The organism is Tsukamurella pseudospumae (genome assembly GCF_001575195.1).
Classification (GTDB): domain Bacteria; phylum Actinomycetota; class Actinomycetes; order Mycobacteriales; family Mycobacteriaceae; genus Tsukamurella; species Tsukamurella pseudospumae.
On sequence record NZ_LSRF01000056.1, the window covers coordinates 1 to 223,248 of the forward strand.

Sequence of the window (223,248 nt, forward strand, 5' to 3'; positions counted from 1 at the left end):
TGTCCTCGCCGGCGAGTTCCCACGCCCGGGCCCGGGCCTGCGCGGACGCTCCTGCGATCGCCGCCAACGCCACGTCGACGTCGTCGGCGAGCGCGGTGATCAGCCGAGAGACCGTCGGATCCGAGGCCACCTGCCCCATCACCTGCGGTTGGTTGCGGAGCTGATCCACATCAGCCAGGCAGTCCCCACCCGCCGCGATCGACACCGCCAGATCAAGCACCGTCTTCCCCGGATCATGAATCGCGTTCAATTTGCGCCACGGCGTCAACGCACTGGTCAGGGCCGCCATCAGACCGATCGTCTCGGCGGTACGAAGCAACAGCACTGTCCCGGCATGCGAGACGAGGTTCGTTCCGGCCGCGTCGACCGACACCTTCGGGTAGCAGGACGTAGACTGACTCACCAGAAAGGTGCTCCTTCGAGACTGGAAATAGGTTGGTGTGGTAACCCCTATTCTTCCAGCTCAGAGCACCTTTCTTCATGTCCGACACGACCTCACCCGCGAAAGGCCGAGGCTAGAGCTTCCCAAGGGGCTCACGCCTGTCGAAATCGAGCCGCAGCATGACTGAGTCCGACGATGGTGTTCCCGCCCTGCCCGCGTGGGTCGAAGCGGTGTTCGCTGACGAGCGCGCCTACTGGACCTCCCTCCGTGACGGCGGCGTGGTGACGGTCGAGGGGCTGGAGATGGTGCAGCGCGAGTGGGGTGCGGAGCAGTGGGCGCGCCCCTGTTGCTAGTCGATCCCCAGCCGTACTGCCTCCGCGCCGATGTTCGTGCGGATATCCACGGAGCCGTCATGCGGGGTGCGCTCCCACTCGGTCGGCAAGTCGATCACGTCGTCGCTCACCCGTACCTCGCGCCACTCGTCGGCGTAGATGCGCCGCTCGACCACACGCACCCTCCGCCACGCGAGGTCGCGGCTCAGCGCCTCGAAGACCCGCTTCTCTCCGTTGCGCTTCGCGACGTACTTGTCCCAGCGCAGCGCCTCCTTATCGGGCACCTCCACGGTGATCCGCACGGCGTACTTGTCCACCGCCGAGCCGCGCATCGCGAACGGGTCACCCTCGGGCTCAGCGACATCGGTCAGCCACACGACGCCCCTGCCCTTATTCGCGTTCACGTCCACGCCGCCCACGATCTTCGCGGCGCGCAAGTTGTTCTCGGTGGTCAGGAGCACGCCGCCGCCCATGATCTTCGGGAGGTGCTGAGTGGAGGTGTAATGGTACAGGATCATGCACGCCACGCTAGCGAGGTGCACCTTGTGTCCGCCCAAACGTGGACTTGGGCGGGTCACTCCCATGTGACGATCCACGCGTCGATCACGCCGTAGATGTAGCGCGGCATCCCTCGGTCGTCCACGGACACGTAGGTCAGCGGGGTGGGTCGAGGAAGAACCCCGTGAACGTGCCGCAGTCGTGGACCCACCGCTCATGGGACTGCGCATCGTTGGTGGGATCGCAGGGCGGACTATTCCGTGGATGCGGAACGGGTCGCTGTTCAGGAGCCCTTTCCTCGCGCGGAGGCGCGCCGTCGTGTCGGTGGCGACTTGCACATTGACGAGGAAGCCGATAACGCTTCTGGTTGCGGCGGTGCTATCGTCCTTGTATTTACTCTGCCGACCTAGGGGTGTGTTGTGGCGGATACTGAACGAGGCGTGGAGCTAGTGATCCCGTCGAAGTGTCGCCGAAGCCTTGCTCGACGGGGTGCAGCGGTTACTGTGGTGATCCTTGGAGTTGTCGGCAGCATGGCTGGGTGTGTTGGTCCTACTGTTGTGCCCGATTCGGAACGGCAATCTTCGACGCAACCAACGACGGTTATCGCTCCGTCGTCGGAGATAGGGCGTGTGACGACTGCGCTTATCGACGCCTACGATCGAGGGGATCGGGCTCGTGCATTGCAATTGAGTTGCGGTCACCTACATCAGTCGATTCTCTCACTCACCGACGATGCTTTTCTTGGGGCGTACCAAAGTGCGCGACACCGGGACGGTGACGGAGTGGTCACGAGCATGACGGCGCAAGAAACGTCAACCAACGGAATTAGTGTATTGGGACAAGTTACCGTGCGGCGCGGCGCAGTGACGGCGCATAATAGCGCGATCACATACGGAGTCCGCTGGGAAAAATCGGAACGCTCATGGAGAGTGTGCAACTTCGGTGACGATCTATCCGCTGGCTGATTCGGTTCGTTCCACCAACGGGACCATCTGGAAGCTCGCGGACCTGCCGCCCGAGGTGGTGCTCGCGCACGTGGGCGGGCGGAACGAAAGCGAGCGGGTGGTGGACGTCGCCGCGTACGAGGGTGAACCCGAGGTAGTGCGGTAGCTCTGTAACAGTCGCGGGACGCTCAGATGTGCCCCTGGTGATGGGAACGACTGCCATACTTTGCAAGATGAGTGAGGCGACGGTGCGGTGGGTGTGCGATAGCTGCAATGAGTGGATTGAAGATGCGGGCGCTGCGGAGGTGATCTTCACGTACGACTCGTCTCGGGCGAAGGATCATCGCATGGTGCATAAGAGCATCGGAGAACGGAACTGTTCGGACGCGGCGGCGTCGAGCTATGAGCTGGAAAGCGTGCTGGGGGAGGATGGTCTCGCGCGGCTGTTGTCGGACGCTGAACGGTCGGACATTGCCTCGCTGACCGGGGTGACCCACCGCGTGCATGTTCCCTACTACGAGGCAGCGCGTTAGCACTTCGGTGAGTCACTCTGGCAGGAGCGCTACGCGGCGGATGCCTACCCGTACGTCCCCACCACGCTGCGAGAGTTCTTTGAAGGAGAGCGAGGGCAATGACTAGCTGTCCCCGCATTCCCCGTGAGAGCCTCCGCATTTACCGTGATCTGTCCGTACTACTAGGTAATACACCGAAGTTCAGGCGGGGTGGCGAGCCTCCCACCAGCGGGAACGTACAGGTTCTTCAATTCCCGGCGGCTCCACAGAGAGCGCCCTCTGACCGGCAGGTCAGGGGGCGCTTTCGCGTTCGCGCTGCGGCTACTTCTCGCAGGCGATCCCGTCGCCGTCGCGGTCGAGCTTGCTGCTGTAGCCGGGCTGGCCCTTGAGGATCGGGGCCTTGCCGGCCTGGCGCACCTCGGTGCAGTTCTTGTAGACGGGATCGGCGTTGGACGCCGCGGCCGGGAGGGCGAGCGCGGCGACGGCGAGCGCCGCCGCGACGGCGCGGATGAGGGAAGTGGACATGCGAACTCCTGCAGACCGGGTGGGGGACGACGATCGCGGGACGGTCCCTCTCCCGCGATACCTGTCGGTGTACGCCTTTGCGGAGGCAACTCGATCGCCGGATATGAGTAATTAGTCGGGAAAGTGACCGTTGGTCACGATTCGCAAGGGCTCGACGATATGGAACAAGTTCTAGAAATCTTCCACGCACGGTTCGGGGCTCGGCTACCTTCTGTGATCATGAACCTGCGTTCCGTCTGGCGACGGGCGGCCGCCGCGGCCGCCGCCGCGGCGTTCCTGCTCGCGGCACCGTCGTACGCCGAGCCGTTGCCCGAGAACTTCAGCTTCTTCGGCGGCATACCGTCGGAGCTGACGAACCCGAACGGGTCCCTGCCCGGGACCGACGACTACTCCTGCAGGCCGACGGTGCGCCACCCCGACCCGGTCGTGCTGGTGCACGGCACCGGGGGCGGGGCGCAGACCAACTGGGGCGCCTACGCGCCGCTGCTCAAGAACAACGGCTACTGCGTGTTCTCCTTCACGTACGGCGCGCTGCCCGGCGCGCCGTGGCCGGCGAATCAGATCGGCGGCACCCGGCCGCTCGCCGTGAGCGCCCAGCAATTGAAGGCCGTGGTGGAACGAGTTCTGTCGGCGACGGGCGCGAAGAAGGTCGACCTCATCGGCCACTCGCAGGGAACGCTCATGCCGTCGTACTACCTCAAGCGGCTCGGCGGCGCCGACAAGGTGGGCAAGTACGTCTCGCTCGCGCCGCTGTGGCGGGGGACCGGCGGCGATCTCGGGCGGGCGGCGTCGGTGTTCGTCCACGGTCTCGGCGTCCGCGACCCGTACTTCCCGGTGTTCGAGTCCATCGGCGACATGCTGCCGGGCTCGCGCTTCCTCGACGACCTGTGGTCCGGCGGCTCGCCGTACGTGAAGGGCGTCGAGTACACGAACATCTCGACGCGCTACGACGAGCTCGTGCTGCCGTACACGAGTGGCCAGGTCCCGGGGCCGGCCGGGATCGGCGTGCGCAACATCGTCGTGCAGGACACGTGCGCGCAGGACTTCTCGGACCATCTCGCGATCGCGGGGTCGCGTCGGGCGGCGTACATGGTGCTCAACGCGCTCGACCCGCAGCACCCGCGGGCGGTGCCGTGCTACGTGGTCCCGCCGTTCTCCGGGGCCTGAACCGGGGAATGGCCCGGGCCGCACCCGGCGGCACCGTCGGCGGCCCGACCGCGTGACGGGGCCGGCCCGGCGGAGTAGGGCTCGCCGTGCGGGTCACCGCAGTGGTCCTCGGCACCCGCGTGATCGACCTGTAGTGTCGCGTGCTCGATGTCGTGCTCGTCGTGCAGCATGCTGCTGATGCTCGACCGGACGGCGTGGCAGTCCGCGCCGGGTGTCACGAGGACGTGCGCCGACATGGCCGGCTGTCCCGAGGTGATCTCCCAGATGTGCAGATCGTGGACCTCGACGACCGACGCGACCGCGGCCACGTCGCGGCCCACCTCCGCCGGGTCGACGCCCTCGGGTGCGGCCTCCAGGAAGATCCGGCCGGACGCCTTGACCAGGCCCCATCCCGCTTTGAGCATGAGTGCCGCGACCACGAGTGCGGCGATCGCGTCCGCTCGGCCCCAGTTCGTGGCCCAGATGACCGCACCCGCGATGGCGGTGGCGATGAACGCGTACAGGTCGTTGAGGATGTGCTGGTACGCGCCCTCGACGTTGAGGCTGCTGCGGTTCGCGCGCCGGATGCACCAGGTCGCGGCCAGGTTCACCGCGCACCCGGCAAGGGCGGTGAAGAACACCAGGGGCCCGTCGACATCGGGCGGGCTGATCAGTCGGGAGAGCCCCTCGTAGACGAAGAACGCCGCGAGCAGCAGCAGCGTGATCCCGTTGGCCTGCGCCGACAGGATCTCGACGCGTTTGAATCCCCACGTGTAGCCGCCGCGCGCGGGCTTCGCCGCGAGCCGGATCGCGACCAGCGCGAGCACGATCGCGGCGGCGTCCGTGAGCATGTGCGCCGCGTCGGTGATCAATGCGAGTGAACTCGCCAGGATGCCGATCGTCACCTCGAGGGCCATGAAGCCCACGAGCAGCGCGAGCGCGATGCTCAGCCAGCGCTTGTCGGCGTCGGCGCTCACGCCGTGGTCGTGCCCGCCGTGCCCGCCGTGTGCGTGCCCGCTCATCTCAGCCCCGATCGTCGTACGACTCGTCGCCGTCGACCATACATTGCGATATGCGCATGTATCAATCGGGGCGGTGGCGGTCAGTCGAGAACGGCCAGCGCATCGATCTCGACCAGCATCACCTCGTGCGGCAGGTCGACGAACACCGTGGTGCGGCAGGGCAGCGCGGCGCCGTCGGGGACGTTCTCGGCGATGAACGCGCCGTACACCTCGTTCATCGGTCCGAAGTCGTCGCGCGTGGTGAGGTACACGCGGAACATCAGCACGTCGGCGACCGACGCGCCGCCGGCCTCGAGGATGGCCTTCACGTTCTCGAGCGTGCGCCGCGTCTGCTCCTTGACATCGCCCTCGGCGATGTACTGGTTGGTGGCGGGGTCCATCGGGCCCTGGCCCGAGACCTGCAGCATGTTGCCGCGGCGCACGCCCTGGCTGAAGAAGTGCGCGGGCGCGGGGGCGTCGGTGGTCGAGACGGCGGTCGAGGTCATGGTGATTTCCTTTGTTCTCGTGGGTGTTCCGGTGTTCCGGTGTTCCCCGGGTTCGCCGGGGAGGCTTCAGCGCGGGCGGTACCCGCAGTCGGCCGAGATCGCCTCGCACGTCGTGCGCAGCGGCCCCAGCAGATCCAGGAGTCGGTCGAAGGGCAGCACGACGTCGGGCACGGACACCGACACGGCGGCCACGACGGCCCCGGACGCGTCGCGCACCGGCGCGGCGATGCAGTTGATCGACGGCTCGTTCTCCTCGCGATCGGCGGCCCAGTCCTGCTCGCGGACCGTCTCGATCTCGTGCAGGTAGACGCCGGGATCGACGATGGTGTTCGGGGTGCGCCACGCGAAGTCGATGCCCGCGACGAGCGGACGCAGCTCGGCATCCGGCAGCGCCGCGAGGATCACCTTGCCGACGGCGCTCGAGTTCAGATTCGCCTCCATCCCGATCCGCGAGTACATCCGGATCAGGTCGCGCGACTCGAGCTTGTCGATGTAGACCACCGCGTCACCCTCGCGGGCGGCGAGGTGGGTGGTGCGGCCGTACTCGCGGTTGAACGCCAGCAGGTGGGGCGCCGCGATCTCCCGGATGCCCCGCTGCTCGGACGCGCGCGCGGCGAGGTCGAACACGCGCGATCCGAGGTGGTAGCGGTGCGCCTCGTCGTGATACGCGAAGCGCGCGTCGGTGAGCGGGCGGAGCAGGCGGAGCACCGTGGTCTTGTGCACGCCCAGCTCGTCGGCCAGCTCGTCGAGTGTGGCGGGGCCCTCGCCCAGGAGGCGCAGGATCTCCAGTGCGCGGGTCAGGCTCTGGCTCATGAGCCCCCGCTCTCCCGGGGCGGCGGGAAGTCGGTGCCGCCCACGTGGATTCCGCCGGGGCCGATGTGCGCATCGGCCCAGTCCTGCTCGTCGCACGCGAGCAGCGCGGCCATCGCCTCCGGAGGGAGGACGGCGAAGTCGGCGCGCACCGTCAGCGTGGCGGCCGCGCCGGCGTGGCCCCGCCGCAGGCAGGTGCGCATGTCCTCGTCGTGCGCCAGGCCGTGCAGGAAGCCGGCGGCGAAGGAGTCGCCGGCACCCACCGGTTCGACGACCTCGACCGACAGCGCGGGAACCGCGACCTGCGAGCCGTCGCGCGCCACCGCGATCGCCCGCACGGCACCGTCTTTGACGATGACGGTGCGCGGCTCGGGGAGCAGTGCCCGGACCTCCGCCGGTTCGCCGGTGCCGAGCACCCGCTCGGCCTCGTCCGAGCCGACGAGCACCACGTCCGCGAATCGGGCCAGCCGGATCACGAGGGACGGGTCCCCGCTGGGCCAGAGCTGTTCGCGCCAGTTGACGTCGAAGGTGACGGTGCCCGGCACGCCGGCGCGATCGCGCAGGAGTGCGAGGGTCAGCTCGGCGCACGACGCGGACAAGGCCGGCGTGATGCCGCTGGTGTGGACGATGTGCGCCCGGCCCAGCGCTTCCGCGACCGCAGGGCGGGCGAGGAACGCCGTGCCCATGCCCGCGGCGGGGCTACCGGCGCGCCGGTACGTGCTCGCGGTCGTCGGTTCACCCGACGCGTCGACCCCCTCGGTCTTGGCGTACCGGCCGGTGACGCCCGCGGGGTCCACCTCCACGGCGGCGACGTCGACGCCGTGCGCGCGCAGGTGCTCGACGATCCGCGCTCCCTCCGCGTCGCCGCCCACTCTGCTGATGAACGCGGTGTGCGTGCCGAGTACGGCGACGCCCGCCGCGACGTTCGCCTCCGCGCCGCCGGCGTGCATGGCGGGCTCGGGTGCGTCGAGCTCGGCGGCCGACACCAGTGCCAGCGGTTCGCCGAGGCAGGCGATCCAGGGTTCCGTCACCGTCTCGCGCCTTTCGGAAATCAGGTGGTTGTGCAGGGCCTTGGAGCGATGCTACCGTCTGTGACACGCATCACGCAACGATGATTGCAACATGTGCAACGTAGCAGATGAGGGAGTGAAATGGCCAACGGGATCGACGCGCGACCGGATGTGCTCAGTGTGGTCGACAAGGCAGTCCCCGCGTGGGCGAACGGCATGAACACCGCCGATTTCCTCGGCCGCGCGCCGCACCTGGCAGACCTCTCCACGCCCGTCCTCGTCCTCGATCGCGCGGCCATGGCCGGCAACGTCGCCGAGTTCGCCCGCTGGACCGCGGCGCACGGCTTCGACCTCGAGCCGCACGGCAAGACCACGATGGCCCCGGCTCTGTGGCAGGACCAGCTCGACGCGGGTTCCACCGCCATCACCATCGCCAACCTGCCGCAGTTGCAGGTCGCCGTCGCAGCGGGGTTCCGGAACCTGCACGTGGCCAACGCCATCGCCGACCCGGCGGGCCTGCGCTGGCTGGGCCAGGCGCTGGATGCGGACCCGGCGCTCGAGGTCGTGCTCTGGGCCGACGGGGTCGGCACCGTCGACGCGCTCGAGCGAGGTCTGGCGGGCGCGACACGGCGGCCCACCGTCCTCGTCGAGCTCGGTGGTCCCGGCGGCCGGACGGGTGCGCGGAGCGTGGACGAGGGATTCGAGATCGGGCGGCGCATCGCCGCGTCGGAGCGTCTCCGCCTCGGCGGCGTCACGGGCTACGAGGGCGCGTTCGCGCACGACACGAGCGCCGAAGCGCTCACCACGGTCGACGACTACCTTCGCGGGCTGCTCGAGCTGCACGAGCGACTGCGTCCGCTCTACCCCGAGGGTCGGATCGTCGTATCCGCCGGCGGCAGCGCCTATTTCGACCGGGTCGCCGCGATCCTCGGCGGCCTCGAGGACGCCCGCGTCGTCGTCCGGTCGGGGGCGTACATCATCCACGACGACGGCTTCTACCGCGGCATCACGCCGTCCGGCCGTGAGGCGGACGCGCCGCGGCTGCGCTCGGCCATGCACGTGTGGGCACGGGTCATCTCGCGGCCCGAGCCCGGCCTCGCTCTGCTCGACGTGGGGCGCCGCGACGTCTCCTTCGACGAGGGCCTGCCCGAGCCGCAGGTGGCGGCCGCGGGGCTCGGCGCCGACTCCCGCCCGATCGACGCGGTGATCACGGCCGTCAACGACCAGCACGCCTTCCTCCGGCTCGCCGCCGAGGACCCGCTGGTGGTGGGCGACGTGGTGCGGCTCGGCCTCAGCCACCCCTGCACCGTCTTCGACAAGTGGCGCGTGATCCCCGTCGTCGCCGACGACGGTCAGGACCCTCAGGTCGTCGACGTCATCTCCACGTACTTCTAGGGAGGGGCGCGCATGCACGACATCATGATCCGCGGCGCGGCCGTGGTCGACGGCACGGAGACGCCGCGCTACACCGCGGACGTCGCGATCGCCGACGGTGTGATCGCCGCGATCGGTCGCGACCTCGGCGCGGCGCACCGCGTGATCGACGGCGACGGCCTGGTGCTCAGCCCGGGCTTCATCGACATGCACGCGCACTCCGACCTGCAGGTGCTCCTCAACCCGGCGCACCCGTCGCGGATCACCCAGGGCGTCACCTGCGAGGTCATCGGGCAGGACGGCCTGAGCTACGCGCCCGTCTCCGACGAGACCCTCGCGGTGGTGCGGCGGCAGATCGCCGGCTGGAACACGGACCCCGCGGACTTCGACTTCTCGTGGCGCACCGTCGGCGAGTACCTGGACCGGTTGGATGCGGCCGGCACCGCCACCAACCTCGCCTACCTGGTGCCGCACGGGTTGCTCCGCGCGTTGGCCCACGGCTTCGACGACGGCGTCGCCGCACCGGCCGAGGTGCAGCGGATGCAGGAGATCCTCGCGCAGGGGCTGCGCGAGGGTGCGGTCGGCCTCTCGACGGGCCTCACCTACACCCCGGCCATGTACGCCGACGACGCCGAGCTGGCCGCGCTCCTGCGCACCACGGGAGAACTCGGCGGCTACTTCTCGCCGCACCACCGCAGCTACGGCGCGGGCGCGATGGAGGCGTACGCCGAGATGATCGAGCTGTCGCGGCGCACCGGTTGCCCGCTGCACCTCGCGCACGCGACGCTCAACTTCGGCCCGAACAAGGGACGTGCTCCGGAACTGCTCGCGCTGCTCGACGAGGCGGTCGCCGCGGGCGCGGACATCTCGCTCGACACCTACCCCTATCTGCCCGGTGCCACCACGTTGGCCGCGATCCTGCCCAGTTGGGCGGCGTCCGGCGGGGCCGATGCCACCCTCGAACGCCTCCGCGACCTCGAACCGCTCGCGCGGATCCGGGAACACCTCGAGCACACCGGTTCCGACGGCTGCCACGGCGTGATCGCCGAGTGGGAGACGATCGAGATCAGCGGTGTCGGCAACGAAGCACTCTCGCACTACGTGGGCAGGACCATCGCGCAGATCGCCGCCGACGAGGCTCGCGACCCGTTCGAGGTCTGCGTCGGCATCCTCCTCGAGGACCGCCTGGCCACGGGGATCCTGCAGCACGTGGGCCACGAGGAGAACGTGCGCGCCATCATGGGGCATCCCACGCACACCGGCGGTAGTGACGGTCTGCTCGTCGGCGGCAAGCCGCACCCCCGCGCCTGGGGCACCTTCGCCCGGTACCTCGGGCACTACAGCCGTGACCTGGGGCTGATGAGCCTCGAGGAGTGCGTCGGCCACCTCACAGGCCGTCCCGCCCGTCGCCTGAGGCTGGTCCGACGGGGCCTCGTCCGCGAGGGCTACGCCGCCGACCTGGCGCTGTTCGACCCCGACGCGGTGATCGACCGCGCCACCTACGACGCCCCGCGCACGCCCGCCGCGGGTTTCACGCACGTCCTCGTCCGCGGTGTCCCCGCTCTCGACGACGGCGAGCCCACCGGCGCGCTCGCGGGCGGCGCGCTGCGACTGACCGATGAAGGGGTCCTGTGACCGTGTCCGAATCCACCGCCGGGGCACCCGGCCTGCTCGACGACCTCACCGCCGACCGGGCGCTCACCGTGGTGCGCGCGCCCGCGCTACCCGACGCCGCAGCGCTGTGTCGCGCCCTCGCCGAGGGCGGTATCCGAACCGTCGAGCTCACCTTCACCACACCCGGCGTGCTCGGCCACCTGGAGCGCGCGGCCACCGTCGAGGGGACGAACCTCGGAGTCGGCACCGTCCGCACCGCCGCACAGGCCCGCGACGCCGTGAACGCCGGCGCCCGGTTCCTCGTGACTCCCGACGTGAACGAGGAGGTCGCCGAGGCGGCCCGCGACCTCGGCACCCCGATCTTCCTCGGCGCCCTCACCCCGAGCGAGGTGGCCCGCGCCGCGGCACTGGGCTCGGTCGCGGTGAAGATCTTCCCCGCCAAGGCCTTCGGCCCCGGCTACCTCAAGGACCTCCACGGCCCGTTCCCCGGCCTGCCGCTGCTGCCCTCGGGCGGCGTCAGCGAGGGCAACGCCCGCGAGTTCCTGGGCGCCGGCGCCGTCGCCGTCTGCGCCGGCACCTCCGTCGTGCCCCCCGACACCGTCGCCGCCGGCGACTGGGCCGACATCACCACCCGCGCCGCGCGCTTCGTCGCCGCGCTCTGACCCTTCCAGAACGGGAGAACCCACCCATGTCCTCGGCCATGCACTGGCTGCAGCACGAGACCGGGGGTCTATTGACCCTCGCCGCGGTATCGATCGTGGTCCTGCTGCTCCTCATCATCAAGGTCAAGCTCGAGCCGTTCATCGCGCTGATCATCGTCTCGGTGGGGCTCGCGCTGATCGCGGGCGTCTCCGTGGAGAAGCTCGTCGGGTCACCGCAGAAGGGGGCCGCGCAATCGATCCTGGAGACGGGCTTCGGCGGCATCCTCGGGCACATCGCACCCATCATCGGTCTCGGCACCGTTCTCGGAGCGATCCTCGAACGCTCCGGCGGTGCCGACGTGCTCACGAGTTGGCTGCTGAAGCTGTTCGGCCCCAAGGGTGCGCCGCTCGCGATGGGTGTCACGGGCCTGATCCTCGGCATCCCGGTGTTCTTCGACATCGGCATCTTCATCCTCGCGCCGCTCGTCTACGTGGCCGCCAAGCGCGGCGGCAAGTCGCTGGTGATGTACGCGCTGCCCATGCTCGCGGGCCTGTCGATGACGCACGCCTTCCTGCCGCCCCACCCCGGTCCGGTGGCGGCCGCGGGCCTGCTGCACACCTCGCTCGGCTGGATCATCGTCATGGGTCTCGTCTGCGGCATCCCCGCCTGGTTCGCCTCCGGTGTCGTGTGGGGCACCTGGATCGGCAAGCGCGTGATCGTCGACGTCCCGGAGGAGCTGGTACCCGAGGAGAAGCACGCCTCCGCGAACCCGCCCGGCCTGGGCCTGATCGCCTTCGTGATCCTGGTCCCGATGCTGCTGATCCTCGGCGCCACCTTCGGCAGCGTCACCCTGCAGCAGGGCTCGATGCCCTACTCGATCTTCGTCTTCCTGGGAACGCCGGCGATCGCACTCACGATCGCCGTCGTGCTGGCCTTCTACCTGCTCGGGATCCGGCGCGGCATCACGGCGGTGCAGCTCGCCGAGATGACCGGCAACGCCCTGCGGCCCATCGGCATGATCCTCCTCGTCGTCGGTGCGGGCGCGCTGTTCGGTGCCGTGCTCAAGGCGACCGGTGTGGGCACGGCCCTCACCCAGTCGATGAGCAACCTCGGCCTGCCGCTCATCGTGTCGGCCTACCTCGTCAGCTGCGCGCTGCGCATCGCGCAGGGCTCGGCGACGGTGGCGATCACCGCTACGGCCGGCATCATCGGCGAGACGGTGGCCGCGGGCAACTACTCGCAGGCGCAGATCGCCCTCATCGTCATCGCCATCTCGGCCGGCTCGATCATCCTCAGCCACGTCAACGACGGCGGCTTCTGGATCGTCGCGAAGTACTTCAACATGACTGTCAAGCAGACCCTCATGACGTGGTCCGTCCTCGAGACGGTCCTGTCCGTGGTCGGCTTCGCGATGGTGCTGATCGTCTGGGCGATCGTCTAGCGCCGGGGCGCCGCGGTGACGGGTACCGGCCGTCGCCGCGGTTCCCGCGCGCGGAGGCGCTCGCGCGGATACGTTTGAGCTCCGGCCCCGCGCGATCCGCGGCGCCGTCCCGGACAGATGAGGTGGACTGAAGATGGCTCATTCGCGTGCCGGCCTGCCGGCGCTCCCCGAAGACCTGATCGACGTCGAAGCCGTTCGCGCGGCGTACGATTCGATCGTTCCGGATCCGGGGAACCCCGACCAGCGCGTCGCCTTCGGCACCTCCGGGCACCGGGGCACCTCGCTGAACGGCAGCTTCAACGAGAACCACATCGCGGCCACCACGCAGGCCATCGCCGAGTACCGCGCGGCGCAGGGCGTGCGGGGCCCGCTGTACCTGGCCAAGGACACCCATCTGCTCTCGGTGCCCGCCTGGGAGACCGCCGTCGAGGTGCTCGCCGCCAACGGCGTCACCACCCTCATCGACCACGACGACCGCTACACGCCCACGCCGGCGCTGAGCCACGCGATCCTCACCTTCAACCGGTCCCATTCCGGTGTGGAGGCCGACGGGATCGTGGTCACCCCGTCGCACAACCCGCCCGCGGACGGCGGCTTCAAGTACAACCCGCCCAACGGCGGCCCCGCCGACACCGACGCGACCGGCGCGATCGCGGCCCGCGCCAACGAGATCCTCGAGGGCGGCCTGCGCGAAGTCCGGCGGATCCCGCTGGCGCAGGCGCTGGCGTCGGACGTCGTGCAGCGCTTCGACTTCCTGGACTCCTACGTCGGCGACCTGCCGTCGGTGCTGCACCTGGACAGGATCCGCGACGCGGGCGTGCGGATCGGCGCCGACCCGCTCGGCGGCGCCGCCGTCGGCTACTGGGGCGCGATCGGCGATCGCTACAACCTCGACCTGACGGTGGTGAACCCCACGGTCGACCCGCAGTTCGCGTTCATGACCCTGGACACCGACGGCAAGATCCGGATGGACTGCAGCTCCCCGAACGCGATGGCCTCGCTGATCGCGAACAAGGACCAGTACGACATCGCGACCGGGAACGACGCGGACTCGGACCGGCACGGGATCGTCACGCCGGACGGCGGGTTGATGAATCCGAACCATTACCTCGCGGTGGCCATCGACTACCTCTTCGCCTCCCGCAACGGCTGGCGCGACGACGCGGCCGTCGGCAAGACGCTCGTCAGCTCCTCGATGATCGACCGGGTCGTCGCCGAGCAGCAGCGCACGCTCCTCGAGGTCCCCGTCGGCTTCAAATGGTTCGTGCCCGGCCTGCTCGACGGCAGCGTCGGGTTCGGCGGCGAGGAGTCCGCGGGCGCCTCCTTCCTGCGGCACGACGGCTCCGTCTGGACCACCGACAAGGACGGCATCATCATGGCGCTGCTGGCCTCGGAGATCCTCGCGGTCACGGGCAAGAGTCCGTCGCAGCACTTCGCGGTGCTGGGGGAGGAGTACGGCGTGCCCGCCTACGCACGCACCGACGCTCCGGCCGGCCGCGAGCAGAAGGCGGTCCTGTCGAAGCTGTCGCCGGAGCAGGTGACCGCCGACGAGCTCGCGGGGGAGCCGATCACGGCGAAGCTGACCCGCGCCCCGGGCAACGGTGCGCCCATCGGTGGGCTCAAGGTGACCACGGAGAACGCGTGGTTCGCGGCCCGGCCGTCCGGTACCGAGGACGTGTACAAGATCTACGCGGAGTCCTTCAAGGGGCCGGAGCATCTCGCGCAGGTCCAGGCGGAGGCGAAGGCCCTCGTCGACGGGGTGCTCGGCGGATAGCCGTCTGACCTGGGAACTCGCCGACTGCAGCTATTGTGGTCGGCGTGAGCAAGCCTAAGAACGCCAAGTACGTTCCTGTGAAGCAGTCCAACACCATGACCTACGTGCTGGGCGGCATCGCCGTCCTGGTCGTGATCGTGGTGGTCATCGGCGGCGTGCTGCTGGTCAGCAAGAACTCGGACAAGCCCTCGGACCAGGTCGCGAGCAAGCTGAACGCCGCAACGCCGACCTTCGTCCTCGGCAAGGACGACGCCCCGACCAAGGTGACCTTCTTCGAGGACCCGTACTGCCCCGCGTGCGCCAGCCTGGAGAACCAGTACGGTGCCAAGATCACGGCGGCGATCGAGGCGGGAAAGGTGCAGGCGCGGTACTTCATGGTGAACTTCCTCGACCGCAACAGCCCGTCGGGTGACTACTCCGACCGCGCTGTGGGTGCGATGCTGGCCATCTCCCGGTCGTCCCTCCCCGACGATCAGAAGCAGAAGGCACTGATGGGCGCGCACACCGTGATGTACGCGCAGCAGCCCGAGGAGGGCAAGGGCGACAAGACCAACGCCGAGATGGCCACGATGTTCGCCGGGGGCGCGAAGAGTCTCGGCGTCGACCTGCCGGCCGACGTGACCGCGGCGATCACCGAGGGCAAGTACACCGCCGACGGCAAGTCGAGCGCGAGCGAGAACTTCTCCCTCATGACGTCCATCGGCAGCCAGGGCACGCCCACCGTTGTGCACGACGGGAAGATCGTCGACCTGAAGGGCGACGACCTCGCCAACCTGCTCAAGTGAGAAACAACCGCTGACCAGCCGATTTGGTGCACGCGAGCTGGCTCCTGTAATGTTCTCCGGGCGGGAAACCGCAGGTGAACAACGTAATACGGGGCTATGGCGCAGCTGGTAGCGCACCACACTGGCAGTGTGGGGGTCAGGGGTTCGAGTCCCCTTAGCTCCACAGGTTCGCAGAAGAGAGCCCCCTCCGAGATTCTCGGAGGGGGCTCCTTCGTGTCCGCCCGCCTCCGACCCCGTCCGGGTCCGCCTCGAGAAGGCGGACCCGGCACCGTCGTCGTGTAGTCCGAACGGATGAATCTCTTCCGGCGCCCGAGGTGGAGCCGCCGCTACCCGGCGGTGCTGACCTGCTTGAAGACTCAAGCATCTTGCGACCCCACACAGCGTTTGCGATATCACTACATATGTTCAGTAACGCCCATGTGTTTCACTACGAAGAGCCAGGTGTCCGATGGTGCGAATAGTGAGGGGGCGTTGGTGGAGAACTCGCCGATGCTGACCGTGGTTGTCGATGCTCGAGTGTTGTCGTGAGATCGGCGTGCATCAGACTGTTCCTCCAGATCAGGCACATCGTGACGACCTGGTGGCGCGGCGGGCCCGACTATCAGCAGCGCATCGCCTACTTCGACAGTAGGGGACTGCTCCGCGGCTTCCAGCTCGTCGTCAGCGCCTGCGCGCTCGTCCTCGGTGGGCTCGCGGCGAACCTGCTCCTCGTCGATCAGGCCGACGCTCCGAGCTTCTACGTCGTCGTGCAGGTGATCGGCGCCGTGACCGGCCTCTTCTGGGCGATGCGGTGGCAGGTGCGGCCGGTTCCGTCCGAATCCGGTGCCATGGTCTTCGTGGTGACCTCCGACATCCTGATCGTCGCCGTCTCGGCGACCGACCTCGACGTGATGGCCGACGCCTTCGGGCTGTCGGCGCTCACCCTCGTCGCGATCTTCGTCGCGTTCGTGCTGTCGCCGGCGCAGTTCATGGCGAACGCCGGGATCTGCGCGGTCGCGATCGCGGTGTTCGCGGTGGGTTTGTATCAGTCGTACGGCTGGCCGGAGACCGCCCTGAAGGTGACACTGCTGGGGATCACCACGATCGCGGTGCCGGCCTCCGTGCAGATCGGCCTCGCCTTCCTCTCCCAGGACGCCACCGAGTCCGACACCGATCCGCTGACGCGGACCCTGAACCGTCGAGGGTTCCATCGCGCGACGGGAGTCAAGATCACCAATCGCGCGGCGGGCAGGCGGGAGGTGTCGGTCGCGTTGATGCTGGTGGACGTCAACGACTTCAAAGCCATCAACGACGTGCACGGACACGAGGCCGGCGACGCCGTCCTCACGCGCGTCGCCGACGTCCTCCGCGACGTGACTCAGGGCGGGCTCGTGGCACGGCTCGGTGGCGACGAGTTCGTGGTCCTCATGGCCGGTCGAGCTCGATCGCGCTATGTGCGGATCGCCAACCGGATCCACTGGTCCATCGAATCCGAAGCGGGTCTTGCCGGAGTGCCGGTCACCGCCAGTATCGGGGTGGCGATCGGCGACATCGCGGTCGCCGATGAGGAGGCCGCCGTCAGTCTGTTGCTGAACCGCGCGGATGAGGCGATGTACGAGGCGAAGCGGGGCGAGCAGCCCGTCGTGATCTCGACGGTGCTCGACTATCCGGCGCTGGGGGTGGTCCCGGTCGACGTCGAGCGCGTCGCTCCCGTCGTGGGGCGGACCGGCCGTCAGTGCCGGCGCCGGCGGACGCCGACCGAGGCGCGCGCGAGCTGACCCGTCCACGATCCGCGCGGTGTGGCGGAGGTGACGTCGCGTCCGGACGGCGGCGCGGCATCGTCGGCGGATGGCGAAGATCACCTGGTTGACCTGCTGTGATGACGGCGATGCCGCGTGCGTCAGACGTCAAGCGGATGCGGTCGTGATGAGAATCACCAGCGTGTGATTGGCGCGCCGCAAGCCCTCCAACTGGGTTGATAGGTATCGGTGATGACTGTCCCAGGACGAATCGACTTGTCCGATAAATTCATCCGACCTACTGTCGATCGCGAACCCACAGGTACCGAACGAAACGAGGACGCACGTGTCGCTGATCAACAAGCAGATCAAGCCCTTCACCGCCGAGGCATTCAAGAACGGCGACTTCGTCACCGTCTCCGACCAGGACATCGCGGGCAAGTGGGCCGTCTTCTACTTCTACCCGGCGGACTTCACCTTCGTGTGCCCGACCGAGCTCGGCGACCTCGCCGATCACTACGCGGAGCTGCAGGGCCTGGGCGTCGAGGTGTTCTCGGTCTCGACCGACACCCACTTCACCCACAAGGCGTGGCACGCCTCCTCGGACACCATCGCCAAGATCGAGTACGCGATGATCGGTGACCCGAGCCTGCAGATCAGCACCGACTTCGAGGTGCTCCGCGAGGGTCAGGGCCTGGCCGACCGCGGCACCTTCCTCGTCGATCCCGACGGTGTCGTCCAGTTCACCGAGGTCACCGCGGAGGGCATCGGTCGCAACGCCGCCGAGCTGGTCCGCAAGGTCAAGGCCGCGCAGTACGTGCGCTCGCACCCGGGCGAGGTCTGCCCCGCGAAGTGGGAAGAGGGCGCCGAGACCCTCGCTCCGTCGCTGGAGCTCGTCGGCAAGATCTAGTCGCCGAGGCCCGAACACCCACCGGGCTCTCGTCGTTCGGCACATCCGCGGGGCGGGGATCACCACCCGCTCCGCGGCCGTGCTGCCACCTCGCTCGCATCTCACAGGAACAAGAGGATCGGATCACCATGCTCGAAGCCGCACTCGCCACCCAACTCAAGGGCCTGCTCGCCAACGTCACGATGCCCGTCGAGCTCGTCTCGACGCCGGGCGACGGCCCCAAGTCGGCCGAGCTCGTGGAGCTCCTCGACGAGATCGCGGGCATGTCCGATCACATCCGGCACGACCGGACGGGCGACGACCCGCGGACCCCGTCGTTCCTGATCCGCCGCGCCGGCACCGACATCGCAGTGCAGTTCGCGGGAATCCCGCTGGGGCATGAGTTCTCGTCCCTCGTGCTGGCGCTGCTCCAGGTGGGCGGCCACCCGTCGAAGGAGGCGGCCGACCTGCTCGAGCAGGTGCGCGACCTCGAGGGGGAGTACCACTTCGAGACGTACTTCTCGCTGTCCTGCCAGAACTGCCCCGACGTCGTGCAGGCGTTGAACCTGATGTCCGTCCTCAATGCGCGGATCACCCACACCGCGATCGACGGTTCGCTGTTCCAGGACGAGGTCGACAGCCGCCGCGTGATGGCCGTCCCGACGGTGTTCGTCAACGGCGAGCTCTTCGACTCCGGCCGGATGAACCTCGAGCAGATCGTCGGCAAGCTCGACTCCGGCGCCGCCGAGCGCACCGCCGCGTCGTTGGGTGAGAAGGATCCGTTCGACGTGCTCGTCGTCGGCGGCGGTCCGTCCGGCGCGACCGCCGCGGTCTACGCCGCCCGCAAGGGGATTCGCACCGGCGTCGTCGCCGAGCGGTTCGGCGGCCAGGTCCTCGACACCATGGCGATCGAGAACTTCACCTCGGTCTCGTACACCGAGGGCCCGCGGTTCGCGGCTGAGTTGGAGAGCCAGGTCCGCCAGTACGACGTGGACATCATGAACACCCAGCGCGGCGCGACGCTGAGCCGCGACGAGGAGTCGGGGATGATCTCCGTCGGCCTGGCGAGCGGCGCCGAGCTGCGCTCGCGCACCGTCGTGATCTCGACGGGCGCCCGCTGGCGCTCGATGGACGTCCCCGGCGAGGCGGAGTACCGCAACAAGGGTGTCACCTACTGCCCGCATTGCGACGGTCCGCTGTTCAAGGGCAAGCGCGTCGCCGTCATCGGCGGCGGCAACTCGGGCGTCGAGGCCGCGATCGACCTCGCGGGCATCGTCTCCCACGTCACCCTCATCGAGTTCGACTCGGAGCTGCGGGCGGACCAGGTGCTGCAGCGCAAGCTGCGCAGCCTGCCCAACGTCGACGTTCTGGTCAGCTCGATGACCACCGAGGTCGTCGGCGACGGCGCCAAGGTGACCGGGCTGAACCACAAGAGCCGCACCACCGACGAGGCCCACTCGCTGGAGCTCGACGGCGTCTTCGTCCAGATCGGCCTGCTACCGAACACCGAGTGGCTCGAGGGAACGCTGGAGCTGAGCCCGCGCGGCGAGATCGTCGTCGACGGGGCCGGGCGCACCTCGCTCCCGGGCGTTTTCGCGGCCGGGGATTGCACGACGGTGCCGTTCAAGCAGATCGTCGTCGCCGCCGGGTCGGGCGCGACGGCGGCCCTCAGCGCGTTCGATCACATCATCCGTACGGACGTCCCGGCGGAGTCCGCCACCGTCGGCTGACTCCCTGATCATGACGAGGGGCCGGGCCGTGCGCTCGGCCCCTCGTTCGCTTCGGTGAAAGCCCGGACACGGGTGCCGTCGGCCAGCTAATTTCTGAGTTGGCAGACATTGGCTCCAACGATCCCTGGGACAGCCCGGCGGGTCGTCTAGCACGGACTTCACCGGCCGTGCCGTGGTCAGGCGGGAGTTGGCACGGATGCACACCGACATGATGGCGGTTTCGGGGATCATCGACTGGGAGAGCCTCACCGGGCAGTCGAAGTTCGTGATCGACATCGTGAGCATCCCGATCTTCAGCGCGATCGCCGGCCTGATCACCAACTGGACCGGCGTCATCATGCTGTTCTCGCCCAGCAACTTCACCGGGTTCTACGTGCCCGGCCTCGCGGCCCTGTTCCGGTTGCTGCCGCGGAAGGTCCAGATCCTGCCGATCTTCGCGCCGGGCGGGATCCTCGGCTTCCAGGGCTTCATCCCGTGTCGCGCGGAGAAGATGGCCAGCCTCCTCGTGGACATGTCGATCTCGCGGATCGGCAGCGTGGGCACGTTCTACCAGGAGCTCGAACCCGACAAGATGGCGGAGTTCATGGCCCGCGAGGCCAGGCCGCACGTCCGCCGCATCGCCGTCGACGCGATCGAGACGCAGTACAAGTGGCTGTGGGACACGATGCCGGCGCCCCTGCAGGACAACGTGATCGCGACCATCGACAAGCGCGTACCGCAGATCTCGCAGCGCGCGTTCCAGCGGGTGGGCGAGCACATCGACGAGCTGCTCGACGTCAAGCTGATGACCGTCAATCATCTGCGGCGCAACCCGGCGGTCCTCAGCGAGATCTTCCAGGGCATGGGCAAGCCGGAGCTGCGGTTCATGGTGAAGATCGGCGCCCTCGGGTTCTTCTTCGGCATCCCGCTGGCGCTGTACCTGTCCTGGGTGCACATGTCACATCCGCCCGTGCTCAGCGCGATCCCGTCGTGGCTGGTGGTGCTGTGCGGCGCCGCGATGATCGGCGTGATCGTGAACATCCTCGCGATCAAGATCGTCTTCGAGCCCGGCGATCCGCAGCCTCGGTACAAGTACCTGTGGAAGCAGGGGATCTTCCCGAAGCGTCAGCACGAGGCCGCGGCGCAGGTCGCGGACATGATGTCGGAGAAGGTTCTCACCGTCAGCAATTTCTCGCACGAGCTGTTGTTCGGCGCGAGCGGCGACAAGACGGCCGCGTATCTCGCCGAGGTCATCTCGGAGGAGCTCGACGCGATCTTCACGCCGGTCGCCACCACGGTGGGCCGCACCATGGGCATCGTCGACCTCGACCTGCTCGAGCGCAAGGTCAGCCAGGAGATCGTGGACCTGACGCCCGAGCTGTTCTACGACAAGGAGTTCAACGAGGAGAAGGCGAAGAAGATCGCCGCGTTCTCCACGAAGAAGTTCCGCGAGCTCAAGCCCTCCGAGTTCAGCGAGATGCTGTACGCGGCGATCGAGCAGGACGCCTGGCTGCTGTACGCGCACGGCGGGCTGCTCGGCGTCTTCGTCGGCGGCGCGCACATCTTCCTGTTCGGGGCCTGAGCGCGTCGGTTCCGCTCTCGGGCCCGACGGTGCCCCTCCGCCCGTCGGGTAGGGGCTCAGCCGGCGTCGGCGAGCTCCTGCGAGCGCGTCCCGTTCCCGGGGCCCGTCAGCTTCCTGCCGTGCGGTCCGCGCTTGCCGAGGTACTTGTCCCGGCGACCGTCGTCGGCCCATCCGCCGGCGTTGTACTCGTCGAGGTCGAACGCCATCCCGATGAACTGCGAACCGAACGCGGTGATCCGGATGCTCCGGAAGATCGTGTGCGCCTTCTTCACGCTCTCGATCGCGTGCACCGCGGCCGGCTGCACCTCGAGGAGCGCGTACCGGCGGTAGTCGTCCACGGGCTCGTCGGACATCTCCAGCAGTCCGAGCCGGTGCAGGTTCGCGAAGTAGCTCCGGTCCTGTTCCGGCCGTTCGCAACCGGACATCTCGGCGACCATCGACAGGTCGCCGAGGAGGAGTTCGGAGCCGATCATGAAGAGCGTCTTGGTGCGGACGTCGATGAGCGGCTGGGTGCCGGCCTTGCCCATGAATCGGAGGATGCGGGCCTCGTCGGGGAGCAACTGGTCGACGATGTGGCCGAAGGACGGGTGATGGTCCTCGAGTCCCTTGTTCGGACGTTGCGAGAGCCGGATGAGCGCGTTGCCCCGCTTGCGCAGGCCCGCTGGCGACGACCGCCGCGCCGATCCGAGGCCGCCGAGGAGGCCGCCGTCGACGAGCCCGGTGATGTCGCCCAGGCCGAGCGCTTCCGCGCCCTGCTGGAGTGGGGCGACCGCGGCGGTGGCCATCGTGGTGGCCGGCTCGAGGACGGGCTCGACGATCGGCAGCGCGGTGTCGCTCAGTTTGCCGACGGCGTCCGACAGCGTGGCCCCGGTGATCTGCTCGAGTGGTGCCGTGAGACCCTCGGCGAGTTGGCCGAAGAGGGGGATGCCCCCCAGACCGCCGCGTGGCCGGGGGGAGTCGCCGCGTGCGGCGTCGTCCTGCGACGGCGACCCGTCGGTCGGTGACTTCTTGTGCTTCTTACCCTTGTCCGACATCTGATTCCCGCCCGTCGATGGCCCGGCCCGTTCATGCTAGCCAGGCCGCCGCCCGCCCGGACGTTTTCCGCTGAGAACCTGCGGCGAAGGGATGGCTTCGCAGCGGTGCGAGGTTCATCGATCGACGGCCACGACAGGCGCAGTTGGGGCTGGTGCGAACTCCGCCGAACCGCCACGGGCACTGCCTTCGCACGCACACAATACGAGGCACTGCGCAACCCGGAGGTGTCCATGCAGTCCTGGTCAGAGATCGTCTCCGACTTCGGCCGGAACTGGCCGGTCTACGTCTCCATGCCGATCATCGCGGCTCTCATCGGCTACGGCACCAAGCTGGTCGCGATCAAGATGATGTTCCGGCCGCAGCGGTTCAAGGGCATCGGGAAGCTCGGCTGGCAGGGCATCATCCCGCGGCGTTCGCAGCAGATGGTCGACGTCCTCTGCGACACTCTCACGGGGCGCCTCATCTCCGCCCGAGAGATCGCCGAGAAGGTCGACGGTGCCGAGGTCGCGGCGCTGGTCGAGCGGCCGCTCCGCGCCGAAGTGGCGCGGATCGCGCGCGATGTACTGCCCGAGTACCAGCCCACGCTGTGGCATGTTCTGCCCCCGGTCGCGCAGGACCTCGTCATCGAACGGGTGCAGGACGCCGCACCCGACGTGGTCGTCCGCATCACCGAGGCGATCACCGACGACGTCGACGAGCTCTTCGACCTCAAGGCGATGGTCACGGAGGAGTTCCTCGCCGACCCGGACACGCTGGAATCGATGTTCCTCGACGTCGGGCGCCGCGAGTTCGCGTTCATCCGGCGCAGCGGCCTGGTGTTCGGCTTCTGCATCGGCCTCGTGCAGTTGCTGGTGTGGGCGCTGTTCCACAATCCGTACGTGATGCCCCTGTTCGGCCTCTTCACCGGCTGGTTCACAGACTGGGCGGCGCTGCGGCTGATCTTCAACCCGAAGGTGCCCACGAAGTACCTGGGCGTGATCACCTGGCAGGGACTGTTCCTCAAGCATCGCATCCCGGTCTCGCAGGAGTACGGCACTCTCATCGCCACGCGAGTCCTGACCTCCGACCGCCTGATGCGTGCGGTGTTCACCGGGAAGAACTCGCCGAAGGTGGTGCTGGTGGTCGCGGACGTGATCGAGGACGCGCTCCGCGACGGTCTCGGTGACCTGGAGCAGCTCGCCGGGATCGATGCGGCGGCGATGCCGGTCCTCAAGGACCTGGGCCTCGAGGCACTGCCGGGGCTCGGCGCGCTCGGTGGTGACGCGGACGAGCTCCCGGTCGGGGGACTGCTGGGACTGGTCTCGGGGGTGCTGAGCAGTCCGGTCCGCGGGGCCACGGGGTTCGGTCTCGACGTCGTGCACGTGCAGTCGATGTGCCAGGCCGCCGCGTCCGACATGGTCGCCGTGCTGCCGAAGGTGCTGACCGGTGCGGAGGACTACCTCACCCGCGCCATGGAGATCCAGCCGATCATGGCCGAGAAGATGGCGGCGATGACGCCGGAGGAGTTCGAGGGTGTGTTGCGGCCGGCGTTCCAGGCCGACGAGCGGACGCTGATCGTGGTCGGCGCGATCCTCGGCTTCCTGGTCGGCGAGCTGCAGGTCGTGCTGGTGGAGCATCTGACCCACTGATGAGATGTGAGCTGCATCACAACGCATTGCGTAATATTTACGCGCCGCGTAATTTCTTCATTACGCAAACGCGTAAGAAACGAACACAGCATGGAGGACATCATGGGCAACAGCACCACGTCGAAGAAGGCCGCCACCGAGCCGTCGATCAGCAAGTTCCTCTCCGGCGTCGTCGGCAACACCAAGGACCTCGTCGACAACCTCATCGAGAACGTCGAGAGCGCCGAGAAGAGCGCCCGTAAGGGTGTCAACAAGATCGCCAAGAAGGACATCAAGAACCTGCGCAAGCAGACGGAGAACCTGAACGACCAGGTCAAGAAGCTCTCCAAGGTCACCAAGGCCAAGTGACTCGGGAGCTCGATTCCCACGATCTTCGAGGATCACCCGGGGTACCCGCCGTGCGGGTCCCGGGTGATTCTGCGTTCGGGTCCCCGGCGGTAGGCTCGGGACCGGGCGACGCCCGACGAGGAGGGGTCATGAGCGACGACGAACCGTACCTGATCAAGCGGTACTCGAATCGCAAGCTGTACGACTCGGTCCGGCGCAGGTTCACCACGCTCGACGAGATCGCGTCACTGCTCGACTCCGGCGTCCGCATCGTCGTGCGCGACCACGACGTCGGCACTGATCGCACCGATGAGGTGCTCGCGCAACTCCTGCGGCGCCAGGCGCAGAGTCGTCCTCGCGTCGCCGGATCCGGTGCGTCCAGCCTGCTCGCCGAGTTGCTCCGCGCGCCCGCCGGGGTCGCCCAGTCCGTCGTCGACGGGCTGTCGGCGCAGTCCCAGGAGTCCGACGGTGCGCCCGCCCCCGGTCCGGAGCCCGACGGCGCGGAGGCGCCGGTGAAGAAGTCCGAACCGAAGAAGTCCAAGGTCGGCCGAAAGTCGAAGTCGAAGTCCGCCACGGCGAAAGCCGATGCGGGGGAGGGCGACGACGACCAGCGCGACGAGGAGATCCGCGAGCTCCGGGAGCAGGTGAGCGCGCTGACCGAGGCGGTCACGCTCCTGCTCAAGGAGAAGACCGACCGCGCGGAGTAGTCCCGTGGCGTCGATGGATGTCGGACCTCGTTCGGGCACCGCGCCGTTCGCGCTGTCCGTGCTGGACAACGCGCACACCGCCGTGGGGAGCGCGGTCGGCGACGTGTATCGCGAGGTGATCGCGTTGGCGCGCCTGGCGGATCGGCTCGGCTACCACCGGTTCTGGATGTCCGAGCACCACGCGATGCCGGCCGCTGCCACCCCGTCGCCGCAGTTGATGCTCGCGCGACTGACCGCGGAGACGGAGCGGATCCGGCTCGGGGCGGGCGGCGTGATGCTGCCCAATCATGCTCCTCTGGTGGTCGCCGAGCAGTTCGCGATGCTCGACGCGCTGGCCCCGGGCCGCATCGATCTGGGTCTCGGCCGCGCGCCCGGCACCGACGCGCCGACCGCCGCGGCGCTGCGCCGGCACCCTGCCGGCAACGACGAGTTCCCGCAACTGACAGTGCATTTGCTCGCGTTCCTCGCCGATCGCTTCCCGCCCGGGCATCCGTATCACGAGGTCCACGCCGTGCCCGGCCCGTGGCAGGCCGCGCAGAACCGTGTGCCCCCGCCCGCGACGGCGCCGCAGGTGTGGATCCTCGGCACGTCACCGTCCTCGGCGCAGCTCGCAGGCAGGCTCGGGCGCCCGTACGCCTTCGCACTGCAGTTCGGTGGCGCCGACCCTGCGGAGGCGTTCGAGGTCTACCGCAACGAGTTCCGGCCGTCCGCCGCCCTCGCCGCTCCTCACGCTCTCGCGAGCGTCCCCGTGGTGGTCGACGACGATCCGGCTGCGGCTCGGCGGCAGGTCGACAGTGCCGCCCTGGCGATGCTGCGGATGATCCAACGCGCCCCGTACACGCTCCTCCCGCCCGACGAGATCGCAGCGCACGACGCCACTCCCGAGGAGCGGCGGGTGCTCGACGGCTACGCCGACCGCTTCTGGGGCGGCACCGCCGCCGACATCGGCGCCCGACTGGAGCGGATGCACGCGCGGACCGGCGTCGACGAGATCATGCTGGTCCCGATGGGACCCTCCCGCGCCGGGCACCGGCGGACCGTCGAACTCGTGGCGCGGCACTACGCGCTGGAGCCGCCGGTGGCGTAGTCGCGGCCGCGGCGGGCGAGCGCGAACATCCCCGTGGCGACGGCGAGCCAGGCGGTCGGGGCGATCCAGGCGTCGGCGTGGGCGATGGGGGCCATCCACGACAGGTCCGCGGCACCGCTGAGGCGCAGCGTGGCCTGCCCGTACATGCCGATCGGGAACACGATCGACCACAGCGCGAGACGTACGAAGCCCGCCTCGGGGGTGCGGCGCCACTGCCAGACCGTCAGCGCGACCAGCAGTGGCACGAGCCAGGTCGCGAACGCCCAGAGGCACACGCATACGGCGTTCACGAACTCGGGAGCGAGGATTCGCTCCCCCTCGGGGAGCACGGCCAGTTCCGCCCCGGCGAGGACGGAGATCGCGGCCGAACCGAAGAACACCCAATAGGGCGCGACCTCGTCGCCCGGCCGCAACGGAGAGAGCATCATCCGCGCCGCCACCAGCGCTGCGACCAGGATCAGCTGCGCCATCCCGAGGCCCCACCACAACGTCGCGACGACGCCGAAGCCGTGACCGGGCAGCAGCAGCGCCAGTAGCCCCGCCACCACCGCCACGGATTGCGTGGACACGCCCCACAGGAACCACGTCCCGTCGGAGCCGCGCAGCCGGTCGCCGTCCTCCGCTGCCGCGGTGTTGTCCAGGACCCGTTGCGCCGGAACGAGATACCCCAGCGTCAGCCAGGTGGCCAGCGCGACCGCGCCGACCGCGAGTGCGGCCCCCGTCGCGCCGCGCAGTGCGAGGTATCCCGCGAGCACGGACGTCCCCGCGGGCACCGTCATCGCCGTGAAGCCCGCGGCCGCGATCTCGGCCTTGATCGCCGCGACGCCGCGAATGCGGGCGAACCCGATCGCGGCGAGAGTGACGTAGGCGAGTGCGGCGACGACGAACAGCGCGTCGCCGGGCACCGTCGCGCCCGCGGAGTGCACCAACGTCCCGACGATCCCGGTGGCCATCACGAACGCGAACCGTCCGAGTGCATGCCCGGGAGGCGGGGCGATCAGGCGGTGCAGCGCGAGGGAGAACACCCTCATGATTGTGGCCCACGCGATCCGGCGATCGGTGGCAGGATCGAAAGATGACCGACGACGCCATTCACACCCGGATCGATTCGCTCATCGCCGAGGAGCACGACCTGCGCACGCGGCTCGAGGCCGGCGAGATCACCGAGAGCGAGGAGCACGCGCGCCTACAGGTGCTCGAGACCCAGCTCGATCAGGCCTGGGACCTCCTGCGGCAGCGCCGGGCGCGGCGCGAGTTCGGCGAGAATCCGGACGGCGCGCAGGCCCGGTCGGTGAACACCGTGGAGAACTACCGCAACTGACGGATCCCGGGCGATGTCGGCGCGGCTTCCCGCTTGGGGGAGCTACCGCAGGCAGACCCGCCAGCCGTCCTCCTTGACGTACTCGAACGTGCCGGTCTTCTTCTGCTGCGGCTTGCCGGCGAAGGTCGCGGTCATGGTGACCTGCGCGGTGGCCTTGTCGCCGTCCACTTTCACATCGGCGATGCCGTCGAGGGTGACCGACTGCGGGTTGCCCTCGTCGTTCATCGTCGAGATCTCCTGATCGATCATCTCCTTGCACGAGGTGGCGCGCAGTTTGTCGGCGTCCTTGCCGCTCTGCCCCTGCACGTAGGTGGTGGTGACCTGCTTGATCTGTTCCTCCGGGCTGGTCTGCGGAGCGTCGCTCTTGGCGTCGCCGCAGGCGGCGAGGGTGATCGCGGTGAAGGCGGCGAGGCCGACGGCGGTGCAGGCGCGCAGGGGTGTCCGATTCATGCGAGAGACTGTAACCCGGGCCGTGTCCGCGTGCGGTGCCGCCGCCGGCGGCGTTCTCAGGGCAACGGTGTCAGCATCCGGTGCCGTTCGCGCAGTGCGACCGCCACCGGATCGTCGCGCTGTCGTGGGTTGAATCCGGGGCGCGGGCGGGCGTCCAGGTCGCGCACCGCCGGGACGACGCCGCAGTGCGAGCACAGACCCGACTCCTCGATGTCGGTGCCGCACGTCACGTGCGCGAACGCCCGGCCCGGGAAGTCCGCCTCCAGGTGGCGTTCGGCCCACCGGATCAGGCTGTAGACGGTGGGCCACAGGTCCTCTCCTGCGGCGGTCAGCTCGTATTCGACGGTGCGCCCCTCCCGCCTTCGAGCGAGGACGCCGGCGCTGACCAGTGTCTCCAGACGATCGGTGAGCACGGCGCGGGAGACGTCCAGGTGTGCCAGCAGGTCGGTGAAGTGCTGCACGCCGAAGAAGAGGTCGCGCAGAATCAGTAGCGTCCACCGCTCGCCCACGACCTCGAGGGCGCGTGCGAGGTAGCAGCCCTGCGCGTCGTACCCGGTTCCCAGAGCCATGGCCTCATCGTACGCGAGTCCAGTCTTGTGAACAGACTCGAATTACGCCATGATAAGTCTCATGAACAGACTGGAATCGTCGTTCGGTCGGGTGCTGGCGACCGTCGCCGCCAGCACCCTCGTGGCGATGCTCGCCTATTCGGGGCCGCTGGGGAACGCGGTCACGCTGAACACGGCGCTCCGCGCCGGTCCGGCGAGCGCCACCTGGATCCTCGCGTCGATGAGCGTCGGGCTCGCTGCGGCGCTGGTCACGGCGGGAGTGGTCGCCGACCGGATCGGTCACCGCCGGGTCTTCCTCGCCGGTGCGGCCGTCTTCGTCGCCGCGAACCTGGCGTGCGCGGTGATCGCGACCGCGCCGCTGTTCGTCGCCGCTCGCATCGTGGCGGGAATCGGCGCCGCGGGCATGATCGCGACGGGGCTCGGCCTGGTCGCCGCGGTCAGCGAACACGACGGCCACCGCGCCCGCACCGCCGTCTGGTGGAGCTCGTCGATGGGCGCGGGCATCGCCCTCGGTCCGATCCTCACCGGTGCACTCGATCTCGTGGAGGCCTGGCGTGTGTTCTACCTCGTCCTCGCGGCTGCCGGTGCGGCGCTGTGGGTCTCGGCGCGGCGGATCCCGGCGCAGCCGCCGCACAACCCCGATCGCGCGCAGAGCGTTCTCGGCTTCGTGCTGCTCACGGCAGCCCTGAGTGCTGCGGTCGCAGCGCTCGTCGAGGTCCGCGCGCGGGATGCCGGCCTGGCTATCGCCCTCGCCGTCGCCGCGGTCGTCCTCACTGCTGCGCTCGTCGCGAGCCAGCGGTACGGTTCCGCGCGCCTGGTCGACTCGGTGCTCTTCCGGCGCCGGCGCTTCCTCTCGGCGACCGTCGCCGGTCTGGGCACGGGCATCGGCATCATCTCCGCGATGTCGTACTCCGGCACCTTCGTGGTGCACGGTCTGGGGCTGAGCACCCTGCAGGCGGGCGGCCTGCTCGCGGTGTGGGCCGGCACGAGCGCCGTGGCCGCTCTCGGCTTCTCGCGCCTCGCCGGCGTGGTCTCGGGCCGTGTGCACCTGGTCGGTGGACTGGCCGGGGTCGCGCTGGGCCTGCTCCTCATGTCGGGTATGTCCGACGGCGCCCCGCCCGCGCGCTTGATCCCCGGGTTCGTGGTCGCGGGCATCGCATCCGGACTGCTGAACACGGGCCTCGCCCGCGAGGCGATCGCCAGCGTCCCGGCGGGCGACGCCGCGATGGGCAGCGGCGTCAACAACACCGCCCGCTACGTCGGCTCGGCGCTGGGCATCACGATCGCCGGCGTGCTCGCCGCAGGGGCACCCGACGCGATCGCCGGTTGGAACCGCATCGCGCTCGCCGCCGCGGTGGCCTCGCTCGTGTGCGCCGCCGGAGCCGGCCTGCTCACGCTTCGGGCAGGTGCTCCCGCAATCGGTCCAGGAACGCCGACTGCGCCTTCACCAGCTTCGTCGCAGCCTCGTCGAGGCTGAACCAGCCCGCACGGTCGATCTCCGGGAAGGTCCGCATCCGGCCGGAGCCGCGCGGCCATTCCAGCTCGAACGCGTTCGAGGTGATCGCGGCGGCGTCGAAGTCGCCCTCCCGCGCGAACACCGTCACCGTCTTGCCGCCGGACTGCCGGACCGAGCCCAGCGGCACCGTCGGCCCCGCCGGCGCCGGCGAGCCCAGCTCCTCGGCGAACTCGCGCTCCGCCGCCGCGAGGGGCTCCTCCGCGGTGTAGAGGCCCTTGGGGATCGACCATCCGTGCGCGTCCTTGCGTGCCCAGAACGGGCCGCCCATGTGCCCGATGAGCACCTCGACGGCGCCGCCGTCGCGGCGGTACAGCAGCAGTCCGGCGCTGGTCGTGGTCATAGCGGCAGCCTAGATCACACAACTGGTCCAACCAGTTGACCAGAGAGGGGTCGCGGTGCCATGCTGCTCCGCATGGACGTCACCCCCATCGCCAGGACCGCGGTCTCGGACGAGGTGCTCGCGCGACTCGTCGACGAGATCCTGTCCGGCCGGCTCGCCCCGGGCGACGCGCTCCCGGGGGAGCGCGACCTCGCCGAGCGGCTCGGCGTGAACCGGCACGCCGTGCGCGAGGCGCTCAAGGGCGTGCGCCAGGCGGGGCTGGTCCAGATCGCGCAGGGCGGCAAGACCCGCGTGCTGGATTGGCGGGAGAGTGCCGGGCTCGACGTGCTCAGTGCCGTCGCCGCCGCCGGCGTCGTGCCGCCTCTGCGCGTGCTGCGTGATGTCACCGAGATGCGTCGCGCGATCGCCGCCGACGCGGCGCGGCTGTGCGCGGACCGCGCGAGCGCGGCGCACCGGGCCGTGATCGTCGAACTCGCGCAGGGCTATCCGGACGGCGGGTACGCCGCGGACGCCGCCTTCTGGATCGCCGTCATCGATGGCTCCGGCAACCTCGCGTACCGGCTCGCGCTCAACACGCTGCTCGCGGGCATGCGGGGCGTGGGGGAGCGGACCTTCGGCGCCCTCGGGCTCGACGGTGAGCTGCTGGACCGCCAGGCGCACCTGGATCTCGCCGCGAGCATCGCCGACGGCGATGCCGACGCGGCTTATGTCAAGACCTCAGAACTGTTGGCGGGCATAGTCTCCGCCCTCGACGCCGCTGCGGCGAGCTCCTAGAAAGACACAGGTACCACCGTGTTCGACCTCATCCGCGCCGCCATCCCGGTGTTCGTGCTCTGCCTCGTGCTCGAGTACCTCTCGTTCCGGTTCCTGCCGGACGACGACGAACTCGGGTACGACCTGCGGGACTCGCGCACCAGCCTGACGATGGGCATCGGGAACGTGGTCATCAACCTGGGCTGGAAGCTGGTGGTGCTCGCTGCGCTGGCCGGCGCGTACCTCCTGGCGCCGGTGCACCTCCCGGCCATGAATCCGCTGACCTGGGTGCTGTTGTTCCTGGCCGACGACCTGGCCTACTACTGGTACCACCGCACCCATCACACGGTGCGGGTGCTCTGGGCCAGCCACGTCGTGCACCATTCGAGCCGCTTCTACAACCTGTCCACGGCGCTGCGCCAGACTTGGACGCCGTTCACCGCACTGCCCTACTGGATCCCGCTGGCGCTCATCGGCATTCCGCCGTGGATGATCCTGTTGCAGCAATCGGTGAGCCTGCTCTACCAGTTCTTCATCCACACCGAACGGGTCGGGAAGCTGTGGCGCCCGATCGAATTCGTGATGAACACCCCGTCGCACCACCGCGTGCACCACGGCTCGAACGCGGCGTACCTCGACCGCAACTACGGTGGAATCCTCATCGTGTGGGACCGGCTGCTGAAGACCTTCGAGCCGGAGGGGGAGCGGGTGCGCTTCGGTCTGACGAAGAACATCGACACCCACAACCCGCTGCGGGTCGCGACGCACGAGTACACGTCCATCTGGCGGGACCTGCGCGCGGCGAGCTCCTGGCGCGAGCGGTGGGGCTACGTGGCGAAGGGGCCCGGCTGGTCGCCCTCGCCCTCGCCCGCGCGCGTCGCCGCCTCCGACTGACGCCGCGTGAGGCCCGCGTTGACGAGGCCCGCGCTCAGCACGATGAGGGTCGCGACGAGCGGCATGCACTGCGCCACTCCGGTGCCGAACCGTTCCGCGAGTTCGCCGTTCACCGCGGAGGCCAGTGACTGACCGAGGATGATCGCGGACCCGAGGATCGTCATCACGGTGGCGGACCGGCCGCGGGGGCTCCGGGCGGCACCCAGGCTGAACTCGGTGACCAGTGTGGGGCCCACGCCGATCCCGGCGACGGCGAGCCCCGCGACGAGCCAGGGCAGAGACGGAGCGGCCGCGATGAGCGACGCGCCGGCGACCATGGCGAGGGAGAAGGTGATCCACCGCCGACCGAGGGTGAACGCGTCGGGCAGGAGTGCGGATCCGAGTGCGAGGGCGGCCGATCCGACGCCCATCACCCCGTAGAACAGGCCGGCCGCCTCGGCGTTGCCGGCGTCCCGCATGAACGCGGTGAGACCGGTCAGGGTGAAGCCGAAGAACAGCCCCACGCCGAACACTCCCGCTACGACGGTGACCAGGGCGGGGTCGCGCAGCTCGCGGGCCGGGGCCTGTTCGACGGTGCCGGCGGCGTGCTGGTCGGTCGCGCGGCCGGTGGGGTGGAGGGCGAACGCGCCCACGAACAGGATCGTCAGTGCCGCTGCGCCGATCATCGGCGCGGCCGGCGACATCGTGGTGGCGAGCATTCCCACGATGACGGGGCCGAAGACGAAGATCACCTCGTCGGCGGCGGATTCGTACGCCATCATCGAGAGGAGGGTGCGCCCGCGGCGACCTTCGGGCAGTTTCGTGGTGATCATGGTGACCACCCGGCTCCGCGACATCGGGCCGACCTGGGGCGCACTGGCGCCGACGAGCGCGGCGGAGGCGAGCACCGCCCAGCCCGGCAGCGGACTGAATACGACCCACGCCATGAGGAGCAGCGCGAGGCTGTTGACGATCCCCGCCGCGAGGACCGCGCGGCGTTGCCCGAACCGGTCCGCCGCCGCACCCACGAGCGGTCCGACTGCGGCGGAACCGATGCCGACCATCGCCGAGCTCAGTCCGCCGAATGCCAGCGAGTCCCGGCCCGTGACGACGAGGGTGAGCACGCCGACCACCATCATCGCGAAGGGCAGCCGGGCCACCAGCGCGATCGGGAAGTAGGTGGGGCCCGCGATCGACAGCATCGACGGATCCTTCGATCCGGCTGTCTGGGGGGAGGATTCGTGGGACATGGTGGCGGTCACCGAAGGGGCCCTTCCGCGGCGCCCGGCCGCATCGCTCGACGTGCCGCCTTGGGTGCCCGCAGGCCGTGCCAGGTAGATACACGGGTTCTCGCTGCGGCGTCGGCCGCAGCCGAAACATCCTATCAATTCTCGGGCCATCGCGCCGATCACGACGAACCGGACACGTTGTTGAAACTAATGAAACCGCTGGTCGGGAGGTGTTTTGCCCGATTGGTCACAGTGGATAAGTAAGGCTACTCTCACTCGACTATGACGAGCCTTACCTTGCATCTCGCGGCGGCCGCTCCGGCCGCCCCTCCGCTCTGGCGCATCCTGACGGAGGTCGGGTACTTCGCCGGCCTCGCCCTCGCCAGCGGATTCTTCCTCGCGCTCGCGTTCCTGGTGCCGGCGTACGCCCGCGGTGGGGGAGCCGAACGCAGCGTCCGCTCGCTGGCGGTGCCGATCGCCGTCGTCGTCGCCGTGGCGGGGTACCTGCAGTACGCGGCCCGGATCGCGCGGACCACGCTCGGTTACTCGTTCAGTGAGTCGCTCTCGCCCGCGCGTTTCGGCGCGTACCTGGCGCTGCCCAGGGAGAAGGGCGCCTGGATCTCGTCCGCGGTGATGTCCACGATCCAGTTGGCGGCGTTCCTCGTCGTGGCGCTCCTGATCGCCGCCACGATTCGGATGAGCGGCGGCGTGCTCGCGATCGCGTCGCGAATCGGCCTCGTGCTCACGGTGGTCACCGCGATGCTGCCGAGCGCCACCACGGCGATCTCCTCGCTCGACGCCGGCGCGAAGACGGTGCTCACGGCAACCCACATCCTCGCGTGCATCGTCTGGCTCGGCGGTGTGTTCGTCCTGGGCGCGGCGGGCCTGCTCGCCCGGAGCACCGGCCTCGACGGTGCCGGCGCCTTCGAGCGGATGTGGGCCCGGTTCAGCGTCTGGGCGATGGGTGCGGTGGTCGCGATCGCCACGAGCGGCCTGTGGCTCGCGTGGGTGCACGTGGGGTCCTTCGCTCAGTTCGTCACGACCCCGTACGGGCGCTACCTGCTGATCAAGCTGGTACTGGTGGCGACGATGATCGGCGCCGGCGTCTACAACGTGCGCGTCCTCATTCCCGCGATCGCGCGGGCCCGGCTCGCGGGGGAGGACGACACCGTCGTCCGGCTCGCCCTGTACCATTTCCCCAAGGTCGTCGCCGCCGAGGCGGTCGCGGGCGTCGGCGTGCTGCTCATCGTGCCCTTCCTGTCCGGGTCCGCGCGCAAGCAGGCCGACGGTGCCGCGGCCGGCCCGTTCGACTGGGAGACCTTCGGCATCGGGGCGCTCCTGGTGGCGCTGCTCGTCGGCGCCTGTGTCGCCGCGGTCCGGGTGGGCGCGCCCCGCGCCGCGGCCGTGTCCTAGCCGGCCGGGACCCGGATCACCTCGAGCGGCACCGTGCTCGTGTGCACGAATCCCATGGCGTCGTACAGCTTCTGCGCGGGGTTGTCGTCCGACGTGTGCAGGAAGGGCGTCTCGCCGCGGTCCCGCACGCCCTGCCCGACGGCGCGGATGAGGCGGGAGGCGAGTCCGCGGCCGCGAGCCTCCGGAGCGGTGCACACCGCGCTGATCTCGGTCCACCCCGCGGGGTGCATGCGCTCGCCCGCCATCGCGACGAGGGCACCGTCGGCGTCCCGGATCCCGAGGTACGTGCCCAGGTCGACGGTGTGCGGAAGGAAGGGGCCGGGCTTGGTCCGCTCGACGAGCGCCGTCATCTCCGGGACGTCTGCGGCGGTGAGGCGCACCGCCTCCGGTTCGGTGTCCGTCTCGACGGCGCTGCCGTCGTACTGGACCAGGCCGATCCGTTCGATCACCGTCCAGCCCGCGGGGAGCGGCGTCGCACGGTCGCGCAGCAGCACCGTCCCGTTGTGCTCGGCGAGAGCGGCGATGTCGGCGTAGTCCTCGGGGGTGAGCTCGCGCGGATGCCCGAAGAACACCGAGACGTCGGGGCGGTACCGTTGGATCCGGCCCGAGCTCACCCGGAACCGCGCGTGCGGGCCCGACAGTGCGGCGTTGACGGGGTCGGCGAGAACGTTGCGCTCGGTCACGACCCGATCATCGCAGACCCGCGGCGGTCAGAGCGCGGCGGCGGTCTCCGCGAGGCGCGGCAGCACCACATCGCGCCAGCCGGGACCCATCCGTTCGAACGCGGCCGCCATCCGCTTGTCGTCGAGGTCGAATCCGCTGTGCTCGAGGAGGACGCGGGTGCCGCGCCCCTCGGCGCGCAGCTCCCACGCGAGTGTCCACTCCGTAGTGAACGTGTAGACGAACCGCTCCGGCGGCACGGATTCGACGACGCGGCAGGGCTGCGCCCCGAATCCCGGCATGTCCAGGGTGAACTCGTGGCCCACCTCCGCGGCGATGTCGCCCTCGGCCCACCACCGGCGCACCAGCTCCGGTTCGGTGAGCGCGCGCCACACGGCGGCGGGCGGGGCGGCGACGAACTGATCCAGTGCGATGGTGGCCATTCACAACTCCTCTGCGACCTCGGCGAGCGCGGACAGCCGTGCGCGCCAGAACTTCTCGAACGGGTGCAACCAGTCGCCGAGGTCCGCCAGGGGGTCGGCCGTGAGCCGGTAGATGCGGCGCCGGCCCGACGGTGCATCCGCCACCAGCCCGGCGTCGCGCAGCACCTTGAGGTGCTCCGCGATCGCCGGCCGGCTCAGCGTGAACCGCTCGCTCAGTTCGCCCGCGGCGAGCGGTCCTGTGCGCAGGATCTGAAGCAGTTCGCGGCGAACGGGATTGGCGAGCGCCAGGAACACCCGGTCGGTGTTCTCGGTCTCGGTGGTCACGCGGGCCAGAATATGTCGGGAGTTCCCGACATGTCAACTTTCTCCGACGCTTCCGTCGGGAGATCCCACAGGTGTCCTCCAATGAGGGGATTCCTCGCCGTTCCTCTCACTCCGCCCCCTACGATGGGCGGCTATGGACCTCAAGGGCATCGTCACCACACCGCTGCGCGTCGTGTTCTCGACCGCGGACGCCGCGATGTCGGCGATCGAGGGCGGCGTCGCCGTCACCCGGTTCGCCGTGCAGAACGTCGACTCGGAGGTGAGCAACGCTCTGCACGTGGAGGCGGGGATGTCCTCGGCCACGCCGATGCAGCTCCTGCAGCGCCTCGCCTCGCTGCTCGAGCCCGACCGCCCCGTCGGGATCATCCTGTCCCGCGGCGGCCCGCTGGACCGCGTGCTCAAGCAGGGCGGCGTCGTCGATCGACTGACCGAGCCCGGCGGCATGCTGGAGAAGCTCACCGAGTCGGGCGGCCTCCTCGACCAGGTGACCAAGGACGACAGCCCGATCACTCGCCTCACCTCCGAGGGCGGCCCGCTGGATCGGCTCACGCGCCCGGGTGGCGTTGTCGACCAGATCACGGAGTCGGAGGGCGTCCTCGAGCGGCTCACCTCCGAGGGCGGCGTCATCGACAAGCTCACCGCGCCCGACGGCGTGCTCGAGAAGCTCATGACCAAGGACGGTGTGCTGGACAAGCTCACCGAGAAGGGCGGAGTGCTCGACAAGCTCGCCGCCAAGGACGGTGTCCTCGACAAGCTGACCGGCCAGGACGGCCTCATCGACAAGCTCACGGAGCCCGGCGGCATCATCGACCGCGCGATCGCCGACGGCGGCATCGTCGACCAGCTGCTCGGCCAGGAGGGCGCCCTCGAGCGCGCCATCGCCCCCGGCGGCACCCTCGACGCGGTCTCCCAGCTCCCCGACGTGGTGGCCGAGCTCAACGAGGCGGTCGCCCTGATGACCGCCGCCGTCAACCCCATGAGCGACCTGGTCAATCGCCTTCCCAAGCGCATCCTCAAGGGTCGCGAGGGCCGGGAGCCGCGCCGCGGCTCGTCCCCCTACGACGGTGCCGGTCCCGCCGGGGCGAACGGCGCACCGTCGGACGGTCCCGAACTGCTCTGACCCGGCCGGGGGTGACCGGGCGGCGAAGCCCGGGCGAACGGTCGGCGAACGCAACGGTGCGGTCGCTGCCCTGCGCGTGAATCCCCGTGTAACCCTTGCCGAACTCCGGCTCGGCGCCCTTCCGTGCCGAGCATGCTCGCGCATACCTTCGGCGCATGAAGATCACAGTGCTGGGTACGGGGTACCTGGGAGCCACGCACGCGGCGTGCATGGCGGAGCTGGGCCACGAGGTGCTCGGCGTCGACGTCAACCTCAGCAAGATCGCCGCCCTCTCCGAGGGCAAGGTGCCTTTCCACGAGCCGGGCCTGCCCGCCGTGCTCAAGCGGAACATCGAGGCCGGGCGGCTGCGCTTCACGGACTCCTACGAGGAGGCCGGCGCGTTCGGCGACGTGCACTTCATCGCCGTCGGAACCCCGCAGCGCAAGGGCGAGTTCGCTGCCGACATGACCTACGTGAACTCCGTCGTCGACTCGCTCGTGCCGCACCTGCGCCGCGACGCGGTGATCCTGGGCAAGTCGACGGTCCCCGTCGGCACCACGGACCTGCTCCGCGCCCGTGCGGCCGAGCTGGTGCCGGACGGCGTCAGCGTCGAGTTCGCCTGGAACCCCGAGTTCCTGCGCGAGGGCCACGCCGTCAAGGACACCCTTGAGCCCGACCGCCTCGTGCTGGGCGTCGAGCCCGGAGGCCGCGCCGAGGAGGTCGCCCGCGAGGTCTACGCCGGAATCCTCGCGCGCGACACCCCGTTCTTCGTGACCGACACGGCCACGGCGGAGCTGGTGAAGATCTCCGCGAACGCCTTCCTCGCCACCAAGATCTCGTTCATCAACGCCGTCGCCGAGGTCTGCGAGGCCGCGGGCGCCGACGTGGTGGCCCTCGCCGACGCGATCGGCGTCGACTCCCGCATCGGCCGCAAGTTCCTCGGTGCCGGCATCGGCTTCGGCGGCGGCTGCCTGCCCAAGGACATCCGTGCCTTCATGGCCCGCTCGGGCGAGCTGGGCGCGGGCCACATGCACGGGTTGCTGCGGGAGGTGGACGCCATCAACATGAGCCGGCGCACCCGCATGGTCGACCTGGCGCGCGAGGCCTGCGGCGGCTCGCTGCTCGGGGCGAAGGTGGCCGTGCTCGGCGCCGCCTTCAAGCCCGACTCCGACGACGTGCGCGACTCCCCGGCGCTCAACATCGCCGGCCAGATCCAGCTGCAGGGCGCCGCCGTCTCGGTGTACGACCCGGAGGCCATGGACAATTCGCGCCGGGTCTTCCCGACGCTCGATTACGCCACCACCGCCCTGGAGGCCTGCGAGGGCGCCGACGTCGTGCTGGTGCTCACCGAGTGGACGCAGTTCCGTGAGCTCGACCCACCAGTGGTCGGCGCGGTCGTGCGCAACCCCGTCCTCCTCGACGGCCGCAACTGCATGCCCTCGGCCGACTGGGTCGCGGCGGGCTGGGAGTACCGCGCCTGAGCGGCTCACACCACTGGACAGAATCGAGTGCACACTCGTACACTCGATCTTCATGAGTGTTGTGGAGGATCGTCGCCGCGCCGAGGTGCGCGCTCTCGCTGAGCTGGGCTGCAGCGAGGTCGCGGGCACGGCGGACGGGATCCACGGCGTGCACCGGGCCATCTCGGACCGGGTCTTCCGCTACGTGCGGCTCGGCGTCGGCCCCGCGGTCGCGCCGGTCCGCGCGCTGCACGACGGCATCACCGACGGCGTCTACGCGACCATCAGCACCGTCGCGCGCACCGTCGGCCGGGTCGCGGCGATCGGCGCGGACTGGCCGGGGGACCGGCCACCGTCGGAGACGGCCAAGGGCGCCGCGCTGATCGGCGCGGTCCTCGGGCTCATCGGCGACGACCTCGAGGACCAGGGCTCACCGCTCGCAGCGGACCCCGTCACGGTCCGCGTCGACGGCGCCGTCGTCCACCTGGGTGAGAGGCCCGTCCCGCCCGGCCGACTGGATCCGACGGAGGTCTTCGACGGCGCGACGGGTCGCGTGGTGGTGCTGCTGCACGGGCTCACCGAGACCGAGCACGCCTGGGGCGTCGGCGGTCTTGAGGCCGACGACTACGGCGTGCGGCTGGCGGTGGACCTCGGATACACGCCGGTCTACGTGCGCTACAACAGCGGTCGGCACATCAGCGACAACGGGCGGGACCTGGCGGAGCTGCTCGAACGCCTCGTCGCGACGTGGCCGGTGCCGGTCACCGACCTCGTGCTGGTCGGGCACTCCATGGGCGGCCTGGTGGCCCGCAGCGCGGCGCATCAGGCCGCCGAGGCCGTGATGGCCTGGCCCGCAGCGGTATCGACCACCGTCAGCCTGGGGACTCCGCACCTGGGCGCCCCGCTGGAGCAGGCGGCGCACTACGGCAGCTCCGCGCTCGCCGCGGTCCCGGAGACCGCGCCCTTCGGCCGGTTGCTGCGGCGGCGCAGCGCGGGGATCCGCGACCTTCGCGGGGGTTCGATCGTCGACGAGGACTGGCGCGGCCGCGAGGCGGACGCGCTCGGCGCCGCCGCCGCGGCGGAGATCCCGCTCCTGGAGGGCGCGGGGCACTACTTCGTCGCGGCCACCTTCACCCGCGACGCGCGGCACCCGGTGGGGCGCCTCCTGGGCGACGGGCTCGTGCTCGCGCCGAGTGCGGCGGGCCGAGGAAAGGCCCGCCGCATCGGGTTCACCGCCGAGGCGGGGATGCACCTCGGCGGAGCCCATCACTTCACCCTGCTCCGCTCGGACGCCGTCTACGAGCGGATCCTGAACTGGCTGGATCAGCCCCGCGAGCGCGCGGGGGTCACGGGCGCGTAGTCCGAGGCATCGCCCTTGAGCGCCACGCCCTCCCGGCCGTCGACGCCGACGGGCAGGTCGCCCGCGAGCGTCACTCGGCGCAGCAGGCGCTTGTGGTCGCCGTAATCGTTGATGCCGAAGTGCTGGGTGGAGCGGTTGTCCCAGATCGCGACGTCGCCCGGCTGCCACGCCCAGCGGACGGTGTTGTCCGGGTTCTCGATCCGCCGCTGGAGCAGCGCGAGGATCGGCGCCGAGTCCTGCGTGCTCAGGCCCGCGAAGGACTTCACGAAGTGGCCCAGCAGGAGCGACCGGCGGCCCGTCTCCGGGTGCACGCGCACGACGGGGTGCTCGGCCTCGAAGATGTTGCGGATGAACTCGCGGTGGTACTCGGCGCGCTGGTAGGTGGCGTTGTGGCCGGCGTAGTCGTAGTCGTTGGTGTGCCGCGCGCGCAGGTTCTCGGCGAGCGCCTTGAGCGGCTCCGGCAGCCGGTCGTAGGCACGCGTGGTGGACGCCCAGGTCGTGTTCCCGCCGTGCGGCGGCAGCGTGATCGGGCGCAGGATCGACGCCTTCGGTACCCGGTCGACGAAGGAGACGTCGGTGTGCCAGCTGTTCGCCGCGCCCTCGATCGGGAGCAGATCCGAATCCGAGCGCACTGTCGGATGCGGCGTCGTCGGTACGCCCAGGCGGGCCGCGAACGCGTGCTGGCCGGCATCGTCGAGGTGCTGCTGGTCGCGGAAGAAGATCACCTCGTGCTCGGCGAGCAGATCGAGGATCGTCTCGGCGGTCGCGTCGTCGATGTCGCCGCCGAGCCGCACGCCGTGCACGATCGCCCCGATGTGCTCGCTGAGGCGGGTCACGGTGATCGCAGGCGCGGCGGTCGTGGTGGGTTCGAGCGTTGCGGTCATGGAGGCCTCCGGAATCCGTAGCGTGCGTGGTGCATCCAGCTCACCCGATCGGGTCCGACGGTGCCAGGGTTGCGTTCAGCGGGCGTGGAACCCTCAGTCGGCTTCTTCCTCGGCCTCCTGCTGCAGGCGGTCGATGTCCTCCGGCGGTACGCCCACCGCCCCGGGCGTGTACGTGACCGTGTGCAGCGCACCGGAGTACGGGAACACGCCGCGGCGCTCGCGCACCTCCCAGGAGACCGGCCCGCGGGCGTCCAGGCCCACGGAGATCCCGGTCCACGGCGCCATCCCGATGAGCTGGACGCGGTCGTCGAGGTGGGCGGCAGGGGCACCGTCGACCTCGATGGTGAGGTCCCAGCGCAGGTTCGAGCGCACCGTCGCAGTCAGGGAGACGGTGCGCCGGCCCGGCTCGACGGGGCCCGAGCGGGCCTCCGCGTACCGGCCGTAGGCGTTGTAGCCGACGACGACCGCTCCGTCCTCGATGTAGACGAGGTAGCCGCCCAGCGCGTCGCCGTGCGCGACGAGGACGCCGTCGGCGCCGTCGGCGAACTCGACGTCGATGTCGACGCGGAAGTCCCGGTACTGCACGAGTTTCGCCGAGCGGTACCGCTCGAGCACGGGCGTGCCGGGCAGGAGACGCACGGGATCGGCGAGGCGCCTCTCCGCAGGATTGCGGGTGGAGCCGTCGATCACGATCGGGAAGACCGTGTTCCGCCAGGCCTCGTGCTCCCACTCGGCGGCCAACTCGGCGACGAGGTCGGGATGTCGCTCGGCGAGGTCGGTGGTCTCCGCCGGGTCGGACCGATTGTCGAAGAGCTGCCAGCGCGGCGCGAGCGGGTCATCGCCCCGGCCGTGCAGGCTCAGCAACTTCCAGCCGTCGCGGTAGTAGCCGCGGTGTCCGCGGAACTCCGAGTACTGGCGTGTGCGGGCCGACGGCGCTGCGGCATCGCTCCAGGCGGCCCGCTGGGAGAGCCCGTCGCGCTCCTGGGCAGGAACCCCGTACCGGAGCGCGGGCGTGGAGGCCCCAGCGAGGTCGAGCAGAGTCGGAGCGACGTCGGTGACGAAGGAGAACTGCTCGCGGACCCCGCGCGCCCCCGGGAGACCCGCCGGCCAGGACAGCACGAAGGGCACGCGCACGCCGCCTGCGAAGGTCTGGCCCTTGTAGAACCGGAAGGGCGTGTTGGAGACCTGCCCCCACCCGCGGGGGTAGTGCACGCCGAGCCGGGCGGTGCCGATGAGCTCCTCCGGGTGATCGACGTCGCCCTCCCAGCCGTCGGGGCCGACGCCGTCGGCGAACTTCACGAACTCGGCGAAGTAGCTGCGGGTTCCCTCGGGCCCGCCCTCGGCGGTGCCGCCGTTGTCGGAGGTGAAGACGACGATCGTGTTGTCGAGCTCGCCGAGTTGCTCGACGGTCTCCAGCAGCCGGCCCAGGCTGTCGTCGACGGTGCGGACCATCGCCGCGTAGACCTGCATGTACCGCGCGAAGCGCCGCCGCCGCTCGGGATCCAGCTCGTTCCAGGGCGGCACGTCGTAGCCGGGCTCGCTGTTGCGATGAGCGGGTCGGACATCGGGGCCGAACAGGCCCAGCTCCTGCTGTCGGGCGAACCGCTCCTGCCGCACCGCGTCCCAGCCGCGGGCGTAGTCGAGGTCCCCGCGGCGCAGGTCCTCGGCCTTCACCTGCAGCGGGCCGTGCATCGCGATGTGCGCGAAGTAGAGGAAGAAGGGCTTGTCGGCGTCGTGCGCCCGGAGATCCTGGATCCAGGAGACCGCGGTGTCGGTGAGGGCGTCGGTGACGTAGAAGCCCTCGGGATACTCGGTCACGGGGTCGACGGTGTTGTCGCGCACCAGCTGGTTCGGGTGGAAGAAGGAGTTCAGGCCCTCGAGTGAGCCGTAGTAGTGATCGAAGCCGCGTTGCAAGGGCCACGCCGAGCGGTCGGCGTCCGGCCCGAGCCGCGAGTCCTTCGCGAGGTGCCACTTGCCGACGGCGTAGGTGGCGTACCCGGCCCCGCGGAGGATCTCCGGCAGGGTGAGCACGTCGTCGGCCAGGCTCAGCCGTAGGTTCGGGAAGCCCGGATCGGAGTTGGCCACCGAGCCGTAGCCCGCGCGGTGCGGATTCAGGCCGGTGAGCAGGGCGGCGCGGGCCGGCGAGCACACCGGCGTCGTGTGGTGATTCGTCGACACGACCCCGCGCTCAGCGAGGGCGTCGAGGTGCGGGGTGGGGATCTCCGAGCCGTACGGGCCGATGTCGGAGAAGCCCATGTCGTCGACGAGGACGACGATGATGTTCGGCGCATGAGGACGGGCCCTCACCTGTGCCGGCCAGGCGGGTTCCGAGTCCGCCTCCGAGCGGCCGATCCGCCCGGTGAAACCGTCGTAGCCGCGGGCGTGATCGGGGATCGTCATGCGGTGGCGGCCACCGTCCGCTCCTCCTCGACGCCCAGGGCGTCGAGGAGCTTGCCGCGCAACTCCGCGAAGCCGGGCTCGCCGGGCCGGCGTCCGGCACCGTCGTCGACGGTGACGTCGACCGACAGGATTCCGTGGTCCAGCACGAGGATCCGATCGGCGAGGGCGATGGCCTCGTCGACGTCGTGCGTGATGAGCAGGACCCCGGGCCGGTGCCGGGCCACGAGTCGGCGGAGCAGGTCGTGCATCTTCAGTTTGGTCAGCGCGTCGAGCGCGCCGAAGGGCTCGTCCGCCAGGAGCACGGCGGGCTCGCGGACCAGGCTGCGAGCGAGCGCGACGCGCTGCTGCTGTCCGCCCGACAGCTCGCGCGGCCACGCCCGCTCACGGCCCTCCAACTCCACCTCGCGGAGCAGTTCGCGCCCGACATCGCCTGCGTCGGCGCCGGCCAGACCGAGGATCACGTTGTCCAACACGCGGGACCAGGGCAGGAGTCGCGAGTCCTGGAACACGACGGCGCGCCGCGGATCGACCTCGAGCACACCGGATCCGGGGACGCCGTCGTCGAGCCCGGCGATGGCGCGCAGGAGCGTCGACTTGCCGGACCCGGAGCGGCCCAGGAGGGCGACGAACTCGCCGCGCCGGATCGTCAGATCCACTCCGCGGAGGACGGCGCGGCCGTCGAAGCCGCGCACCAGATTCCGCGCTTCGATCACCGGCCCATCGGAATCGGAGGTCGCGGTGGACGTGCTCAGCGGGCCAGAGTGCTCTGCCATGACAGGGCCTTTCGTGCGGAGAAGCGGACGATGAGGTCGGTGCTGAAGCCGAGGAGCGCGTACACGGCGAGGCCGACGACGATGACATCGGTGAGGCCGTACAGTCGCGCCTTGTACATGAGGTAGCCGATGCCGTCGGAGGCGCCGACCTGTTCGACCACCACGAGGGCGAGCCAGGCAACCGTCGCTCCGAGGCGCAGGCCCGTGAAGAAGCCGGGCAGTGCACCGGGGATCGCGATGTGGCGCACGAACTTCGCGCGGCTCAGGCCGACGGTCTCCGCCAGCTCCACGTACTTCCGGTCGATGCCGCGCAGCCCCGCGTGGGTGTTGAGGTACACCGGCGTCGCGACGGCGAGGGTGATGAGGACGATCTTCATCTCCTCGCCGATGCCGAACCACACGATGAACAGCGGCAGCAGCGCGAGCGCGGGAATCGCGCGATAGACGGTCACGGTGCCGTCGATGAGGGCCTCGCCGGGCCGCGTGAGCCCGGACAGCAGGGCCAGCGTCACAGCGAGGGCGACGCCGAGCACACCGCCGACGATCGCCCGCTGCGCGGAGGCCCAGATGTTGGACCAGAGCGAGCCGTCGACCGCGAGGTTCCAGGCGGTGTGCGCGACCGTCCACGGCGCGGACAGGACGGTGTCCGGGATGAGCCCGGTCGCGGAGCCCGCGGCCCACAGCGCGACGACGAGCGCCGGGCCGGCGAGGATCCAGGCACCGATCGGGCGGGAGTCGACGAGGGCGCGGCGGGCGGCCGGGCGCTGGAGCAGTTCGTGGTCGGGGTCGAGGGCTCCGGGGCGCTGCTCGGGAGTGGAGTCGTGCGCGAGGCCGCTGCCGAGGCGGCCGATCGGACTGCCGATAGGGGGAGAGGTCACGGGATGCCCTTACGTTGCGGGATGGGTGGCGAACCGGAAGTCGACGGATCCGTCGGCCGAGATACGGCCGCCGGGAATCTCGTCGAAGGCGGCGAGGGTGTCGATGGTCTCCTGCTGTCGGGCGACGAGGGCGCGGTCGAGCGGGACGGCGCGCCACGTGCCCTGACCGTCGTAGGCGATGCGGCCAACAGCGGCGGGGATCTTCAGGGCGCGCGTGTAGTAGGTGTCGATCCAGCGGTCCTTGTCCGCGTCGGCCCACGCGCGGGCGCGGTCGATCGCCGCGGAGAGTTGCTTCAGGGCGGCCGCGCGGGCAGGATCCGCCAGGGCGGAGCGCGGCGAGTAGAGGAACATCAGGCCCGATTGGGCCGCCTGCGAGACGGCGTCCGGGAGGACCTGCGCGTCCGGGTGCGCGAGCCGGTACTTGGTGCTGATGGGCTCCATGAGTGGCGCGATATCGATCTGGCCGGCGCCGAGCGCCTCACCCACCTCGGTGAGCTGCAGTGGGACCAGCTGGACGTCGTGCTTGGACAGGCCCGCGGAGCGGAGCAGCCGCAGCACCATCGCCTGGTGCGCGGTGCCCTCGGCGTAGCCGATCTTGCGCCCGCGCAGGTCGGCAGGGGAGTGCAGCGCAACGCCGGGCCTCGCCACCACTGAGACCCCGCCGCGCTCGAGCTGCCAGGCCTTGATGATCGGGCTCGGGAACCGGGCGATCTGCGCATGGATGGGCGGCACATCGGCGACGATCGCGACCTGTGCGGCGTCGGCGAGGAAGGACTCGAGGATCGCGGGACCGCCGGCGAAGTCCGCGAACTTCACCGTGAACGGCAGGTTCCGGGCCTCCCCGGACGCGGTGAGCATCGTCTTGAGGATCGACTGCTGATCGGCGACGGTGATGACCGTGCCCGCCGGCACGCGGTCGGGGATCGGCGCGCTCGGGTCGTAGGCGGGTCCGGTCGCCGGCGCGCACGCCGCGATCCCGATGACGGCGACCAGCGCGGTGGCCAGCTCCGGGACCCGGCGGGGGAGGCGAAAAGGCATGGGGGCCATTGAAGGCGAGGGGCGGCACCGTCGGAACCCTTGGACGCAGGCTGAGCGCAAGGCGCTCGGAGATAGAATGGCGGGCGTCATGGGCAAGATCGTGCTGTTCTACGTGTTCGCCCCGCTGGCCGATCCGGACGCGATCCGGCTGTGGCAGCGGGCGCTGTGTGAGGCGAACGGTCTCCGTGGCCGGATCATCGTCTCCCGGCACGGGATCAACGTCACCGTCGGCGGTGAGATCCACGCGGTGAAGCGGTACCTGCGCGCCACCCGCGAGTACCCGGCCTTCAAGGGTGCCGACGTGAAGTGGTCCGACGGCGCCGCCGCGGACTTCCCGAAGCTCTCGGTGAAGGTGCGCGACGAGATCGTCACCTTCGGCGTCCCCGACGAGATCGAGGTCGACGGTGCCGGCGTCCGCGGCGGGGGAGCGCACCTGACGCCCGACGAGGTGCACGCGCTGCTCGCGGAGAAGCCCGATGCCGTGTTCTTCGACGGCCGCAACGCCATCGAGGCCGAGATCGGCCGGTTCTCCGGCGCCGTGGTGACGCCGGCGCGGACGACGCGGGACTTCGTCGCGCTCCTGGACTCGGGGGAGTACGACCACCTCAAGGACCGGCCGGTGATCACCTACTGCACCGGCGGTGTCCGATGCGAGGTGCTCAGCGCGGTGATGCGCACGCGCGGATTCGGTGAGGTCTACCAGCTCGACGGCGGGATCGCCCGCTACGGCGAACGATTCGGCGACGGCGGGCTGTGGGAGGGCTCGATGTACGTCTTCGACCGGCGGATGAGCGTGGACTTCTCCGACGGCGCGAAGCGGATCGGACGGTGCGCGGAGTGCGGCGCCCCCACCTCGAGGGTCGCGAACCTCGCTCCGCCGCAGGACCGGGAGCTCGCCGTCCTGTGCGAGGACTGCGCATCGTGAGCCCCCGTGCCGTCCCGGTCGTCGTGGTCGCCGGCTACCTCGGGGCCGGCAAGTCGACCCTGCTCAACCACCTGCTCTCCGGCGCGGGCGAGGCGCGGATCGGCGTCGTCGTCAACGATTTCGGCGCGGTGAACATCGACGCGATGCTCGTCTCGAGCGCGGCCGGCGGCGGATCGGTGCGGACCGTCTCGCTGAGCAACGGCTGTGTGTGCTGCACCGTCGACGACGACGAACTCGAGGACGTGCTCGGCACGCTCGCCGGACGCGGCCTCGACCTCATCGTGGTCGAGGCGTCGGGCCTCGCCGAGCCCGCGGCCATGGTGCGGCGCGTGGTGCTCGCGCCGGACCCGCGGATCGACTACGGCGGCCTGGTCTACGTGGCCGACGCGGCGCACCTCCCGGACACGATGGAGCGGCACCCGTCGCTACGCCACCACCTGGCACTCGCCGACCTGGTGGTGCTCAACAAGATCGATCTCGCCGACGACCCCGACACCGCGCGTGCGCTGGTCCGGGAACACGCACCGTCGGCGCCCGTGGTCCGCACCGTCGACGCCGTCGTGCCCGTCGAACTGCTCATCGATCCGGAGGTGCTCGCGCGTCGCGCCGCCGAGCGCGTCGGCACCCCGCGCCAGCTCACGCTCGACGAAGCGCTGCGGGAGCACGAGCACGACCACGGTCCCGACCACGCCGGGGAGCACGGGCACCTGCACGACGAGTACTCCGCGGTCGACGTGGCGGCCGGGCGCCTCGACGCCCGTGCGGTGGCCGAGTTGCTGGTCGATCCGCCGCGCGGCGTGTTCCGGACGAAGGGCTTCGTCACCGTCGCCGACGGCACGCGGCTGGAGGTGCACTCCGTGGGCCGGCACGTGCGGACGGCGCCGGAGCGGGGCGGCCGGGGCGGGCCCGAGTCGGTGCTCGTCTTCCTCGGGATCGGGCTCGACGGTGCCACCGTCCGGGCGCGAGTGGAGGGTTGCGTCGCCGATCCGATGGCTGCGCCCGACGCGCAGGCCGTGCTGTCTCTGCTGCGCTACTCGGATGCGGCGCAAGCGGATTCGGCGTTCGTCGAGGACTGAAGCATGCCGCTTCGAGTAACGGTTCGGTAACGATACCCCCGCAGATTTTCCTAAAGTCTCAATTGATGGTTGACTGTTTCTCGTGTGACTGATGTGACGAAAGTTGCACAAGAGACTTGGAAGGAGAGCGGCGCCACTTCCCCGGCGCCCAGCTGCCCATGAAGAAGACCCGTGTCCTCGCCGGTTCGCTGGCGACCGCGGCCGTCGCGCTGTTCGGCGCGCCCGGCCTCGCGTCCGCCGACCCCGCACCCGCTGCCCCCGCACAGCCGCTGAGCGGCAAGACAGTGTTCCTCGACGCCGGATCGTCGCTGTCCTCAGCGGCCGAACAGGCCCGCCAGGTGGTCGACGGCCGTGGCGGCAAGGTCCCGTGCGTGAACCCGACGGCGATCGCCTCCAACGGCACCGCCGACCACACCGTCAACTTCGCCGTGGCCAAGATGGTCGAGGCGGCGCTCAAGACCCAGGGCGCCAAGGTCATCATGTCCCGTGCGGACGACGCCGGCTTCGGCGGTTGCGTCGATCAGCGTGCCACGGCCGCCAACGCCTCCGGCGCCGATCTCGCCGTCAGCATCAACAGCGCGGTCCAGGACGCGGCGCAGCGCGGATTCCTGCTCGAGACGCCCGCCCCCGGTGCGTCCGATCCGAAGGTGACCGCCCAGCAGGCCGTCAGCGACCCCGCCACGACGGTCGTCCGCAACGCGACGGCTGCGGGCGGCTTCGTCCCCGCGCAGTACCTCGGTGGCAAGGACGGCATCGCCAAGACCACCAACGCCTTCGCGTCGCTGGTGAACATCCCCCTCGTCTACGCCAATCTCGGCAACCTCGCGAACGCGGACGACGCTGCGCTGCTCACCTCCGCCGCGGGCCAGACCCAGTACGCCTCCGTGCTGACCAACGGCGTGATCCAGCAGCTGACCGGCAAGGTGGTGCCCGCGGGCGCCGTCGCCGAGCCGATCGTGCAGCAGCCCGTTGCGCCGCAGGTCGATCCCGCGGTCCCGGTCACTCCGGCTGCGCCGGCGACCCCGGCTGCTCCTGCCGCCACCGCGGTGACCCCGGTCGCGCCCGCCGTGCCCGCGGCCGCAGCGCCGACCGCCCCCGCGCAGACCCCGATCGTCCCGGCGGTCCCGGGCGCGGCCGCACCGGTCACGCCCACCACGGGCACCGGTGTCTCACCGATCGTCTCGGGCGTCCCGATGCTGACCGGTGGGGCGACCCCGTCGGGCGGTACCCCCGCGGTCACGGCGCCGAGCGCCGCCGCCCCGGCGGGCACGTCGGTGAACATCCCCGGTCTCGGACAGCTCGCGCTGCCCCAGCTGCCGCAGATCACGATCCCCGGCCAGAGCCAGGCCCTCGGCGTGAACACGCTGTTCGAGATGGGGCCCAAGGCCACCGAATTCCTGACCAGCTCGCAGGGGCAGCAGCTCGTGACGACTCTGCTGTCGAGCCCGCAGGCCTTCAATTCGCTGCAGTCCGCACAGGGCCCGGCCGCCGCCCAGGAGATCCTCAAGGCGATCCTCAGCGCCGGCGCGATCCTGCCGAAGTAGGACACCACCGACTTCCGCCGGGGACGTCACGCCCCGGCGGGAAGCGGTAGCGCGGACCGATCTGGCAAGCTGGCTGATATGGCACTCCGCAATATCGTCCGGCTCGTCCACATGGCCACGCCGATCAAGGACCTGAAGGGGAAGAAGGTCCTCGTCACCGGCGCGGCCAGCGGGATCGGCCGCGCTACCGCGAATCTTCTCGCGGCGCACGGTGCCGAGCTGGTGTTGACCGACATCAACGCCGAACAGCTCGAAGCCGCCACCCGCCACGTCACGGCCCTGGGCGCGAATGTCATCGCGTCCAGGGCCTTCGACGTCTCCGACTACGACGCCGTGCGCGCGTTCGCCGAGGAGGTGCACGCGTCCGCCGGTGCGTTGGACATCGTCATGAACGTGGCCGGAATCGCGGTGTGGGGCACCGTCGAGAACCTCACGCACGAGCAGTGGCGCAGGACCGTGGACATCAACCTCATGGGCCCGATCCACGTCATCGAGGAGTTCGTCCCACCGATGATCGCCGCGGGACGCGGCGGGCAACTGGTCAACGTCTCGTCCACGGCCGGCCTGATCGCCCTTCCCTGGCACGCGGCCTACTCGGCCGCGAAGTTCGGCCTCGTCGGCGTCTCCGAGGTGCTGCGCTACGACCTGCGTCGGCACGGCATCGGAGTCTCGGTGGTGGTTCCCGGCGCCGTGGAGACCGGGCTGGTGAAGTCCGTCCAGATCAACGGTGTCGATCGCAGCAACCCGAAGGTGGACAAGGGGATCGACGCGTTCCCCAAGGTCACGGCGGAGAAGGCGGCGCAGGCGATCATCGACGGGGTCCTCAAGAACCGGTTCCTGGTCTACACGTCCTTCGACACCCGCTTCGGGTACTTCTGGAAGCGGAAGTTCGCGCTGCCCTACGAGATCGCCATGCGCGTGGCGAACGACCGCTTCGCCTACTTCGCGAAGATCTCAGCCGGCGGCCAGTAGCCGGACGTGCTCCGCCCAGACCGCGTCGAGCGCGTCCTGGGAGACGCCCGACGCGAGTTGGTGCAGCACCCACGCGGGGCTCAGGGTGGCCATGAGTGCCGCCGACCACACATCGGCGTGCGTCGTGCGCCCGGCCTCGGTGAGCATCGCGCGCACGGTCATCGCGGAGACGCGCCACGGCGGCTCGTCGTACGGGTCGCGGGCGGCCTGCTCGGCGCCCCGCAGCAGATCGCCGTGCCGGGCGATGAGCTGCATGCGGGCCTTGCCGTACTCGACGAGCCGGTGGACCGCGTCGCCGCCCGGCCCCAGCGGGGGCGGGCCGAACATGAATCGCTGCTGCAACTCGATCTCGTCGTGGTCGAGGAGGGCCTGCAGCAGTCCTGCTCGGGAACCGAACCGGCGGAAGACGGTGCCCTTGCCGACGCCCGCGGCCTGTGCCACGGCGTCCATGCTCACCGCGTCGACCCCGCGCTCGGCGAACAGGCGCTGCGCGGCCTCGATGAGCAGCTCGCGATTGCGCGCGGCATCGCGGCGCGGCTCTGTCTGCGGCTGCGCGAGGGGCAGGAGTGGTCCGGTCATCGGAGTGAGCCTACCGTGCGGGTTTTCGGCTCACCATGATCCTGGGGAAGAAATCCGGACCGAAGTCCGTTAATCTCGGACGGATGCGACCCGGGCGGGTCGCACCGTCGAACTCCCGAGAAGAAGTGAGGAACATGTCCGAGATCACCGTGCTCGCCGTCGTCGGGTCGCTGCGCAGCAGTTCGCTCAATCGCGAGCTCGCCGAGGTCGCCGTCGCGAACGCGCCCGAGGGGGTACGTGTCGAGATCGCGGAGGGTATCGCGGAGGTGCCCTTCTACAACGAGGACATCGATGGTGAGACCGCGCCCGCCACTGCGGAGGCGCTGCGGCAGCGGATCGCGGCCGCGGATGCGCTGTTGCTGCTCGCGCCGCCCAACAACGGCACCGTCAGCGCCGTGCTGAAGAACGTCATCGACTGGGGCTCGCGGCCGTACGGTGCGAGCGCCCTGTCGGGCAAGCGTGTCGCTCTGGCCGGTGTCGGGCACCGCCTCGACACCACCTTGGCCGACGCCCAGCGAGCCGTCACCATCGCCGGTGGCGAGGTTCCCGAGGGGCTCGTCGAGGAGTTCCCGATCTCGGGTCTGGACGGCAAATCGCCCCGCGAGCACGACGCCGTCGCGCAGCGTGCCGGCGACCTGCTCGAGCGGCTCGTCGCCCCCGTCCGGTAGTCGCCCGGGAGGGGTGTCGGAGCGGCCTCCGACGGTGCCGGGCGTGTCGGACCGGCGTGTCGCGCAATCTCGGCGTGTCCTGGGGATTCACGATGAAAAACGGCCGAAAGACCGTCTTGCGAGCTGGTAATTTCACGAATGTTGTTCGCAAGTGGTTGTGTCGCTTCCCGAGGGGCACCACTAGGTGTAGTGTTCTGTCTACTGCGCGATCGGAGATCCGAAACGGGGATCCGGGAGGCTTGAGGACGAGCTGAAGTGTCCGCTGGGCTGCCCGAGTTCACGCAGGCAAACGTGGCGAAGAACTTGTCAGTCGTCAGGTCCATACTGGGATTCCGAGGCAGCCGTGGCGGCTGTCGGGCACTCAGTCGAACGAACGGGAGCCGCTATGAGCCAGGTCGAGATCACCGTCTACACCAAGCCCGCCTGCGTGCAGTGCAACGCCACCTACAAGGCCCTCGACAAGGCCGGCCTCGAGTACCGCGTGGTGGACATCACGGAGGATTCGGACGCCCGGGACTACGTGATGGCGCTCGGTTACCTGCAGGCCCCCGTCGTCGTCGCCGGCGATGCGCACTGGTCGGGCTTCCGCCCGGACCGGGTCAAGGCGCTCGCGAGCGTGGCCGCCACGGCGTAGTCATGGCCTCGCCGCTCGTCGTCTACTTCTCGTCGGTGTCGGAGAACACGCACCGATTCGTGACGAAGCTGGGCCTGCGCGCCGTGCGCATCCCGGTGACGCGGGCGGAGGATCCGATCACCGTCGACGAGCCCTTCGTTCTGATCACCCCCACGTACGGCGGGGGGAAGCAGGCCACGGCGGTCTCCGGTGGGGGATACGTCCCCAAGCAGGTGATCCGGTTCCTCAACGACCAGCACAATCGATCCCACCTCCGGGCCGTGATCGCGGCCGGCAACACGAATTTCGGCGAAGAGTTCTGCTACGCGGGCGATGTGATCGCCCGCAAATGCCGGGTCCCGTACCTGTACCGCTTCGAACTGATGGGCACCGTGGACGACGTGCAGCGCGTCCGCACCGGGCTCGTCGACTTCTTCTCCCGCACCAACAGCAAGGAAATCGCGTGACCGCAACTCAGGAAGACCTCGTACCGTCGGCGAGCCAGTCGGGTGTCCACACGGGCCCCGGCCACAGTGAGCTGGACTTCCACGCGCTCAACGCGATGCTCAACCTGTACGACCAGGACGGGCGCATCCAGTTCGAGAAGGATCGCGAGGCCGCGCGGCAGTACTTCCTGCAGCACGTGAACCAGAACACGGTGTTCTTCCACAATCTGGACGAGAAGCTCGACTACCTCGTCGAGGAGAACTACTACGAGCCCGAGGTGCTGGACAAGTACAGCCGCGAGTTCGTCAAGGGCCTGTTCGACGCCGCGTACGCCAAGAAGTTCCGGTTCCCCACCTTCCTCGGGGCGTTCAAGTACTACACGAGCTACACGCTCAAGACCTTCGACGGCAAGCGCTACCTCGAGCGCTTCGAGGATCGGGTCTGCATGGTCGCGCTGACGCTCGCCGACGGTGACGAGAAGCTCGCCGTCGCGCTCGTGGACGAGATCATCGCCGGCCGGTTCCAGCCCGCCACCCCCACCTTCCTCAACTCGGGTAAGAAGCAGCGCGGCGAGCCCGTGTCCTGCTTCCTGCTCCGCATCGAGGACAACATGGAGTCGATCGGTCGCTCCATCAACTCCGCGCTGCAGCTGTCCAAGCGCGGCGGCGGAGTGGCCCTGCTGCTCAGCAACATCCGCGAGCACGGCGCCCCGATCAAGAAGATCGAGAACCAGAGCTCGGGCGTCATCCCGATCATGAAGCTGCTCGAGGACTCGTTCAGCTACGCGAACCAGCTGGGCGCGCGTCAGGGCGCTGGCGCCGTGTACCTGCACGCGCACCACCCGGACATCTACCGCTTCCTCGACACCAAGCGGGAGAACGCGGACGAGAAGATCCGCATCAAGACCCTCTCGCTCGGCGTGGTGATCCCGGACATCACCTTCGAGTTGGCCCGCAACAACGACGACATGTACCTGTTCTCGCCGTACGACGTCGAGCGGGTCTACGGCGTGCCCTTCGCGGACGTCAACGTCTCCGACAAGTACCACGAGATGGTCGACGACTCGCGGATCCGCAAGACCAAGATTAACGCCCGCGAGTTCTTCCAGACCCTTGCCGAGCTGCAGTTCGAGTCGGGCTACCCGTACATCATGTACGAGGACACCGTGAACCGGGCGAACCCGATCGCGGGCAAGATCACCCACTCCAACCTGTGCAGCGAGATCCTGCAGGTGTCCACCCCGTCGACCTACAACGACGACCTGTCCTACGCCGAGGTGGGCAAGGACATCTCCTGCAACCTGGGCTCGCTGAACATCGCGAAGACCATGGACAGCCCCGATTTCGGCGCCACCATCGAGACCTCGATCCGTGGCCTCACGGCGGTCTCCGATCAGACGGACATCAGCTCGGTGCCGTCGATCGAGAAGGGCAACAACCTCTCCCACGCCATCGGTCTCGGGCAGATGAACCTGCACGGCTACCTGGCGCGCGAGCGCGTCTTCTACGGCTCCGACGAGGGTGTCGACTTCACGAACATCTACTTCTACACGGTGCTCTACCACGCGATCCGCGCGTCGAACCTGATCGCACGTGAGCGCGGCCAGTCCTTCGGTGGGTTCGAGAACAGCAAGTACGCGTCGGGCGAATTCTTCGACAAGTACACCGAGCAGGAGTGGAAGCCGGTCACCGACAAGGTGATCGGGCTGTTCGCCGATGCGCAGATCCGGATCCCGACCCAGGACGACTGGCGTGCGCTCAAGGCCGATGTCCAGCAGTACGGCCTGTACAACCAGAACCTGCAGGCGGTTCCGCCCACCGGCTCGATCAGCTACATCAACCACTCCACGAGCTCGATCCATCCCGTCGCGGCGAAGGTCGAGATCCGCAAGGAGGGCAAGATCGGCCGCGTGTACTACCCGGCGCCGTACATGGACAACGACAACCTGGAGTACTACCAGGACGCGTACGAGATCGGCTACGAGAAGATCATCGACACGTACGCCGCCGCCACGCAGCACGTGGACCAGGGCCTGTCGCTCACGCTGTTCTTCAAGGACACCGCCACCACCCGCGACGTGAACCGCGCGCAGATCTACGCGTGGCGCAAGGGAATCAAGACGCTGTACTACATTCGCCTGCGCCAGATGGCCCTCGAGGGCACTGAGGTGGAGGGTTGCGTCAGCTGTATGTTGTGAGCATTGCTAACTAGATGCCCCGTTCTCCTCCTCAGGGAGAGATCGGGGCATCTCGCGCTGTGAGGGGGCGACCGGTCCGCAGCCCGGTGGCCGATCGAATACGAGAAACTCGGCCGCGCCGCGCGTCGGACGGCATAGTTTGGGTCCACGCTTCCTCGTCGACAAGGCGGTTGGACCATGAGCTTTCTCGATCGGGTCATCAATAAGGCCCAGGCGACCATTCCGATGGAACTGCAAGTCCAGGGCTTGCATCTCTTCCAGAAGGCGAAGACGCTGGCTCTCGGTGACCGGCAGCCGCACTTCGTCGAGAAGGAGATCCCCGATGTCGACGCGGTGGCGCTGACCGAGATCGACATGAGCAACCCGTTCATGTGGCGGCAGGGCCAGTGGCGTCCCTACTTCGAGCGCCTGCGCAACGAGGCGCCGGTTCACTTCCGGGCGTCGAGCGAGTTCGGGCCGTACTGGTCGGTCACGCGGTACGACGACATCGTCACGGTGGACCGTGACTTCGAGACCTACTCGGCCGAGCCGCAGATCATCATCGGCGTACCGCCCGAGGGCCTGGACATCGAGATGTTCATCGCGATGGACCCGCCGCGCCATGACGAGCAGCGAGCAGCGGTTCAGGGAGTCGTCGCACCGCAGAACCTCGAGGAGATGCAGGGACTGATCCGGTCGCGCGTCCAGGAGGTCCTCGACGACCTGCCCGTCAACGAACCGTTCGATTGGGTGGACCGGGTCAGCATCGAGCTGACGTCCCGCATGCTCGCGACCCTGCTCGACTTCCCCTATGAGGAACGGCGCAAGCTCGTGCACTGGACCGAGTTGGCAGGGGCCAGCGCCGCGGCCACCGGCGGCGACGTCGACATGGACGAGATGTACGAGGGCGTCGCCGAGATGGCGAAGAGTTTCAGCGACCTGTGGCACGACAAGGCGGCGCGCCTCAAGGCGGGCGAGAAGCCGGGATACGACCTGATCACTCTGATGCAGATGTCCGAGGACACCAAGGACCTCATCAACAGGCCGATGGAATTCCTCGGCAATCTGATCCTGCTCGTCGTGGGAGGCAATGACACCACCCGCAACTCGATGTCGGGTGGCGTGTACGCACTCAACCTGTTCCCGGACCAGTTCGATCGTCTCAAAGCTGATCACAGCCTGATCCCGAAGTTCGTCCACGAGAACATCCGCTGGCAGACGCCGCTGGCCTACATGCGGCGCATCGCCAAGAAGGACACCGTCCTGGGCGGTCAGTTCATCCGCAAGGGCGACAAGGTCGTCATGTGGTACGCCTCGGCGAACCGGGACGAGCGCACTTTCGAGAATCCGGACGACTTCATCATCGACCGGCACAACGCCCGCCACCATCTCTCGTTCGGCATCGGCGTGCATCGCTGCATGGGCAGTCGCGTGGCCGAACTGCAGTTGCGGATCCTCTGGGAGGAGTTGCTCGCGCGGTTCGAGGACATCGAAGTGGTGGAGGAGCCGGAATACCTCCAGTCGAATTTCGTGCGGGGCTACACGAAGATGATGGTCACGGTGACGCCGCTCGGGCAGCAGCCCCGCCCGCGCGACCAACGGCCTCTGCAGCCCGCCACGGTACGGACTCCCGCGCGTCAGCCGATTCGTCGCTCCCGCGAAGCGACCACCACCACCGAGACGGAGGTCGACGTCCGGGTGGCGGGCCGGCGCGAGGTGGCGGCAGGGGTCGTCGAGCTCACCCTCAGCGACCCGGCGGGCGCACCGCTTCCGTCGTGGACCGCCGGGGCCCACATCGACCTCCTCCTGGAGCCGTCGCTGACGCGGCAGTACTCGCTGTGCGGCAGCGCCTCGGACGAGTCGTCGTGGAGGATCGGCGTCCTGCGCGACCCCGACGGCCGAGGTGGCTCGGCGTACGTCCACGAGAAGCTGACGGAGGGCGCGACCGTCCGCGTGCGTGGTCCGCGCAATCATTTCCCGCTGGTCGCCTCCCCGAACTACCGATTCGTCGCGGGCGGCATCGGGATCACGCCGATCCTTCCGATGATCGAGGCCGCCGAGGCACGCGGGGCGACGTGGAGCCTGCTCTACTGCGGCCGCTCGCGCGAGACGATGGCGTTCCTGGACCGATTCGAGGACTCCGAGCGGGTCACGATCTGGTCGAGTAGCGAGAACGGCCGGATCGACCTGGCGGCGACGCTCGGCACGCCCGCACCGGACACGGTGATCTACTGTTGCGGCCCAGGCGCTTTCCTCGACGCGGTGGAGGAGGCGTGCGCGCCGTGGCCCGACGGCAGCCTGCACATCGAGCGCTTCGCGGCCAAGGAGGTCGCGGCGTCCGAGGATGCGCTCGACTCGTTCGAGGTCGTGTGCTCGCGCTCGGGAGTGAGCGTGACCGTTCCGGAGGGCACCACGATCTTCGACGCGGTCGAGAAGGCCGGCGTCGACGTCCTCGGATCCTGCATGGAAGGCATCTGCGGCACCTGTGAGGCCGACGTGCTCGAGGGCACGCCCGAGCACCGCGACTCGATCCTGTCCACGGCGGAGAAGGAACGGGGCGAGACGATCATGCTCTGCGTTTCCCGCTCCCTGTCGAAGAAGTTGGTGCTGGACGTATGAACGACACCGCTCGGAACCATCCCGCAGTCGACTATCCGAGGGACTGCTGGTACGTCGTCGCCACGACTGCCGAGGTCGGATACGGATTCACCGTGCGGCGCGTCCTCGACACACCGGTCGTGCTCTATCGCCTCTCCGACGGTGCGATCGCCGCGCTGGAGGACCGTTGCGCGCATCGGCCCTACCCGCTGTCGGCGGGACACCGCGAGGACGACTTCGTCGTGTGCGGCTACCACGGCTGTACCTACGATGCGACCGGACGCTGGGTGAGCGTGCCGTCTCAGGACAACCCGCCCCCGTCCGCGCGGGTGCGAGCCTTCCCGGTCGTCGAGCGCGGACCGTTCGTCTGGATCTGGGCGGGGACGCCCGGCGGCGAACGGTTGCGGCCGCCACCGTCGACACCGTGGTTGCACGGCGACGGCTGGACGAGCGTCGGGGAACGGCGCGAGGTGGCCGCCAACCTGCAACTGCTGCACGAGCACTACCTCGACCTCTCCAACGTCTTCGCGATGCACCCGGAGATGGTGCCGCCCGGCATCGAGGCGCTGCCGCCGCTCGAGGACGTCGAGGTCTCCGAGGTGTCGGTCTCCTACCGGCGGGAACTGCCCGAGGCGCCGTTGGCTCCGTGGGAGGCCACGGTCACCGGGCTCGGCGATGCCACCGCGTCGTTCGGCCGGACGGAGACGGGCACGTTCGTGACGCCGGGCCTGCACAAGCAGACCTACACCATCATCGGCGCGAACGGTCCCGAACTCGAGCTCGTGCGGACTCACGGTTTCACACCCCAGTCCTCCGGAGTCACCCATGTCTTCCTACAGATCTCGTGGCGGGGCGCCTCGGTCCCACCCGACGTCGGCGAGCAGTTGATCGCGGTCTTCCACGCGATGGCCGACCGGGACGTCCCCGTTCTCGAGACCATGCAGCGGTGCCTGGACCAGGACCCGATCCCGCGGCGCTACGTCAACGTCAAGGCGGACCGGGCCGCCGTGCGCGCGCGCCGGATCCTGACGGCGATGGTGGAGGACGAGCGGGGAATCTAGGCCGAGAGGGAGGCCCGCTCGGTAGGAAAGTAGGTTAGCGTGCCCTAATATGTAGTCATGGTGCATGTCGGACGTCCCCGTGAACGAGTCGGAATCACCCGGCGGAGCCTCTTCGGAGGAGTGGCGGGGGTCGGCGCGACGGCCCTCCTCGCCGCGTGCGGAACGTCGACGGCACCGTCGGCCCCCAGTGCCGGGAGCCGGAGCGCGGACGCGGGCGGCGGTCCGTCGCGTGTGGTCGCGCTGTCCACCGGGCACCTCGACCACTGCCTGGCGCTCGGGATCGTGCCGGTCGGGCTGGCCGTCGCAGTGTCCGAGGCTACGGACAGCCGTGGCATCCCCGACTACATCAAGCAGGCGTTCGGCGACAGGTACGACCTCGACTCGATCCAGGTCGTGGGACAACGCATGAGTCCCGACCTGGAGAAGGTGGCGGGCCTGAAGCCCGACCTCATCCTGTCGAACAAGCGGGCCGACAAGGGGCTCACGGAGAAGCTCACCGGGATCGCCCGGACCGTTCAGACGAACGGCGGGTCGGAGCAGTTCAAAGCGGACCTGAAGATCGTCGCGGAGGCGTTCGGGAAGGCGGCGGACGGCGAGAGGCTGCTCGCCGACTACGAGGGCCGTGCCCGCGCGTGGGGCGCGCGCCGCGGCACCCCGGGGACCTTCTCGCTGGTCCGGGGCAAGGGGGATCAGTACCTGTACTTCGGGACGCGTGCGCTCGCGAGCATCGTGGGCACCGATGCGGGCCTGACCCGGCCGGCGGCGCAACAGTTCGACGAGGCGGCGAGTCGCACCCTCTCGCTGGAGCAGGTGGGACTGCTGGACGCGGACTGGGTGTTCTACTCGTTCCCCGGCAACTCCGGCGATTTCACCGAGGCCCCGCTGTGGAAGAAGCTGCCCGCCGTCGCCGAGGGACGCGCCTTCCGGGTCGACGTCGATCCCTGGTTCCTGAACGCCTCCACCGTTGCCGCCGACCGGGTCCTCGCCGACATGCAGCGATTCATGTCCACCTAGTCGGAGCGGCGGGCGCGGCGCATCTCGTCGACGCCGTCGTCGGTGCAGAACCCGGACCCGCTCGCCGTGAGGCAGAGGAGGCCGAGGAGGCGCATGCCCTCGTCGACCACGGCGAGACGGCGGATCCCTGTGGTGCGCATGTCCTGTCGCACCGGGTCCGCCGGGGCGGCCGGGCCGACGGTGCGCCCGTCTCGCGAGGCGAGATCGCGGGCGGGGGAGGCCTCGTCCGCGTGGGCGGCGAGATCTCCGTCGTCGAGCGTCCCGACCAGGACGCCGTCGTGGACGAGCAACAGGAGGTGGAACTTCGGGCTCTCTTCGAGCGCGGCGCGCGCGGCACCCACCGTGATATCGGCCGTGTGGCGCGTCGGGCGGCGCAGCATCACCTCCGCGACGGTCGGCGCCGCCGCGCTCACGCCGTTACCGGCTCGATGCGGGCGGGCACGTACTTGTGCCACGGCGTCCCGGCGAACCAGTCGCGATGTTTCGCGCTCGTCAGCTCGTTCGGGGCGATACCGGGCCGGGAGAGGCCGTCCTCGGCCGGGTAGTCGAGCCCGAGCCCGTTGGGCAGGGAGACGTGGCCCGCTCTCATCATCTCGCTGATCTCGATCGACGACTCCAGAGAGCCCGCCTCCGTGGTGATCCGCACCCGCGAATCGGGTTCCAGGCCCAGACGGTCCGCGTCTTCGGCGCTGATCCGGAGCGCGCCGCCCGCGTCGCGGCGACGCCAGCCGGGATCGCGGATGATGGTGTTCGCCGTGAAGGCGCGCCGCTCGCCCGCCATGAGGACGTAGGGGAACTCGGGCGTCGTCCACGACGAGGGGGCCTCGCGCAGCCCGTCGATCAGCGGCAGTAGTTCCGGGATCGCCACCGTGAAGCGGTTGTCGTTGCGCAGCACGTAGTCCCATGCGTGGTCCCACTCGTCGACCGTGAACGTCACGCCCGAGCGTTCGCGCAGGATCGCGTCGAAGAGTTGCTGGCCGGGGCGCATCCCGGTGCCGGTGAATCCGGCGCGCGCCACCGCAGCGGGGTGCGAGAGCGCGCACAGGTGCGCCGCGCCCCAGAGGATCGCGGCCCCGCGCGCACCGTCGGGCAGTGCGGGACCGAGCGTCTCGTACAGGACGTACCCGATGAGCCGCAGCAGCGACGGATCCGCGGCCGCCGCGGAGAAGAGCGCGAGCGCGAAGGCGTCGGTGCCGGCGGTGAGTGCTCCCCGGAGCCGCTGCAGCAGCGCCTCGTCCACGGCGCCGAGCTCGCGGAGGAGGCGTGCGTAGATCTCCGGCTCGGGCAGTGTGCCGGGGCGGGGATCCAGGAGCGGGGCGCGCAGCTGGAAGGCGTTGCGGGGGAACTCCATCGTGAAGAAGGTGCACTCCCACTTCTCGAACTGGCTGGATGCGGGTAGGACGTAGTCCGCCTCGCGGGCGGTCTCCGTCATCGCGACGTCGACCACGACCGTCAGCTCGCACGCGTGCATCGCCTCGATGAACCGCCGGGACTCCGGGAGGGAGTGGGCGGGGTTCGAGCTGTCGATCCAGAGGGCGCGCAGCCGATCCGGATGGTCGGTGAGGATCTCGTCGGCGATCGAATTGCACGGAACGAGGCCGGCGATCACTCGCGCGCCGGTGACCGGTGTGTGCCGCTCGGTCTTCGGCTGCTGCTCCGCGGCGAGCCCCGCGCTGAGCATCGGCGCCATCCGAGTGAGTAGTGCGTGCGCTGCGCCGTTGACCAGGCCGCCCGGGAGTGGTGCCGCCGCTGCGATCGGCACCGCGCGGGAGATGCCCTCGGCCCCAAGGGCGACGGTGCTCACGAAGGTCCTGCGTGCCTTCTTCTGCAACGGGCTCGACGGTGCGCGACGCGGGCGTCGAGGGTCGCCGCCCGGAGCCGCGACGGGGGAGGAGAACCACGAGTGCAAGTACATGGTGCCCGGCCGGCCGAAGTTCCCGGTCAGGATCCACAGCAGCTTGTTGAGATACGAGACGAGCGTGCTGTTCGGAGCCTGCTGCACACCCAGGTCCTCGTACGTCGTCGCGCTGGAGGCGGTCGCGAAGCGCCGCGTCGCTGCGCGGATGAGGTCCTCGTCGACGCCGCAGGTCGCGGCATAGGTGCTGATCGGAACCCTTCGGAGGGCGTCGAGGACCTCGTCGGCCCCGTCGGTGTGTGCCGCCACGAACTGCTGGTCGAGGAGGTCCTCCTCGACCAGGACGCCGAGCATGGCAGCGAGGCACCAGGCGTCGGTACCGGGAAGGACCTGCAGGTGGAAGTCGGCCATCGCCGCGGTCTCGCTCCGGCGCGGGTCCAGCACGATCATCGCTCGCGCCGGATCCTTGGCGATCTCCTTGAGGACCGGCCGGGCGCGGGGGAAGGAATGCGTCTGCCACGGGTTCTTGCCGAGGAACAGCACCACCTCGGCGTGCTCGAAGTCGCCCTTCGTGTGCGTGCCGTACAGCTGTGCGTCGACCCACGCCTCGCCGGTCTTCTCCTGTGCGAGTGCGTTGGAGTAGTAGCGCATGCCGAGCGCCGCCCGCAACGACTGGCCGTACGCGGCCGGCAGATGATTCCCCTGACCGGCGCCGGAGTAGTACAGGATCCGCTCACCGCCGTGCGCCTCCTTCACGGCGGTCAGGCGCGCGGCGATCTCCCGGATCGCGGTGTCCCAGTCGATCTCCTCGTACGTCCCGTCCGGCCGCCGGCGCAGCGGCGACGTCAGTCGATCGCGGCCGTTCTGATAGAGGTCGAGACGGAGTGGCTTCTCGCACGTGTATCCGTGTGACGTGGCGTGCTCCTTGTCGCCGCGGATCTTCGCCAGGCGTCCCTGCTGGACCTGGATCTCCAGGCCGCAGTTGCATTCGCAGAGGATGCACGCGGACTTCTGCCAGTCGGTGGTGGGCGTCTCGCCGGTCATGGGCCTAGTATGGACTAGGGCATAATCCATAGCAAGAGACCGGGGGAGCGCATCGTGGCACCAGGACGGGACACACGGCAGCGCATGCTGCTCAGTGCCGTGGAACTACTCCGGGAGCGCGGGGTCGCGGGAGTGACGGTCGATGCGGTCCTGCAGCGGAGCGGCGCGCCGCGCGGTTCGGTGTACCACCACTTCCCCGGAGGCCGTGCGCAACTCGTCGGGGACGCGCTCGACCTCGCAGGAGAGTCGATGACCGCGCTCATCGAAGGAGCCTCCGGAGACGGTGCGGAGCAGGCCCTCCGCAGGTTCGCCGCCTTCTGGACAGGGGTTCTGCGCGAGTCGGACTACGGAGCCGGATGTCCGATCGTGTCCGTCGCCGTCGGTGGCTCGCCGGACGATGCCCGGTTCCGGCAGGCGGCCGCGCGGACCATGGAGCGCTGGCGCGAGGTCCTCGCGGCCGCGATGGTCGCCGACGGACACGCGCCGCGGGCGGCGGCGAGCCTCGCGACGATGGCGATCGCGTCGATCGAGGGAGCGATCATCCTGTGTCGGGTGGAGCGGTCCGTCGAGCCTCTCGAGGATGTGATCGGGCACCTCGAGGCACTGGTGTCGACCGGCCGGCGTCCTACTGCAGGCGGAAACGCAGGGACGCGATCACGTCGTCCAGCGCCTCGGTGAGCGCGTAGACACGGTCGGCAGGGCCGGGCGCGGCGAGCGCGCGGTGTCGGTCGGCATCGGCCAACGGCAGCGCGCGGGCGAGGTAGTAACTCCGCTCGACGGGGTTCTCGGGGAGCTTCAGTTTCGGCCAGCGCCGGGGGCGCGCACCGTCCGCGCGGGTGAGTCTCGCTGCGAGCCGCTCGATCTCGTCGCGCTTGGCGAGAAGTGGGATCAGGTCGACCGCGGGTTGCACCTCGTCCGGCCAGAGTTCCGCCTCGGCGATCGGGTAGGGATCGTCGGGCAGCCACCGCGCGATCCGGACACGGTCCGTACCGCGGCAGACCAGGGTGAACTCGCCGCCCATCTTCCGGACGTAGCGGTCGATGACGGCGACGGTGCCGATGTCCGTGCGGACATCGCCGCCGCCGACCTCGCTCCCGCGTTCGATGAGGACGACGCCGAACCGACCGTCGGTGGCCAGGCAGTGCTCGATCATCCGGCGGTAGCGGGGTTCGAAGACGCGCAGCGGCAGCTCCTCGCCGGGCAGCAGCACGGCGCCGAGCGGGAACATGGGCAGTTCGGTCACCGCACCAGCATGCCCTGCGGGCGGTATCGTCGCCGCCATGACGGCCCCGAACGACTGGCTGGCGGCAGTGGAGCGGGACGGTGGCGTCATCGCCGCCACTCCGCCGGACCGGCTCGCCCTCGACGTCCCCACCTGCCCCGGGTGGACCGTGCACGACCTCATCGTGCACCTCGGAGGGGTGCACCGGTGGGCTGCGACCTTCCTCACCGAGGGACCCGACTCGACGAACCGGTTCGCCCCGTTCGAGGACGACGCGCCTGCTGGGGGCGCTGTGACCGCCTGGTACCGCGACCGTCTCGACCACCTCCTGGCGGAGCTGCGCAGGCACGCCCCGGACGCACCTGCGCGCGCCTTCACCGGTCGCGCCACCGCGGGGTTCTGGATGCGCCGTCAGGCGCACGAGACCGCGGTGCACCGCTGGGATCTCGAGAACTCCTGGAACGCGGCACTCGCCGTCGACTCCGTACTCGCGGGCGACGGGATCGAGGAGTGGGCGCAGGTCTTCGCGGGGCGGTTCCTCGCCCGCGGCCCGGGGCTGCCGGACGCGCTCGTCGGGCGGACCGTCCACGTGCACGGCACCGACCGGGAGGATGCGGAGTGGACTGTGACCCTGGGAAGGGAGTCGCTCGCCCTGGAGCGCGGACACGCGAAAGGTGACGCTGCGCTCCGGGGTACGACGTCGGACCTGTACCTCGCGCTCTGGCGTCGCGTCCCGGTGGCCGACCTCGAGACCTTCGGTGACCGCGCCCTCGTCCCGGCATTGCTGGACGCGGTGCAGGTCACGTAACCTGGTCGGATGACGAATCATGGAAGGGGCGCCACGCCTCACACCGTCTGATGGCCGAGCTGCGGGTGAAGTCCCGCTCCGAACTGCGCGGCGCACGGCGTCGTCAAGGCCACTCCTGTTGGGATCACCTCATCGTCGCCCCGCTCTGGGCGCAGCACCGCGCGAACCTCGGGACCTTACTGCGGACGTGCGACGCCGTCGGCGCATGCATGGCTGTGCCCTCGCACGACTGGGTGAAAAACGCTCTGCGCAAGGGCAACACGCTGCCCGGGCCCAGTTGTGTCCACCGCGTCGGCAATCCGCAGAACTGGCTTCTCAAGCAGCGCGAGCGCGGGTCCCACATCATCGGCGTGGAGCTCGCCGAGGGCGCGACCCGTCTCGGCGACCTGCGGGCCGCGCGGGGGCGCACCGTCGTCGTGCTGGGCCACGAGTTCTCCGGAATCCCCAGCGACACCCTCCACCTGCTCGACGAGGCCGTCGAGATCCCCATGATCGGGCGGGGTGCGAGTCTCAACGTCGCAGTGGCCGGATCGCTCGTGCTGTATCGCCTCGCGGGACTGGCCTGAGTTCGTAAGGTCGAGGGATGACCTCTCAGCTCTGGCTCGACTCCATTGCGGCCGACGGCGCCCGGATCACGGCGATCGATCCCGGCCACCTCGCGCTGCCCGTTCCCAGCTGCCCCGGGTGGACGGTGCGCGACGGGATCGTCCACACGGGCGGCGCGCACCGCTGGGCCACGCAGTTCCTCCAGGCGGGCCCGGAATCGAAGGAGCGGTTCGTCCCGGACGTCTCGGACGTGCCCGACGGCGACGCCGTCCTGCAGTGGTACGCCGGCGTCAACGCCGCGCTGCTCGACGAACTGCGCCGGCACGAGCCCGACGCTCCCGCCCGGGCCTTCATCGGCCGCACCACCGCGTCGTTCTGGATGCGCCGGATGACGCAGGAGGTGTCCATCCATCGATGGGACCTGCAGAACTCCCTGCCCGACGGCGCCGAGCCGCTCCCGGCGTGGACGGCCGCCGACGGCATCACGGAGCTGACGCAGATGCAGATCCCGCTCATCGTCGGGAAGAAGGGGCTGCCGGCGGAGCTCGCCGGGCGGGTGCTCGCGATCGAGGCGACGGACACCCGCGACAGGTGGACGCTGCGCCTGCGCGCCGACGGTGTGGACGTGCTCGACGAGCCCGCTCCCGGCGATGTCACGCTCCGCGGCACCGCGTCGGACCTGGATCTGGTGCTGTGGCGCCGGACCGAGCCGGGCACCGTCGACCTGCAGGGCGATCGGGCGGTGCTCGACGGCCTGCTGGACGTCGTGATCATCTGAGGCGACACGCCGAACTGGCGCGATGCCACTAGGTGTTGCGTTGCCCGGACTTGTCGGCCCCAAGGGGTAGTGTCATCAGCGTAGAAATCCAGCTCCGCGAAAACCGAGGTGTCATGTCTGAAACCGCCGCTCACAGCCCTGCCGACGGAGCCCCGCTCAAGCTGGTCAGCCGGGTCTCGGCGATCAACTGGAACCGGGTGCAGGATGAGAAGGACGCCGAGGTCTGGGACCGGCTGACGGGCAACTTCTGGCTGCCCGAGAAGGTGCCGGTCAGTAATGACATCCCGTCGTGGGGCACACTCACCGAGCACGAGAAGCAGCTCACGATGCGGGTGTTCACCGGCCTCACGCTGCTCGACACGATCCAGGGCACCGTCGGCGCCGTGTCGCTGATCCCGGACGCGATCACTCCGCACGAGGAGGCGGTGTACACCAACATCGCGTTCATGGAGTCGGTGCACGCGAAGAGCTACAGCTCCATCTTCTCCACGCTGTGCAGCACGCGTGAGATCGACGACGCCTTCCGTTGGTCGGAGGAGAACGAGCACCTGCAGGCCAAGGCGAACATCGTCATGGGCTACTACAGCGGCGACGACCCGCTCAAGCGCAAGGTCGCCTCGACGCTGCTCGAGTCCTTCCTCTTCTACAGCGGCTTCTACCTGCCGATGTACTGGTCCTCGCGGGCCAAGCTCACCAACACGGCCGACATGATCCGCCTGATCATCCGCGACGAGGCCGTGCACGGCTACTACATCGGCTACAAGTACCAGCGCGGTCTGGAGACGCAGAGCCCGGAGCGTCGCGAGGAGCTCAAGGACTACACCTTCGACCTGCTCATGGAGTTGTACTCCAACGAGGAGGACTACACCGAGTCGCTGTACGACGAGGTCGGCCTCACGGAGGACGTCAAGAAGTTCCTGCGCTACAACGCGAACAAGGCCCTGATGAACTTGGGCTACGAGGCGCTGTTCCCCAAGGACGCCACCGACGTGAACCCGGCGATCCTCTCCGCGCTGTCGCCCAACGCCGACGAGAACCACGACTTCTTCTCCGGTTCCGGCTCGTCCTACGTGATCGGCAAGGCCGTCAACACCGAAGACGAGGACTGGGACTTCTGAGTCCTTTCGTCGCGAAGCAGCAGCCCGCCATTGGTGTGCTGCTGCTTCACTTCGTTGCGGGTCCGATCTTCGCCGTCATCGGACTGGTGATGATCGGGTCGCCCGAATTGGAGACGCGCAGTTTCATCCCGACGCCTGTGATAGGTCTTGCCGCGTTCCTGCTCGGGGCCGGCTCGTTCGTCTTCGGGATCGTTGCGCTGACCGTGCGCCGTACCGTGCTCGTCGTGGATACACGCGGAATCCGCTCACCGAGAAGCGGGTTCGACTTCGAATGGTCGGACGTCGATGCGGTCTACACCGGCAGCTACCGGGGCGGCAGATTCGGGCCCACCTTGTACGTGCTCGGCGTGGCCGGACGCCCGATCCGGGCCGGCCGACGACTCCCGCTGTCCGGAATCAATGCTGCCATCATGGGCTTGCCGGCGGACGCTCGAGCGCATCGGGTCACGTGGCAGGTCGGCACTCGCCCCGCCTTCGACGAGGCGATCCGAGCCGTGAGAAGTGCGTCGCCCGAGACGCCGGTCAACCCGTGACCGCGACGGACGAGGGCGATCGTTCCGGCTTCGGAGTCTTTCGGCGGCCGGACGTCGCGATCTGCCTCACCCTCCTCCTCGTCCTCGGGTTCCTCGTGGCGCCGCGGCAGATCGTGGGCACCGGATTCGACAGGCGCGCCGGCGAGCAGTTCCCGGCGTACATCCTCAGCGGGAGAGCAGAACTCACTGCTGGACTGGCGTCGCTGGTGGGCGACTGGCAGCGGTACCACGTGATCAAGGCGTTCTTCGCGGGGCTGCTCGTGGTGCTGGCGATGTATCTCGGGCACCGCGCGCTCGCGCTGATTCCGACGGTGCTGCTCATCGCGAACGTCCAGGGCGCTGTTGCGCCGCTGTCGTCGGCGTTGTCCTTGCTCGGCGATCGGGTGTCGGAGTCGGACGGCCCGGTGGCGCAGGCGTTGTCGGCGATGCGGAGGCAACTGCGCGGCGATCGATCGCCGGCTGTTCAGGAACTCGTCGACGACTTCGCGCGGTACCACCTCGCGGTAGTGGTGATGGCCGGCGCGCTGACGGTCGTGCTGGTGGTGTTCACCGTGCGCGCGTGGCGACAGGGGCGTCGACAGTGGGCGATGGCGACGGTGGCCGCCGCGGTAGCCGCCGCGGTGGTCACCTGGGCGAATCTCACCACGACTCTCGATCCCGCTCGCGGGCTCCTCGACTTCCTTGGCGGTTCCTAGCGGTTTCGGTGGCGACACGCCGGGATTCCGCCGCCGAAACCGCAGGGAACCGCACCAGTGGCGCGAGTAGCGGGCGCGGCGCTGCCATCGCTGTGGCGGCGGAGTCAGTGCCCTTGAGCGTCGACGGCGATCGTGGCGCTGTCCCGAGTGCGTGAGATGCGGAGTGTCGTAGTGTCCATCCCGGTGCCGCCCGGCGGGTAGGACAGGACGATGAGATTCGACGGGCACGGCGTCGCCTCCGAGGGCGTGCATCCCACCGGACTCGGGTCGATCATCCCGGGCGCCTTCGCGACGATCTGCCGGTAGTCGTCGAACCGGTCGGCCGGTGCGGAGAAGGTTCCGCGATAAGACGATCGACCGGCGAACACCGGGTAGATGGTCATCGAATCGAGACGGAAGCTCGAGGGGATGTGGATGCTCCTGTCCTCGAGCTCCTGCCGGGCCTCCTGCTCACTGATCGTGTGCGGCGGCCCGACGTCGAACATGCCGTTCACGAACCACCGGACGCCGAGGTACAGCGCAGCGAGTAGCAGCACCGGTATCAGCAGGACGGCAGTCCAATTCACGCGCGGCTTCCTTCGCGTCCCGGTCACTGCCAGGCCTCGACGCCGATGGCGACGGCGACCTGGAACCGGAGCTGTCCGATCTCGTGCGCCGGGGCGACGACCTGGCCGGATGCAGTGTCGCGGCTCTCGGCGACCACGCGTCGCACTTGGCTGAGCTGGTGGACCTCGAACCGCTGCGTTGCGAGTTCCGGCTGTGCACCGCGGATCTGGGCGCAGCTGCTGGGAACCGTGTTGCGCACCATCATCGGGTTGCCGGCATTCACGGGCCCGCGGTGAACGCCGCGTTCCGCGACCACCTCGAAGCTCTTCTGCTCGCCGATCTCGCAGACGGCGACCGGCGCGAGGCCGGGTGTGCGGAGAAGTCCCTTCGTGTCCTCGCTCCACACCGTGAACGTGGTGTTCGAGGCGCAGCGTCGATCCGAGCCGAAGCGGCCGGCACCGCGGAACCCTGCGGGGCACATGCGCCAACCGGACCGGGGCACATGCGTGGTGACCGACTGCCGCTGCGCGTCGAGTCCGTATCCCAGCAGCTGATCGTCGCAGTCCGCGCACGGCCCGATCGCGTCCGCGCGAGGCGCGTACGGGCGGGGCACGTCGTCGGCGGGGCTCAGCGTCATGGCTCCTGCGCCGGCGAGTGCTAAACCGGCAATCAGGGCCGTGCCGATCGCTACAGGTGTACGAAGAGCCGGAATCTTCATGTCATCCAGTTTATTGGATGAATCCTGGACTATGTCGGATCTAGCTGGTGGTGTGATCTGCGCACGTTGTCAACGCCGCGTCGACTGCAGTCGATTGAACGCTGTTATGGAGAGTGAACCCGCAGGTCGGACTCTCCATAACGGTGTTCAATCGGGGAGGGGGAGGTCGTCGCGGTCGGCCCATTCGACGAGGGTGTCGAGGGAGTACGCCTCGTCGTCGATGGATGCGTGCAGATCGCCGAGCTCGGCGAAGCGCGCCGGCAGGGTGCGGAGGGTGAAGTCGTCGGGGTGCACGTCGGGGATCTCATCCCACGTGATCGGGGCGGACGCGGTGGCGATCGGGGTGCCGCGCAACGAGTACGCGCACGCGATGGTGTGATCGCGGGCGTTCTGGTTGTAATCCAGGAAGACCGCCGCAGGGTCGCGGTCCTTGCGCCACCACACCGTCGTGACCTCCGACGGTGCCCGGCGCTCGACCTCCCGGGCGAAGGCGAGGGCGCACCGTCGGACCTCCGAGAAGGTCCAGCGGGGCTCGATCCGTACGTACACGTGCAGGCCGGACCCGCCGGAGGTCTTGGGGAAGCCGCGAATCCCCAACTCGTCCAGCACCTCCCGGACGACCCCTGCGACCCGCTGCACGCGGGACCACGAGCAGTCGGGCATCGGGTCGAGGTCGATCCGCCACTCGTCGGGATGCTCGAGATCGCCTGCGCGGCAGTTCCAGGGATGGAACTCGACCGTCGACATCTGGGCGGCCCAGATCACCGAGCCCAGCTCGGTGACGACCACCTCGTCGGCGGTCCGGCCGAATCGGGGGAAGTAGATCTCGACCGTCTCGAGCCAGTCGGGAGCGCCGGCGGGGATCCGCTTCTGGTGGACCTTCGGACCGTCGACGCCCTTCGGGTAGCGGTGCAGCATCGTCGGGCGATCCCGCAGTGCCCGGACGATGCCCGGGCCAACGGCCTCGTAGTACCGGACGACGTCCAGCTTCGTCGCGCCGATCTCCGGGAAGTAGACGCGATCCGGGCTGGACACGCGCACCACCCGGTCGCCGACGGTCAGTTCGATCGGCTCGCCGTTCCCCGAGGACGCCACGACTCAGACGTTACGCGCCCAGGAAGCGGCCCAGCGTCTTCTTCCGCTTCCCCGACGGCCGGCCCTGCACGACGCCCGCCGCCACGTCCTCGGCGAACTTCTCCACCGTCTCCTGCGAGTCGGTCTTGTTGGTGCCGATGAATCCGTTGGGGCCGCGCTTGATCCAGCCCGTGACGTACACGCCGGGGAGCGGCGCACCGTCGTCCCCGAGAACGCGACCGGCCTCGTTCGGCAGCACCGCGCGACGGTCGTCGAAGGGCAGGCCCGGCACGGGCACGCCCCGGTAGCCGACCGAGGTGAACACCATGCCGACGGGCAGGTCGATCGCCGCGCCGGTGACGGTGTGCTCGGCGTGCAGCACCAGCCCGTCGTCGGTCGCCTCGATGGACTCGGGTGTGGTGAGGAAGCGCAGGCGGATGCGGCGCGGGGCGTCGGACTGGGTCGGCAGCGACTCGAGCAGCTCCAGCTTGTGCGCCACGAGTTCCGAGTCGCTGCCCGCGACGAGGGTCTCGGCCACATCGGGGTCCGGGTGGACGATGACGGTCCGCTCGTCGGCGAGCCCCAGTGCCTCGGGCAGGGTGAAGGCGGCGTGCTCGGGCCCGCGGCGGGCGACGATCACGACCTCCTCGACCTTCGACGTGCGCAGCGCCGCAAGGGCGGCGGGGGAGATGGTGGTGCCCTCGAGCTCCTCGGGGTCGGCCGTGAGGATCCGGGCCGCGTCCAGCGCCACATTGCCGTTGCCGATGACGACGATCCGGTCGTGCGTCAGGTCGACGGGGTCGCCCTGGTGCTCGGGGTGGCCGTTGTACCAGGCCACGAAGTCGGTCGCGCTGCGCACGTTCGGCAGGTCCTCGCCCGCGATGCCCAGCTTCTTGTCGGTGCTGGCGCCCACGGCGACGACGATCGCGTCGTGCCGTCGCCGCAGCTCCTCGAGGGAGACATCGGTGCCGACCTCGGTATTGAGGTGGATCTGGAAGTTCGGGTCGGCCGCGACCTTGTCGAACAGGCCGGAGACCTTGCGGGTGCGGGTGTGGTCCGGCGCGACGCCGAACCGGGCCAGGCCGTAGGGCGTGGACAGCTTCTCGTAGACGTCGACGGTGACGCCCGGGTAGCGAAGCAGCTCGTCCGCGGCGTACATCGCCGCGGGGCCGCTCCCGATCACGCCCACGCTGATCACCGTGCCCGCCGGGATCGGCAGCACCTTCGGCGGCACGGTGTGCGCCATGGGCGGCCGGCTGCGGTCCTGCGGGTTCGGGCCGCCGAGGCGGGAGTTCGCCGGGTCGGCGGCCGCGAGCGACCGGTTCAGCTCGATGTAGACCTTGTGCTCCTCCGGCAGCCGGTGCGCCGGGCCGATGGCGTCGACGGGGCACGCCGTCACGCAGGCGCCGCAGTCGACGCAGGTCGTGGGGTCGACGTACAGCATCTCGGCGGTCGCGAAGCCCGGCTCGTCGGGAGTCGGGTGGATGCAGTTGACGGGGCACGCGAAGGTGCACGAGGCGTCGCTGCAGCAGGACTGGGTGATGACGTGAGGCACTGGGTATCTCCTCGGAGCGGGGGTCCCGCATCCGGGCCGGGATACGGGTCCGGCTCGGCGGGTGACCGCCGAGCCGGATATCGGGGTGGTGGGGAGACTACTGCGCGGTGTAGGACGGCTCGCTGCGGAACCGCGAGGTCCGGCCGTGGATGCCGAGCACGCGCCACAGGACGCGGGAGACCGGGTTCATCAGGTCGGTGCGCTCCGCCAGCAGCCGGACATCGCCGAAGATCTCCTGGCGCATGGCCTTGGATTCGGGCGACCGCCAGAAGATGTCCTTCTTCACCGACCGCGGGATGTCGAAGGTGTCCCAGAACTGCTTCGGCGGGACCATGATCGCGCCGAGGAGGATGCGCATGACGAGCGGCATGGCGAGCGAGAGCAGGAAGCGGGGGATCGGGCCACGGGTGGGGATCTTGTGCTCGAGCAGCTGGTGCGCGAAGGAGATGTGACGGGCCTCCTCGGCCACGTGGATCTGCATGACCGAGGTCATCGCGGGGTGCTGGGTGTCCGCGGAGCGCAGGAACTGCTTCTGCAGGTGGTCGATCGGCTCCTCGCCGGCGAGCACGCCCATGTAGAAGATGTTCGGGAAGGTGGTGGCCGCCAGCGGGATGATGGGCGAGAGCCGGCGGAACCACCAGGCGCCGCCCGGAACGTCCATGCCCACGCGGTTGACGAACTCCTGGAACATCAGCGTGTGCTGGCACTCCTCCTTCGCCTCGTGCGTGGCGTAGCGGAACTCCGGGGAGTTGTTCGGCTGGACGGCCGTGTACTGCATGATGCCGCGGATCAGGATCGACTCGAACTGCAGCCCGACCTTGGCGACGTTGGCCTGCCGCCACATCCCGATCTCGATCTGCTTGGCCAGCGGCTGCGCCTGGTACCAGGGGTGGCGGCCGATCGGATCGAATCGCGGGTTGCACACCCAGCGCGGATCGTCCGGGACGATCGCGAGCTCGGGGGAGTCCCAGTCGATGTCGATGTAGGGATCGAAGTTCCGATTCACCGAGGCGACCGACAGGTCGTTGAGGGTCTGCTCGTACTCGGCCTGACCGGGGAACGAGCGACCGCGCATCCGCGCCATGTGCGTCACCCGGGGCATGTTCAGCAGGGCCATGATGGATCCTTTCCTGGCATCCTCGTTGCGACTCGTACCGTGGATCGTTCTCAGCATCCTGTGGGAAATCCCACAGGCATCTCTGCTGGTAGGGGCCGCGCATGAGATTGAATCACCTTCAGGCTATCACTTCCGACAAGCATGAATGAAGGGTCTTCGGGCGGGAATCCGTGAACACTTGTACACCGAGCTTCGGGCCAGCGGTTTTACCCGGCGGATGTGAGGCGCGTCACGGGGAGAAGGGTGTGCTGAAGGAGGGTGCGAGGAGCTAGGACGAGGCCTTGATCGTGTTGCTCACGTCGTGCAGCACGATCCCGGCGGCGACGGGGCCGCCCGCGGAGAACCACGAGGAGTCCTCGACCAGGAGCTGCCGCTTCGCGGTCACCACGCGCAGCTTCTTCCACGCGTCCGAGGTCATCACCGCCATGCCGTGATCGCGACCCTTGTCGCCCTCGTAGCCGACGTACACCAGGTCGCCCTCCGCTGCGGAGTAGTCGCCCGCGGACATCTCGACCGGCTCCGGTTTGCGCTGCGGCTCCGGGCGGACCACCTTCAGGTCGGCGAGGATCTGTGCGGCCAGCGGCGCGGTGCCCTCGGCCAGGGACCTGCCGTCCGCCGTGAAGCGCACCAGGGAGACCGTGTTGTGCACGGCGTCGATCTTCGTCGACGCGTCGGCCGCATCGCGCTGGTAACGGTCGATGATCGCCCGCGCCTCGGCCGGCATGCGCACGGCGTCGGCCAGGGCCAGGAAGCTGCGGCGCCAGTCCGCCGACGGTGCCGGCACGATCACCGTCCGGCCCGCACGCCGGTTCGCGTCCGCGGACCGGTCGGTGCCGACAGCCAGGTCGGCCCGGACACCGTCGGCCAGACGGGGCACCCGGCCGAGGACCGGCCCCAGGTACGACGGTGCCGCGCCCCCGACCGCCGTGACCCGGCCCTGGAGGCCGAGCGCGCACAGCCCGTCGAGGAGGTCGGGGTCGGCGACGGCGATGCTCGCGGGCGCCGCGGTGCCCGCGACGGGTGCCGCGCACGCCTGGTCGGGCTTGCGGTCGAGGCCGATGATGTTGGCGGAGGCCAGGCGCGTCGTGGTGGTGGCGATCGAGGCGAAGGGTTGCTGGATCGGCTCCTGCCCGCCGCACGCGGACAGGACGGTGCCGGCGACGACGGCGAGCGCCATCGTGGCACCCGCTCTGGTTGTACCGACCCTGTTCACGGCAACCGTCCTCACTGTCGTTCCGGCCGAGCGCAACGGTAGCAGTCGTGGCTCCTGCGGCCTGCTCGGCGACGCGAGTACGACGCAGAGTAGGACCCCCAGGACACGGGTGGGGGAGAGGGGCTACTCTTACCTCACGAGGGAGGCGTCCGCCGTGAGCGAACACCGCCCGATAGACCTGAATGAAGAGGCCAGTGCCGGTTCCGACAGCCGCGGATCCGGTGGGCCACAGGGCAGGAGGATTTGTGACCGCGCAAGCGCATCGTCCGGTAGTCGAGGTGACCGCCGCGCGTCCGTACCCGCAGCGGACCGGGCCCAAGGGTTCGTTCATCTACAAGCTGGTGACGACGACCGATCACAAGACGCTGGGCATCATGTACATCGTCACGTGTTTCGCGTTGTTCCTCATCGGCGGCCTGATGGCGCTGCTGATGCGAGCCGAGCTCGCGAACCCGGGCCTGCAGTTCCTGTCCACCGAGCAGTTCAACCAGCTGTTCACCATGCACGGCACCGTGATGCTGCTGCTGTACGCGACGCCGATCGTCATCGGCTTCGCCAACTTCGTGCTGCCGCTGCAGATCGGCGCGCCCGATGTCGCGTTCCCGCGCCTCAACGCGTTCGGCTACTGGCTGTTCGTGTTCGGCGCGATGATGGTGATCGCCGGCTTCATCACCCCCGGCGGTGCCGCTGACTTCGGTTGGACCGCGTACACCCCGCTGACGGACGCGCTGCACTCGCCCGGCGCCGGCGCCGACCTGTGGATCATGGGCCTCGGCGTGGGTGGTCTCGGCACCATTCTCGGCGCCGTCAACATGGTCACCACGGTGATCTGCATGCGCGCCCCCGGCATGACGATGTTCCGCATGCCGATCTTCACCTGGAACATCCTGGTGACCTCGCTGCTGATCCTGCTGGCCTTCCCGCTGCTGACCGCAGCGCTCATGGGCCTCGAGGTCGACCGCCAGTTCGGTGCGCACATCTACGACCCGGCCAACGGTGGCGTCATCCTCTGGCAGCACCTGTTCTGGTTCTTCGGGCACCCCGAGGTGTACATCATCGCGCTGCCCTTCTTCGGCATCGTCTCGGAGATCTTCCCCGTCTTCAGCCGCAAGCCGATCTTCGGCTACAGCGGCCTCGTCCTGGCCACGCTGGCCATCGCGGCGCTGTCCGTCGCGGTGTGGGCGCACCACATGTACGCCACCGGCGCGGTGCTGCTGCCCTTCTTCAGCTTCATGACCTTCCTGATCGCGGTGCCCACGGGCGTGAAGTTCTTCAACTGGGTCCTCACCTTGTGGAGAGGTCACATAACCTTCGAGTCGCCGATGCTGTTCTCGATCGGCTTCATCGTGACCTTCCTGTTCGGTGGCCTCACCGGCGTGCTCCTCGCCTCGCCGCCGCTCGACTTCCACGTCTCCGACACCTACTTCGTGGTCGCGCACTTCCACTACGTGCTGTTCGGCACCATCGTGTTCGCCACCTACGCGGGCATCTACTTCTGGTTCCCCAAGATGACGGGCCGCCTCCTCGACGAGCGCCTCGGCCGCTGGCACTTCTGGCTCACCTTCATCGGCTTCCACATGACCTTCCTGGTGCAGCACTGGCTGGGTGCCGAGGGCATGCCGCGTCGCTACGCGGACTACCTCGACACGGACGGTTTCACCACGCTGAACCAGATCTCGACGGTCGGCGCGTTCATCCTGGGTGCGTCGACGCTGCCCTTCGTGTGGAACGTCTTCAAGAGCTATCGCTACGGCGAGGTCGTCACGGTGGACGATCCGTGGGGCTTCGGCAACAGCCTCGAGTGGGCCACCAGCTGCCCGCCGCCGCGGCACAACTTCACCGAGCTGCCCCGGATCCGTTCGGAGCGTCCGGCGTTCGAGCTGCACTACCCGCACATGGTCGAGCGGATGCGCGCCGAGGCCCACTCGGGTCCCGGCAAGGGCCACTAGTCCTCTGCTCCTCCACGAACGGCGTCTCCCTCTGCGGGAGGCGCCGTTCGTCGTTGTACCTGGTGCCACTACGATTTCAGCGTGCACGATGCGATTTCGGACCCCACGATCCTCATCACCGTGACCGGCGGCGACAAGCCCGGCGTCAGCTCGGTCCTGTTCGGTGTCCTGGCGCGCGGCGAGGTCAGCGTCCTCGATGTCGAGCAGACCGTCATCCGGGGGCGGCTCACGCTGGGCGTGCTCGCCGCGGTCCACGGCGACCCCGAGCACGTGCAGGAGCTCGTCGAGCAGGCGATGGCCACCGTCGGGATGGACGTCGCCGTCGAGATCACCGGCGAGCAGCCGCCCCGTCCGCCCGTCCCGACGCACGCCGTCGTCCTGATGGGCGCGCCGGTCAGCGCGCGTGCGCTCTCGGAGGTCGCCACCGCGCTCGCCGCCGGCGAGGTCAACATCGAGTCGATCGCCGGCGTCGCCGACTACCCCGTCACCGCCCTCGAGCTCATGGTGACCGTTCCCGACGGTGCCGACGAGACCGCCTTCCGAGCGTCCCTGGCCGTCGTCGCGAAGGAGCAGGGCGTAGACATCGCCACCTCGCGTGCCGGCATCGCCCGCAGGTCCAAGCGCCTGATCTGCTTCGACGTCGACTCCACGCTGGTGCAGGGCGAGGTCATCGAGATGCTGGCGGCGCGCGCCGGCAAGGAGGCCGAGGTCGCGGCCGTCACCGAGGCCGCGATGCGCGGCGAACTCGACTTCGAGCAGTCGCTGCACGCCCGGGTGCGCAATCTCGCGGGCCTGCCCGCGTCCGTCATCGACGACGTCGCCGCGGGCCTGCAGCTCACGCCCGGCGCCCGCACCACGATCCGCACGCTCAAGCGGCTGGGCTACCGCTGCGGCGTGGTCTCCGGCGGCTTCACCGCCGTCATCGAGCCGCTCGCGCAGGACCTCGAGCTGGACTTCGTGCGCGCCAACACCCTCGAGGTTGTCGACGGTGTGCTGACCGGCCGCGTGGTCGGCGAGGTCGTCGACCGACCCGGCAAGGCCCGCGCGCTGCGCGAGTTCGCCGACGCCTTCGGGGTGCCGGTGGAGGAGACGGTGGCGGTCGGCGACGGCGCCAACGACATCGACATGCTCTCCGCAGCTGGCCTGGGCGTCGCGTTCAACGCCAAGCCGGCCCTACGCGAGGTCGCCGACGCGGCCCTGTCGCATCCGTACCTCGACGCGGTGCTGTTCGTGCTCGGCGTCACCCGCGACGAGATCGAGGCCGCCGACGCCGTCGACGGCGAGGTCCGCCGCGTGCCGATCGACGGCTGAGCCCGGCGCCCGGCCGATCGCCGGGCAGCTCGGTCAGACCTGCTGGAAGGCCAGCACCGTCGGCCCCGAGACCGTGACCTCCGCGCGGGAGCCGAACACCGCCGGACCGCCGTCCGGCCGATCGGCGGGTGCGCCCCCCGGCTGCGAGGTGTCGACGATGAGCTCCCAACCGTGCGTGCACGTCTCCGGCCCGCCGAGGACGACGACGGCGTCGCCGCCGGAGTGCCAGATGATGAGCGCGTCCTTCTCGGGGACGGCCCGGTCGTGGCCGGGGGAGCGCACGTCGGAGCCGTCGACCCAGGCCTGCAACGTCCGGACCTCGGGCGACTGCCAGGCGTCTCCGGGCATCTCGGCACCGTCGGCGGCGAACCAGGCGAGGTCGGGCTCCCCGTCCTGCGTCGCGCGGCCGTCGAAGAACTCGTGCTGCCGTAGCACCGGGGCCGCCCGCCGCACCATCGCGACGCGCGCGACGAACGCGGTGAGGTCGGCGTCGGCGGCGTCCCAGTCCACGGCGAAGGCATCGGCCGCGGGGGTGTCGAGAGGCACGCAGTAGGCGTTGTTGTTGCCGTACTGCGTGTGCCCCAGCTCGTCGCCGCCGAGGAGCATCGGCGTGCCCGTGGACAGCAGCAGGGTGGCCAGCAGGGCCCGGACGTGGGCCGCGCGGGCGGCGAGGATCGCGGGATCGGTGGTGCCGCCCTCGAATCCGTGGTTGACGGAGTGGTTGTTGTCCGTGCCGTCGCGGTTCTTCTCGCCGTTGGCCTCGTTGTGCTTGCGCTCGTAGCTCACCAGGTCGCGGGCGGTGAAGCCGTCGTGAGCCGTGACGAAGTTGATCGACGAGAAGGGCGAGCGGCCCTGCGCGCCGAACAGATCCTGGCTGCCGGACACGCGCGAGGCGAGGTCGCCCACGGTGCTGCCGCCCGCGAAGAAGGACCGCACGGTGTCGCGGTAGCGGTCGTTCCACTCCGCCCACACCGCCGGGAAACCGCCGACCCGGTAGCCCTCACCGGTTGCGTCCCAGGGCTCGGCGATGAGCTTGCGGGAGGCCAGCAGCGGGTCCGCGGCGATGGCCGACAAGAGGGGCGCGCGGTGGTCGAACGGGATGACGGGGCCCTGGGGTCCTGTGCCGGTGCGGCCGCGGCCGAGCACGCTCGCCAGGTCGAACCGGAATCCGTCGACGCCGTATTCGCCGGCGAACAGGCGCAGACTGTCGAGCACCATCCGCAGCGCCGCGGGGGACGCGCAGTCGACGGTGTTGCCGCACCCGGTGTAGTCCAGGTCGTCGCCGTTCTCTAGGAGGTAGTAGCCGGGGGCGTCGAGGCCGCGCCAGGCCAGCGACGGTCCGGCGACGGACTCCTCCGCCGTGTGGTTGTAGACCACGTCCATGAGGACCTCGAGGCCGGCCGCGTGCAGCGCGGAGACCATCGCGGTGAACTCCTCGACCTCCTCGCCCGGACGCGCCGCGTACCGGGGATCCGGGGCGAAGTACGCCCCCGTCGAGTAGCCCCAGTGGTTGCGCATGCCCCGCGAGCGCACGCCGGGCTCGGTGAAGCACGCCTGCACCGGTAGTAGCTCCACTGCCGTGACGCCGATCCTGCGCAGATGCTCGAGCACCGCGGGCTGGGCGAGGCCCAGGTACGTGCCGCGCAGTTCCTCGGGCACGCCGGGATGCCGCGCGGTGTACGAGCCCACGTGCACCTCGCAGATCACGGTCCGGTCCCACGGCACGCCCGGGCCGGGTTCGGGCGCCGGGGGCGTCCCGGTGACCACGGAGAGCGGGATGTCGGCGAGCGAATCGACGTCCGACGGTCCGCCGTCCTCCCCGTAGGGCAGCAGGGCCGCGCCGTCGCCCAGCGCGCCGTCGATCCTGCGGGCGTACGGGTCGACGAGGGCCTTGCGCTCGTTGAACCGCAGCCCGGTCTCCGGCTCCCAGGGGCCTGCGGCGCGCAGGCAGTACCGCGTGCCCTCACCGATCCCCGCGACGAAGCCGTGGTGCACGCCGGCGGTCTGGGTGGGCAGCCGCAGCCGTTGCTCGTGCCGGACCCCCGCCTCGTCGACGTCGACGAGACACACCCACACGTCGGTGGCGCGGGGCGCGTGCACGGCGAAGTTCACGCCGCCGGGCAGCGGGAGGGCGCCGAGCGGGGTGGCGGCACCGGGAGACGGGGAGCGGTGGTCTGTGGACACGGGGACCATCCTGCCAACCGCGACCGACCCCGTGCGGCAGGATGGTGATGTGTCCGATCCCGCTGCTGTTTCCACCGCCCCCGCCGTCGTGCCCGCCGAGGCCGACGAACCCGACCAGGACCTGCTCGTCGACTTCCGCGGCGTGATCCTGCGGCGCGACGGGCGCACCCTCGTCGGTCCGATCGATTGGCGCGTGGAGCTCGACGAGCGGTGGGTCGTGATCGGCCCCAACGGTGCGGGCAAGACCTCGCTGATGCGTCTCGCGTCCGCTCAGGTCTTCCCGACGGCGGGCACGGCCCACATCCTCGGGGAGGTGCTGGGAAAGACCGTCGTGCAGGACCTCACGGCCCGGATCGGCGTCAGCACGGCGGCGCTCGCGGCCCGCGTGCCCGACGACGAGCTGGTGACCGACCTCGTCGTGTCCGCGGGGTACGCGGTGCTCGGACGGTGGCGCGAGCGGTACGACGAGGTGGACATCAGCCGCGCCGTCGACGTGCTCGAGTCCATGGGCGCCGAGCACCTCGCGAACCGCCGCTTCGGCACGCTGTCCGAGGGGGAGCGCAAGCGGGTGCTGATCGCGCGGGCGCTCATGACCGATCCGGAGCTCATGTTGCTCGACGAGCCGGCCGCCGGTCTGGACCTCGGGGGCCGCGAGGAGCTCGTCGCCCGGCTCGATACGCTCGCGCAGGATCCGGACGCGCCCGCGACGGTGCTCGTGACCCACCACGTCGAGGAGATCCCGCCGGGGTTCACGCACGCGTTGCTGCTCAAAGAGGGCGGCGTCGTCGCGCAGGGGCTCATCGGTGACGTGCTCACGGCCGAGGTGCTCTCGGAGACCTTCAGCCAGCGGATCCTGCTCGACGAGGTGGACGGTCGCTACTTCGCTCGCAGAGCGTCGCGTCCCGGCCGGAGGAGGCTGCAGGCATGAGTGGGCAGGGCGCCGGGCACCGCCGCGATCTCGCGGACGTCCCGATCCGGCCCGCGGCCACGGTCCTGCTGCTGCGGACGGCACCGTCAGGCCTGGAGGTCTTCGTGCAGACCCGGGCGAGCGGGATGGAGTTCGCGCCCGACGTGACGGTGTTCCCGGGCGGCGGCATCGAGCCGTCGGACGACGGGGACCTGACGGTGACCGCGGCGCGGGAGACGCAGGAGGAGTGCGGCGTCCGCGTCGACCCGGACGAGTTGGTACCGCTGTCGCGGTGGGTGACTCCACCCGGGCGGCCGCGCCGCTACGACACGATGTTCTACCTCGCGGCCCTGCCCGTCGGGCAGGAGGCGCGGTGCGTGACCACCGAGGCGGTGTCGGCGGGGTGGCACAGCCCGCAGGCGGTGATCGATGCGTGGCTCGGCGGCCGCAACAAGCTGATGGCGCCCACGTACTCCCAGCTGCACCAGCTCCTGCCCTTCGAGACCGTCGAGGACGCGTTGGGGTGGGCCGCGGAGGCCGCGGACCTGACGCCCGTCGCCATCGTCGACGGTATGCGGCGCGAGGACCGGGAGTTTCCGGGGCACGTGGAGTACGCGGCGGGAGCCACGATCTACTGACGGCTCCGTTGCGCGAATACGTGGACGTCCAACTAAATTTCCGGGCACCCGGTAACCTCTTGGGTCATGACTGAATTCGTGACCCTGGAGACCTCCGACGAGCACCCCGGCATCGGCACCATCCGCCTGAACCGGCCGCCGATGAACGCGATCAACTCGCAGGTGCAGACCGAGCTCCTGGCCCTCGCCGACGAGGTGAACCGCCGCGACGACATCAAGGCCGTCGTCGTGTACGGCGGCCCGAAGGTGTTCGCCGCCGGCGCGGACATCAAGGAGATGCAGGCGATGGGCTACACGGACATGAGTGAGGCCATCAAGCTGCTCCAGAGCGGCCTGTCGGCGATCGCGTCGATCACCAAGCCGACCGTCGCGGCCGTCACCGGGTACGCGCTGGGCGGCGGCCTCGAGGTGGCGCTGGGCGCCGACCGCCGGATCGTCGGCGACAACGCCAAGGTGGGCGTGCCGGAGATCCTGCTCGGCGTGATCCCCGGTGGCGGCGGCACGCAGCGCCTCGCCCGCCTGGTGGGTCCGGCGAAGGCCAAGGACATGGTCTTCACGGGCCGGTTCGTGGGCGCCGACGAGGCTCTGCAGATCGGTCTCGTCGACGAGGTCGTCGCGCCCGACGAGGTCTACAACGCCGCCCTGACCTGGGCCAAGCAGTTCACGGGCGCGGCCTCGCAGGCGCTGCGCGCGGCCAAGCAGGCCATCGACCAGGGCCTGGACACCGACCTGAACACGGGCCTGGCGATCGAGCGGCACCTGTTCGCCGGCCTCTTCGCCACCGAGGACCGGACCATCGGCATGACCTCGTTCATCGAGAACGGTCCGGGCAAGGCGAAGTTCGTCGGCAAGTGACTCCCCGTCCGCGGCTGTGGTGGAACGCGTTCTCATCACGCGGGTTGGCGGTGAACTGACCGGGCGGTAACCTGACGGGAACAATCTTCTCGAAAGGCCTTCATGACCGACCAGCAGCCGGCCCCCAACCCGCACGCCACCGCGGACGAGGTTGCGGCCGCGTTCTCCGATACGAAGCTCGCCCAGGTGCTCTACCACGACTGGGAAGCCGAGACGTACGACGAGAAGTGGCACATCAGCTTCGACGAGCGGTGCATCGACTACGCCCGCGACCGCTTCGAGGCCGCCACCGGCGGGGACAACGAGAAGCCCTACGGCCGGGCCCTGGAGCTGGGCTGCGGCACCGGCTTCTTCCTGCTCAACCTCCTGTCGGCGGGCGTCGCCGAGACCGGCTCGGTCACGGACCTCTCGCCCGGCATGGTGAAGGTCGCGCTCCGCAACGGAGAGGCTCTCGGGCACACCGTCGACGGCCGGGTCGCCGACGCCGAGACCATCCCGTACGAGGACGACACCTTCGATCTGGTCGTGGGCCACGCGGTGCTGCACCACATCCCCGATGTGGAGCAGTCGCTGCGCGAGGTGCTGCGCGTGCTCAAGCCGGGCGGCCGCTTCGTCTTCGCGGGCGAGCCCACCACGATCGGCGATTTCTACGCCCGGTGGCTCGGTCGCATCACCTGGGGCATCACCACCAACGCGACGAAGCTGCCCTTCCTCGCGGACTGGCGCCGCCCGCAGGCCGAGCTCGACGAGTCCTCGCGCGCCGCGGCGCTCGAGGCCGTGGTCGACATCCACACCTTCGACCCGGACGAGATGGAGGCCATGGCGGCCCGCGCCGGCGCCGTCGAGGTCAAGGCCACCACCGACGAGTTCACCGCCGCCTTCCTGGGCTGGCCGGTGCGTACCTTCGAGGCGGCCGTGCCGCCGGAGAAGCTCGGCTTCGGCTGGGCCGGGTTCGCGTTCGGCGGCTGGAAGAAGCTGTCCGCGCTCGACGAGAACGTGCTGCGCCGCGTGGTGCCGCGCAAGTTCTTCTACAACCTGGCCATCACGGGCACCAAGCCCGAGTAGTCCGGGCGCGCCGGGTTGGACGGGGCCGATCTCGCCTATCTCCGCACGGCCGACGGTGCCGCGGCCGTGGCCGCGGCGGACCGTCTGGCCCTGACGGACGCGTCCCTGCTGTCGGATGTGGCGGCGGTGCGCGGCGTCGCGGGGCCGCACGCCCCGGCGGTCATCGAGCAGGTGCGGGCCCGCCGCCGCGCGGCCGGCAAATTCGGTGACGTCAGTGACATCGGGGCCTGGCTGCTCACCGACGAAGCGGTGCAGCAGGCCACCCCGTCGGCGGTCGCGGAGCACCGCGCCCGCCGCCTGGCCTGGCTGTCGGTGCACGACGTGACCTGCTCGATCGGTGCGGAACTGCGTGCCCTGGTCCAGGTGTGCCCGCGTGTGGTCGGCAGTGACCTGGACCCACTGCGTGCGCGGATGGCCGCGCACAACGTGCCGCGTGCGCTGGTGTACGTCGCCGACGCCCTGACCCCCACCTCGACCGCAGACGTCGTCATCGCCGACCCCGCGCGGCGGGCCGGCGGGCGGCGCATCGTCGACCCGGAGCAGATGTCTCCGGCGCTGTCGGCCCTGCGGGAGGCCTATTCCGGGAGGTCCCTGGCCGTGAAGACCGCGCCCGGCATCGACTACGCCGGACTGCGGTCGGCCGCGACGGACCCGTTCCGGGGCGAGGTCGAGATCGTCTCGCTCGACGGCGGCGTCCGCGAGGCCTGCCTCTGGTCCGGCCCCGTCGCCGTCCCCGGGCTGACCAGGGCGACGGTGCTCCGCGCCGGCGGGGGCGGCTACGAGGTGTTCTCGTCCGACGCGCACGACGTGGACGCGGAACCCGCGGGGAAGTACCTGATCGAGCCCGACGGTGCCGTCATCCGCGCCGGGCTGGTGCGGCATTACGCCGCGCGGCACGGGCTCTGGCAGCTGGACCCGCACATCGCCTATCTGACCGGCGATGCGGTGCCGGAGGGGGAGCGCGGCTTCGAGATTCTCGATGTCGCGAAGTTCTCCGAGAAAGCGCTGCGGGCGGAGCTGCGCCGCCGCGACGTGGGCTCGGTGGAGATCCTCACCCGCGGGGCGGGCGTGGACCCGGACGTGCTGCGCAAGCGACTGAAGCTCCAGGGAACCCAGCCGATGACGGTGGTGATCACGCGGATCGGCCGCGAGGTGACTGCGTTCCTGACGCGGCCGACGCGCTGATCAGGCGCTCTTCGCGTTCTCCTGCGCTTCCTCATCGAGGATTTGCTGTACTGCGGCACTCACCGGAATCCCGGTCTCCTTGCTCGAGGCCAGGACGATGTGGGCAGCCGCGCGGCGGGCCCGCTGCCGCCAGAATTCGTTGCGGACACGCTTCGGTGCTGAATCAGTCACAAGTACCCTCCTTCTGCCTGCTCGTCCTCATTGTCGTTGATGATCCAGTCGTCAGCAAGGAATCCGAATACCGCCCTGTCATCGCGAGTGGCCAACCGCGATTCTCTGAGGCGGATGAGGATGGTCCAGCCGAACGTCACGCGCTGGTCGTCTCCGCTGAGGACATGATCGAACGCCCAACTCACTCGCCGCCACCACTCCGCACGACGATCGGCTTCGACCTTCTGCCGCCACGTCGCGACAACGCCGATCGCGGCGACCAGTCCGACGATCAACGTGACCCAAGCCTGTGCCGGCATTGCTTCACCCCCTCATCCATTGGACGCATCGGCGGCACCGCCGGTTCCCGCGGCAGGCGAATCCGCGGATGACACCATGGAACGCATGCAGGAATCGCAGCGCTCCGATGTCGAGATGTTCCACGTCATGGACGTGCTCGCCGCGGCGGCGAGGCGCCGGGAGACGCACGGTGACGTGATCTCGCTGGCCGCCGGGCAGCCGAGCGCGGGCGCACCGAGGCCGGTGCTCGCCGCGGCGCACGCGGCGCTCGACGCCGGGCCGCTGGGCTACACCGAGTCGCTGGGGATCGCGCCGCTGCGGGAGACGATCGCGGCGCACTACGGCCGCGCCTACGGCCTGGACGTGCCGAGCGAGGCGGTCGCCGTCACCACCGGATCGTCCGGCGCGTTCACGCTGGTCTTCCTCGCGGCCTTCGACGCGGGGGACACCGTCGTCATGGCCCGGCCGGGCTACCCCGCCTACCGCAACACCCTTGCGGCACTGGGGTGCCGGGTCGTCGAGCTCGACTGCGGCGCAGCGACCCGCTACCAGCCGACGGTGGCGATGCTCGAATCGCTCCCCGAGCCGCCGAGGGGGCTCATCGTCGCGAGCCCCGCGAACCCGACCGGGACGATCCTGGCACCGTCGGATCTGGCGGACCTCGCGCGCTGGTGCGAGGCGCACGGCACACTGCTCATCTCCGACGAGATCTACCACGGCGTGAGTTACGGGCGGCCCACGTCGTGCGCGTGGGAGTTCTCGCGCGAGCAGGTGGTGATGGGCTCGGTGTCGAAGTACTTCGCGATGACGGGCTGGCGCTTGGGCTGGATGCTGCTGCCCGAGTACCTGCGGCGGCCCGTCGAACGGCTCACCGCGAACATGACGATCTGCCCGCCCGCGATCAGCCAGCACGCCGCGGTCGCGGCGTTCTCCGACGAGGCGCGCGAGGAACTCGACGGGCACGTCGCCGGGTACGCGCGCAACCGGGAGATCGTGCTCGCCGGGCTCCGCGGGCTCGGCGTCACGGAGGTCGCGCCGCCGGACGGTGCCTTCTACGCCTACGCCGACATCGGTCACCTCACCGACGACTCGTTGGCATGGTGCGCAAGGGTTCTCGACGAGACCGGGGTGGCGATCACCCCGGGCCTGGACTTCGACACGGCCCGGGGTGATCGGTTCATCCGCCTCAGCTTCGCCGGCGCGACCGCCGAGATCGAGGAGGCACTGGCTCGGCTGGAGCCGGTGTTCCGGCGCTGACTCGGGCGAGGCTCAAGCGATGAGAGCGCGGCGCAGCGCGCTGATGGCGATCTCGAAAGCCGCCTGGGCGCCGTGGGTCTCGCGCAGCGCGTTGAGCATCATGAAGTCGTGGATGACCCCGCCGATGCGCACGGCGGTCACCTGGTTGCCGGCCTCGCGCAGCTTGGCGGCGTAGGCCTCGCCACCGTCGCGCAGGACGTCCGCCTCGGCGGTGATGACGGTGGCGGGCGGCAGGTCGCGCAGCTGGTCGACGGTGGCGTTCAGGGGAGAGGCGAAGATCTCTGCGCGCTGCGCCTCGTCGGTCGTGTACTGGTCCCAGAACCACTGCATGGCGTCGCGGCGCAGGAAGTAGCCCTCGGCGAACTCGTGGTAGGAGGCGGTCTCGAAGTTCGCGTCCACGACCGGGTACAGCAGGACCTGGGCGGCCAGCTTCACGTCGCCGCGCGCCTTGGCCTGCAGGGCGAGGACTGCGGCCATGTCGCCGCCGACCGAGTCGCCGGACACGGCGATCCGGGTGCCGTCGAGGTTCTTCTCGGCGCCGGAGTTCACGACCCACTGGGCCACGGCGTAGTTCTGCTCGATGGCGATCGGGTAGCGCGCCTCGGGGGACAGATCGTACTCGGGGAAGACCGCAGCCGCGCCGGTGCCGACGACCAGCTCGCGGACCAGGCGATCGTGCGTGTGGGCGTTGCCGAACACCCAGCCCGCGCCGTGGATGAAGAAGATGACGGGCAGCACGCCGGTGGCGCCCTTGGGGCGGACGATGCGGGTGCGGACCTCGCCGGTCGGGCCGCCGGCGACGGTGATCCACTCCTCGTCGACCTCGGGGAGTGCGACGCCCTCGTCGGACTGCACCTCGTCGACGGTCTTGCGCCCCTCGACGGGGCCGAGGTCGAACAGGTAGGGCGGGTTCGCGGTGGCGTCGGAGAAGGCCCGGGCGGCGGATTCGAGGATGGTCCTACTCATGATCTGCTCCTTGTCGACTTTGCGGAGAACGTTCGTTCTCGTGCTGAGTGCTAGAGTACGGGAACGATCGTTCTCGCGTCAAGGGGGTGGCACAAGATGGATGCGGACCAGCAGCGGGCAGCAGTCCTCGAAGCAGCGGAGAAATTGTTCTACGGCAAGGGGATTCAAGCCGTGGGGATGGACGAGATCCGCACTGCCGCAGGGGTGTCGCTCAAGGCGATCTACAAGCTCTTCCCGTCGAAGGACGCGCTCGTCGCCGAGGTGCTGACCATCCGCGACCGGCGCTGGACCGACGGGCTGCACAAGTACGTGGACCGCGCGGCCGCGCCGGAGGATCGGGTCCTGGCCGTCTTCGACTGGCTGGACGAGATGTTCGCGGAGAACGACTTCCGTGGCTGCTCGTTCATCAACAGCTACGGCGAACTGGGCGCGACCTCGCCGACCGTCGCCGACGCCGCGGTGCACAACAAGGCCTGCTACCAGGACGAACTGTCGGCGCTGGTCGCCGATGCCGGGCTGCCCGAGCGCGTCGCGATCCAGATCGGCCTGCTCACCGAGGGAGCGCTCACCACCGCCGCGATCCTCGGTCCGGACGGCGTGGTCGACGGTGCGCGCGAGGCCGCCCGGGTGCTCATCGGCGCGCAGCGCTGACGTACTAACCTGATCGACGATGCCCGTCACAGTCCCGCACGACCTTCCCGCCCGAGCAATACTCGAGGCGGAGAAGATCTTCGTCATGTCCGACGAGCGCGCGGCGCACCAGGACATCCGCCCGATGCGGATCGCCATCCTCAATCTGATGCCCACCAAGATCACCACCGAGACCCAGTTGCTCCGGCTGCTCAGCAATTCTCCGCTGCAGATCGAGATCACGCTGCTCCACATGGCCAGTCATGTCTCGCGGACCACCTCCTCCGAGCATCTCGAGGCGTTCTACTCGACCTTCGACGACGTTGCCGGCCAGTACTTCGACGGCATGATCATCACCGGGGCGCCGATCGAGCGGCTCGACTTCGAGGATGTCGACTACTGGCCGGAGATGACGCGGATCCTGGACTGGACCGCGACGAACGTCCAGTCGACCCTGCACGTGTGCTGGAGCGCGCAGGCGGCGCTGTACCGGCACTACGGCGTCGGCAAGCACGAGGTGCCGCAGAAGATCTCCGGCGTCTTCGCGCACCGTCTGACGGGCGCGAGGTCACCGATCCTCACGGGCTTCGACGACGACTTCCTCGCGCCGCACTCGCGACACACCGACGTGAACGTCGGCGATGTCGAGGCCACGGATGAGGTCGAGGTGCTCGCAGTGAGCGACGACGCCGGTCTGTACCTGGCCGCCACCACTGACGGTCGCCGCGTCTTCGTCACCGGACATCCGGAGTACGACGCGGGCACCCTCGCCGCCGAGTTCCTCCGCGACAGCGCGCAGGATGCGTCGATCCCCGTCCCCGCGAACTACTTCCCCGGCGACGACAGGGGCGCCGCGCCCCGCAACCGCTGGCGCGGCCACGGCCACCTGCTGTACGCGAACTGGTTGAACCACTGCGTCTATCAGGAGACGCCGTTCGAGCCCGCCCGGCCTGAGGTGGACCAGGCCTGAGGTGGACCCGGTTCGAGGGGCCGTTACGCCCGCGCCGTGAGGACCACCCACCGAGGGGCGCGCACCACCGCCGCGATCCTCGGTCCGGACGGCGTGGTCGACGGTGCGCGCGAGGCCGCCCGGGTGTTCATCGGCGCGCAGCGCTGAGGCGTCCCGGTTTCACGGGTCGCGCTTGTGTCGATCTGCGCCGCGAGGGGGTGTCGAGCCGCGGCGGCGGTCGGCCTCCGGGGCGCTTCTCCGCGCACGGACGAGCATGACGATGGTTGCGAGCTGCACCACGTCGAGAATCGGAATCACCGGATGGAACGTGGGTGACGATCTCCAGGACACGAGGCTGAAGACGATGCCCGCGACCTGTGCGGCGATGGCCAGCCGGAATCCTCGGGGGAGTCTCGCCGCGAGGAAGGCGTAGACAACCGCGAGGATCAGGTGGAAGGCCACGCCCGACGTGGTTGCGATCGACGCCGCGTCGTCGAGTTCTGCGGGCGAGAATCGGGGATGTTGTTGCGCGATCTGCGTGCGGATATCCCCGCGGAGGAGCCACATGATCACGGTCAGGGCGAGGTGGCTCGCGGCGACCGCGTTCATCAGGATCCGTGCGCTTCTCACGACTGTGCCGGCCTCTCAGCTCCTCCGGTGCGTGTCGGCCAGTCTAGTAAGAGTTATCGGCGGCAACTAACAATTAGGCGAGTACGCGCCGGACCGGTCCCGGCTCGACGTGCTCAGGCGCGAGCCGTGAGAACCACGGGACCGTCCTCGGTGACGGCCACGGTGTGCTCGCTGTGCGCGGCGCGGGAACCGTCGGCGGAGCGCAGGGTCCAGCCGTCGGGATCGAAGGTGATCTCGTCGGTGGTCGCGCAGAACCACGGCTCGAGCGCCAGGGTCGTGCCGGTGCGGAGCAGCATGCCCTTGCGGGCCTTCCCGACGTTCGGAACATGCGGGTCCTCGTGCATGGTCCGGCCGATCCCGTGGCCGCCGAACTGCGTGTTCACCGGGTAGCCGTACTTCTTCGCGACGGCGCCGATCACGGACGAGACGGTGCCCAGCTTGTTGCCCGGCCGCATCTCCTCGATCGCGGCGTCGAGTGCCTCGCGGGTGCACTCGATGAGCCGCGTGTCCTCCGGGCGGGCCGTACCCACGCTGACGCTGCGGGCGGCATCGGCGGTCCAACCGTCGATGGTCACCGCGATGTCGACCGTGAGGAGGTCGCCGTCGGCGAAGACGTACTCGTGCGGGAGTCCGTGCAGGCAGGCGTCGTTCACGGACAGGCACGTGACATTGCGGAACGGGCCGCTGCCGAACGAGGGGGCGTAATCCCAGTAGCAGGACACGGCGCCCCGGTCCTCGATCATCTTCCGTGCGCGGTACTCGAGCTCCATGAGATTCATGCCGACCTCGGCCATGCCGGTCAGCTCATCGAGCAACTCGGCGATGAAGATGCCGGTGGTGCGCATCTTTGCGATCTCGGCGGGGGTCTTGAGCTCCATCATGGTATTAAAATACCACGCGCTACCCGGTGTGGCGCAGCCCCTCGGCGTCCAGGTACTCCGACGCCAGCGCGTCCAGAGGCTCGCCGAGCACGGCCGCCACCGCGACGACGGTGCCGAACGCGGGCGTCGCCATCCGGCCGGTCTCGATCTTGCGCAGCGTCTCGGGGGAGATCCCCGCCGCGCGTGCCACCTCGTCGGGCCTGCGGGCACCGCGCGCCGTGCGCAGCCGCGCCCCGAGACGCCGACCCGCGGCGATCTGTTCGGGGGTGAGGGGCTGCCGGACCATGGCAGAAGTCTATCCGGTCAGATGGCCACCATCCGCGTCGCGGCCGAGGCGGAGCGGCGTCCGCGGATCGCGATCAGCTCGCGGGCGTGCGCGTCGAGCGCGATGTCGCCGGGCAACCGCGGTGTCCACGGGCGCACGGCCGTCGCGTCGCCGCCGGTGTCGAGCGCAGCGAGCACGTGCAGCGCGTGGGCGGCGGGCTGGGGGGCGTACTCGTGCGGCCAGCAGGTGGAGAGGTGGACGGAGACGTGCATCGTCTGCCGGCCCGTGTGCAGCAGGCGAGCAGAGACCTCGATGACCTGCCCGATCTGGACAGGGCGGTAGAAGCGCACGCCACCGACGTAGACGCTGACCGCCTCGCCGCCGCTCCAGCCCGCGGCGCACAGGTAGGCGGCGTCGTCCATCCAGCCCATCACCCGGCCGCCGTGTGCCTTGCCGCCCCAGTTGATGTCGGTGGGTGCGGCGAGGAAGCGTGTGGTGCGGTGTTCCGTCTCGGTCGGCAGCGTGTAGTCCGCGCCGCTCATGGCCGCCGCGATCCGCTGCCGCACGTCGGCGCGGGCCTCGGCCTCCTCGGCCGCGCGCACGTCCTCGGCGAGGACCGGCTGCCACTGCCGCACGGGCGTCGGCTTCCCGTCCTCGTCGACGGCGACGAAGACGAGCAGGCACGTGCTGGCGACGGTGAAGGTGCCCACCCGCGGATCGGCGGAGGCGACCTCGCACCGGATGTGCATGCTGCTGCGACCGGTGAGGACCAGCGTGGCCCGCACCTCGACGACGTCGCCCGAGGCGATGTCACGGCCGAATCCGATGTTGCCGACGTAGGCGGTCACCGAGTAACCGCCCGACCACGCCGCGGCGCAGGCGTAGGCGGCCTTGTCGATCCACTCGAGGATGCGGCCTCCACGGACTCCGCCGCCCACCGTCGCGACGTCGGTGGGGGCGGCGAGGAACCGCAGGGTGATCCGGCGATCGGTGATGGGCATCAGGTGGGGCTCCTTCGCGAGCGGTGAACGGATCGCACCATGGTGGGCCGAGCCGCGAACGCACCCGGTGCCGGGGGAACGCGGTGAGGAATCGGTGATCGCGCGGTAACCGCGCCGGTCGCCCGTCCGTAACACCGCGCGGGTCGCGCGGTCAGTGCGCGGACGGATCGAGGGAGAGGACGATGTCGAATCGGGTGCGCGACCACGGTCCGCCGCCGAGGTCGCGCGCGGTCGGCACCGGCGCGCCGGCGCCCTGCGCCTCGAAGCGCTTGATCAGGGAGTCCTTGACGCCGAAGACGCTGTCGCCGATGACGAGTTGCTCGTCGCCCTCGACGAAGATGTGCGTCACCAGGGTCCGGAATCCGGGAGCGGAGACCATGAAGTGCAGGTGCGCGGCGCGCAGGGGCGAGCGTCCGGTCGCCGCGAGCAGGCGGCCGACGGGGCCGTCGGCAGGGATGGGGTAGGGCACGGGCCGCAGTCCCCAGAATCCGTACGTGCCGTCCCCGCGGGTCTCGAGCCGGGCTCGTGCAGCGGTGCGCTCGTCGCCGTACTGGACGTCGTAGAGGCCGTCCTCGTCGCACTCCCAGACCTCGATCCGGGCGTCGGGAATCGGCGCACCGTCGGTCCCGGTGACGGTGCCCTCGACCCAGCAGGGCTCGCCGGTCGCGCCGCCGGCGATGTCGCCGCCGAAGGGGATCGACGGCGCGTCGTCGACGAAGAAGGGACCGAAGACGGTGGCCTCGGTGGCGTCGCCGTCGAGTTCGTTGTTGACGGTGACCGTCTGCATGGACGCGCCGAGAACGTCGGATAGCAGGATGAACTCCTGCCGGCGGTCGTCGGTGATGCGGCCGCACGCGGTGAGGAAGTCGATCGCCGCGGTCCATTCCGCCTCGGTGAGGCGGATCTCGCGGATGAACGAGTGCAGGTGCCGCACCAGGGATTCCAGCACGTCTTTGAGGCGCGGGTCCTCGGTGTCGGCGAAGGACCGCAGGACCCGCTCGACCAGGGCCTGCTCGACCCGGGTCTGCTCGGCGGCGGTCTGGTCGGTCGCCGTCCGATCGGTCGTGGATGTGTCGTGCACGGTGGCTCCTAGATGTGCTCGGGCGTGGCGCCGGACCACGCCGCGGAAAGGATGCGGTGGAGGTCGGCGGCGGTGACCGGGCGCGGGTTCCCGGCGGGGACCAGCGGCAGGACCGCCTCGACGGCGGGGGCGATGTCGGCTTCGGCCATGCCGAGGTCCCGCAGCGAGCGGGGCGCGCGCACCTCGTCGTAGAGGGCGGCGAGTCCCTCGACGGCGGTGGGAGCACCGAACGCCCCGGCGAGCCGGGCCTGCGCCTCCGGCGCAGCGGGCGCGTTGAAGGCGAGGACGTGGGGGAGCACCGCGGCGTGCGTCTGCGCGTGCGGGAGGTCGAAGGCGCCGCCCAGGACGTGGCAGATCTTGTGGTGCAGGCCCGATCCCGCCGACGAGAACGCCGTCGCCGCCAGGTAGGCGGCGTACAGCACCTGCTCCCGGCCGGTGAGGTCGGACGCGTCGGCGGCGATCGCCGGGAGGCCCTCGCGGACCGCGCGGGCGGATTCGGCCGCGAGGACCCGGTCGATCGGGTCGGCGCGCGGGCCCCACATCGCATCCACGCTGTGCGCGAGGGCGTTGAGGCCCGACGCCGTGCCGATCTCAGCGGGAAGCCCCAGCGTGAGCTCGGCGTCGTAGACGATCGCCCGCGGCGCGACGCGCGGGTCGACGCCCGTGGTCTTCACACCGTTGTCGGTCATGCCCCACATCGACGTCGCCTCGGAGCCGGAGTAGGTCGTCGGGACGGCGACGATCGGGATCGACGTGGTCAACGCGACGGCCTTGGCGAGACCGATCGCCGAGCCGCCGCCGAAGCACAGCAGCAGGTCAGCCCGCGCCTCTGCGGCGGCGCTGCGGCCGCGATCCGCGACCTCGACGGGGACGTGCATCGCGACATCGTGGTGGTGGAGCGCCACCGGGAGGTCCACGGTGATCTCGGCGGCCCGCTCCGCCTCGCGCGGCGAGCAGATCAACATGATCCGCGCGGCGCCGGCGGTGACCTCGCTGAGGGCGTCGCGGGCGGTCCCCGACCCGAATCGGATCTTCTGCGAGAGGCTCTCGTGGGTGAAGTTCATGCGCGGTTCCCGTCGAGTCGTTCGGCGAACCAGTCCGCGGCCAGCGCGTTCCGTTCGTCGGCGTGGTTGTAGATGGTGTGTTCTCCGTCGTCCCAGATCCGCAGTGTCGCATCGGTCGCGGCGTCGAGGAAGGGCTGCTGATCGGCGAGGTCCACCAGCGGATCGGCCCCGCCGTGCAGGACCAGCAGCGGACAGGGGATCGCCTCCGCGGCCGGATCGAACCGCAGGCGCGCGAAGTTCGCGATGACCGCATCGTCGTCGGCCCTGCCGAGCATCGCCTTCGCCTGTTCGGCGAAGGTCCGGAACTCGAGCAGGCGCGGCGCGGCGAACGACCCGTTGACGCAGCACGCGGTGACGCCGGGATGCCGAGCCGCGGTGAGCGCCGCGAACAGGCCCCCGACGCTGTTGCCCCACACCCCGACCGGCCCGTCCGACTTCGCGAGGTCGACGAACACACCGAACGCGGCGGCCACGTCCACATCGAGATGCACCCCGTGCACCAGTCGCGAATCCCCCTGCCCCGGGCCCTCCGCGAGGATCACGGCCAGCCCCCGGGCGACGAGGGCATCGGCGTAGCGCAGGTATGTGGCGCCCCAGCCGCTCTGGCCGCCGAAGACCACGACGGTGCCCCGAGGCGCGTCCGGCCGCAGGCGCCAGCCGGTCAGGGCGCCGGCGCCGAATTCGGCCTCCACGCGGCGCATCGGGACCGGGGAGTGCGCGGCCGCGGCCGCCACGGCGTCGTCGAACCGGGCGTACAGCCGGCGCTTGCGGTCGGTGTCGAAGTTGAACGCCATCTGGGCGAACAGGTAGCAGGCCGCGGCCGCGCGGTGACTCTCGTGGGCGGTGACCGCTCGGCCCGCCTCGGCGGCCGCGAGCGCCTGGGCGGTCCGTGCGTCGCCCAGCTCCTCGGCGACCTCGTCCCACATCCGGCCGGCGTCGGTACCCGCCCGGAGGCCGAGGACGTCGTCGTACCGCATCCCCGCGTCGAGGAGCCGGGTGACACCCATCGCACGCCAGTGCGCGTCGTTGGCGGCGATCACGCCGGCGTTCACCGGGCGACCGCCACGGCCGGAGCGGCGCTCAGCTTCACCCGGAGGCCGTCCACCAGTCGCGGCAGGTCGGCGAGGCCGGCCGCACCGTACAGGTGGAAGTCGGGGCGCACGAGGAAGGCGTCGGCGCCGGTGTCCGCGAAGTAGGCGGCGTAGGTGCCGTGCTCATCGACGATCGAGTGCGGATGCCCCGGCTCCAGGGTGACGACGGTGCCGCCGAGCTCGGCCAGGAAGGTCAGGCGATCCGGCCCCAGGATCTCGGTCGCGTCGCGCGTGGAGACCACTGCGAACCCCCACGGGTGCAGGTCGTCGAACCGCCCGGAGCGATCGTCGGCGAGGCGCACGACGCCCTGCGGCGCAAGAGTTCCGGCGACGTCGACCGGCAGCCCGTCGGCGTCGGCGTCGATCACGCCCGCGGCGATCGTCGGGAACGGTGGCAGGGGAGGGACCTCGCCGCGCTGGAAGGCGATGTCGCGCGCGGCGGCGGCCACGGGGTCCTTGAGGTTCGCCACGCGTCCCAGCTCGACGGCGCAGTTCTGGATGACCTCGACGTGCGGTCGGCGCTCGGCCTCGTAGGTGTCCAGCAACGCCTCTCCGGCCCTCCCCGACAGAACGAGGTCGAGTTTCCACGCGAGCGTGATCCCGTCCCGCATGCCGGAGCACGCGCCCTGGCCCATGTACGGGGGCATCGTGTGCGCGGCATCGCCGGCCAGGAACACCCGCCCTGCACGCCAGGCGTCGGCGGTGCACGCGGAGAACGTGTACACGATGTGGCGCAGGATCTTCACGTCGTCGGGCCCCAGGTCGTGCTGCGCCCGGAGCCACCGCCAGGCGAACTCCTCGGTGGCCATCTCGTCGGCGTCGTCCTCGGGCCGGACCGCGACCTCGAACCGCTGGCGGCTCCGCCCGATCGGCATGAACATGTGGGGCTGACGCGGGTCGCAGTACTGCCGGGCGGTGTCGAACCGGTCGCCCAGGGGGCGAACGCATTCGGTATCGATGTTGAGCCAGCGATCGTCGACGTGGAGATCGGAGCGGTCGATGCCGAGGAGGTGGCGGACCGTGCTGCCGGCGCCGTCCGCGCCGACCACGTACTGTGCGGTGAGCGTGCGCTCCGGCGCATCGGCCCATTGCGCGTCCCGGTCGCGCGACCAGGGGCGCACGACCAGCTCCACGTGATCGTCCGACTGCTCCATGCTCACCAGGATGGTGCCCTGGAGCACGTCGAGGTTCGGGCGCGTGCGGTTGCGCTCGTCGATCGAGCACTCGATGTGCGGCTGGTACATCGAGTAGTGCGCGGCGAAACCGCTGGACTCGCCCGACCAGTCGACGGCGATCAGCAACTCCTCCGCACCGTTGCGCCACTCGTACACCGCCGCGGGAGCGGCGTCGCGCAGGGCGCTGTCGACATCGCCCGCGGCCTGGATGATCCGGGCGGTCTCGCCGTCGATGTGCGTCAGCCGCGGCATGCCGTAGAGGCCCGGCCAGCGCTCGACGGCCACCACTCGGTGGCCCGCCCGCGCCAGCATCGACGAGAGGACGAGGCCGGTCGGGCCGTAGCCGATGACGGCGACGTCGTAGTCAGTGGTGGTTGTCGATTCGGTGTTCACGGTTCTCCTTCATCGCGGGACTGTGGCGATGTGATGCACGCTACGAACGGGTGACGGACGCCACTATCCGCGTGGCGACAGGGCTATCCGGATCGCGCCGGAATGTGGTGACGCAGATCGCAGTTCCGGCGCTGCCCGGGTGTAATCTGCAGGTGAGGGCCTCGTCGAGGTGATCCGTCGGGTGCGGAGGTGATGGCGATGTGGGGCGGTCCCGATGCCGGTGGCGGGGTGACCGCCGCGCCGCTGGGCCGGTTCGACAGCCTGCGGACCACGGATGTCGACGCCTTCCGCAGTGCCGCGGGCGGTCTGCTCAGCACCCACTCGATCGCGGTGCCGCGCGACCCCGCGACTCCCTTCCGTGGCGCGGTCCGGTCCGCAGCGGTCGCGGACCTCGGCGTGGTCTACCTGGAGCAGGGGACTCCGATCGACGTCGACATCCTCGACCGCATCGACTACTACGACCTCATGATCGCGGTGGCCGGGTCGAACCGGCTCGAACTCGTCGGGGCCGACGGCGGAGCGGTGATCGAGGGCGGAGTGGCCGCCGTGCTGTCGCCCGCGATGCGGGCACGGATGCGGATGGACGGCTCCTACCGCCAACTGCACCTGCGGCTCGAACGTGCTGCCGTCCAGGAGCGACTGGAAGCTCTCGCCGGCCGCCCCGTCGGCGGTCCGGTCGTCTTCGAGGTCGGGATGGACCTCGGCGCGCCCGGGCTCCGGAGCTGGTCGGGAGCACTGCGCTCGCTGCTGCGGGACCTCGACGACGAGGCGGGACTCGCCACGGATCCGGTGATGGCCCGGCACTGGCGGGACCTGCTCATCACCGGGCTCCTGGTCTCCCACCGGCACAATCAGTCCGAGCTCCTCCACGACCGCGACGCGGATCGGGTGCACCCGAGGACCTTCCAACGGGCGCTCGATCACATCGAGGCGGGGCTGAGCGGGCCGCTCTCGGTGCCCGACGTGGCTGCGCACGTCGGGGTCAGCGTGCGCTCGCTGCAGCGCGCCTTCCAGGACCGGCTCGCGCTTTCGCCCAGTGCATACATCCTGGGTGAGCGACTGGACCGCGTCCGCGCCGAGCTGGTGACTCCGGACTCCGGCCGCACCGTGACCGAGACCGCCTACGACTGGGGGTTCACCCACCCCTCGCGGTTCGCCGGGATGTACCGCCGCCGGTTCGGCGAGACTCCTTCGCAGACCCGGGCGCGGGTCGCCGGTCGGTGACCGAACTCAGACCGCGGTGAGGTCGACGATGAGGTCCGCGACGCGCGCCAGATGGCGGTCCTCCCGGTCCGCCAGGTGTGCGACGGCCAGGTCGACGCCGGTGCCCGCTCCGTCGAGCGGGCGGTAGGAGAGGCCGTCGAGACGCAGTGCCGTGATCGGCTCGGGGGCGACGGCGATACCCAGACCGGCGGCGACGAGCGTTGCGAGCGTGGAGGTCTCGCCCACCTCGTGCCGGATCGTCGGTGCGACACCGCCTTCGCGGAGGAGCGCGGCGACCCGGTCGTACATCGCGGATCGACGGTCCGCCGAATGGACGATGAACGCCGCGCCCGCCAGGTCCGACACCCGCAGCCGCTCCCTCCGTGTCAAAGGGTGGTCGGCGGGCAGCGCGACGACCCACGGCTCGCGACGCACGACGCGGATCCGCAGGGACTGATCCGCCACCGGCGGCCGCAGGAGCGCGATGTCGATCGCCCCGGAGCGCAGCGCCTCGACCTGGTCGGGCACCAGCATCTCGCCGCGGAACGCGAAGTCGATCCCCGGGAGTTCCTCCGCGAGCCGCCGCGCCAGCGGCGGGAGCAGGCTGTACGTCGCGGTGCCGACGCAGCCGATCGTCAGATGCCCCGTGGCGCCGGCCGCCACGCGACGCGCGTGCTGCGCCGCGTCGTCGACGGAGGACAGAATGGCCCGCGCCCGCTCGAGGTAGGCGCGCCCCGCGTCCGTGAGATCGACCCGGCGCGTGGTGCGGTGCAGGAGCTCTACGCCGAGATCGCTCTCCAGCTGCCGGATCTGGTGCGACAGGGGCGGCTGCGCCATGTGCAGGCGCTGCGCGGCGCGGCCGAAGTGCCGCTCCTCTGCGACCGCGACGAAGTAGCGGAGCTGCCGCAGATTCATATGGAGACGATATCAATTACCGTTGATTTCGGTACTTCAATATCTCGATCGATCGTCCTACCGTCGACCGTATGGATGCCTACGTCTACGCCGCCGCACGCACGCCGTTCGGCCGATTCAACGGCGCGCTCGCCGGCGCCCGCCCCGACGACCTCGCCGCGACTGCGATCCGGGCGGTTCTCGACCGTGCCTCCGGACTCGGCGCCGGAGCACGGATCGACGAGGTCGTCTGGGGCAACGCCAACGGCGCGGGGGAGGACAACCGCAACGTCGGGCGCATGGCGGCCCTGCTCGCGGGCGTCCCGGTCGAGGTGCCGGCCACCACCGTGAACCGGCTGTGCGGCTCGGGGCTCGACGCCGCCATGATGGGCAGCAGGTCCATCGAGACCGGCGACGCGGACATCGTCATGACGGGCGGCGTCGAGTCGATGACCCGCGCGCCCTGGGTACTGCCCAAGTCCGCGAAACCCTTCCCGGCGGGCGATGTCACTGCCGTCTCCACGACCCTGGGCTGGCGCCTCGTGAACCCCGCGATGCCCGCCGAGTGGACCGTGAGCCTGGGCGAGGCGAACGAGCAGCTGGCCGAGAAGTTCGCCGTCTCCCGCGCGCGCCAGGACGACTTCGCGGACCTGTCGCACCGTCGGGCGCACGCGGCCTGGGAGGAGGGCTTCTACGCAGACCTCGTGGTCCCCGTCGACGGCCTCGAGCGCGATGAGAACGTCCGGCCCGAGACCACCGTCGAGAAGCTGGGTGCGCTGCGCCCCGCGTTCCGGCCCGACGGCTCGATCACCGCGGGCAACGCCAGCCCGCTCAGCGACGGCGCCGCGGCGGTCCTCCTCGGATCCGCCGCGGCCTCGGGGACGATCGGACTCGATCCGCTCGCGCGCATCGCGGGCCGCGGTGCCGCGGCGGTGGAGCCGCAGATGTTCGGATACGCGCCGGTGGAGGCCGCGAACCGCGCGCTCGCGCGTGCCGGGATCTCGTGGAACGAGGTCGGCGTCGTCGAACTCAACGAGGCCTTCGCGGTGCAGTCGCTGGTCTGCATCGACGCGTGGGGGATCGACCCCGCGATCGTCAATCCGCACGGCGGGGCGATCGCGCTCGGGCACCCCCTCGGCGCGTCCGGCAGCCGGCTGCTCGGCACCGTCGCGACCTCGCTCCGGCGCCGCGGCGAACGCTACGGGGTCGCCGCCCTCTGCATCGGCGTCGGCCAGGGCCTCGCGATCGTCGTCGAGAACACGGAGGTCCGGGCATGAGCAGGGCAGTGGTCCATGACGGCGTCGACGACGCCGTCGCCGGCATCGAGGACGGCTCGACGGTCCTGATCGGCGGCTTCGGCCTGGCGGGCATGCCCTTCGACCTCATCGACGCCCTCATCCGGCAGGGCGCGAGCGACCTCACCGTGGTGTCCAACAACGCCGGCAACGGCGACGTCGGCGTCGCGGCGCTGCTCGCGGCCGGCCGTGTCCGCAAAGTGGTCTGCTCCTTCCCCCGGCAGAGCGACTCCTACGTCTTCGACGAGCTCTACCACGCGGGAAAGGTGGACCTCGAGGTCGTCCCGCAGGGCAACCTCGCCGAGCGGATGCGCGCGGCGGGTGCGGGTATCGGGGCGTTCTACTGCCCGACGGCCGTCGGCACGCCGTTGGCGGAGGGCAAGGAGACCCGCGAGATCGACGGGCGCACGTACCTGCTCGAGTACCCGATCCACGGCGACTACGCGCTGATCGCCGCTCACCGGTCCGATCCGTGGGGCAACCTCGTCTACCGCAAGACCGCCCGGAACTTCGGACCCGTCATGGCGACCGCCGCCGCGACCACGATCGTCCAGGTCGACGAGGTCGTCCCGCTCGGCGCTATCGACCCCGAGGCGGTCGTGACGCCGTCCATCTTCGTCGACCGGATCGTCGCCGTCGACGCCCGGCACTACACCGTGGAGGGAGCACGATGACCACGCATCGTCTGTCGATGGAGGATCTGGCGGCCCGCGTCGCCCACGACATCCCGCGCGGCGCCTATGTCAACCTCGGGATCGGTCAACCGACCAAGGTCGCCGACCATCTGCCCGCGAAGCGCGAGGTCGTGCTCCACACCGAGAACGGGATGCTGGGCATGGGCCCCACGGCCGTGGGCGACCTCGTCGACCCGGACCTCACGAACGCCGGCAAGGTCCCGGTGACGGAGCTCCCGGGCGCCGCGTACTTCCACCACGCCGACTCCTTCGCGATGATGCGCGGAGGTCACATCGACGTGTGCGTGCTCGGCGCGTACCAGGTCTCGGAGCGCGGCGACCTCGCCAATTGGCACACCGGGCGCGAGGGTGCCATCCCCGCGGTGGGCGGCGCGATGGACCTCGCGATCGGGGCGAAGCAGGTGTACGTGATGATGTCGCTGTTCGACAAGGCCGGCGCGTCCAAGCTCGTGCCGGCCTGCACGTACCCGCTCACCGGGCTGGGCTGCGTGAACCGGATCTACACCGACGTGGCCGTCTTCGAGACCGGGCCGGACGGTGCCCGCATTCTCGAGACCTTCGGCATGGATCCGGACGAGCTCCGCGAGCTCCTGCCCGTCGACCTGGTCTGATCGGGTCCGAACGTCCGGCGCCTACTCCTTGACGACGCTGTCGCCCGTGCGGCGACCCGACGTGAAGGCGTAGACGGTGCCGTCGTTGCCGACGGTGACCAGCTCACCGTCGGGCCCGATCGAGACGCCCGAGGCGGACTTGACCGAGTCCGGCAGGTCGAAGGTGCGCAGCGTCGTGCCGGTGTCCGTGCGGAACTCGATGAGCTGCGACTGCACGCCGGCCCAGGACCGGACGACCGCGTAGCCGATGCCGCCGCGGATCTGCGTCGCCGGGGAGATCATCGCCACATCGGTGCGCTTGAACACCTCACGGGCGCTCTTGCCCTCGTCCTGCAGCGCGACGAAGGAGCCGCGCTGCAGACCGGGCGCCGCGGGGACGATGATCCCGTCCGGCGATACCGAGGGCGGTACCGCGCTCTGGTACCCGAGGTCGTGGGTCCACTTCGTCTCGCCGGTCTTCGCGTCGAGCGCGGCCAGCTTCTTGCCCCGCAGGTTCACGTACAGGGTGGACCGGTCCGCCGAGAGCGACGGTGAGCCGACGGCACCGTCGGGCAGGTCCTTGCGCTCCCACGCGTACCGCAGGTCGTGCCTGTTTCCGGTCTTGCCGTAATCGACCGCCATCACCTTCGACGGTGCGCCGTTCGCCCCGACGACGACGTACGCGCGCTCCGCGCTCGTGTCGACCGCGGGCGGCCCGGACACGGGGCAGCCGGGCCCGTTCGTCGCGCAGTCCTCGATGCCGCCGCCGTTGTCGTTGGCGGAGACCTGCGGGAGCAGACCGATCGCGGCGCCGGCCGCGGTCCCGTCGTGCGTGTCGACGAGCACCATCTGCCCGAGGTGCGTGACCGCGAGAACCGTGTTGTCGCCCGCGAGCTTGATCCACAGGGGCGTGCCCGCCGTGGGATAGCGCCAGCGGACCTGGTTGTCGGGGTTGAAGCTGTAGAGCCAGCCGGGGACGCCGAGGTACGTGTACTCGAACTGGTCCACGACGGGCGCCTGCAGGTCGGCGCCCGCGGCGTCGCGCCGGCAGTAGGTCTTGCGGCCCACGGTGAGCTCGAGGCTGAAGGTGGTGCACCCGGCGTCGGTGCGGGCGGTCACGGACAGGACACCGCGATTGGAGATGGCCGGCTGCACCGTGTTGGGGCCGACGAGATCGCGGGTCCAGGCCGGGACGAGCGACGACGCGGCGTCCCGGTCGGCGTAGGAGTTGTTGCGGGAGTCGCCGTACATGCCGGGCCAGGCGGCGGAATCGTCCGCGTACACCCAGGTGGTGTCCGGCGTGCACGAGGCCAGGACCGCCGCGGCGGCCACCGTCGCGCCCAGCGTGCGCGCGCGCCTACCCAACCGCATGTGTCTCCTCTGCTCGACCTGTGGCTCGGACGTCCGACCGCCCCACAGACTAGCGCGGGAGGCGTACCGGACCGGCGGGGCGCACCCGCCGGATAGGCTCGCGGGCATGACGAGCATGTGGAACGCCCCGTATCGATCGCGGTGGCGTCACGCCCGGCAGGCCGATCAGCAGGCGCGGTTCCTGACGCCCGCGTCGCTGCGCTGGGTCCTCAAGAACAAGGCGTACACGCCCTGGTACCTGGTGCGGTACTTCCGCCTGCTGAAGTTCCGGCTGGCCAACCCGCACATCGTGCTCAAGGGCATGGTCTTCCTCGGCAAGAACGTCGAGATCCACGCGACGCCCGGCCTCGGCCGGATGGAGATCGGCCGGTGGGTGCACATCGGGGACTCGAACAAGATCCGCTGCCACGAGGGCTCGCTGCGCATCGGCGACAAGTCGGTGTTCGGCCGCGACAACGTGGTCAACTGCTACCTCGACATCGAGTTCGGCCCCGCGTCGCTGGTCGCGGACTGGTGCTACATCTGCGATTTCGACCACAAGATGGACGACATCGACATCCCCATCAAGGACCAGGGCATCGTCAAGGGCCCCGTCCGGATCGGCGGCGACACCTGGGTGGGCACCAAGGTCACCGTCACCCGCAACACCCTCATCGGGCACGGCACCGTCCTCGGCGCGCACGCCGTGGTCCGGGGCGAGATCCCGCCCTACTCGATCGCCGTCGGCTCGCCCGCCCGGGTGGTCAAGAACCGCAAGGACATGTGGGAGGCGTCGATCGCCGAGCGCGCCGAGCTCGAGCGCGCCCTCGCCGACATCGAGCGCAAGAAGGCCGAGGCCCGCGGGCTGCCCGGGAACTCCTGACGGCGGACCGTCGGGCTACAACAGGTAGAACGGGCTGGGGTAGCGGAACTCGCCGCGTAGTTCCGGCCGGTACGCCCCCAGCGTGCGCACCATGAACGAGTCGCCCGCCCACTCCGCGACGTCCGGCGTCACGCCGAGGTCGGCGGCCGGGACGAAGCCGAACCGCGGGTAGTAGTCCTTGTGCCCGAGCAGCGCGACGAGCGGTTCGCCGAGCGCATCCGCCGCCCCCAGGGAGGCCAGCATCAGGGCCGAGCCGGTGCCCCGGGCCTGGACGTCCGCCCGAACCCCGAGCGGTCCCAGGGCGAGCGCGGGCACGTCGCCGACGGTGGCCCGGGTCAGGCAGATGTGGCCGACCACCGCGCCGTCGTCGTCCTCGGCGACGAAGGACAGCTCGTCGATCCACGCGCCGCACAGACGAAGCGCCTCGACCAGGACCACCTCGACCGGCTCCGTCCGCCCCGGCGGGGTCATCGGCGCGAACGCGCTGCGGTGCACGTCCGCAACGGCCGCGCGGTCGTCGGCGGTCTCGTTCCGTACCAGCACGCTCAGCCCTCCACCGCGTCGATGATCGCGCGGACGCGGGGTGAGACGGGGGCGAAGACGTCCAGCACGCCGATCGCTCGCAGCTGCGGTACCGCGGCGGCCAGGGCCGCGGTCAGGTCACCGGCCTCGGGCGTGCCGTCGGCGGTGGCGTCCAGGAGTTTCGCGTTCTGCACGAACGCCGCGACGGTGCCCTTGCGCAGTGCGAGACCGCCGAAATCGGCGGAATCCTGATCGTCGGGCAGCACGTCTTCCGGTCGTACGGTCATGAATCGACCGTGCCACAAGGTTTGTGATCGTGCACCTTCTGCTGGTCAGTCTGTCTTCGCGAGCGGTGACACGACTACAGGGGGTTCGTCGGGTCCCGCTCCGGCAGGGGACGTTCGTCGATCACGCGCCGCCCCAGGGGGGTGCGGGGCCGGCGCTTGGCGGCGAGGTAGACCTGCGCGGTCTCGCGCGCCACGGCGTCCCAGGTCAACTCCTCGACCTCGGCGCGCGCCGCCGCGGCCCGACGGTGCGCCGCGGCCGGATCGTCGAGAACCTCGCGGATCGCCGCGGTCAGGCCCGGCACATCGGCGGGTTCGACGGACACGCCCGTCTCTCCGGTCCGGATGAAGTCCGCCAGGCCGCCCGCGGTGGTGGCGATGACGGGGATGCCGGTCGCGGCACCCTCGAGGGCGACGATGCCGAAGGGCTCGTAGCGCGACGGGATCACCAGTGCGTCGGCCGAGTGCAGCTGCGCGACGAGCTCCTCGTGGTCGAGGGCGCCGGTGAACTCGACGGCGCGCAGCACGCGATGTTCGCGCGTGACATCGCGCAGCCACGCGGCCTGCGTGCCGTCGCCGGCCACCGTCAGTGTGGTCCCGGGGTGCGTGCGGCGCACTCTGGCCACCGCGGCGACGAGGTCCTGCACGCCCTTCTCGTACTCGAGCCGGCCCACGTACAGCAGACGGGGCGCGCCCCGTCGGACAGCCTTCCGGGACCGGTCCCGGTACGGCCACAACGACGAATCGATGCCGTTCGCGATGGTGTGCAGCTGAGCGAGTCCGGGCCCGAACAGACGGCCGACCTCGTCGGACATCGACCGCGAGCAGGTGATCACCGCGTCGGCCTCGTTGGCGAGCCACCACTCGGTGGAGTGCACCTGCCGGTTCACCGGGCCGGACACCCAGCCGCTGTGCCGACCCGCCTCGGTGGCGTGGATCGTGGCGACGAGGGGTGTGTCGAAGGCTTCGGCGAGCCCGACGGCGGCGTGGGCGGCGAGCCAGTCGTGCGCGTGCACGACGTCGGGGACCCAGGGCCGCCCGACGGTGCTCGCGCCGTGCAGGGCGTCCTCGCCGGCGGTCGGGTTGTACCCGGCCAGGCGCAGCCCCGCTCGCAGCATCGAGTGCCCCATGGAGAGCACCCACGGCATCATGTCGGTGCCGAAGTCGAGGGCCAGGGGGTCCTCGGCGGCCATGATCACGCGGATGCCGTCGACGACGGTGTCCGAGGTGGGGTGGCTGCGCGGGTCGGTGCCGGTGGGTTGCCGGGAGACGACCACGACGTCATGGCCCTGGTCGCGCAGCTGGAGCGCGAGGTGGTGGACGTGCCGGCCGAGCCCGCCGACGACGACCGGCGGGTACTCCCAGGAGACGAGCAGGACGCGCATGTCAGTACTCCTCCTGCGCCGTCGCGGGGAGGCGGCGCGCGTCGAGCCCGGGGAACGGGTCGTCGGCGAGGCGCCAGGTGCGGGCCAGCGCGACGGCGCGCGCGTCGTCGCCACGCTCGGCCGCCTCGGCGATCTCCCGCAGCGCGTGCGCATGCTTGTAGGCGCGATCGCGGGCGTAGCCGGCGGCGGTGTCCTTGGAGACCATGAACGGCCAGTCGGACTGCAGGCACATCAGTGCCTCCTGCAGCACCTGGTCGCTCACGACGTCGCGGGCCCGCCCGGCCCGCTTGTCGAGGACGCGGAGCACCGTCGTGGTGATCTCCTCGTTGAGTTCGACGAACTCCTGCACCTGCGGGCCGTCCCAGACGTGCCAGTCCTTGCCCGAGCCCCACGAGCTGGCCGGGATCTCGCGCGGCGCGCCCACGTATCCGGCCTCCGCGGCGGAGCGCAGCGTCCCCACGCGGACACCGGCCTCGGGGAGGGCGCGCAGCACGCGCTCGAGCCAGATCGGGCCCTCGTACCACCAGTGCCCGAAGAGCTCCGTGTCGAACGCTGCCACCACCAGGGCGTCCCGGCCGATCCGCGCGCTCTCGGACCGCACGCGGGCGACGACGGTGTCGACGAAGTCGGCGACGTGCCGGTCGATCGCGGCGTCGGCCCGTTCCGGATCGTAGGGCGCCTTGTCGGCCTCCGCGACCTTCTTGCCCGTCACCCGGCTCGGCTTGAGGCCCGTGGCGTGGTCGTGGGCGTAGAAGTCGCGGTAGGCGGCGTGCCCCGGGTAGCCGGACTTGGGCGACCACACGCGGTAGCTCACGGGCAGGTCGCGCCCGAAGGCGAGGACGGACGAGTCGCCGACGGGGCGCGCGAGGGCCGTGTCGCCGCCGAGCGTGGGGCCGTCGACCATGAAGTGCGTGACGCCCGCGGCCTGGTATCCGATTTCCATGCCGGGCTTGTAGGCGCACTCGGGCGCCCAGATCCCGGTCCGGGCGGGGGAGCCGAGCCGGGCCCGCCCGTAGGCGAGGCCCTCCCGCAGCGACAGCTCGCGCACCCGCGGGTGCAACAGGGGCTGGAACGGGTGCGCCAGGGGCCCGCCCAGCAGTTCGACGGTGCCCGCGTCGGCCAGGCGCCGCAGGACCGGGGTGCCGCCGTGGCGCCAGCGGGTCTCGAAGAGATCGAGGGCGTGCGCGGAGTTCCGGTGCTCGCGGGCGCCGAGCTCGGCCGAGGAGGGGCGGCCCGAGAGCGCCGCCTCGTGCGCGCGGAGCTGCCAGTTGCCGAGGTAGTGGTGCATGGCCTCGAGGCAGTACGGATCGTCGAGCTGCGCGGCGAGCACCGGCGTCACGCCGAGCGTGAGCTGGTCGGTGCGCCCCTCGTCCGCGAGGCGGTCGAGCATCTCGGCCATCCGCAGGTACGACGCGGCCCAGGACTGGTACAGCCATTCCTCGCCCACGGGCCAGGCGCCGTGATGGGCGAGCCAGGGGAGGTGCGAGTGCAGGACGAACGCGATCATGCCGGGCTCGCGGCCGGTCACCGTCGGGCTGCCCGACGGTGCGCTCACGCTCCGGGCTTCCGGGCGTAGAAGAACAGGTCGAGACTGTCGGGCTCGTCGGCGCGCAGGTCGAAGTCCTGGGCCGCGACGGCGGCCACGTCGTTCGAGAGTTCCTCCGGCCAGGGCTCGCCGGCGAGCGACCGCTCGATCTGCGCGTCGATGAAGCTGCCGCCGTGGCGGCGGTCCAGCTCGGCCAGGCGGGCGCCGTGGTAGACGCCGAGCTTCTCGGTCACCTCGAAGCCGGCTTCCTCGAGCAGCTCGACCAGCTCCGCGGAGTTGAGCTCGCGGGTGTGGAAGGGGTTGAGGGGGGTGTCGCGGCCGGGGGAGAAGGTGACGCGGTTGGGGGTGGAGATGGCCAGCTCGCCGCCGGGGCGCAGGATCCGCGCGACCTCGCGGAGGAACTGGGGCTGATCCCAGAGGTGCTCGATCACCTGGAAGTTGACGACGGCGTCCACCGAGGCGTCGTCCAGCGGCAGCTCGGCGAGGTTGCCGTGCAGCATGGTGACCTTCGGGTAAGCGGCACGGACGTGCGCGACCGCCGACTCGTCGTAGTCCAGGGCGGTGACGCTCGCGCCGCCGTCGGCGAGCATCGCGGCGCCGTAGCCCTCGCCGCTGCCGGCCTCGAAGACCGACGTCCCGGCGTAACGGTCGACGATCGCGAGGTACGCGATCTCGTGCCGGCGGAACCAGTAGTTCTCCTCGGGGATCCCGGGGACGGTTCGCTCGCCGGTCAGGGGCAGCGGGTCACACATTCTTCCCAGCCTAGTCGTCGCAGTGCCGTGGGCCAGCCCACATGGACAGTTACCTCCGGGTAACTTACTCTGCAGTTAAACAATGTCGTGAGGCGGTGCTAAGTTCGAGTCGCTTCACTGTGGTGGGGCGGGATTTCCGTGCCCGCCCGGCAGTGTGAGAATGTGCCCTACGAGTATCCGATGATCCAGGAGGTCGACGAAGACCAATGACGAACGTAGTCGTACTGATCAAGCAGGTCCCCGACACGGGTTCCGAGCGCAAGCTCGCCGATGATTTCGCCCTCGACCGGTCGATCGACCCGTACTTGGACGAGATCAACGAGCGCGCCGTCGAGGAGGCGCTCCAGATCAAGGAGGCCAACGGCGGCGAGGTCACCGTGCTGACCGTCGGCCCCGCGAGCGCCACCGATGCGATCCGCAAGGCCCTGTCCATGGGCGCCGACAAGGCCGTCCACGTGCAGGACGATGCCATGCACGGCTCGGACGCCATCCAGACCTCGTGGGTCATCGCCCGCGCGCTGGGCACCATCGAGGGTGTCGAGCTGGTCATCGCCGGTAACGAGGCCACCGACGGTCGCGTCGGCGCCGTGCCGGCCATCCTGGCGGAGTACCTGGGCCTGCCCCAGCTCACGCACATGCGCAAGCTCACCGTCGAGGGCGACTCGATCAAGGGCGAGCGCGAGACCGACGAGGGCATCTTCGAGCTCGAGGCGTCGCTGCCGGCCATCGTGTCGGTCAACGAGAAGATCAACGAGCCGCGCTTCCCCTCCTTCAAGGGCATCATGGCGGCGAAGAAGAAGGAGATCAACGTGCTCTCCCTCGCGGAGATCGGCGTGGAGCTCGACGAGGTCGGCGGCGCGAACGCCGGCACCACGGTCTCGGGCGTGACCCCGAAGCCGGCCAAGCAGGCGGGCGAGAAGGTCGTCGACGAGGGTGACGGCGGCGGCAAGGTCGCGCAGTTCCTCATCGGCCAGAAGATCATCTAAGACCCTCGTCCCCCACTCTTAAGGAGAGAAGCCGTTATGGCAGACGTACTCGTCCTCGTCGAGCAGGTCGACGGGAAGCTCAAGAAGGTCACGGCCGAGCTGCTGACCGCCGCCAAGGCCCTGGGTGAGCCGGCCGCCGTCGTCGTGGGCGCCCCCGGCACCACCGACGCGATCGCCGATCAGCTCAAGGCCGCCGGCGCCGCCAAGATCTACCGCGCGGAGTCGGCCGAGGCCGACGCCTACCTGGTGACCCCGAAGGTCGGCGTGCTCGCCGAGCTCGCCGAGAGCCAGGGCGCCGCAGCGGTTCTCACCGCCGCCACGTTCGAGGGCAAGGAGGTGGCCGGCCGCGTCGCCGCGCGCCTCGGCTCCGGCCTGGTCGCCGACGCGATCGCCTTCGGCCCCGGTGGCGCCGCCACCCACTCGATCTTCGGTGGCGCGTTCACCGTCGACGCCACCGCCGGTGGCGACACCCCGGTCGCCTCGCTGCGCCCGGGCGCCATCGAGGCCGACGGTGTCGCCGGCGCCGGTGAGATCGTCGACGTCGCGGTTCCGGCCGAGGCGGAGAACGCCGTGAAGATCACCGCGAAGCAGCCGATCCAGGGCGGAAACCGTCCGGAGCTCACCGAGGCGACGATCGTCGTCTCCGGTGGTCGTGGCGTGGGTTCGGCCGAGAAGTTCTCGGTCGTCGAGGAGCTCGCCGACTCGCTGGGTGCCGCCGTCGGCGCCTCGCGCGCCGCCGTCGACTCGGGCTACTACCCGGGCCAGTTCCAGGTCGGCCAGACCGGCAAGACCGTGTCGCCGCAGCTGTACATCGCCCTGGGCATCTCGGGCGCCATCCAGCACCGCGCCGGCATGCAGACCTCGAAGACCATCGTGGCCGTCAACAAGGACGAAGAGGCCCCGATCTTCGAGATCGCCGACTACGGCATCGTGGGCGACCTGTTCGACGTCGCCCCGCAGCTCACCGAGGCCGTCAAGGCGCACAAGGGCTGAGTCGCGTTACCCGCTCCAGCGCAGCGAGCCCCGTCCGGATCTCCGGGCGGGGCTCGTTCGTGTCTAGGATCGTGCCGTGAACAGCAGCGTCCTGATCGTCGACGACCAGAGGTTGATCCGCGACGGCCTCACGATGCTGCTCACCGCGGCGCCGGACTTCTATGTCGCGGGCGAGGCGACCAATGGCGACGAGGCGGCGCGCGCCTACCGCGAGCTCGCGCCCGACATCGTGCTCATGGACCTGCGGATGCCGGGGGTCGACGGTGTCCGGGGTATCGAGCAGATCATCGCCGCGGACCCGGCCGCTCGGATCGTGGTGCTGACGACCTTCGACGACGACGAGCACATGTACCCGGCCCTGGCCGCCGGCGCGGTCGGGTTCCTGGTCAAGGACATCGCGCCCGAGGCGCTGCTGGACGGCCTGCGGCGCGCGCTGGGCGGGGAGGTGCCCATGTCGCCCGGGCCCGCACGTCGGGTGCTCGACGATGCCCTCCGCGCCCGGACGGCGCCCCCGGCGGCGCCGGCGGAAGAACCCGCTGTGCCGTTCACCGATCGCGAGGCCGAGGTACTGGCGCTCGTCGCCGAGGGACTGGGCAACGCGGCGATCGCGGGCCGGTTGCACGTGGCCGAGTCGACCGTCAAGGCGCACATCGCGAACCTCCGGCAGAAGACCGGTGCCGGCTCGCGGGTCGAGCTGGCGCGCTTCGCCACTCGGGGCTGAGACTCACCTACGTCGCACGGGTCGGCAGGGTGAGCGCGACGACCCACTGATCGCCCTCGGGGCCCGCGGTGATGCTTCCGCCGGCGAGTTCCGCCCGCTCGGCCATCCCGGCCAAGCCGTAGCCGTGCCCGCGCTGCGCCTGTGCAGGAAGGGGACTGACCACCCGGGCCCGCCAGGCACCGTCGGACCTGCCCACGTCGACGGTGACCGCCGCACCGCGCGGCGCGTGCTTCATGATGTTCGTGAGAGATTCCTGGACCACCCGCACCAGCGTGAGCGCGTCGATCGCGGCGGGCTCGTCGTCGCCCAGGTCGATGGTCGTCCGCACGTCGAAACCGGCGTCGACGGTGCGTTCGACGGCGCGTCGGATCTCCGTCTTGGTGTCGTCGATCGTCCGGTCCTGGAGCGCATCCCGTTCGCGCAGTGCCGCGAGGAGCCGGCGGATGTCCGCGAGGGAGTCGGTCGCGGTCCCGTGAATGTCCGACAGGACCTCGTCGAGGCCCGGATCGATCCCGGCGTAGACGGTGCGCGCCACGCCCACCCGCAGCGAGATGGCCGACATGTGGTGGGCCATGAGGTCGTGCAGCTCCCGCGCGAGGGCGGCGCGCTCGTCCCGGCGGGCGTGCAGCGCTTCGAGTTCGAGCTCGCGTCGTTCGCGCTCGGCCTGGGTGAACCGTTCCCGCATGTACAGACCGCCGACGAGCGGTAGTCCGACGAAACTGATGGTTTCGGCGAGCACCCGGATCAGGGTGTGCTGCTGGTCGTCGAGGACCGAGCCGATGACATAGGAGGCGGCCCAGACCGCGGTCGCCGCAGCGACCTGCCACCGGGGACGTCGCGACGCCGCGAGTTCGGCGAGGGCCAGCGCGGCGAGGTACGGGACTAGTCCTGCCGGTCCCCACGCCTCCACGGACAGCAGCCATCCGCAGAGCACGGACAGCACGAGCGAGACGGCGAACGGGGCGCGGCCGCCGAGGACGAACAGCCCTGCGGCGAGCATCGATCCGGCGATGTACGCGGGGGAGGCGTGGAAGCGTCCGGGGTACACGCTGACCGCGAGTAGCACGGGCACGACCACGAGGGGAGCGACCCGCACACCGACGGTCCAACTGGTGCGTGACATGGCAGCACCGTACGGCACCGTCGGGCCCACCGGAAAGCCACGACCTGCGTCTATAACTGCCGCGTCCACCGATGTCAACCCCCTCCCGGCTAGTCCGCTGCCCGGAAAGCTTGTCCGAAGGGCGGAGTCGCGCGGCGTCGCCGCCGACGACGCTGGAAGGCATGACCAACGACATCGCCGAGCGGCCACGAGCCGTCGCCGGCAGTACCCGCCGGACCTTCCTGACCGCCCTGATCGCCGCGCCCCTCGCCGGCGCCGCACTCACGGCGTGCCGCACCTCAGCCGTGCCGGCGGCACCGTCGCTGCCGGGCGGGCGTCGTGCCCTGCCCGTCCCGCCGCTGGCGCGGTCGGTGGTGGGTGCCGACGGCGTGCGCCGGTTCGAATTGACTGCGCAGGCGGGTGGTTCGGAGATCGTCGCCGGGAAGCGGAGCGCCACCTGGGGTTTCAACGGCGACATCCTCGGCCCCACGCTGCGCGCCCGCGACGGCGAGAAGGTCGCGGTCACGGTGCGCAACCGCCTCGCGGAGGCGACGAGCGTGCACTGGCACGGCATGCACGTCCCGGCCCGCGCCGACGGCGGCCCGCACCAGATGGTCGAACCCGGAAGCACCTGGAACGCGGAATGGACGGTGCACCAGCGGGCCTCGACGCTCTGGTACCACCCCCATCCGCACGGCGTCACCGAGAAGCACGTGTACCGCGGGCTCTCCGGCTTCTTCCTCCTCGACGACGACGAGCAGGACCGCCTGGGCCTGCCGTCCGAGTACGGCGTCGACGACATCCCCGTCGTCGTGCAGGACCGGAAGTTCACGCCCGACGGCGAATTGGACGAGACGGAGCCGGGCGAGACCGGTCTCCTCGGGCCCACGGCGATCACGAACGGCGTCGCGGGCGCGAGCCTGCTCGCGCGTCGCGAGCGGATGCGGTTGCGACTGCTCAACGGTGCGTCGGCGCGCTGCTTCGAGTTCGGGTTCGCCGACGGTCGGCGGTTCGAGACGATCGCCTCCGACGGTGGGCTGCTCGCGGCCCCAGTACCGATGGACCGGCTCATGCTCAGCCCGGGCGAACGGGCGGAGATCGTCGTCACCGTGACCGCGGGGGAGCGCACGATGCTGCGCTCGTACCCGATCTCCCAGCGCGGCAGGATGTCCGGTGGGATCGCGCGCCAGTACGGTCAGGACGACACCCTGGACGTCCTGGAACTCGTGGGTGCCGACGTGTTCGAGGCGGGCGCGGGTCCGGTGCCTCGTGTGCTGAGCACCATCGCGCCGCTCGCGGCGGGTGCGGCGGCGCCGGTTCCCGCGTCGCGGTCCTTCGATCTGCAGTGGTACATGATCAACGGCGAGCGGATGGACATGAGCCGCATCGACCTGGCGCCCGTCGTCGACACCACCGAGGTCTGGACGGTGCGCAACAAGGACAACTGGCCGCACAACTTCCACGTCCACGACGTGCAGTTCCAGATCACCGCGTTCAACGGGAAGACCCCGCCGGCGCACCTGCGCGGGTGGAAGGACACCGTCTATCTCGCGCCGGGCGACACGTGTTCGCTCGCGATGCGGTTCACCGACTACACCGACCTGACGATGCCCTACATGTACCACTGCCACCTGCTCTTCCATGAGGACAAGGGAATGATGGGCCAATTCGTCGTCGCCGCGAAGGGGCAGTCCGCACCCACCCGGCTGGAGATGCCCGGCATGCCGGGGATGTCGATGCCGTCGTCGTCCGCGTCCGCGGCGCCCTCCGGGGCGTCCGCCGCGCCCCACGGCGGCCACTGACCGCCACCCGAGAACCCCGTACCGCCACCCGGAACGATCCGACGCGGGCTCATCCGTGCGCCCGCAGAAGGTGAAACATCATGACCACGAACACCATCCCGGTCGCCGGCCGCCCCACGCCCCCGGTTGCCGCGCCCCGTCTCAGCGCCGAGCCCCGACGGTCCGCCGCGCGGATGATCGGCCTCGACCTCGCCCGCGCGCTCGCCGTGATCGGCATGTTCTACGCCCACGTCGGCCGCAAGCAGGAGTTCGTACTCCTGGACGCGTCCACCTGGGACGGCATCGTCGTCGGGCGTTCCTCGGCGCTTTTCGTCATCCTGTCCGGGCTCGGCCTGGGCCTCATGACCCGCGGCCGGACCGGCGACGCCCTCGCGACCCGGCGGCGGGAGATCGTCTACCGCGGTGTCTTCCTGTTCTTCGTGGGCGGTGTGCTCGTCACGCTCGGCGTGCACATCTCGATCATCCTCGCCACGTACGCGGTGTTGTTCTGGCTCGCGCTGCCGCTGTTCTCCCTGAGCAGGAGGGCGCTCGTCGCCGTCGCGGTGGGTGCGGCTCTGGTGGGCCCGTTCGCGAACGCCGCTGCGGTGGCGCTGATCACGCGATTCGGCGATCCCGATGCGGAGTTCTCGAAGCTGCTCGCAACCGGGAACTATCCGGTTCTGATCTGGATCGCCTATCTCGCAGCGGGTATCGCGATCGGACGGCTCGCGCTCGACTCGCGGGACACGGCGCGCCGGATGCTGGCGGCCGGCGCGGCACTGATGCTCGCCTACCCGGTGGCGTGGGTGCTCGGCGCGATCACGGGCACGGTCTTCGACGGGTTCGGTGCGGTCGTCACCGCGGGCGGCGTGCCCGCAGCCGGCGACGCCGACCGCGACGCCTGGGGCTGGGCCTGGAGCGATGCCTACCGATACCTCGGGGCACAGCCGCACTCCGGCACCCAGCTGGAGATCATCGGCAACATCGGCTTCGCTCTCACGCTGATCGGCACGTGCCTCCTCGTGGGCGCCGCGGCGCCGAGGTTGTTCGCCCCGATCGCGCGGATGGGCCGGATGTCCCTGTCGCTGTACTGTCTCCACATCGCCGCGGTGTTCGTGCTGCTGCACACCGTGCAGGACTCCCGTCAGGAGGCGTGGCTCGAAACCGACTGGCGCGGTACCGCGATGTGGCTCGCGTTCACCGTCGGTGCCTTCGTCTTCGCGACGCTCTGGTTCCGCACCCGCAGCGCGGGTCCGCTCGAAGGGATCATGCGCCGGCTCCCGACGCTGCTGGAGAACCGGGGCCGCTGACGTCCCGAGCGATCGCGGCGAGCGCGAGGTCCAGCAGGACCTCGTGCTCGCCGGCGTCCGGTACCTCGCCGATCACGAGCCAGCGGTAGATCGCGGGTCCGACCAGTAGGTCGCGCACCTGCTCGTCGGTCACGCCCGCGCCGATCGCGCCGGAGGCCCGGGCTCGCTCGATCGCGGATACCAGGGCATCGTTCCGAGGCGCCAGGTAATGCTCGTGCAGCGCCGTGCGGAGGTCCGGACGGTTCGCCGCCGCGGCGTGGACGGCGAGAACTGCACGCGCCGCGGGAGATCGGGCGATGCCGCTGATGAACGTGGCCACCGATGTTCGCAGGTCGGCCACCGGGTCGTCGGTCGACGGCGCCGCCGGCTGCGGCACCGTCGCCGTCAGAGCGCCGACGATCAGTGCGTCCCGATCCGGCCAACGGCGGTAGATCGTGGGGCGCCCGACACCGGCGCGGCGTGCAACCGCTTCGATCGTGAGCGCCTGGTACCCGACCGCCTCCAGTTCCGCCAGAGTCGCATTGACGATGGCCCGCTTTGCGGCGGCACTGCGGGGTCTGCCCGGGCTGGACGTCGGCATGAGGACAGTATAGTTTCGTTACATGACGGAACGTAATGCCACGGTGCCGCTGGCGACCACCGCCGGACTGTTCGCCGCCTGGGCTGTTCACGACGCGGAGGAGTGGCTGACGACGGGATCGTGGGCCCGTGCGCGCGGGATCCCGATGTCGGACGCGATGGCACGGACCGCCATCGCGGTGATGGGGGTTCTGGTCGCCGGTGCTGCGATCGACGGTGCCCGCACGAACGGGCGGTCCACGCTGTACCAGTCGGTGCTGTTGGCGTACGGACTGCACGGTTTCACGCACGCGGCGAACTCCGTAGTGGTGCACGGCTATTCGCCCGGCGTGGCGACCGTCCCGGTGACGGTCCTGCCCTTCTGGCTCTGGGCGTCCTCGCGATTGGATCGGGCGGGTGTCCGCCGGTCCGCTCGAGACCTCGCGCCGCACGCAGTGGCTGCCCTCGTCGGCGGGCTCGGGTTCTCGTACGGCGTGACGGCGTTGCTCAGGAAGAGCCTTCGATAGGCGCGCGTGCCCAGGCGGCGGTGCTACGTGAGAGGGCGGTCCGACGGCACCACGAGGTAGCTGGGTCGCTGCGGGTCGATGAGCACGTGCTGCGGTCGGAGCTGCGTCTCCGCGGTGACCGGACCCAGCGTCATCGCCTTGATCAGGTTGAGCGCGAAGACGTCCACCCGCAGTCGATGGCCGGGCTTGAGCACCGCGCTGGTGGCGTGCGTCGCGATGTCCAGTTCGACGACTTGCCCGGGTGTGACCAGCTGCCGCTGTGTCATGTCGAGGTCGTAGTACGGAGCCGCGTAGTCCCCACTGTCCGTGCGGATGCTGCGAGACTCGTCGATCCGGCGTAGCGAGGTGGTGAGCTGCCCGGAACTGATCTTCTCCGATCGGCCGTCGGGTGAGACGTCCGTGACGATGACACTCCAGTAAGCGTCCCGAGCATCCTGGGTGGTGGTGAGTCGAAGATTGATCGGCCCGGAGATCACCGTCGATTTCGATACGGGTTTTGAGGTGAAAGTCAGCCCGTTCATCTCGGCTACCCGGGTGTCCTTCGTGCAGCCGGTGAGCACGAGGAGACCGAACATGGCCTGCCCGGTGTCGTTCGAGCACAGCGTCGACAGGCCGGGGCCGACGGTGCGGCGGGCCGTGATCCTGGGCGGTGATGTCTGCAAGCTGTTGTCCGACAGCGCGGTCGGTGCGGTTCCCGACGGCACGCTCGAGAGATACATGCGCTGATATCGCTGGCCCGACTCCGGAAAGCTGTCACCCTGTGCCCAGTCACCGCCGAGTCGATGCACCGTGACCGGCGCGTAGTTGTCGATCCCGTTGTCGATGCCCTTGAGCCACTTGTCGAACCACGCCTTCTGCAGCACGTCGACACGCGTCGGCTGGTTCACTCCGCCCATGTCATTGGTGACGGTGCCGTGCGCGGCGTCACTCATGATGAGCTTCTTCTTGCTGGTCGGAAGGGCGCTCAGATCGTTGGGGAGGCGCCACTCGGTGTTGGTGAAGATGTCGTTCCAGGCGCCGACGGCGAAGGTCGGCGTGGTGATCTTCCCCAGCGGTGTTCGGTAGGCCGCACGCAGCGGCGAGTTCTTGTCGACCAGTTGCTTGACGGGAGTGGTGAATCCGTCGACTGTCGGCGAGAAGGTACCGGTCAGCAGTTCGGGTACGAAGACAGCTGGATTCTCTACCCGGTCCGCCAGCCACTTCCAGTCGAAGGTCCCGTTGAGCAGCGACCGGATGTCGGGGATGAACTTGAGAATGTTCACTCCTGCGAGCCACGGGGTGAGAAATCCGATGCCGAACCCACCGCCGGGGGCGATGATGTCCGCCACCAGGTCTGCGCCCGGAACGACCGGGAAGATCGCGTCGAGACCTGCCGGCGCGGTTGCAGCCGCCTGCAGCTGGTTGATCGCGGAGTAGGACGTACCGAACATGCCGAGGCGACCGTTGGCCCAGGCCTGTTTGCGCGCCCACCCGAGCACCTCGACGGTGTCTTGTTGCTCGCGGGCGCCGAGGACGTCCCACACCCCTTGCGAGTTACCGGTGCCGCGCACGTCGACCACCACCACGGTGTATCCGCTCCTTACCAACTTCTCGTCCACCGCGAAGCTCGTGTACAGCAAGCCACTGTTGAGTACGTTCCGCAGCTGGTCGACACCGCCGATGGGGGTCCCGGAGAAATTCAGCATGTTCAGCGCACCGACGAGCGCAGGGAACAGAACCGGCAGGTTGGTGATCGCGGTTGCGAGCGTGCTGGCGAACTTCGTGTACGGGGTCGCGTTGACGATGGTCGGGGTCTTGTCGGCAGTGGCTCGGCCCGTTGCGTCCGCGGGGCGGAAGACATTGGCCCGCAGGACGGTGCCGTCCGACATGCGGATCGGCACGTCCCACTCCGTCGCCATCCGTGGATACCGGGTCGGTCCGTCGTGCGAGGCGGTCCACTCCGGATTGATGAGTCCCGCGACCCCCGGCCCCGGCTTCCACGGCTCGGCGGCGGCGCGGCCGCCGAGCCCGGGCGCACCGACCGATGCCGCCAGCAGAGCGATCGTGGCGAGCACGGCCGCCAGGGCGAGCCGCAGGTGCGGACGTGTCGGGCTCATCGAGATTCTCCTTCGTCGTGAGCGCTGCGCGCGAGTGCAGGATGCCGGCTCGCCGTGGCCGGTGCCGCGTGTGCCGGGGTCAGTGCGCTGTCAGTGCCGCGTAGGTCTTCGCCGCCATGAATTCGCGGCCGCGCTGGGTGGGGTGGAATGGAGTGCCGTTCTCGCCGGGCTCGAGGCCGGTGATCGACACATAGCGTTGTCCGGTCGGGGCGCAGATCGAATGATCGCCGCGCGCCGTGGGGTCGACGTAGATGAACCCGGCGCGCCGGGCGGCGGCGGCGACCTCATCGTTGATCATCTGCTCGGCGCGGTTGCCGAAGGCGACAGCGTCGCGCCCGGGGGTGGCTTCGAGCACGCAGCCCGTGGGGTCGTCGGGCAGGATCTTCACGTAGCCGAGCACGGCGATCCTGGCCTTCGGTGCCCGCCGCGCGATCGCGGCGAAGGCCGTGTCCAGGCGTCCGGGCAGTTGTGCGATCGTGGTCTCGGCCTCGTTGCGGAACGCCTGCGTGCAGGTGACGGCGACTATGCAGTTGGTGATCAGGCGGTTGAAGACCGTGCCGTCGTTGCCGCCGATCTGGACCGCGACGTACTTCGTGGACGTGCTCAAAGCGTCGACCTGCGGGCCCATCGGCGTGCGCTGGGTGATGTCGCGGGTGTCGGCACCGCCGCAGGCCCATTCGCCGAAGGTGACCTGCGGCATCTTCGCCGCGACGAGCCGCCCCACGCTGTCGGAAGCCTGAAGGCAGTCGCCCGGAATCGTCGCTGCGACCGAGCCGGTTCCGATGTAGGAGTCTCCGATCGTGACGAATTCTGCACCGGTGCGGTGCGAGGGGTTCTGTGCTCCCGAACCCGGGGCTGCGAAGGCAGGGGCGGGGAAGATCAGTAGCCCGGCCGAAGCAAGGAGCAGTGCACGGTAAGCGGCTGAGCGCATCGTTGATCACCTTCGTATTGAAAGTTGAAGCAGTGGAGTCGTTGTCATGACGGCCAGGGCGGGTGTCGGCCGAGGGGACAGGAGGTCACGTGTCGTCGATGAGTGGCCGACGCTGCGTGTTGCCCGTCACACTAATACGTATTAGGAATCCTGGCAACAGTCGCCGACAGGGGTGTCTGATGACGAGTTCTACGTCAGGGGGCCGTTGCCCAGTGATGCACCGACTCGGGGGATCGGACGCGTCAGGAGGACTCGCGGTGAATCACGGTCAACGACTCGGGCGTTCCGGTGGTCGGCTCGGGTGAACCATCCAGTGCCAGTGCGACGATGGAGGCCGCGAGGGCGCGGGCACTGACCGTCAGATCGATGGCGATCGTGGTCAGTGGGGGCACGGTCAATGCGGCGATCGGCTCGTCGTCGACACCGACGACCGCCAGCTCGCCGGGCACGGCGAGGTCGCCGAGACGGCATGCGCCCAGGATCGCCACTGCCGCCGTGTCGTTGTACGCGGCCACCGCGCTCACCGGGGAATCGCCCGCATGCCAGCGTGCCACCGCCGCCGACGCGCGAGGCAGCGAGTAGTCCATCACCTCCACCGCCGGCTCGGCCAGGCCCAGTTCCCGGCACTGTTCGCGAGCGCCCTCCAATCGGGGCAGGCAGAAGGGCTGATCCTGCGGTTCCTCCACCGCGGCGAAACCGATCTTCCGGTGTCCTCGTTCGGCGAGGTGCCGAACCTGCAGGCGCCCTACTGCGCGCTGATCAAGTCCCGCGATGGAGGCGTCCGCGGAACTCAGTGCACCGTCCATGATCTTCACTCCCAAGCTGGTCAGGGCTCGGTGATCCTGCTCGGGCAACGGCGCTGTGGAAATGACGACGGCCGGCTGCAGGTGTTGCCACACGGCGCTGGCCCCTCCGGTCAATCCGGTGAGCTCGATGAAGACGCACGTGAAGCCCCTGGCCTGCAGAGCGGCGGTCACCTCGCGTCTGAATCGAGCGAAGGGAACCGACATGGGTGCATCAGTCAGGAGGAACGCCACGACATGGCTACGGCCGGTGCGCAACGCGCGCGCAACCGCGGACGGTGCGTAGCCGAGTCGTTGCGCGGTCTCGAGGACCAACTGCCGGGTGACGCTCGAGATTCCGTGCTCGTTCTTGCCGTTGAGAACGAAACTCACCGTGGTCTGCGAGACGCCGGCCGCTCGAGCGACATCGATGCTGGTGACCCGAGCCAACACTCCTCCTGAGCACCTGGTCGCACCGACAGGTTCCGTCGATGCCGGTCCAAGTCCAACTTATCAGTCGCGATCGGAGGCGTGGTGTTGCGGATTCGCTGCTCAGGCTCGGGTGTAGGTGGCACCGTCGGACACGAACTCGGGATGCCCGTAGGTAGCGAGGCGCCGGCGGATCAGTCGGGTCAGGTATCGGTCCACGGCCGGGTGAACGCGCGGATTCCGCGCTCCGATCTCGGCGCCGATGGTCCTGCCGACGATGAACGGGGCGGTCATGGCGACCAGTGCCAGGTCGCCGGGCGTGAAGTCGACCCCCATTCGTGCGGCCTTGGCCGGGCGCCCGCCGCAGAAGGCGATCGCGAACGAGGTCTTGCTCCAGGCTTTCTCGACGCGACTCGCGGCGAGATCGAACGGGGTGCGGTGTGGCCGGAGGTACGCGTCCATGGACGATCGGACGAGCGCGCCGCAGGTGTCGCCGTCGAAGTCGTCGCGGAGGAGGGCGGCCCGCCCGTGGAAGATCCCGATGATGCCCTCGGCGGTGGTGGGCAACAGTTCCTCGGGTAGCCCCAGGAGGAAGCAGCGATAGCGGTTGAACTCGATGATCGCGCGCTCGGACGCGTCGAAGTCGCGACACCGCCGCCGGGCCTTGAGTGCGAGGAGGTAGCTGCCGACGGTGCCCGCGGGCATCTGATCGACCTGGGGGATCGGGATGCCGTAGACCTCGCGGTTCCACGCCCCGGGCCGCGTCAACGCGTGGAACCGCACCGTCGAGTGCATGAGGCGCACCATCGCCGCGGCCTCGAAGCCCTCGCCGCGACGCTCGAGTGCGCCCGGCAGCGTGGTGACGGCGAAGAAGTTCGCCGTCTCGTTGATCCGGCGCGCCGCGCGCTTGCCGGTGAGCGCCCCGGTGAGCGACATCGGCAGCGCGGCATAGGTGTTGAGGAAGGTCGCGAGGAACACACCGCGGGTGATGAAAGGAGAGGTCAGCGCCGCGCCGACGCGGGCGAGTCGGGCGCCCTCCTCGACGAGTTCCATGTTGAGCCATGTGGGCGGCGTCTCCATCGCGGCGAGGAACGCCCGGAGCTCGTCGGGGGCTTCGGGTACCGCGTCCACTCCCTTCGCGCAGGCGCGTCGCAACATGGCGACGAGCGTCTTCGTACCGTACCGCGGCTCGAGCGCGGCGTACGGGTCGGCGACGACATCGCCGAGGAGAGTGGTGATCCCGATCAACTCGACGATCCGCTCGTCGTCGAGCGTCGCGGCCCGTCGACCCATGCGGGGGTGCAGCGTCGACCGCGTTCCTGGATCGGCGGTGTGCCGGTACGGTGTGGTCGCGAAGTCGACGGCGCCGTACAGCGCGGGCTGCAGCACGGCCTGGCTGCGGACGCGCGCGGCGAGCGCGGGGTAGTGCACGACCATCGACGGCTCCTCGACGAACAAGCGGCTGATTCCACGATGGCAGAGGTGTCCGCGCAGGGCAACGACCCGCTGCGTGGCCGCGCCGGAGCCGGTCGGCCCGCCGCGCGCTACCGAGGAAGGACCGCCGCGGAGACACCCGCCCGTACCGCGGCCTCCTGGACCACCCGGTGGCGTTGATCGGGCCGGTGTCGGTCTCGAAGATGTTGGGCAGGCCCTTTCGGAACCGCGCGGCATCGTCGGCCTTGATGCCCTCGAGCTGCGGCGGACGGTAGTACTCGAAGACCTCGACCTCCTTGCCGCGTCGATCCGAGGCGCGGTGCAGGGCCCGGGCGGCCAACCGCCCGCATTCGCCGGCGGCGTCCATGAACCCGGAGGTGAGACTGTTCTGCAGGAAGTCGCCGCCCACGAAGAGGTTCGAGATCTTCGTCGACCCGTCGAGTCGCTTGTGCCAGGTGTTGACCTCGTTGGTGGACAAGGGATCGTCGTTGCGGAGCACCCGTCGCCCGTCCGCGGACCAGACGAGTCCGGGGTCGGTGTCCCAGTGCATCAGGTTCTCGTCCCGGAACGCCGGCTCGACATCGCCGAAGCGCTTCTTGATCGTGCCCCACACCTCGGCGAACACCTCCTGGCGAGAGCACTGCGAGGCGGGCTTGTTCACGACGGTCATGCCCGGGCCGCTGGAGAACCAGTCCGAGACGATGAGCGACATGATCTGGGTGACTCCGCCGTCGCCGTAGCGCCCGTCGATCGAATCCCGCCATTGGAAACCGAGATTCACGCCGGACATCTGCCAGGGGTGATCGGGCATGTACACGGCCGTGTGCGCGCGGAGCGGTGACCGCTTGAAGTAGAACTGCAGGTTGTTCTCCCAGCCGGCGTCGAGGTCCTTGAGCATGCCCAGCTTCGGGTCGACGGCGGCGAACCGCTCACCGCCCAGGATCGGCGTGAGCTGCTTGGGCCCCATCGCGGTGAGGTACCAGTCCGCATCCACCCGACTGCGGTTCCCGGCCTCGTCCGCGACGTACGCGGCGCCGATGGCGGTCCCGATCAGGTCGAAGGACTGCAGCGACTGCCCCGTGTGGAAGCGGACGCCGAGCGACTGGAGATGCCGCACCCACGGATCGATCCACACCTGTCCCGTCGGGCCGTCCAGCAGACGGATGATCCAGCCGTTGCGGTCGGTGATGCCCTGCCCCAGGCCGTTCCACAGGAAGGCGTCGCCGATGTTGCCCACGCACTTCACCGAGGTCTTCCTGCCCTTGCTCGCCTGCAGGAGCTGGGTCACCGTCTGGATGAAGATCGTGCGGAAGTACTCGGAGCGCCGGTCCGCCTCCATGTAGTCCCACCAGCTGATCTTGTCCCACTGCTCCTGCTTCCGGATCTCGCTGCTGGTGATGTACGCCAGCACCCGCTGCAGGAAGAACAGCATGTCGGGGACGAGCTTGAGCTCCAGGCCCTGCAGCACGCCGAAGGCGTTGCCGACGGTGGTCGCCAGGTAGGCCGGGTCGGCCAGGAAGGTCGGGTCGATCGGGCCGGGGGTGTTGATCGGCAGCCCCGCGACGAGTGAACTGCCGACGCCGTTGCTCGCCGCCAGACCGAGTCCGTGCCAGTTGAATCCGCGCTGGGTGTCGGCGAGGAATCTCAGCGAGTCGTAACAGGTGTCCTTGGTCTCGGGCCGCGGGATGCGCTGCATCGAGTCGGTGACGTTGTTGTAGAAACCGCCGAAGAACCGGAAGCCGTGTTCGCGCGGCAGATCCAGCCGGCCCCGCGTACCCGTCCCGGGGATCGACCAGCCGCGGGTCTTCCCGCCCAGGATCGGCCAGCGCTCGTAGACGTCCACCTCGAAACCGCGCTCGACGAGCTCGTGCGCGGCGGTCAGCCCCGAGATGCCGGCCCCGAAGACGGCGACCGAACGGCCCCGGGCCGCCCCGGGTTTCCGGACCGGCGCGGCGTACGCGCCCGTTCCCGCGACCGTCATCAGGGCGGTCGTGGCCGCTCCCGTCAGTAGGCTCCGTCGCGTGATGGCGGGCACCGGCCCGCTCGTCCTGCTCGCCCCGTGCGTCGTCGTGCCGTCGGTCATGCCACCCCGTCGCGATTGCGATTGCAAATATCGACGTGAACGTACACGGCTGTCCGGGGGCGGTGCAACGTGTTCTTATTACGCGCCGCTCGTGCGACCTACAGGGCGGCGAGCAGTCGGCGCAGCTCGGCGGCCTGTGTGGGGGAGAGGTTCTCCGCCAGGAGCGCGTCCTCCGCCGCGCGGATCTCCCGTTTCGCCTGCGCCTGCACGGCCCGGCCTGCGTCGGTCAGTCCGACGGTGCGCTGCCGCCCGTCCGGGGCGCGGTCGCGGGAGACGAGTCCGCGCGACTTGAGAGCGGTGAGATGCTTCCCGAGCCTCGTGGTGTCGCGCCCGGTGCGTCGGGACAGCTCGACCTGCGACAGCGCCGTGTCCGCGACCAGTTCGCCGAGGATCGCGTACTCCCACATCGTGACCCCCGTCGTGGCGAGGATCGGCTCCTCGAGCGCCATCAGGCGGGGGAACAGGCGGGCGAGCAGCGCGGCCAGGTCGGGTCCGCTCGGCGGTGCGTCCGGCACGTGAACCTCCTAATGATCTACCGCGGTAGAGCGATATCGTCTACCGTGGTGCATGAACCGCTTCACGCTCTCGACACGAACCTACGGGGGATCATGGACACCTCAGCACTGCGCCACGCGGCCCGCGACCTCGCCGCCTCCCTCTCCGAGATGACCGCCGGAGACCTCGAGCTGCCCGTTGCGGCCGGCGGCGATGTCGGCGACCTGTACCTGCGGATCCTCGAGGGCGTCGCGGCCCCGGCGCCGTCCCGTGACCGTCTCGCGGCCGCCGCGAACGACTACGGCGCGGGGTACGAGCGCGCCTACCTCCGCGCCGTCGACGCCGCGATCGACGCCCTGACCGGCCCGGACGCCGTCGACGCGCAGCTCCGGGAGACTCGCTGCCACACGACCGACCTCGACCGCGCGCTCGAACTCGGTTGAGACGGCCGGCGCCGTCGCGGCGTCCGCTACGGTGACCGAATGACCTCCCACGCCGAGAATCCCGCCCCGCCGGTCCCGAGGGACGCGGCCACCGTCGTCCTCGTCCGCGACGGCGCGGACGGGATCGAGGTCTTCCTGCAGCGCCGCGTGCAGCAGATGGCCTTCGCGGGCGGGATGACGGTGTTCCCGGGCGGCGGCGTCGACCCCCGCGACGGCGATGCCGACCTGGCCTGGGAGGGGCCCGCGGCGTCCTGGTGGGCGGAACGGTTCGGTGTGGCCGAGCGCGACGCCCGCCAGCTGGTCTGCGCGGCCGTCCGCGAGACCTTCGAGGAGTGCGGCGTCCTGCTGGTCACCGGTTCCGACGGTGCCGCTCCCGACGCTGCGGCGCTCGCGCCGGCCCGGGGACGGCTCGAGGCGAAGGAGATCTCCCTCGCGCAGTTCCTCCGCGACGAGGGCCTCGTGCTCCGCGCCGATCTGCTGCGGCCGCTCGCGCACTGGATCACCCCGAAGAACGAGAAGCGTCGCTACGACACCCGGTTCTTCCTCGCCGCCCTCCCGGAGGGCCAGCGGGCCGACGACCGCACGAGCGAGGTCGAGGAGGCCGGCTGGCGGACCGCCGCGCAGGCCCTCGCGGACTTCTCCGCGGGCCGCTGTTTCCTGCTCCCGCCCACCTGGTCCCAACTGCGCGCCGTGGCCGAGCACCGCACCGTCGCCGACCTCTTGGCGGCCGAGCGCGTGATCGAGCCCGTCGAGCCCGAGCTGCCGCTGGGCGGCGCGATCGACTCGCTGCGGTTCGCCGAGGCCGCCGACTACCTGGCGGCGATGTCCTCGAACACCACTCCGCCGGTGCTGTAGCACCGGGGCGTAGCCCGGAATTCACCCTCGTTCGGCAAGGGTTCACCGACCCGCTCGGTCGCGGTTCACCGCCCCGTCGTCTCGCGCGCCCACTGTGAGCGCATGGCAACACTGGTCATCGGCCGGAGCCCGGCCTCAGAGACATTGATCGACGGTGCCGAGTACGAGGTCGTACTCACCACCCGCGACGAGGACATCGAGACCGTGCAGCGACTGCGCTTCGAGGTCTTCGGCTCGGAGCCCGGCTTCGAGGCCTCGATGGCCGGCGTCACCGACGGCCGCGACGCCGACCGCTTCGACGAGTTCTGCGACCACCTGATCATCCGGCACAAGCCCAGCGAGACGATCGTCGGCTGCTACCGCATCCTCCCGCCCCCGGGCGCGATCGCCGCCGGCGGCCTGTACCTGGCGACGGAGTTCGACCTCGGCGCCCTCGACCACATCCGCCCGGAGACCCTCGAGATGGGCCGCGCCTGTGTGCACGCCGATCACCGCTCAGGCGGAGTGCTGTGCCTCATGTGGGCGGGCCTGCTCGCCTACAGCGACCTGCGCGGCATCCGCTACGCGATGGGCGCCGTCAGCGTCCCGATGCAGTACGAGGGGTACGACCGCGGCGCGACGGTCCGCGCGGTGCGCGAACTGGTCGACGCCAAGCACCGCGCCGAGTGGACGGTGACGCCCCGCAACCGCGTCGAGGAGATCACCGCCGCGCCGGCGTCGCGCCGGACCTTCCCGCCGCTCGTCACCGGCTACCTGCGGATGAACGCCGAGATCCTCGGCGCGCCGAGCTTCGATCCGGTCTTCGACGTCGCCGACTTCCCGATGATCATCGACCGCACCCGGTTCAACGTGCGCTACCTGGAACGGCTGCAGCAGGCGGCGGGGAGCCTCTAGATCATGATCCCCGTCGGAACCCTGCGCAAGCACGGTTGGCAGCAGCAGTCGGAGTGCGACGGCGGCTGCTCGGCAGCAGAACCCCAGGTGGCGGCGCGCTGGCTGCGGATCGTCCGGTGGGCCGCCTTCGGCATCGTCGTCCTGACGGGGCTGCTCGCCCTGGGCCTGACCTACCCGTTCGGCGGACCGACGCGCCGCACGATGATCCGCGGGTGCGCCCGGGCGATGCTGTGGTCGCTCGGCGTACGGGTCGAGCCGGTGGGCAACGTGCCGCTCCGGTCGCTGGTCGTCGCCAACCACCAGTCGCTGCTCGACATCGTGGCCATCGCCTCGATCGCGCCCGCCGCGTTCGTCGCGAAGGCCGACATCTTCGACGCGCGGCCGATCGCGGTCCTCATGCGCGCGTTCGGGGCGATCCCGCTGCGCCGCGAACGCCTGACGGAACTCCCCGGTACCGTCGAGCACGTGGCAGAGCTGCTCCGGGACGGCAGCACCGTGGCACTGTTCCCCGAGGGCACCACGTACTGCGGATTCCATCGTGGTGAGTTCCGGCCCGCGTTCTTCCAGGCGGCGATCGATGCGAGTGCCGACGTGGTGCCGGTCTCGCTGCGGTACTCGATGCGGCTGCCCGGCCCGGCGCGGGGCGCGCGGCAGAGCGCCGTCGCCGCGTACGTCGGATCCGACACCGAGGTCACGACGCTCGCCCGGGTGATCGGGGCGCGCGGCGTGGCGGTGCGCGTCCACGCGACCGAGGTGATCGCCGCGGGTGACTGGGCGATCGCCGGCCGCGGGGCCCTGGCCGCGCGGGCCGAGGCATCGGTGTTCGCCGACGCCGAGTTCAGTGAGCCCGAGGTGCGCCTGCCGCTCGCCGCGTAGGTGCGGGATCGGGGTGTGCGTGCGAATAACGCTGCCGCGCGTTATCCGCGTATTCTTGGGACGCGATGACTCCCGACCGCGAGAACCCCGTGTACCTCGACCACGCCGCGGACACCCCCATGGTGCCCGAGGCGCTGGCGGCGATGACGCAGGCCGCCGCGCGTCCGGGCAACGCCTCGTCGCAGCACGGCTCCGGCCGGCGCGCGCGTCGCATCCTCGAGGAGTCCCGCGAGTCGATCGCCCGCGACCTGGGCGCGCGCCCGTCCGAGGTGGTCTTCACCGGTGGCGGCACCGAGGCCGTGAACCTGGCCGTCAAGGGCCTGTACTGGGCCCGCCGCGCTGAGAACCCCGCCGCCGTCACGGTGATCGCCTCCGCGATCGAGCACCACGCCGTGCTGGACGCGGTCGAGTGGCTCGGCGAGCACGAGGGCGCACACGTCGTGCTGCTGCCCGTCGACCACCGCGGCCTGGTGGACCCCGCGGACCTGCGGGCCGCGCTCGACGAGGCCGCCGGCACCGTCGCACTGGTCAGCGTGATGTGGGCGAACAACGAGGTGGGCACGCTGCAGCCGATCGCCGAGCTCGCCGCCGAGTGCGCCCGCGACGGCGTGCCGATGCATTCCGACGCCACCCAGGCGGCGGGCCACGTGCCGATCGACTTCGATGCCAGTGGCCTGGCGGTGCTCACCAATGCGGCGCACAAGTTCGGCGGCCCGCAGGGCGTCGGCGCGATGCTCATCGGCCGCAATGTCTCCCTCGTGCCGCTGGCGCACGGCGGCGGCCACGAGCGCGACCTGCGCTCCGGCACCCCGAACGTGGCGGGCGTGGCGGGTATGGCCGCGGCGCTGCGGGTGGCCGTGGCCCGGATGGACGACGAATCGCCGCGCCGCGCCGCGCTCCGCGACCGACTGCTGGACGGTGTCCGCCGGTTCGAGGCCACGATCGCGAACGGCGGTGCCGCGCACGGCATTCCCGCCCTGCCGGGGATCGCGCACGTCTCCTTCGCCGGCTGCGAGGGCGACTCGCTGCTCATGCTGCTCGACGCCCGCGGCATCGAATGCGCCACGGGCTCGGCCTGCAGCGCCGGCGTCGCCCGCGTCAGCCACGTCCTCGAGGCGATGGGCTCCGGTCCGGCGACCGCCCGCGGATCGCTGCGCTTCTCCTTCGGCCCCGAGACCACCGAGGCCGACATCGACGCGGTGCTCGACGCGCTCGGCCAGGTCGTGGACCGCGCCCGTGCGGCGGGCCTGGCCTCCACCGGGACCCGCTGATGCGCGTTCTGGCCGCGATGAGTGGCGGAGTGGACTCGGCCGTCGCGGCGGCGCGGGCCGTCGAGGCGGGGCACGACGTGGTCGGCGTGCACCTCGCGCTGTCCGAGGCCCCCGGCACACTGCGCACCGGCTCCCGCGGCTGCTGCTCCAAGGAGGACGCGGGCGACGCCCGCCGCGCGGCCGACGTGCTCGGCATCCCGTTCTACGTGTGGGACTTCGCCGATCGCTTCCGCGAAGACGTGATCGACGACTTCGTCGCCGCGTACGCCGCGGGGGAGACCCCGAACCCGTGCCTGCGCTGCAACGAGAAGATCAAGTTCTCCGCGCTCGCCGAGCGGGCCTACGCCCTCGGCTTCGACGCCGTCGCCACGGGCCACTACGCGCGGCTGGACGGCGGCGAGCTCCGCCGCGCGGTCGACGCCGACAAGGACCAGTCCTACGTGCTCGCGGTACTCACCGCGGAGCAGCTCGCCCGCGCGATGTTCCCCGTCGGCGACACCCCCAAGCCGGCGATCCGCGAGGAGGCCGCGCGCCGCGGCCTGGCCGTCGCCGACAAGCCGGACAGCCACGACATCTGCTTCATCCCGTCCGGCGATACGCAGGCCTTCCTCGGCGCCCGGATCGGCGTCCGGCCCGGCGCCGTCGTCGACGCCGCGACCGGCGAGCGCCTCGGCGAGCACGCGGGCGTGCACGAGTTCACCATCGGCCAGCGCAAGGGCCTCGGCCTGCCCGGCCCGGGACCCGACGGTGCGCCCCGGTACGTGACCGCCATCGACGCCGAGTCCGGCGAGGTCCGAGTCGGGTCCGGTGAGCAGCTCGACGTCACGCGGATCGTCGCCGACGGTGCCGTCTGGACCTCCGGAGCGGCGCCCGAGGGCCCCGTCGACGCGATGGTGCAGGTCCGCGCGCACGGCGGGCTCGCGCCGGTCACCGCGCGCGCCGACGGCGATCGCCTGATCCTCGACCTGCGCGAGCCGCTGCGCGGCGTGGCCCCGGGGCAGGCCGCGGTGCTGTACGCCGTCGATGCGGAGAACGGTGACCTGGTGCTCGGCTCCGGCACGATCCGCTCGACAGCGCACGACGCGGCACATGTCTGATCCCCTCGCACCGCTGGTCGGCGGCGTGACGGGGATCGGCTCGGTGCCGGGCACGGACCCGCGGGAGGCGGCAGGCACCGTCGTCGGTGAGCTGGAGGTGCCCTTCCTGCCCGAGCTCCCGAACCGGGGGATCGGCGCCGACATGATCGGCCGCAGCGCCGCCCTGCTCGTCGACATCGGATTCGACGTCTCCACCACGGGCTATCGGATCGGTGTGCCCGACGGCCGCGTCGCGCGGCTCGCCGGCGACTATCTCGAGCGCGACCTCGACGCCTTCGAGGAGGCCTACGAGCTCGCCCGTCGGCGCGGCTCGGGGACCGTTAAGGCGCAGGTGGCGGGCCCGCTGACCCTGGCCGCCGGCCTCGAGCTGCCGAACGGCCACCGGGTGGCCCGCGACCGCGGCGCGATGCGCGACATCGTGGCCTCGCTCGCGGAGGGCGTGGTGCGGCACGTCGCGGACCTGCGCCGACGGTGCGGTGCGGACGTCGTGCTGCAGCTGGACGAGCCGTCGATGTGGTCGGTCGTGCACGGCACCGTCCCGGCGCTGACCAAGCTCGACCCGGTCCGGGCCGTCCCCGCGATCGAGGCTGCCGAGCTGCTCGCGGGGGTGGTCGACGCCGTCCACGACGCGGGTGCGCCGGTCCTGCTGCACCTGTGCGGCCGCGTGGTCTGGGACGTGGTGCGCCGGGTACCGGTCGACGGTGCGCTCGTCGACGTCACCCGCCTCGCCGCCGCGGACTACGAGGGATTCGGCGAGCTCGTCGAGTCGCGCCCGGTGATCGGCCTCGGACTGGCCCCGACGGTGCCCGGCCGGCGCTCGCCCGCCGACCTCGCGGCGCCCGCGCTGCGCGTGTACGACGAGATCGGCCTGCCGCGCCGCGATCTGACCCGCGCCACCGTCACTCCCGTGTGCGGTTCGCCCGGTTCGCCCGGGATTCGCCCGATTCTGGACGCCTGCAAGGAGATTCGATCGGTCTTGGCGGAGGCTTCGGTCGGGTAGCCCGCTACACTTCGGCGATGTTCCCGCACACCGGGCCAGTCGATGGTGCAGACACCGCCTGGCTGCTCGCCGCGTTCGCGCTCGTACTCCTGATGACGCCGGGGCTCGCCCTGTTCTACGGCGGGATGGTGCGCAGCAAGAGCGTGCTCAACATGATGATGATGTGCCTCACGGCGATACCCGTCGTGTGGCTGCTGTGGGTGGTCTTCGGTTACTCGATGACCTTCGGGCCGGACCGCGGCGGCGTGATCGGCGATCCGACCACCTTCGCGGGGCTGCGCGGGCTCCTCGGGGCGTTCGGCGCCGACGGCTCCGACTCCGGCGCGGTGCCGCTGGTCGGCCACGTCCCCGCGCTGCTGTTCGTCGCCTTCCAAGCGGGTTTCGCGATGGTCACCGTCGCCCTCATCGCGGGTGCGGTCGCCGACCGCATGCGCTTCGTCTCGTGGCTCGTGTTCGCGGGCCTGTGGGCGACGCTCGTGTACTTCCCCGTGGCGCACTGGGTGTTCTCCGTGCCGGGCCTGACGGCCGCGCACGGCGGGTGGATCGCCGAGCACCTGAAGGCGATCGACTTCGCCGGCGGCACCGCGGTGGAGATCAACTCGGGCGCGTCCGCGCTGGTCATGGCGCTGCTGCTGGGTCGCCGCTCAGGGTGGCCGCGCGACCCCATGCGCCCGCACAACCTGCCCTTCGTCATGCTCGGCGCGGGCCTGCTGTGGTTCGGCTGGTTCGGCTTCAACGCCGGATCCACTCTCGCCGCCAACGGGTCGGCGGCGTTGATCGTCGCGAACACGCTCGGCGCCGGCGCGGTGTCGATGGTGGCCTGGTTGATCGTGGAGAAGGTCCGGCACGGCAAGCCGACCTCGTTCGGCGCGGCCTCGGGAGTCGTAGCGGGTCTGGTGGCGATCACCCCGTCGTGCTCGGCGGTGACCCCGATCGGGGCGCTCGCCGTGGGCGCCGCGGCCGGCGCTATCAGCTCCTATGCGATCGAGCTCAAGTACCGCTGGCGGTACGACGATTGCCTCGACGTGGTGGGCGTGCACTTCGTGAGCGGGGTCGTGGGAATGCTCATGATCGGCCTGGTCGGCAGCGCCTCCGCCCCGGCGGGACGCGACGGCCTGCTCTACGGCGGGGGGCTGGATCAACTGTGGCGCCAGGCCGTGGCGGTCATCGTGGTGCTCGGTTACGCGATGGTGGTCACCCTGGTCATCGGCCTCGCGCTCAAGGCGACCATCGGGCTCCGGGCCGACCCGCAGCACGAGGCGGACGGCCTCGACGACGGCCTGCACGCCGAGTCGGCCTACGACTTCCACGTGGTCCGCGGCGGGCGGCTCGAACCCGGACGGTGATGCGTCCGCAAAGGTATCGTGCCGATATGACCGGATCCCGCAGTCTCGTCTCGCTCGCCGTCGCGTTGCTGGCCGCCGGTGCTTTCGCGGGCTGCGCCTCGGACTCGGACCCGGCTCCGTCCACCGCTGCAGCTCCGGTGCCCGTCTCCGCGTCCGCGCCGGCGAGCTCTGCCGCCGTAGTCCCGGCGCACGTGCCCGGTACCTATGCGAACGGGGAGTGGGTGGTACGGCTCGCCGCGGACGGTACGTGGGAGGAGGACCTGCGCGGGCAGGTCAACGCCTACGGCGGCACGTACACCGTCGACGGCGACCGCGTGCTGCTCCGCGATCGCGGTGGTTCCAGCGAGACCGCGACCCTGCAGGGCGACGAGCTCCGCCTGCCCTCGATCACACTGCGGCGTCAGTAGCGCCGTTCGCCCTCGGCGATCACCCCTCGACAGCCCCTTCGGTCCGGAGTAATCATGTAATCAAGTAATCAGGACCGATCGAGGAGGTCGCACATGATGGCAGGACGAGGTCCGCGCACCGAGGTGCCGGACGCGAAGGATGCGGGGGACTGGTTCGCCGGCCGGCTCCCGGAGGGCTGGTTCGACGGTGCGCCGCGGGTCACCGTCGACCGCGACGAGATCGTGGTGGTCGGACAGCTCCCCGCGGAGGGGGAGCAGTCCGCCGCGCAGCGCGAGGGTCGCGCCGCCCGGTTCCGCGAGGACACCCGGGAGCAGCGCATGCGGATCGCCGACGAGGCGCAGGAGCGCTACCGCCGGCGGGTGTCGTGGGGTGTGGCGGCGGGCGAGGAGACGCTCCTGTTCACGCACCAGGCGGTGCCGGTGATGTCGCGGCTGCGGCAGCCCGAGCGGCTCGTGCTCGACACGCTGGTCGACGCCGGCGTCGCCCGATCGCGGGCCGACGCGCTGGCCTGGTGCGTGCGCCTGGTCGGCGAGCACACGGAGGATTGGCTCGGCGAACTGCGTAAGGCCATGAAGGACGTGGACGACCTGCGCGAGCAGGGCCCGCAACTGTAGCGATCCCTAGTCCGACGGGCCGTCGCCCTGCTCATCGAGCAGGGCGAGGGCCCGTTTCGGTGCGATGGTTCGGTAGCTCGCGTCCACGAGCTCGCGCACCTCGTCCCAGTCGACGGTGCCGAGCGTGAGGTCGAGGCCCAGCCAGCCCGCCGAGGCCATGTAGGCGGGCAGGTAGAACCGCTCGTCCTGTTCCAGCGCGGCGCGCTCGGCGGGGTCGGCGATGAACAGGACGCTCGTGTTCCGCTGCTCGTGCGGGCGGTGCTCGGTCTTCTTCGTGCCGCCGCCGTACATCGCGAACATCTTGCCGCAGCGGAAGGTCGGACGGCCGTGCGCGACCTTCTCGGTCGCCTCCGGGAATCCGAGCGCGATCGCGCGGACCCGGGCGAGGACGGGGTCGTCGTCGGCGAACATGATCGGGTGGGGCATGTTCCCAACCTAGCCGGGATCAGGACCTGACCGCGATCAGATGCCGAAGCGGTCGGTGAGCCGGTCGACCGCCCATCCCGCCTCGAAGACCGGTGTGCTGAGAACGAAGGACGGCAGGCGCGGCGGCCGCGGGCGCCACAGCGTCTGCAGGTCGTCGTGCGGGTCGTCGCCGGCGAGCCGGTCGGCGAGGAGTGTGCCGAGGTACGGGGACTGGGCGAGGCCGTGTCCGTTGCAACTGACGCCGTAGAAGACGTTCTTCGCGACCTCGCCCGCGACGGGGAGGAACGAGGTCATCGCGATCCAGCCGCCCCACGCCCGCTGGGGCGCCAGGTAGTTCAGGGTGGGGAAGCGCTGGTGGAAGCCCCTGGTCAGGTCGTCGACGACCGCGGGGTCGGGCGCCTGTGCTCCCAGCGGACCGGACGGTGCGCCGCGCAGGCGGCGCGTGCCGTAGAGGAGCGTGCCGCGCGGGGTGCGCCGGTAGTTCTCCAGGATCTGGTGCGGGGTCACGATGCCGGCGCGGGTCGTCCACCCGATCGCTTCGAGCGCCTCGGGGTCGACGGGGTCGGTCTCGACGACGCTGGTGTACACCGGACCGACTCCCGAGGGGCCGATCGTGAGCTCGCGCGTGTTCGCGTTCGTGGCGAGGACGACCCGCTCGGCGTCGACGCGCCCGCTCGGTACCTCGACGGTGACGCGGGCACCGTTCGGCTCCACCGAGCGCACCGTCGTCCGTTCGAAGACCCGCGCGCCGGACGCCAGGAGGGCGCTGCGGATGCCGGCGGTGAACCTGCCCGGATTCATCAGACCTCCGCCGCGGACGAAGATGCCGCCGAGGAAGGTACTGGGCAGGCCGAGCTGCGCGCCGTCGCCGAACTCGATGTTCGAGCCCGCCTCCTGCAGGATCTCCGCGTTCCTGCGCAGCCGCCCCAGCTGCGCCTCGCTGATCGCCGCCTTGATGTTGCCGGTGGCCTCGTAGTCGCAGTCGATGTCGAACCGCTCGATGAGCCCTTCGGTGAACTGCGCGGAGTTCTCCGCGAACCGCGTCAGATTCTTCAGCTTGTTCTTGTAGAAGAACTGCAGGACCTCGGCTTCGCCCGCCAGCTCGTTCGACAGGTAGCCGGCGTTGCGCGAGCTCGCGCCCCAGCCGCAGTACCCGGACTCGAGGAGGACCACGTCGACCCCTCGCTCGGCCAGTCGCAGCGCGGTCGCCATGCCGGCGAGGCCACCGCCCACGACCGCCACGTCGCACCGGATGTCGCCTCGGAACGGGGTGGCGATGTCGGTCGGCTCGTCGCTCCACCCGGTGAACGCCGAGTAGGTCACGCCTGCAGATGTCTTCATGGACACGATGTCCTCCTCGGACGTTCGAAGCCGTGTCATCACGGCTACATGGTCATATGACCAACTGTACGGGAGAGTTTGCGGTCGCGCGACCAATTCGGGGTGAACGCCTGCGCGCATTGGTGGAACATGTTCTACTTTTAGGGTGATCACACAGGAAGTCCGGGTCGGCATCGTCCAGTTCACCTCCGACCGTGGGGTGCCGCCGCACCTGATCGCGCCGCTCATCGAGGCGGCGGGCTTCGCGTCGTACTTCGTTCCCGAGCACGGCCACATCCCCACCCGGCGCGACGCCGCGCACCCGGGTACCGGCACGGCGGAGCTGCCCGACGACCGCTACCTGCGCACGCTCGATCCGTGGACCTCGCTGGCCGCCGCGGCCGCGGTGACCGAGCGGATCGAGCTGTCGACCGCGGTGGCACTGCCCGTGCAGTCCGACCCGATCACGCTCGCCAAGACGATCGCCACCGTCGACCACCTCGCCGGCGGCCGGGTCTCCCTGGGCGTCGGATTCGGCTGGAATCTCGATGAACTCGCCGACCACGGCGTCCCCGCCGGTCGTCGCCGCACCATGCTCCGCGAATACCTCGAGGCGATGCGCGCCCTGTGGCGCGACGAGGAGGCCTCCTACGAGGGCGAATTCGTCTCCTTCGGCCCCAGCTGGACCTGGCCCAAGCCGCCCGGTGCGGTGCCCGTCCTGGTCGGTGCCGGCGCGACCGACAAGAACTTCACGTGGATCGCCAAGAACGCCGACGGCTGGATCACCACCCCGCGCGACCGCGGGATCACCACCGCGGCCGTACGCCTGCAGGAGATCTGGCGCGAGCACGGCCGTTCGGGCGCGCCCCGCATCGTCGCCCTCGATTCCGTGCCCGACGGTGACCGCCTCGCCCGGTGGGGCGCGGCGGGCATCACCGATGTGCTCTTCCCGGTGGATGATTCGAGTGTCGAGGCGGCCACCGCGTACCTCGAGCGGCTGGCTACCGCAGTGGGTCCAGGCCCGCGGTGAGCGCGGGCGTGCGGCCTGTGGTGATCTGTTCGGCCAGCAGCTCGCCGGTGAGCGGGCCGAGCGTCAGCCCCCACATGCCGTGCCCGCCGCCGACGTAGACGCCCGGTGTCGCGGTGCCGCCGATGAGCGGCAGGCCGTCGGCCGAGAGCGGGCGTGAGCCCACCCACTGCTCGTCGATGCCCGACCAGTCGATCCCGCGCAGCAGCGGCCGGACGGCGTCGTTGGTCACCCGGATCCGCTTGGGGTTCAGCGGCTTGTCGGGGTCGGCGAACTCCATGATCCCGGCCACTCGGATGCGGGGTCGGCCGTCGGCACCGTCGGGCCGGGGCGTGATCGCCGCACGCGCCGCGGGGAAGTAGGTCGCGCCCTGCAGCGGGGTGTCGATGGGGACCGAGCAGCTGTAGCCGCGGCCGGCGAACAGGGGGATCCGCACACCGTGCGCCGACGCGAGCCGGGGCAGCCATGCGCCGGAGCACAGGACCGCCGCGTCGGTCAGTTCGTCGATCCCCGTGCCGATCACGCGGGCGCGGGCGCCGTCGCGCCGGACCTCCGTGACGTCGATGCCGGTGCGCAGCTCTCCACCGCCCGCGATCACCGTGTCGGAGAGCGCCTGCACGTACGCGCCGGGGTTCAGGTACCGCTGTCCGCGCAGTCGCAGTGCGAGAGCGACGTTCTCGGTGAGGTGCGGCTCGTACTCGCGGGCCGATCGGGGGTCGAGGAGGGTGACGTCGATCTGCTGGCCGGCCGCGGAGACGCGGGCCAGCTCGTCGAGGATCCCGGTGGCGTCGTGCAGGCTCGCGAAGCCCACCGTCATGTCGTGCGCGTGCAGCTCGCCGCGGACGCCGGCGGCGATCTGCCGCTCGAAGGAGTCGTAGATGTGGGCGTTGAGGGTGGCGTAGGTCCGCATCGATGAGGCCCATTTGTGCGGCGTGCAGTTCAGGGCGAACGCAGCCATGAACCTGGCCACCGCCGGGTCCGCCGACGGTGCCAGCGCCACCGGCGACGACGGCGACAGCAGCGCGCGCGGTCCCTGCTTGAGGAGCGCCGGCTCGGGAAGTGGGATGGTGAACGCCGGGCTCAGCCAGCCCGCGTTGCCCCAGGACGCGCCCGCGGCGGGACCGATCCGGTCCACGACAGTCACCTGCACACCCCGCTGCTGCAGGCTGAAAGCGGTGGACAGGCCGACGATCCCGGCCCCGACGACGATGGCCTTGTGGGCCGTGCTCGAGTCACTCATGGCACGACTATGGGGCACCGGGCCCGGGTGCGGAGCCGAATCGGCACGAACGGGACATCGCGCTCGCGGAGTCGACGGCCCTCGGGGTGCGTAGTCTGGTCTCATGACCGAATTCGGCGGGCCCGCGGTGCCGGTGCTGCGCATGTTCGACCGCGACGCGACGATCGAGTTCTACACGGCCTATCTCGGTTTCACGCTGGAGTGGGAACACCGGTTCGCACCGGACCTCCCCGCGTACGTCGAGGTTCGCCGGGGCGGTGTGGTGCTGCACCTGTCGGAGCACTTCGGCGACGGCAGCCCGAACTCCGTCGTGTGGATCCCGGTGGCCGACGCCGCCGCCCTGCAGGCCGAACTGGCGGCGCACCGTCATCCCCGCTCCCGGCCCGGCCTCGACCCCGACGGTCCCGGCGGTCCGACGGTGACCGTCATCGACCCGTCCGGCAACGTACTGCGCTTCGCGCAGGCGGGCTGACGCCCGGGAGACAATCGGCCGAACGGCCGATGCGATCCCACAGTCAGCCTGCAATACTCCGTCGCATGTTCATTCGTGACACAAGCAGAGTTGTTCGTACAGCAGGGGCGGTGACGGCGGCCGCAGCGCTGCTGCTGGCTGCCGGATGCGGTGGATCGGACGCGAAGGAGACCTCGACGACGTCGTCGACCTCCGCGACCACCACCTCCTCCTCGACGGTCGCGCCCGCGCCCGGTCCCACGCGACAGGGCACCGTCACGGTGACCCCGAAGCCCACGACCCGGACGGTGGCGCCGAAGCCGAACCCGACCACCACCGAGCCCGGCTGCGTCGACGCCGACGGCCACGGGCCCGACGGCGGCAAGCCCTGCCCGACCACGGTGAAACCCACCACGCGGACGACCACCCCGATGCCCGGCCCGGCCCCGAACCCCAACGCGGACGACTGCTCCACCAACCCGCGGCCCGGCTGCGACGGCGGCGCCTCCAACCCGAACCCCGACGGCCCGTAGACGCGCGCCCCACCCGCGACGCGCGGCGGTCTCCTGTCGGTGCCCTCGACTAATCTGACTCCCATGTCGAAGGAGCTGACCGAGGACGACCGCCGCGCGTGGCAGGAACTCGCGGAGGAGGTGCGCGGGCACCAGTTCCGGTACTACGTGCAGGACGCGCCCGTGCTCTCCGACGGCGAGTTCGACGCACTGCTGCGCCGCCTGCAGGAGATGGAAACGGCGTTCCCCGAGCTGGCCGTCGCCGATTCGCCCACCAAACTGGTGGGCGGCGGTTTCTCCACCGAGTTCACGGCGGTGGACCACCTCGAGCGGATGATGTCGCTCGACAACGTCTTCGACGAGGGGGAGCTGCGCGACTGGGTCGCTCGCGTCCAGAAGGACGTCGGGGGCGAGGTCGTCTTCCTCACCGAGCTCAAGATCGACGGTGTCGCCCTCAACCTCGTCTACGAGAACGGCTCCCTGGTGCGCGGCGCCACCCGTGGCGACGGTCGGACCGGGGAGGACGTCACGCTCAACGCGCGCACCCTGCGGGACGTGCCGCACGTCCTCACCCCGTCGGACGAGTTCCCGATCCCCGAGGTCCTCGAGGTGCGCGGCGAGGTCTTCTTCCGGCTGGCAGATTTCGAGGAGCTCAACGCCGGGCTCGTCGCCGAGGGCAAACCCCCCTTCGCCAATCCGCGCAACTCCGCTGCGGGATCGCTGCGCCAGAAGAACCCGCAGATCACCTCGCGCCGCAGGCTGGGCATGATCTGCCACGGCCTGGGCCGGATCGAGGGGCAGTGGTCGCCGTCGAGCCTGCACGACGCGTACCGGGCCCTCGCGGCCTGGGGGCTGCCCGTCTCGGAGTACACGAAACAGGTGGTCGGTGCGGACGCGGTGGTCGAGCGCGTCTTCTACTGGGGCGAGCACCGGCACGACCCGGAGCACGAGATCGACGGCCTGGTGGTGAAGGTCGACGAGATCTCCCTGCAGCGCCGCCTGGGCGCCACCTCCCGCGCGCCGCGGTGGGCCATCGCCTACAAGTACCCGCCCGAGGAGGTCACCACCAAGCTCCTCGACATCCGGGTCAACGTGGGTCGTACCGGGCGCGTGACCCCGTACGCCTACATGGCGCCGGTCACCGTCGCCGGCTCCACCGTCGAATTCGCGACGCTGCACAACGCCTCCGAGGTGGAGCGCAAGGGCGTGCTGATCGGTGACACGGTCACCATCCGCAAGGCGGGCGACGTGATCCCGGAAGTGCTCGGTCCCGTCGTCGACCTGCGTGACGGCACGGAGCGCCCCTTCGTCATGCCGCTCACGTGCCCGGAATGCGGCCACACGCTGGCGCCGTCGAAGGAGGGCGATGCGGACATCCGCTGCCCCAACACCGAGACCTGCCCCGCCCAGCTGCGCGAGCGCCTGTTCTACCTCGCGGGGCGCACCTGCTTCGACATCGAGGGCCTCGGCTACGAGGCGGCCACCGCCCTGACCGCTTCGCCCGTGCTGCACAACGAGGGCGATGTCTTCTCGCTGACGCCCGAGGATCTGCTGCAGGTCCCGCTGTTCACCAACGACGGCGGCACGCTGTCGGCGAACGCGCAGCGGCTGCTCACCAATCTCGGTGTCGCCAAGAACAAGCCGCTCTGGCGCGTCCTCGTCGCCCTGTCCATCCGGCACGTCGGCCCGTCGGCCGCGCGGGCGCTCGCGCAGGAGTTCGGCAGTCTCGACGCCATCGCCGCGGCCGACGTGGACCGTCTGGCGGAGGTCGACGGTGTCGGCCGCACGATCGCGGAGGCCGTGATCGACTGGTTCACCGTCGCCTGGCACCGCGAGATCGTCGAGAAGTGGCGCGCCGCGGGCGTCCGCCTCGAGGACGAGCGCGACGAGTCCGTGCAGCGCACCCTCGAGGGCCTGTCGATCGTGGTCACCGGTTCGCTGCAGAACTTCTCGCGCGACGAGGCCAAGGAGGCGATCCTGGTGCGCGGCGGCAAGGCCGCGGGCAGCGTCTCGAAGAAGACGGCGTTCGTCGTCATCGGTGACGCGCCGGGGTCCAAGGCCGACAAGGCCGAGCAACTGGGCGTGCAGATCCTCGACGAGGAGGGCTTCGCGAAGCTGCTCGCCGAGGGGCCCGACGCGGTGCGGCCGGAGGTCGCAGAGCCGAACGTGGAGGAGCCGGACGCTACCTGACCAGCACCGTCGCCACGATGCCCGCGAGGTAGCCGAGCCGGGCGACCTCCGAGGGGCGGAAGTCGGGGCCACCGGGGCGGCCGACGAGCACCACCTTGCCGATGGCGCCCAGCGGCGCGGCGGCCAGCTTGGTGTCCATCTGCTGCCAGGCCTGCGGCACCCAGTCGGCCTCGCCGTCGATGGTGACGGGGCCGCTCAGCGGCAGGAAGCCGAAGTCCTCGGGTGGCGTCTCGGGCAGCCCCGACGAGCCGTACGCCGGCCAGGGGGTGTCCGGCCCGTTCGCGAGTACCGCGCACCAACCGACGCGCAGCACGCGGGGCACCTGGTCCACCAGCATCTGCAGCTGGTCGTGTTTCGCGGCCGCCACGTGGTCGATCAGCTCCAGCTCGCGGTGCGTGTCGAGGACGTCGACGTAGGGGCGGATGGAGTCGACGGTGATGCCGTCGAGCGCCTCCGCGGCGGTGATCAGCGTGTCCGGCAGTGACTGCGGTCCCAGGTCGACGACGATGTCGTCCACCGCGAACCCGTCGCCACGTTCGACGACGTCGAGCGAGAGGATGTCGGCGCCGACCGAACCGAGGGCCACGGCGAGGGAGCCGAGGCTGCCGGGGCGGTCGGTCAATCGGACGCGCAGGAGGTAGGACACCCTTCGATTGTGGCACCCGTTCATCGACCGCGCAGGTCGGCGGGACTGCGACCTTCGGCACGATGGCACCGCGAAGATCCGCCGTTCGGCCGATTCCTCATGCTCCGCCGCCCACCAGTATTGATCGGGTCACCGTGCCGTCGATCCCAGAAGGACCAACCATGACCCCGGTTCGCCTCGCCGTCGCAGCGGCCACCGTCGTCGCCTCCGCGACCCTCGTCCTGCCGGCCGTCGCAGCAGCGGCACCCACTCCGGCCAAGCCCTCCTCGCCGGTGATCCGCGACTGCCTCGGCAAGCCCACCGTCAAGCCGACCAGGATCGTCCTGGCCTGTGCCGACGCCGGCTCGGCGCTGACGCGCATCGTCTGGCACGAGTGGAATGCGAACGACGCGATCGGCTCGGCGACCCTCGAGGAGAACGACTGCACGCCGAACTGCGCGAGCGGCAGGACGGTCAAGCGAGCGGTGGGCATCAACGCCCACACCCCGGTCGGCACGGGCGCCGACCGCCGGTTCACCGTGATCACCTACGGCGCGTCCGGGTCGTGGGGCAACAGCTTCCAGGACGCGCAGCTGCCGTAGTCACGACGTCGCGAAGATCACACCCGCTCGGGTTGGTGCTCGGCGCGGCCCGCACCGAGACTGTAGGGCATGCCCACCGATACCCGTTCGGAGGCGCCCGAGGCCCACAAGGCCGCGCTCACCTCCGTCGCCCGACGCATCTCTCCCGGTCGCGAACACGACTTCCTGGCCTGGACCGATGCGGGAATCGCCCTGGCTCGAACCTATCCCGGGTTCCTGGGCGGCGGATGGGTGCGCTCCGCGCACCGGCCCGACGAGTACTTCGTCATCTACCGCTTCGCCTCGGACCCCGAGCTCGCCGAATGGAAACGCTCCCGCGTGCGCAAGCACTGGCTCGAGCGGGGCGAGGGCGTGGCGGTCGAGACCGCCACACACCGCCTGTCCGGGATCGAGGGCTGGTTCTCCCCGCAGGCCGACGGTGCCGTGCCCACCGCCTCGCCCGTGGTCGCCGTGCCGCCGCGGTGGAAGCAGGCCGCGGCGATCTGGCTCGGATTCTTCCCGCTGTCGCTGCTCATCAACTTCCTGGTCCTGCCCTACCTGCCGATCGGCTCCCACGGCTGGGACCTGGTGGCGCGCACCCTGATCGCGACGCTCATCAACACGCCGCTCATGGTGTTCCTGGTCCTGCCGTGGATCACCGCGCGGATCAAGCCCTGGCTGGAGCGGTAGCGCAGAGCTCCGTCAGCACCGCGAGTGCCGAGCGCTCGCCGGAGGCCGCGGCGTCGGCGAGCGACGGCAGGTCCAGCTGGTAATCGCCCGCGAAGTGGATGGGCCCCAGCGGATCCCGCAGCACCGGCAGCGAGGAGCGCCTGCCCGGCGCCCAGAACGGCACGACGCGGCGGTGCTTGCGCACGACCGGATCGGCGCCGAGCTTGCCGCGCAGCTCCGGGAAGATCGAGATCAGGTCCGCGGAGAACCGCGCGACGATCTCCTCGTCCGGCAGGTCGAACAGAGCGTCCGCGCGGGCGCCGCCGGCGAAGCACGCGAGCGCACCGCCCGGCGTGCGGGGGCCGTTGCGGCGCAGCGCCGCAGCGTGGTTGAACATCGCCTGGAAGGACAGCTGCGGCGCAGAGACGCCGAAATGGTCGTCCCACCGTTGCGGGCCGTCCTCCTCGGTGAAGAAGCCCACGATCACGTACCGGCCGTAGGTGATGTCGTTCAGGGCGTTCAGGTGCTGCTGCGGCAAGTCGCCGACGATCCGCTCCGTGATGTCGGCAGGGGTACTCACGATCGCCCGGCGAGCGCGCAGCCGGACCGGATGGCCACCGTCGAGGTAGTCGACGATCACGCCGTCGCCGTCCGGGCGCACCTGCTGCACCACCGCGCCCAGGCGGATGCGGTCGCCGAGGTCCTCGGCGAGAACGTCGGTGAGGGCCTGATTGCCGCCGCGCGGCAGCGCGAAGTTGGGGATCTTCTCCGGATCGGCGAGCGCGATGCCCACCGAGGTGACGAACTGCGTCGCCGCGGTCTCCTCGGGCTCGCAGCCCATCCACTGGGCCGACCACGAGCGGACGATCTGATCGGCCAGCTTCGAACTGACGCCCTTGAGCAGGTAGGAGGCCAGGCGCGTCTCCATGGTCGCGCGGACCTTCTGCGCCACCGCGCTCTGCGACTCGAGGAAGGGCATGGCCGCGATGATCCGGCTGCCGACCAGGGCCATGCCGATGCGGTCCTTCATCGTCATCTTCGTCTTGACCATGAGCGCCAGCGGGTTCGACGTGTCGACGAGGCCGCCGTTGAGGTACAGCGCGATGCTCGTGCCGGCCAGCGAACCCATCTCGATGCCGTGCCGGTGCAGCGCGTCGATCAGCGTGCCGTTGCCCTCGGTGAACTGCGTACCCACGTTGACCCAGTAGTCCCCGCGGCGCACCGTCTCCACCCGCCCGCCGGCGCGGTCGGACGATTCGAGGACGACGACGTCCGTGGTCGGGGCCAGGGTGGTGGCCGCCATCAGGCCGGACATCCCGGCACCGATGACCACCACGTCGTGGACGGTGCTCTCGGTCGTGGTCATGCGTGGACTCCGTTCGTGAGTCGGCCGGTCGCCGCGTCGGCGCGCTTGTTGTGGGCGTCGAAGGCGTCGTAGGCGCGGTAGTACGCGACCATCATCAGGCCCCAGGTGGCGAGGGCGAAGATGTAGAACAGAGTGTGGTCGGCGTCGTCGCCGGGGATGTGGGCGAAGTGGCCCAACGCCGCGCTGCCGGCGCCGGTGTCGTAGATCGCGGTGACCACGAGGCCGAGGAAGGTTGCGATCCCGGTCCACACCGCGTGCCGCCGCTCACCGATCTCCCACAGCCGCTTGGTGAAGTAGACCAGGTAGATGCCGGTCAGCAGGAAGGCCACGATGAAGAAGATCGCAGCCGCGACGGCGAAGGGCGAGGGAAAATCCTGGTAGCCGATCAGGAGGAAGCCGACCACGCCGGCCAACGCGAACGCGCCGATCTCCACGGCTCGGGTCGGCTTGTATCGATGGGTGACCTGCATCAGGCCGAGTACCAAGATCAGGGTCATGCCGATGGACCGCGAGAAGGCGTCGATGAACAGGGCGATGTGGTACTGCAGGCCGTCGTGGCCGCCTTTGATCGCGGCGAACACCAGGAAGTTCGTGCATGAGATACCCATGACGATCCACTCGAGCCCGAGCAGGTAGTTGTGGTGCTTGCGGAGGAATTTGACGCCGTAGACGAAGCTGGCGACGATCACCCAGACAGCGGCGATCATGAACAGGATTTCCCTCATGACTTCTTTCCTTCGGATCAGTGGGTGAGTGCTGCGAGATGGTGGGTGGCGTAGAGGGCCTTCATGACGCCACCTCCACGTCCTTGGGGAGCACGCCGGTGCCGCGGGCGCGGACGGCGATGATGGGCTCGTCCAGAACGCGGGAACGTCCGCTGTCGTCGGCCGCGCGGCAGGTGACCCGCAGCTCGAAATCGATGGTCCGGCTGCGGTTCCCCTTCTTCACCAGGGTCGCTTGCGCCTCGACGATGTCACCGCCGCGGATCGGTGCGAGGAACTCGACCGACGAGTAGCCGGCGAACAGGCCCTCGTGACCGTCGGTCTCGATGGCGAGGTTCGTGCCGACGTCGCCGAACAGCTTGAGTCCGAAGGCACCGTCGACGAGATTGCCGGCGTAGTGGGCGTCGGAGAAGGCGACGTAGCGCCGATGGATCACGGTCGGGGCGGCGGTGGTGCGGGTCATGGTGGTGTCCCTTCGGTGGGGTGTGGGCCTAGAGGGGCAGGTCGGGCGAGTCGACGCCGACCACGCGGTCGCCGCAGAAGACGCGCACGGATTCGGCGGGGCCGTGGCCGCCGATACCCGCTGTGCCCCAGAAGGTCTGCGCGGAACCGTCGGCGAGGTCCGCGACCTTCGCGCCGTTGATCCGCACCTCGCCGGACATCACCTTCGAGCCGATGTCGACGGCGCGGGTCAGGTCGGTGCCGAAGACGTACGCGTCCAGGCCCGACGGTGCCGCGTTCGCGGCCCGCAGCGCCTCCTCGTCGGAGTCGACGGCGTGCAGGCTGATGACCGGGCCGAACAGCTCCGCGTTCGCGTCGGCGGCGTCCAAACCGGAGGCGACGGTGGGGGAGAGGAAGAAGCCCCCGAGGTCGGGCAGGGCGCCCGGCTGGTGGATCGTGGCACCCTTACTGCGCAATTCCTCGATCCGCTGCACCAACGTCGCGTAGTGCGGCGCATTGGAGATGGGGCCGACGTCGGCGCCCTCGTCGAGCGAGTGGCCGATCGTCAGGGCCGCGATCCGGTCGGTGAGGGCGTCGAGGAGGGGCGCGACGAGCCGACGGTGCACGAGCACCTTGCCGGGTCCCTCGCACCACTGGCCGTTGAGCTTCGTCATGCCCTCGAGCAGGCCGTCCGCGGTGACGTCGATGTCCGCATCCTCGAGCACGAGGGCGGGGTTGTTGCCGCCGAGCTCCAGCTGGAGGGTCTTGAAGTCCTCGGCCCCGGCGCGGGCGATGGCCCGGCCGGCGTTCGGGCCGCCGGTGAAGGAGACGGCCTTGATGCGGCGGTCGCCGGTGAGAGCGGCGCCCACCTCACCGAAGCCGTGCACCAGCTGCAGCGCGCCTGTGGGCAGGCCGGCCTCGACGAAGGCCTCGACCACGATCTGAGCGCTGGCCGGGGCGTGCTCGGAGGGTTTGAGGATCACCGGGCAGCCCGCGGCCAGCGCGCTGACCGTCTTCGCGGCGGGGATGAAGCTCGGACCGTTCCAGGGCGTGAGGATCGCCGTCGGGCCCAGCGGCACCTTGTACAGGCGCACGTCCCGGCCGCCGGCCTCGAGCGCCGTGCGCCGGGGAAGGCTGCGGAGTTCGGCCGCGGCGCCGCGGATCCGGTAGGGGAGGAAGGCCGCGACCTTCCGGGTGTTGGCGACGGTCGTGCCGCTGGTGAGCGCATCCGTTCGGGCGAGGTCCTCGATCCGCTTCTCGATGATGTCGGCGGCGCGTTCGATGACCTGCGCGCGCTCTTCGGTGGCGGCGTCCTCCCACCGGTCGAAACCGTAGGAGTCGTGCGCGTGCTGGATGGCCCGCTCGACGTCCGCGGCGCTCGTGGTCACGGCGCGATGGATGGGCTCGCGGGTGTTGGGGTCGAGATTGAAGGCGTTGGGGACGACCTCGGCCGCGCCCCATTCGTCGGCGATGTAGTTGATCGGTTGGGGCAGTGTCGTGTTCGTCATGGCAGTGTCTCCTGGGGACGGGGAATCAGACGGTGAGGTCGGCGACGATGCGGGTCACGTCGCCCGACTTCATCGCTTCGAAGCCCTCGTTGATCTCGGCGAACGGGATGACCTTCGTGACCATCTCGTCGAGCAGCAAGCGTCCCTGCAGGTAGAGGCGGGCGAACTCGGCGATGTCCTCCTGCGCCTGGCCGGAACCCATGTAGGAGCCGATGAGCTTCTTCTCGCCGAAGAAGAAGTCCGACGCGGGGATCTGCAGGTCGGTGCCATCGGGGGCGATCCCGACGAGCACCGCGGTACCGGTGGCGCGGAGCGCGGCGAAGGCCGTCTGGGCGGTGCGGGCGGAGCCGACGGCCTCGAAGGCGTAGTCCACGCCGTCGCCGAGGATCTCGCGGATCGCCGCCGGGACGTCGGTGGCGCCGTTGACGACGTGGGTCGCGCCGTAGACCCGGGAGGCCTCGAGGCGGGCGTCGTCGAGGTCGACGGCGATGATCGCCGACGCGCCGGCCATGCGAGCACCCTGGATGATCGCGGAACCGACGCCGCCGCAGCCGATCACGGCCACCGCCCCGCCGGGACGGATCTGCGCGCCGCGGAAGACCGCACCGACGCCGGTGATGATGCAGCAGGAGAGCAGGCAGCCCACGTGCAGGCCGACCTCGTCCGGCATCTTCGTCAGTGTGTTCTCGCGCATGAGGATGTGCCGGGAGAAGGCGCCCACGCTGCCCAGACGGTCCACGACCGTCCCGTCGGGCAGCGTGAAGGCGGGGCGTTGCCGGACGCGGACCTCGGCCTGCCGCTGGCACTGCGTCGAGTGGCCGACGGCGCAGTTGCGGCACTTCCCGCACGACGGGGTCAGCGCGCCGACGACGCGGTCGCCGGGGGCGAAGTCCGTCACCGCCGAGCCGACGGACTCGACGACGCCGGCCACCTCGTGGCCCACGACCACGGGGAGGTCCGCGGCGACGGTGCCGGTCATGTAGTGGAGGTCGCTGTGGCACAGGCCCACATGAGTCACGGCGAGTCGGACCTCGTGGGGCTCGGGGTCGTCGACCAGGATGTCGGTGAGGACGAGCGGGGTGTTGATCGCCGAGAGGACGGCGGCCTGGGTGGTGATCATGGTGAGGTGTCCTTCGTCAGTGGGTGTCGTCAGCGCGAGGCCGTGGTGACGGTGTTCTTGTTCGCCCAGAAGCCCTCGACGCCGTCGGTGAAGGCGCCGGAGTCCCAGGCGTCCTGGGCGGCCTCGTCCTCGCGGGCGAAGGCGGCCTCGATGTCCTCGGGCCGGGGGCGCAGCAGGCGCAGGTGCAGCCCGGTGATCCGCGGATCGGAGTTCCACTCGCGGGCGAGCGCGGCGGCGCGGTCGGTGAGCGACTCGGCGGGGACGATCTCGTCGAGCAGGCCGATGCGCTGGGCGTCGTCGGCGTCGATCCGCTTCGAGCCCAGCACGATCCGCATCGCGTGGTTGCGCACGAGCCGGGTCATCAGGAAGCTCGAGGCGTTGGAGATGATGATGCCGCGGTGGTTCTCGGGCTGGAAGTACTGCGTGTTCGGGGTCCCGATCCGCCCGTCGCAGCAGAGCGTGATCTCGGACGCGCCGCCCACCGCGATGCCGTTGACCGCGGCGATCACGGGGACCCGCGTCTCGAGGATCGCGCGGGTGATGTCGTGGAAGGTCGCGAAGGCCTCGCGGATCTCGGCGTAGGTGGTGGGCACGGCGGCGAGATCCTCGCCGGCGGAGAAGGCGCGCCCGGTGCCCGTCAGCACGATGCCGCGGACGAGGTCGCCGGTGCCGAGACGCCGGATCTCCTGCGCGAGCAGCACCCGGGTCGGCACGTTCATCACGTTGAGCTTCTCGGGGCGGTTCAGCGCGAGGACGGCGATGTCGTCATCGATGCGGACGTCGAGGTGGGTGTCGGTCGTGGTCATCTCGTTCACTTTCCGGGCGCGGCGACGCGCGCCGGCCGCAGGTCGTAGGTGGTGCCGGGGTGCTCCGCGGCACGGGCCTTGAGGGCGGGCTTGGCGATCCGCTCCGACGGGGTGCGGGGGAGGTCCGCGACGAACTCGACGTAGCGGGGCACCTTGAACTTCGCCAGCTGGGCCCGGGCACCGTCGACGATGCGTTCCGCGGTGGCGCGGTCCGCCTCGACCCCGGGCGCGAGCTGGACGAAGGCCTTGACCTCTTCGCCGAACAACTCGTCGGGTTCGGCGACGACGGCCGAGGCGACGACGGTGGCGTCGCGCTCCAGTGCGCGCTCGACCTCGCTGCTCGCGATGTTCTCGCCGCCGCGGCGGACCATGTCCTTGATGCGCCCGACGATGCGGTACGAGCCGTCCTCCCGGACGGCGACGTCGCCGGTGTGCAACCAGCCGTCGCGGATCGTCTCCGCCGTGGCGTCGGGACGGTTCCAGTAGCCCAGCATCATCGGGCGGCCGGAGGTGATCAGCTCGCCGGGTTCGCCTTCGGGCGTGTCGGTGCCGTCCGGAGCGACGACGCGGACCGTCTTGCCCGGTACCGGGCGGCCCAGACGCCCGCTGCCCACGTCGGCGGTGTCAGCGGGAAGGCTCGCCAGGTCGGCGCCGGACTCGGTCATGCCGAAGATCTCGCGCCACGGTGCGCCCCAGCGCTCCTCGAGCTGCGCGTGCAGGCCGGCGGGGATGGCGGAGCACAGGACCACGCGGAGTCGGTTGTCGCGGTCCTGGTCCGTCGGGGCCTGCTTGAACAGCAGCGTGGGCATGGAGCCGAGGACGTAGCAGAAGGTGGCGCCCTGGCGGCGCACGTCGGCCATGAAGCCGGAGGCGGAGAAGCGGGGGAGGACCACGAGCGGGGCGCCGATGGTCAACGCCAGGGCGGTGTTCCACTGCGGGTCCATGTACGAATAGGGCTGCGAGGTGAGGATCACGTCGTCGGCGCCCAGGCCGGCCGTCTCCGCGCAGACGGCGCCCAGCCGGACCCAGTAGTCGTGGGTCAGCATGCAGGCCTTGGGGAATCCGGTGGTCCCTGAGGTGTACTGCAGGTTCGCGAGCGTCTCCGGCTCGACGGTGACCTCGGGTGCGGTCCCGGAGAATCGCCCGAGGCCGGCGGGCGTGCCGGCGTCGATCACGCGGACGTCGAGCGGATCCGTCCCGGCGGAGGCGACGTCGGCGACAAGGGGGGCGTGCTCGTCGTCGGTCACGATCAGCCGGGCGCCGGAGTCCCGCAGCACGAAATCGAGGTCGGCGTGCCGGTACGCCGAGTTGACGGGGACCACGACGCCGCCGGCCTTGAGGGTCGCGAGCCATGCGATCGGCCAGGCGGCGGTGTTGGGCAGCATGATCGCGACCCTGTCGCCGGGCCGCACGCCGTCCAGCTCGATCAGCCGGTGAGCGAGGCGGGAGGTCCAGTCGTCGACCTCGGCGAAAGTCCAGGAGCCCTCGGTGAATCGGAGGAACTCGCGGTCGCCGGCGTCCGCGGCGCGGAGCGCCAGCAAATCGACGAGGGTGGGGTGCGTCATGAGAGGTCCTCTCGAAGCGTTTGTGACTCTGGTCATAGACGGTAACGGAACATGATCAAACGATCAAGGCGTATGACCAAGAAAAGGGCGCGCATGCTCTGAACTGCGGCGAGTCGTGGTCGATGTCCGATTGCGCTGGTACTGTCGGCCGTGACTTGATCAACCGTCAGGATCGAACCCAGGAGGTGGCAGGTGGCCCGGATCCCCGCGGCGGAGCGCCGGCAGGAACTGATCGACGCGGCGGTGCTCGTGATCGCCGAGAGCGGCGTGGACGGCGCGACCACGCGCCGGATCGCGGACCGCGCGGGCGCCCCACTGGCGACGCTGCACTACTGCTTCGCCTCCAAGGAGCTCCTGTTCGGCGCGGTCTTCGAGCACATCGCCGGCCGGTACCGCGAGGTGCTCATCGCGTCCGACGTGCACGGCGACGTGGCGACCACCACGCGCGGTCTGATGCGCGGTCTGCTGCAGTGGTACGTCGACAACCCCGAGACCGCTTCGGCCATCGTCGAACTGATCAGCTGGGCCAGGCGGCAGGACGGCGCGAAGGCCACGGGCGTCTACGACGAGGCGCTCGATACTGTCCGGTCCATCCTCGTCGCGGACGCCGCAGCGGCCGGGCAGTCGATCGACGACGAGACTCTGGAGCGGCTGGCGTACGTCGTGACCGTGATCGCGGACGGCTTCGCCATCAACTGGTTGATGTACCGCCAGGCGGGGCTCGACCCCGAGATCGACCTGACCCTGGGGCTTCTGGACGCCTGGATGGCCGCCAACCTCTCCGGCGGAGGGAGCGTCGATCCAGTCGGCGTGCAGCCCGCCCGCCCGCGGCCGGGGGCGGCGGAGTCACCCGAGAAGCTCGCCGATCTCGTGTCCTGGGTGGACGTGGGCTGAGGCGGCTCGCACGATCCATTCCAGCGCACCGTCGGGCGTCTCCATCCACTCCGGATGCCACTGCACCCCGAGTACGCCGGCGCCCGGCAGCTCGACGGATTCGACGACACCGTCGGAGGTCCGGCCTGTGACCACCAGACCCCGTCCGGTGGTCGCGACGGCCTGGTGGTGCCAGGAGTTGGTGCGCAGCCGGTCGCCGAAGACGCTGTGCGCCAGCGAGCCCCGCTCGAAGGTCACCACGTGCTCCGGGTCGCCGTCGGACAGCGGCCCGGTCTCCATCAGATGACGGACGGGGCCGGGCGGCAGGTCCGGCACGAGCGTCCCGCCGAGAGTGACGTTGAGGACCTGCAATCCGCGGCACACGCCGAGGAGGGGCAGTCCCGCATCCAACGCTGCGCGGACCATCGCCGTTTCGAAATCGTCCCGGTTCGCGTCGTGGGCGTTCGGATCGGACTCGGGGGCGATGTCCCGCACGACCGACTCGTCGCCGCCCCAGTAGCGCGGGTGCACGTCCTGCCCACCGGTGATCACAACGCCGGAGAGCCACTGGCACAACGACTCCGGGTCGGCGTCGTAGGGCAGCATCACCGGCACTCCACCGGCCGCGGTGATGCGTCCGGCGAAGTCGGTGAAGAAGCTGTCGGTGAGGCGGTCCCCGTAGCCGGGGTGCGCGCCCTCGATGAGCCCCATTCGGAACCGTCGGCCCGTGAGGCCGATCAGGGGCTTGCGCTCCGCTCTCGCACGTCGGTCGACGACGTCCGTCATCATGAGTCCTTTCTCGGGCGGTGAGCATGCGATCACCTGACTGGTCAAGTGACCATGATGGTGCGTGAAGGTTCCTGGCCTGTCAATCTTTCGCGGGAAAATGCCATGTGAACTGGATGTTCTCGGCGAGATTGGCTCGCGGGGGCCGACTCCGAGTGTGACGTGGTGCACAGTGCACCGGTCGTGCCGGAGATCTGCGACACAGTGATGTGGATCAATTGACTAACTATTGGGCACTCTGGTGATCACATCGAACGCGACACCGAAAGGCCCCACGATGAACGCACCGACCAGCCAGATCCGGACCGAAGACTTCGACATCGTCATCATCGGTGCCGGAATCGCCGGCATCGGCGCCGCGAAGTACATCACCGAGGCCTTCCCCGGCAAGCGCGTGGTGATGCTCGAGGGACGCGCGAACATCGGCGGCACGTGGGATCTGTTCAAGTACCCCGGCATCCGCTCGGACAACGGTCTGCACACCTACGGCTACGAGTTCAAGCCGTGGACGGACCCCGACGCCATCGCGGAGGCCCCGAAGATCCTGAACTACCTGCAGGAGACCGTCGACGAGTACGACCTGGGCCGGCTCATCCGGTTCGAGCACGCCGTGCGGCACGCCTCGTGGTCGTCCACCGACGCGCGGTGGACCCTCGACCTGCAGACCCCCGACGGCGAGAAGAAGATCACCACGAGCTGGGTCTTCGCGGGCACCGGCTACTACCGCTACGACGAGGGCTACACCCCGCACTTCGAGGGACGCGAGGACTTCGCCGGCGACATCATCCACCCGCAGCACTGGCCCGAGAACTACGACTACTCCGGCAAGAAGGTCGTCGTGATCGGCAGCGGCGCCACGGCCGTCACGGTGATCCCGTCCATGCTGAACCACGAGGGCGCCGCCGCGCACGTCACCATGTTGCAGCGCACGCCGACCTACATCGTGCCGTGGCCGAAGATCGATTCCACCGCCCTGCTGTTCACCCGGCTGCTCGGCGAGAAGCGCGGCTACGCGCTGACCCGGTTCACCAGTATCTGGGCCGAACGCGGCCAGGTGAAGTTCATCCGCGCCTTCCCGAAGGCGGCGCGCGCGCTGATCAGGAAGGCCAACGCCTCCTCCCTCCCGCACGACTACCCTGTCGACACCCATTTCAACCCGCCCTACAAGCCCTGGGACCAGCGCCTGTGCCTGTGCCCGGACGGCGACTTCTTCGCCGCGCTCAGCGATGGCGGCGCGTCCGTGGTCACCGACACGATCGAGCGGTTCACGAAGACCGGCATTGCGCTCGAATCCGGTGAGTACCTCGACGCCGACGTCATCGTCACCGCGACCGGCCTGAACATGCGGCTCCTCGGCGGGATCGAGTTCGACGTCGACGGCGAGCCGGTCAACATCCCGGACACCACCGCCTACCGCGGCACACTGCTGACGGGCCTGCCCAACGTGTCCATCGCGGTCGGCTACACCACGTCGGCGTGGACGCTGAAGATCGGCATCGTCGCCCGCTACCTCTGCAACCTCATCGCGCACATGGACGCCTTCGGCTACGATAGCGTCCGCGTCGAGGCCGATCCCACCATGGAGCGCCGTCCGATCCTGGACCTGAGCTCGGGCTACGCCCAGCGCGCCAAGGACGTCATCCCGAAGCAGGGCACGGGCATGTTCCAGATGTCGATGTCGTACCAGCAGGACGCCAAGATCCTGCGCGGGCCACTGCTCGACGACGCTCTGCGGTTCGGTTCCGCCCGCGACGACGTACGCGCCACAGGGGCACGGATCGAGGAGCGGATCGATGCCTGAGGACGTGGACCGGTTCGCCGTGCTTCGCGGTGGCACGCGCGTCTGCTACCGGGTGGACGGCCCCGTCGACGGTGTCCCCGTGCTGCTCGTCGCCGGCCTCGCCGAGGACCTGACGACGTGGTCCGAGCGCTTCGTCTCGGCGCTCACGGCCACCGGGTACCGGGTGATCCGGATGGACAACCGCGACTGCGGCCGGTCCACCTACGTCACGAGCCCGCCCCCGAACACGCTGCGCCAGCTGCTGTCCCGGCCCCGCAGGGACGCCTACACGCTCGCCGACATGGCCAGCGACACCGCGCAGCTGATCCAGCACCTGGGCGTCGGGCCCGTGCACCTGGTCGGACGGTCCATGGGCGGCATGATCGCCCAGACTGTCGCCGCCCGGTACCCGCACCTCGTCACGACCCTCACCTCGCTGTACTCCACGACGGGGGACACGAAGGTGGGGCAGCCGGCACCGTCGACCTGGGCCCTGATCGCGGCGCCCCCGGCGAAGGGCCGAGTGGGCGCGGTGCGCGACCACCTGCGGATGACCGCGCACCTGTCCGGCACCGCGTACCCGATCGACGAGGTCGAGGAGACCGCGCACGCCGTCACGACCTACGAGCGCACCGCCGGCGATGCCGTCGCCGGCACCTCCCGGCAGCTGCAGGCCATCCAGGCCTCCGGGGACCGCACGGCCGAGATCGGCCGGATCACGGCGCCCACGCTGGTGATCAACGGCGACCGCGACCTCATCGTCGCCCCGTCCGGCGGCGACGCCACCGCGGCCGCGATCCCCGGCGCGAGGCACATCGTCATCCCCGGTATGGGACACCACCTTCCGGACGCCCTCGCGCTGCGGATCGCCGACCTCGTCGTCGGACATCTCGACCGGACGGTGGCGCGATGACGGCCACCGAGGCACCGTCGACCGGAGCGGGCCTGGAGCGGACCCTGGGGGTCCCGCAGATCGTCTTCATGGTCGTGGCCGTGGCGGCGCCGCTGACGGTGTTCGCCGGGCTGATCCCGCTCATGCTCGGGACCGGGAACGGCATCGGGACGCCCGTCGACTTCCTCATCGTGGGTGCGGTGCTCCTGCTCTTCACCGTCGGCTACTCGGCGATGACGCCCGAGGTCCGCAGCGCGGGTGCCTTCTACTCCTACGTCCAGCGCGGCCTCGGCACGACCTCGGGCCTGGGCGCGGCGGCGCTGGCCCTGGTCACGTACTCCGTCCTCATGATCGCCGTCACCGCGTACCTGGGGGCCGCCGCGGCCACCGTGGTCGAGAACTTCACCGGCCTCGCGGTCCCGTGGTGGGTGCTCTCCGCGGTCGGGCTGGTGCTGATCGGTGTCCTCGGCTACCGCAACGTCGAGGTCAGCGCTCGAGTGCTGGGCGTGCTGCTCATCGCCGAGATCGGCATCGTCGCCGTGATCGACGCCGCGATCGTGCTGCGCGGTGGCGCGGACGGCCTGTCGGCGCAGCCGCTCTCCTGGAGCGCCTTCACCAGCGGGGCGGTCGGCACCGGGATCATGTTCACCGTCTTCGGTTTCGTCGGATTCGAGGCGACGGCGGTGTTCCGGTCGGAGGCCAAGGATCCCGACCGCACCATCCCGCGGGCCACCTACATCGCAGTGCTCATCATCGCGGTCGTCTACGCCGTCTCGTCGTGGGCCATGATCATCGGCCTCGGAGTCGATCACGCCTCCGAGCTCGCCGCCGCGGACCCCGAGGGCCTCGCGCCCGGACTCGCGACGCGCTACCTCTCGCACGTCGCCCACGACGTGGTGCAGGTGCTGCTGGTGACCAGCTTCTTCGCCTGCATCCTCACCGCCCACAACGTGGTCTCGCGCTACCTGTTCGCCCTCGGTCGGCAGGAGGCGGTGCCGAGTCGGCTCGGTGCCGTGCACCCGGTGCACCGGTCGCCGCACGCCGCGTCGGTGCTGACCTCCGTGGTGATCGGGACGCTCGTCGCGCTCACCGCCGTCGCCGGGCTGCACCCCGTCACCGAGGTCTACGCCTGGTTCGGCGGCGCCGGGACCCTCGGCCTGGTCGCGCTGCTCACCCTGACCTCCGCCGCGGTGCTCGTGCACTTCCGCAGGCAGCGCACCGCGAGCCCGTGGCGCGGCACCGTGGCACCGGCTCTCGCGCTCCTGGCCCTCGTGGCGATCCTCGTGCTCGTCGTGAGCAACTTCGAGCTGCTCGTCGGCTCGCGGGCGCTGGCGAACCTCTTCCTCGGCGTGATCGCCGCCGCGTTCGTCACGGGCCTGCTCTGGGCCGTGGCGCTGCGCCGCCGCCGGCCCGGCGTGTACGCCGCCTTCGAATGACACTCCGTCCGTGAAGTCCCTTGAACAAGGAATCCCCATGAACACCAGCACCCTTCCCGCGCTCGGCACTACGGCGCAGGTCCGGATCGAGATCGACGACGATGCCACGCCCATCGTCCGGCTGATCGGCCGCACGCTCCGCGACGCGGATCGCCTCGGCCACGCCCCCGACGTCCTCAGGCGCGCCAGCGGCACCGTCGCCGTCCGCTCGCACGCCACGCCGCAGGCCGCGACCGTCACCTTTTCCGACAGTGCCGTGACCGTCACGGGCGGCGTGTTCGCCCCGACCGACGCGACGGTCGTCGTCGACCTGGACGACCGGCTCGCGCGGACGGCTTCTGACGGTGACCCCGAGCTCGCCGACGCGATGCACCGGGCCCTGCAGGTCCCGCTGCCCGAGTGGCGCGAGGCCGCGGCCCGGTTCTGGGAGATCACCCGCGGCGTCCCCGGAGTACCGGACGTGCTCGTCGCCGTGGCGACGGGGCCGGACGGCCGAGAGGAGGCCCGGTTCGGATCGGGCCCCTCGACCTACCGCATCGTCGGCACCCCCGACGCACTCGCCGGCCTGTTCACCGGCACCGATTTCCTCCTCACCGCCCTGGAGCGCGGCCTGTGCGTCCAGGGGAGCATGGCCCAGCTCTCGACCATGACCGCCGCATCCTGGAAGGCCCGTTACGATGTCTGATCTCCACAGCGCTGTCACCCCCACAGGCCGGCCGGTCAAGGCGTACCGCGTCGAGGCCACCAACCACGACGGCAGCTTCATGGGCAAGAACGTCACCCCCGCGAAGTTCGACTCCGGCGTCACGTCCGGCCTCGCCTTCGCCGACGTCCTGTTCGCCATCGACATGGGTACGGACATCGTCTTCGGCGACCCCTACCCGGAGTGGCGGGGCAACCTCTACGACATCTCGCTGCAGCCCGACATGAACACGCTCGTCGAGTGGAAGCCCGGCGTGCAGTCCGTGATCGGCGATTTCTGGCTCCGGGACGGCAGCCCCAACCCGATCTGCCCGCGCAACCTCATGCGTAAGCAGATCGACCGCCTCGCGGAGCTGGGCTACACCGCCACCGTCGCGGTGGAGATCGAGACCACCCTGTTCGAGGAGTCCATCCAGGAGGCCCGCGCCCGCGGGTACCGCGATCTCACGCCACTGGGCGGGGATACCGGCTCCAGCTACAACCTCGCCCGGTCGTCGGACTGGATCGACTACATGGAGGCCGTCACCGACCGGCTCGACGAGCTCGGCATCGTCTGGGAGGCGTGGACGGACGAGGCCGCGCCGGGCCAGACCGAGCTGAACCTCGCGCCCACCGACCCGCTCACCGTGGCCGACTCGTGGGTGCGCACCAAACAGGTCATGCGTGAGATCGCTTGCGAGAAAGGTCGATCGGTGACCTTCATGGCCAAGCCGACCGCCGGATTCGGGCAGGGCGCGCACCTGAACGTCTCGCTGCAGCGGGACGGCGTCAATCAGTTCTACGCGCCCGACGGGCCCTCCGAGCTCATGCTCAACGCCGTCGGCGGGCTCATGGCGACGATGGCCGGCAATACGCTCATCGCACTGCCGCAGATCACGTCCTACCGGCGCCTGGTCGACGTCTCCGGGCCGCCCACCACGATCAGCTGGGGCGTGAGCAACAAGACCGCCGCGCTGCGCGCCATCGTCGGGCATCCCACGTACTCCCGGCTCGAGTACCGGGTGCCCGGCTCGGACGCCAATCCCTACTACGCGCTCGCGGGCGTGCTCGCCGGCATCGTTGCGGGGATCGAGAAGAAGCTGCAGGCGCCGCCGCAGGTCGACGACATGGCGTGGTGCCTCCCCGACGACTGCGGCGTCGAGCGGATCCCCGACTCGATGACCAAGGCCATCGCGGCGCTCGACGCCGACCCGCTGCTGCGCGAGTATCTCGGCGACGAGTTCGTCGACTTCTGGACCGCGTCGCGCCGCTGGGAGTGGATGCAGTTCCACACCACGGGCGGGGACCCGTACGTGGATCTCTCGGAGTGGGAGTCCCGCCGGTACTTCGAGTTCTCCTGAACCGTCTATCACGCCGAAGGAGTCAGTCGCGCAACTGCACCAGCATGAGCGCGGCCACGATGGACGTGGCGTTGTCGGCCAGCGGCGCGGGGAGCAGCTGGCCGGCCCGGGAGAGGCGCCGCTCGACCGTGTTGCGGTGTGTGTACAGCCGCTCCGCCGCGGCCGAGGCGTTGAACCGCTCCTGGACGTAGGTGAGGACGGTCTCGCGGAGCACCGCGTCGGCGGCGGCGAAGTCGCCGAGGGTGTCGGTCACGAACTTGTCCGCCTGCGTCATGTCGGCGGTGAGCACGGCGACCAGCGCCACGTCCTCGTAGCGCACCACCGCCCGCGCGGAGCCGACCCGCGCGAGCACGCGTTGCGCGGCAGTGGCATCGAGGTGGGTCCGGCGGAATCCCTCGATATCGTCGCCCGGCCTGCCGAAGGTCACCCGGATCGCGGGCCGGTCGGCGAGCGCCGTCCGCACCGTGTCCGCCGCGGGAACCGTGTCCGTCGGTATCCAGACCCACAGGGCGGAGGAGCTGGCGTTCAGGGTGAGACGACGGCTCACTCCGCAGACACGCATCACCGTCTCCGCGGCGGCATCGAGTTCCGCGGCCGTCTCCGCCGGCTCGCTCCAGATGATGGCGGCCACATGACTTCCGGTCAGCGAGTACCCCAGTTGCGCCTCGGCCCGCGCGCGACCGATCGGGGCGCCCTCGAGGAGCAGCTGGACGGTCGCGTGGCGCTCGGCGCTGGCGCCCCGGGCGAGCTCCGCCCGCTCCTGTTCGACGTAGGCGTCGAGCGCCGCCATCGAATCGTCGATGAAGGTCGCCATCGACCGTTCGGACACCTTCATGAGCTCGCGCAGCTCACCGAGATCGTCGGTGGCTGCGAAACACTCGTCGACCCACGCCGCCCAGGCGCTGTGCTGCGCGCCGCGCCAGGAACCGAGATCGTGCATGTCCAGCCCGCGCCGCACCACGTCGCGCGCGAAGCGGAGGATCTCCGGGTCGTTGTTGGGCGGCACCCGCTCGCCCGGGGCCTGCAGGTTGGCCGACAGCCAGTACAACATGTTCGTCCGGTTCATCTGCCGGTCGGCTGCGGCCAGCTGCGGGTCCTCGACGAGGGTCCGGTAGTCCGCCGACCGCCACGCGGCCGTGGTCAGCTCGTCGACCGTGACGTCCACGGACTGCAGCAGCCGCCCCGCCACCGCACGGATCAGCTCGGCGGTGCGTCCGTCGGGACGTGGCCATGAGGAATCCACCGTCGAACTGTACTGCGACACCGCGACCGGATCGAGCAAGAACGGTCAAGCGCATCGGCGCCCGTGAGGCAGATACTGGTGCACATGTCCGAACCCGTTGATCCGCTGCGGCGGCTCCTCGACGCCGTGCTCGCCGAGCCGAACGTCGACCTCGACGCCATGGCCGCCGGCGCGCACAGCTCATCGTCCCACTTCGCGCGGCAGGTCTCCGCCGGAGTCGGCGAGCCGCCCGTCGCACTCCGCCGGCGCATCCTCCTCGAACGCTCCGCCTGGCAGCTGCAACGCGGTTCGACGGTGACCGACGCCGCGTTCGCGGCCGGCTACGAGTCCGTCGAGGGCTTCATCCGCGCGTTCGCGCGGGCGTACGGGCACAGCCCGAGCGGGCTGCCGCGCACCGTCGGGCATTGGCTACCGGCGCCCAACGGCCTACACTTCCACTCCCCGACGGTGCTGTACGTCGATATCGGTGAACGGGACAGCGGCCGTGAGGTTTCGGTGGGGAACGTGCTGGCGCTGCAGGTCCAGCACGACGCGGCCGACATCGGCGCGCTGCTCGACGCGGTCACCGCACTGGCGCCCGAGGAGTACCGGAGAGTGCGGCTGCCGGGGTCGCGGCCGCGGCACTGGGACGGCCCGGACGAGTCGTTGGCGCAGGTGATGTGGCACCTCGTGTTCAGCACTGCACCCTGGCGCGCGTCCATCGCCGGCGAGCCCGCTCCCGAGCTGCCGCCCGGCGACGATCCCGCCGCCCTCGCCCGGGCGCACGCGGAGAACTCGCCGCGCTGGCTCGGCCTGGTCCGCGACGTCGACCGGCGCGAAGCGTGGGGCGACCGCGTGATCGACGCCCTGTGCGACCCGCCGGAGTCCTTCCTGCTCTCCCAGATCGTCGCGCACGAACTGACCTTCTCCGCGCACCGTCGACTCCTGGCGCGATGGATGCTCGCGGACGCGGGCGTCGCCGTCGACACCCCCGAACTGGATCCCGACCCGATCATCTGGCACCGACGCATCACCGGAGGACAAGCATGACCGCGTACTCGTACTACACCGCCTCGACCCTCGACGGCTTCCTCGCCGACTCGAACGACAGCCTGGATTGGCTGCTGACCCAGCCGATCGACGACGGCGGGCCGATGAACATCGAGGAGTACATGAAGACGGTCGGCGCGATCGTCATGGGCTACACCACGTATCAGTGGGTGGTCGACCGGGTCGAGGCCGGCGACGAGCCCTGGTACTACGCCGACTACCCGGTGTTCGTGTTCACCCACCGGGAGCTGTCGCCCATCCACCCCGGCGTCCGCTTCGTCGATGGCGAGCCGGCGTCGCGCCGCGCCGAATTGGAGGGGGCGGCTGGGGACAAGGGCGTGTGGGTCGTGGGCGGCGGTGACCTCGCCGCGCAGTTCGCCGAGGCGGGCATGCTCGACGAGGTGGTGATCAGCTACGCGCCGGCCACCGTCGGCTCGGGGCGGCCCTTGTTCCCGCGCGCCTTCGACTTCGAGCTGGTGGAGTGGGCGCGGAACAAGGCCTTCCTCTGCGGCCGCTACCGGGTGGTGGGGGCGAGGACGGCCTCGTCGTAGGCCTCGCGGGCGCGGTGCACCGCGGGCATGTTGCTCTCGGCCCACCGCTTGAGGTGCTGGACCACGACGAACAGGGACTCGCCCAGATCGGTGATCGAGTAGGTCACGGTGACAGGGACCGTCGCCTCCACGCTGCGGGTGATGAGGCCGTCGCGCTCCAGGGTGCGCAGGGTCTGGGTGAGCATCTTCTGGCTGACGCCCGCGACCTCACGCGCGAGCTCCGAGTAGCGGTGCGGACGCTCGTGGAGCGCGCACAACAGCAACGTCACCCACTTCGACGAGAGCTGGTCGAGGAGTTGCCGGCTGGGGCACTGTGCGAGGAAGGCGTCGTACTCGAGGCGCTCGATCTCGCGGCGCTGGGCCGCCGTCAGCGTGGGCATCGTCGTCCTCCTCGTTCCTTACGCACTCCGAGGTGTGTACTTCCCAATGGAGAGTAACGCTGCGATGGTCAGGTGGCAACGCCTCGAGACGCGAGGCGGCACAGTGGAAGGTGGACCATCATGCAGGCCGTTCTCGTCGCTCCCGGAGGCACTCCCGCACTCGTCGACGTCCCCGTGCCCGAGCCGGGCCCGAACGAGGTGCTGGTCAAGATCGTCGCGGCGGCGGTGAACCCCGTCGACGCGTTCACGGCCGCGGGCGGACCGCGCGAGGCCGGCTGGGCGGCACCCGACGCGGTACTCGCCATGGGATGGGACCTTGCGGGAGAGGTGGTCGCAGCGGGCAGCGGCGCCGGACTACGACCGGGTGTCCGGGTGGCCGCGCTCGTCGCGGATCCGACGGTGGGAACCTTCGCGGAGTACGCAGTGCTGCCCGCCGCCGACCTCGCCGTCGTGCCGGACGGGATGTCCACCGTCGACGCGGCGACGCTCCCGCTGGCCGCGCTCACCGCGGCGCAGGCACTGGACCTGACCGGCGCCACGTCGGGCGATCTCCTGGTCACCGGCGCGGCGGGCGCGGTCGGCGGCTTCGCGGTGACGCTCGCCGCTCGTGCGGGGTGGACCGTGACCGGCCTGGCTCGTGCCGCGGATGCCGACGCCGTCCGGGCGCTCGGCGCGTGCGTCGCGATCGATGACCTCGGCGGACGGTTCGACGCAGCTCTCGACGGTGCGGTACTCGGAGACCCGGTGGCCGCACGCGTCGGCGACGGCGGCGTGTACGTCGGTGTGATCCCTGGCGGTGAGCCTCGGACCGATCGGATCCGGACGGTCGCCGTCTCCGCGGCGGCCGACGGGCCGCGTCTCGCGGGGCTGTTCGAGCTCGCCGCGCAGGGGGTGCTGACGACCCGAGTGCGGACCACCTTCCCGCTCGCCCGTTTCGACGATGCGCTGACGGAAGCGGCGCGGGGCGGGGCACGGGGCAAGGTGGTCATCACGGTGGCGTGACGCCGTGTGCGAGCGGTGAGGCGCGCCGCCTAGGATTGCAGGCATGTCTGCCATCTCCCGGGACGAGGTCGCGCACCTCGCGCGACTGTCGCGTCTCGCCGTCACCGACGAAGAGCTCGACGTGTTCGCCACGCAGCTCGATTCGATCCTCGAGCACGTCAAGGTGGTGACCGAGATCGGCTCCGACGGTGCCGACACGGACGTCGCGCCGCTGACGCTGCCGGTCGGCAACGTGAACGTGAACCGGGCCGACGTGCCGGTGCCCGGCCTCACGCCGGAGCAGGCGCTCTCCGGCGCGCCCGCCCGCGAGGGCGACCGCTTCGCCGTGCCGCGCATCCTGGGGGAGGAGTGACCATGACCGACCTTCGGGCATCGAACGAGATCACCGGCGCCACCGCTGCCGACCTGGCCGCGAAGATCGCCTCGGGCGAGCTGAGCTCCGTCGAGGTCACCCAGGCGCACCTGGACCGGATCGCCGAGGTCGACGGTGACCTGGGCGCCTTCCTGCACGTCTCCGGCGAGGAGGCCCTCGCGGCCGCGCGCACCGTCGACGAAGCGCGCGCCCGCGGCGAGCGGCCCGCGTCGGCGCTGGCCGGCGTGCCGCTGGCGCTCAAGGACGTGTTCACCACGACCGACGCGCCCACCACGTGCGGCTCGAAGATCCTCGAGGGGTGGACCGCGCCGTACGACGCGACGGTCACCGCGAAGCTGCGCGCCGCCGGCATCCCGATCCTCGGCAAGACGAACATGGACGAGTTCGCCATGGGCTCGTCGACGGAGAACTCGGCGTACGGCGTGACCCGCAACCCGTGGGCCGCCGACCGCACCCCGGGCGGCTCCGGCGGCGGCAGCGCCGCGGCGCTCGCCTCCTACGAAGCGCCGCTCGCCATCGGCACCGACACCGGCGGTTCGATCCGCCAGCCCGCCTCGCTGACGGCCACCGTCGGCGTCCGCCCGACCTACGGCGCCGTCTCGCGCTACGGGTTGGTCGCCTGCGCGTCGTCGCTGGACCAGGGCGGGCCGTGCGCGCGCACCGTCCTCGACACCGCGCTCCTGCACGAGGTCATCGCCGGGCACGACCCGCGCGACTCCACGTCGCTGGACGCCCCGGTTCCGGGCGTGGTCGCGGCCGCGCGTGTGGGGGCCTCGGGCGACCTGAAGGGCGTGCGCGTGGGCCTGGTCAAGGAGTTCGGCGCAGACGGCACCGAGCCGGGCGTGCAGGCGTCCTTCGAGAAGGCCGTGCAGCAGCTGCGCGACCTGGGCGCCGAGACGGTCGAGGTGTCGCTGCCCACGCTGCGGTACTCGCTGGCCGCGTACTACCTGATCCTCCCGTCGGAGGTCTCCTCGAACCTCGCCCGGTTCGACGCCATGCGCTACGGCCTGCGCACGGGCGACGACGGCACGCACTCCGCGGACGAGGTCATGGCGCTCACCCGCGAGGCCGGCTTCGGCCCGGAGGTCAAGCGGCGCATCATCATCGGCACGTACGCGCTGAGTTCGGGCTACTACGACGCCTACTACGGCAGCGCCCAGAAGGTCCGCACGCTGCTCGCGGACGACTTCGCGCGCGCCTACGAGAGCGTCGACGTCATCGTCTCGCCCACCACGCCCACCACGGCGTTCAAGCTGGGGGAGAAGGTCGGCGACCCGCTGGCGATGTACCTGTTCGACCTGTTCACGCTGCCGACGAACCTCGCCGGTCACTGCGGCATGTCGGTGCCCTCGGGACTCTCGACGGACGACGGCCTGCCCGTCGGCCTGCAGATCCTGGCGCCCGCGCAGGCGGACGACCGGCTCTACCGCGTCGGTGCGGCGTACGAGGCCGCCCGCGGCCCCGTCGCCTGACGGTCCGCAGTAGCCCGACGGTGCGCGACGCCACCGTCGGGCCCCTTCCCCCTAGCTAGCGGCGGGGCGGGCTGCGCTGCGGCGGTGGGAGAGTCAGGGCGCGGGGTGGAGGTGGGTGGTGATGCCCAGCATGTTCCAGGTGTTGATGGTGCCGATGGCGATGAGCAGGTCGGTGCGCTTCTGTTCGCCGAGGAGGGTCCCGGCCGTGTCCCACAGCGCGTCGTCGACGGCGTCGATGCCGCCGGTGAGTCGCTCGACGAACGCCAGCGCCACGCGCTGCGTCTCGTCGAAGAACGGGCTCTCCTCCCACGCGGCGATGCCGTAGATCGTGCGGGTGGGCATGCCGAGGCGCTCGAGGTCGCGGGCGTGCATGTCGACGCAGTACGCGCAGCCGTTGATCTGCGACGCGCGCAGCTTGACGACGTCGTAGAGGACCTTGCCGAGCGAGCTCGCGAGACGCGTGTCCAGTGCGATGAGCGTCTTGTAGGTCTCCGGCGACGATGTGGCTCCGGGGGTGCGGGTCATGATGATTCCTCTCATAAATGGATGTTCGATGTCCAGGTTTTGGGGCGCAGGTCCGACGGTGCGCCGGGGTGCCGTCAGGCGGTCGAGAAGTGGCGGCGGGCCGCGTCGGCCGTTCGGGTGGGCGTGGCCGCGGCCAGGTCGGCGATGGAGGTCGTGGCGAGCTCGCGCCGCCACGCGAGCTCCGCGCTCCGCATCGCGTGCGCGATGCCGCAGGGTTTCGTGTACTCGGTCCGCGGATTCCCCGCGTTCATACCCCGCTGCCGGATCTCCGTGCAGGCGAAGGCATCCGTGCCGCCCTCGATGGCTGCGACGACATCCATCAGGGTGATCCGCGACGCGGGCCGAGCGAGCCGGATGCCGCCACCCCGGCCGGGAAGGGACTCGGTGATGCCGGCGCGCGCCAGCGCCTGGACCTGCTTGCCGAGGTAGGCGGCGGGGAGGTCGTAGGACTCGGCCAGGCGCGACGCGGGGACGGGAGTGAGTCCGCCCTCGTCGAGCCAGTGCAGCAGCACGCACACGTGTGCCGCCCACTCGACGCCCTCGTTCATTCGCACGATCGACTCCCTAAACCAGGACAAAGGATATCCGGTTAAGACGATGCGGGCAACGTCGCCGGGCGGACGAGGCCGCTCACCAGCTCCGATCCCTGCCGCTCGTCGTAGCGGTGCCCCAGACCGGGCGGCGGGGCGGTGGCGCCCAGCAGGTCGACGGTCGCCTGGACGAAGCCGAGCAGCGGAACCCACGGCGGGCGCGGTGTCGCACGGCCGGGTGCGGTGGCGGCGCGGCCGGGCGGCGCGACGAGCAGCCGCGGCGACCAGATCCCTACCGGGTCGGAGGCGTTGAGTTGCGCGGGGCCGGCGATCGCGACTCCCGCCGGCGTGCCCACCTGCAGGGTCGCCGCGATCGGGGCGTGAAGCTCCGCGGCCCGCCGCTGCGCGGCGACCACGCCAACCGCCCCCAGGCTCTGACCGTACACGCGGAGCGCGATCGACGGTGCGCGCCTGTGCAGCTCGTCGATGAGTGCCGCGGTCGTCGCCGCGGCGGCGTCGCGGTGCAGCACGAACGACTGCCAACTCGGCATCTCCGTGTACTGCACGGACACGATCGCGCTGTCGCCGCGCATCGCCTCCTCGACGCCGCGGACGAAATGCGGGTCCACCCAGCCGGATCCCGTGGGGACCGCGATCACGACCGCCCTGCGCGCCAGTCCGCCTGCGGCGATGAGCCGGTCGACCGCGATCGCGGCCCGCCGCGTGGGCGAGGCGTCGTCGGAGAGGGACGCGTACGCGCGGACGCCGGGCGTCCGCGAGTCGATGTCCTCGAAACGGTGGGCGTACGAGGCGGATTCCTCGGGCGGCCGGGCCGTCGCCGGCCAGGCGATCCCCGCCGCGGCAGCGATCGCCGCCACAGCGGCCACCGCGGCTCGCAGGCGCACCGACCACAGGGTGACCACGACGAACGGTGCCGCCCCGACCACGCCCGAGAGCATCGCGAACCCGAGCGGCCCCACCGGCCCGACCTCTGCGGCCGCCCGCAGGTGGTTCTGCCACAGCAGCCATCCCACGACGGCGGAGGAGCCGAGGTATCCGGCCACGCGGTAGCCCGCCGGGGCGGGGCGGCGCCTCGCGACCGCCCAGCCGACGACCGCCCCGGCCGCGCCGAACACCAGGCACGCCACGACCTGCACGACGACCGCGCGCGGCAACTGGTTCGGGAACGCCGCGCAGGCGACCCCGACGGCGTACCCGGTGGGTACGCCCGCGCGCAGCCGCGGCGCCGCGATCACAGCCGGCTCCCGCCGGTGAGCCAGCTCGACGTGAGCTCGGCGACGGACTCGGCGCGGGGCGGACCGTCGTGTTGGCGCCAGGTGTTCACGCGGACCGCCAGCACCGTGATGCCGGCGACCTCCGCGCACCCGCGGCGCCGGTCCAGCGGACGATCGGCGCAGACGGCCGAGAGCCGGTGGGCGAGAGCGTCGTCGATCAGGCGCCGCGCCCAGCCGCCGAGGGGGCGACCCTGCGCGTCGGCGTGCCGCAGCAGGTCGTAGCCGAGGTCGTGCGCCTTGCACGGCGCGTCGAACTCGGCGGGGAGCGGCAACACCGAAGAGCACTCGCCGTGCGGGTTGACCGCGTAGCCGGGGCCGGCGGCGGCCGCATAGTCGAATCCGGCGGGGATCGAACGGATCTGGTCGGCGACGGCGACGGTCGGGTCCGCGATCGCGCGGACCGCGGCCGCGGTGGCGGCGTCCTCCACGGGAACGGTGCGTTCCGCGGCGGCGGGGATGGAGAGCCCGAAGGACAGGGGAACGGCGAGTACGGCTGCGGCGGCGAGCATGCGGCGGGTCATGTCGACGACGCTAGGAACGCCCGGCGGGACGGCGGATCGGCTGTGCGAGTGGTCCGATCTCACCCGAAAGTATGAGGACGGCGTGTGTGCGCTGCCCCTAGCGTTGCCTTCCATGAGGACGACCACGAAGAGGATCGAGCGGTTCGGGCGGGCGACGGTGCGCGCCGGCCGCTACCTGGACCGGCAGAGCGCGCTGCACATCAAGGCCCCCGACGGTGCGCTGCACGCGACGCCGCTCGGGATCTTCCTGTCCCGGAAGATCAACTGGCTGTTCCTCCTGGTCGCGCTCATCATGTGGGCGGTCGCCTGGCCCACCCTGAACGAGCAGTTCGCCGTGCCCGCGGCGCTGCTGCCGATCATCAGCGGCCTGTCCGTGCTGCCCATCGCGATCGCCTGGGCGCATCCGCGTGCCGCGTGGGGGATCGTCGCCGCCACGGCGGCGGCCTTCCCGCTCCTGTGGTTCGACGCGAAGCAGGACTGGGAGTTCGGCTGGCAGGTGTCGCTGATCATGGCGATGCTGATCACCAGCTGGATCGCCTTCCTCAAGTGCCGGCCGCTCGACGCCGTGGCCGTCGCGGCGGCCTCGTCGGTGCTGTTCTGGATCAACGCGCAGGACGGCACCGGCGGCGGATGGGTCGCGGGGATCATGGTCTCGCTGGTGATCATCCTGCTGCTGCGGCTGGCGCTGCAGTCCCGCAACCGGCTCGAGGAGCAGACCGAGGTCAGCGAACTCGAGCGCGGTCGGCGCGCCATCCTCGAGGAGCGCACGCGCATCGCCCGCGATCTGCACGACATCGTCGCGCACCGGATGTCGCTCGTCGTGGTCCAGGCACAGACCGCGCAGTACCGGGTGCCCGACGTCTCCGAGCGGGTCCGCGCCGAGTTCGACGGCATCGCCGTCTCCGCCCGCGAGGCCCTCAACGAGGTCCGGGCACTGCTCGGCGTGCTGCGGCTCGACGACGCCTCCGCTGAGCTCGCGCCCGCCCCCGGGCTCGGCGGCGTCGACGAGCTCATCGACGGCGCCCGCGCGGCCGGCGTCGTCGTCGAATACCTCCCCCTGCCCGATCCGTCCGCGATCGGCGAGACCACCGCACTCGTCGCCTACCGCATCGTCCAGGAGTCCATCGCGAACGCGACCCGGCACGCCCAGGGCGCCGCGATCACCGTCGCCCTGACCCTCGAGACCGGCACGCTGAACCTGCGCGTGGAGAACGGGCCCCGCACCTCCGACGCCGACCTCGGCGGCCCCGGTCTCGGGCAGGGGATCCCCGGCATGGCGGAACGGGCGCGCACCGTCGGCGGCTCGCTGTCCGCGGTCCCGACGGTGGGCGGGGGTTTCGCCGTGCGCGCCACGCTCCCCGCGCGGCCCGACGGGGCCTAGGCTCACCAGGGTGTCCATCACCGTCTTCATCGCCGACGATCAGGCCATGGTCCGCCAGGGCTTCGGTGCCCTGCTGGGCGCGCAGCCCGACATCTCCGTGATCGGGGACGCCCCCGACGGCAAAGCCGCGGTGGCCGAGGTCGCGCGGCTGCGGCCCGATGTCGTGCTCATGGACGTCCGCATGCCGGAGATGAACGGGCTCGAGGCCGCTGCCGAGATCCTGCGCCGGCACGACGGCGTCCGTGTGCTCATGCTCACCACCTTCGACATCGACGACTACGTCTACGAGGCGCTGCGGGTCGGCGCGTCCGGGTTCATGCTCAAGGACGCGCCCGCGGAGGAGCTGGTCCGCGCCGTCCGGGTGGTGCACGAGGGCCAGTCGCTGCTGGCACCGTCGGTCACCCGACGGATGATCGCCGAGGTCACCGCGGCCCGAGCGCATCGTCGGACCGCCCCGCCCGAGCTCGCCACCCTGACGCCCCGGGAGCGGGAGGTGCTCGAGGCGATCGCGGCCGGGCGGTCCAATGCCGAGATCGCCGAGGCGCTGTTCGTGTCGGACCAGACCGTGAAGACGCACGTCAGCAAGGTCCTGCAGAAGCTCGGGCTCCGCGATCGGGCACAGGCGGTGGTCTACGCGTACGAGACGGGCGTCGTCACGCCGGGATGATTGTCCTGACAGGTCACCGGTCGGCGCGGCAAGATCAGCCCCATGAGTCTGCGAATCGGTGTGCTGACCGGTGGTGGTGACTGTCCGGGGTTGAACGCGGTGATCCGGGCGGTGGTCCGCACCAGTGATTCGAGGTACGGGTCGGCGGTGGTCGGGTTCCAGGACGGGTGGCGCGGCCTGTTGGAGGACCGACGCATTCAGTTGTCCAACGACGACCGCAACGATCGGTTGTTGACCAAGGGCGGCACGATGCTCGGCACCGCCCGCACCCATCCGGACATCCTGCGGGCGGGTTTGGACCGGATCCGGCAGACCCTCGATGACAACGGCATCGATGTGCTGATCCCGATCGGTGGGGAGGGCACCCTGACCGCGGCGTCCTGGCTGGCTGACGAGGGGGTGCCGGTGGTGGGGGTGCCGAAGACCATCGACAACGACATCGACTGCACCGATGTCACCTTCGGGTTCGACACGGCCCTGACCATCGCCACGGACGCCATCGACCGGTTGCACTCGACCGCCGAATCACACCAGCGGGTGATGCTGGTGGAGGTGATGGGCCGGCACGCCGGCTGGATCGCCCTGAACTCCGGGCTGGCGTCCGGCGCGCACATGGTGCTCATCCCGGAGGTGCCCTTCGATGTGGAGGAGGTGTGCGCGCTGATCAAACGACGCTTCCAGCGGGGGCATTCGAGTTTCATCGTGGTGATCGCCGAGGGCGCCAAACCGGCGGAGGGCACGATGGAACTGCGGGTCGGCGGGACCGATGAGTTCGGGCACGAACGGTTCACCGGGGTGGCGCACCAACTCGGGGTGGAGATCGAGAAGCGGATCAGCAAGGAGGTCCGCACCACCGTCCTCGGTCATGTGCAGCGCGGTGGTACCCCGACGCCCGCGGACCGGGTGCTGGCCACCCGCTACGGCGTCAACGCCGCCGACGCGGCGCACGCGGGGAAGTTCGGGCAGATGGTGTCGTTGCGCGGCACGTCCATCGGGCTCGTACCACTCGCGGACGCCGTCAAGCAGCTCAAGCGCGTCCCGCGGGAACGCTACGACGACGCCGCGGAGTTCTTCGGCTGAACCTCCCGATCGAGACCACTGGCCTCCCTGAAGCGATCCTTAAGAGGCGGATCGCAGACTCGCCGGTATGAATCCGAATCCTCCCTCGAACCCGGGCGGCTACCCGGGCCAGGATCCGTCCGACCCCCACGAGCAGACGCAGCTGCGCCCGACCTGGCAGTCCGGCGAGAACGCGCAGTACGGCGCACCGTCGAACCCGCAGTACCCGGCCCAACCCGCCTTCGTGACCCCCGGCCCCCAGGGCTTGCAGGGTCCCGGAGCGCCCGGCTTCCCGCCGGGCCCGGGCGCCCCGAAGAAGCCGCGGCCCGGCTGGCTGATCCCCGCCCTGATCGGCGGCGGCGCCGTGCTGCTGGTGATCGTGCTCATCGCCGGCATCGCCATCGTCAAGAGCGTCGGAGGCGGGGGCGGCGACACCGGTTCGCCGGGCGCCACCGTCAAGTCCTACTTCGCCGCACTCCAGGCGGGTGACGCGAAGAAGGCCCTCAGCTACGGCAAGGAGGCGCCGGCCTCCACCGAGCTGCTCACCGACGAGATCCTCCGCAAGCAGCGCGATCTCGCGCCGATCAAGGACCTCAAGATCGTCAGCGAGTCCGGCGGCTACATGGGCACGGTGCACCTGACCGTCACGATCGGTGAGGTCGCCTACGACGAGGAACTGAGCCTGGAGAAGGTCGGCGACGACTGGAAGCTCGCGACCGCCGCGGTCCAGCTCAAGCCGTACTCCTCGTACGACTCGGACAAGAAGAACGTCACGATCCTCGGCAAGCCGTTGCCCGCGTCGGGCGTCGTGTACGCCTTCCCCGGCGCGCTCGACCTCGGCTCGGCCAACAAGAACCTGGTCCCGCAGGACTCGAAGATCAGCGTCGGCGACAACAAGGGCCAGGCGCCCGTCAAGGGGCTCTCCCGGTTCGGCTCGGGCAGCAGCTTCACCATCGCCTTCGGCCTCAGCGACGCGGCCAAGGCCTCGGTCCGGCAGCAGATCACCGCAAAGTACTCCGCATGCGCAGCGTCCAAGGACGGCTACCCGTCGGGCTGCCCGCAGTCGGACTTCAGCGGGGAGAAGGGCACCTACACCTGGACCGCACCGAACGCGAACGACATCGACCTCAGCGGCGACGTCCGGGACGGGCGGCTCTCGCTCAGCGGTTCGCAGGTCTGGACCTTCACCGCGACCGGGCGTGACGGCGCGCCGATCACCGGGTCGGACTCCGGGTACGTCTCGTCGACGGTCACGGTGACCTTGGACGCGGTGTCCGTCTCCGGGCGCTGAGTCGGGCAGATTAGGCTGATGGCATGAGTGCCGAGCTTGCCGAACTGGATCTCCCCGAGTACGCGGACGTCGTGGCCCGCTACGAGCCCGTGATGGGTATGGAGGTCCACGTCGAGCTCGGCACGGCCACCAAGATGTTCTGCGGCTGCCGCACCGAGTTCGGCGCCGAGCCCAACACCCAGGTGTGCCCCACGTGCCTGGGGATGCCGGGCGCACTACCGGTCGTCAACGACGAGGCGGTGCGCTCGGCCATTCGCATCGGCCTGGCGCTGAACTGCTCGATCCGGCCGAGCTCGGTGTTCGCGCGGAAGAACTACTTCTACCCGGACCAGCCGAAGAACTACCAGATCAGCCAGTACGAGGACCCGATCGCCTACGACGGCTACCTCGACGTCCCCCTCGAGGACGGCACCGTCTGGCGCGTGGAGATCGAACGCGCGCACATGGAGGAGGACACGGGCAAGTCCACGCACATCGGTTCGGCCACCGGCCGCATCCACGGCGCTTCGCACTCGCTCCTCGACTTCAACCGCGCCGGCGTCCCGCTGGTCGAGATCGTCTCGCGCCCCATCGAGGGTGCGGGGGAGCGCGCGCCCGAGGTCGCCCGCGCCTATGTCACCGCACTCCGCGACCTGCTCGCCTCGCTCGACGTGTCCGACGTCCGGATGGACCAGGGGTCGATGCGGTGCGACTCGAACGTCTCGCTCAAGCCCGTCGGGCGGACGGAGTTCGGCACGCGCACCGAGACCAAGAACGTCAACTCACTGCGGTCGGTCGAGGTCGCGGTGCGGTACGAGATGCGCCGTCAGGCAGCGGTCCTCGACGCCGGCGGCACCGTCGTCCTCGAGACCCGGCACTTCCAGGAGGGCGACGGCACCACCACGGCCGGGCGGCCCAAGGAGACGGCGGACGACTACCGCTACTTCCCGGACCCCGATCTGGGCCCGGTCGCCCCGGCGGCCGAGCTCGTCGAGCAGCTGCGCGGCACGATCCCGGAACTGCCGTGGCTGCGCCGCGCCCGCATCCAGGAGGACTGGAAGCTCTCCGACGAGGTCATGCGCGACCTGGTGAACCTGGGTGCCATCGACGCCATCATCGCGACCGTCGACGCCGGGGCCACCCCGGACGCCGCCCGCTCGTGGTGGGGGAGCTTCCTGCCGCAGCAGGCCAACACCCGCTCGGTGGAATTGGACGCGCTCGCGATCACCCCCGCCCAGGTGGCGCGCGTCATCGCGCTCGTCGACGAGGGCAAGCTCACGAGCAAGCTCGCGCAGCAGGTGATCGTCGGTGTGCTCGACGGCGAGGGCGAGCCCGACGAGGTCGTCGCCGCCCGTGGTCTCGAGGTGGTGCGCGACGACGGCGCCCTGCAGAAGGCCGTCGACGAGGCGCTCGCCGCCAACCCGGACATCGTCGAGAAGGTCCGCAGCGGCAAGGTGCAGGCTGCCGGCAAGATCGTCGGCGATGTCATGAAGGCCACCCGCGGGCAGGCCGACGCGGCGCGCGTGCGCGAGCTGGTGCTCGCCGCCTGCGAGTAGCGGCCCGCGGCTCGGGGCCCTCGGGGCTCGGGGCGCCCCGGGTGTCAGTCGTCTCCGCCGCCGGCCTCACCGCTGGGGATCGGGAGGAGGACGACCCGATCGTCCGTGGGGGCCTGCGGGTTCGGCTTGTTCGTCGTCAGGCCCTGCGGGAGGTCCTTCGGACCGATCGCAAGGCGCCCGAAGGTGCCGTAACGGGTGCGGTCGACCATCTGGATCGGCTCACCGTCGGCGGTGGCCGGATCCTTCGGCACCCGGACCATCTCGACCTTGCCCGCGCGTGACTCGCTGACGAACACCGCGCCCTTGACGACGGCGCAGCCCGCCAGGCCCGGACGGTCCGGCCAGCTCCACACCACCGAATCCGGCGAGCCCGGATTGGTGATCACGCGCAGCCGGTCCTGCGTGAGCCCCTGATCGGCGATGAAGATCGGCCCACCCTGGGCGAAGCCGCACACCGACTGCCGCACCCCGCCGTCGCTCGCGAGCACCCTCGGCCGGACGGGCGAGATCGTGTTCGGCGAGGGCAGCAGCAGCACCTTGCCGGCGAGCGACCCGGGGTCGCGTGCCGCATTCGCGTCGCCCGCGTTGCCGGTCGCGACGATCAGGTCGCGGCCGCGGAACATGATCGAGCCGGCATTGCCCGTGGCGCCCTTCGGGATCCCGGCCAGAATCACCTTCGGCTCGTCGCCCGGCGTCACGCGCACGATCCGGTTGTCGGTAGGGGTGCTCACGTAGGCGTAGAACAGCCGGTCCTCGTCGTACGACGGTGACAGGGCGATCGACAGCAGTCCGCCGTCGCCCGAGGTGTCCACCCCGATCCGTAGGATCTCGCGGTTCGGCAGGTCCGTGGTGGTGTAGGTGATCGTTCCGCCGCGCTCGGACACGTACGCGTGCTCCAGATCGCCGGTGGTGATCAGCGAGGTCGGTTCGGTGAGGCAGGTCGCGAGGACCATCGGATCCTGGTCGATGCACGGACCCGGCGGCTTGGGGACGGCACTGGGCAGACCGGGACCGGGTTTCTTCGTGGTGGTCGTGGCCTCGCCCGTCGGCGGCCCGGTGAACGGGGCGGCCTCACTGCCGGAGAAGTCGACACAGCCCGCCAGCAGCGCCGCGGCCGCCGCGAGTACGACGGCGTGTCGCGCGCGGACACGTGCGCGCCGGGACCCCTCACTCATGCCGCCACCCTACCGATTCGGTCTCCGGGCGCGGTTCGCTCCCGGCCCGCGGCGTGCGCGCCCCTTAGGGTGGGGCGTGTGAGCGACAAGGACGGAATCGAGAACGAGACCAGCGAGAGCGCGGCCGAGTCGCCGTACGACTTCTCGTCCACAGGGGATCTGCCCCGATTCGGGGAACGGCATCCGACGGGCGGATTCGTCCTGGATCCCCACGACGACTCGGACACCGGCATCGGACCGGTGCTCCCGCGCTACCGCGACGAGCCCGCCGGAGCGACCCCGGCTGCGGCCGCCTCGAGCGCGTCCGGCGCGCAGGACACCCCGCAGGCGGTGGCACCGTCGGGCGACGACGCCCCGACGACGGCCGTGCCGGACACGAGCGATCTCGCGGCGGCGATCGCTGCCGCGAGCGCCGCCACCGCGGCGATCTCCACCAGCGGTACGCCGGACGCCGCGCCGGCCGGTGCACTGTCCAGCGAGGTGCGGGACGAGTTCGGCAAGCGCTACAACCGCCGACGGGGCCGCGAGCGCGCCGCGCAGGCCCGCGCCGAGGCCGAGGGCATCCCGCTGGAGACCGCCGCGACCGAGGAGATCGCGCCGCCTCAGGGCCGCCGGTTCGGCAAGCCCGTCGGTGACGCCTCCGCGGAGCTCGACGAGGCCCGCAAGGCGGCGCGCCGCGGCACGACCGACCTCGGTCTGCTGGTGCTGCGGGTCGCCGTCGGCGTGATCCTCGCGGCGCACGGTGTGCAGAAGCTGTTCGGAATCTGGGGCGGGCCGGGCATCGACGGCTTCGCGCGGTACCTGCAGAACGGCAACGACCCGTCGGTGGGCTTCGAGCGGTTCACCAAGGTCCTCTCGATCGGCACCGGCGTCATCGAGTTGGGCGGCGGCGCGATGCTCGTCCTGGGCCTGCTGACCCCCATCGCCGCCGCGGGCGCCGTCGGCGTCATGCTCTCGGCGGGGCTGTTCAAGCTGACCACCGCCGGGCACGGTTTCGTCTTCTTCGCGCCGAACGGGGTCGAGTACGAGCTGATGCTCGTCCTGGCTGCGGTCGCGATCCTGCTCGCCGGCCCGGGCAGGCTGTCGCTGGACTTCGGCCGCGGGTGGGCCCGGCGCCCACACGCCGGTTCGGTGATCTGGCTGATCGTCGCCGTCGCCGGCGCGGTCGCCGTGTGGGTCCTGCTCAACGGGGCGAACCCGCTGGCCCGGCACTGACGGCGAGGCCCGCCCGGTGGTGATCCGCGTGACGCGGGCGCCGGAGCGCCGGCGGGATCAGGAGCCGCCGACGGACTGGACGTAGGTCTTGACCTCCTGGAACTCCAGGAGCGCCGCCGGCCCGTTGAGACGTCCCAGTCCGCTCTGGTTGAATCCGCCCTCCTCGAACTGATCCGCCACGATCGCCCAGCCGTTGATCCACACGGTCCCCGCGCGGACGCGCCGTGCCACCCGGGGCGGCCGGTCGACATCGCGCGACCACACCGAGGCCGAGAGTCCGTACTGCGTCGCGTTGGCGAGGGCGACGGCCTCGTCCTCGGTGTCGAAGGTCTCGAAGGTGGCCACCGGACCGAAGATCTCCTCCTGGACGATCCGATGCCCGACGTGGTGCGGGGCGAGCAGGGCGGGGGCCACGAACGCGCTGTCCGGACCCCCGCGCTGTCCTCCTCGGACGATCACGTCGACCGCCGGGTCCCGCTCGGCGTCCGTGAGGATCCGGTCGACCCGTCGCTTCCCGTTCTCCCGGGCGAGCGCTCGCGCGATCTCGTCGGCCCGTGCCTCGAGCCGATCCGCGATCCGGCAGAGGACCCGGTGCCGGAGGTGGCGGTCGTGCGACCATGCGGAACGGTCGAAGGCGCGGCGCGCCGCGTCGATGGCTGCGGTCGCCTCCGTCGCGCCTCCGTCGGCGTACGCGCCGAGCTCGGCGCCGTCGGCGGGGGATCGCGAAATCCGGTCGGGCTCGCCGACGAGCGCGCCGTCGATCACATGGTGGAACGCGGGCAGGGGCATGGTGGTCCTCCGGATCGGAGTCGCCGTCAGCGACTGACCCGATCAGTGTGATCCCGGGCGGATCGGCGAAGCCCGCCGATTCTGCTCACCAAGAAGCACAGCCGCGTCCCGCGTCGGACCCGCGCGCGAGGAAATCCGCTCTCGGAACGGCGTTCCCCGCGCTCGAGTCCGACGTCGGGCTTACGGCACCTGCCGGACGGCACCCTTGTCGGCGGAGGTCGCCAGAGCGGCGTAGGCCCGCAGTGCGGTGCTGACGGTGCGCTGCCGGTCCTGGGGCTGCCAGGGGCGCTCGGAGGCTTCCATCTTGGCGCGGCGCCGCGCGAGCTCCTCGTCGTCGACGAGGACCTTGAGGGTGCGCGAGTGGACGTCGATGAGGATCTCGTCGCCGTTCTCGACGAGGCCGATATTGCCGCCCGACGCCGCCTCGGGGGAGGCGTGGCCGATGACGAGGCCCGACGAGCCGCCGGAGAAGCGGCCGTCGGTGACGAGGCCGCACTTCTTGCCCATGCCCGTGCCCTTCATGAAGGAGGTGGGGTGCAGCATCTCCTGCATGCCGGGGCCGCCCGCGGGGCCCTCGTAGCGGATGACCAGGACCTCACCGGCCTGCAGCTCCTTCGACAGGATCGCGTGCACGGCATCCTCCTGGCTCTCGACGACGCGCGCGGGGCCCTGGAAGTGCCACAGCTCCTCCTCGACGCCCGCGGTCTTGAGCACGGCGCCGTTCTGCGCGATGTTGCCGTGCAGCACGCACAGGCCGCCCTCCACCGTGTAGGCGTGCTCCTTGTCGCGGATGCAGCCGTCGGCGGCGTCGGTGTCGAGCGACTCCCACCGGTTCGACGTGGAGAAGGGCTCGGTGGTGCGGACTCCGCCGGGTGCGGCGTGGAAGAGCTCGATCGCCGCATCGGTGGCGGTGCCGCTGCGGATGTCCCAGTCGGCGAGGTAGGTCTCCAGCGAGGGCGCGTGGACCGGTCGGACGTTCCGGTTCAGCAGGCCCGCCCGGTCGAGCTCGCCGAGGATCGCGGGGATGCCGCCGGCCCGGTGCACGTGCTCCATGTAGTACTTCGGCGAGTTCGGTGCGACCTTCGCGAGGCACGGGACTCTGCGCGAGATGCGGTCGATGTCGTGCAGGTCGAACGGCACCTCGCCCTCCTGCGCCGCGGCCAGGATGTGCAGGACGGTGTTCGTCGATCCGCCCATCGCGACGTCGAGCGCCATGGCGTTCTCGAAGGCCTCGCGGGTGGCGACGTTGCGGGGCAGGACCGACTCGTCGTCGTCCTTGTAGTACTTCGTGGCGATGTCGACGATCAGCTCGCCCGCGCGGGTGAACAGGTCGCGGCGCGCGGTCTGCGTCGCCAGCGTCGAACCGTTGCCGGGCAGAGACAGGCCGAGGGCCTCGGTGAGGCAGTTCATCGAGTTGGCGGTGAACATGCCCGAACACGAGCCGCACGTCGGGCACGCCGAGCGCTCGACCTCGAGGAGCTCCTGGTCGCTGACGTTGCCGTCGGCGGACGCGATCATCGCGTCGATGAGATCGGTGCCCGGGTGCACGACGCCGTTGATGACGACCGACGTCCCGGCCTCCATCGGGCCGCCGGAGACGAAGACGGTGGGGATGTTGAGGCGCATCGCGGCATTGAGCATGCCGGGAGTGATCTTGTCGCAGTTCGAGATGCAGACCAGCGCGTCGGCGGTGTGCGCGTTGACCATGTACTCCACCGAATCCGCGATGATCTCGCGGCTCGGCAGCGAGTACAGCATGCCGCCGTGGCCCATCGCGATGCCGTCGTCCACGGCGATGGTGTGGAACTCCTTCGCGACGCCGCCCGCCGCGACGATCGCCTCCGCGACGATCTCGCCGACGTTCTTCAAGTGCACGTGACCGGGCACGAACTGGGTGTAGGAGTTCGCGATCGCGATGATCGGCTTGCCGAAGTCGTCGTCGGTCATTCCGGTGGCGCGCCAGAGCGCGCGAGCGCCGGCCGCCTCTCGTCCGACGGTGGTGGTGCGTGAGCGGAGCGGTGGCATGAGCTTCTCGCCTCGGATCTTTTCTTTCGTGCGGGCTGGTGAGGAATGCGCTTCCCCGTGAACAGGTGAATCCCTGTTCGGCGGTATTTATTCCGCGGTGACGTCCGGGATCCGGCCGCCGGAGGCGGCCGCGACGCGGGGGAGCTGGCTGATGGTGACGGCGGGTAGTCGCACCTCGGAACCGTCGGCGCGGACTGCGTACACCGCACCGTTGTTCCCGATCCTAATCCCCGACATCTCGTCCCACGCGATGGTGGTGGCGCGCAGGACGCGGACGGACCGGACACCGTCGGGGCCGATGACGGTGCGTACTCGCAGGATCCACAGGGCGAGCAGGACGGGGATCACGAGCAGTGCCCAGCCGAGGACGGCGGCGCCGACGCCCGCTGTGCTGCCGTCGACCGAGCGGCCGACGGTCCACGGGCCGACGATGGGCGCGAGGCAGACGGCGAACAGCGCCACCCCGATCAGCGCGATCGCCGGGTGCTTGAACACCACCCGATCGCCCGCGGCGATCGGTACCACGGTGTCCGCGGTGTGGTCGGTGGTCACGGTGCGCGTGGCGCCGGGGGACGCCGGCGCGGCGGGACTCTCGCTCATAACACGCATTGTCTCACGCGGCAGTCGCTTCCCAACATATGGGACGGCGCCACTCACTGGTTTGACGCGAATGCACACGGACGCCTAGTTTCACTGGTGTGAAACACAGCTACCAGCTCCTCGTAATCGGTCGGCGCGTCGTCGCCTGAACCGGTTGCAGCCGTTTCACACCAGCATCGACGCGCTACCCTCGCTCAGCCACCGCTGACGGGGGTTTTTTGTTGCCCGGATAGCTTCGGGCGACGCATCGCACGCCGATAGTCCATGTTTGAGCAGAGCATCGCTAGAGCACGAGAAGGTCACATCGTGAGCGCACCTACAGCTCGGCCCCACCCAGGGCAGAAGCCCGGGGCCCGCAAGCCCGGCGCCGGGATCTCCGGCGCGCATCCCGCCGCCTCGAAGCAGCACCCGGCGTCCGACGTCGCGAGCAGCCACCTCGAGGGCGCCCGTACCGTAGCCCCCGAGCGGGTCACCGGTGCGCAGTCGGTCGTCCGGTCGCTCGAGGAGATCGGCGTCGACACGGTCTTCGGCATTCCCGGCGGGTGCATCCTCCCGGTGTACGACCCGCTGCTCGACTCGACGAAGGTGCGGCACGTCCTGGTCCGGCACGAGCAGGGTGCGGGCCATGCCGCCACCGGCTACGCGCAGGCGACCGGCAAGGTCGGCGTGTGCATGGCCACCTCCGGTCCGGGCGCCACGAACCTGGTGACCCCGCTCGCCGATGCCCAGATGGATTCGGTCCCGATCGTCGCGATCACCGGCCAGGTCGGTCGTCCGCTGATCGGTACCGATGCCTTCCAGGAGGCCGACATCTCGGGCATCACGATGCCCGTGACCAAGCACAACTTCCTGGTCTACGACGCCGCCGATATCCCCCGCGTGATCGCCGAGGCCTTCTACTTGGCCGAGAGCGGTCGCCCGGGTGCGGTGCTGGTGGACATCCCCAAGGACGTGCTGCAGGAGGACACCGTCTTCTCCTGGCCGCCGCAGATCGACCTGCCCGGCTACCGGCCCGTCACCAAGCCGCACGGCAAGCAGATCCGCGAGGCCGCCCGCATGATCGCGGCCGCGAAGTCGCCCGTTCTGTACGTCGGCGGCGGCGTGATCAAGGCCGAGGCGTCGGAGGAGCTGCTGGCGCTGGCCGAGCTGACCGGCATTCCCGTCGTGACCACGCTGATGGCGCGTGGCGCCTTCCCGGACAGCCACCCCCAGCACATGGGCATGCCCGGCATGCACGGCACCGTCGGCGCCGTGGCCGCGCTGCAGCGCTCGGACCTGCTGATCACCCTGGGCGCGCGGTTCGACGACCGGGTCACCGGCAAGCTCGACTCGTTCGCGCCCGACGCCCGCGTGATCCACGCCGACATCGATCCGGCCGAGATCGGCAAGAACCGGTTCGCCGACGTGCCGATCGTGGGCGACTGCAAGGAGGTCATCGTCGAGCTCATCGCCGCGATCTCCGAGGACCGCGCGACGATCCCCGCTCCGGACCTGACGACCTGGTGGGAGTACCTCGACGGCATCCGCAAGACCTACCCGCTCGCCTACAACCCGTCGTCCGACGGTGCGCTGAGCCCCGAGTACGTGATCGAGCGCCTCGGCATCGCCGCCGGCCCGGACGCGGTCTACTGCGCGGGCGTCGGTCAGCACCAGATGTGGGCCGCGCAGTTCGTCAAGTACGAGAAGCCGCGCACCTGGCTGAACTCGGGCGGTCTCGGCACCATGGGCTACGCGGTTCCCGCGGCGCTCGGCGCCAAGATGGGCGCGCCGGAGAAGGAGGTCTGGGCGATCGACGGTGACGGCTGCTTCCAGATGACCAATCAGGAGCTGGCCACCGCCGCGATCGAGGGCGCGCCGATCAAGGTCGCCATCATCAACAACGGCAACCTGGGCATGGTCCGCCAGTGGCAGACGCTGTTCTACGAGCAGCGCTACTCGAGCACCGACCTGTCGACGCACTCCATGCGGATCCCCGACTTCGTCAAGCTCGGTGAGGCGATGGGCTGCGTGTCCTTCCGCTGCGAGCGGGCCGAGGACGTGGACGCGGTGATCGCCCAGGCGCGGGAGATCAACGACCGCCCGGTGGTCATCGACTTCATCGTCGGCGCCGACGCCCAGGTGTGGCCGATGGTCGCGGCGGGCACGAGCAACGACGAGATCATGGCGGCGCGGGACATCCGTCCGCTGTTCGACGAGGACGACGCGGCCGACGAGCCGGCGGTCATCCACGCCGCGATGGAGCGTTCGGAGGAGCAGAAGTGAGCACCACGCACACGCTGAGTGTCCTGGTCGAGGACCGACCGGGCGTTCTGGCCCGCGTCTCCGGCCTGTTCTCGCGCCGCGGCTTCAACATCGAATCCCTGGCGGTCGGCGGCACCGAACTCAAGGGCGTCAGCCGGATGACGATCGTCGTCACGGTCGACGAGCTCCCCCTGGAGCAGGTCACCAAGCAGCTCAACAAGCTGGTCTCGGTCCTCAAGATCGTCGAGCAGGATTCGACGTCGTCGGTGGCGCGCAAGCTGATGCTCGTCAAGGTCCGTGCCGATTCGACGACGCGCGGCCAGGTCACGGACACCGTCGACCTGTTCCGTGCCAAGATCGTGGACGTCTCGCCCGACTCGGTGACCATCGAGGCCACCGGTACGCCGGACAAGCTCGACGCGCTGCTGGCGGTCCTGGATCCCTTCGGGATCCGCGAGATCGCCCAGTCCGGCGTCATCGCGCTGGGACGCGGCCCGAAGTCGATCACCGCGACTCGCTAACTTAACTACTGCAAAATTTCCAGAAGGGACAAGGAACCACCGTGGCAATCGAACTGTTCTACGACGAGGACGCCGACCTCTCCATCATTCAGGGCAAGAAGGTCGCCGTCATCGGCTACGGCTCGCAGGGTCACGCGCACTCGCTGAGCCTCCGCGACTCGGGCGTGGACGTGCGCATCGGCCTCAAGGAGGGCTCGAAGTCGCGCGCCAAGGCCGAGGAGCAGGGCCTGACCGTGGGCACGCCGGCCGAGGTGGCCGCCTGGGCCGACGTGATCATGCTGCTCGCGCCCGACACCGCGCAGGCCGAGATCTTCAAGGCCGACATCGAGCCGAACCTCAAGGACGGCGACGCGCTGTTCTTCGGCCACGGCCTGAACATCCACTTCAAGCTGATCGAGGCCCCGGCCAATGTCACCGTCGCGATGGTCGCCCCGAAGGGCCCCGGCCACCTCGTGCGCCGCCAGTTCGTCGACGGCAAGGGCGTCCCCGCCCTCATCGCGGTGGACCAGGATCCGACCGGAGGCGGCCAGGCGCTCGCGCTGAGCTACGCCGCCGCGATCGGTGGTGCCCGCGCCGGCGTCATCAAGACCACCTTCAAGGAGGAGACCGAGACGGATCTCTTCGGTGAGCAGGCCGTGCTGTGCGGCGGCACCGAGGAGCTCGTCAAGGTCGGCTTCGAGGTGCTGGTCGAGGCCGGCTACGCCCCTGAGATGGCCTACTTCGAGTGCCTCCACGAGCTCAAGCTCATCGTCGACCTGATGTACGAGGGCGGCATCGCGCGCATGAACTACTCGGTGTCCGACACCGCGGAGTTCGGCGGCTACCTCTCGGGCCCGCGCGTCATCGACGCCGACACCAAGAAGCGCATGCAGGACATCCTCACGGACATCCAGGACGGCACCTTCGTCAAGCGCCTGGTCGCGAACGTCGAGGGCGGCAACAAGGAGCTCGAGGGCCTCCGCAAGGAGAACGCCGAGCACCCCATCGAGGTCACCGGCAAGAAGCTGCGCGACCTGATGAGTTGGGTCGATCGTCCGATCACCGAGACCGCGTAGTCTCGCAGCGCATCGCTGAGAGCCCCGCCGGACCGCCCTGGTCCAGCGGGGCTCTTGCGTTGTCGGGGAACCGCGGATAATGTATTGAACATGTTCAGTGAACCTGTTCAGTCGCGGGCGGAGGCCAAGGTCGAGACGCGCGCGCGGGTGCTCGCCGCCGCCGACCGGTCCTTCCGCGCGCGCGGTTTCGCAGGAACGACGGTGCGCGGCATCGCCGCGGACGCGGGCGTCAGTGTCGGCACGGTGATGGGGGTGGGGGACAAGGACGCGCTCCTCATCGCCATCGTCGACGAGTGGATCGCCGCGGTGCACGCCGAGCGTGCGACGGGGGAATCGCTGCCCCCGTTGGGGCGCGACGAGGCGATCGTACGGCTGGTGGGCACCGTCGAGCCCTTCGTCACCTATTTCAACGCCGACGGTGACCTCTCCCGCGAGTATGCGGCCGTCCTCGCGCGCGGGAAGCACCGCTCGCGGACCTTCGGCGACCTCGGCGACGAGTTGCAGGCCGATTTCGAGCGGATCCTGCGGGCGGCCGGGCATGCCGATCCCGGTGCCGCCGGACGCACCCTCTACTTCGTCTACATCGGCCTGCTGTTCGCGACCTCCGGCGGCGCGCTCGCCCGGGAGGCCGCGGCCGAGCGTCTGGTCGAGGCGATCATTCAGATACTGGGAGAAGGAGTTCCGCGATGACCACTGGACTGATCGACACGCCGCACTGGCCCGCACTCACCGTCGTGCTCGCCGCGGTCCTGCTCGGCGACGCGCTGCTGTCGGTGCGGCCGCCCGCGTTCATCCGGGACTGTCTCGACGGTGTCCGCCTGCCGCGGGACTGGTGGTGGATCCTGATCGCCATCAAGCTGGTCGCCGTGGCCGGCCTGCTCGTCGGCCTGCACTACCCGGGTGTCGGCGTCGCGGCGAACGTGGGCGTCGTGGCGTACTTCGTGTGCGCGGCTGTCGCGCACGTGCGGGCCCGGTTCCTCGGCACCACTTTCTGGGTGAACTGCCTGGGCATGCTCGTCCTCTCCGGAGTGGTCCTGGTGGTCTCGTACGTGTGAGGGCAGATAAACCAGCGCTGTAGCTTGTTTATCTGATAGTGTTTCGGGAATCGGCTATCACAGGCTGAACCCGCGACCAAGGAGTGAATCGATGCGGCTGGCTCTGACGCACATGTCTCGCACGATGGGGGAGCCGTTTCCCGGGCAGGCGGAGTACGAGCAGACCCTCAGCGATCTCTCCGAGGCGTCGGTCAACCGCAACTTCGATCCGTACCTCGACATCGACTGGGACGACCCCGAGCTCGCGATCGTCCCCGACGACCCGCGTTGGGTGTGCGATCCCCGATTCGATCCGATCGGCCGGCACCCGTGGTACCAGGAGCAGCCGCTCGCGAAGCAGATCGAGATCGGGATGTGGCGTCAGGCGAACGTGGCCAAGGTGGGCCTGCAGTTCGAGTCGATGCTGATCCGCGGGATCATGCAGTACACGGCCGCGCTCCCGAACAACTCGCCGGAGTTCCGCTACGCCACGCACGAGGCGAAGGAGGAGTGTCAGCACACGCTGATGTTCCAGGAGTTCGTCAACCGCGTGGGCATGGACGTCCCGGGAGGCAGTTGGTTCCTGCGCCGCATCTCGCCGATCGTGCCGCTGTTCGCCACGATGACGCCGCTGTACTTCTACATGATGGTGCTCGGCGGCGAGGAGCCGATCGACCACCTGCAGAAGCAGTTCCTGCGCTCCGGCTCCGAGCAGCACCCCGCCATGAGCTCGATCATGCAGATCCACGTGGCGGAGGAGGCCCGGCACATCGGGTTCGCGCATCAGCTGCTCGAGCACCGGATCCCCACGCGCGGCGCCTTCCCGCGGCTGGTCCTGTCGCTGATGCTGCCGCTCACCATGCGCGTCATGGTCACCATGATCATGATGCCGCCCAAGGAGTTCTGGGAGACCTTCGACATCCCGCGGTCGGTGAAGAAGGACATCTTCTGGCGCTCGGACGAGTCGCAGCAGATGAAGCGCGACGTGTTCGGCGATGTGCGCATGATGGCCGAGAAGTGCGGCCTGATCAACCCGCTCAGCAAGCTCATGTGGCGGATCTGCGGCATCGACGGGCGCGTCTCCCGCTTCCGCAGCGAGCCGGCGTACGCCGCGCAGTAACGCGACCGCCGAGGCCCCGATCTCCACTCGGAGATCGGGGCCTCGATCGTTCAGCGGCGCAGCTTCTTCAGTGCCCGCTCGGCGGCGTGGTGCCCGCACATGCCGTGCGCGGCGGGTCCGGGTGGGGTGGCGGCGGAGCAGATGTACATGCCGGGGACGCCGAGGTCGTAGGGCTGCAGGGTGATCCGGGGTCCGAAGACCAGCTGGAGCGGGTCCTTGGATCCGGTGTTGATGTCGCCGCCGACGAAGTTGGCGTTGTAGCGGGACATCTCGGTGGTGGAGCAGACGGCGGTGCCGACGATCCGGTCGCGGAAGCCGGGGGCGAAGCGCTCGATCTGGGCGATGACGGCCTCGGTGGCGTCGCCGGTGTAGCCGCCCGGGACGTGCGCGTACGACCAGACCGGGTGCACATCGCCCGCGCTGCGGGACGGGTCGGCGAGGTACTGCTGGCCGACGAGGACGAACGGATGCTCCGGCATCCTGCCGGCCGCGATGGTCCGTTCCGTCGCTGCGACTTCGGCGAACGCACCGCCCAGGTGGACGGTGCTGGACCGGTGGGCGTCGGGGTTGGTCCAGGGCACGCCGCCCTGCACGGCGAAGTCGACCTTGAACGCCCCCGGGCCGCGCCGGAAACGGCCGAAGGCGCGCCGCACCCGCGCCGGTAGCCGGTCGCCGAGAATGCTCGCGATCTGCGCTGGGTCGAGGTCGAACAGCGTGAGGTCGGTTGCGGGCAGGTTCCCGGCGGTCACCCGCGCACCCGTCTCGATCCGCCCACCCAGGTCGAGGAACTCCGCGGCCAGGGCGGCGGCGATGGCGCCCGAGCCGCCCTCCGCGACCTGCCAGCCGAAGGCATGGCCGGCGGTGAGCATTCCCTTTCCGATCGCCGAGCTCATCGGCTCGTGCAGCGGCCGGAAGGCGTGCGCCGCAACGCCGCCCCACAGGGCCCGCGCCTGCGGAGTCCGGAACGCCAGGGCCAGCGCCGTCGCCGGCAGTACGGTTGGAGCACCGAACTCCGCCAGCGCCAGGGGATGCCGCGGCACCCGCAGGAGTGACCCCAGCATCGACGGCCCGATCCTGTCGAAGTTCCGCACGGGTCGGTCGAACAGGGCGCGCCAGGCGGCACCGTCGGGCCCCATGCCGGCGGCCGTATCGCCGACGGTGCGCCGGAGTACCCCGGCCGTGCCGTCGTCGAGCGGATGCACGCACTCGACATCGGCGGAGCGCCAGCGCAGCCCGCGCTTCTCGAGGTCGATGGTGGCGAGGAAGGGCGAGCCCACGGCCATGGGGTGGATCGCGGCGCAGTGGTCGTGGATGAGGCCTTCGGCGATGCCCTCGAAGGACCGGATGCCGCCGCCGACGGTATCGGCCGCCTCCAACAGGGTGGTCTCGACGCCCGCGCGGGCGAGGGTGATCGCGGCGGCGAGCCCGTTGGGCCCGCCGCCGACGACGGTGGCAGTGGTCATCGCGCGGCGCCCACGCCGGTTCCCAGCGGGTAGCGGACGGGGTCGGAGGTCCAGGTGATCTCGCACGCCACCGGGCCGTCGGGGAGCCACGGTTGCGTGGTCACGCACTCGGTCACGCTCCAGTGCCCGCGGGCGACGACACCCAGTGCGGCGTCGATGATCTGGAAGTCCTGCGTCATCCGGGTGATCGGCTGCGACTCGGCCCACACCACGATGAGCTCGCCCGGCTCGAATCCGACCTGCTCCTGCACCGCGGCGATCAGCGTCGCGTCGTGCAGGTGCCCGTCGCCGAAGTTGAAGCCGATCAGGCTGCCGCACACCAGTTCACCCTCGCGCAGGGTGCGCTGCTCGATGTCCGGCACGTGGCTGAGAAGGGTGGAGAACAGGCCGCGGCCGTTGCTGTGCATCGCGCGCCATGCGAGGCCCTTCTGCAGCAGCACCTCGGCCCAGTCGCGGGGCGTGCCGAAGGCGACGAACTGATCGACGGTGTTGCCGACCGGCCGCTGGACGCGGTCGAGCTTCTCCTCGGCGCCGGGGGCGAGCGCCCACATGCCCGTCGCCCAATTGCCGGCGTACTGGCGCAGCGAGGGCAGGAACGAGACCTTGTCCGGGCGGATGTTGCCGAGCACGGGGAAGAACGCGAGTGCCGCGAAGACCACCAGGATGAGCCACGCCGGGCTCATGTCGAGGACCGAATAGCCGTCCTGTGCGGGGAATCCGACGAAGAGGAACAGCGAGGTGTACGCGAAGAGCAGGTTCCACTCCAGCGGCACGGCGAGCGGGAAGGTGGAGATGATGAAGAGGTGGTAGCAGACCATGAACACGGCGCAGACCACTGTGAGGGTCCGGTTCAGCGAGAACAGCAGGATCAGCGGAGCGGCGATCTCGACGACGGTGCCCAGGCCCTCCGCCATGAACCGCGCGAGGCGCGAGGGCAGGAGGTCGTTCGGCGCGTTGCGGTAGTGCGCGCGGCGCAGGCCGGTGAAGGGCATGCACGGGGAGTTGGACACCATCACGGGGATCACGTTGATGAAGTGCTTGCCGATCTTGGACAGGCCCGCACCGACCCACACGGTCACGATCAACAGCTTGAGGCCGACGATCAGCGTGGCGAAGGACAGGTACGGCAGGATCGCGAACATGACGAGCCCCGGCAGGTACTGCTCGGCGCGGGCGCCGAGGAAGATCGTTTTGTCCCGCAAGCCGATCAGTACCAGGAGCACGATCGGGGCGATCAGCGACCACGGGCGCACGAGGTCCAGCGGGGCGTCGCCGACCGTCACACCGGGAAGGGCGATCGCCAGCACGAGGGATGCCGGGAACACCAGGTACATGCCCACGTCCAGCGCGGTGCGCCGGGATCCCGCGGTGCCGGGTACCCACGTGAAGGGGCGCAGCCGGATCGTGCCGGTGCGGGCCCAGAACCGGATTCCGCCCGTCATCGGCTTGATCTTGAAGGTCAACGGCCCCCATGCCCCGGCGATGCCGATCGACTCGAGCAGCACCGTCCAGAGCACCAGCTTCTGGTAGACGATGGGCTGGTTCCACCACGTCCCGACCTCCCAGAGGTGCAGGCCGGAGGTGAGGGTGGCCGCGAGCACGCCGCCGAACGCGTAGAGCACCACCAGCTTGGCGATGTAGATGAAGTAGACGACGGTCTGCGTGCCGAAGCCGTGGTCCACCCAGTCCTGGGTGGCGAAGCGCAGGCGCTCGCGGATCGGACGCGAGAGGAACTCGTCCGGTTCGACCGGCGGCAGGTAGGGCTGGGTGAATCCCATGACGACTCCTTGGATTCGGTGAGGCGGATCAGGCGGGCAGGACGGTGGCCGCGTCGAGGCGGCGCAGGGCGGGCTTGTCGATCTTCCCGACGGGGTTCTTCGGCAGGGCGTCGACGACGGTCACGGCCACCGGCTGCTTGAACTTGGCGAGGTTGGCGGCGGTGTGCGCCAGCACGGAGCCCGGGTCGACGGTGGCGGGGGAGACGTAGAGCACCGGCACCTCGCCGTACTTCGCGTCGGGCCGGCCGATCACCGCGGCCTCGGCGACTCCGGCTGCGCCGTACACCACGGTCTCGATCTCCTTGGGGTAGATGTTCTCCCCGCCCCGGATGATCATGTCCTTCGCCCGGTCCACGAGGGTGAGGTAGCCGTCGGCGTCGAGGAATCCGACGTCGCCGGTGTGCAGCCAGCCGTCGACCAGCGTCTTCGCGGTCTCCTCGGGTCGGTTCAGGTAGCCCCGCATGATGTTCGGGCCGGCCAGGAGCACCTCGCCCGCCTCGCCGGTCGGGACCTCGCGGCCTCTGCCGTCGACGATGCGGACCCGCTGGCCCGGTAGAGCCGTGCCGACGGTGCCGGGCTTGCGCACCCCGTCGAGCGGATTGCAGGTCGCGGCGCACGTGCACTCGGATAGACCGTATCCCTCGATGAGCGGGAAGCCGTACCGGGACTCGAAGCGGTGCAGCAGCTCCCGGCTGGCCGGGGCGGCGCCGCACACGGCGAATCGGACCCGTGAGGTGTCCGGGCGGACCTCGGGCGGCAGGTCCGCGAGCATGGTGTAGATCGTGGGGACGGCCGAGAAGTAGGTGGCGCCAGTGCGTTCGACGAGGTCGAAGAAGGTCCGCGGGTCGAACCGCCCGGTGACGGTCACCCGCCCGCCGCCCGCGAGCGGGTTGAGCGTCGAGACCACGATCGCGTTGACGTGGAACAGCGGCAGGATCAGCAGGCTGTGGTCCGCCGCGCCGAACTCGAAGGCGGCGGAGGACATCTCGCTCATCACGGTGAGGTTGGCGTGATCCATCATGACGCCCTTGGGGCGGCCGGTGGTCCCGGAGGTGTAGATCAGCAATGCCAGGTCCTCGGGAACGGCCACGGGCGCAGCGGTATCGGGGGCGCGGGTGAGCAGCTCGCCGGGCGTGAGCGAGGGGACGCCGTCGAACACGGCGCCGTCGGCGGTGATGAGGACCTTCGAGCCGGCGTCGTGGATCTGGAAGCCCGCCTCGGCGGGCGTGAGGTACGGGTTGATGGGCGTGGTGGCCGCCCCGAGCCGCCATGCGGCGAACAGCCCCACCACGAGGTGGGCGGTGTTGGGGAGGCGGATGGCCACGACATCGCCGCGGCCGACGCCCGCCGCGCGCAGGCCGGCGGCGGTCCGCGTGACGGCGTCGAGGAAGGCGACGTTGTCGAGGTCGAGTTCGTCGTCGGCGAGGGCGGGGGCGTGCGGGTCCGCGGCGGCGCGGGTGTCGGGAAGCGAGGCGAAGGTGGTCACTGGGTCTCCTTGTGGTCCGTGCCGATCACGGTATGCGGATGTGAGCGGTGTCACTCCGTCCTGTGGTGATCAAGTTCTACCGGGCTTTCGTCTCCGGAAGACGAAGAATCGGCCCCGCCGGGCTTCGATGAGGGCATACCCTGACGCCGTGCGACAGACCTCGGAGCGATCGGGCTTCGGTTCCGACCCCATCGGCCGGACGGTGGCGGGGGTCCTGGGCGGTTTGGAGCAGCGCACCGTCGGCGAGCGGATGACGGCCCGGATGCTCGCGGACATCCCGGAGTTGCGCGGCGATGTCGAACTGGAGCGCGCCCTCGCCGCGAGTGTCGCCGGGAACGTCGAGACCGTCCTGCACGGCATGGTCTTCGGCGTCGACCCGGGCACGATCGAGGCACCGCTGGCGGCCCTCGCCTATCCGCGACTGCTCGCTCAACGGGGCCTGCCCGTGACCGCGCTGGTGCGTGCGTACCGGCTCGGTCAGGCCAGCATGGTGCAGCAGATGCACGCCGCGGTCCGCGCCACCGACCTCCCGCTCGAGCAGATGCTGGCGGCGCACGAGTGGATCACCGATTGGTCGTTCTCATACTCGGACACCGTGATCGAGACGGTCATCGCCGCCTACCAGCGCGAGCGCGACCGCTGGATGCAGGGCCGGTCCAGCGCCCGCGTCGCGCGGGTGCGCGAGCTGCTCGCCGGCGACGACGCCCCGGACGTCGACGCCGCGTCCACAGCCGTCGGCTACCCCCTGCGCCGGCACCACCTCGCGGTGATCGCGTGGTTCCCCGACGACGCCCCCGGGGCCGTGGACGGCGGAGATCACGTGGACCGGATGGAGTCCTTCGTCCGCGCGCTCGCGGCCGCCGTCGGCGTTGCGGAGGCCCCGCTGTTCATCACCGCGGACCACCGCACGGCCTGGGGCTGGCTCCCGCTCGCGGCCGCCGAGCCGGGGCTCGCCCGGGCGCACGCCTTCCTGACCACGCCGCCCGACGGTGCCCGACCGGGTGCCGGAGACCATGCGCCCCGGGTCGCCGTCGGGACGGTGCGTACCGGGGTCGACGGCTTCCGGCGCTCGCACCGCGAGGCCGAGGCGGTCCGGCGCACCGTCGGAGAGGGCTCCGCGGTGTTCGCCGGCGACCCGGGCGTCATGGTCGCGGCGCTGGTCGGGGCGGATCCCCTCGCCGCGCAGGCGTGGGCCCGGGACGTCCTGGGTGACCTGGCCGCCGATACCGAATCCGACGCGCGCCTGCGGGCCACGCTCGCCGTCTACCTACGGCACGGCGGCGGCTTCAAGGCGGCTGCGGAGGAGCTGAACATGCACGCCAACTCGGTGAAGTACCGGGTGCAGCGGGCGGTCGCCCGGCGGGGGCGCGAGATCGGCGCCGACCGGCTCGACATCGAGGTCGCGCTGCTCGTCCGAGACCCGGCCGGGGAGCGGGCACGCGCAGGTCATTAAGCTGGGCGGGCAACCGGCACCGTGAATGAGGAGCGCAAGTGACCCGTCCCGTGGTATTGATCGCCGACAAGCTGGCACCGTCGACAGTGGAGGCGCTCGGTGACGGCGTCGAGGTGAAGTGGGTCGACGGCCCCGATCGCCCGGCCCTGCTCGCCGCGGTCCCCGAGGCCGACGCGCTGCTGGTCCGCTCGGCGACCACCGTCGACGCGGAGGTCCTCGCGGCCGCCACCAAGCTGAAGATCGTCGCCCGCGCCGGTGTCGGCCTCGACAACGTGGACGTGCCCGCCGCCACCGAGCGCGGCGTCCTCGTGGTGAATGCCCCCACCTCGAACATCCACACCGCCGCCGAGCACGCTGTCGCGCTGATGCTCGCGACCGCGCGCCAGATCCCCGCCGCGGACAAGACCCTGCGCGAGCACACCTGGAAGCGCAGCTCGTTCAACGGCGTCGAGATCCTCGGCAAGACCGTGGGCGTCGTCGGCATGGGCCGCATCGGCCAGCTCGTGGCGCAGCGCCTCGCCGCGTTCGAGACCAAGATCATCGCGTACGACCCCTATGTCAGCCCGGCCCGCGCCGCGCAGCTCGGCATCGAGCTGGTCAGCATCGACGAGCTCGTCGAGCGCGCCGACTTCATCTCGGTGCACCTGCCCAAGACCCCGGAGACCAAGGGCCTCATCGGCCGCGAGCTCCTGGCCAAGGCCAAGCAGGGCGTCATCATCGTCAACGCCGCCCGCGGCGGCCTCGTCGACGAGCAGGCCCTCGCGGACGCGATCACCTCGGGTCGGGTCTTCGGCGCCGGCCTCGACGTCTTCGAGACCGAGCCCTGCACGGACAGCCCGCTGTTCGAGCTGCCCCAGGTCGTCGTGACGCCGCACCTCGGCGCCTCCACCTCGGAGGCCCAGGACCGCGCCGGCACCGACGTCGCCAAGAGCGTGCGTCTGGCCCTGGCCGGCGAGTTCGTCCCGGACGCCGTGAACGTCAAGGGCGGCGCCGTCGACGAGGAGGTCGCGCCCTGGCTCGAGCTCACCCGCAAGCTCGGCGTGCTGCTCGGCGGCCTGCCCGGCCAGCTGCCTGAGAAGATCGGCGTCACCGTCCGTGGTGAACTGGCCAGCGAGAACGTCGACATCCTGCAGCTCTCGGCGCTGCGCGGCCTGTTCTCCGCCGTCATCGAGGACGCGGTCACCTTCGTCAACGCCCCCGCCCTGGCGGAGGAGCGCGGGGTCACCGTCGAGCTCGAGAAGGTCTCCGAGAGCCCCAACCACCGCAGCCTCGTGGACGTGCGCGCCGTGTACGGCGATGGCACGGTCGCGAACGTCTCGGGCACCCTGTCGGGCCTGGGCCGGGTGGAGAAGGTCACCAACATCAACGGCCGCAACTTCGACCTGCGCGCCGAGGGCCTGAACCTGTTCATCGCCTACGGCGACAAGCCGGGCTCACTGGGCAAGATCGGCACCCTGCTCGGCGACGCCGGCATCGACATCCAGGCCGCCGCACTCAGCCAGGACGCGGAGGGTACGGGCGCGACGGTGCTGCTGCGCGTCAGCCAGGAGGTCCCGGCGGATCTGCAGCAGACGATCGGCGAGGCCGTCGCCGCCACCACGATCGCCGCGGTGGACCTGTCGTGAAGCTCGCGGTGATCGGCGGGGACGGCATCGGCCCCGAGGTGACGGACGAGGCGCTCAAGGTGCTGCGTGCGGTCGTCGGCGAGATCGAGACCACCGACTACGACCTGGGCGCGCGGCGCTACGAGCGCAACGGCGAGCTGCTCACCGACGAGGATCTGGCGTCGCTGCGCGAGCACGACGCGATCCTGCTCGGCGCGATCGGCGATCCGCGCAAGGTGCCGCCCGGCATCCTCGAGCGGGGCCTGCTGCTGACGATGCGCTTCGCGCTGGATCACCACGTCAACCTGCGCCCGTCGAAGCTCTTCCCCGGCGTCGAGTCGCCCCTGAAGAACCCCGGCGAGATCGACTTCGTCGTGGTCCGTGAGGGCACCGAGGGCGCGTACACCGGCAACGGCGGCGCGATCCGCGTGGGTACGCCGCAGGAGGTCGCCAACGAGACCTCGGTCAACACGCGCTTCGGCGCGGAGCGCGTCGTGCGCTTCGCCTTCCGGCTCGCGCAAACCCGCCGGAAGAAGCTGACGCTCGTGCACAAGACCAACGTGCTCGTGCACGGCGGCGGGCTGTGGCAGCGCACCGTCGACGAGGTCGCGACCGAGTTCCCCGATGTGGCCGTGGATTACAGCCACATCGACGCGGCCACGATCTACCTGGTGACCGACCCGTCGCGCTTCGACGTGATCGTGACGGACAACCTCTTCGGCGACATTCTCACCGACGAGGCCGGAGCGATCTCCGGCGGCATCGGCCTCGCCGCGTCGGGCAACATCGACGCGACGGGCACCAACCCGTCGATGTTCGAGCCCGTGCACGGCAGCGCCCCCGACATCGTCGGCCAGGGCGTCGCGGATCCCACCGCGGCCATCCTGTCCGCGGCGATGCTGCTGCGGCACTTGGGGAACGAGGACGGCGCCGCCCGGATCGAGGACGCGGTGACCGCCGACCTCGCCGCCCGCGGCGACGCCCCCATCCGCACCACCGAGGTCGGCGACCGCATCGCCGCCGCCCTCACCGCGTAACCGCACCCTCCTGACTCAACAGCGTTAGCCCATACCTCCACCTGCGGGTTCTGTACGGGCTGACGCTGTTGAGTCGTTTTCAGGGGGTCGACGGTGCCGCCTCCGGCAGGTCCGCGGGCTTCGCGTCGGAGGGGACCAGCGGGTAGGCGAGCAGCGGTGCCAGCGCGACGATCGCGAAGGCGGCGCCGAAACTCGTGGCGTGGATCAGCGCGCCGAGGATCGGCCCGGAGGCGGTCGTGGCGACGAACTGTCCCGTGTTCTGGATGCCCAGCGCGCGGCCGCTGTAGAACGGGCCGGCCTTCTCGGCGATCGCGGTGAAGGCCAGACCGTTGTCGGCGACGGTGACCACCGAGGCGATCAGGAACACCACGACGGCGGCGGGGGAGCCGATCGCGGCGAGCGCACCCAGCCCGCCCACCGCTGCGGCGGCAGCCAGCGCGATCCACCGGATCGGGGCGGTGCGCGATCCCAGCCGGTCCGACCACGCACCCGCGGCGATCCGCCCGAGAGCGCCGAAGAGCTGACTCGCGGACACCAGGAGTCCTGCGGTGGCCGGCGCCCAGTGCAGCCCGACGATCAGCCACGTGATGCCCCAGGTCCAGATGGCGCCCTGCGGCAGCACCAGCAGCAGCGAGACGGCGTGGATGCGGGCGAGGAAACCGTCCTCCCGGTAGGGGTTCGCCTGCGCCGCACTCGCCTCCGGCCCGGCTTCGGGGCGGGGCGGGTCGATGATGAACGCCCACACCAGGATCAGCGACACCACGGCCACAACCAGCGGGACCGTCATCGCCGCGGTGAGTCCGATGCGGTTCGCCAGCAACGGCATTGTCAGCGACAGGATCGCGATGCCCAGGGGTTGCGAGGTCTGCCTGATCCCCATGGCGGTGCCGCGGCTGGACGCGGGGAACCATCCGACCACGATCCGGCCGCTGGCACCGTTCCCGCTGGCGGCCATCGCGGAGGCGAAGAAGAGGCCGATCGCCGACAGGTACAGCGGGGCGTGCGCCGCGAACGACGCGACGGTGACCGCCAGCCCGATCACCGCGCCCGCCATGCTGATCAGCAGGATCCGCCGCTCTCCGTACCGGTCGATGAGTGCGCCCCACAGGATCGTCGTGAGCAACAGGCCCGCGGGTGCTGCGGCGGCGAACAGACCCGCGCTCTGCACCGGGAGGCCGTTGCGGATGAGCTGCGGGATGAGGAACGCGGTGCAGTTCACGGCGGCGGTCGTGGTGATCGCGGCGGTCATGGACACCACCAGGATCCACCAGCGGCGGGCGGCTGACATCTCCATATCAATCCCAATCAGTGGAACGCTCGGCTTACATTGTGAGATGAAGCCTAGCTGATCGAAGTATTGCCGTCGACCGGTAGGCTCGCCGTATGCGCCTTGCACGAATCGCCAGCAGTGACGGAGTCGCGTTCGCGGCCATCGAGGGTGACCCGGAGGACGGTGCTCGGGCCCGCGAGATCTCCGAGCATCCTTTCGGCACACCGGAGTTCACCGGTCGCAGCTGGGCGCTCGACGACGTGCGCCTGCTCGCCCCGATCCTCGCCAGCAAGGTGGTGTGCATCGGCAAGAACTACGCGGCGCACGCCGCGGAGATGGGCGGCGAGGCGCCGAAGGATCCGGTGATCTTCATCAAGCCGAACACCTCGATCATCGGACCGTTGGCGCCGATCAAGCTGCCCCGCAGCTCGCAGCAGGTGGACTACGAGGGTGAGCTCGCCGTCGTCATCGGCCAGCCGTGCCGCGACGTACCGGCCGCCCGCGCGAAGGACGTCATCCTCGGCTACACCGTCGCCAACGACGTGACCGCGCGCGATCAGCAGCGGCACGACGGTCAGTGGACGCGCGGCAAGGGCTACGACACCTTCTGCCCGCTCGGCCCGTGGATCGAGACGGAGTTCGACCCGTCGGACGCGCGGATCTACACCGAACTCGACGGCCAGATCAAGCAGGACTCCCGCACCTCGCTGATGATCCACTCCATCGGCGACATCGTCGAGTGGATCTCCTCGGTCATGACGCTGCTGCCCGGCGATGTCATCCTCACCGGCACGCCGGAGGGCGTCGGTCCCATCACCGCGGGCCAGCACGTGGCCGTCACCGTCGAGGGGATCGGTACGCTCACCAGCCTCGCCGAGGACCGCTGAACGGACTCAGTCGGCTTTGACGGCGAGCACGGGGATCGGCGAGTTCAGGATCAGCCGCTGGCTCACGCTGCCCAGCACGGCCTTGCTCACGCGGGACCGCCGCCGGACGGCGATGACGAGGCGCGTAGCGGCGCGCTCATCGATCTCGTCGAGGACGGCGTCGACGGGATCGCGGTCGCCGCGTCCGATGCGATCGACGACGGTGATCGGTACCTGTCCTTCGACGCCGGAGATGTCGAGTCTGGTCAGGCCCAGGTTGACGGCGACCAGATCGGTGCCGAGGGACCTCGCCTCCTCGACGCCGGCCCGTAATGCGACGGGGCCCTCGCTGGTACCGGGTACCGCGACGATGACGGTCATGTCTTCTCCTTCTGCAGGGTGGGTCGGTCAGCGGAAGTCACCGCGGGAGAAGGACTCCTCGAGGTCCTCCAGTGAGCGACCGCTGGTGTTGGGCAGGGTCTTGTAGATGAGGAAGCCGAACAGCGCGCAGACGACGAAGAAGGTGCCGTAGGTCCCGACGATGCCGCCGACCTTGATCAGGGTGGGGAACAGCTGCCCGACGAGCGCGTTGGTCAGCCACAGCACCAGGACGGACAGGCCCATGCCGAAACCGCGCAGCCGCAGCGGGAAGAGCTCGGACAGGCACACCCAGACCGGCACGTTCAACGCCGTCTGCATCGCGAGGACGAACAGGGCGACGAAGATCAACACCGCGTAGGCCTGGACCTTGCCGTCCGGCAGGACGAGGGCCGACAGCACCGTCAGGCCGTGGCAGACCGTCACGCCGATCATGCCCAGGATGATGAGCGTGCGGCGCGGGACCCGATCGATGAGGACGAACAGGCAGATGGCGCTGCCTACCACCGCGGAGACGCCCATGAAGATGTTCGCGATGGGGGCGGCGCTGTCGCTGAAGCCCGCGGTCTTGAGCATCTCGGTGCCGTAGTACATGACGGAGTTGATGCCGGTGAGCTGCTGGGCGATCGCGAGGATCACGGCGGCCAGCATGATGCGGCGCACCCACGGGATGGCCAGATCGGCCCAGCCGCCCGTCTGCGCGGCCTCCTCCTCGTGCGCGAGGTGCTCCACCTCGGCCATCTCGGCCCGCGCGCGGTCCTCCGTGCGGACCTGCATCAGGACGGCGAGCGCATCGTCGTGGCGGCCCTTCGAGATGTACCAACGGGGCGATTCGGGCATCCGCAGCATGCCGATGAACAGGCAGATGGCGGGAACCGCGCACACGGCGAGCATGATCCGCCAGACGCCCGCATGCCCGTCGGGGTTCGAATCCGAGAGCGGCGGCCAGACTGCGGCGATGATCGCGTTGATGACGAAGGCGAGGAGCTGGCCCACGACGATCGCGAGTTCGTTGCGGCCGCCGAGCGCGCCGCGGCGTTCCGTCGGCGCGAGCTCGGACAGGTAGACGGGGACGACCACGGACGCGCCGCCGACGGCGAGGCCCAGGATGAACCGGGCCGGCAGCATCACGCCGAGGCTGTTCGCGAACACGGCGCCCATGGTTCCGACGAAGAACACGACGGCCAGGATGATCATCGTCCGCCGGCGGCCGATGGCGTCGGCGAGCCGGCCGCATACCAGCGCCCCGACCGCCGCGCCGACCAGGAGGGTGCTCACCACGAGCCCCTCGGTGGTGGTCGTGAGCCCCAGGTCGTGCTTCATCGGCTCCAGGGCGCCGTTGAGCACGCCGGTGTCGTAGCCGAAGAGCAGGCCGCCGAAGGTCGCGACCACCGCGACGAGGTCCATCCGTCGCTGGTGGGGCCCCGGTCTCAGCGCAGGCAGTGCTGTTCCGCCCTCCGGTGTGCCGGTGCTTCCGTGAGTCATCATGGAGTCCTTCCCGCTGTCCGCGTGAGGTACATCACAGCAGACGCCGAATGAGTTTGACAAGCTCTTCCGAGACATTGAACGAATGTCAGGACATTTAAGTTGATCGTCTGGCATCCTCGAGGTGTTCGCACGGTGCGGGTGGATGACGGAGGTGGCGCAGGATGCTCGAAGAGGTACAGCAGGACCCGACCCCGGTGCGGGTCGCCGTGATCGGGATGGGCTGGATGGGAAGGGTGCACGCACAGGCTTACACCCGTGTGCCGCACCACTATCCGGAAGGTCCCGCCGTTCCGGTGCTAGCCGCGGTCGCCGACGACGTCCCGGGCCGCGCGCAGGTCTTCGCCTCGCGGTTCGGGGCGGGCACCGCGGTCACCGATTGGCGCGAGATCCTCGAGGATCCCTCCATCGACGCGGTCTCCGTGACGGTGCCCAACTTCCTGCATCGCGAGATCGGGGTCGCGGTGCTCGACGCCGGCAAGCACCTCTGGATCGAGAAGCCCGTGGGCCTCACCGAGGCCGACGCCGCCGCGGTCGCAGGAGCGGCGGCGCGCAACGACCGACGCACGGCGGTCGGCTTCAACTACCGCAATGCGCCCGCCGTGGAAGCGGCGCGCGCGATCATCGCCGACGGTGGCCTCGGCACCGTCACCCACGCCCGCTTCCGCCTGTTCAGCGACTACGCCGCACACCCCGACGGTGCCCTCACGTGGCGCTACCAGCGCGCCTGCGGCGGCAACGGCGTGCTCGGCGACCTCGGTTCGCACGGGGTCGACCTGGTCACGCACCTGCTCGGCGACATCGACGCACTCGTCGCCGATACCGCGGTCTTCATTCCGGAACGTGCGGAGCCCACCGGTGCCACGTCCGGGCATCAACTCGCCGCGTCCGGCGTGCGCGGACCCGTCGAGAACGAGGACTACCTCTCCGCGCAGCTGCGGCTCGCCTCGGGTGCGCGGTGCGTGCTGGAGGCCAGCCGGGTCGCGGTGGGGGAGCAGAACTCCTACGGGTTCGAGGTCCACGGCACGGCCGGTATGGTGCGCTGGGACTACCGGCGGATGGGCGAGCTCGAGACCGCGCTCGGGTCCGCGTACCAGGATCAGGCGGTCTCGACGGTGCACGTCGGGCCCGGCAGCGGTGACTACGCCGCGTTCCAGCCGGGCGCGGCGAATCCCATGGGGTACGACGACCTCAAGGTGATAGAGGCGCAGCGCTTCCTCCGGTCGATCGTCACCGGCGTGCCCGAGGGCGCCACCGTCGAGGACGCCGTGCGGAGCGCCCGGGCCCTCGACGCGATGACGCGATCGGTCGACGAGGCGCGCTGGGTCACCCTGGGATAGCAGGTCCCGCACGGGCGCCGACGGTCCACGGACCGCCGGCGCCCTCGTCGTCGGGCGCGCGGATCAGTCGAGCGAGGCGGTCAGTGCGGCGTCCGCCGCCCTGAGCACCTCGGCCGCAACGGCGACGCCCTCCTCGCGCCCGAGTTCGGTGTCCTCGTGCTCGATGTTGACGAGCATGTCCGGATCGACCTCGTGCAGGGCGCGGAGGAACTCGGTCCAGTACGCGGTGTCGTGCCCCTTGCCGAGCGCGACGAAGTCCCATGCCGACTGCTTCGGCCACTCGTTCGCCCATTCGTCGCCGCCGAGATTGGTGCGCGCCTCGTCGGGACGCAGGCGGCGGAAGGAATTGTCCAGCACCCCGTTCAGCGCCGCGTACTGCGGGTTGACGCGGACGTCCTTCGCAGCCGCGTGCACCACGAGGTCGCCCAGGTGCCGGACGACGGCGACCGGGTCCATCTGCTGCCAGAACAGGTGCGACGCATCGAGTTCGACGCCCAGGTGGGTCGACCCGGTGCGCTCCACCAACTCGAGCATCGTGGCGCTGTTGAAGACGACGTTCTGCGGGTGCAGCTCCAGGGCCACCTTGACGCCGTGTTCGGCTGCGAGACGATCGGTCTCGCGCCAGAAGTCCGTGGCGATCTCCCACTGGTGGTCGAGGACGTCGAGCGCGGCGGAGTTCCAGGCGTTGATCACCCAGTTCTGGTGCAGTGCACCGGGGTCGCCGCCGGGCAGGCCGGACATGGTCACGACGCGGCTCTGGCCGAGGCGGGCCGCGAGTCGGATCGAGCGGTGGATATCGTCCGCGTGCTTGCCGCCGATCGCGCGGTTCGGGTGCAGCGGGTTGCCGTTGCAGTTGAGCCCGGCGATGCTCACGCCGGTGCCCTCGAAGATCCCGAGGTAGTCGTCGCGGGCGGCGTCACTGCCGAGGATGTCGGCGATGTTCGGAACATGCACGGGCGGGAGGAAGCCGCCGGTGTTCAGCTCGATGCCGGTGAGGCCGACATCGGCGATCGCTCGGAGCGCGTCCGGCAGTGGGCGGTCGTGGAAGATGGCGTTGTACAGGCCGAGTTTCATGAATCTCTCCTCAGAGATGGTTCCGGTTCGGGGGTCAGGTGTTGTCGATCGCCGACGCCATGTCCACGGGCGTGCCGCCGGCGGCGGCGGATCGGGCCACCGCGTCGAGCAGTTCCATGTTGTGCAGGCCGTCGGTGAAATCGGCGTTCCGCGGCAGCGAGTCGCTCGCCGACAGTCCGGCGACCTCTTCGAGGAAGGCGCGCGCCTGGAAGACGAAGCCGTCGTTCTGGCCGATGCCGACGCCGGGGGCGTCCATCGCGAGCCCGCCGCGCCAGTAGGGATGTGCGGGTCCGAGGATCACCGTGCGCGGGCCGGCGAGGGCGTCCTCGTCCTCGGGCAGCCACACCTGCACCTGCCCCGGGAACCGGAAGTCGAAGGCGGCGGAACCACGCTCGCAGAACACCTCGAACTTCAGCGTGTTCGGGTGCCCGGCGGCGACGCGCGAGACCTGCAGGGCGCCGGTCCCGCCGCCCGCGAAGTCGACGAAGAAGCCTGCCACGTCGTCGTTGTCGACGGTGTCCCGCTCGTCGCCGACCGCTCCGTGCTCGTGACCGATCACCCGCCCCAGTGGTACCGGGCGGGTCGGGAACGCGGTGTGCAGGGTCGCGCCGCGGACGGTCGCAACGGGGCCGCCGAACAGCTCCGCGACATAGGTGAGGTGGCTGCCGACGTCGGCGAGTGCGCCGGAGCCGCTGGGGCCCTTGAACCGCCAGCTGATGGGCCCGTCGGGGTCGCACGCGTAGTCGGTCCAGTAGGCGCCGTCGAAGTTGATGAGCGCGCCCAGGCGGCCGCTGCGGACGAGACCGGCGAGGAACGCGATGCCGGGGGAGCGCAGGTAGGTCAGGCCGATCCTCCCGAGTACGCCGCGCTCGGCTGCCACGTCGGCGGCGGCGACCATGGCGCGGGCGTCGTCGAGCGTGTCCGACAGCGGCTTCTCGCACAGCACGTGCTTGCCCGCGGCGAGGAGGGCGTCGACGATCTCGCGGTGCAGCGCGTTCGCCACGACGACGCTGACGACGTCGATGTCGTCAGCGGCGGCGATCGCCTGCCAGGACGTGTCGTGCCGCTCGAAGCCGAACCGCCGCGCGGCGTCCTCGGCCAGGGGCTCGTAGGCGTCCGCGACGGACACCAGTCGTACGCCGGGGAGACCGGGGCCGTACACGGCCGTCGCGGCTCGGTAACCGGCGGCGTGCGCCTTGCCCGCCATGCCTGCGCCGATGACCGCGACGCCGATGCTGTTGCTGCTCATGTTCCTCCTTCACGGGGTTGCTGCGATCTCCGTCACGGCCTACTGTTGCGATGAGTTGGAGCGCTCCAATAATGATGAGCAATGTTCTTATGTCCTGTCAAGAGTGAGGTGTCATGGCGGAGAAGCGGCCGACCATCTACGACGTCGCGACGCGGGCCGGGGTCTCGAAATCCCTGGTGTCGCTGGTTCTGCAGGGCTCACCGCGCGTGGCCGCCCCGTCGCGCCGTGCGGTCGAGGAGGCGATCGCCGAGCTCGGGTACCGCCCGAGCCGTGCCGCCGCGAACCTCGCGGCCAACCGCACCCGCACCGTCGGCGTGCTCATCGACGACTACACGAACCTGTGGTTCGTCGACCTGGTGCGCGGGTTGCACGCCGCGCTCGGGCCGGCGGGGTACCGGTTGGCAGTGGTCGACGTCGCGACCGTCGACCAGGCGGAGGACCCGGTCGAATCGATGCTGTCCATGCGGGTGGACGGGCTGGTGCTCGGCATGGACCCGCCGGGGTCGCTGCTCGCCCGGGGCGATGCGGCACTCCCGCCGGTGGTGGTCGCCGGGACCCGGGCGGTGCGCGACGCGCGGTTCGACGCGGTCGCGAACGACGACGCCGCAGGGGCGCGTCTGGTCGCACGGCATCTCGTGGAGCTGGGGCACCGCACCGTCGGGCAGGTGTGCGCCGGCGGCGGCGCGGGCGAGGTGCGCCGCACCGCGTTCGCAGCCGAGGCCACCCGGCTGGGCGCGACCGTGGTCGAGACGGCCTGGCGCGGGGCGGCGTCCGATGAGGCGGGCTTCGCGGGCGCGATGGAGGTGCTGGGCGCGGCGGGCGTCACCGCGATCTTCGCCGCGAACGACGTGATGGCCGTCGGCGTGCTCGGTGCGGCGCAGGAGCGGGGGCTCCGCGTGCCGGACGACCTGTCCGTCGTCGGCTACGACGACACCTCCCTGGCGGCGGCCCGTCTCATCGGGCTGACCACGGTGGACGATCGCAGCTTCGATGTCGGTGTCCAGGCCGGAACGCTGCTCGTCGGCCGGATGGATCCCGACGCGGAACCGGCCTCCGGCGGCCGTGAGAACCGCGTTCTCGCACCGCGAACGGTGATCCGGCGGACCACTGCACCACCACGCTGAAGCAAACCTCACATCCAATGTGCATATGTCTGAACAAACTCTGGTCAAGCGGTGTGATCTGTACTACATTCAGCGTCAGCGGGTGGGTCGTCCCACTTGCTCGAGGTCGAAGGGACACAGCAATGAAGAAGACCACGCAGCGGGCGGGCAGGCTCCGGACGGCGCTCGCAGCCACCGCCGCCGGTACCGCGGTCCTCCTGACGGTGGTGGGATGCTCCAGCACGGGCGGTGCGCCCCGCGGCGACGGTGCCGGCGGGCCCGGCGTCGGCTCGGCGGGGACCAAGCACCTCACGATCGCCATGGTCACCCACCAGCAGCCCGGCGACACCTTCTGGGACCTCATCCGCAAGGGTGCCGAGATGGCGGCCAAGAAGGACAACGTCACCCTCCGCTACTCCAACGATCCGCAGGCGCCCAACCAGGCGAACCTGGTGCAGGCCGCGATCGACAGCAAGGTCGACGGGATCGCGCTCACGCTCTCCACCCCCAACGCCTTCCAGGCGGTGGTGCAGAGCGCGCAGAAGGCGGGAATCCCGATCTCCGCCTTCAACGCCGGTTACAACGACTACGCGCGGATGGGCATCCAGCAGTACTTCGGCCAGGACGAGACCACGGCGGGCACCGCGGTCGGCGAGCGACTCTCCAAGGAGGGTGCGAAGAAGGCCATCTGCATCATCCAGCAGCAGGGGCAGGTCCAGCTCGAATCCCGCTGTGCCGGGGTGCGAACGGGACTCGCGGGCGGCTCCGTCGAGAACCTCAACGTCAACGGCGAGGACATGACCGACGTGCAGTCGAAGATCAACGCCAAGCTCCAGCAGGACCCGAGCATCGACACCGTCGTCGCCCTGGGTGCCCCGTTCGCGCTGACCGCGACCAAGGCCATCGAGGGGTCCGGTAGCAAGGCCAGGATCGTCACCTTCGACACCAATGCCGCGCTCGTGACCGCGATCCAGAACGGCAAGGTGGCGTGGGCCGTCGATCAGCAGCCCTACCTCCAGGGCTACCTCGCGATCGACTCGCTCTGGCTGCAGATCATCAACGGCAACACCATCGGTGGTGGCCAGGCGGTCTTCACCGGTCCGGCGTTCATCGACAAGACGAACGTCGACAAGGTGGCCGAGCTCGCCAAGGGCGGGACGCGCTGATGACCACGGACGAGGCGCTCGACCTGAGCACGCACGCGCCGGTCACCGATGAGCGGGTCAAGAAGCAGAAGCCCCTCCAGCGCCTGATCCTGCGTCCCGAGGTCGGCGCGCTGATCGGTGCGATCGCGATCGTGATCTTCTTCCTGATCGTCGCTCCGCCCTTCCGTAGCCCGGAGGCCTTCGCGACGGTGCTCTACGCCAGCTCGACGATCGGCATCATGGCCTGCGGCGTCGCCCTGCTCATGATCGGCGGCGAATTCGACCTCTCCACCGGTGTTGCGGTCACCTCGTCGTCGCTCGCGGCGTCGATGCTCGCCTACAACCTGCACCTCAACACGTGGGTGGGTTCGTTGCTGGCGCTCGCACTGTCACTGGCCGTGGGCGCGTTCAACGGATACATGGTGATGCGCACCAGGATCCCCAGCTTCCTCATCACGCTGGCGACCTTCCTCATGCTCACCGGCATCAACCTGGCCGTGACGAAGATGGTGACCGGTCAGGTGGCCACCCCCACGATCGCCGACATGCAGGGCTTCCCGTCGGCGCAGGCCGTGTTCTCGTCGACGATCCACGTCTTCGGCGTCGGCCTCAAGGTCACGGTGCTGTGGTGGGTCCTGTTCACCGTCATCGCCACCTACGTGCTGATGCGCACGCGCGTCGGCAACTGGATCTTCGCCGTCGGCGGCAATCAGGATTCCGCACGGGCCGTGGGCGTTCCGGTGACCAAGGTCAAGATCGGGCTGTTCATGTTCGTCGGCTTCTGCGCCTGGTTCGTGGGGCAGCACCTGCTCTACGCCTACGACACTGTGCAGTCCGGCCAGGGCGTCGGCAACGAGTTCCTGTACATCATCGGCGCCGTGATCGGTGGGTGCCTGCTCACCGGTGGCTACGGCACGGCGGTGGGCGCGATGATCGGCGCCTTCATCTTCGGCATGGTCAACCAGTGCATCGTCTACGCCGGCTGGAACCCGGACTGGTTCAAGTTCTTCCTCGGCATCATGCTGCTGTTCGCCGTGATCGCCAACAACGCATTCCGCAACTTCGCCGCGAAGAGGTGACTCCATGACCACGGACGACATTTCGGTCGAGACCCCCGAGACCGGCGACGAGAAGGTCGCACTGATCGAGTTCAAGGACGTCGGCAAGCAGTACGGGAACATCATCGCGCTCAAGGGGATCAACCTGCGGGTCTTCCCCGGCGAGGTGACCTGCGTGCTCGGCGACAACGGGGCGGGCAAGTCGACGCTCATCAAGACGATGGCGGGCCTGCACAAGCCGAGTGAGGGCGAGGTGCTCGTGGACGGCGAGGTCACCTCTCTGGACTCGCCCAAGGACGCCCTCGCGAAGGGCGTGGCCACGGTGTACCAGGATCTGGCGGTCGTCGGCCTGATGCCGGTGTGGCGCAACTTCTTCCTCGGGCAGGAGCTGCGTTCCGGGTTCCTCAAGAGCCTCGACGTGCAGACCATGCGTGCGACGACGAAGGAGGAGCTGTTCAAGATGGGCATCGACCTGCCCGACGTGGACGCTCCGATCAGCTCGCTCTCGGGCGGGCAGCGGCAGTGCGTGGCGATCGCGCGGGCGATCTACTTCGGCGCCCGGGTACTCATCCTCGACGAGCCGACCGCCGCCCTGGGGGTCAAGCAGTCGGGCATGGTGCTGCGCTACATCACCGCGGCGCGGGATCAGGGCTTCGGGGTCGTGTTCATCACGCACAACCCGCACCACGCGTACATGGTGGGCGACCACTTCGTGCTGCTCAACCGCGGTCGGCAGAAGCTCGACTGCACCTACGACGAGATCACCCTCGAAGAGCTCACGTCGCAGATGGCGGGCGGTGACGAGCTCGAGACGCTCAGCCACGAACTGCGCAGGTGAGCCGATGACGGAGACACTTCTCGAGCGGTTCGGCCGGCGGCTGCGCGTCGGCATGATCGGCGGGGGCATCGGCAGCTACATCGGCGAGACCCACGCGATCGCGCTCCGCGCGGACGGCCTGTGGGACCTCGTCGCGGGCGCCTTCTCCCGCAACCCGGAGACGAACGCCGCCACCGGGCGGTCGTGGCTCGTGCCACCGGAGCGCACCTACGCCGATCACCGCGCCCTCATCGCGGGGGAGTCCACCCGCGAGGATCGTGTCGACGCGGTGATCGTCGCGACGAGGCCGTCCAGCCACGCCGAGATCGCCTGCGACCTCCTGGCTGCCGGCTTCCACGTGATATGCGAGAAGCCGCTCACCGACACCGCAGCCGACGCCCAGGTGGTTGAGGCCGCGGTGTCGGGATCGGGGCGCCGCCTCCTGCTCACGCACTGTTACAGCGGCTACCCGATGGTCCGGCAGGCGCGGGAGATGGTGGCGCGCGGCGACCTCGGCCGGATCACCCTGGTCGAGAGCAGGTTCGCGAGCGGCATGTACGCGACGACCACCCCGCCCGGCGCGTGGCGGGTCGACGGCACCGAAGGTGGCGTCACGGCCCTGATCGCCGACCTCGGCACGCATGCCCTGCACCTCGCCGAGCTCGTCACGGGCCGCCGGATCACCTCCGTCGACGCCGATCTCGCGAGGGTCGACCCGGCGCACGCGGCGTTCGACAACGCCTACCTGACACTCGGCTTCGAGGGCGGCGCGCGCGGACGCTGCTGGAGCACCTCGCAGGCAGCGGGCGCGACGCACGGGCTCGCGATCACCGTCTACGGCGACAAGGGCTCCCTGGCGTGGGACCACGAAGCCGCCGAAACGCTGTGGTGGCGGGCCGACGGTGCGCCGGACCGGCTCCTGACGAAGGCGGGACCCGGCGCCACCGGCGCGGCGCTGGCCGCCTCGCGGTTCACCGCGGGCCACCCGGACGGATACGCCCTCGCCTTCGCGAACCTCTACCGAGACTTCGCCTACGCCCTCCTCGCGGAGGCTCTCGGTGAGGACCCGGCCCCCTATCTGGCCGACCTCCCGGACGTCGCAGACGGCGTGCGCACCCTGACGGTCGTCGAGGCCGCCGTCGCGTCGGACGCGACCGGGCGCACCGTCACCGTCGACACCTGACCATCCCGACCCGAATCGAGCATTGATGACCGAGCCGATCCGCGTGGCCCTCGTGGGCTGCGGAAACATCGCCCTGGGCTTCCACATCCCCGCCTACCTCGCAGCCGACGAGCGCTTCCGCATCGTCGGCATCGCCGACCCCACGCCGGAGCGCCTCGAACTGGGCCGCGTCGCTGCCGGGCTCTCGCCCGAACAGGTGCACGCGGACGCCGCCGACCTGCTGGCCCGCGACGACGTGGACGCTCTCGACCTGTGCACTCCGCAGCACCTGCACCGCGACGTGGCGATCGCCGCGGCGCGCGCGGGCAAACACGTGCTCTGCGAGAAGCCGATCGCCGCCGTCCCCGCCGACGCCGAGGCCATGCGGGCCGCCGCCGACGAGGCGGGAACCGTGCTCGCCGTCGTCGCGAACTACCTGTTCTTCCCGGAGGTGGTGGCGCTCAAGGCGATCATCGACTCCGGCGAGCTGGGCGAGATCCGCACGGCCCGCGTCGACATGCTGGGCGTGCTCGACCTGCCGGGCGCGGCGGGCTACCGACCCACGTGGCGGCACGATCCCGCGCAAGCCGGCGGTGGCGTGCTGGTCGACATGCTGCACGGCGTGTACCTCGCCGAGGCGCTCCTCGGCGCGCGAGCGGAACGCGTCTCCGCCTTCGTGGACAGCGCCACCGACGGCGATGCCGTCGACGGCCTGGCGCTGTGTCGCCTCGAGGCGGGCCGGCGCGTCGCGCTGGTGAACATCGCCTGGGGCATGGGCCAGGGCGGCATCGCCGTCGAGGGCAGCCTGGGCCGGGCGGTGGCCCACTACCGTGCGGACGGGACGATGCCGTGGGCGCCGTTCGAATCCCTCACCGTCACCACGGAATCGGGGAGCCGCACCGTCGACCTCCCGTCCGGGGCCGAGCTGCAGCCGCTCATCGCGGCGTCGATGCGGGACACGGTGCTCGACTTCGCCGACGCGATCACGGCCGGACGGCCGCCCGCGGTCGACGCCGCGGTGGCCCGCCACATCCTCGAGATCACCGTGGCCGCCTACGCATCCGGCGCCCTCGGGGCGACGGTCCCGCTCCCGCTCGACGGTGCGCTGTTCGCCTCCGGCGTGGCAGGGCTCGCCGAGATCGGCGTACCCGAGGACTCGTTCGTGCGGCGGCGTGGGCTGTTCGGTCTGGCGGCACCATCGGCGTCCCGGATCGGGGGCTGACGTGCAGATCGGACTGCTCACCGACAGCCTCTCGGAGTCGACCTGGGCCGAGGCGCTCGACGCCGCGGCCGACCTCGGCGTCGAGACCGTGGAGATCGGCCTCGGCGGGGAGCACGGCGGATGGTCGCCGGCACCCCACGCCGACGTGCAGGAGCTGCTGCGCGACGCAGGCGCCCGCGCCGCACTCGCGCGTGACATCACCTCCCGCGGACTGCGACTCGAGGCCTTCAACGCCGCCGGCAATCCGCTGCACCCCCGGCACGGCGACCGCGATGCCGCGGTTCTGCGCGGTGCTCTGCAGTTGGCGCAGGACCTCGAGATCGACACGGTGGTCACGATGTCGGGCCTGCCCGGCTATCCGGGGGACGTCGTGCCGCCCTGGATCACCACCGTGTGGCCGCCCGAGAACCTGGAACTCCTCGACTACCAGTGGGAACGGGCCGTCGAGTGGTGGGGCCCCATCGCGGAGGACGCCCGGGCCCGGGGCGTACGGATCGCCGTCGAGATGCACGCCAACCAACTCGTCTACAGCGTTCCCGGACTGCTGCGCCTGCGTGCCGCGGTCGGCGACACGGTGGGCGCGAATTTCGATCCCAGCCACCTGATCTGGATGGGTGCGGACCCGCTCGCCGCGATCCGTGCACTGGAGGGCGCGATCCACCACGTGCATGCTAAGGACACCCGGATCGAGTCGCCCGCCGCGGTCTCGTCGCGGCCGGAGACGATCCCGAATCCGCGGACGGGAGAACGGGCGTGGAACTACGTCGCCGTGGGAACCGGACATCCCGATGGCGTCGACTTCTGGGTCCGGTTCGTCGCCGCGCTCCGGCAGGCCGGGTACGACGGTCCGCTGTCGATCGAGAACGAGGACTACACGTTGGGGCAGCGCGAATCGGTCGCGCTGGCCGTCGAGACCCTGCGCGCCGCGCGGGCATTGGAGGAGGTCCGATGAGCGTTCGTATCGCAGTCCTGGGGTGCGGCCGCATCGGCCGGGTGCACGCCGATTCGGTGGCGGCCAACGGCCGTTCGGAGCTGGCGTGGGTGTTCGACCCGATCGAGGCCGCCGCGAAGGAGGTGGGGGAGCGCTACGGTACTCGCTGGACCACCGACGTGGACGCCGTCTTCGCCGACGACGCCGTGGACGCGGTCGTCGTGGCGTCGCCGACGCCCACGCACGTGGAACTACTGACCCGCGCGGCCCGCGCCGGTCGAACCGTCCTGTGCGAGAAGCCGATCGACCTGGACATCGGCCGCGTCGAAGCCTGCCGGGCCGACCTGGGCGACCTGACCGCGAAGGTGATGCTGGGCTTCAACCGCCGGTTCGACCCGTCGTTCGGCGAGGTGCGGCGGCGCGTCGCGGCCGGGGAGATCGGGCAGCTGGAGCAGTTGACGATCATCAGCCGGGATCCCACCCCGCCGCCCGCGGAGTACGTAGCGGTGTCGGGTGGGCTGTTCCGCGACATGATGATCCACGACCTCGACATGGCCAGGTTCTTCCTCGGCGAGGTGGTGGCGGTGTCGGCGCAGGGTGCGAACCTGATCTCGACCGGCATCCTCGACGCCGGTGACATCGACGGCGCCGTCGTCACCCTCAAGAGCGCCGACGGCCGGCTCGCGACCATCACCAACTCGCGCCGCTGCGCGTACGGCTACGACCAGCGGCTGGAGGCCTTCGGTGAGCTGGGTGCCCTGAGCGCGGCCAACCAACACGGGACATCGGTCGCCTTCTCCGGCGCGGCGGTCACCGGGGCGGAGGGGCCCGTGCTCAACTTCTTCCTCGACCGCTACACCCCGGCGTACCGGGCCGAGCTGGACGCCTTCGTCACCATGACCGAGACGGGCTCCCCGGCCTCCCCGGGGTTCGACGACGGCCGCGCGGCACTGCTCCTCGCCGACGCCGCGGCGCAGTCGCTCCGGTCCGGCGCGGTCGTGGAGCTCCGGGCATGACGGTGCGCTGGGGCCTGCTGTCCACCTCGGGGATCGGCCGGGTGGCCGCCCGCGCGGTCGCCGCCGCCGACGGTGCCGATCTCGCCGCCGTCGCCGGGCGGGAGCCGGGCCGGGCCGCCGACTACGCGACGCACGTCGGAGCTCCGGTCTCCTACGGCTCCTACGAGGATCTCCTCGCGGACGCCGACATCGATGCCGTGTACGTGCCGCTCCCGATCACCCTGCACGCCGAGTGGGCCGTGCGGGCCCTCGAGGCGGGCAAGCACGTGCTGTGCGAGAAGCCGCTCACGCTCGACCCCGACGAGGCGACGGCCGTCTTCGACGCCGCGGAGCGTGCGGACCGGATCGCTGTCGAGGGCTTCATGTGGCGGCTGCACCCGCAGACCCTGCTCGTGCAGCGGCTCGTGCGGGAGGGCGCGATCGGCGACCTCGCTCACGTTCGCGCCGCGCTCACGGTCAGCGCCCCGGCCGGGGACATCCGGCGCACCACCGACCTCGGCGGCGGGGCGCTCGCCGACCTGGGCGGCTACTGCGTCAGCGCGGTCCGCCTGTTCGGCGGGGAACCGACGACGGTGCGCGCCGTGCGCACCGCCGACCCCGTGGGAACCGGTGCCGGACACGACCTCCGGGCGTCCGCGGTGTTCGAGCTGCCCGCGGGGCGCCTGGGGTTGATCGACGTCGGCCTCGACCTCGAGCGCCGGGATCAGCTCGAGTTGGTCGGCACCGAGGGGCGCATCGTGGTGGACGATCCGTGGCTGTGCCGTGCCGGCATCGTCGAACTGATCCGGGGCGAGCGATCGGAGCGGCTGCCCGTGGACCCGGACGGTGCGTACCGCCTGGCCCCGCCCGGGCCCGACAACGAGGACGCCTACCGTATCGAGTTCGAGGCGGCGAGTGCGGCGTTCGCCGGCGGCCCGGCTCCGGCGTTCGGCCGCGCGGACGCGATCGCGCAGGCGCGCGTCCTCGCCGCGACGCGCCGCTCGGCCGCTGAGGGCGTCACAGTCACCCTGTAGCGCTGCGTCGCCACTGCCCGACGGTGCCGGATCACCGTCGGGCAGTGGCGTGTCCGCCCGCGGCCGCGGGGAGGCGCAGCGCACCGACCAGGGGGATGACGAGCAGACCGGCGAGCGGGACGAACGCGAGGCGGTAACCGAGCTCGACCGCCTCCGGGCCGGCGATGCCGGTTCCCAGGCCGGCCGCGGCGGCGGCCGCCGCTACCCCGAGCGCCGTACCCACCTGCTGCAGTGTCGCGGACAGGCCGTTCGCGGCGGGAAGCAGATCGCGGGGCACGTCCGCGAACATGACGGTGTTGTAGGCGCTGAACCCGATCGAGCGGACCGCGCCGGAGAACACGAGGAGAACGGCGATCGCGGGCACCGGCGTGGACGCGTGCACCCCGGCGAAGGCGAGCAGACTCGCCCCGCCCGCGACGATCGACCACACCAGGGTGCGCCGGAATCCGAGCAGCCGGATGATCGGCGTGGTGAGCGGCTTGATGCCGAGGTTGCCCGCGAACACGGCGGTCACCATCGCACCGGCCGCGGCGGCACTCCACCCGAATCCCGCCTGGAACAACAGCACGAAGAGGAAGGGCGCGCCGGTGATCACGAGTCGGTACACCGAGCCGCTGAGGTTGCCCGCGCGGAAGGTCCGGATCCGCAGCACTTCCGGGACGAACAGTGGGTGCTCGCGGCGGGTCATGCCGTGCGCCGCCGCGGCGGCCAGGGTCACAGACAGGAGCAGGAGGGTGGCGACCAGCCACGGCCGGCCGTCGCGCAGCAGCTCGACGCCTCCCGTCAGGCACACCACTGTCCCCGCGGTGAGCAGGTAGCCCCAGCGGTCGAGCGGGGTCCGAATGCGGTGCTCGGCCCGCGGAACCAACAGCGCGCCGCCGACCGCGAGTGCCATCCCGATCGGCACGTTGAGCACGAAGATCCACCGCCAGCCCAGGACGTCGGTGATGACGCCGCCGAGGAAGGGGGCGATCACCGGGGCGATGAGCGAGGGCCAGGTGAGATAGGCCATCGCGGCGAGCAGATCGGTGGGGCGCACCGAGCGCAGCACCGCGATCCGACCGACCGGAATCATCATCGCCCCGGCGACGCCTTGCACGATGCGGAAGGCGCACAGCCACAGCAGGTTCGGGGCGAGCGCGCAGGCGACCGATGCCGCGGTGAAGCCGGCCACCGAGACCAGGAAGGTGCGGCGGGTGCCGAACCGCTCGGCTACCCACCCGGCGACCGGGATGGCGACCGCGACGGCGAGCAGGTAGCCGACGATGGCCGGGCTCACGCCTTCCGGGGCGACCTCGAACTCCTGCGCCACCGCGGGTGCGGCGGTCTGCAGCACGGTGCCGTCCAGGTTCTCGAGGAACAGCGCACCCGCCACCAGGAGCGCCAGCGGTCGGCTGAAGCTCGGTGCCTCCCGCGGCCGGATGCGGTCCACGATCCACGACATGTCAATATGTTCGGTCAAATGCGGTTCTGGTGCAAGCCGGTCAGTCGTAGGCGCCGCAGACCTGCTGGTCCCAGTCGATGATCGAGCCCGTGACCACGCCGCTCCGGTCCGAGAGGAGGAACACCACCGCGCGCGCGGCGTCCTGCGTGGATGCCAGGCGGCCCGCGGGCAGCTCGCGCCCGGCACGCTCCGCCCAGTCGTCGGGTGCGTCGTGGAACCGCTTCTGGATCAGAGCCTCGCCCTCGGTCTCGGTCCAGCCGATGTTGAGGCCGTTGATCCGGATCCGGTCGAAGCGGTGCGCGTGCGCGGCGTTCTTGGTGAGCCCGATCAGCCCCGCCTTGGCTGCGACGTACGGCGCGAGGTAGGGCTGGCCGCCGTGCGCCGACATCGAGATGATGTTGACGACGGTGCCTGCCGCAGTGCGCGAGCGCATGTCCCGTACCGCGGCGGCCATGGTGAAGAAGGGCGCGCGCAGGTTGATCGCGATGTGCTCGTCGAAGAGCTCCGGCGTGGTTCCGGTCAGGGTGCCGCGCGAGGTGAGTCCTGCGGCGTTGCAGAGGCAATCGATGCGGCCGTACGCGGCGACCACCTCCTCGACCGATGCGGTGGCCTGCGCCGGATCGGCGACATCGGCGCGGATGAACAGTGCCTCGGCGCCGGCGCCCACCAATTCGTCGCGCAGTGCCTCGCCGGCCGCCGCGTCCCGGCCGGTGAACGCGACGATCGCGCCGCCTGCGACGGCCTCCCGGGCCACCGCGGCGCCGACGCCCCGGCTTCCGCCCGACACCAGCACCACCTTGCCCGCCAGCTCCGCGCCGGCCCCCGCCGTCACGGGCGGTGCCGCTCGTCGAGCGCGGCGAGCTCGCCCGTGAAGGACTCCGGGGACATCCCCGCATCCAGCGCGCGGCGGGTCAGCTCGGCCTGGGTCTCGCCGTGCATGCCGCCGAGCGGCTGATCGAGGTCCAGGTTGGACGGGAAGGCGTAGCCCTCCGCGGAGGCGGCGATCACGTTCCCCACCGCGTCCGCCGCACCCGTCGCGGCCAGCGCCTGCAGCTCCGGGTAGACGGACCGCAGGATCGCCGAACGGTCCACGGCATCCATCGCGCGCCCGAACGCCGAGCTGACCTGCAGCAGATTCGCCATACGGCGGATGGCGGCCGATCGGTTGGAGCCGGCGGCGTGGAACAACGCGGGATTGAAGAACACCGCGTCGCCGGCTCGCAGCGGCAGCTGCACGTGGTGCTCATCGAAGTACTCCCGGAACTCGGGCAGGTTGAAGGCGAGATACCCGGGCTCGTACCGCTGCGAGTAGGGCAGGTACAGCGTGGGGCCCGATTCCAACGGCATGTCCACCTGCGCCACCGCGCCCTGGAGTGTGAGCGCGGGGGAGAGCAGGTGCGTGTGCCGGCGGAAGCGCTGCGCCGTGGCCGGGTCCATGAACCCCAGGTGGTAGTCGCGGTGCGGCGACTGCGCTGTCCCACCGGGATTGACGGTGTTGATCGCGGAGGTCACCTGGTACATCGGGCCGAGCCAGGCCGTCGCCACGAGCGCGAGCACGTCGTTGGCGTAGTACCGCGCGAACGAGGCCGGGTCCCGGAGCGCGTGCTTCTGCAGGGCGTTCCAGATCCTGTCGTTCGCGCCCGGCGCGGCGAAGTGGTCGCCGCCGCCGGATCCTGCCGCGCGTTGTTCGGCGATCATCACGGTGAACAACTCCGTGGACGCGCGCAGGCCGTGCCGGTCGTCGAAGGCACCGTCGAAGACGACGATGCCGGGCTCGGTCAGCAACGCCCGCGCGAGCTCGTCCGAGAGGTTCTCGCGCGCATCGGGATCGGCCGCGGCCTCCGCGGCGGCGCCACCGTAGAACAGCACGCCCCGCTCGGTCCGATCGGCGTACGGGTACTGCGCGAGATCGGTCTCCGGCTCGAGCAGCGCGGTGAACTCCTCGAGGCGGCAGTCGGCCTCGGTGATCCGGCCCGCGCGGTGAGCGGCCCCGGTGCGGGTCGAGAAGGTGGTGGACATGGGTCTTTCCTGACGTCGATGTGCAGCGGGAGTGGGGAATCGGTGTGCGTCGCGCTGTCCATGGTGTCAAGCTGACGAGGTCGTGGACACCCTACGAATCCATCAAGAATCCCTCAACCCAGCTCCACAGCGCAGGAGGCCGGACGGTGCCGCACCCCCACCCGATCCGGGACATCGCGCAGCAGGCGGGCGTCAGTGAGGCCACCGTCGACCGGGTCCTGCACGGCAGGCCCGGCGTCCGTGCGGGGACCGCGGCGCAGGTGCGACAGGCGATCAGCGACCTGGACCGGCAGCGCTCCCAACTGCGGCTGTCCGGGCGCCGGTTCATGCTGGATCTGGTCATGGAGACGCCTCGGCGGTTCTCCGATCTGACGCGCGCGGCCCTCGAGGCGGAGCTGCCGACGCTGCGCCCCGCAGTGTTCCGGGCCCGCTACCAGACGCGCGAGTCGTGGGAGCCGGGTGAGGTGATCGCCGCGCTCGACGGCATCGCGCGCAGGGGGAGTCACGGCGTGATCCTCAAGGCTCCGGACACTCCCGACGTCGCGGCGGCCATCGGAAGGCTCTCGGCGCGGCGGATACCGGTGATCACCGTGGTCACCGACATCCCGCAGAGCACGCGGCTCGCGTACGTCGGGATGGACAATCGTGCTGCCGGTGCCACCGCGGCGCACCTCATGGAGCAGTGGGCGGGCGGAACCCCGGGCGTCCTCCTGGTGGTGACGAGCGGGCGCCTCTTCCGGGGCGAGGAGGAACGCGAGACCGGTTTCCGGGCCGCTGTGCGGCGCACCGATCCAGGACGCCGCATCGTCGGGATCGAGGACACGGGAGGTCTCGACGGGGCGTGCCGGCGGGAGGTCGGCGCCGTACTCGCGCGGGAGCCCGACATCGCGGGGGTCTACTCGCCGGGCGGCGGGAACCGCGGGATCGTCGCGGCGTTCGACGATGCCGGGCGCACGTACCGCGCGTACATCGGGCACGACCTCGCCGACTCGAACCGGGAGATGCTGCTGGCCGGGCGGATCTCGGCTCTGCTGCACCACGACCTGCGCGCCGACATGCGGGGAGCGGCGCACGCCGTCATGGCCTTCCACGACGCGATCGACGGACCGCACCGCCCGCGTCCCAGCCCGATCCAGATCGTGGTGCCGCCCAATCTCGCGGGCGTCGACGACAGGCTCTAGCGGCTGAACACCGAGACGTCGAAGAAGTACCGCGACGCGCGGTAGACGTGCCGGCCCAGCTCGATCGCGGTACCGGACTCGTTGAACGCCACCCGCTGCATCGTGAGCACGGCTCCGCCGACCTGCTCGTCGAGCAGGCGGGCCTCGTCGTCGTCCGAGATCCGGGCGCCGATCCGCTGCTGTGCGTGCGCGATCGTGATCCCGCGGCCGCGCAGGCACTGGTAGAGACCCTTGCTCAGGAGCTCGTCCGGGGCGGGGGCGAGCTCCGCCGGGATGTAGTTGGTGAGGATCGCGAGTGGCACACCGTCGGCGCTGCGCAGCCTGCGGATCGATACCACCTGGGCGTCGTGCTCGATCCCCAGCTCGTCCGCGATCTCCTCGTCGGGGCGGCCGAGCCGGTAGTCCAGGAGTTCGGTCGACGGGGTCTGGCCGGCCGCGATGAGGTCCTCGTAGAGGCTGGTGAGTTCGACCGCGCGGTGCACCTCGTTGCGCACGACCTGGGTGCCGACGCCCCGCTTGCGAACCAGCAGGCCCTTGTCGACGAGCGCCTGGATCGCCTGCCGCGCCGTGGGCCGGGACAGGTTGAGCCGCTTCGCCAGGTCGATCTCGTTCTCGATCCGGTCACCGGGGACGAGCTCGCCGTTGAGGATGGACCGCTCCAGCGCCTGGGCCAGCTGGTAGTAGAGCGGCACGGGGCTGGTGCGGTCCAGTTCGACCGAGACCGGGGCAGGGGACATGCGCTGCAGTCTAGTGCACCGATCGCCGAAAAGCGGTCGCTGATCGGTGTTTGTTCGTACAATCGTCCTGCGGGCTTCGGGGCGAGCTATGTCAGCACATATTCGACTCATGTCCGCTCGCTTGATCGGAGCAATTTTCGCTGATCGATCACCGATTCGCGGCAAACTCGCAGGTCGAGACCTCTTGATGAATGTCGGGCTCTTCTGTTAGATTGACAGGACAAATGAGCGAGAGTGATCCACGTCTCGTTCGGATCAGGGCTAAGGAGGGCCTCCCAGATGACTGACGCCGGTACCCACGGTGCCCCGTTCGACCTGATCACCATCGGGCGAGTGGGGGTCGACATCTACCCGCTCCAGGACGGGGTCGGGCTCGATCGTGTCGAGACCTTCGGCAAGTACCTCGGGGGCAGCGCCACCAATGTGGCCGTCGCCGCGGCACGGCACGGTCGACGGTCCGCCGTCATCACCGCCGCCGGGGCCGACCCGTTCGGGCGGTTCGTGCACCAGGAGCTGACCCGCCTGGGTGTCGACGACCGGTACGTCGGCGAGGTCGCCGGTCTCAACACCCCGGTGACCTTCTGCGAGATCTTCCCGCCGGACGACTTCCCGCTGTACTTCTACCGCGATCCGATCGCCCCCGACCTGATGCTCACCGCGGACGGCCTGGACCTCGAGGCGATCCGGGCGGCGCGGATCTACTGGTCGACGGTGACGGGACTCTCCCGCGAGCCGTCGCGTGCGGCGCACTTCGCGGCGTGGGCTGCGCGTGGCCGCGCCCCGCTCACGGTGCTCGACCTCGATTACCGGCCCATGTTCTGGGAATCGGCCGAGGCGGCGAGTATCGAGGTCGGCCGAGCACTCGAGCAGGTCACGGTCGCCATCGGCAACAAGGAGGAGTGCGAGGTCGCCGTCGGCGAGACCGTCCCCGACCGCGCCGCAGACGCACTGCTCGAGCGGGGCATCGAGCTCGCGATCGTCAAGCAGGGCCCCAAGGGCGTCCTGGCCAAGACCCGCGACGAGCGCGTCGAGGTCCCACCGTACTTCGTGGACGTGATCAACGGACTGGGGGCGGGCGACAGCTTCGGCGGTGCCATCTGCCACGGGCTGCTGGAGGGCTGGTCGCTCGCGCACATGCTCCGCTTCGCGAACATCGCCGGCGCCGTCGTGGCCTCCCGTCGCGAGTGCTCGACCGCCATGCCCACCACCGACGAGGTGGACGCCATCATCGAGGAAATGGACAACGCGAATGCCTGATCGGATTGTGAACGAACCGGTTCTGACCGGTGCGGACTTCGACCGGCTCCGCGAGCTGCGTCTGGAGAACCCGGACGCGATCGCGGAGGTCCTGGCGGCCCGCGCGCGACGCCCGCTGATCCGCGGCGACAAGCGGCTGATGATCGTGGCCGCCGATCACCCGGCGCGCGGGGCCCTGGGCGTGGGCGCGGACCCGATGGCGATGGCGGACCGCTACGACCTGTTGCAGCGCATGGCCGTCGCCGTGTCGAGGCCCGGCGTCGACGGTGTTCTCGGCACCCCGGACGTCATCGAGGACCTCGCCCTGCTGGGGCTGCTCGACGACAAGATCGTCGTGGGCTCCATGAACCGTGGTGGCCTGCGCGGAGCGTCGTTCGAGATCGATGACCGGTACACCGCCTACGACGTGCCGGCGATGGTGCGCGACGGGATCGACTTCGGCAAGCTCCTGATCCGCGTGGACCTGGAGGATCCGAGCACCGTCGCCACGATGGAGGCGACGGCGCGCGCGGTCGACGCCGCTGCGGCGGCGAGGCTCCCGATCATGCTGGAGCCGTTCATGAGCCGGCGCACGGACGGCAAGATCGTCAACGACCTCTCCACCGACGCGGTGATCAACTCCGTGGCCATCACGAACGGTCTCGGGAACTCGTCGGCCTACAGCTGGCTCAAGCTCCCGGTCGTCGACGACATGGAACGGGTGATGGCAGCCACCACCCTGCCCACCCTCCTTCTCGGCGGCGATCCGGGCGGTGACCCCGAGGCCGTCTACGCGTCGTGGGCGAAGGCCCTCTGCCTCCCCGGCGTGCACGGCCTCGTCGTCGGCCGCACGCTCCTGTACCCGGGCGACGGTGACGTCGCCGCCGCCGTCGACACCGCCGCAGCGCTGGTGCACGGCGCCTGACCACATCCCATCCACCTCAGAGACCTGCACGAGGAGATCCACTTCCATGACCACCACCGAGAACCTGACCGTCGTCCCGCACTGGATCGACGGCGCCGAGTTCGAGTCCACCTCCGGGCGCACTGCAGACGTCTACGACCCCGCGTTGGGGACGGTCACGAAGCGCGTCGCGCTGGCCGACAAGGAGGAGATCGACAGGGCGGTAGCCACCGCGAAGCAGGCACAGCAGACCTGGGGCGACCTGTCGCTGGCCAAGCGCCAGTCGGTGCTGTTCGCCTTCCGTGAGCTGCTCAACGCGCGCAAGGGCGAGCTGGCGGAGATCATCACCTCCGAGCACGGCAAGGTGCTGTCCGACGCGCTGGGAGAGATCAGCCGCGGCCAGGAGGTCGTGGAGTACGCCTGCGGGATGGCGGACGCGCTCAAGGGCGAGTTCAGCGAGCAGGTCTCCACCGGCATCGACGTGTACTCGACCCGCCAGCCGCTCGGTGTCGTGGGGATCATCAGCCCGTTCAACTTCCCGGCGATGGTGCCCGCGTGGTTCTACCCGATCGCCATCGCAACGGGCAACGCCGTCGTGGTCAAGCCCAGCGAGAAGGATCCCAGCGCCTCGATCTGGATCGGACGCCTGTGGAAGGAGGCGGGTCTGCCCGACGGCGTGTACACCGTGCTCAACGGTGACAAGGAAGCCGTCGACGGACTCCTCGAGCACCCGGATGTGGCAGCGGTGTCGTTCGTCGGTTCCACGCCGATCGCGCAGTACGTGTACGAGCAGGGCGCGAAGAACGGTAAGCGCGTGCAGGCACTCGGCGGCGCGAAGAACCACATGCTGGTGCTGCCGGACGCGGATCTGGACCTGACGGCGGACGCGGCGATCAACGCCGGATTCGGCTCCGCCGGCGAGCGGTGCATGGCGATCTCGGTCGTGGTCGCCGTCGACCCGGTGGCCGACGCTCTGATCGAGAAGGTGACCGACCGCATGGCCCAGCTGCGCATCGGCGACGGCCGGCGCGGTTGCGACATGGGACCGCTGGTGACGAAGGTGCACCGTGACAAGGTCGCGTCGTACATCGACGTCGCGATCGAGGACGGCGCCACCGTCGTCGTCGACGGTCGCACCGTCGAGCCCGACGGCGACGCGAACGGCTTCTGGCTCGGCCCCACCCTGATCGACGACGTCCCCAGCACCTCCCGCGTGTACACCGAGGAGATATTCGGTCCGGTCCTGGCGATCGTTCGCGTGCAGACCTACGAGGAGGGTGTCGAGTTGATCAACGCCGGCGCCTTCGGCAACGGCACTGCGATCTTCACCAACGACGGTGGCGCGGCGCGCCGGTTCCAGCGCGACATCAGGGTCGGCATGGTCGGTATCAACGTACCGATCCCGGTTCCGGTGGCCACCTTCAGTTTCGGCGGCTGGAAGGACTCCATGTTCGGTGACACCAAGGCGCACGGCGCGGAGGGCGTGAAGTTCTACACGCAGCTCAAGGCCATCACCAGCCGGTGGCTCGACCCGAGCCACGGCGGCATCAACCTGGGCTTCCCCCAGAACGACTGACACACCGAGCGACGAGCACGACGGAGGCGAGCGATGACGGCGACCCGCAACGAGTGGTTCCACGAGCGCGGGAACCTGGCCCGCGACGGCTGGGAGTCCGTGGTCGACGGTTCCCTGCCGGGCTGGGCCCACACCGGTATCCGGGTGGCGAAGCTGTCGGGGGAGGGGCTGACTCTCCCCGCGGGCGACATCGAACGCATCGTCGTGCCGCTCGCGGGGGGCGTCACCGTCGAGCTCGACGGTGCGGCCGCGGCCGCGTGGGACGGCGCGTCTTCGGTCGAGTTGACCGGTCGCGCATCCGTGTTCGACGGCCCGACGGACGTCCTGTACGTCGGTGCGGGCGGCGGCTTCACGGTGCGCGGCACCGCCCGGATCGCGATCGCCGAGGCGCCGACCGGCCAACCCCGGCCCACTCGGTACATACCGGCGGCCGACGTCCCCGTCGAGGTGCGCGGGGCGGGCCGGGACACCCGGCAGGTGCACAACTTCGGCACCCCCGGCGCCCTCGACGCGGCGGCGCTCATCGTGTGCGAGGTGATCACGCCCGGCGGGAACTGGAGCAGTCATCCCGCGCACAAGCACGACGAGCACATCGCCGGCCACGAGTCGCGACTCGAGGAGATCTACTACTTCGAGGCCGCCCCGAACCGCGAGTTCGTCGCCGCCGGTGTGGTTCCCGACGATGGCGTCGATGCGTTCGGCAGCTTCGTCACCTACTCCTCCCGCGCGGGGGAGATCGATACCCACGCCGTCGTCCGGACGGGTGACATCGCGCTCGTGCCCTACGGCTACCACGGGCCCGCGATGGCGGCGCCCGAGTACGACCTCTACTACCTCAACGTGATGGCCGGCCCCGACCCCGAGCGGGTCTGGCTGATCAGCGACGACCCGCGGCAGGCATGGCTGCGGGACACCTGGCCCGCGCAGGGCCCCGACCCCCGGCTGCCCTACGCAGCCGCACCGATCGAAGGAGACGAGCGATGAGCACCCGGCGGATGACCGTGGGCCAGGCCCTCATCGAGTTCCTGGCGCACCAGTGGACCGTGGACGAGGTTCCGGTACCGGGGGCCGACGACGGCGGCACCATGACGGTCCGCGAGCGCACCGTGCCTGCCACCTTCGGGATCTTCGGTCACGGCAACGTCGCAGGCGTGGGCCAGGCGCTGCTGCAGTACGCGGCGACGGACCCCGGCCTCATGCCCTACCACCAGGCCCGCAACGAGCAGGCGATGGTGCACCAGGCCGTCGGCTACGCCCGCATGCACCGGCGCCGCGCCACCTACGCCTGCACGGCGTCCGTGGGACCCGGCGCGGCCAACATGCTCACCGGCGCCGCGCTCGCCACCGCGAACCGGCTGCCCGCACTGCTGCTGGTGTCCGACACGTTCGCCACGCGCGTCGCGGACCCGGTGCTGCAGCAGCTCGAGCACCCGCACGACATCGGCATCCAGGTCTCCGACGCATTCCGCCCGCTCTCGCGGTTCTTCGATCGCGTCCAACGGCCCGAGCAGCTCTTCTCCATCGCGCTCGCCGCGATGCGGGTGCTGACCGACCCCGCCGAGACCGGTGCCGTGACCATCGCGCTGCCGGAGGACGTCCAGGCGGAGGCGCTCGACGTCCCCGAGGAGTTCCTCGCGGACCGCGAGTGGCACGTCCGCCGACCGCTGCCCGAGCGCGGCCCGCTGGCGCGCGCCGTCGAGGCGATCCGCGGCGCCGAGCGACCGTTCATCGTCGCCGGCGGCGGCGTCATCTACTCGGGTGCAGAAGACGAACTGCGCCGACTCGCGGAGGCGACCGGCATCCCCGTCGGGACCACCCAGGCCGGCGGCGGCGCCCTGCTGTGGGACCACCCGCTCAACCTGGGCGGCGTGGGCGCGACCGGTACGGCGGCCGCGAACGCGGTCGCCGCGCAGGCGGACGTGATCATCGGGATCGGCACCCGCTACAGCGATTTCACCACGGCCAGCCGCACGGCCTTCCAGGACGCCGCGGTGCGTTTCGTGAACCTCAACGTCACCTCCTTCGACGCCTACAAGCACGGCTCGCAGCTGCCGCTCGTCGCCGACGCGCGCGAGGGGATCGCGGCGCTGCGGGCCGGGCTCGCCGACTTCCGCGTCTCGGAGGGCTTCGCCGCCCGCGCCGCGTCGGTCAAGGCCGAGTGGGACGCCGTGGTCGACGCCGCGCTCGCACCCACCGGCGCTGACCTGCCCGGCCAGCCCGAGGTGATCGGCGCGGTGCACGCCGCGATGGATCCCGCGGACGTCATCATCCAGGCCGCGGGCTCGCTGCCGGGTGACCTGCAGAAGCTGTGGCGCGTACGGGATCCGCTCGGCTATCACGTCGAGTACGCCTTCTCCTGCATGGGCTACGAGATCGCCGGTGGGCTCGGTGCCAAGCGCGGCCTGCTCGCGCTCGGCGACGACCGCGATGTCGTCGTCATGGTCGGCGACGGCTCGTACTTGATGCTCAACAGCGAGCTGGTGACGGCGGTGGCCGAGGGGATCAAGCTGATCGTGGTCATCGTCGAGAACCAGGGCTACGCCTCGATCGGCCACCTGTCGGAGACCGTCGGCTCACAGCGCTTCGGCACGCGGTACCGCACCGCCGACGAGGCCGGCGGCGTCCCCGCACCGGACCTCGAGCGCGGTGGATTCCTGCCGGTCGATCTCGCTGCGAACGCCCGCAGCTACGGCGCCACCGTCGTCGACATCGCACCCGGGCCGGACTCGGTGGCGCAGCTCACCAACGCCGTCCGTGCGGCGAAGAAGGCGAACGGCCCCACCGTCATCCAGATCCACAACGACCCGTTCGTCTACGCCCCCGAGGGCAACGGTTGGTGGGACGTCCCCGTCGCCGAGGTGTCCACTCTGGACAGCACCGGCACCGCCCGCGCCGAGTACCTCGACCAGCAGAAGGCACAGCGGCCGCTGCTCGGCTGAGCCGCCCGCCACCCACCCCCGACGATCCGATGTAAGGACCACCCGCATGACCGACACCCTGGGCACGACCGCCCCCACCGCCGCGCACACCGAGGGCCTGCGTATCGGCACGGCCCCCGACTCCTGGGGCGTGTGGTTTCCCGATCACCCGCGCCAGACCCCGTGGGAGCGCTTCCTCGACGAGGTCGCCGAGGCCGGCTACCACTACATCGAGCTGGGCCCCTACGGCTACCTGCCCACCGACCCGGCGCGCCTGCGGGACGAACTCGACAAGCGCGATCTGGAACTGTCCGGCGGCACCATCTTCACCGGCTTCCACAAGGGCGCGGACCAGTGGGACCGCGCCTGGCAGCAGGTCAGCGATGTCGCGACCCTGGTGCACGCCATGGGTGCCGAGCACATCGTGGTGATCCCCGACCTGTGGCGCTCCGACCTCACCGGCGAGGCCCTCGAGTCCCGCACCCTGGACGACGAGCAGTGGAAGGCGCTCGCCGCCGGCCACGACCGGCTGGGCAAGGCGCTGGCGGAGGAGTACGGGATCAAGCAGCAGTTCCACTCCCACGCCGACAGCCACGTCGGCACCACCGGTGAGGTGGAGCGCCTTCTCGCCGAGACGGATCCGCGGTACCTCAACCTCTGCCTCGACACCGGGCACTTCGCGTACTACGGCGGCGACAACGTGGCACTCATGCAGCGTCACCCGGACCGCATCGGCTACCTGCACCTCAAGCAGATCGATCCCGCGCTGATCTGGGAGGTCCTCAAGAACGACGTCCCGTTCGCCGACGCCGCCTCCGCGATCATGGTCGAACCGCCGAACGGCATACCGGATTTCGCGCCCGTCATCGCCGCGGCGCTGGAGATCGATCCGGACCTGTTCGCCATCGTCGAACAGGACATGCCCGGCTGCGACATCGACCTGCCCGCGGGCATCGCGACCCGCACCCGGCAGCACATCTTCGGCTGCCACCCGCTGACCCGCACCCGCTGATCCGCCCCGGAATCCCCAGGCCTGTAAGGAGGAACCAACCCATGAGCAACGACTTCCGTGTGGCCGTCGTCGGCGCCGGCATGATGGGCGCCGACCACGTCAAGCGCATCGCCACGACCATCGCGGGCGCAACAGTGTCCGCCGTCGTCGAGCCCGACGAGGGCCGTCGTGCCGCGGCGCTCGACCTCGCACCCGGCGCAGCCGGATTCGCCGATCTCGACGCGGCGCTCGCGTCGGGCACCGTCGACGGTGTTCTGGTCGCGACCCCCGGACAGTTCCACGAGAGCGCGCTGCTGACGGTGCTCGACGCGGGTCTGCCCGTGCTGTGCGAGAAGCCGCTGACCCAGGATCCCGAGTCGTCCTGGCGCATCGTCGAGGCCGAGATGGCCGGCGGGAAGCAGCTGATCCAGGTCGGCTTCATGCGGCGCTTCGACCGCGAGTACGAGGAGTTGCGGAAGGTCGTGGCCGCGAAGCCCGCCGGCGAGCTGGTGATGCTGCACGCGCGCCACCGCAACGCGACCGTGCCCGCGAGTTACGTGCAGACGATGCTCATCAACGACTCCGTCGTGCACGAGTTCGACGTGGTGCCGTGGCTGGCCGGCGGCGTCGTCACCTCCGTCGAGGTGAAGTACCCGCGACGCAATTCGATG

At 70.3% G+C, this 223,248-nt stretch carries 218 protein-coding genes, 1 tRNA gene and 2 pseudogenes (1 of these 221 only partly in view); 128 read left to right on the plus strand and 93 right to left on the minus strand.

All coding sequences use genetic code 11. The features are described from left to right. Positions 1–403 (minus strand): transposase (locus AXK60_RS14410; protein WP_175399988.1); only part of this gene is annotated, 403 nt, incomplete at its 3' end. 158 nt (positions 404–561) lie between these two features. Between AXK60_RS14410 and AXK60_RS27070 the strand changes: the two genes are divergently transcribed. Next, positions 562–735 carry a hypothetical protein gene (locus AXK60_RS27070; protein ID WP_175400036.1) on the plus strand — a complete coding sequence of 58 codons (174 nt, stop codon included), beginning with the start codon at positions 562–564 and terminating at the stop codon, positions 733–735. On the opposite strand, the gene AXK60_RS14415 is transcribed toward AXK60_RS27070, so the two are convergent. Further along, a complete protein-coding gene (locus AXK60_RS14415) occupies positions 732–1,232 on the minus strand; it encodes a hypothetical protein (RefSeq protein ID WP_068571912.1) in 501 nt (166 codons plus the stop codon). The two genes, AXK60_RS27070 and AXK60_RS14415, sit on opposite strands and share 4 nt — an antisense overlap. 922 nt (positions 1,233–2,154) lie before the next feature. On the opposite strand from AXK60_RS14415, the gene AXK60_RS27075 reads away from it, so the two are divergent. Together AXK60_RS27075 and AXK60_RS14420 are read left to right on the plus strand one after the other, a co-directional pair. Further along, positions 2,155–2,322 carry a hypothetical protein gene (locus tag AXK60_RS27075; RefSeq protein WP_175400037.1) on the plus strand — a complete coding sequence of 56 codons (168 nt, stop codon included), beginning with the start codon at positions 2,155–2,157 and terminating at the stop codon, positions 2,320–2,322. Positions 2,323–2,389: 67 nt separating this feature from the next. Next, positions 2,390–2,689, plus strand: a complete 300-nt coding sequence (locus tag AXK60_RS14420) for a hypothetical protein (protein ID WP_068571914.1) — start codon at positions 2,390–2,392, stop codon at positions 2,687–2,689. Positions 2,690–2,989: 300 nt separating this feature from the next. Here the strand turns inward: AXK60_RS14420 and AXK60_RS14425 are convergent, their stop codons facing one another. After that, the gene (locus tag AXK60_RS14425; protein WP_068571919.1) at positions 2,990–3,193 is read right to left on the minus strand and encodes an excalibur calcium-binding domain-containing protein; all 204 of its coding nucleotides are present in this window, start codon (positions 3,191–3,193) and stop codon (positions 2,990–2,992) included. Between the two features lie 219 nt (positions 3,194–3,412). Here AXK60_RS14425 and AXK60_RS14430 point away from each other — a divergent pair, with 219 nt between their 5' ends. Further along, positions 3,413–4,360: an esterase/lipase family protein gene (locus AXK60_RS14430; RefSeq protein WP_068572814.1), complete on the plus strand. Its 948-nt coding sequence runs from the start codon at positions 3,413–3,415 to the stop codon at positions 4,358–4,360. On the opposite strand, the gene AXK60_RS14435 is transcribed toward AXK60_RS14430, so the two are convergent. From AXK60_RS14435 to AXK60_RS14450, 4 genes are all read right to left on the minus strand, one after another. Then, complete coding sequence (locus AXK60_RS14435; protein ID WP_082778048.1) at positions 4,330–5,361, minus strand: cation diffusion facilitator family transporter; 1,032 nt, start codon at positions 5,359–5,361, stop codon at positions 4,330–4,332. The two genes, AXK60_RS14430 and AXK60_RS14435, sit on opposite strands and share 31 nt — an antisense overlap. Positions 5,362–5,441: 80 nt before the next feature. Beyond that, complete coding sequence (locus AXK60_RS14440; RefSeq protein ID WP_068571921.1) at positions 5,442–5,846, minus strand: RidA family protein; 405 nt, start codon at positions 5,844–5,846, stop codon at positions 5,442–5,444. A 66-nt stretch (positions 5,847–5,912) separates the two neighbouring features. Further along, the gene (locus tag AXK60_RS14445) at positions 5,913–6,659 is read right to left on the minus strand and encodes an IclR family transcriptional regulator (protein WP_068571924.1); all 747 of its coding nucleotides are present in this window, start codon (positions 6,657–6,659) and stop codon (positions 5,913–5,915) included. Continuing rightward, positions 6,656–7,687, minus strand: a complete 1,032-nt coding sequence (locus AXK60_RS14450) for a sugar kinase (protein ID WP_068571926.1) — start codon at positions 7,685–7,687, stop codon at positions 6,656–6,658. Before AXK60_RS14450 ends, AXK60_RS14445 begins: the two co-directional genes overlap by 4 nt. 120 nt (positions 7,688–7,807) lie before the next feature. On the opposite strand from AXK60_RS14450, the gene AXK60_RS14455 reads away from it, so the two are divergent. The 11 genes from AXK60_RS14455 (at position 7,808) to AXK60_RS14505 (ending at position 21,194) form a co-directional block, all read left to right on the plus strand. Continuing rightward, positions 7,808–9,061 (plus strand): type III PLP-dependent enzyme domain-containing protein, encoded by a 1,254-nt coding sequence (locus AXK60_RS14455; RefSeq protein WP_068571928.1) that lies wholly within the window; start codon positions 7,808–7,810, stop codon positions 9,059–9,061. 12 nt (positions 9,062–9,073) lie between these two features. Beyond that, a complete protein-coding gene (locus AXK60_RS14460) occupies positions 9,074–10,675 on the plus strand; it encodes an N-acyl-D-amino-acid deacylase family protein (protein ID WP_082778049.1) in 1,602 nt (533 codons plus the stop codon). Positions 10,676–10,677: 2 nt separating this feature from the next. Next, positions 10,678–11,316 carry a bifunctional 4-hydroxy-2-oxoglutarate aldolase/2-dehydro-3-deoxy-phosphogluconate aldolase gene (locus AXK60_RS14465; protein WP_244881113.1) on the plus strand — a complete coding sequence of 213 codons (639 nt, stop codon included), beginning with the start codon at positions 10,678–10,680 and terminating at the stop codon, positions 11,314–11,316. Between the two features lie 26 nt (positions 11,317–11,342). After that, entirely contained in the window at positions 11,343–12,737 is a 1,395-nt protein-coding gene (locus AXK60_RS14470) for a GntP family permease (protein ID WP_068571930.1), read from the plus strand. Between the two features lie 133 nt (positions 12,738–12,870). Then, positions 12,871–14,511, plus strand: coding sequence for a phosphoglucomutase (alpha-D-glucose-1,6-bisphosphate-dependent) (gene pgm / locus AXK60_RS14475; RefSeq protein ID WP_068571931.1), 1,641 nt, complete (start codon positions 12,871–12,873; stop codon positions 14,509–14,511). A 44-nt stretch (positions 14,512–14,555) separates the two neighbouring features. Continuing rightward, positions 14,556–15,296, plus strand: a complete 741-nt coding sequence (locus AXK60_RS14480) for a DsbA family protein (protein WP_139057977.1) — start codon at positions 14,556–14,558, stop codon at positions 15,294–15,296. Between the two features lie 90 nt (positions 15,297–15,386). After that, positions 15,387–15,459: transfer RNA gene (locus tag AXK60_RS14485), tRNA-Ala, on the plus strand. 406 nt (positions 15,460–15,865) lie between these two features. After that, positions 15,866–17,053 (plus strand): GGDEF domain-containing protein, encoded by a 1,188-nt coding sequence (locus AXK60_RS14490; RefSeq protein WP_139057978.1) that lies wholly within the window; start codon positions 15,866–15,868, stop codon positions 17,051–17,053. 307 nt (positions 17,054–17,360) lie between these two features. Further along, positions 17,361–17,924, plus strand: a complete 564-nt coding sequence (gene ahpC, locus AXK60_RS14495) for an alkyl hydroperoxide reductase subunit C (RefSeq protein WP_068571937.1) — start codon at positions 17,361–17,363, stop codon at positions 17,922–17,924. A gap of 128 nt (positions 17,925–18,052) precedes the next feature. Beyond that, positions 18,053–19,633, plus strand: coding sequence for an alkyl hydroperoxide reductase subunit F (gene ahpF / locus AXK60_RS14500; protein WP_068571939.1), 1,581 nt, complete (start codon positions 18,053–18,055; stop codon positions 19,631–19,633). 196 nt (positions 19,634–19,829) lie between these two features. Further along, on the plus strand, positions 19,830–21,194 hold the full coding sequence (locus tag AXK60_RS14505; RefSeq protein WP_231855477.1) for a DUF445 domain-containing protein: 1,365 nt from the start codon (positions 19,830–19,832) through the stop codon (positions 21,192–21,194). A gap of 56 nt (positions 21,195–21,250) precedes the next feature. On the opposite strand, the gene AXK60_RS14510 is transcribed toward AXK60_RS14505, so the two are convergent. Continuing rightward, positions 21,251–22,228: an Abi-alpha family protein gene (locus AXK60_RS14510; protein ID WP_068571941.1), complete on the minus strand. Its 978-nt coding sequence runs from the start codon at positions 22,226–22,228 to the stop codon at positions 21,251–21,253. Positions 22,229–22,459: 231 nt separating this feature from the next. Here AXK60_RS14510 and AXK60_RS14515 point away from each other — a divergent pair, with 231 nt between their 5' ends. The 4 genes from AXK60_RS14515 to AXK60_RS14530 all read left to right on the plus strand — a co-directional run bounded on the left by AXK60_RS14515 (position 22,460) and on the right by AXK60_RS14530 (position 25,978). Continuing rightward, positions 22,460–23,857: a DUF445 domain-containing protein gene (locus AXK60_RS14515; protein WP_068744719.1), complete on the plus strand. Its 1,398-nt coding sequence runs from the start codon at positions 22,460–22,462 to the stop codon at positions 23,855–23,857. A gap of 90 nt (positions 23,858–23,947) precedes the next feature. After that, complete coding sequence (locus tag AXK60_RS14520) at positions 23,948–24,205, plus strand: hypothetical protein (protein WP_068571945.1); 258 nt, start codon at positions 23,948–23,950, stop codon at positions 24,203–24,205. Positions 24,206–24,333: 128 nt separating this feature from the next. Next, positions 24,334–24,891, plus strand: coding sequence for a polyhydroxyalkanoate synthesis regulator DNA-binding domain-containing protein (locus AXK60_RS14525; protein WP_068571948.1), 558 nt, complete (start codon positions 24,334–24,336; stop codon positions 24,889–24,891). Positions 24,892–24,904: 13 nt separating this feature from the next. Beyond that, positions 24,905–25,978, plus strand: coding sequence for an LLM class flavin-dependent oxidoreductase (locus tag AXK60_RS14530; protein ID WP_068572822.1), 1,074 nt, complete (start codon positions 24,905–24,907; stop codon positions 25,976–25,978). On the opposite strand, the gene AXK60_RS14535 is transcribed toward AXK60_RS14530, so the two are convergent. Continuing rightward, positions 25,951–27,003 carry a tellurite resistance/C4-dicarboxylate transporter family protein gene (locus AXK60_RS14535; RefSeq protein ID WP_068571950.1) on the minus strand — a complete coding sequence of 351 codons (1,053 nt, stop codon included), beginning with the start codon at positions 27,001–27,003 and terminating at the stop codon, positions 25,951–25,953. The genes AXK60_RS14530 and AXK60_RS14535 overlap by 28 nt on opposite strands. A 50-nt stretch (positions 27,004–27,053) precedes the next feature. Here AXK60_RS14535 and AXK60_RS14540 point away from each other — a divergent pair, with 50 nt between their 5' ends. Further along, positions 27,054–27,299: a DUF2630 family protein gene (locus AXK60_RS14540; RefSeq protein ID WP_068571952.1), complete on the plus strand. Its 246-nt coding sequence runs from the start codon at positions 27,054–27,056 to the stop codon at positions 27,297–27,299. A gap of 42 nt (positions 27,300–27,341) precedes the next feature. Here the strand turns inward: AXK60_RS14540 and AXK60_RS14545 are convergent, their stop codons facing one another. Next, complete coding sequence (locus tag AXK60_RS14545) at positions 27,342–27,749, minus strand: Rv0361 family membrane protein (protein ID WP_068571954.1); 408 nt, start codon at positions 27,747–27,749, stop codon at positions 27,342–27,344. Between the two features lie 56 nt (positions 27,750–27,805). Further along, positions 27,806–28,318, minus strand: a complete 513-nt coding sequence (locus AXK60_RS14550; protein ID WP_068571956.1) for a winged helix-turn-helix transcriptional regulator — start codon at positions 28,316–28,318, stop codon at positions 27,806–27,808. Positions 28,319–28,379: 61 nt separating this feature from the next. On the opposite strand from AXK60_RS14550, the gene AXK60_RS14555 reads away from it, so the two are divergent. Next, positions 28,380–29,795 carry an MFS transporter gene (locus AXK60_RS14555; RefSeq protein WP_068571958.1) on the plus strand — a complete coding sequence of 472 codons (1,416 nt, stop codon included), beginning with the start codon at positions 28,380–28,382 and terminating at the stop codon, positions 29,793–29,795. Here the strand turns inward: AXK60_RS14555 and AXK60_RS14560 are convergent. Next, complete coding sequence (locus AXK60_RS14560) at positions 29,710–30,174, minus strand: NUDIX hydrolase (RefSeq protein WP_068571960.1); 465 nt, start codon at positions 30,172–30,174, stop codon at positions 29,710–29,712. The two genes, AXK60_RS14555 and AXK60_RS14560, sit on opposite strands and share 86 nt — an antisense overlap. Positions 30,175–30,246: 72 nt before the next feature. On the opposite strand from AXK60_RS14560, the gene AXK60_RS14565 reads away from it, so the two are divergent. After that, positions 30,247–30,948, plus strand: a complete 702-nt coding sequence (locus tag AXK60_RS14565; RefSeq protein WP_068572824.1) for a FadR/GntR family transcriptional regulator — start codon at positions 30,247–30,249, stop codon at positions 30,946–30,948. 18 nt (positions 30,949–30,966) lie between these two features. Next, positions 30,967–31,821 (plus strand): sterol desaturase family protein, encoded by an 855-nt coding sequence (locus AXK60_RS14570; RefSeq protein ID WP_068571962.1) that lies wholly within the window; start codon positions 30,967–30,969, stop codon positions 31,819–31,821. On the opposite strand, the gene AXK60_RS14575 is transcribed toward AXK60_RS14570, so the two are convergent. Further along, positions 31,755–33,002: an MFS transporter gene (locus AXK60_RS14575; RefSeq protein ID WP_231855476.1), complete on the minus strand. Its 1,248-nt coding sequence runs from the start codon at positions 33,000–33,002 to the stop codon at positions 31,755–31,757. The genes AXK60_RS14570 and AXK60_RS14575 overlap by 67 nt on opposite strands. A 309-nt stretch (positions 33,003–33,311) precedes the next feature. On the opposite strand from AXK60_RS14575, the gene AXK60_RS14580 reads away from it, so the two are divergent. Then, complete coding sequence (locus AXK60_RS14580) at positions 33,312–34,442, plus strand: CopD family protein (protein ID WP_068571964.1); 1,131 nt, start codon at positions 33,312–33,314, stop codon at positions 34,440–34,442. Here the strand turns inward: AXK60_RS14580 and AXK60_RS14585 are convergent. The 3 genes from AXK60_RS14585 to AXK60_RS14595 are packed head-to-tail and all read right to left on the minus strand — an operon-like array spanning position 34,439 to position 35,869. Continuing rightward, the gene (locus AXK60_RS14585; RefSeq protein ID WP_068571966.1) at positions 34,439–35,125 is read right to left on the minus strand and encodes a GNAT family N-acetyltransferase; all 687 of its coding nucleotides are present in this window, start codon (positions 35,123–35,125) and stop codon (positions 34,439–34,441) included. The two genes, AXK60_RS14580 and AXK60_RS14585, sit on opposite strands and share 4 nt — an antisense overlap. 27 nt (positions 35,126–35,152) lie before the next feature. Next, on the minus strand, positions 35,153–35,545 hold the full coding sequence (locus AXK60_RS14590; protein ID WP_068571969.1) for an SRPBCC family protein: 393 nt from the start codon (positions 35,543–35,545) through the stop codon (positions 35,153–35,155). Beyond that, positions 35,546–35,869: an ArsR/SmtB family transcription factor gene (locus AXK60_RS14595; protein ID WP_139057979.1), complete on the minus strand. Its 324-nt coding sequence runs from the start codon at positions 35,867–35,869 to the stop codon at positions 35,546–35,548. It abuts the gene before it with no gap. A 289-nt stretch (positions 35,870–36,158) separates the two neighbouring features. On the opposite strand from AXK60_RS14595, the gene AXK60_RS14600 reads away from it, so the two are divergent. From AXK60_RS14600 to AXK60_RS14610, 3 genes are all read left to right on the plus strand, one after another. Further along, a complete protein-coding gene (locus tag AXK60_RS14600; protein ID WP_483368396.1) occupies positions 36,159–36,989 on the plus strand; it encodes a hypothetical protein in 831 nt (276 codons plus the stop codon). A 155-nt stretch (positions 36,990–37,144) separates the two neighbouring features. Beyond that, positions 37,145–38,449, plus strand: a complete 1,305-nt coding sequence (locus AXK60_RS14605) for a UDP-glucose dehydrogenase family protein (RefSeq protein WP_068571977.1) — start codon at positions 37,145–37,147, stop codon at positions 38,447–38,449. Positions 38,450–38,501: 52 nt separating this feature from the next. Then, the gene (locus AXK60_RS14610; RefSeq protein WP_068571979.1) at positions 38,502–39,788 is read left to right on the plus strand and encodes an esterase/lipase family protein; all 1,287 of its coding nucleotides are present in this window, start codon (positions 38,502–38,504) and stop codon (positions 39,786–39,788) included. Here AXK60_RS14610 and AXK60_RS14615 read toward each other — a convergent pair. The 5 genes from AXK60_RS14615 to AXK60_RS14635 form a co-directional block, all read right to left on the minus strand. Continuing rightward, the gene (locus AXK60_RS14615; RefSeq protein WP_068571981.1) at positions 39,752–40,672 is read right to left on the minus strand and encodes a TauD/TfdA dioxygenase family protein; all 921 of its coding nucleotides are present in this window, start codon (positions 40,670–40,672) and stop codon (positions 39,752–39,754) included. The two genes, AXK60_RS14610 and AXK60_RS14615, sit on opposite strands and share 37 nt — an antisense overlap. Before the next feature lie 93 nt (positions 40,673–40,765). After that, positions 40,766–43,072: an arylsulfatase gene (locus AXK60_RS14620; protein WP_068571983.1), complete on the minus strand. Its 2,307-nt coding sequence runs from the start codon at positions 43,070–43,072 to the stop codon at positions 40,766–40,768. Further along, the gene (locus tag AXK60_RS14625; RefSeq protein ID WP_068571985.1) at positions 43,069–43,845 is read right to left on the minus strand and encodes an ABC transporter ATP-binding protein; all 777 of its coding nucleotides are present in this window, start codon (positions 43,843–43,845) and stop codon (positions 43,069–43,071) included. The genes AXK60_RS14620 and AXK60_RS14625 overlap by 4 nt, the downstream gene beginning before the upstream one ends. Then, positions 43,821–44,723 carry an ABC transporter permease gene (locus AXK60_RS14630; RefSeq protein ID WP_244881114.1) on the minus strand — a complete coding sequence of 301 codons (903 nt, stop codon included), beginning with the start codon at positions 44,721–44,723 and terminating at the stop codon, positions 43,821–43,823. Before AXK60_RS14630 ends, AXK60_RS14625 begins: the two co-directional genes overlap by 25 nt. 9 nt (positions 44,724–44,732) lie before the next feature. After that, positions 44,733–45,761, minus strand: coding sequence for an ABC transporter substrate-binding protein (locus tag AXK60_RS14635; RefSeq protein WP_068571987.1), 1,029 nt, complete (start codon positions 45,759–45,761; stop codon positions 44,733–44,735). 88 nt (positions 45,762–45,849) lie between these two features. On the opposite strand from AXK60_RS14635, the gene trhO reads away from it, so the two are divergent. From trhO to AXK60_RS14655, 4 genes are all read left to right on the plus strand, one after another. Then, on the plus strand, positions 45,850–46,686 hold the full coding sequence (trhO, locus tag AXK60_RS14640) for an oxygen-dependent tRNA uridine(34) hydroxylase TrhO (RefSeq protein ID WP_068572831.1): 837 nt from the start codon (positions 45,850–45,852) through the stop codon (positions 46,684–46,686). Then, positions 46,683–47,762: a CobW family GTP-binding protein gene (locus AXK60_RS14645; protein WP_068571988.1), complete on the plus strand. Its 1,080-nt coding sequence runs from the start codon at positions 46,683–46,685 to the stop codon at positions 47,760–47,762. The genes trhO and AXK60_RS14645 overlap by 4 nt, the downstream gene beginning before the upstream one ends. 158 nt (positions 47,763–47,920) lie before the next feature. Then, positions 47,921–49,306 (plus strand): N-acetylmuramoyl-L-alanine amidase family protein, encoded by a 1,386-nt coding sequence (locus AXK60_RS14650; protein ID WP_068571990.1) that lies wholly within the window; start codon positions 47,921–47,923, stop codon positions 49,304–49,306. A gap of 78 nt (positions 49,307–49,384) precedes the next feature. Next, positions 49,385–50,278 carry an SDR family oxidoreductase gene (locus AXK60_RS14655; protein WP_068571992.1) on the plus strand — a complete coding sequence of 298 codons (894 nt, stop codon included), beginning with the start codon at positions 49,385–49,387 and terminating at the stop codon, positions 50,276–50,278. On the opposite strand, the gene AXK60_RS14660 is transcribed toward AXK60_RS14655, so the two are convergent. After that, on the minus strand, positions 50,261–50,857 hold the full coding sequence (locus AXK60_RS14660) for a TetR/AcrR family transcriptional regulator (protein ID WP_068571993.1): 597 nt from the start codon (positions 50,855–50,857) through the stop codon (positions 50,261–50,263). The two genes, AXK60_RS14655 and AXK60_RS14660, sit on opposite strands and share 18 nt — an antisense overlap. Positions 50,858–50,991: 134 nt before the next feature. On the opposite strand from AXK60_RS14660, the gene AXK60_RS14665 reads away from it, so the two are divergent. From AXK60_RS14665 to AXK60_RS14695, 7 genes are all read left to right on the plus strand, one after another. After that, the gene (locus AXK60_RS14665) at positions 50,992–51,525 is read left to right on the plus strand and encodes an NAD(P)H-dependent oxidoreductase (RefSeq protein WP_068571995.1); all 534 of its coding nucleotides are present in this window, start codon (positions 50,992–50,994) and stop codon (positions 51,523–51,525) included. Between the two features lie 385 nt (positions 51,526–51,910). Further along, positions 51,911–52,159 (plus strand): glutaredoxin-like protein NrdH, encoded by a 249-nt coding sequence (nrdH, locus tag AXK60_RS14670; protein WP_068571997.1) that lies wholly within the window; start codon positions 51,911–51,913, stop codon positions 52,157–52,159. 2 nt (positions 52,160–52,161) lie between these two features. Further along, positions 52,162–52,605, plus strand: coding sequence for a class Ib ribonucleoside-diphosphate reductase assembly flavoprotein NrdI (gene nrdI, locus AXK60_RS14675; RefSeq protein ID WP_068571999.1), 444 nt, complete (start codon positions 52,162–52,164; stop codon positions 52,603–52,605). Then, positions 52,602–54,782, plus strand: coding sequence for a class 1b ribonucleoside-diphosphate reductase subunit alpha (nrdE, locus tag AXK60_RS14680; protein ID WP_068572001.1), 2,181 nt, complete (start codon positions 52,602–52,604; stop codon positions 54,780–54,782). The genes nrdI and nrdE overlap by 4 nt, the downstream gene beginning before the upstream one ends. 177 nt (positions 54,783–54,959) lie before the next feature. Next, complete coding sequence (locus AXK60_RS14685; protein WP_068572003.1) at positions 54,960–57,380, plus strand: cytochrome P450/oxidoreductase; 2,421 nt, start codon at positions 54,960–54,962, stop codon at positions 57,378–57,380. Further along, positions 57,377–58,420 (plus strand): aromatic ring-hydroxylating oxygenase subunit alpha, encoded by a 1,044-nt coding sequence (locus AXK60_RS14690; protein ID WP_068572005.1) that lies wholly within the window; start codon positions 57,377–57,379, stop codon positions 58,418–58,420. The genes AXK60_RS14685 and AXK60_RS14690 overlap by 4 nt, the downstream gene beginning before the upstream one ends. 57 nt (positions 58,421–58,477) lie before the next feature. Further along, positions 58,478–59,434, plus strand: a complete 957-nt coding sequence (locus tag AXK60_RS14695; protein WP_068572007.1) for an ABC transporter substrate-binding protein — start codon at positions 58,478–58,480, stop codon at positions 59,432–59,434. Here AXK60_RS14695 and AXK60_RS14700 read toward each other — a convergent pair. Together AXK60_RS14700 and AXK60_RS14705 are read right to left on the minus strand one after the other, a co-directional pair. Beyond that, on the minus strand, positions 59,431–59,847 hold the full coding sequence (locus AXK60_RS14700) for a CBS domain-containing protein (RefSeq protein ID WP_068572009.1): 417 nt from the start codon (positions 59,845–59,847) through the stop codon (positions 59,431–59,433). The genes AXK60_RS14695 and AXK60_RS14700 overlap by 4 nt on opposite strands. Beyond that, positions 59,844–62,333, minus strand: coding sequence for a molybdopterin-dependent oxidoreductase (locus AXK60_RS14705; RefSeq protein ID WP_068572011.1), 2,490 nt, complete (start codon positions 62,331–62,333; stop codon positions 59,844–59,846). The genes AXK60_RS14700 and AXK60_RS14705 overlap by 4 nt, the downstream gene beginning before the upstream one ends. A 54-nt stretch (positions 62,334–62,387) precedes the next feature. Here AXK60_RS14705 and AXK60_RS14710 point away from each other — a divergent pair, with 54 nt between their 5' ends. After that, positions 62,388–63,011 carry a TetR/AcrR family transcriptional regulator gene (locus AXK60_RS14710; RefSeq protein ID WP_244881115.1) on the plus strand — a complete coding sequence of 208 codons (624 nt, stop codon included), beginning with the start codon at positions 62,388–62,390 and terminating at the stop codon, positions 63,009–63,011. On the opposite strand, the gene AXK60_RS14715 is transcribed toward AXK60_RS14710, so the two are convergent. Next, entirely contained in the window at positions 62,959–63,561 is a 603-nt protein-coding gene (locus tag AXK60_RS14715) for an LON peptidase substrate-binding domain-containing protein (protein WP_068572833.1), read from the minus strand. The genes AXK60_RS14710 and AXK60_RS14715 overlap by 53 nt on opposite strands. 52 nt (positions 63,562–63,613) lie before the next feature. Between AXK60_RS14715 and AXK60_RS14720 the strand changes: the two genes are divergently transcribed. The 6 genes from AXK60_RS14720 (at position 63,614) to AXK60_RS14745 (ending at position 68,033) form a co-directional block, all read left to right on the plus strand. Beyond that, a complete protein-coding gene (locus AXK60_RS14720) occupies positions 63,614–64,363 on the plus strand; it encodes a maleylpyruvate isomerase family mycothiol-dependent enzyme (RefSeq protein WP_068572013.1) in 750 nt (249 codons plus the stop codon). 50 nt (positions 64,364–64,413) lie between these two features. Next, on the plus strand, positions 64,414–64,929 hold the full coding sequence (locus AXK60_RS14725) for a TrmH family RNA methyltransferase (RefSeq protein WP_068572015.1): 516 nt from the start codon (positions 64,414–64,416) through the stop codon (positions 64,927–64,929). 17 nt (positions 64,930–64,946) lie between these two features. Continuing rightward, positions 64,947–65,687, plus strand: coding sequence for a maleylpyruvate isomerase family mycothiol-dependent enzyme (locus AXK60_RS14730; RefSeq protein WP_068572016.1), 741 nt, complete (start codon positions 64,947–64,949; stop codon positions 65,685–65,687). 113 nt (positions 65,688–65,800) lie between these two features. Further along, the gene (nrdF, locus tag AXK60_RS14735; protein ID WP_068572018.1) at positions 65,801–66,805 is read left to right on the plus strand and encodes a class 1b ribonucleoside-diphosphate reductase subunit beta; all 1,005 of its coding nucleotides are present in this window, start codon (positions 65,801–65,803) and stop codon (positions 66,803–66,805) included. Positions 66,806–66,891: 86 nt separating this feature from the next. Continuing rightward, a complete protein-coding gene (locus AXK60_RS14740; protein WP_139057980.1) occupies positions 66,892–67,338 on the plus strand; it encodes a hypothetical protein in 447 nt (148 codons plus the stop codon). Next, entirely contained in the window at positions 67,335–68,033 is a 699-nt protein-coding gene (locus tag AXK60_RS14745; RefSeq protein ID WP_068572022.1) for a hypothetical protein, read from the plus strand. The genes AXK60_RS14740 and AXK60_RS14745 overlap by 4 nt, the downstream gene beginning before the upstream one ends. A 104-nt stretch (positions 68,034–68,137) precedes the next feature. On the opposite strand, the gene AXK60_RS14750 is transcribed toward AXK60_RS14745, so the two are convergent. The 6 genes from AXK60_RS14750 to AXK60_RS14775 all read right to left on the minus strand — a co-directional run bounded on the left by AXK60_RS14750 (position 68,138) and on the right by AXK60_RS14775 (position 74,256). Next, entirely contained in the window at positions 68,138–68,599 is a 462-nt protein-coding gene (locus AXK60_RS14750) for a hypothetical protein (protein WP_068572024.1), read from the minus strand. A 23-nt stretch (positions 68,600–68,622) separates the two neighbouring features. Next, complete coding sequence (locus tag AXK60_RS14755) at positions 68,623–69,297, minus strand: hypothetical protein (RefSeq protein WP_217491784.1); 675 nt, start codon at positions 69,295–69,297, stop codon at positions 68,623–68,625. 147 nt (positions 69,298–69,444) lie between these two features. Then, positions 69,445–70,392 carry a non-homologous end-joining DNA ligase gene (gene ligD / locus AXK60_RS14760; RefSeq protein WP_068572028.1) on the minus strand — a complete coding sequence of 316 codons (948 nt, stop codon included), beginning with the start codon at positions 70,390–70,392 and terminating at the stop codon, positions 69,445–69,447. A gap of 10 nt (positions 70,393–70,402) precedes the next feature. After that, positions 70,403–71,926 carry an FAD-dependent oxidoreductase gene (locus AXK60_RS14765; RefSeq protein WP_068572030.1) on the minus strand — a complete coding sequence of 508 codons (1,524 nt, stop codon included), beginning with the start codon at positions 71,924–71,926 and terminating at the stop codon, positions 70,403–70,405. Positions 71,927–72,023: 97 nt separating this feature from the next. After that, positions 72,024–73,028 carry an AurF N-oxygenase family protein gene (locus AXK60_RS14770; protein WP_175400053.1) on the minus strand — a complete coding sequence of 335 codons (1,005 nt, stop codon included), beginning with the start codon at positions 73,026–73,028 and terminating at the stop codon, positions 72,024–72,026. A 283-nt stretch (positions 73,029–73,311) separates the two neighbouring features. Beyond that, positions 73,312–74,256, minus strand: coding sequence for a TroA family protein (locus AXK60_RS14775; RefSeq protein ID WP_139057982.1), 945 nt, complete (start codon positions 74,254–74,256; stop codon positions 73,312–73,314). A gap of 245 nt (positions 74,257–74,501) precedes the next feature. Between AXK60_RS14775 and ctaD the strand changes: the two genes are divergently transcribed. Beyond that, complete coding sequence (ctaD, locus tag AXK60_RS14780) at positions 74,502–76,205, plus strand: aa3-type cytochrome oxidase subunit I (RefSeq protein ID WP_068572033.1); 1,704 nt, start codon at positions 74,502–74,504, stop codon at positions 76,203–76,205. Between the two features lie 81 nt (positions 76,206–76,286). Further along, a complete protein-coding gene (gene serB / locus AXK60_RS14785; protein ID WP_068572035.1) occupies positions 76,287–77,516 on the plus strand; it encodes a phosphoserine phosphatase SerB in 1,230 nt (409 codons plus the stop codon). Positions 77,517–77,549: 33 nt separating this feature from the next. Here serB and glgX read toward each other — a convergent pair whose 3' ends face one another. Then, positions 77,550–79,709 (minus strand): glycogen debranching protein GlgX, encoded by a 2,160-nt coding sequence (glgX, locus tag AXK60_RS14790; RefSeq protein ID WP_068572037.1) that lies wholly within the window; start codon positions 79,707–79,709, stop codon positions 77,550–77,552. Between the two features lie 40 nt (positions 79,710–79,749). Between glgX and AXK60_RS14795 the strand changes: the two genes are divergently transcribed. The 5 genes from AXK60_RS14795 (at position 79,750) to AXK60_RS14815 (ending at position 84,350) form a co-directional block, all read left to right on the plus strand. Then, positions 79,750–80,628: an ABC transporter ATP-binding protein gene (locus AXK60_RS14795; RefSeq protein WP_244881116.1), complete on the plus strand. Its 879-nt coding sequence runs from the start codon at positions 79,750–79,752 to the stop codon at positions 80,626–80,628. Further along, complete coding sequence (locus AXK60_RS14800) at positions 80,625–81,245, plus strand: NUDIX hydrolase (protein ID WP_068572039.1); 621 nt, start codon at positions 80,625–80,627, stop codon at positions 81,243–81,245. The genes AXK60_RS14795 and AXK60_RS14800 overlap by 4 nt, the downstream gene beginning before the upstream one ends. A gap of 66 nt (positions 81,246–81,311) precedes the next feature. After that, the gene (locus AXK60_RS14805) at positions 81,312–82,100 is read left to right on the plus strand and encodes an enoyl-CoA hydratase/isomerase family protein (RefSeq protein WP_068572042.1); all 789 of its coding nucleotides are present in this window, start codon (positions 81,312–81,314) and stop codon (positions 82,098–82,100) included. A gap of 102 nt (positions 82,101–82,202) precedes the next feature. Continuing rightward, positions 82,203–83,165, plus strand: coding sequence for a class I SAM-dependent methyltransferase (locus AXK60_RS14810; protein ID WP_068572044.1), 963 nt, complete (start codon positions 82,203–82,205; stop codon positions 83,163–83,165). Positions 83,166–83,180: 15 nt separating this feature from the next. After that, positions 83,181–84,350 carry a class I SAM-dependent methyltransferase gene (locus AXK60_RS14815; protein ID WP_068572046.1) on the plus strand — a complete coding sequence of 390 codons (1,170 nt, stop codon included), beginning with the start codon at positions 83,181–83,183 and terminating at the stop codon, positions 84,348–84,350. On the opposite strand, the gene AXK60_RS27080 is transcribed toward AXK60_RS14815, so the two are convergent. Next, positions 84,351–84,521, minus strand: coding sequence for a hypothetical protein (locus AXK60_RS27080; RefSeq protein WP_156485606.1), 171 nt, complete (start codon positions 84,519–84,521; stop codon positions 84,351–84,353). It abuts the gene before it with no gap. After that, complete coding sequence (locus AXK60_RS14820; protein ID WP_068572048.1) at positions 84,518–84,820, minus strand: hypothetical protein; 303 nt, start codon at positions 84,818–84,820, stop codon at positions 84,518–84,520. The genes AXK60_RS27080 and AXK60_RS14820 overlap by 4 nt, the downstream gene beginning before the upstream one ends. A 76-nt stretch (positions 84,821–84,896) precedes the next feature. Between AXK60_RS14820 and AXK60_RS14825 the strand changes: the two genes are divergently transcribed. After that, positions 84,897–86,057: a pyridoxal phosphate-dependent aminotransferase gene (locus AXK60_RS14825; protein WP_068572050.1), complete on the plus strand. Its 1,161-nt coding sequence runs from the start codon at positions 84,897–84,899 to the stop codon at positions 86,055–86,057. A gap of 12 nt (positions 86,058–86,069) precedes the next feature. Here AXK60_RS14825 and AXK60_RS14830 read toward each other — a convergent pair whose 3' ends face one another. Continuing rightward, positions 86,070–87,023 (minus strand): alpha/beta hydrolase, encoded by a 954-nt coding sequence (locus AXK60_RS14830; RefSeq protein ID WP_068572052.1) that lies wholly within the window; start codon positions 87,021–87,023, stop codon positions 86,070–86,072. A 96-nt stretch (positions 87,024–87,119) separates the two neighbouring features. On the opposite strand from AXK60_RS14830, the gene AXK60_RS14835 reads away from it, so the two are divergent. Then, complete coding sequence (locus AXK60_RS14835; protein WP_068572054.1) at positions 87,120–87,674, plus strand: TetR/AcrR family transcriptional regulator; 555 nt, start codon at positions 87,120–87,122, stop codon at positions 87,672–87,674. A gap of 19 nt (positions 87,675–87,693) precedes the next feature. Beyond that, positions 87,694–88,623 (plus strand): homoserine O-succinyltransferase, encoded by a 930-nt coding sequence (locus AXK60_RS14840; RefSeq protein ID WP_068572056.1) that lies wholly within the window; start codon positions 87,694–87,696, stop codon positions 88,621–88,623. Between the two features lie 159 nt (positions 88,624–88,782). Here AXK60_RS14840 and AXK60_RS14845 read toward each other — a convergent pair whose 3' ends face one another. From AXK60_RS14845 to mhpA, 8 genes are all read right to left on the minus strand, one after another. Beyond that, positions 88,783–89,211 (minus strand): hypothetical protein, encoded by a 429-nt coding sequence (locus AXK60_RS14845; protein WP_068572058.1) that lies wholly within the window; start codon positions 89,209–89,211, stop codon positions 88,783–88,785. A gap of 134 nt (positions 89,212–89,345) precedes the next feature. Continuing rightward, complete coding sequence (map, locus tag AXK60_RS14850) at positions 89,346–90,113, minus strand: type I methionyl aminopeptidase (protein WP_068572061.1); 768 nt, start codon at positions 90,111–90,113, stop codon at positions 89,346–89,348. 19 nt (positions 90,114–90,132) lie between these two features. Beyond that, complete coding sequence (locus AXK60_RS14855) at positions 90,133–90,399, minus strand: helix-turn-helix domain-containing protein (RefSeq protein ID WP_068572062.1); 267 nt, start codon at positions 90,397–90,399, stop codon at positions 90,133–90,135. A gap of 17 nt (positions 90,400–90,416) precedes the next feature. Continuing rightward, complete coding sequence (locus AXK60_RS14860) at positions 90,417–91,379, minus strand: acyl-CoA thioesterase (protein WP_068572064.1); 963 nt, start codon at positions 91,377–91,379, stop codon at positions 90,417–90,419. Between the two features lie 151 nt (positions 91,380–91,530). Further along, entirely contained in the window at positions 91,531–92,460 is a 930-nt protein-coding gene (locus tag AXK60_RS14865) for a dioxygenase family protein (protein ID WP_068572066.1), read from the minus strand. Positions 92,461–92,468: 8 nt separating this feature from the next. Beyond that, positions 92,469–93,524 (minus strand): maleylacetate reductase, encoded by a 1,056-nt coding sequence (locus tag AXK60_RS14870; protein ID WP_068572068.1) that lies wholly within the window; start codon positions 93,522–93,524, stop codon positions 92,469–92,471. Then, entirely contained in the window at positions 93,521–94,576 is a 1,056-nt protein-coding gene (locus AXK60_RS14875; RefSeq protein ID WP_231855473.1) for an alpha/beta hydrolase, read from the minus strand. The genes AXK60_RS14870 and AXK60_RS14875 overlap by 4 nt, the downstream gene beginning before the upstream one ends. Continuing rightward, positions 94,573–96,183, minus strand: a complete 1,611-nt coding sequence (gene mhpA, locus AXK60_RS14880) for a bifunctional 3-(3-hydroxy-phenyl)propionate/3-hydroxycinnamic acid hydroxylase MhpA (RefSeq protein ID WP_068572070.1) — start codon at positions 96,181–96,183, stop codon at positions 94,573–94,575. The genes AXK60_RS14875 and mhpA overlap by 4 nt, the downstream gene beginning before the upstream one ends. 198 nt (positions 96,184–96,381) lie before the next feature. Here mhpA and AXK60_RS14885 point away from each other — a divergent pair, with 198 nt between their 5' ends. Beyond that, positions 96,382–97,407 carry a helix-turn-helix transcriptional regulator gene (locus AXK60_RS14885; protein ID WP_068572842.1) on the plus strand — a complete coding sequence of 342 codons (1,026 nt, stop codon included), beginning with the start codon at positions 96,382–96,384 and terminating at the stop codon, positions 97,405–97,407. Positions 97,408–97,413: 6 nt separating this feature from the next. Here the strand turns inward: AXK60_RS14885 and AXK60_RS14890 are convergent, their stop codons facing one another. After that, positions 97,414–98,301: a LysR substrate-binding domain-containing protein gene (locus AXK60_RS14890; RefSeq protein ID WP_068572072.1), complete on the minus strand. Its 888-nt coding sequence runs from the start codon at positions 98,299–98,301 to the stop codon at positions 97,414–97,416. Positions 98,302–98,372: 71 nt separating this feature from the next. Between AXK60_RS14890 and AXK60_RS14895 the strand changes: the two genes are divergently transcribed. The 3 genes from AXK60_RS14895 to AXK60_RS14905 are packed head-to-tail and all read left to right on the plus strand — an operon-like array spanning position 98,373 to position 100,881. After that, on the plus strand, positions 98,373–99,557 hold the full coding sequence (locus tag AXK60_RS14895) for a thiolase family protein (protein WP_068572074.1): 1,185 nt from the start codon (positions 98,373–98,375) through the stop codon (positions 99,555–99,557). After that, positions 99,554–100,249, plus strand: a complete 696-nt coding sequence (locus AXK60_RS14900) for a 3-oxoacid CoA-transferase subunit A (protein ID WP_068572076.1) — start codon at positions 99,554–99,556, stop codon at positions 100,247–100,249. Before AXK60_RS14895 ends, AXK60_RS14900 begins: the two co-directional genes overlap by 4 nt. Next, positions 100,246–100,881 (plus strand): 3-oxoacid CoA-transferase subunit B, encoded by a 636-nt coding sequence (locus AXK60_RS14905; RefSeq protein WP_068572078.1) that lies wholly within the window; start codon positions 100,246–100,248, stop codon positions 100,879–100,881. The genes AXK60_RS14900 and AXK60_RS14905 overlap by 4 nt, the downstream gene beginning before the upstream one ends. Positions 100,882–100,902: 21 nt before the next feature. Here AXK60_RS14905 and AXK60_RS14910 read toward each other — a convergent pair whose 3' ends face one another. Continuing rightward, positions 100,903–102,231 carry an outer membrane protein assembly factor BamB family protein gene (locus tag AXK60_RS14910; protein ID WP_068572080.1) on the minus strand — a complete coding sequence of 443 codons (1,329 nt, stop codon included), beginning with the start codon at positions 102,229–102,231 and terminating at the stop codon, positions 100,903–100,905. A 106-nt stretch (positions 102,232–102,337) separates the two neighbouring features. On the opposite strand from AXK60_RS14910, the gene AXK60_RS14915 reads away from it, so the two are divergent. After that, the gene (locus AXK60_RS14915) at positions 102,338–103,093 is read left to right on the plus strand and encodes an acyltransferase (protein WP_068572082.1); all 756 of its coding nucleotides are present in this window, start codon (positions 102,338–102,340) and stop codon (positions 103,091–103,093) included. 15 nt (positions 103,094–103,108) lie between these two features. Here AXK60_RS14915 and AXK60_RS14920 read toward each other — a convergent pair whose 3' ends face one another. The 5 genes from AXK60_RS14920 to AXK60_RS14940 form a co-directional block, all read right to left on the minus strand. Then, positions 103,109–103,636: a GNAT family N-acetyltransferase gene (locus tag AXK60_RS14920; RefSeq protein ID WP_068572084.1), complete on the minus strand. Its 528-nt coding sequence runs from the start codon at positions 103,634–103,636 to the stop codon at positions 103,109–103,111. 2 nt (positions 103,637–103,638) lie between these two features. Continuing rightward, positions 103,639–103,902 carry a hypothetical protein gene (locus AXK60_RS14925; RefSeq protein ID WP_068572085.1) on the minus strand — a complete coding sequence of 88 codons (264 nt, stop codon included), beginning with the start codon at positions 103,900–103,902 and terminating at the stop codon, positions 103,639–103,641. Between the two features lie 74 nt (positions 103,903–103,976). Beyond that, positions 103,977–105,284, minus strand: a complete 1,308-nt coding sequence (locus AXK60_RS14930; protein WP_068572086.1) for a glycosyltransferase family 4 protein — start codon at positions 105,282–105,284, stop codon at positions 103,977–103,979. 1 nt (position 105,285) lies between these two features. Continuing rightward, entirely contained in the window at positions 105,286–106,791 is a 1,506-nt protein-coding gene (locus AXK60_RS14935) for a 1,4-alpha-glucan branching protein domain-containing protein (RefSeq protein WP_068572844.1), read from the minus strand. Positions 106,792–106,835: 44 nt separating this feature from the next. Beyond that, positions 106,836–107,582: a class I SAM-dependent methyltransferase gene (locus AXK60_RS14940; protein ID WP_068572087.1), complete on the minus strand. Its 747-nt coding sequence runs from the start codon at positions 107,580–107,582 to the stop codon at positions 106,836–106,838. Positions 107,583–107,788: 206 nt separating this feature from the next. Between AXK60_RS14940 and AXK60_RS14945 the strand changes: the two genes are divergently transcribed. From AXK60_RS14945 to AXK60_RS14955, 3 genes are all read left to right on the plus strand, one after another. Then, positions 107,789–108,568: an electron transfer flavoprotein subunit beta/FixA family protein gene (locus AXK60_RS14945; RefSeq protein ID WP_068572088.1), complete on the plus strand. Its 780-nt coding sequence runs from the start codon at positions 107,789–107,791 to the stop codon at positions 108,566–108,568. 36 nt (positions 108,569–108,604) lie between these two features. Further along, positions 108,605–109,561: an electron transfer flavoprotein subunit alpha/FixB family protein gene (locus tag AXK60_RS14950; RefSeq protein WP_068572089.1), complete on the plus strand. Its 957-nt coding sequence runs from the start codon at positions 108,605–108,607 to the stop codon at positions 109,559–109,561. A gap of 76 nt (positions 109,562–109,637) precedes the next feature. Further along, complete coding sequence (locus AXK60_RS14955; protein ID WP_217491785.1) at positions 109,638–110,282, plus strand: response regulator; 645 nt, start codon at positions 109,638–109,640, stop codon at positions 110,280–110,282. 7 nt (positions 110,283–110,289) lie between these two features. On the opposite strand, the gene AXK60_RS14960 is transcribed toward AXK60_RS14955, so the two are convergent. Then, positions 110,290–111,405, minus strand: coding sequence for a sensor histidine kinase (locus AXK60_RS14960; protein WP_068744759.1), 1,116 nt, complete (start codon positions 111,403–111,405; stop codon positions 110,290–110,292). Positions 111,406–111,566: 161 nt separating this feature from the next. Here AXK60_RS14960 and AXK60_RS14965 point away from each other — a divergent pair, with 161 nt between their 5' ends. Further along, positions 111,567–113,186 carry a multicopper oxidase family protein gene (locus AXK60_RS14965; protein ID WP_068572091.1) on the plus strand — a complete coding sequence of 540 codons (1,620 nt, stop codon included), beginning with the start codon at positions 111,567–111,569 and terminating at the stop codon, positions 113,184–113,186. Positions 113,187–113,266: 80 nt separating this feature from the next. Further along, positions 113,267–114,475, plus strand: coding sequence for a DUF418 domain-containing protein (locus AXK60_RS14970; protein WP_068572094.1), 1,209 nt, complete (start codon positions 113,267–113,269; stop codon positions 114,473–114,475). On the opposite strand, the gene AXK60_RS14975 is transcribed toward AXK60_RS14970, so the two are convergent. Next, positions 114,432–115,055, minus strand: coding sequence for a TetR/AcrR family transcriptional regulator (locus AXK60_RS14975; protein ID WP_068572095.1), 624 nt, complete (start codon positions 115,053–115,055; stop codon positions 114,432–114,434). The two genes, AXK60_RS14970 and AXK60_RS14975, sit on opposite strands and share 44 nt — an antisense overlap. A gap of 22 nt (positions 115,056–115,077) precedes the next feature. Between AXK60_RS14975 and AXK60_RS14980 the strand changes: the two genes are divergently transcribed. Next, entirely contained in the window at positions 115,078–115,560 is a 483-nt protein-coding gene (locus tag AXK60_RS14980; protein WP_068982542.1) for an HXXEE domain-containing protein, read from the plus strand. Positions 115,561–115,583: 23 nt separating this feature from the next. On the opposite strand, the gene AXK60_RS14985 is transcribed toward AXK60_RS14980, so the two are convergent. From AXK60_RS14985 to AXK60_RS15000, 5 genes and pseudogenes are all read right to left on the minus strand, one after another. Then, positions 115,584–117,656 (minus strand): CocE/NonD family hydrolase, encoded by a 2,073-nt coding sequence (locus tag AXK60_RS14985; protein ID WP_068572099.1) that lies wholly within the window; start codon positions 117,654–117,656, stop codon positions 115,584–115,586. Positions 117,657–117,735: 79 nt separating this feature from the next. Further along, positions 117,736–118,587 (minus strand): SGNH/GDSL hydrolase family protein, encoded by an 852-nt coding sequence (locus AXK60_RS14990; protein WP_068572101.1) that lies wholly within the window; start codon positions 118,585–118,587, stop codon positions 117,736–117,738. A 242-nt stretch (positions 118,588–118,829) separates the two neighbouring features. Continuing rightward, a complete protein-coding gene (locus tag AXK60_RS14995; RefSeq protein ID WP_244881117.1) occupies positions 118,830–119,624 on the minus strand; it encodes a substrate-binding domain-containing protein in 795 nt (264 codons plus the stop codon). A 51-nt stretch (positions 119,625–119,675) separates the two neighbouring features. Further along, positions 119,676–119,822: pseudogene (locus AXK60_RS27970) on the minus strand (LacI family DNA-binding transcriptional regulator); the annotation flags it as partial. Positions 119,823–119,921: 99 nt separating this feature from the next. Further along, entirely contained in the window at positions 119,922–121,256 is a 1,335-nt protein-coding gene (locus tag AXK60_RS15000) for an oxygenase MpaB family protein (RefSeq protein WP_342342458.1), read from the minus strand. 15 nt (positions 121,257–121,271) lie between these two features. Between AXK60_RS15000 and AXK60_RS27085 the strand changes: the two genes are divergently transcribed. After that, on the plus strand, positions 121,272–121,412 hold the full coding sequence (locus AXK60_RS27085; protein ID WP_175400038.1) for a hypothetical protein: 141 nt from the start codon (positions 121,272–121,274) through the stop codon (positions 121,410–121,412). Between the two features lie 202 nt (positions 121,413–121,614). Here the strand turns inward: AXK60_RS27085 and AXK60_RS27975 are convergent. Both AXK60_RS27975 and AXK60_RS15015 read right to left on the minus strand, forming a co-directional pair. Then, positions 121,615–123,315: pseudogene (locus tag AXK60_RS27975) on the minus strand (FAD-dependent oxidoreductase); the annotation flags it as partial. A gap of 98 nt (positions 123,316–123,413) precedes the next feature. Next, positions 123,414–123,830, minus strand: coding sequence for a MarR family winged helix-turn-helix transcriptional regulator (locus AXK60_RS15015; RefSeq protein WP_082778054.1), 417 nt, complete (start codon positions 123,828–123,830; stop codon positions 123,414–123,416). A gap of 93 nt (positions 123,831–123,923) precedes the next feature. Between AXK60_RS15015 and AXK60_RS15020 the strand changes: the two genes are divergently transcribed. From AXK60_RS15020 to AXK60_RS15065, 10 genes are all read left to right on the plus strand, one after another. After that, the gene (locus tag AXK60_RS15020) at positions 123,924–124,253 is read left to right on the plus strand and encodes a hypothetical protein (protein WP_068572108.1); all 330 of its coding nucleotides are present in this window, start codon (positions 123,924–123,926) and stop codon (positions 124,251–124,253) included. 39 nt (positions 124,254–124,292) lie between these two features. Next, positions 124,293–125,108: an NUDIX hydrolase gene (locus AXK60_RS15025; RefSeq protein ID WP_068572110.1), complete on the plus strand. Its 816-nt coding sequence runs from the start codon at positions 124,293–124,295 to the stop codon at positions 125,106–125,108. A 102-nt stretch (positions 125,109–125,210) separates the two neighbouring features. Further along, positions 125,211–126,002 (plus strand): GNAT family N-acetyltransferase, encoded by a 792-nt coding sequence (locus AXK60_RS15030; RefSeq protein WP_068572116.1) that lies wholly within the window; start codon positions 125,211–125,213, stop codon positions 126,000–126,002. A gap of 3 nt (positions 126,003–126,005) precedes the next feature. After that, positions 126,006–126,878, plus strand: a complete 873-nt coding sequence (locus AXK60_RS15035) for a lysophospholipid acyltransferase family protein (RefSeq protein ID WP_068572118.1) — start codon at positions 126,006–126,008, stop codon at positions 126,876–126,878. Positions 126,879–126,943: 65 nt separating this feature from the next. After that, complete coding sequence (locus tag AXK60_RS15040) at positions 126,944–128,149, plus strand: cysteine desulfurase family protein (RefSeq protein ID WP_068572119.1); 1,206 nt, start codon at positions 126,944–126,946, stop codon at positions 128,147–128,149. After that, positions 128,149–129,246 carry a tRNA 2-thiouridine(34) synthase MnmA gene (gene mnmA, locus AXK60_RS15045; RefSeq protein ID WP_068572122.1) on the plus strand — a complete coding sequence of 366 codons (1,098 nt, stop codon included), beginning with the start codon at positions 128,149–128,151 and terminating at the stop codon, positions 129,244–129,246. The genes AXK60_RS15040 and mnmA overlap by 1 nt, the downstream gene beginning before the upstream one ends. After that, positions 129,239–130,246 carry a uroporphyrinogen decarboxylase/cobalamine-independent methonine synthase family protein gene (locus AXK60_RS15050; protein WP_068572124.1) on the plus strand — a complete coding sequence of 336 codons (1,008 nt, stop codon included), beginning with the start codon at positions 129,239–129,241 and terminating at the stop codon, positions 130,244–130,246. Before mnmA ends, AXK60_RS15050 begins: the two co-directional genes overlap by 8 nt. A 17-nt stretch (positions 130,247–130,263) precedes the next feature. Then, positions 130,264–131,592: an ammonium transporter gene (locus AXK60_RS15055; protein ID WP_068572126.1), complete on the plus strand. Its 1,329-nt coding sequence runs from the start codon at positions 130,264–130,266 to the stop codon at positions 131,590–131,592. Between the two features lie 26 nt (positions 131,593–131,618). After that, positions 131,619–131,999: a hypothetical protein gene (locus AXK60_RS15060; protein ID WP_068572130.1), complete on the plus strand. Its 381-nt coding sequence runs from the start codon at positions 131,619–131,621 to the stop codon at positions 131,997–131,999. Between the two features lie 93 nt (positions 132,000–132,092). Then, complete coding sequence (locus AXK60_RS15065; protein WP_068572133.1) at positions 132,093–132,614, plus strand: hypothetical protein; 522 nt, start codon at positions 132,093–132,095, stop codon at positions 132,612–132,614. A 6-nt stretch (positions 132,615–132,620) separates the two neighbouring features. Here AXK60_RS15065 and AXK60_RS15070 read toward each other — a convergent pair whose 3' ends face one another. Continuing rightward, entirely contained in the window at positions 132,621–133,040 is a 420-nt protein-coding gene (locus tag AXK60_RS15070; protein ID WP_068572137.1) for an MmcQ/YjbR family DNA-binding protein, read from the minus strand. 36 nt (positions 133,041–133,076) lie between these two features. Then, positions 133,077–134,381: an NAD(P)/FAD-dependent oxidoreductase gene (locus AXK60_RS15075; RefSeq protein ID WP_068572851.1), complete on the minus strand. Its 1,305-nt coding sequence runs from the start codon at positions 134,379–134,381 to the stop codon at positions 133,077–133,079. A gap of 145 nt (positions 134,382–134,526) precedes the next feature. On the opposite strand from AXK60_RS15075, the gene AXK60_RS15080 reads away from it, so the two are divergent. Beyond that, entirely contained in the window at positions 134,527–135,390 is an 864-nt protein-coding gene (locus AXK60_RS15080; RefSeq protein ID WP_068572139.1) for a TIGR03619 family F420-dependent LLM class oxidoreductase, read from the plus strand. On the opposite strand, the gene AXK60_RS15085 is transcribed toward AXK60_RS15080, so the two are convergent. Next, entirely contained in the window at positions 135,362–136,627 is a 1,266-nt protein-coding gene (locus AXK60_RS15085; protein ID WP_068572141.1) for an NAD(P)/FAD-dependent oxidoreductase, read from the minus strand. The genes AXK60_RS15080 and AXK60_RS15085 overlap by 29 nt on opposite strands. Before the next feature lie 103 nt (positions 136,628–136,730). Here AXK60_RS15085 and AXK60_RS15090 point away from each other — a divergent pair, with 103 nt between their 5' ends. From AXK60_RS15090 to ligA, 3 genes are all read left to right on the plus strand, one after another. Further along, positions 136,731–137,099 carry a glyoxalase superfamily protein gene (locus AXK60_RS15090; protein ID WP_068572143.1) on the plus strand — a complete coding sequence of 123 codons (369 nt, stop codon included), beginning with the start codon at positions 136,731–136,733 and terminating at the stop codon, positions 137,097–137,099. Positions 137,100–137,209: 110 nt separating this feature from the next. Next, positions 137,210–137,611 carry a hypothetical protein gene (locus tag AXK60_RS27090; RefSeq protein WP_068572144.1) on the plus strand — a complete coding sequence of 134 codons (402 nt, stop codon included), beginning with the start codon at positions 137,210–137,212 and terminating at the stop codon, positions 137,609–137,611. Between the two features lie 63 nt (positions 137,612–137,674). Further along, the gene (ligA, locus tag AXK60_RS15100; RefSeq protein WP_068572146.1) at positions 137,675–139,780 is read left to right on the plus strand and encodes an NAD-dependent DNA ligase LigA; all 2,106 of its coding nucleotides are present in this window, start codon (positions 137,675–137,677) and stop codon (positions 139,778–139,780) included. Here the strand turns inward: ligA and AXK60_RS15105 are convergent. After that, positions 139,773–140,426, minus strand: a complete 654-nt coding sequence (locus AXK60_RS15105) for an ACT domain-containing protein (protein ID WP_068572148.1) — start codon at positions 140,424–140,426, stop codon at positions 139,773–139,775. The genes ligA and AXK60_RS15105 overlap by 8 nt on opposite strands. Before the next feature lie 161 nt (positions 140,427–140,587). Between AXK60_RS15105 and AXK60_RS15110 the strand changes: the two genes are divergently transcribed. Further along, positions 140,588–141,007: a hypothetical protein gene (locus AXK60_RS15110; protein WP_068572153.1), complete on the plus strand. Its 420-nt coding sequence runs from the start codon at positions 140,588–140,590 to the stop codon at positions 141,005–141,007. Between the two features lie 69 nt (positions 141,008–141,076). Continuing rightward, positions 141,077–141,676: an antibiotic biosynthesis monooxygenase gene (locus tag AXK60_RS15115; protein ID WP_068572154.1), complete on the plus strand. Its 600-nt coding sequence runs from the start codon at positions 141,077–141,079 to the stop codon at positions 141,674–141,676. On the opposite strand, the gene AXK60_RS15120 is transcribed toward AXK60_RS15115, so the two are convergent. From AXK60_RS15120 to AXK60_RS15150, 7 genes are all read right to left on the minus strand, one after another. Beyond that, positions 141,654–143,021, minus strand: a complete 1,368-nt coding sequence (locus AXK60_RS15120) for a flavin monoamine oxidase family protein (RefSeq protein ID WP_068572156.1) — start codon at positions 143,019–143,021, stop codon at positions 141,654–141,656. The genes AXK60_RS15115 and AXK60_RS15120 overlap by 23 nt on opposite strands. Further along, positions 143,018–143,746, minus strand: a complete 729-nt coding sequence (locus tag AXK60_RS15125) for a transporter (protein WP_068572157.1) — start codon at positions 143,744–143,746, stop codon at positions 143,018–143,020. Before AXK60_RS15125 ends, AXK60_RS15120 begins: the two co-directional genes overlap by 4 nt. A 61-nt stretch (positions 143,747–143,807) precedes the next feature. Next, positions 143,808–144,206, minus strand: coding sequence for a hotdog domain-containing protein (locus AXK60_RS15130; RefSeq protein WP_068572159.1), 399 nt, complete (start codon positions 144,204–144,206; stop codon positions 143,808–143,810). Between the two features lie 28 nt (positions 144,207–144,234). After that, a complete protein-coding gene (locus AXK60_RS15135; protein WP_068572161.1) occupies positions 144,235–145,692 on the minus strand; it encodes an aldehyde dehydrogenase family protein in 1,458 nt (485 codons plus the stop codon). A gap of 25 nt (positions 145,693–145,717) precedes the next feature. Further along, on the minus strand, positions 145,718–146,812 hold the full coding sequence (locus tag AXK60_RS15140; protein WP_068572163.1) for a Zn-dependent alcohol dehydrogenase: 1,095 nt from the start codon (positions 146,810–146,812) through the stop codon (positions 145,718–145,720). A gap of 29 nt (positions 146,813–146,841) precedes the next feature. Further along, positions 146,842–147,618, minus strand: a complete 777-nt coding sequence (locus tag AXK60_RS15145) for an enoyl-CoA hydratase/isomerase family protein (RefSeq protein WP_068572853.1) — start codon at positions 147,616–147,618, stop codon at positions 146,842–146,844. 5 nt (positions 147,619–147,623) lie between these two features. Continuing rightward, positions 147,624–149,183, minus strand: coding sequence for a class I adenylate-forming enzyme family protein (locus tag AXK60_RS15150; protein WP_244881119.1), 1,560 nt, complete (start codon positions 149,181–149,183; stop codon positions 147,624–147,626). Positions 149,184–149,375: 192 nt separating this feature from the next. Between AXK60_RS15150 and AXK60_RS15155 the strand changes: the two genes are divergently transcribed. Then, positions 149,376–150,077, plus strand: a complete 702-nt coding sequence (locus AXK60_RS15155; RefSeq protein ID WP_068572168.1) for a TetR/AcrR family transcriptional regulator — start codon at positions 149,376–149,378, stop codon at positions 150,075–150,077. Here the strand turns inward: AXK60_RS15155 and AXK60_RS15160 are convergent. After that, positions 150,030–150,842, minus strand: a complete 813-nt coding sequence (locus AXK60_RS15160) for a gamma-glutamyl-gamma-aminobutyrate hydrolase family protein (protein WP_068572855.1) — start codon at positions 150,840–150,842, stop codon at positions 150,030–150,032. The genes AXK60_RS15155 and AXK60_RS15160 overlap by 48 nt on opposite strands. A 277-nt stretch (positions 150,843–151,119) precedes the next feature. Here AXK60_RS15160 and AXK60_RS15165 point away from each other — a divergent pair, with 277 nt between their 5' ends. Genes AXK60_RS15165 through AXK60_RS15185 form a run of 5 tightly spaced genes read left to right on the plus strand, consistent with a single transcriptional unit; the run spans position 151,120 to position 156,992 of the window. Next, positions 151,120–152,643 (plus strand): flavin-containing monooxygenase, encoded by a 1,524-nt coding sequence (locus AXK60_RS15165; RefSeq protein ID WP_068572170.1) that lies wholly within the window; start codon positions 151,120–151,122, stop codon positions 152,641–152,643. Beyond that, positions 152,636–153,535: an alpha/beta fold hydrolase gene (locus AXK60_RS15170; protein ID WP_068572171.1), complete on the plus strand. Its 900-nt coding sequence runs from the start codon at positions 152,636–152,638 to the stop codon at positions 153,533–153,535. Before AXK60_RS15165 ends, AXK60_RS15170 begins: the two co-directional genes overlap by 8 nt. Then, a complete protein-coding gene (locus AXK60_RS15175) occupies positions 153,532–154,950 on the plus strand; it encodes an APC family permease (RefSeq protein ID WP_068572173.1) in 1,419 nt (472 codons plus the stop codon). Before AXK60_RS15170 ends, AXK60_RS15175 begins: the two co-directional genes overlap by 4 nt. A 37-nt stretch (positions 154,951–154,987) precedes the next feature. Further along, complete coding sequence (locus AXK60_RS15180) at positions 154,988–155,635, plus strand: hypothetical protein (RefSeq protein WP_068572175.1); 648 nt, start codon at positions 154,988–154,990, stop codon at positions 155,633–155,635. Beyond that, positions 155,628–156,992 carry a glutamine synthetase family protein gene (locus tag AXK60_RS15185; protein ID WP_068572178.1) on the plus strand — a complete coding sequence of 455 codons (1,365 nt, stop codon included), beginning with the start codon at positions 155,628–155,630 and terminating at the stop codon, positions 156,990–156,992. The genes AXK60_RS15180 and AXK60_RS15185 overlap by 8 nt, the downstream gene beginning before the upstream one ends. 22 nt (positions 156,993–157,014) lie before the next feature. On the opposite strand, the gene AXK60_RS15190 is transcribed toward AXK60_RS15185, so the two are convergent. Beyond that, complete coding sequence (locus AXK60_RS15190) at positions 157,015–158,235, minus strand: PucR family transcriptional regulator (RefSeq protein WP_068572857.1); 1,221 nt, start codon at positions 158,233–158,235, stop codon at positions 157,015–157,017. Positions 158,236–158,319: 84 nt separating this feature from the next. On the opposite strand from AXK60_RS15190, the gene AXK60_RS15195 reads away from it, so the two are divergent. After that, positions 158,320–159,264 carry a helix-turn-helix transcriptional regulator gene (locus AXK60_RS15195; protein WP_068572859.1) on the plus strand — a complete coding sequence of 315 codons (945 nt, stop codon included), beginning with the start codon at positions 158,320–158,322 and terminating at the stop codon, positions 159,262–159,264. Further along, a complete protein-coding gene (locus AXK60_RS15200; RefSeq protein WP_068572179.1) occupies positions 159,261–159,815 on the plus strand; it encodes a dihydrofolate reductase family protein in 555 nt (184 codons plus the stop codon). Before AXK60_RS15195 ends, AXK60_RS15200 begins: the two co-directional genes overlap by 4 nt. On the opposite strand, the gene AXK60_RS15205 is transcribed toward AXK60_RS15200, so the two are convergent. Beyond that, positions 159,779–160,195 (minus strand): winged helix-turn-helix transcriptional regulator, encoded by a 417-nt coding sequence (locus tag AXK60_RS15205; RefSeq protein WP_068572181.1) that lies wholly within the window; start codon positions 160,193–160,195, stop codon positions 159,779–159,781. The two genes, AXK60_RS15200 and AXK60_RS15205, sit on opposite strands and share 37 nt — an antisense overlap. 120 nt (positions 160,196–160,315) lie before the next feature. On the opposite strand from AXK60_RS15205, the gene AXK60_RS15210 reads away from it, so the two are divergent. The 3 genes from AXK60_RS15210 to gatA are packed head-to-tail and all read left to right on the plus strand — an operon-like array spanning position 160,316 to position 163,042. After that, positions 160,316–161,197 carry an alcohol dehydrogenase catalytic domain-containing protein gene (locus tag AXK60_RS15210; protein WP_068572186.1) on the plus strand — a complete coding sequence of 294 codons (882 nt, stop codon included), beginning with the start codon at positions 160,316–160,318 and terminating at the stop codon, positions 161,195–161,197. Positions 161,198–161,240: 43 nt separating this feature from the next. Beyond that, complete coding sequence (gatC, locus tag AXK60_RS15215) at positions 161,241–161,549, plus strand: Asp-tRNA(Asn)/Glu-tRNA(Gln) amidotransferase subunit GatC (RefSeq protein ID WP_068572188.1); 309 nt, start codon at positions 161,241–161,243, stop codon at positions 161,547–161,549. Between the two features lie 2 nt (positions 161,550–161,551). Next, complete coding sequence (gene gatA / locus AXK60_RS15220; RefSeq protein WP_068572189.1) at positions 161,552–163,042, plus strand: Asp-tRNA(Asn)/Glu-tRNA(Gln) amidotransferase subunit GatA; 1,491 nt, start codon at positions 161,552–161,554, stop codon at positions 163,040–163,042. 93 nt (positions 163,043–163,135) lie between these two features. Here gatA and AXK60_RS15225 read toward each other — a convergent pair whose 3' ends face one another. The 4 genes from AXK60_RS15225 to AXK60_RS15240 all read right to left on the minus strand — a co-directional run bounded on the left by AXK60_RS15225 (position 163,136) and on the right by AXK60_RS15240 (position 165,913). Continuing rightward, a complete protein-coding gene (locus tag AXK60_RS15225) occupies positions 163,136–163,567 on the minus strand; it encodes a carboxymuconolactone decarboxylase family protein (protein ID WP_068572190.1) in 432 nt (143 codons plus the stop codon). A 74-nt stretch (positions 163,568–163,641) separates the two neighbouring features. Next, a complete protein-coding gene (locus AXK60_RS15230; protein WP_244881123.1) occupies positions 163,642–164,115 on the minus strand; it encodes an RrF2 family transcriptional regulator in 474 nt (157 codons plus the stop codon). A gap of 41 nt (positions 164,116–164,156) precedes the next feature. Then, on the minus strand, positions 164,157–165,353 hold the full coding sequence (locus tag AXK60_RS15235) for an alpha/beta-hydrolase family protein (protein WP_068572194.1): 1,197 nt from the start codon (positions 165,351–165,353) through the stop codon (positions 164,157–164,159). Beyond that, the gene (locus AXK60_RS15240; RefSeq protein ID WP_068572196.1) at positions 165,350–165,913 is read right to left on the minus strand and encodes a phospholipase A2 family protein; all 564 of its coding nucleotides are present in this window, start codon (positions 165,911–165,913) and stop codon (positions 165,350–165,352) included. Before AXK60_RS15240 ends, AXK60_RS15235 begins: the two co-directional genes overlap by 4 nt. Positions 165,914–166,025: 112 nt before the next feature. Here AXK60_RS15240 and AXK60_RS15245 point away from each other — a divergent pair, with 112 nt between their 5' ends. From AXK60_RS15245 to gatB, 5 genes are all read left to right on the plus strand, one after another. Further along, the gene (locus tag AXK60_RS15245) at positions 166,026–167,294 is read left to right on the plus strand and encodes a sensor histidine kinase (RefSeq protein ID WP_068572197.1); all 1,269 of its coding nucleotides are present in this window, start codon (positions 166,026–166,028) and stop codon (positions 167,292–167,294) included. A 10-nt stretch (positions 167,295–167,304) separates the two neighbouring features. Next, positions 167,305–167,961: a response regulator gene (locus tag AXK60_RS15250; RefSeq protein WP_068572198.1), complete on the plus strand. Its 657-nt coding sequence runs from the start codon at positions 167,305–167,307 to the stop codon at positions 167,959–167,961. A gap of 48 nt (positions 167,962–168,009) precedes the next feature. Continuing rightward, positions 168,010–169,041 carry an ATP-dependent 6-phosphofructokinase gene (locus AXK60_RS15255; RefSeq protein WP_068572861.1) on the plus strand — a complete coding sequence of 344 codons (1,032 nt, stop codon included), beginning with the start codon at positions 168,010–168,012 and terminating at the stop codon, positions 169,039–169,041. Positions 169,042–169,108: 67 nt separating this feature from the next. Further along, a complete protein-coding gene (locus AXK60_RS15260) occupies positions 169,109–170,311 on the plus strand; it encodes a DUF4878 domain-containing protein (protein WP_068572200.1) in 1,203 nt (400 codons plus the stop codon). 23 nt (positions 170,312–170,334) lie between these two features. After that, entirely contained in the window at positions 170,335–171,846 is a 1,512-nt protein-coding gene (gene gatB, locus AXK60_RS15265) for an Asp-tRNA(Asn)/Glu-tRNA(Gln) amidotransferase subunit GatB (protein WP_068572202.1), read from the plus strand. Between the two features lie 44 nt (positions 171,847–171,890). Here the strand turns inward: gatB and AXK60_RS15270 are convergent, their stop codons facing one another. Further along, positions 171,891–173,021: a PQQ-dependent sugar dehydrogenase gene (locus AXK60_RS15270; protein WP_068572203.1), complete on the minus strand. Its 1,131-nt coding sequence runs from the start codon at positions 173,019–173,021 to the stop codon at positions 171,891–171,893. 78 nt (positions 173,022–173,099) lie between these two features. Between AXK60_RS15270 and AXK60_RS15275 the strand changes: the two genes are divergently transcribed. Further along, positions 173,100–174,236: a DoxX family protein gene (locus AXK60_RS15275; RefSeq protein WP_068572204.1), complete on the plus strand. Its 1,137-nt coding sequence runs from the start codon at positions 173,100–173,102 to the stop codon at positions 174,234–174,236. Between the two features lie 57 nt (positions 174,237–174,293). Here AXK60_RS15275 and AXK60_RS15280 read toward each other — a convergent pair whose 3' ends face one another. The 3 genes from AXK60_RS15280 to AXK60_RS15290 all read right to left on the minus strand — a co-directional run bounded on the left by AXK60_RS15280 (position 174,294) and on the right by AXK60_RS15290 (position 177,650). Continuing rightward, positions 174,294–175,025 carry an aldehyde dehydrogenase family protein gene (locus AXK60_RS15280; RefSeq protein ID WP_068572206.1) on the minus strand — a complete coding sequence of 244 codons (732 nt, stop codon included), beginning with the start codon at positions 175,023–175,025 and terminating at the stop codon, positions 174,294–174,296. Positions 175,026–175,205: 180 nt separating this feature from the next. After that, entirely contained in the window at positions 175,206–177,050 is a 1,845-nt protein-coding gene (ilvD, locus tag AXK60_RS15285) for a dihydroxy-acid dehydratase (RefSeq protein ID WP_068572208.1), read from the minus strand. A gap of 87 nt (positions 177,051–177,137) precedes the next feature. Further along, positions 177,138–177,650, minus strand: a complete 513-nt coding sequence (locus AXK60_RS15290) for a PH domain-containing protein (RefSeq protein ID WP_068572211.1) — start codon at positions 177,648–177,650, stop codon at positions 177,138–177,140. Between the two features lie 306 nt (positions 177,651–177,956). On the opposite strand from AXK60_RS15290, the gene AXK60_RS15295 reads away from it, so the two are divergent. From AXK60_RS15295 to AXK60_RS15320, 6 genes are all read left to right on the plus strand, one after another. Continuing rightward, positions 177,957–179,912 carry an acetolactate synthase large subunit gene (locus tag AXK60_RS15295; protein ID WP_068572212.1) on the plus strand — a complete coding sequence of 652 codons (1,956 nt, stop codon included), beginning with the start codon at positions 177,957–177,959 and terminating at the stop codon, positions 179,910–179,912. Then, positions 179,909–180,412: an acetolactate synthase small subunit gene (gene ilvN, locus AXK60_RS15300; protein ID WP_068572215.1), complete on the plus strand. Its 504-nt coding sequence runs from the start codon at positions 179,909–179,911 to the stop codon at positions 180,410–180,412. The genes AXK60_RS15295 and ilvN overlap by 4 nt, the downstream gene beginning before the upstream one ends. Before the next feature lie 41 nt (positions 180,413–180,453). Then, complete coding sequence (gene ilvC, locus AXK60_RS15305; RefSeq protein WP_068572216.1) at positions 180,454–181,467, plus strand: ketol-acid reductoisomerase; 1,014 nt, start codon at positions 180,454–180,456, stop codon at positions 181,465–181,467. A gap of 90 nt (positions 181,468–181,557) precedes the next feature. Further along, positions 181,558–182,157, plus strand: coding sequence for a TetR/AcrR family transcriptional regulator (locus AXK60_RS15310; protein WP_068572219.1), 600 nt, complete (start codon positions 181,558–181,560; stop codon positions 182,155–182,157). Next, positions 182,154–182,522: a DoxX family protein gene (locus tag AXK60_RS15315; protein WP_068572221.1), complete on the plus strand. Its 369-nt coding sequence runs from the start codon at positions 182,154–182,156 to the stop codon at positions 182,520–182,522. Before AXK60_RS15310 ends, AXK60_RS15315 begins: the two co-directional genes overlap by 4 nt. A 91-nt stretch (positions 182,523–182,613) precedes the next feature. After that, on the plus strand, positions 182,614–183,621 hold the full coding sequence (locus AXK60_RS15320; RefSeq protein ID WP_068572224.1) for an AurF N-oxygenase family protein: 1,008 nt from the start codon (positions 182,614–182,616) through the stop codon (positions 183,619–183,621). 50 nt (positions 183,622–183,671) lie between these two features. Here the strand turns inward: AXK60_RS15320 and AXK60_RS15325 are convergent, their stop codons facing one another. The 3 genes from AXK60_RS15325 to AXK60_RS15335 are packed head-to-tail and all read right to left on the minus strand — an operon-like array spanning position 183,672 to position 188,348. Then, a complete protein-coding gene (locus tag AXK60_RS15325; RefSeq protein ID WP_068572227.1) occupies positions 183,672–185,084 on the minus strand; it encodes a phytoene desaturase family protein in 1,413 nt (470 codons plus the stop codon). Then, positions 185,081–186,862, minus strand: a complete 1,782-nt coding sequence (locus AXK60_RS15330; protein WP_068572229.1) for a DUF3556 domain-containing protein — start codon at positions 186,860–186,862, stop codon at positions 185,081–185,083. Before AXK60_RS15330 ends, AXK60_RS15325 begins: the two co-directional genes overlap by 4 nt. A gap of 28 nt (positions 186,863–186,890) precedes the next feature. After that, entirely contained in the window at positions 186,891–188,348 is a 1,458-nt protein-coding gene (locus tag AXK60_RS15335; protein WP_068572231.1) for a class I adenylate-forming enzyme family protein, read from the minus strand. Between the two features lie 148 nt (positions 188,349–188,496). On the opposite strand from AXK60_RS15335, the gene AXK60_RS15340 reads away from it, so the two are divergent. From AXK60_RS15340 to AXK60_RS15350, 3 genes are read left to right on the plus strand one after another with little or no spacing between them, the layout of a single operon-like run. Beyond that, positions 188,497–189,801, plus strand: a complete 1,305-nt coding sequence (locus AXK60_RS15340; RefSeq protein WP_068572233.1) for a PucR family transcriptional regulator — start codon at positions 188,497–188,499, stop codon at positions 189,799–189,801. 38 nt (positions 189,802–189,839) lie between these two features. Next, positions 189,840–191,426 (plus strand): phosphoglycerate dehydrogenase, encoded by a 1,587-nt coding sequence (gene serA / locus AXK60_RS15345; protein WP_068572235.1) that lies wholly within the window; start codon positions 189,840–189,842, stop codon positions 191,424–191,426. Next, positions 191,423–192,442, plus strand: a complete 1,020-nt coding sequence (locus AXK60_RS15350) for a 3-isopropylmalate dehydrogenase (protein ID WP_068572236.1) — start codon at positions 191,423–191,425, stop codon at positions 192,440–192,442. Before serA ends, AXK60_RS15350 begins: the two co-directional genes overlap by 4 nt. A 79-nt stretch (positions 192,443–192,521) precedes the next feature. Here the strand turns inward: AXK60_RS15350 and AXK60_RS15355 are convergent, their stop codons facing one another. Beyond that, complete coding sequence (locus AXK60_RS15355) at positions 192,522–193,736, minus strand: MFS transporter (protein WP_068572238.1); 1,215 nt, start codon at positions 193,734–193,736, stop codon at positions 192,522–192,524. Positions 193,737–193,825: 89 nt separating this feature from the next. On the opposite strand from AXK60_RS15355, the gene AXK60_RS15360 reads away from it, so the two are divergent. Further along, positions 193,826–194,599 carry a fumarylacetoacetate hydrolase family protein gene (locus AXK60_RS15360; protein WP_068572239.1) on the plus strand — a complete coding sequence of 258 codons (774 nt, stop codon included), beginning with the start codon at positions 193,826–193,828 and terminating at the stop codon, positions 194,597–194,599. A 6-nt stretch (positions 194,600–194,605) separates the two neighbouring features. On the opposite strand, the gene AXK60_RS15365 is transcribed toward AXK60_RS15360, so the two are convergent. Next, complete coding sequence (locus AXK60_RS15365) at positions 194,606–194,959, minus strand: universal stress protein (protein ID WP_068572240.1); 354 nt, start codon at positions 194,957–194,959, stop codon at positions 194,606–194,608. A gap of 27 nt (positions 194,960–194,986) precedes the next feature. Continuing rightward, entirely contained in the window at positions 194,987–196,441 is a 1,455-nt protein-coding gene (locus tag AXK60_RS15370) for a sugar porter family MFS transporter (RefSeq protein WP_068572863.1), read from the minus strand. A 164-nt stretch (positions 196,442–196,605) separates the two neighbouring features. Between AXK60_RS15370 and AXK60_RS15375 the strand changes: the two genes are divergently transcribed. Then, positions 196,606–197,781, plus strand: coding sequence for a Gfo/Idh/MocA family protein (locus AXK60_RS15375; RefSeq protein ID WP_068572241.1), 1,176 nt, complete (start codon positions 196,606–196,608; stop codon positions 197,779–197,781). A gap of 63 nt (positions 197,782–197,844) precedes the next feature. Here AXK60_RS15375 and AXK60_RS15380 read toward each other — a convergent pair whose 3' ends face one another. Next, positions 197,845–198,855 (minus strand): sugar phosphate isomerase/epimerase family protein, encoded by a 1,011-nt coding sequence (locus AXK60_RS15380; RefSeq protein ID WP_068572242.1) that lies wholly within the window; start codon positions 198,853–198,855, stop codon positions 197,845–197,847. A gap of 34 nt (positions 198,856–198,889) precedes the next feature. Then, the gene (locus AXK60_RS15385) at positions 198,890–200,104 is read right to left on the minus strand and encodes a Gfo/Idh/MocA family protein (protein WP_068572243.1); all 1,215 of its coding nucleotides are present in this window, start codon (positions 200,102–200,104) and stop codon (positions 198,890–198,892) included. 113 nt (positions 200,105–200,217) lie between these two features. Here AXK60_RS15385 and AXK60_RS15390 point away from each other — a divergent pair, with 113 nt between their 5' ends. The 9 genes from AXK60_RS15390 (at position 200,218) to AXK60_RS15430 (ending at position 209,571) form a co-directional block, all read left to right on the plus strand. Beyond that, on the plus strand, positions 200,218–201,228 hold the full coding sequence (locus tag AXK60_RS15390) for a LacI family DNA-binding transcriptional regulator (RefSeq protein ID WP_068572244.1): 1,011 nt from the start codon (positions 200,218–200,220) through the stop codon (positions 201,226–201,228). A 122-nt stretch (positions 201,229–201,350) separates the two neighbouring features. After that, positions 201,351–202,373, plus strand: coding sequence for a substrate-binding domain-containing protein (locus AXK60_RS15395; protein WP_068572246.1), 1,023 nt, complete (start codon positions 201,351–201,353; stop codon positions 202,371–202,373). Beyond that, positions 202,373–203,431 (plus strand): ABC transporter permease, encoded by a 1,059-nt coding sequence (locus AXK60_RS15400; RefSeq protein ID WP_068572247.1) that lies wholly within the window; start codon positions 202,373–202,375, stop codon positions 203,429–203,431. The genes AXK60_RS15395 and AXK60_RS15400 overlap by 1 nt, the downstream gene beginning before the upstream one ends. 4 nt (positions 203,432–203,435) lie before the next feature. Continuing rightward, a complete protein-coding gene (locus AXK60_RS15405) occupies positions 203,436–204,248 on the plus strand; it encodes an ATP-binding cassette domain-containing protein (RefSeq protein WP_068572250.1) in 813 nt (270 codons plus the stop codon). A gap of 4 nt (positions 204,249–204,252) precedes the next feature. Continuing rightward, the gene (locus tag AXK60_RS15410) at positions 204,253–205,410 is read left to right on the plus strand and encodes a Gfo/Idh/MocA family protein (protein ID WP_068572252.1); all 1,158 of its coding nucleotides are present in this window, start codon (positions 204,253–204,255) and stop codon (positions 205,408–205,410) included. A gap of 25 nt (positions 205,411–205,435) precedes the next feature. Continuing rightward, positions 205,436–206,611, plus strand: coding sequence for a Gfo/Idh/MocA family protein (locus AXK60_RS15415; RefSeq protein ID WP_068572254.1), 1,176 nt, complete (start codon positions 205,436–205,438; stop codon positions 206,609–206,611). Between the two features lies 1 nt (position 206,612). Then, positions 206,613–207,563, plus strand: coding sequence for a sugar phosphate isomerase/epimerase family protein (locus AXK60_RS15420; protein ID WP_068572257.1), 951 nt, complete (start codon positions 206,613–206,615; stop codon positions 207,561–207,563). After that, entirely contained in the window at positions 207,560–208,558 is a 999-nt protein-coding gene (gene iolG / locus AXK60_RS15425; RefSeq protein WP_068572259.1) for an inositol 2-dehydrogenase, read from the plus strand. The genes AXK60_RS15420 and iolG overlap by 4 nt, the downstream gene beginning before the upstream one ends. After that, positions 208,555–209,571: a Gfo/Idh/MocA family protein gene (locus AXK60_RS15430; RefSeq protein ID WP_068572261.1), complete on the plus strand. Its 1,017-nt coding sequence runs from the start codon at positions 208,555–208,557 to the stop codon at positions 209,569–209,571. Before iolG ends, AXK60_RS15430 begins: the two co-directional genes overlap by 4 nt. Before the next feature lie 31 nt (positions 209,572–209,602). Here the strand turns inward: AXK60_RS15430 and AXK60_RS15435 are convergent, their stop codons facing one another. The 3 genes from AXK60_RS15435 to AXK60_RS15445 are packed head-to-tail and all read right to left on the minus strand — an operon-like array spanning position 209,603 to position 213,034. Beyond that, the gene (locus AXK60_RS15435; RefSeq protein WP_068572263.1) at positions 209,603–211,015 is read right to left on the minus strand and encodes an MFS transporter; all 1,413 of its coding nucleotides are present in this window, start codon (positions 211,013–211,015) and stop codon (positions 209,603–209,605) included. A 40-nt stretch (positions 211,016–211,055) separates the two neighbouring features. Continuing rightward, complete coding sequence (locus tag AXK60_RS15440) at positions 211,056–211,847, minus strand: SDR family oxidoreductase (protein ID WP_217491786.1); 792 nt, start codon at positions 211,845–211,847, stop codon at positions 211,056–211,058. Further along, on the minus strand, positions 211,844–213,034 hold the full coding sequence (locus AXK60_RS15445) for a phytanoyl-CoA dioxygenase family protein (protein ID WP_068572265.1): 1,191 nt from the start codon (positions 213,032–213,034) through the stop codon (positions 211,844–211,846). Before AXK60_RS15445 ends, AXK60_RS15440 begins: the two co-directional genes overlap by 4 nt. A 146-nt stretch (positions 213,035–213,180) precedes the next feature. Here AXK60_RS15445 and AXK60_RS15450 point away from each other — a divergent pair, with 146 nt between their 5' ends. Next, a complete protein-coding gene (locus AXK60_RS15450; protein WP_068572267.1) occupies positions 213,181–214,215 on the plus strand; it encodes a LacI family DNA-binding transcriptional regulator in 1,035 nt (344 codons plus the stop codon). On the opposite strand, the gene AXK60_RS15455 is transcribed toward AXK60_RS15450, so the two are convergent. Next, positions 214,212–214,952, minus strand: coding sequence for a GntR family transcriptional regulator (locus tag AXK60_RS15455; RefSeq protein ID WP_068572269.1), 741 nt, complete (start codon positions 214,950–214,952; stop codon positions 214,212–214,214). The two genes, AXK60_RS15450 and AXK60_RS15455, sit on opposite strands and share 4 nt — an antisense overlap. A gap of 279 nt (positions 214,953–215,231) precedes the next feature. Here AXK60_RS15455 and iolC point away from each other — a divergent pair, with 279 nt between their 5' ends. The 7 genes in view from iolC to AXK60_RS15490 are tightly spaced (at most 46 nt apart) and all read left to right on the plus strand, a layout consistent with a single transcriptional unit that may run on beyond the window. Beyond that, positions 215,232–216,209, plus strand: a complete 978-nt coding sequence (iolC, locus tag AXK60_RS15460) for a 5-dehydro-2-deoxygluconokinase (protein WP_068572271.1) — start codon at positions 215,232–215,234, stop codon at positions 216,207–216,209. Then, the gene (locus AXK60_RS15465) at positions 216,202–217,113 is read left to right on the plus strand and encodes a Cgl0159 family (beta/alpha)8-fold protein (protein ID WP_068572274.1); all 912 of its coding nucleotides are present in this window, start codon (positions 216,202–216,204) and stop codon (positions 217,111–217,113) included. The genes iolC and AXK60_RS15465 overlap by 8 nt, the downstream gene beginning before the upstream one ends. A 46-nt stretch (positions 217,114–217,159) precedes the next feature. Continuing rightward, a complete protein-coding gene (locus AXK60_RS15470; RefSeq protein WP_068572276.1) occupies positions 217,160–218,668 on the plus strand; it encodes a CoA-acylating methylmalonate-semialdehyde dehydrogenase in 1,509 nt (502 codons plus the stop codon). 33 nt (positions 218,669–218,701) lie between these two features. Beyond that, a complete protein-coding gene (iolB, locus tag AXK60_RS15475; RefSeq protein WP_068572278.1) occupies positions 218,702–219,652 on the plus strand; it encodes a 5-deoxy-glucuronate isomerase in 951 nt (316 codons plus the stop codon). Beyond that, positions 219,649–221,607 (plus strand): 3D-(3,5/4)-trihydroxycyclohexane-1,2-dione acylhydrolase (decyclizing), encoded by a 1,959-nt coding sequence (gene iolD, locus AXK60_RS15480; RefSeq protein ID WP_068572280.1) that lies wholly within the window; start codon positions 219,649–219,651, stop codon positions 221,605–221,607. Before iolB ends, iolD begins: the two co-directional genes overlap by 4 nt. Positions 221,608–221,653: 46 nt before the next feature. After that, a complete protein-coding gene (locus AXK60_RS15485) occupies positions 221,654–222,598 on the plus strand; it encodes a sugar phosphate isomerase/epimerase family protein (RefSeq protein ID WP_068572282.1) in 945 nt (314 codons plus the stop codon). 41 nt (positions 222,599–222,639) lie between these two features. After that, positions 222,640–223,248 carry the 5' portion of a Gfo/Idh/MocA family protein gene (locus AXK60_RS15490; protein ID WP_068572284.1) on the plus strand. Its footprint extends 414 nt past the window's final position, so the window shows 609 of its 1,023 coding nt (coding positions 1–609); the start codon lies at positions 222,640–222,642; the stop codon falls past the right edge of the window.

Coding starts and splice junctions, on each gene's coding strand:
- AXK60_RS15315 (WP_068572221.1), top strand. CDS start 182,154: ATGACCACTGGACTGATCGACACGCCGCACTGGCCCGCACTCACCGTC.
- AXK60_RS15060 (WP_068572130.1), top strand. CDS start 131,619: ATGACCGGATCCCGCAGTCTCGTCTCGCTCGCCGTCGCGTTGCTGGCC.
- AXK60_RS15365 (WP_068572240.1), bottom strand. CDS start 194,959: ATGACCGTCATCGTCGCGGTACCCGGTACCAGCGAGGGCCCCGTCGCA.
- AXK60_RS14545 (WP_068571954.1), bottom strand. CDS start 27,749: ATGAATCGGACACCCCTGCGCGCCTGCACCGCCGTCGGCCTCGCCGCC.
- nrdH (WP_068571997.1), top strand. CDS start 51,911: ATGAGCCAGGTCGAGATCACCGTCTACACCAAGCCCGCCTGCGTGCAG.
- AXK60_RS15110 (WP_068572153.1), top strand. CDS start 140,588: ATGACCCCGGTTCGCCTCGCCGTCGCAGCGGCCACCGTCGTCGCCTCC.
- AXK60_RS15280 (WP_068572206.1), bottom strand. CDS start 175,025: ATGCCCCTGCCCGCGTTCCACCATGTGATCGACGGCGCGCTCGTCGGC.
- AXK60_RS14870 (WP_068572068.1), bottom strand. CDS start 93,524: ATGAACTTCACCCACGAGAGCCTCTCGCAGAAGATCCGATTCGGGTCG.
- AXK60_RS14695 (WP_068572007.1), top strand. CDS start 58,478: ATGGTGCATGTCGGACGTCCCCGTGAACGAGTCGGAATCACCCGGCGG.
- AXK60_RS14550 (WP_068571956.1), bottom strand. CDS start 28,318: ATGGCTCTGGGAACCGGGTACGACGCGCAGGGCTGCTACCTCGCACGC.
- AXK60_RS14520 (WP_068571945.1), top strand. CDS start 23,948: ATGGAGGACATCATGGGCAACAGCACCACGTCGAAGAAGGCCGCCACC.
- AXK60_RS14415 (WP_068571912.1), bottom strand. CDS start 1,232: ATGATCCTGTACCATTACACCTCCACTCAGCACCTCCCGAAGATCATG.
- AXK60_RS14565 (WP_068572824.1), top strand. CDS start 30,247: ATGGACGTCACCCCCATCGCCAGGACCGCGGTCTCGGACGAGGTGCTC.
- AXK60_RS15485 (WP_068572282.1), top strand. CDS start 221,654: ATGACCGACACCCTGGGCACGACCGCCCCCACCGCCGCGCACACCGAG.
- AXK60_RS15040 (WP_068572119.1), top strand. CDS start 126,944: ATGACTCCCGACCGCGAGAACCCCGTGTACCTCGACCACGCCGCGGAC.
- AXK60_RS15360 (WP_068572239.1), top strand. CDS start 193,826: ATGCGCCTTGCACGAATCGCCAGCAGTGACGGAGTCGCGTTCGCGGCC.
- AXK60_RS14830 (WP_068572052.1), bottom strand. CDS start 87,023: ATGAGTAGGACCATCCTCGAATCCGCCGCCCGGGCCTTCTCCGACGCC.
- AXK60_RS14440 (WP_068571921.1), bottom strand. CDS start 5,846: ATGACCTCGACCGCCGTCTCGACCACCGACGCCCCCGCGCCCGCGCAC.
- AXK60_RS15085 (WP_068572141.1), bottom strand. CDS start 136,627: ATGAGTGACTCGAGCACGGCCCACAAGGCCATCGTCGTCGGGGCCGGG.
- AXK60_RS15290 (WP_068572211.1), bottom strand. CDS start 177,650: ATGAGCGAGAGTCCCGCCGCGCCGGCGTCCCCCGGCGCCACGCGCACC.
- AXK60_RS15230 (WP_244881123.1), bottom strand. CDS start 164,115: ATGAACGAGGGCGTCGAGTGGGCGGCACACGTGTGCGTGCTGCTGCAC.
- AXK60_RS14945 (WP_068572088.1), top strand. CDS start 107,789: ATGACGAACGTAGTCGTACTGATCAAGCAGGTCCCCGACACGGGTTCC.
- AXK60_RS14635 (WP_068571987.1), bottom strand. CDS start 45,761: ATGCCTTTTCGCCTCCCCCGCCGGGTCCCGGAGCTGGCCACCGCGCTG.
- ilvD (WP_068572208.1), bottom strand. CDS start 177,050: ATGCCACCGCTCCGCTCACGCACCACCACCGTCGGACGAGAGGCGGCC.
- AXK60_RS14515 (WP_068744719.1), top strand. CDS start 22,460: ATGCAGTCCTGGTCAGAGATCGTCTCCGACTTCGGCCGGAACTGGCCG.
- AXK60_RS14900 (WP_068572076.1), top strand. CDS start 99,554: ATGAGCAGGGCAGTGGTCCATGACGGCGTCGACGACGCCGTCGCCGGC.
- AXK60_RS14505 (WP_231855477.1), top strand. CDS start 19,830: ATGCACACCGACATGATGGCGGTTTCGGGGATCATCGACTGGGAGAGC.
- AXK60_RS14805 (WP_068572042.1), top strand. CDS start 81,312: ATGACTGAATTCGTGACCCTGGAGACCTCCGACGAGCACCCCGGCATC.
- AXK60_RS14590 (WP_068571969.1), bottom strand. CDS start 35,545: ATGGCCACCATCGCACTGGATCAGTTCGTCGCCGCCCCGCCCGCCGCC.
- AXK60_RS14580 (WP_068571964.1), top strand. CDS start 33,312: ATGACGAGCCTTACCTTGCATCTCGCGGCGGCCGCTCCGGCCGCCCCT.
- AXK60_RS14560 (WP_068571960.1), bottom strand. CDS start 30,174: ATGACCACGACCAGCGCCGGACTGCTGCTGTACCGCCGCGACGGCGGC.
- AXK60_RS15075 (WP_068572851.1), bottom strand. CDS start 134,381: ATGAAGACATCTGCAGGCGTGACCTACTCGGCGTTCACCGGGTGGAGC.
- AXK60_RS14755 (WP_217491784.1), bottom strand. CDS start 69,297: ATGAAGATTCCGGCTCTTCGTACACCTGTAGCGATCGGCACGGCCCTG.
- AXK60_RS14430 (WP_068572814.1), top strand. CDS start 3,413: ATGAACCTGCGTTCCGTCTGGCGACGGGCGGCCGCCGCGGCCGCCGCC.
- AXK60_RS14980 (WP_068982542.1), top strand. CDS start 115,078: ATGACGGAACGTAATGCCACGGTGCCGCTGGCGACCACCGCCGGACTG.
- gatB (WP_068572202.1), top strand. CDS start 170,335: ATGAGTGCCGAGCTTGCCGAACTGGATCTCCCCGAGTACGCGGACGTC.
- AXK60_RS15035 (WP_068572118.1), top strand. CDS start 126,006: ATGATCCCCGTCGGAACCCTGCGCAAGCACGGTTGGCAGCAGCAGTCG.
- AXK60_RS14810 (WP_068572044.1), top strand. CDS start 82,203: ATGACCGACCAGCAGCCGGCCCCCAACCCGCACGCCACCGCGGACGAG.
- AXK60_RS14970 (WP_068572094.1), top strand. CDS start 113,267: ATGACCACGAACACCATCCCGGTCGCCGGCCGCCCCACGCCCCCGGTT.
- AXK60_RS14455 (WP_068571928.1), top strand. CDS start 7,808: ATGGCCAACGGGATCGACGCGCGACCGGATGTGCTCAGTGTGGTCGAC.
- AXK60_RS15415 (WP_068572254.1), top strand. CDS start 205,436: ATGACCGAGCCGATCCGCGTGGCCCTCGTGGGCTGCGGAAACATCGCC.
- AXK60_RS27070 (WP_175400036.1), top strand. CDS start 562: ATGACTGAGTCCGACGATGGTGTTCCCGCCCTGCCCGCGTGGGTCGAA.
- gatC (WP_068572188.1), top strand. CDS start 161,241: ATGTCTGCCATCTCCCGGGACGAGGTCGCGCACCTCGCGCGACTGTCG.
- AXK60_RS15380 (WP_068572242.1), bottom strand. CDS start 198,855: ATGAAACTCGGCCTGTACAACGCCATCTTCCACGACCGCCCACTGCCG.
- AXK60_RS14730 (WP_068572016.1), top strand. CDS start 64,947: ATGACCTCTCAGCTCTGGCTCGACTCCATTGCGGCCGACGGCGCCCGG.
- AXK60_RS15470 (WP_068572276.1), top strand. CDS start 217,160: ATGACCACCACCGAGAACCTGACCGTCGTCCCGCACTGGATCGACGGC.
- AXK60_RS14800 (WP_068572039.1), top strand. CDS start 80,625: ATGAGTGGGCAGGGCGCCGGGCACCGCCGCGATCTCGCGGACGTCCCG.
- AXK60_RS15160 (WP_068572855.1), bottom strand. CDS start 150,842: ATGACGGACGTCGTCGACCGACGTGCGAGAGCGGAGCGCAAGCCCCTG.
- AXK60_RS15375 (WP_068572241.1), top strand. CDS start 196,606: ATGCTCGAAGAGGTACAGCAGGACCCGACCCCGGTGCGGGTCGCCGTG.
- AXK60_RS15140 (WP_068572163.1), bottom strand. CDS start 146,812: ATGATCACCACCCAGGCCGCCGTCCTCTCGGCGATCAACACCCCGCTC.
- AXK60_RS14435 (WP_082778048.1), bottom strand. CDS start 5,361: ATGAGCGGGCACGCACACGGCGGGCACGGCGGGCACGACCACGGCGTG.
- map (WP_068572061.1), bottom strand. CDS start 90,113: ATGATGGAGCTCAAGACCCCCGCCGAGATCGCAAAGATGCGCACCACC.
- AXK60_RS15090 (WP_068572143.1), top strand. CDS start 136,731: ATGACCGAATTCGGCGGGCCCGCGGTGCCGGTGCTGCGCATGTTCGAC.
- AXK60_RS14425 (WP_068571919.1), bottom strand. CDS start 3,193: ATGTCCACTTCCCTCATCCGCGCCGTCGCGGCGGCGCTCGCCGTCGCC.
- AXK60_RS15065 (WP_068572133.1), top strand. CDS start 132,093: ATGATGGCAGGACGAGGTCCGCGCACCGAGGTGCCGGACGCGAAGGAT.
- AXK60_RS15200 (WP_068572179.1), top strand. CDS start 159,261: ATGACCGCGTACTCGTACTACACCGCCTCGACCCTCGACGGCTTCCTC.
- AXK60_RS14925 (WP_068572085.1), bottom strand. CDS start 103,902: ATGACCGTACGACCGGAAGACGTGCTGCCCGACGATCAGGATTCCGCC.
- nrdI (WP_068571999.1), top strand. CDS start 52,162: ATGGCCTCGCCGCTCGTCGTCTACTTCTCGTCGGTGTCGGAGAACACG.
- AXK60_RS14895 (WP_068572074.1), top strand. CDS start 98,373: ATGGATGCCTACGTCTACGCCGCCGCACGCACGCCGTTCGGCCGATTC.
- AXK60_RS14615 (WP_068571981.1), bottom strand. CDS start 40,672: ATGACCGCAACGCTCGAACCCACCACGACCGCCGCGCCTGCGATCACC.
- AXK60_RS14665 (WP_068571995.1), top strand. CDS start 50,992: ATGTCCGAGATCACCGTGCTCGCCGTCGTCGGGTCGCTGCGCAGCAGT.
- AXK60_RS15225 (WP_068572190.1), bottom strand. CDS start 163,567: ATGACCCGCACCCCCGGAGCCACATCGTCGCCGGAGACCTACAAGACG.
- AXK60_RS15175 (WP_068572173.1), top strand. CDS start 153,532: ATGACGGCCACCGAGGCACCGTCGACCGGAGCGGGCCTGGAGCGGACC.
- AXK60_RS15245 (WP_068572197.1), top strand. CDS start 166,026: ATGAGGACGACCACGAAGAGGATCGAGCGGTTCGGGCGGGCGACGGTG.
- AXK60_RS14605 (WP_068571977.1), top strand. CDS start 37,145: ATGAAGATCACAGTGCTGGGTACGGGGTACCTGGGAGCCACGCACGCG.
- AXK60_RS14770 (WP_175400053.1), bottom strand. CDS start 73,028: ATGCCCCGGGTGACGCACATGGCGCGGATGCGCGGTCGCTCGTTCCCC.
- AXK60_RS15120 (WP_068572156.1), bottom strand. CDS start 143,021: ATGACCACGACCGAGAGCACCGTCCACGACGTGGTGGTCATCGGTGCC.
- AXK60_RS15270 (WP_068572203.1), bottom strand. CDS start 173,021: ATGAGTGAGGGGTCCCGGCGCGCACGTGTCCGCGCGCGACACGCCGTC.
- mnmA (WP_068572122.1), top strand. CDS start 128,149: ATGCGCGTTCTGGCCGCGATGAGTGGCGGAGTGGACTCGGCCGTCGCG.
- AXK60_RS15205 (WP_068572181.1), bottom strand. CDS start 160,195: ATGCCCACGCTGACGGCGGCCCAGCGCCGCGAGATCGAGCGCCTCGAG.
- AXK60_RS15370 (WP_068572863.1), bottom strand. CDS start 196,441: ATGACTCACGGAAGCACCGGCACACCGGAGGGCGGAACAGCACTGCCT.
- AXK60_RS15135 (WP_068572161.1), bottom strand. CDS start 145,692: ATGACGAACACGACACTGCCCCAACCGATCAACTACATCGCCGACGAA.
- iolD (WP_068572280.1), top strand. CDS start 219,649: ATGAGCACCCGGCGGATGACCGTGGGCCAGGCCCTCATCGAGTTCCTG.
- AXK60_RS14600 (WP_483368396.1), top strand. CDS start 36,159: ATGTCCTCGGCCACGCCGATGCAGCTCCTGCAGCGCCTCGCCTCGCTG.
- AXK60_RS14420 (WP_068571914.1), top strand. CDS start 2,390: ATGAGTGAGGCGACGGTGCGGTGGGTGTGCGATAGCTGCAATGAGTGG.
- AXK60_RS14905 (WP_068572078.1), top strand. CDS start 100,246: ATGACCACGCATCGTCTGTCGATGGAGGATCTGGCGGCCCGCGTCGCC.
- AXK60_RS14965 (WP_068572091.1), top strand. CDS start 111,567: ATGACCAACGACATCGCCGAGCGGCCACGAGCCGTCGCCGGCAGTACC.
- AXK60_RS14655 (WP_068571992.1), top strand. CDS start 49,385: ATGGCACTCCGCAATATCGTCCGGCTCGTCCACATGGCCACGCCGATC.
- AXK60_RS14855 (WP_068572062.1), bottom strand. CDS start 90,399: ATGGTCCGGCAGCCCCTCACCCCCGAACAGATCGCCGCGGGTCGGCGT.
- AXK60_RS14915 (WP_068572082.1), top strand. CDS start 102,338: ATGACGAGCATGTGGAACGCCCCGTATCGATCGCGGTGGCGTCACGCC.
- AXK60_RS15130 (WP_068572159.1), bottom strand. CDS start 144,206: ATGACCCGCACCACCGCCGCCCCGACCGTGATCCATCGGCGCTACGTC.
- ligA (WP_068572146.1), top strand. CDS start 137,675: ATGTCGAAGGAGCTGACCGAGGACGACCGCCGCGCGTGGCAGGAACTC.
- AXK60_RS14840 (WP_068572056.1), top strand. CDS start 87,694: ATGCCCGTCACAGTCCCGCACGACCTTCCCGCCCGAGCAATACTCGAG.
- AXK60_RS14510 (WP_068571941.1), bottom strand. CDS start 22,228: ATGTCGGACAAGGGTAAGAAGCACAAGAAGTCACCGACCGACGGGTCG.
- AXK60_RS15330 (WP_068572229.1), bottom strand. CDS start 186,862: ATGGGATTCACCCAGCCCTACCTGCCGCCGGTCGAACCGGACGAGTTC.
- AXK60_RS14530 (WP_068572822.1), top strand. CDS start 24,905: ATGGATGTCGGACCTCGTTCGGGCACCGCGCCGTTCGCGCTGTCCGTG.
- AXK60_RS15395 (WP_068572246.1), top strand. CDS start 201,351: ATGAAGAAGACCACGCAGCGGGCGGGCAGGCTCCGGACGGCGCTCGCA.
- pgm (WP_068571931.1), top strand. CDS start 12,871: ATGGCTCATTCGCGTGCCGGCCTGCCGGCGCTCCCCGAAGACCTGATC.
- AXK60_RS15050 (WP_068572124.1), top strand. CDS start 129,239: ATGTCTGATCCCCTCGCACCGCTGGTCGGCGGCGTGACGGGGATCGGC.
- AXK60_RS14835 (WP_068572054.1), top strand. CDS start 87,120: ATGGATGCGGACCAGCAGCGGGCAGCAGTCCTCGAAGCAGCGGAGAAA.
- AXK60_RS14860 (WP_068572064.1), bottom strand. CDS start 91,379: ATGCCCATCACCGATCGCCGGATCACCCTGCGGTTCCTCGCCGCCCCC.
- AXK60_RS15030 (WP_068572116.1), top strand. CDS start 125,211: ATGGCAACACTGGTCATCGGCCGGAGCCCGGCCTCAGAGACATTGATC.
- AXK60_RS14720 (WP_068572013.1), top strand. CDS start 63,614: ATGACGGCCCCGAACGACTGGCTGGCGGCAGTGGAGCGGGACGGTGGC.
- AXK60_RS15210 (WP_068572186.1), top strand. CDS start 160,316: ATGCAGGCCGTTCTCGTCGCTCCCGGAGGCACTCCCGCACTCGTCGAC.
- AXK60_RS15025 (WP_068572110.1), top strand. CDS start 124,293: ATGACCTCCCACGCCGAGAATCCCGCCCCGCCGGTCCCGAGGGACGCG.
- AXK60_RS14460 (WP_082778049.1), top strand. CDS start 9,074: ATGCACGACATCATGATCCGCGGCGCGGCCGTGGTCGACGGCACGGAG.
- AXK60_RS15070 (WP_068572137.1), bottom strand. CDS start 133,040: ATGCCCCACCCGATCATGTTCGCCGACGACGACCCCGTCCTCGCCCGG.
- AXK60_RS14910 (WP_068572080.1), bottom strand. CDS start 102,231: ATGCGGTTGGGTAGGCGCGCGCGCACGCTGGGCGCGACGGTGGCCGCC.
- AXK60_RS14525 (WP_068571948.1), top strand. CDS start 24,334: ATGAGCGACGACGAACCGTACCTGATCAAGCGGTACTCGAATCGCAAG.
- AXK60_RS14950 (WP_068572089.1), top strand. CDS start 108,605: ATGGCAGACGTACTCGTCCTCGTCGAGCAGGTCGACGGGAAGCTCAAG.
- AXK60_RS15430 (WP_068572261.1), top strand. CDS start 208,555: ATGACGGTGCGCTGGGGCCTGCTGTCCACCTCGGGGATCGGCCGGGTG.
- AXK60_RS14825 (WP_068572050.1), top strand. CDS start 84,897: ATGGAACGCATGCAGGAATCGCAGCGCTCCGATGTCGAGATGTTCCAC.
- AXK60_RS14845 (WP_068572058.1), bottom strand. CDS start 89,211: ATGAACGCGGTCGCCGCGAGCCACCTCGCCCTGACCGTGATCATGTGG.
- AXK60_RS15405 (WP_068572250.1), top strand. CDS start 203,436: ATGACCACGGACGACATTTCGGTCGAGACCCCCGAGACCGGCGACGAG.
- AXK60_RS14885 (WP_068572842.1), top strand. CDS start 96,382: ATGTGGGGCGGTCCCGATGCCGGTGGCGGGGTGACCGCCGCGCCGCTG.
- AXK60_RS15455 (WP_068572269.1), bottom strand. CDS start 214,952: ATGTCCCCTGCCCCGGTCTCGGTCGAACTGGACCGCACCAGCCCCGTG.
- AXK60_RS15260 (WP_068572200.1), top strand. CDS start 169,109: ATGAATCCGAATCCTCCCTCGAACCCGGGCGGCTACCCGGGCCAGGAT.
- AXK60_RS14930 (WP_068572086.1), bottom strand. CDS start 105,284: ATGCGCGTCCTGCTCGTCTCCTGGGAGTACCCGCCGGTCGTCGTCGGC.
- AXK60_RS15325 (WP_068572227.1), bottom strand. CDS start 185,084: ATGACCACTGCCACCGTCGTCGGCGGCGGGCCCAACGGGCTCGCCGCC.
- AXK60_RS14725 (WP_068572015.1), top strand. CDS start 64,414: ATGGCCGAGCTGCGGGTGAAGTCCCGCTCCGAACTGCGCGGCGCACGG.
- AXK60_RS14820 (WP_068572048.1), bottom strand. CDS start 84,820: ATGCCGGCACAGGCTTGGGTCACGTTGATCGTCGGACTGGTCGCCGCG.
- AXK60_RS15195 (WP_068572859.1), top strand. CDS start 158,320: ATGTCCGAACCCGTTGATCCGCTGCGGCGGCTCCTCGACGCCGTGCTC.
- AXK60_RS14890 (WP_068572072.1), bottom strand. CDS start 98,301: ATGAATCTGCGGCAGCTCCGCTACTTCGTCGCGGTCGCAGAGGAGCGG.
- AXK60_RS14935 (WP_068572844.1), bottom strand. CDS start 106,791: ATGATCGCGTTCGTCCTGCACTCGCACCTCCCCTGGCTCGCCCATCAC.
- AXK60_RS14470 (WP_068571930.1), top strand. CDS start 11,343: ATGTCCTCGGCCATGCACTGGCTGCAGCACGAGACCGGGGGTCTATTG.
- gatA (WP_068572189.1), top strand. CDS start 161,552: ATGACCGACCTTCGGGCATCGAACGAGATCACCGGCGCCACCGCTGCC.
- AXK60_RS14990 (WP_068572101.1), bottom strand. CDS start 118,587: ATGCGCTCAGCCGCTTACCGTGCACTGCTCCTTGCTTCGGCCGGGCTA.
- AXK60_RS14705 (WP_068572011.1), bottom strand. CDS start 62,333: ATGACCGGCGAGACGCCCACCACCGACTGGCAGAAGTCCGCGTGCATC.
- AXK60_RS15170 (WP_068572171.1), top strand. CDS start 152,636: ATGCCTGAGGACGTGGACCGGTTCGCCGTGCTTCGCGGTGGCACGCGC.
- iolG (WP_068572259.1), top strand. CDS start 207,560: ATGAGCGTTCGTATCGCAGTCCTGGGGTGCGGCCGCATCGGCCGGGTG.
- nrdF (WP_068572018.1), top strand. CDS start 65,801: ATGTCTGAAACCGCCGCTCACAGCCCTGCCGACGGAGCCCCGCTCAAG.
- AXK60_RS14685 (WP_068572003.1), top strand. CDS start 54,960: ATGAGCTTTCTCGATCGGGTCATCAATAAGGCCCAGGCGACCATTCCG.
- AXK60_RS15055 (WP_068572126.1), top strand. CDS start 130,264: ATGTTCCCGCACACCGGGCCAGTCGATGGTGCAGACACCGCCTGGCTG.
- AXK60_RS15150 (WP_244881119.1), bottom strand. CDS start 149,183: ATGACGCACCCCACCCTCGTCGATTTGCTGGCGCTCCGCGCCGCGGAC.
- iolC (WP_068572271.1), top strand. CDS start 215,232: ATGACTGACGCCGGTACCCACGGTGCCCCGTTCGACCTGATCACCATC.
- AXK60_RS15320 (WP_068572224.1), top strand. CDS start 182,614: ATGCGGCTGGCTCTGACGCACATGTCTCGCACGATGGGGGAGCCGTTT.
- AXK60_RS14960 (WP_068744759.1), bottom strand. CDS start 111,405: ATGTCACGCACCAGTTGGACCGTCGGTGTGCGGGTCGCTCCCCTCGTG.
- AXK60_RS14650 (WP_068571990.1), top strand. CDS start 47,921: ATGAAGAAGACCCGTGTCCTCGCCGGTTCGCTGGCGACCGCGGCCGTC.
- AXK60_RS15465 (WP_068572274.1), top strand. CDS start 216,202: ATGCCTGATCGGATTGTGAACGAACCGGTTCTGACCGGTGCGGACTTC.
- AXK60_RS14690 (WP_068572005.1), top strand. CDS start 57,377: ATGAACGACACCGCTCGGAACCATCCCGCAGTCGACTATCCGAGGGAC.
- AXK60_RS15435 (WP_068572263.1), bottom strand. CDS start 211,015: ATGTCGTGGATCGTGGACCGCATCCGGCCGCGGGAGGCACCGAGCTTC.
- AXK60_RS14610 (WP_068571979.1), top strand. CDS start 38,502: ATGAGTGTTGTGGAGGATCGTCGCCGCGCCGAGGTGCGCGCTCTCGCT.
- AXK60_RS15445 (WP_068572265.1), bottom strand. CDS start 213,034: ATGTCCACCACCTTCTCGACCCGCACCGGGGCCGCTCACCGCGCGGGC.
- AXK60_RS15385 (WP_068572243.1), bottom strand. CDS start 200,104: ATGAGCAGCAACAGCATCGGCGTCGCGGTCATCGGCGCAGGCATGGCG.
- AXK60_RS14620 (WP_068571983.1), bottom strand. CDS start 43,072: ATGACGATCCCCGATCACGCCCGCGGCTACGACGGTTTCACCGGGCGG.
- AXK60_RS14625 (WP_068571985.1), bottom strand. CDS start 43,845: ATGGCAGAGCACTCTGGCCCGCTGAGCACGTCCACCGCGACCTCCGAT.
- trhO (WP_068572831.1), top strand. CDS start 45,850: ATGGGCAAGATCGTGCTGTTCTACGTGTTCGCCCCGCTGGCCGATCCG.
- AXK60_RS14940 (WP_068572087.1), bottom strand. CDS start 107,582: ATGTGTGACCCGCTGCCCCTGACCGGCGAGCGAACCGTCCCCGGGATC.
- AXK60_RS15185 (WP_068572178.1), top strand. CDS start 155,628: ATGTCTGATCTCCACAGCGCTGTCACCCCCACAGGCCGGCCGGTCAAG.
- AXK60_RS15180 (WP_068572175.1), top strand. CDS start 154,988: ATGAACACCAGCACCCTTCCCGCGCTCGGCACTACGGCGCAGGTCCGG.
- AXK60_RS15355 (WP_068572238.1), bottom strand. CDS start 193,736: ATGGAGATGTCAGCCGCCCGCCGCTGGTGGATCCTGGTGGTGTCCATG.
- AXK60_RS14445 (WP_068571924.1), bottom strand. CDS start 6,659: ATGAGCCAGAGCCTGACCCGCGCACTGGAGATCCTGCGCCTCCTGGGC.
- AXK60_RS14575 (WP_231855476.1), bottom strand. CDS start 33,002: ATGCTGTCGATCGCGGGCCCCACCTACTTCCCGATCGCGCTGGTGGCC.
- AXK60_RS15310 (WP_068572219.1), top strand. CDS start 181,558: ATGTTCAGTGAACCTGTTCAGTCGCGGGCGGAGGCCAAGGTCGAGACG.
- AXK60_RS15240 (WP_068572196.1), bottom strand. CDS start 165,913: ATGACCCGCCGCATGCTCGCCGCCGCAGCCGTACTCGCCGTTCCCCTG.
- AXK60_RS15165 (WP_068572170.1), top strand. CDS start 151,120: ATGAACGCACCGACCAGCCAGATCCGGACCGAAGACTTCGACATCGTC.
- AXK60_RS15400 (WP_068572247.1), top strand. CDS start 202,373: ATGACCACGGACGAGGCGCTCGACCTGAGCACGCACGCGCCGGTCACC.
- AXK60_RS14985 (WP_068572099.1), bottom strand. CDS start 117,656: ATGAGCCCGACACGTCCGCACCTGCGGCTCGCCCTGGCGGCCGTGCTC.
- ahpF (WP_068571939.1), top strand. CDS start 18,053: ATGCTCGAAGCCGCACTCGCCACCCAACTCAAGGGCCTGCTCGCCAAC.
- AXK60_RS27085 (WP_175400038.1), top strand. CDS start 121,272: ATGGCAGAGGTGTCCGCGCAGGGCAACGACCCGCTGCGTGGCCGCGCC.
- AXK60_RS15410 (WP_068572252.1), top strand. CDS start 204,253: ATGACGGAGACACTTCTCGAGCGGTTCGGCCGGCGGCTGCGCGTCGGC.
- AXK60_RS14715 (WP_068572833.1), bottom strand. CDS start 63,561: ATGTTCCCGCTCGGCGCCGTGCTGCTGCCCGGCGAGGAGCTGCCGCTG.
- iolB (WP_068572278.1), top strand. CDS start 218,702: ATGACGGCGACCCGCAACGAGTGGTTCCACGAGCGCGGGAACCTGGCC.
- AXK60_RS14660 (WP_068571993.1), bottom strand. CDS start 50,857: ATGACCGGACCACTCCTGCCCCTCGCGCAGCCGCAGACAGAGCCGCGC.
- AXK60_RS14555 (WP_068571958.1), top strand. CDS start 28,380: ATGAACAGACTGGAATCGTCGTTCGGTCGGGTGCTGGCGACCGTCGCC.
- AXK60_RS15125 (WP_068572157.1), bottom strand. CDS start 143,746: ATGAGGGAAATCCTGTTCATGATCGCCGCTGTCTGGGTGATCGTCGCC.
- glgX (WP_068572037.1), bottom strand. CDS start 79,709: ATGGTCCCCGTGTCCACAGACCACCGCTCCCCGTCTCCCGGTGCCGCC.
- AXK60_RS15115 (WP_068572154.1), top strand. CDS start 141,077: ATGCCCACCGATACCCGTTCGGAGGCGCCCGAGGCCCACAAGGCCGCG.
- AXK60_RS15145 (WP_068572853.1), bottom strand. CDS start 147,618: ATGACCACGACCGACACCCACCTCGACGTCCGCATCGATGACGACATC.
- AXK60_RS15390 (WP_068572244.1), top strand. CDS start 200,218: ATGGCGGAGAAGCGGCCGACCATCTACGACGTCGCGACGCGGGCCGGG.
- AXK60_RS14975 (WP_068572095.1), bottom strand. CDS start 115,055: ATGCCGACGTCCAGCCCGGGCAGACCCCGCAGTGCCGCCGCAAAGCGG.
- AXK60_RS14540 (WP_068571952.1), top strand. CDS start 27,054: ATGACCGACGACGCCATTCACACCCGGATCGATTCGCTCATCGCCGAG.
- AXK60_RS15020 (WP_068572108.1), top strand. CDS start 123,924: ATGGACACCTCAGCACTGCGCCACGCGGCCCGCGACCTCGCCGCCTCC.